The following is a 229628-nucleotide window of genomic DNA, read 5'->3' on the forward strand; positions in this document are numbered from 1 at the left end:
TCCCGGGCCGTCAGCTTGCCCTTGGCCCGCTGCGCCTCGGTCGCCTTCTCGCTGGGCCCCGCCACCGCCGCCGCACGGATCTCGTGCAGCTCGGCCACGCGGCCGTGCACGTCGGCGGGCTCGACCGCGGTCAGGGGCCGGTCGTCCACTGTGGTCATGGGAGTTCCTCCTCACGTGCGCCACGCGCATCGAACACAAGGACCGGTTCAGGGCCGGGAGGGACCGGCTGCGACCGCCGTCGGCCCGTGCCGGGGACGCGGCCGCCGTCGAGCACCGCCTCGGGCGGGAGCCGGTGCACCGCGGTCCGGGGAGCCGGTCCCCTGACGGCCGCGGCCGCCGCGTGACCGGGACCGCACGGCACGTCGAGGACGCTCCAGCCGTCCGGCCGGGCCGGGGCGTCCGGTCCTCCCTCGCCGAGGTACACCTCGGACGTCCAGCCGCCCACTCCGACGCCCATCCCCTTCAGACAGGCCTCCTTGCGGGCCCAGAGCCGGGCGAAGAAGGCCGGGCGGTCCGGCGCCCGGAGGCCCGCCAGCTCCTGCTGCTCGTACGGGTGCAGAGCCGGGCGGCAGATGTCGACCCGCTCCGGGCTCGGCATCCTCTCGACATCGACACCCACCGGTGTGCGGGCCACACCGACGAGCACCGCGCCCCGGCTGTGCGACAGCGAGAAGTGCGGGGCGCCGGGCCCGGCGCCGGCCAGCACCGGGCGGCCGTGCGGACCGCCGCACCGGGGGCAGTCCGCACGGGCGAACGCCAGCTCCTTCGACGGCGTCCGCAGGTACCCGCCCAGCAGCCGGCGCAGTGCGACGTGCGCGGCCACGTACAGCGCGCGGTCGCCGCGCCGCCGGAAGGTGTTCGCGCGGCGCCGCTCGGTCTCGTCGAGTTCGTCGAACGCGAGCGGCCCCTGCTCCGGCGGCGTCAGCAGCCACAGCGCCAGGTCCCCTTCATCCACATGGAGTTCACTCCGGAGCGGGGCGGCCGTCATGCGGAGCGGCGGCGCACGTCGTCCAGCAGGACGGCCTGCCGCAGGGTGTCCGCGCGCGGCGCGGACCCGGCGTGGACGGCGGTGACGAACGCGGCGACCGTGGCCGCGACCTGGTCGGCCGGCTCCAGCCGGATCTCCTCGCTCTCGCTGCCCCGGTGCACTCCGATCACCGGCACGAAGTCCGCCGGCGGGGTGAAGGCCCGGTCCACGCTGATCCGGCCCTGGCTGCCCCACAGTTCGTACCGGGAGGCATAGGCGTGCTCCATGCCGAACGTGAGGTGGGCGGTGACCCCGCCGGGAGTGGCCAGCAGCGCGGCACCCGAGGTCTCGACCTCCCGCCCGGCGCCCCGGGTGAGACGGGCGCCGACCACGTCGAGCCCGTGCCCCAGGAAGTGCAGGGCGGCCCGCAGCGGGTAGAGGCCGACGTCCGCCAGCGCGCCGCCGCCGAGCTCGGCGGAGTACCGGATGTCGTCGCCGGAGAGCGGGGGGATGGCGAACTCCGCGCGCAGCACGCGGAGTTCGCCGATCCGCCCGTCGGCAACCAGGCGCCGCACCGCCTCGTGCCGGGGATGATGGACGAACATGACGTTCTCCATCAGCGCCACACCCCGCTTCGCGGCGAGGTCCAGGAGCCGCTCGGTGCTCTCCGGGTCCATGGTCAGGGGCTTCTCGGCCAGGACGTGCTTGCCCGCGTTCAGCGCCGACTCCACCCACGGGGCGTGCAGCGCGGCCGGCAGCGGCACGTACACGGCCTGGATGTCGTCGGCGTCGAGCAGTTCGTCGTAGCCCTGGACGGGGCGGCAGCCGAAGCGGCGGCCGACCTGCTCGGCCCTGGCCAGGTCGCGGCTGGCGACCGCGGCGAGCTCCAGACCGGGGGAGGCGGCGAACGCGGGCAGCATCCGCCGCACCGCGATGTCCGCGCAGCCGAGCACCCCGATCCGCACCGGCCCGCTCATCGGGGGTTTGCCGTGGTGGCGTTGAGGCAGGCCAGGAGGGTGCGGGCCTGGACATTGAGGTAGTGGCCGTGGCGCACCAGCCAGGTGAGCTGGTCCGGTGTGACCCAGGCGTAGCCGGCCGGCGGGTCGAGCGGGACGTCGTGGTCGCCGGCGTCGACGATCAGATACCGGCTCTCGGCGTTGAGGAACCGGCCGCCCTCCTCCGAGTGCACGGCCTCGTACCGGATGCGGGCGGCCGGCGCCGCGAGCACGGTGTCGAGGAACGACGGGCGTTCCGTAGTGGGCAGATGGGCGTAGTTCCCGGGCGTGTACTGGACCGTGGGGCCCAGTTCGACGGTGTCCAGGAAACCGCCCTCGACCCGGGCGTGCACCAGGACATGGGGGACGTCGTCGAACGTGCGGGTGAGGAACGCGGTGACGCCCAGGCCCACCGGCTCGAACAACGGCTGGGTCCAGCCGGTGACTTCGCGGTTGCCGGCCTGCACGGCGACCGCCACCACCTTGAAGTAGCGGCCCTCCTCGTGCTCGACGGTCATCTCGTCGCGCCGCCAGCCGGGCAGCCCGGCCAGCGGTACGCGCTCGGCGTGCACGTCGTGCCGGGAGCGCTCGGTGGTGATCCAGGACAGCAGCTGGGCGTCGGACAGCAGGGCACCGGCCGCCGTCTCCGGGACGGGCAGGCAGGACAGGACCGTACGCGAGTCCATGTTGACGACATTGTCCCGGTGCAGGAGTTCCGCTATCTGCCCGAGGGTGAGCCAGCAGAAGTCGTCGAGGAGCGGCACGTCGTCGTCCGTCAGCACGATCATGTTGCGGTTGGACTTGTGGAAGAACCACGAGCCGTGCTCGGACTGCAGGACGTCCGCGACGACCCGGCCGCGGCCCGGGCCGACGAAGTGCTCCAGGTACTTCACGTCCGCGCCCTTGTGGGCCTTGGTGTAGTTGCTGCGGGTGGCCTGCACGGTCGGGGACAGCTGGAGCAGGTTCGGGTTGCCGGGCTCCATCTTCGCCTGCATCAGGAAGTGCAGGACGCCGTCGAACTCCTTGCCGAGGATGCCCAGGATGCCGACTTCGGGCTGCTTGATGATGGGCTGGTGCCATTCGGCGTGCGGGCCGTCGCCGAACGGCGCGCCCCGCTCGGTGACATGCAGGCCCTCGACCGTGAAGAAGCGGCCGCTGCGGTGCTCAAGGTTGCCGGTGGCGTCCTGGAACGACCAGCCGTCCAGGCGGGCGAAGGGGATCCGGTCCACGCGGAAGGCGTTGGCGCGGCCCCGCTCGGCGAGCCAGTCGGCGAAGCCGTCGGTCGTCAGGTGTACGCCCCGGGTGGTGGCGGCCGACAGCGCGAGCCGGTCCGCCAGCAGCTTCACGTCTTCGCGCGGCTGAAGGGTGAGTGGCGGCATCAGAGAACTCCCTGTGTTCGATGTGTTGATGGATGAGACATGTCTGATGTCGTGACCTGCGGCTCATCAGATGTCGGCCGGGCCGGCGCGGCGATTCCCCTGTCAGACGTGCACGTCAGACGTACACGTCAGACGTACACGGACGCCGTGAAGTCGCCGAGGATCCGCCGGTAGTAGTCGGGTCCGAAGCCCATCTCCGCGACCTGCGGAACCAGGGCGCGCAGCTTCTCGGTGGAGATGACGTGCTGGCGCACGCCCGTGTCGTGGTACTCCCTGCGCGCCCGGAGTCCGAGGGCCTTCGCGAGATGGTCGACGATGTCCTCCACCGGCACCGCGAAGCCCGATGCCACGTTGACCGTCTCGGCCCGCAGCTCCGTGGCGAGCAGGCGGTCGACGACGGTGATGACGTCGCCGACGTCGATCAGGTCGCGGGCCGCGCCCCGGTGCACGCGGACCACGCCCTCGCGCAACTGCCGCACCAGCGTGGGCAGCAGCTGGTGCTCGGGCTGGTCGGGGCCGACCAGGTGCCCCAGCCGGAGGATGACATGGTCGGCCCCGGTGCCGCGCAGCAGTTCCTCCAGGGCGAGTTTGTGCGCGCCGTAGGGGGTGCAGGGCGTCACCGGGACGTCCTCCCTGCCGGGCCCCTCGGCGAGCCCGTACATCCCGGTCGCCGCGGTGGAGAAGAACAGCAGCCGCCGCCCCTCGTCCGCACACCGCTTCGCGACCTCGTCCACCAGTGCGGCCTCACGGGCGAAATCCGCGTCCGAGGTGCCGCTCGCCCAGGACACCCCCGCCGCCAGGGCCACGGTGTCCGGATGCCGGCCGGCCAGCGGACGCAGGTTCCGCGCCAGGAAACCGGTTCCCACAATGTCCATACGTCGTCGTCCCGATCTCTGGGGAGTAGGAGGGCCGTTCAGCTCAGCCGCGCGCGGCCACGAACTCCTTGATCGAGGCGGTGACGTAGTCCAGCATCTCGTCGGTGAGCGCCGGGTAGACCCCGATCCAGAAGGTGTGCTCGGTGATGAGGTCGCTGTTGGTCAGCTCGCCCACGATCCGGTGCGGCTGGTCGATGTAGGCCGGGTGGCGGGTCAGGTTGCCCGCGAACAGCCGGCGGGTGCCGATCTTGCGCTCCTCCAGGAAGTCCACCAGTTCGGCGCGGCGGAACGGCGCCTCCGGGTCCACGGTGATCACGAAGCCGAACCAGCTCGGCTCGGAGCGCGGGGTGGGCTCGGGCAGCAGCAGCCCCGGAACCCCGTCCAGGCCCTCCCGCAGCCGCCGCCAGTTGCGCTGCCGCGCCTCGATGAAGGAGTCGAGCTTGGCCAGCTGGGTCAGACCGAGGGCGGCCTGGATGTCGGTGGCCTTCAGGTTGTAACCGACGTGCGAGAAGATGTACTTGTGGTCGTAGCCGGCCGGCAGCGTGCCCATCTGGTACTTGAACCGCTTCAGGCACCGGTCGTTCTCGCCCGGCTCGCACCAGCAGTCCCGGCCCCAGTCCCGCAGCGACTCCACGATCCGGGCCAGGGCGAGGTTGGACGTCAGGACGCAGCCGCCCTCGCCCATGGTGAGGTGGTGGGCCGGATAGAAGCTGACGGTCGTCATGTCGCCGAAGGTGCCGGTGAGCTTTCCGTCGTACAGCGAGCCGACCGCGTCGCAGTTGTCCTCGATGAGGAACAGGTCGTGCTCCTCGGCGAGCTGGGCGATCTCGGTGACCTCGAAGGGGTTGCCGAGCGCGTGGGCGATGATGATGGCCCGCGTCTTCGGGCCGATCGCCGCCGCCACCCGGTCGGCGGTCGCGTTGTAGGTGGTGAGGTCCACGTCCACGAACACCGGGACCAGGCCGTTCTGCAGGATCGGGTTGACCGTGGTCGGGAAGCCCGCCGCGACGGTGATGATCTCGTCGCCCGGCTTCAGCCGCCGGTCCTCCAGGGTGTGCGAGGTGAGGGCCGACACGGCCAGCAGGTTGGCCGACGAACCGGAGTTCGTGAGGTGGGCCTTGCGGCGCTTGAGGCGCCGGGCGAATCCCGACTCGAACTTGCGCGAGCTGGTCCCGGCGGCGATGCGCATCTCCAGCGCCGCCTCCACCAGCGCCGCCCGGTCGTTCTCGTCCAGGACGGCGCCGGACGGCCAGATCTCGGTCGTACCGGGGACGAACTCCCGGGCGGGGGAGACCTCCCGGTGGTACTCGCGGACGCCGTCGAGGACCAGGTCCTTGCGGTCGCTCATGATCGTTTCCCTTCTTCGGCCGGTGCGTCGGCCGTGATCCCGAGTGGTGTGCCGGGTAGGGGGTGTTCCGGCGGCAGTACGGAGGCGAGCAGCTCGCGCAGGGAGTCGTCGAGGCTGCGGAGCGGGCGCCAGCCGAGCAGGCGCCGCGCGCGGGAGACGTCCAGGCACTGCCACGCGACGTCGGTGCGCGAGCCCGGTCCCTCGGCGGCCTCGACCACCGGGAGTTCGAGTCCGCTGAGTGCGATCATCCGGTGGATCAGCTCGCGCATCGGTACCGCCGTGCCACGGCCGACGTTGATCACCTGACCGGCCACGTCCGCCGCCGGCGCGGTGATCGCGGCCAGCACCGCCGCGGTGGCGTCGCGGGCGTCGACCAGGTCGCGGGCCGCGCGCAGTGCCGGAAGGTGCAGTTCGGCGGCCTTCTCGCCGCGCGCGTCGGCACGGGCGGCCGCACCGAGGTGGGCCGCGACCCGGCCGAAGAGACTGCCCTCGGGAACCCCGGCGCCGATCACGTTGGCGAGCCGCAGCACCACGCCGTCCACCCCCTGCTCCCGGGCGCGCAGCACGGCCCGGGTGCCCTGGAGCTTGGTACGGCCGTACGGGGTGACCGGCGCGGGCTCGTGCTCCTCGCCGGTGGCGGCGTCCGGGGCACCCGCGCCGTACTCGTGGACGGTGCCGAGCTGGACCAGCCGTACCGGAGGACCGGGCAGCGCCGCGAGCGCCGCGAGGACCCGCTCGACCAGTTCCGCGTTGCCCGCGGCCATCTGCGCCTCGTCGGCCTGCCAGGCCCGGCCGGCCGCGTTGACCACGACGTCGGCGCCGGCCGCCGCGAGGACCGCGGCGATCTCCCGCGGCGACGCCGTCACCAGGTCCAGGCCGACGGCCGACACGCCGGGCCCGACGGCCGGCGCGGGGACCGCGGGGGCGCTGCGGGAGACCAGGTGCATCCGGGCGCCGTCCGCGGCGCACGCCGCGCTGATGCGGCGGCCCAGGAAGCCGGTGCCGCCGAGGACCACGACCGAGAGCCCGGCCACCGGCCGGTGCTCAGAGCGCACGGCTCGTTCCGTGCTTGACGGCCTTCCACCAGTCGGGGTTGTCCCGGTACCAGGCGACCGTGTCGGCCAGGCCCGTCTCGAAGCCCGTCTGCGGCGCGTAGCCGAGCTCCTCGCGGATCTTCGACTCGTCGATCGAGTAGCGCAGGTCGTGTGCCTTGCGGTCCGCGACGCGGCGGATCATCTCCTCGCCCGCGCCGGTCAGCTCCAGCAGCCGCTCGGTCAGGGCCAGGTTGCTGTACTCGTTGCCGCCGCCGATGTTGTAGATCTCGCCCGCGCGCCCCCCGTTGAGCACCAGGTGGATGCCACGGCAGTGGTCGTCGACGTGCAGCCACTCGCGGACGTTGCGGCCGTCGCCGTACAGCGGGACCTGGCGGCCCTCCAGGAGGTTGGTGACGAACAGCGGGATGACCTTCTCGGGGTGCTGGTAGGGCCCGTAGTTGTTGGAGCAGCGGGTGATCGAGAGGTCCACGCCATGGGTGCGCCAGTAGGCCCGCGCGACCAGGTCCGAGCTGGCCTTCGAGGCGGCGTACGGGGAGTTGGGCAGCAGCGGCCACTCCTCCGTCCAGGAGCCCTTCTCGATCGAGCCGTACACCTCGTCCGTCGAGACGTGCACGACCCGCTCGATGCCGCTCTCCAGCACGGCGTCGAGCAGTGTCTGGGTGCCCAGCACGTTCGTACGGAAGAACTCGCCGGCGCCCTCCAGGGAGCGGTCGACGTGCGACTCGGCCGCGAAGTGGACCACGGCGTCGTGGCCGGGCACCAGTTCGCGCAGCAGGTCGCGGTCGCACACGTCGCCGCGGACGAACACCAGCCGCTCGTGCGAGGCGGGCAGGTTCTCCCGGTTCCCCGCGTAGGTCAGCTTGTCCAGGGCGGTGACCTGGGCGCCCTCCCAGCCGGTGTACTTGTCGGCCAGCAGGCTGCGCACGAAGTGCGAGCCGATGAAGCCGGCCGCTCCGGTGACCAGGATCCTCATGCCGCGACCTCCACTCGGGTGTGATCTCCGACGACCAGGCAGTGATGGCCCGTGCCCGGGCCGGTGGTGCCGACGGACGCGGCGCGCCCGATCAGCGAGTTGCGCAGGCCGCGCACGCCGGTGACCGACGCCTCGTCCAGGGCGATGGAGCCCTCCAGCCGGCTGTCCGTCACCGTGCAGTCCCGCCCGATGGAGGTGTGCGGGCCCACCTGGCTGTCCTGCAGGACCGTGCCCGCGCCGATGATCGCCGGCCCCTCGACCCGCGACCGCACGATGCGCGCCCCCGCCTCGACCACGACCCGGCCGACGAGCACGCTGTCGGCGTCGACCTGTCCGTCGACGCGCGGGGTCAGGCCGTCCAGGAGGTGGCTGTTGCACTCCAGGACGTCCTCGACCCTCCCGGTGTCCTTCCAGTAGCCGTCGTAGAGGCTGGCGCGCACGTCCGCGCCGGAGGTCACCAGCCACTGGACGGCGTCGGTGATCTCCAGTTCGCCGCGGCTGCTGGGCGAGATGGCCGCCACCGCCTCGTGGATGGCGGCGGTGAAGAAGTAGACCCCGATCAGGGCCATGTCGCTGCGGGGCTGCCGCGGCTTCTCCACCAGGCGCAGCACCTCCCCGTCGGGGCCGAGTTCGGCGACGCCGAAGGAGCGCGGGTCGGGGACCTTGTGCACGACCACCTGGGCGGCCGGGCGCTGCCGGGTGAACTCCTCGGCGATCTCGGTGACCCCGTCGGGCAGCATGTTGTCGCCGAGGTACATCACGAAGTCGTCGTCGCCGAGGAAGCCGCGGGCGATGGACACGGTGTGGGCCAGTCCGCGCGGCGCGTCCTGGGGGATGTAGGTGATGCGCACGCCGAACCGGGCACCGTCGCCGAGCACGGCCTCGATCTCGGGGCCGCGGTTGCCGACGATGACGCCGACCTCGGTCACCCCCAGCTCCCGGACCGCGTTCAGCACGTGCACCAGCACGGGCGTGTTGGCGATGGGGATCAGTTGTTTGGGCATCGAATAACTGAAAGGCCGCAGGCGGGTACCAGATCCGCCGGCGAGCACCAGAGCCTTCATCGAGAGGTCCTCTCGGTTTCGTGTATTCATGCCGGTTCGAGCGCGTCGACCACGCTCGCGGGCGAGGGCATGGCGGCGATCTCCCGGGAGAGTCCGCGGGCCCGCTCGCCGTAGGTGTCCTTGGACAGCAGTTCCTGACAGGAGTCCGCGATCGCGTCGGCCGAGTCCTCGCCGGGCAGCAGCGTGATCGCGGCCCCGTGATCGGCGACGCGCAGGGCCGGCTTCTCCAGCACGGCGCCCCGCGGGATGAGCAGTTGGGGCACACCGGCGTTCAGCCCGGTCAGGGTGGAGACGCCGCCCCCGTGGTGCACGAGCACGTCGCAGGTGGGCGCCACCACGTCGAGCGGTACCCAGCCGGCCCGGATGCCCGGCAGTTCGTCGTGCAGGGCGTCGGCGACCGCATCCGGCGCGGCGACGATCAGCTCGACGTCCCAGGCGGCGACGTCCTTGGCGAGGCCGCGCAGGAATTCGAAGTTCTTGTCGTAGCTCTCCTTGGCGACCCGGCTCCCGGACGTCACCAGGATGCGGCGGCGCTCGCCCCGGTTGTACATCCAGGGTTCCAGCCGCCGCTGGGCGTTGGCCGGGACGTACCGCATCGGCCGGGCCGGGGCGGCGTCGGCCGGCCGCAGGCTCGGCGGGCAGATGTCCACGAACACATCCGGGAAGGGCAGCCGGTCAAGGCCGAACTCCGCGAGTTCCGGCCGGAGTTCGGTGTCCGCGCCGGGATGGATGCCGTCGGCCTCGATGGCGTCCCAGGTCTGGCGCACATGCGGCACGCCGAGGTGCAGGGCGAGCAGCGGGGCGACGTAGCTCATCGTGCCGCCGACGATCAGCTCGGGCCGCCAGGCGCGGCAGAACTCCAGCATCCGCGGCAGGCTGGAGGCGGCCATGCGCGCGAACCAGCGCCCGGTGAAGAGCGCCTGCTCGACCGGATCGGAGGGGATCTCCTCGGGGTTGCCGGCCCGGTCCGTGGTGATGAAGTGCCGGATCGGCAGATCGGTGGTCGCGATGCCCGGCAGACCCGAGGCGGTGATGACCGGAACCATGTCGTCGTTCGCGGCCATGACGACCTGGTGGCCCGCGTTGCGGGCGGCGGTGGCCAGCGGGGCCAGGGCGAAGACCGTCGCCGGGCTGCCCGCCGCCACGAAGAGCATTCTCACGCTGTTCCCGCCTTGCTGAATCGGGGCAGGAGGTCTGCCCGTACGGCCTCGGCCACGGTCGGCGCCTTCGCGTCCTTGTCCGAGATGAGGGGCGTCTCCGGGCAGTTCCAGGGCAGCGCGAGATCCGGATCGAGCGGGTTGATGTCGATCTGGGTGCCCGGCACGTACGCGGTGGAGACGACGTAGCAGATGCAGGCGTCGTCGGTGAGCGCGAGGAATCCGTGGCCCACGCCCTCGGGGACGTAGACGGACCTGCCGGAGTCCGCGTCCAGTTCGCTGACCTGGTGCTCGCCGAAGGTCGGGGAGCCGATCCGCAGGTCCACCACGATGTCGCGCAGCGCACCGCGGACGCAGGTGACGTACTTGGCCTGCCCGGGCGGTATGCGCACACTGTGGATCCCGCGCAGGGTGTGCCGTCTCGACACGGAGTAGTTGATCTGCTGGGGCCGGAAGGCGACGCCGGTCACGCTCTCCAGCACGTCGCTGCGGAAGGCCTCGTAGAACGCCCCGCGCTCGTCCGGAATCTGGTCGGGCGTGATCAGGTAGGTCCCGGGCAGGGTCATTTCCTCGATGTGCACTACACGCTCGCCTCTCTCGGTTCGGTGGCTGCTCGCGCCCGTCGCTCCAGGTCGGCGGCCACGTCGGCGGGGGACGGCATCACGGCCATCTCCGCGCCCAGCCGGCGGGCCGACCCGGCGTAGCGCGGGTCGGACAGCAGATCGTCCAGGGCCTGGCCGACGACCCGCGGGTCGTCCTGCTGCGCCGGGGTCTCGAAGGACAGTCCGGCACCGGTCGCGGTGAGCCGGTCGGCCAGCGGGAAGTGGTCCGCCAGCTGCGGCAGCACCAGCTGCGGGAGTCCGAACGCGGTGGCGGTCATCGCCGTGCCGGCACCGCCGTGGTGGACCATCGCGTCGCAGGTCCCGAGGAACAGGTGCAGGGGCAGCGGGTCGACGACCGTCACGTTCCCCGGCAGCGGCCCGACCCCCGCGCGGTACGGCCGCGGCAGCGTGACCAGGATCTCGGTGTCACGGCAGGCGGCCAGGCCGTGCAGCAGGCCGCGGATGAAGGGCTCGCCGTGCAGGGCCGGCGTGTTGCCGAGCGAGACGGCGACCCGTCGCCGCCCGGCTCCCGGGCCGGGGTCCGCCCGCACCCAGGCCGGTGTCTCGGCGCCCCCGCTGTAGGGCACGTACCTGATCGGCACGCCCGCCTCGGCGTCCGGCATCCGCAGGCCCGGCGGGCACGGGTCGAGCAGCACGGTCGGGTTCGGCAGCGCGGCCGGGTCCGGCGGCCCGGCCGGTCCGGGGCGCCCCGCCGGTTCCGGGGCGTCGGCGCGCACGAAGCGCCGGGCGGGGCCGGAGATCGCGTCCACCGTCCACCGGTGGTGCACCACCGGCACACCCAGCCGGGCGCCGATGATCAGGGAGCAGTACTCCAGCGGGTCGGCCACGATCAGGTCGGGGCCGTACTCGTCGGCAAGAGCGGTGTAGTGGCCGAGGTGCGCGGTGGCATGGGCCCACCACAGCCTGCCGTAGCCGCCGAGCAGTTCGGGGGCGGGGCGGGGCCGGGCCTGCAGGGGCCGCTGCTCCGCGGGCAGGTTCCTCAGCAGCATGGCGTCGACGTCGAACGACTTGCCCACCTCGACGGCGGTGAGCCCGGAGGCCCGGACCGCGCCCAGCACATCGGGCTGGCACAGCACCGTCACCTCGTGGCCGGCCGACCGCAGCGCCCACAGCAGGGGCACCAGGGGCAGGTAATGGGACGGTACAGGGGTGGTGATCACCAGTACGCGCATCTGACGGACAGTCCTTTCCGGCCTGTACGGGCGCGTTCAGCGGCGCTCGGCGGTCAGGCGCTCCAGCAGGGGCACGATGTCCTTCGGCGCGGGCGCGGCGAGCATCTCGTCGTACAGACGGCGGGCGCCGAGGGAGAACGAGGGGTCCTGCAGGAGCCGCACGAGCTGCTTGTGCAGTCCCGCGACGTCCAGGGACTCGGGATCGGCGACCAGACCCGCGCCCATCTCCTCGACGTACCGGGCGGTGACCATCTCGTCCCACATCGGCAGCGGCACCACGAGCTGGGGCACCTGGAAGTTGACGGCGGCGGAGAACGTCCCGCCCCCGCCGTGGTGGATGACCGCCGAACTGGTCGGCAGGACCTGGTTGAGCGGCACGTACTCGACCGTGCGGACGTTGTCGGGCACGGTGCCGACCGCGGCGAGCTGCTCGCTGTTGAGGGTGGCGACGACCTCGATGTCCAGGGCGGACACCGACTCGAAGAACTCGCGCATCGGGAAGCCGCTGTACTTGCCGAAGAGCTTGCGGCGGCTCACCCCCAGGGTGAGCACCACGCGCGGACGTTCCGGCTGGTGGTGCAGCCAGGCCGGGAGGGCGGCCGCGCCGGTGTAGGGGACCCGCCGCACCGGGACGTGCGTGAGGTCGAGCGGCAGCCGCATCCTGGACTGGGTCAGGTCCAGGGTCCACTGGCCGAGCAGCATCTCGTCGGTGAACTCCAGCCCGTACTGCTCCAGTATCGGGCCGTACCAGCTCACCCACGGGTGCTCGGTCAACTCCGCGTCCGGGCGGGCCAGTTCCCGCTTCGTCCGCTCGTGGATCAGGGCGATGTTGTCCGTGCCCCAGACCAGGCGGGCGTGCGCGGCGCCGCAGACCCGCGCGGCGACGGGCGCGGGGAACATCAGCGGGTCCCACAGCACCAGATCGGGCTGCCAGGCGCGGGCGAAGTCGACCAGGTTGTCCAGCACGGGCCTGCGGCCGCCCGGCTCCGCGGGCTCGGGGTAGTGCATCCGGAACATTCCGGTGAGGATCGCGCGCGCCGTGCGCCAGCCCTCCGACTCCTCCGGTTCGAACGCGTCGAAAGCGAGCGAGGGGCGGTTCGGCTTGCTGTCCCCCGTGTTCTTGCTCAGGGCTTCCGGCAGCTCCTCCGGCGAACCGAGCGGTACGGCCGTGAGCCCGGCCGCGCCTATGTTCGCGATCACCCCCGGGTCCACGACGCCCGCATGGCTCGCCACGACGACCTCGTGCCCGGCGCTCTGCAGCGCCCAGGCCAGCGGCACGACGGGATACAGGTGTGCCGTCGCCGGAAAGATGGTGAACAGGACACGCATCGTTGAAACTCCGTTCGGGTTCGGGTGCACGGGGGTGTGCCGGTGGGGGATGGGCCCAGGGTGCGTACGGACCCGCGCCGTCAGGGCGCGGCGTCGCCCCCGCGGGTGCGGGCCGTGCAGGCGACGAGCGCGCCCGTCGCCGACACCGCGGTGAGGAACGCCAGCGCGCCCCGGTAACCGCCGCCGGAGGATGCGGCCGCGGCCGCGGCCGGCAGTGCGAGCACCGCCCCGAGCTGTACGGCCGTCTGGTAGACCGGCACCGCGGCGGCCCGGTGCTCGGCCGCGATCCCGGCCGTGGCCTGGAGGTTGAGGGCCGCGAAGGACAGCACGAAGCCGGCCTCCACCAGCAGCAGTGCGGGCAGCACTCCGGTGGCGTACGCCGCGGGCGCCCCGGTGAGCAGGGCGGTCACGCAGCCCAGCGCCGCGGCGCAGCTGCCGGCCCTGATCAGCCGTTCGGTGCCGAAGCGCGCCACCATCCGGCCGGCGAAGGGCAGCGCGAGCGCCAGGGGCAGACAGGCCGGCAGGAACGCGAGCGCCGTGCGCCAGGAGCTCCACCCCCACTGGTCGTGCAGCCGGTGGGCGAGCAGCATCAGCAGGCCCAGGTAGGTGCCGTTGAGCGTGGCCGCACACACCGCCGAGCGCCGGAACGGACCGTCGCGCAGCAGCCGTGCCAGGGTCGCCCCGAGCGGCGCGGCGGGCGCCGGCGCCGTGTCGCGGGGGATGAGCCGGGCCCCGGCCGCCAGCAGCAGCAGGGCGACCGGGGCGGGGAACACCGGGTTCCAGCGCCAGCTCAGTTCGGTGAGCGCCCCCGAGCACAGCAGTCCCGCGGTGAACCCGGCCGCCCCGAAGAGCGAGTAGACCGACACCGCCCGGCGCTGCTCGGCTCCGGGCCGGAACGTGGTGCTGATGATCGCGAGCCCGGTGGGCGCGGTCAGCGCGGCGCACATGCCCTTCACCACCCTGGTGGCGACCAGCACGGCGCCCTGGTGGGCGAGACCGCCGGCCACCGAGGCGGCGATGAACACCGGCAGCGCGGCCAGGTAGACGCGCCGCCGGCCCCACCGGGCCACGAGACGCGGACCGAGCAGCAGCAGCGCCGCGAAGCCGGCGGCGAAGCCGCTCATCACCCACTGGCTGCCGAGCATCGAGAGCCCGAGGTCCCGCCCCAGCGCCGGCAGGGCGACCAGCATGACGGAGACCTCGAGGGCGTCGATGAGCATGTTGCCGGCGAGCACGAAGAGCAGGGCCCGCCGTCCGACGCCGATGCGGGGGGAGGGGTGCGAGGAGAGCGTCGTCATCGGCTCGGCCGTCCGCCCGCTCAGCCGAGCAGCGTGCCGCCGCTGGCGTCCAGGTAGGAGCCGGTGACCCAGCGGGAGTCGTCGCTCGCGAGGAAGGCCACCACGTCGGCGACGTCCCGTGTCTCGCCGACCCGTCCGAAGACCGAGTAGTTGGCCATGGCCGCCACCGCCTCCGGGTCGTCGAAGACCGGACTGCCGTTGTCGGTGATGCCCGGACCCACGCTGTTCACAGTGATGCCGCGGGGCCCGAGGTGCTTGGCGAAGTGCAGGGTGAGCTGGTCGATGGCGCCCTTGGTCATCGCGTACGCCACCTCCTGCGGGTTGGCGACCCTGGTCAGCCCGGAGGAGATGTTGATGATCCGGCCGCCGTCGGGGAGGTTGTCCAGCGCGCGCTGCACGAGGAAGTACGGCGCCTTGGCGTTGACGGCGAAGAGCCGGTCGAACGCCTCGGACGTGAGGTTCTCGGGGGCCACGCCGCCCATGACGCCCGCGTTGTTCACCAGGATGTCGAGGGTGACGGCGCCGGTGCGCTCCTTCAGCTCCCGCTCCAGGGCCAGGAAGAGCTCGTGGACGTCGCCGGGCACCCCGAGCTCGGCCAGCACCGAGAAGCCCCGGCCGCCCTCCTTCTCGATGGCGGCGACGGTGTCGTCGGCGGCCTCCCGGTTGCTGGAGCAGTGCACCGCGACGAGTGCCCCCTCGCGGGCCAGCCGGATCGCCGTGGCCCGGCCGATGCCGCGGCTGGAACCGGTGACGAGCGCGGTCTTTCCGGTCAGTTTGCCCATGGTGGTCCTCCTGTGCGTCGTGTGCTGACGATTCGGTCCGTGAGCGCCGTGAGCGCCGTGCACGGCTGGGCCGCCGGGCTCCGTCACGGCCGGGCCGCCGCCGTCGAGCCCGCTGATCATCGCGGCGAGGTGGCGGCGGGCCGACGGGATCCCGAGCAGTTCCCGGAACACCGTCCGCACACCGTCCAGTTCGGGCCCGCCGAACAGCAGCTGGGCCTGGGCCTCGATGTTGCCGAGCACGCGTGCGCCCACCGGGTGGCGGACGGCGTGGTAGGTGTCGAGCAGTTCCTCGCCGGCCCGGCCGGCGAGATGTGCGGCGAGTTTTCCGCCGAGGTCCGCCGCGTCCTGCAGGCCGAGGTTGAGGGCCTGCCCGCCCACCGGCAGCTGGACATGGGCGGCGTCCCCGGCGAGGAACACCCGGCCCATGCGGTAACGGGCGGCCTGCCGCCGGGCGTTGTGGAACGCGTTGAGCCAGACCGGCTCGGCGCCGCTGACGTCCTCGCCGGTGACGTGGGCCCACACCGCGCAGACCTCCTCGAAGGAGGGGGTCTTCGACGCGCCGGGTACCCGGTCGAACGCGTGCACCATGATGCGGGTGACGCCGTCCGGTCCGCGGCGGGCATTGGCCACCCCGCCCGCGTGCCGTTCGAAGCGCCGCTCCCGCAGGTCGATGCCGGCCAGGTCCGCGCGCAGCAGCTCCTTGGTGGGAGCGGCCCCGGGGAACGCGAAGCCGGCCAGCCGCCGTACCGCGCTCTCCTCGCCGTCGCAGCCCACGACGTACGCGGCGCTCAGCCGCAGCCGCTCACCCGCCGGCGTGGTCGCGACGACGTGCACCTGGCCGGGCGCCTCGGTCAGGCCGGTCACCGTGTGTCCGCGTCGCACCTGGGCGCCGAGCCCGGTCGCCCAGTCCGCGAGAACGGCCTCGACGCGGGTCTGCGGCGCCTTCCACTGACCGGCGTACGGGCTGTCGCCGGCCTCGGCCAGGTCGAGGGGGATGCCGCCGAAGTGGCCGGGCCCGGCATCCGGCGGCGGCCCGAACCGTTCGACCAGGCCCCGCTCGTGCAGCAGTTCCATGGTGCGGGCGTGCAGGATCGACGCCCGCGACTCGGCGGTGGGCTCGGTCAGCCGCTCCAGCACGGTCACCCGCGCCCCGCCGGTGCGCAGCTCCCCGGCGAGCAGCAGGCCGACCGGTCCGGCGCCGACGACGAGCACATCGGTGTCCAGCGCGGCCATGGTCAGCGCTTGTTCTCGGCGTAGTCCTTGGCGTGGCCCAGAGTGGCGCGGCTGTTGGTGCTCAGCGCGCCGCGGACGTACTCCCGGGCGTCGGCGACGGTCGCGTCCGGGCCCAGGATCGCGGCGATGTTCGCCGTGTTGAGGACCACCGTGTGCTGCGAGGTCGCGGCGACGCCGCCGGCGTTCTCCGTGAACGTCCAGTAACCGGTGTGCAGGGTCATCAGCGCGGGCAGGGTGACCTGCTTGTACGCGATCCGGTGGTGCGGGAAGACCACCCGGTACGACTTGGTGGTGTGGGTCGAGCCGTCCTTGGCGCGGGTGTCCATCTCCAGGGTCTGCAGCCCCGGGGTGTCCTCCGAGAAGCGGACGGAGGCCACGTGCGGCAGCCGCTCCACCCACAGCCCGGCCTCGTTGACGAAGTCGTAGGCGTCCTTGGCCGCGCCGGCGATCTGCACGGTGTCCTCGAAGGAGAACGTGATCTCCTCGGAGGCGTGGGCCAGTTCGACGTTGGTCTTCAGCGCGGCCAGCTCCGAGCGGGAGTTGCGGTCGACGGCCTCGTCGATCCACTTCAGGCCCTCCGGGTCGTCGTCGACGGCCCGGTAGTCGTGCAGCAGCCGCACCCGCGACGACGTCTCGGACAGCGGCTCGATGATCCAGGTGCCGCCCATGGCGGCGACCGGCGGGGTGGAGACCTCCTGGCGGAACGTGATCCGCAGGTTCTCGGGGTCCAGGGTGCGGCGCGAGGTCCAGTTCTTCGCCTCGCCGTTGGCGGTGGCCCAGATCCGGATGCGCTCCTCGCCCGCGCCGCGCTCGACGTGGTCGACGTAGATGGTGGGCGGGAAGATCCGCGGCCAGTTCTCCACCTCGGCGATCAACCGGTAGACGGCGGCGGCCGGGGCCTCGACGGTGATGGTGTGCTCGACCTGACGGGTCGTCATGATGTGCTCTCCTCCGTGGCTCAGAAGTTGCCCAGGCCGCCGCAGACGTTCAGTGCCTGGGAGGTGATGGAGGCGGCGGTGTCGGACGCCAGGTAGCCGACCAGGCCCGCGACCTCCTCCGGCGTCGAGTAGCGGCCGAGCGGGATCTTCGCCTGGAACTTCTGGAGAATGGCGTCCTCGCTGGTGTCGTACGCGGCCGCGTAGCCCTGGCGCACGCGCTGCGCCATCGGTGTCTCGACGTAGCCGGGGCAGACCGCGTTGACGGTGATGCCGGTGGGCGCCAGCTCGTTGCCGAGCGCCTTGGTGAAGCCGACGACACCGTGCTTGGAGGCCGAGTAGGGGGCGCCCAGCACCACGCCCTGCTTGCCCGCGGTGGAGGCGATGTTGATGATGCGGCCGCGGTCCTTGTCGCGCATGCCGCCCGTGGTGAGCACCTCGCGCGTCATCAGGAAGACGCTGTTGAGGTTGGTGGCGATGACGTCGTGCCAGAGTTCGTCGGCGATGTCGGCGGTGACCCCGCCGCCGGACCGGCCCGCGTTGTTGACGAGTACGTCGACCGGGCCGAAGCGCTCGACCGCCTGCCGCACGAACCGTCCTATGTCGTCGGCGGAGCGGACGTCGCAGGGCGCGCCGTCCACCTCCAGCCCCTCGTCGAGGAGTTCCTTGACCGTGCGGGTCACGCTGTCCTCGGTGCGGGCGCACAGGAACACCCGGTGGCCCTGCTCGGCCAGCAGCCTGGTCACCGCGAGGCCGATACCGCTGGTCGCCCCGGTGACGAGGGCGACCTTCGGATTCTGCTGCTTCATGTCTGTCTCCTGCAGAAGGGTGGAGGCGCAAGGCGCGAGAGGGAGGCGCGAGGAGGAGAAAACGCGCCGCCGGTTCCCGTCGGAGGCATCGACGGGAACCGGCGGGAACCGGCGGCGCGGTCCGGGGCCGGGCTCAGCCGATCTCGGCGGGCACCAGCAGGGCGTTCACGGACTCGATCAGCGCGCGCGGGGTCTTGGCGTCGGTCAGCGTGTCGTCGTCGAGGGTGACGCCGAACTCGCGCTCGATCCGGCCGCCGGTCTCCAGCATCGCCAGGGACTCGTAGCCCAGCGACTCGAAGTCGGTGTCGATGATGTCCCCGTCGAGGTCGACGCCTTCGTCCGCGCCGGCCCCCTCGCGCAGGATGCGCTTGAGGTCGTCGATGGTGAACTCGTGGGAAGCCATGGGGGAGTGTCCTTTCGTTGCTGCGGTGGGGAGTCGGTCAGCCGGTCCTCCGCGCGCCGGCTGACCGTCGCCGCTCGTCGGCGGGCCGGGCCCTATGCGGCGGAGCGGACCACGATCGCGGAGTTGAAACCGCCGTGGCCGCGGGCGATCACCAGGGCGGAGCGCACCGTGGCGGTCCGCTCCTGGTCGACGACCAGGTCGAGGCCGTGCTCGGGGGCGGGCGTGACGCCGACGGACGGCGGGATCACCCCGTCCCGCATGGCGAGGAACGCGGCGGCCAGATCCAGCGGAGCCGCTCCCGAGTAGAGCCGCCCGGTCATCGTCTTGGGTGCCGTCACCGGCACCGCCCCGGCCCCGAACACCTCGGTGATCGCCTCGGCCTCGATCCGGTCCAGCTCGGGGACGGCGGCCGCGTCGGCGAACACCACGTCGATCTCGCCCGGCGTGGCCCCGGCATCGGCCAGCGCCAGTTCGATCGCCTTGCGCAGACCCGGGGGACGCTCGCTGCCCGGCCGGGGGTCGAGCGTGGAGCCGTACCCGGCGATCTCGCCGTAGATCTGCCTGGCGCCCCGGGCCCGGGCCTGCTCCAGTTCCTCCAGGACGAGCAGGGCGCCGCCCTCGCCGGCCACGTGGCCGCTGGCCGCGGCGTCGAAGGGCAGGTAGGCCCGCTCCGGGTCGGTGCTGGTGCTCAGCCGGTTGCTCGCCATCTGGGCGACCCAGCCCCAGGGGCAGATCGAGGCGTCCACGGCCCCCGACATCACCAGCCGGGTGCCCTTGCGGATCTGGCGCCGCGCCTGGGCGACCGCGTCGAGCCCGCCGGCCTGGTCGCTGACGACCACGCCGCTCGGGCCCCGCATGCCGTTGCGGATGGAGATCTGGCCGCTGTTGACGGCGTAGAACCAGGCGAACGACTGGTACGCGCTGACGTACCGGCTCCCCTGACTCCACAGGGCCTGCAACTCCCGCTGGCCGAACTCGAAGCCGCCCGAGGAGCTGGCCGTGATCACGCCCATCTCGAACTCGGGCAGCTCCCCGGGACGCACCGCGGCGTCCTCGAACGCCCAGTCCGCGGCCACCAGGGCGAGCTGGGTCATCCGGTCGGTCTGCGGCAGCAGCCGGCCCGGCAGGTGCTCCTCGGCGGCAAACCCCTCGATCTCCCCGGCCAGTTGGGCCGGATAGCGGTCGGGGGCGAACCGCGAGATGCGGCCGATGCCGCTGGTTCCCTTGCGGGTCGCCGTCCAGTAGGCCTCCACGCCCAGGCCGTTGGGGGCGACCACGCCCAGCCCGGTGACGGCGACCCGGACGCCGGACCCGTTCATGCTGCCCTCCGATCGGGACGGGCGAGCACCATGGCGCTCTGGAAACCGCCGAACCCGCTGCCCACGGAGAGCACGGCGTCGGTCCTCCAGTCCCGCGCGGTGAGCGGCACGTAGTCGAGATCGCACTCGGGGTCGGGCGTGTGCAGGTTGGCGGTGGGCGGCACGACGTTGTTCTCCATCGCCAGCACGCTCGCCGCGATCTCGATCGAGCCGATGGCGCCCAGGGAGTGCCCGACCATCGACTTGATCGAGCTGACCGGCACGGCGTACGCGTGCTCGCCGAGGCTGCGCTTGAAGGCGGCGGTCTCGTGCCGGTCGTTCTGCTTGGTGCCCGAACCGTGCGCGTTGACGTAGTCGACGGCTTCCGGAGCGAGCCGGGCCTCGTCCAGGGCGACCCGGATCGCCTCGGCCATCTCGCGTCCGTCGGGGCGCAGCCCCGTCATGTGGAAGGCGTTGCTGCGCGTGGCGTACCCGGCTATCTCCGCGTACACATGGGCGCCGCGCCGCCGTGCGCTGTCCAGTTCCTCCAGGACGAAAACCGCCGAACCCTCGCCGAGCACGAACCCGTTGCGCGTCCCGTCGAACGGGCGGGAGGCGTGCTCCGGGTCGTCGTTGCGCGAGGTGGTGGCCTTGATCGCGTCGAAGCAGGCCACGGTGATGGGCGAGATCGGGGCGTCCGCCGCGCCGGCCACCATGACGTCGGCCGATCCCTCGCGGATCAGCTCGGCGGCGTAGCCCACGGCGTCCAGGCCCGAGGTGCAGCCGGTGGAGACCACCGTGGTCGGACCCTCCGCGCCCACCGCCCAGGCCACCTCCGCGGCGAACGAACTGGGCACCATGTAGTTGTAGAGGTGCGGTACCGCGTACTCGTGGTCGACCAGTTCGAGCCGCCCGCTGTCGCTGACGGTCCGGTACTCCTCGTCGAGCCCCATCGTCGCGCCGACCGCGCTGCCGATGGTCACGCCGGTCCGGTGCGGGGCCAGGGCGTCGAACTCCAGCCCGCTGTCCGCCACCGCTTCCCGCGCGGTGACCACGGCGAACTGCGCGGCCCGGTCCATCCGCCGGATCTCCTGGGCGCCCAGGCCCAGCAGTTCGGGGTCGAAGTCGACCTCGGCGGCGACCTGCGAGCGGAACGGGGAGGGGTCGAAGAAACTGATGCGCCGGGTCGCGGTACGCCCGTCGGCCAGCAGGCTCCAGAAGCTCTTGGCGCCCACGCCGCCCGGCGCGGTGACGCCGATGCCGGTGATCACGACCCGCCTGCCGTCCGGGCCGCTCACAGCGCGGTCCAGTGGTAGAAGCGCTGCGCCATGGCATCGGCGGGGGAGCGCCAGGTGGCGGGGTCGTAGGCGGTGATGAACGGCTTGAGGTCCTCGCTGATGCCGACGAACCGCGGGTCCGTCTTGGCCGCCTCGATCCGCTCGCCGCCGTCCTCGGAGTCGAAGTCCTGGAGGTGGAAGTAGAGGCCCCGGTAGGCGAAGAGCTGCCGGCGCCGGGTGCCCATCAGGTGCGGCATGTCCGTGCCGTCGAACTCGCCGAAGAGGCGGGCGACGTCGGCGGCCGAATGAGGTTCCATCCGGGCCACGATCAATGTGCTGTGCATGCGTCTCTCCTTGTCAAGCCTGCTGGATCCGGGACGGACCGAACCAGCGCTCCAGTGCCATGGGCAGATCGTGGTGGCTGCCCGGCGCGGCCCAGGCCACGTGCCCGTCCGGACGGACCAGCACCGCCGACGTGCCCGAGAGCGGACCGCCGGCCAGGACGCCGTGGGGCTCCGCGGTCACGATGTCCACCCGGTCCGACCACCCGGCCGCACGGTCGCGGAGGACAGCGTTGTCCTCCAGGTCGAGCAGCACGCCCCGCCCCGCGCGCAGCAGTTCGGTGCTGCTGGTCTTGCGCCGGTCACCGACCAGCTCCAGGTGCGGCATCCGCAGACCCAGCAGCGGGTGGCGGCCCGGGCCGACGTCGTAGCGGATCTCCAGACCGCTCACCATGCCGGCGAGGTGGCGGCTGACCTCCTCGTACCGGATCAGCTCCGCCAGCACGTCGCGCAGCGGCTGGACCTCGTCGCCGCTGAGGAAGAGCAGGCCCTGCGCCCTGGTGTTCATCATCAGCCGCTCGCCCACCGCGTGCCGTTCGCCGTGGTAGGTGTCCAGCAGCTCCTCGGGCGCGGTGCCGCGGACCACGGCGGCCAGCTTCCAGCCGAGGTTCAGGGCGTCCTGGATGCCGGTGTTCATGCCCTGGCCGCCGGCCGGCAGATGGATGTGCGCGGCGTCCCCGGCCAGCAGCACCCGGCCCCGCCGGTACTCGGTGGCGAGCCGTGTCGCGTCGCCGAACGCGCTGACCCACTCGTGCTCGGCGTGCGAGATGTCGATGCCGGTGATCCGCTGCCAGGCCGCGGCCACCTCCGCGTACGAGGGCGGCTCGGTGCGCCGGCGCGGCGGCGTGCCGCGTTCGCAGACGATGATGCGGGTGACGCCGCGGTCGCCGAGCGGGCCGCACATGACCATGCCGCCGCTGTACGTCTCGCCGATCAGCCGCGGTTTCAGGTCGACGCCCTTGATGTCCGCCAGGTACATCTCCATGGTCGCCGCGGTGCCCGGGAAGTCGAAGCCGGAGGCCTTGCGTACGGTGCTGCGGCCGCCGTCGCAGCCCACGAGGTAGGAGGCCGTCAGCCGGCTCTCCTCGCCCTCGGGGCCGCGCACCTCGGCCTCGACGTGGTCGCCGTGGTCGCGCAGGGTGATCAGGTCGTGGCCGCGTCGGATGTCGACGCCCAGCTCGCGCACCCAGCCTTCGAGCATCGTCTCGGTGTCCGACTGCGGCACGGTCTTGGCCGCCTGGTGGATGCTGTCGAGGATGCCGAAGTCCACCGGCAGCCCGCCGAAGTGGCCGGCGTTGCTGGTGCCCATGTCGCCGAAGCGGTGGAGCAGCCCGCGCTGGTCGAAGACCTCCATCGTCCGCGTGGTGAAGCCCAGCCCGCGGGACTCGCCGGTGCGCTCGCGGAGCCGGTCCAGCACGATGACGTCGACTCCCGCAAGCCGTAGCTCCCCGGCGAGCATGAGTCCGGTGGGACCTGCGCCGGCGACGATGACGGAAGCGTCCATGGATGTGTCCTCCGGGGCGTCGGAATGGTCGGTACGACGAAGCGGCGCACCGGAATGGGACATCGGTGCGCCGCTTGATGCTTTTCTGCAGTGACGTTCGTGCCGGATGAATCGACACAGTGCTGCGGAAGCTAATGAAGAGCTTCTTCGGAATCCCGGCGGATGTCAATACCCATATTCCAGTTCAACGACATGCTTGAGTCAGAGCTTTGTTAAATCGAATTCCCGGGGGGCAACGAAAAAAGGCTCCACCAGGGGCGGTTCGCCCTGGTGGAGCCGTTGATCGCGGAGGCCGTCGCCGGCGTCTGTCAGGCGCGGGCGCCGAACGACGTGTGGACGTCTTGCTCGTGGTAGAAGGTGCGGCCGTTGACGGCGCGGCGGCGCCACTGGTGCTCGCTGGCCCGGCGGTAGACGCTGCCCGGTGCGACGCCCCACAGCGCGGCGATGTCCCGGGCGGTCATCCAGCGCACCGCGGGCTCCGTGCGCTCCGCGCCGAGCCCGCCGCCCCGCCGCATCCACTCCTGCCCGGACCAGTGGTGCGCGGGCTCCGTGTCGCAGCCGACCTCGACCGCGGCGGCGGCGCCGCCCGGCCGGACCTCCGCGGTGAGCGTGCCCCCGCAGTCCGGCACCACGCAGTCGCCGACCGGGACCCGGCGCCGCGGCGCCGGGTCGATGACCTGACGGGCCCGGCGTACACACCGTGCCACCTCGTCGGACAGCTCACCGGCGGCCCGGTGCGCGTGCAGCCATGCGGAGTGCCGCAGCAGGAAGTCGGCGATCTGGGCCGGGGTGTCCTGCGGGGCGCCGACGCCCCGCTCCTCGACCACCAGCGCAGCCCAGGACCGCAGGATCCCGGTGATCCCCGAACGGGCCTCGGCGGCCGCCGTGTTGAACGGCAGTCCGGGCACGGAGCCGCCGCCGGACGTGCGGTCGCGCGGCCGGTCGACGCCGGTGAGCAGCTGTCCGCACTCGTCGTGCAGGCGCGGCAGCCGCCGCAGGTCGTGGGTGAGCCGGAGCCGGCAGTTCGGGCAGAGCCGGCTGCCGGCGACGGCCAGCTCCGGGGCGCGGCCGGCGGCGACGCTGCGCAGGCACGCGGCGCCCTCGCACTCCGTCGGTTCCGTGGTCGTCGTGCGGACGGTATCTGTAGTGTCCTTGAATCCGTGAGTCATTTCCCCCACCGCTTCGAAGTGCGGCGAATCTATTTCTCGGATTCACGGACCGGCAAGCGAAGACCCGCTACATGTATTTTCTCTGTAGCGGGCCTTCGGTTTTTCGAACCGACCTGTCCTGGCGATGTCCTCAGATCGAGAGGCGCGCCGCGATGCCGTCGAGGACGGAGTCCAGACCGGACTCGAACTGCCACTGCTGGTCGTCCTTGCGCCGGGCCTCGGTGATGTAGCGCGCGTACATCGGGAACCGGCCGGTGGTCATGAGCCAGGCCATCTGCGAGGCCAGTCCGGCGCGGGCCTCCTTGCGGGTGGACCAGCCGCGGACGCGCAGCATCTGCGTCAGCCCGATCTCCGAGTCCACCGCGCCGTGCACGTAGGAGGTGAGGGTGTTGTAGACCGCCATCGCGTTGTCCGCGTCGAGCCCGAGGCCGTCGAGCGCGGCCAGCACGGCCTCGGTCACGGCCAGCTGGTTCGGGGTCGGCGCGCACCACGTCGCCCGCGTCACCCACGAGTGCCGCAGCAGGACCTCCCTTATCCGCAGGGCGACGGACCGCAGGGTCGTGCGCCAGCCCTCCTTGCCGTCGGGCAGCTCCAGCTCCGCGTACACGAAGTCGACCATCAGCTCCAGGAGCTCGTCCTTGCCGGTGACGTAGCGGTACGCGGCCATGGGGGCGACGCCGAGTTCGGTGGCCAGGCGGCGCATGGTGACCGCGTCGAGCCCCTCCGCGTCGGCGATGCCGACGGCGGTCCTGGCGATCCGCAGGGGGGTCAGGGTGGTGCGAGGGACGGGCGCCGGCCGTTCGAGGCGCTCCCACACGGAGACGTGGTCCTTGTCCTCGCTCGCTGCTTGTCTCTCCCGGGCGGTCATCGCTTCGGTTCCTTCCGACGAACAGTGCTGTGTACACCGTATCAGGAGTGGACAACGTACACACGGGTGTGTACGTTGTACGAGAAAGATACGGCGTACACACCACCGAGGAGCACTCCATGGCCGACGTGACTGACGACACTATCCGCACCGCGGTGATCATCGGCAGCACCCGGGATGGACGGTTCGGTCCGGTCGTCGCGGACTGGATCGCCGGACACATCGCCCAGCGCGAGGACATGGAGGCCGACCTGATCGACCTCGTGGAGACGCCTCTGCCCACCGTCTTCCCGGCGTTCGGGCAGACCCCCGCCGACGAGGTCGTGGCCCAGCTCGGCGCGGTGACGCCGCGGCTGGCCGACGCCGACGCCTTCGTGATCGTCACGCCCGAGTACAACCACAGCTTCCCCGCACCGCTGAAGAACGCCATCGACTGGCACAACGAGCAGTGGCACGCCAAGCCGGTCGGCTTCGTCTCCTACGGCGGACTCGCCGGCGGCCTGCGCGCCGTCGAACAGCTCCGTGTCGTGCTCGCGGAGCTGCACGCGGTCACGATCCGCAACACCGTCAGCTTCCACAACTACGGCGAGGTCTTCGGCGCCGACGGCAGGCCGACCGACCCCGGGTGCGACGTCGCGGCCAAGGCCATGCTCGACCAGCTCACCTGGTGGGGACAGGCCCTGCGCGAGGCCAGGCGCGCGCGCCCGTATGCCGTCTGACATCCCTCCACTCGTGCCCTGGGGGCTGCGATGAACGACCCCGCAACCGACACTCCCGCGCCCGACCGGCCCGGCCTGCCCCGGCTGGGTGTCTTCGGACTGATGCTCAGCATCTTCCTGGCGACGCTGGACGGACAGCTCGTCAGCACGGCGCTCCCCACCATCGTGGGCGACCTCGGCGGCCTCGACCACTTCTCGTGGGCGGTGACGGCGTACCTGCTCACCATGGCCGCGTCCACTCCCGTCTGGGGCAAACTCGGGGACCTGTACGGCCGCAAGGGCGCCTGCCTGAGTTCCGTGACGCTCTTCCTGGTCGGGACGGTGCTCTGCGGCCTGGCGCAGAGCATGGGGCAGCTCATCGCCTTCCGCGGCCTCCAGGGCCTCGGTGCGGGCGGCCTGATGGTCGGCGCGCTCTCGGTCATCGGGGTGGTGGTGCCCGCGCAGGACCGCGGCCGCATCCAGTCGATGGTGGGCGTCATGATGCCGGTCGCCTTCGTCGGCGGCCCCCTGCTCGGCGGGTTCATCACCGACTACATGAGCTGGCGCTGGGCCTTCTACGTCAACGTGCCCATCGGCCTGGTCGCGCTGCTGGCGATCACCAAGGGCGTACGGCTGCCCGCCGGCCGCGTCACGGGGCGGATCGACTGGCTCGGCACGGCCCTGCTCACCACCGGCATCCTCGCCCTCACCCTGCTGGCCGGCTGGGCCGGCACCACCTACGCCTGGACGTCCTGGCAGATCGCCGGACTCGCCGTGCTCGTCGTCCTCGCCCTGGCCTGGTTCGTACGCGTCGAACTGCGCGCCGCCGAACCGATCACACCGCCCCGGCTCTTCGCCCGCCGGGACTTCACCCTCGCCCAGATCCTCAGCTTCCTGGTCGGCGCCGTACTCTTCTCCGTCGTCAACTACCTCCCGCAGTACATGCAGTTCGTCCAGGGGGCGTCGTCCACGGCCAGCGGCCTGCTCATCCTGCCGCTGATGCTCGGCATGCTGACGGCCCAGCTGGCCACCGGGCGGCTGATGGACCGCGGCGGTCTCGACCGCGTCGTGGCGCTCACCGGCGGCGCCGTCGCCCTCGCCGGGTCGCTGCTGCTCCTGCTGCTCGGCACGGACACCCCGCTCGCCGCGGCCTCCGCGTTCACCCTGGTGGTCGGGGTGGGAATCGGCGCCCTGATCCAGAGCACCATGGTGGCCACCATGAACAACGCGGACCCGCGGGACATGGGCGCGGCCACGGGCACGGTCACCCTGGTGCGCACCATCGGCGGCTCCCTCGGGGTCGCCCTGCTGGGCGCCCTGCAGAGCAGCCGCATGACCGAGGTGCTGACCGAACGGCTGGGCTCCGCCGCGCAGCAGCGGCTCACCGCGGGCGGCGCACTGACCCCGGCCCAGCTGAAGGACATGTCGACCGCCATGCGCGACGCGGTCCGGGAAGCCGTCAGCAGCGGTCTGCACGGCGTCCTGCTGGGCGCGGCCGTCCTGTCCGCGACCGCGTTCGGCACGGCGTGGTTCGTCCGCGCCGCGCCGCCCCTGGTCCCGGCTGCCGCGGGGCCGCCGGCCGCCGGGGCCGGAGCCGGAGCCGGGAAGGACCCCGCCCGCACCCCCTCGGGGGACTGAGCGCGGCCCCGCGCCGCCACCCGTCCCCGTACCCACCCAAAAGCAGCCGGCCGCACGGACGAATCCCCCGTCGCCGCGCGGCCGGCCCCTATCGAAGGCGAACACCGATGCCCAAGTACTCCGTCGAACGTGCCCGGGACGTCCTGGACCGTCCGTTCTCCCTGGGAGGCCTCACCCTGCCCAACCGCGTCGTGATGGCCCCGATGACGCGCGAGTTCTCCCCCGGCGGAGTGCCGGGCGACGACGTGGCGCAGTACTACGCCCGGCGGGCGGCCGCCGGGGTCGGTCTGATCATCACCGAGGGCACCTACGTCGGCCACGACTCGGCGGGCAGCAGCGCCCGCGTCCCCCACTTCTACGGCGACGAGGCGCTCGCCGGCTGGGCGGCCGTGGCCGAGGCCGTCCACCAGGCGGGCGGCCGGATCATGCCGCAGCTGTGGCACGTCGGCATGGACCGCGCGGCGGGCGCTCCGCCGGTCCCCGACGCCCCGCGGATCGGCCCCTCGGGCATCGCCCTGGACGGCACGAAGTCGGGCAAGGAGATGACCCAGGCGGACATCGACAACGTGGTCGCCGCCTACGCCACGTCCGCGGCGTCCGCCGAGTCGCTGGGCTTCGACGGCATCGAGATCCACGGTGGCCACGGCTATCTCGTCGACCAGTTCCTGTGGGCGTTCACCAACCGGCGCACCGACGCCTACGGCGGTGACATCGTCGGCCGCACCCGTTTCGCCGCCCAGATCGTGGCCGCCTGCCGGGAGAGCGTCTCCGACGACTTCCCGATCTCCTTCCGGTTCTCCCAGTGGAAGATGAACCACTACCAGGCGCGGGTCGCCGAGACGCCGCAGGAACTGCAGACCATGCTCGGTCTCCTGGCCGACGCGGGCGCCGACGCCTTCCACTGCTCCACCCGGCGGTTCCACCTCCCCGAGTTCGAGGGGTCCGACCTCAACCTCGCGGGCTGGGCCAAGAAGCTCTCCGGCAAACCCGCCATCAGCGTCGGCTCGGTCGGCCTCAGCAACGAGTTCCTCGAGGTGTTCCAGGGCGCCCAGGCCACGGTCACGGACATCGGCGAGCTGCTCGACCGCATGGAGCGCGAGGAGTTCGACCTCGTGGCGGTCGGCCGGGCCCTGCTCGGGGACCCCGAATGGCTGCGGAAGGTCCTCGCCGGACGCGTCGACGAACTCACCCCCTTCCACCGGGGCCTGGTCGGCAGCCTCCACTGAGCCGTACGGCCACCTGCCCGACCGCAGGCCGATGATCCCGTCGCTCCGGAGCGCGCCTCCGGAGCGACGGCCGTGCGGGCGGCGCGGGCGTGAACGCGCGTCCGGTACCGCCGCGGCCGTCCGCCCGCTTGCCCGTCCGCAGAATCGGAGGATCCAGGTTGAACCCACGCTTGCTCGTTCTGACGTCCGCGACGTTCGCCGTCGGCACAGACGGTTTCCTCATCGCGGGGATCCTGCCCGACATCGCCCACTCCCTCGACGTCTCGGTCTCCGTCGCCGGGCAGTTGGTGACCTTCTTCGCGCTCGCCTACGCGCTGTTCTCGCCCGTGCTGGCCGCGGCCACGGCCTCCTGGCCGCGACGCCGGCTGCTGGTGACGGCGCTGCTGGTCTTCACCGTGGGCAACGTGATCGTCGCCGTCTCTCCCGACTACGGCGTCGCCATGGCCGGCCGGCTGGTGGCCGCCGCCGGGGCCGCCGTGGTGACGCCGGCCGCCACTGTCGTGGCGACCGGCCTCGTCCCGCCGGAACAGCGCGGCAGGGCGCTGGCCCTGGTCGTGGCCGGGCTGAGCGCGGCGACCGCGCTCGGCGCTCCGCTGGGCACCGCGCTCGGCGGCGCGGGCCACTGGCGGCTCTCCCTCTGGGGAGTGGCGGCCCTGGGCGTCGTCGCCGCCCTCGGTGTCGCGACCCTGCTCCCGGAGACGCCCCGGCCGCCGGCCGTCGGCCTGCGCCAACGGCTCGCGCCCCTGCGTGACATCCGGATCGCCACGGTGCTGTCGACGACCCTGCTCACCCTGACCGGCCTGTACACCGTCTACACGTACATCAGCCTCTCCTTCGACCGGGCGACGGACGGCAGCGGCAACCGCCTCGCCCTCCTGCTCTTCGTCTTCGGCCTCGCGGCCACGGCCGGCAACCTGACCGCCGGCAGCCTGACCGACCGGTTCGGCACCCGCCGGGTGCTCACCGTCGCCCTGCTGGCCTGCGTCGTCGACTTCGCGCTGATGCCCTGGAGCGGGTCCGCCCTGCCGAGTGCGCTGCTCGCCGTCGTGGTGTGGGGCGTGTGCGGCTTCGGAGTGCTCGTCCCGCAACAGCACCGGCTGATCTCCGTGTCCGGCCCGGGAGCTCCGCTGTCGGTCGCGCTCAACGCGACCGCGACCTACCTCGGGGTCGGCCTGTCCGGCGTCATCGGCGCGGCGGGTCTCCACCTCGTGGGCGCCCATCGGCTCGGTCTGATCAGCGTGGTGTTCCTCGCCCTGGGGCTGTGCAGCGCCGAGCTGGCGCACCGGGTCATCCGGCACCGGGAGGAGTCCGCGACGGCCCCGGCCGACGGTGCCGTGCGTCTTCCCGACTCCCCGAGCGGGACGGCCCGTTGACCGCTGCCACATGCCACAGCAATTTCTCCATGCTCCCATAGAAAATCGTGCCCAGGTCTTGCTACGGTGGTGGGAAGCTCCGGTTACGGGACCGGTTTGAATCTCCCTGCTCCTGCGAGAGTTCTCCGGTCGAGCGGCCACCGGGTCAATGAGGCCCGGTCAACCGACCCGCCCCGGACGGAGCCGTTCTCCGGTGTTGTCCGGCGATCGCCATCCCATCCTGATTCGGTGGTCTGCCATACACGCCGTACAAGGCTGCACGGTTTCTGGGGCGTCGTCTGATCGGGCGCCCCGCTGGTCAGCAAAGGGGGAATGTTGATCGCCCTGCTCTCTGAAACCTGGCATGAACTGACCGACGACAGGGGGGAGTCCGGACAGGAGTGGAGACGCATCAGCTCACTCATCGGTGAAAGTGGCGCCAATTGGGTCGAAGACCCCGTGCGCCACATCGAGGAACTCACCGACCGGGAATTCGACGTGTTCATCCTCCTGGGCCGGGGCCTGTCCAACCACGGGATATCGGCGGCCCTCCACGTCACCGAGCGCACGGTGAAGTCGCACGTCACGCACATCCTGGCCAAGCTGCAACTGGACTCGCGGCTGCAGGCCGGCCTGGTGGCCCAGGCCTACACGCACCTGGTCGCGCTCAGCTCCCAATAGTGCATCTGTCAACTGTACTTTCGTCCGGTGCGCTGCCCGCCGGTCCGATGGTTGACTCCTGCTCCATATACACGCTCCTCAAGTCTCGTATCTCGCAACAGCATTTACGGTTCAAGCCAGTGGAGTGAAAACGGGGATGACGGCAGAGGAATCGGCAGTTCTCTTTCCAGGACAGGGCGGATTCAGCGGCGCGGCGCTCAGTGCCGCCAGGATGAAGTATCAGCAAGTCGACGAGACTTTCAAGGCCGTTGACGCGGTGGCGGAGGAAATATTCGGGAGTGCGGTTTCCGCCGTACTGTTCGACGGCCCTCCGCTCACCGTGGACGACCTGCTCCAGCAAGCCGGCTGGGTGTCGCAACTCGCCATTTACGGCAGCGATGTGGCTGCCTGGCGCATTCTGCAGGAAAATGGCCTGCGACCGCGGCTCTTCGTGGGCCACAGCATGGGCGAAATACCGGCGCTCGTCGCCGGCGGGGCGCTCTCCGTGGAGGACGGCGCGCGTGTCGTCGCCGAGCGGCTGCGCGTCCTGGAGGAGGCGGACCTGCCGGCGGGCCGGATGGCGGCACTCACGCTGGACCGGCAGCGGACCCGGCGGCTGCTCGACCTCCTCGACGACCCGGCCCTGGTGGTGGCCGCCGAGAACCACGACCGGCAGACGGTCATCAGCGGACCCGAGCCCTCCGTGCGCGCCGCGCTGCGGGTGGCCCGCGAACTGCATGCCGGGGGCCTCCTGCTGGCCTCGCCGTTCGCGTTCCACAACCCCGCGCTGCAGCCGGTGCGGGCGCCGTTCGCCGCCCGGATCGGCGGCCTGCTCCGGCAGGCTCCGCGCACGGCCGTGTACTCGCCGATCCTGCGCCGGACCTACCGGGCGGACGACGACCTGCCGGCACTGCTCGCCGAACACCTGGTCCGGCCGGTCGACTTCCGCGGGACGGTGCGCGCTCTCTACGACGGCGGCGTCACCACGTTCGTCGAGGCGGGCGGGCTCGGCTCCCTCGGCCGGTGCGTCGAGCGGGTCCTGGCCGGCGCCGGCGACCTCACGGTCCGGTCGACCTTCACGCTGGAGGCGGACGGACGACTCGGCGTGGAGCAGGCCGTGACCGGCCTCTCCGGTGCCGCACCGGAACCCTTCGAGCAGTTCTGGGCCGCCTTCGGCACGCGGCTCGTCGCACGCGTCCGGACCGAGCTGGCTGGCGCCACCGCCGCACCCGCGGGCCCGGCGGAGCCGGCGACGGCCGCGGCTCCGGCTCCGGCTCCGGTTCCCGCGTCCGCGACGCCGTCGGCGCCCGCCGCGCCCGCCCCCGTCGGGGCGCCCGACCGGGAGGAGCTCTTCGCCGAACTCCGTTCGCTGTACGCGGAGGCGCTGGAGTACCCCGAGGAGGTCTTCACCGAAGAGGTCCTGCTGGAGGCCGAACTCGGCATCGACTCCGTCAAGCAGGTGGAGCTGCTGACCCGGGTGACCGGCCGCTACGGCCTGCCGCCCAGCGACATCCGCATCTCCGACCACGACACCGTCGGCAAGGTGGTCGACCTGCTGCACGCCCACCTGGTGAGCCGCGACGTGTCCGTCGCCGCCGCCTGAGCGGCACACCCCGACCGGAGCAGCGGCGACCCGCCCGCTCCGGTCCCGGACCGCGCGACAAGGAGCAATCTCGCGATGCAGCAGCAGCTCAGCGGCAGGCTCGCCCTGGTCACCGGGGGAGCCAGGAACATCGGCCGGAGCGTGGCCAGGGCGCTTGCCGAGCGTGGCGCCCACGTCCTGGTGAACTACTTCCACTCGCACGAGGAGGCCCTGCGCACCCGCGCGGAGCTGACGGCGCTCGGCGCCCGGGTCGACCTGATCAGGGCCTCCGTGGCCCGGCAGGACCAGGTCGACCGGATGTTCTCCGAGATCGGGGAACGCTTCGGCCATCTCGACATCCTGGTGAACAGCGCCGCGAACGGCGCGCTGCTCCCGCTCGACCGGATCACCGAGGCCGACCTCGACAAGGCCCTCGACACCAACTACAAGGGCAGCCTGCGCTGCGCCCGGGCCGCGGCCCCGCTGATGGCACGCCGGGGCGGCGGCTCGATCGTCCAGATGTCGGCCCTCGGCAGCTCCCAGATGGTGATGGCGAACTATCTGGCCTGTGCGCCGGCCAAGGCCGCCGTCGAGACCCTCACCCGCTATCTGGCCGTGGAGTTCGCCCCGCTCGGCATCAGGGTGAACACCGCGTCCGCGGCCATGCTGGTCAGCGAGGTCGCGGACGCGTTCCCGGACGCCGAGGCCATGCAGGAGGTCATCCGGGACGCCACCCCGCTCGGCCGGCTCGGCACGCCGGAGGAGTTCGCCGCCCTCGTGGCCTTCCTGGCCTCCGACGACTCCCGCTGGATCACCGGCCAGACGATCCTGGCGGACGGCGGCCTGTCCCTGGGGGCGGCACTGCTGTCGCCGCCACGCGCGGACCGGGGCGCTCCCGCCGCCGGGGAACACACCCCGGACGACGGCGCCCCGGACGAGGCCGCCGCGGCGGAACCCGCACTGAACGGCGGCACCGTTTCCGGCGAGGGCGCGGCCGACGGCAGCGCTGTGGCCGACGGCAGCGCTGTGGCCGAGGGCAGCACTGTGGCCGAGGGCAGCGCCGTGGCCGAGGGCAGTGCCGCAGACGACGACAGCGCCGTGGCCGACGGCAGTGCCGCGGACGACGACAGCGCCGTGGCCGACGGCAGTGCCGCGGACGACGACAACGCCGCTGCCGACGACACTGCCGCGGCCGACGACACTGCCGTCGACGGCATCGCCATCGTCGGCATGGGGCTGGCCGTCGCCGGCGCCAACAGCCCGGAGGAGTTCTGGGAGCTGCGCACCACCGGGGCCGAACTGTTCGTCCCCGTTCCCGAGGACCGCTGGCAGCGCTCGACCTTCCACTCGGCCGACCTCTCGGCGCCCGACAAGTCGTACCAGGACACCTGTGTCTTCATCACCGACTTCCACCCGGTCGCCGCGGCGGCCGGGACGATGGACGAGGCCGACGGCACGGACCACGAACTGACGACCACCTGGCTGCGCCACAGCCTGGTGCAGGCGCTGGAGGGGGTACGGCGCGCCCCGTCCGCCCGCCATTCCTTCCTGGTGGGCTACACCCCCGACGGCAGCCAGCACCTGGAGGAGGCCGGCGTCCTCGCGGGCATGGACGCACGGGCCCGGCGGACGGCCGGCTCGCTCGACCTCACCGCACCCCAGCGCGACCGTCTCCTCGACGCGGTCCAGGACGCCCTGACCCGGCGGTACCGGCGCGGCGCACGGGCGCCGGAGCGGTTCCTCCCGCACCGGGTGGGACAGCTCGCGATGGCGGGGGTCCTGCCGGCCGACACCGAAGTGCAGATGATCGACACCGCCTGCTCGTCGTCGCTCTACGCCATCGACATCGGCGCCAAGGGCCTGCTGAGCGGCAAACACGACATCGCCGTGTGCGGCGGCGCGTTCGCCCTGGCCCCGCGCGGCACCGTGCTGTTCTCCAAACTGCAGGGCCTGTCCCGGCGCGGCGCGGTCCACTCGCTCGACGCGGACGCGGACGGCGTGATCTTCGCCGACGGCGCGGGCGTCGTCGTCATGAAGCGGCTCAGCGACGCACGGCGCGACGGGGACCGGATCCTCGGTGTGCTCACGTCCGTCGGAGCCTCCTCCGACGGCCGGGGCAAGGCGGTCTACGCACCGAACTCGGCCGGTCAGGACCTGGCGGTCCGCGCCGCCTTCACCGACGGCGCCTCGCCCGACGACGTCGACTGGATCATCGCCCACGCCACGGGCACCCCGGCCGGAGACCTCGCCGAGTTCACCACACTCCGTGCGCACTTCGGCCGGACGAAACCGGCGTACGTCACGTCCAACAAGTCGCTCATCGGGCACACCGGATGGGCGGCGGGCGTCGTGTCGGTCATCGAGGCGCTGCTGGCCATGGAGCACGGGACCATCCCGAAGCAGTTCCGGTTCAACCGCGCTCCCGAGTCGTTCGGCCTGGACGACAGCCTGCTGGAGATCCCGACCGAGAACGTCCCCTGGACCGCGTCGGCGGGCGGGCCCCGCACCGTCGCGGTGTCCGGCTTCGGCTTCGGCGGCACGAACGCGCACGTGCTCCTGCGCGAACACCGCGCGGATGAGCCCCCTGCACCGGAACGCCGGCCGCGCGCCGGCCGCCCCGCCCCACCCGGCGCCGCCGCTGCCGCCGGTGCCGCCGGTGGCGAGGAGCGGGTGGTGGTCGTCGGATGGTCCGCGCATGTCCCGGGTCTCGACCGCGAGGGCGTCGTGGAGTGGATCGGCGGACGCGGCGCCGGTCCGGCCGACAGTTTCGGCTCCTCGTACCCTGCGCCGCCGCTGCACAGGGTCCGGCTGCCCCCGGCGACGGTGCGCACCATCGACCGCAGCCAGTTGATGATCCTGGAGTGCGCCCACGACCTGCGCGGCAGGCTCACCGGGTTCTGGGACGCCACCACGGGGTCGACCGGCGTGTTCGTGGGCAACATGGGCCCCACCAGGGCGGCCATGCTGTTCGCCAACCGCTGCTTCCTCGACGACGTCGGGGCGGCGCTCACCGAGGACCCGGCCACGGCGTCCCTGCCCGGACTGGCCGAACTGCTGAGCGGGCTGCGCGCGCTGGTGCGGGAGGAGATCCCGGCGTCCAACGAGGACTCGTTCCCCGGCATGATGCCCAACGTCATCTCCGCCCGGGTCGCCAACCACTTCGACCTCAAGGGCCCCAACATCACCCTCGACTCCGGGTACGCCTCAAGCCTGACCGCCATCGAGACGGCCGCGCGCTATCTGCGGGCCGGACAGCTGGACTTCGCCCTCGCGGGCGGCATCAACGGCAACAGCCTGCCGGAGTACGCGACGCTGCTGGCCGGGCTTCCGGAGGGCGTCGCGGACGGGCGACTCGCCGAGGGCGCCTTCATGTTCGCCCTCACCACCGAGGCCACAGCCGTCGCCGCGGGGCTGCCGGTCCTCGGCCACGTGGCGGATCTGACGGTCGGCGGCACCCCGTCCGGCGGTCGCCGCATCGACCTCCTGCCGGCGCGGCCGGACGAGGTCTCCACCGCCCCCTACCTCGGCGCCGCCGGCGCCCTGGCCGTCCTGCGGGGACTGCTCGGCCCGTCCGGCTCGGTGGACGTCACCTGCCCGGGCCGGACCGAGCAGAGCACCGTCCGTCTCACCCTCGGCATCCCCGGCGCCGCGGCCGAGGCGCCGCCGGACCGGCTCCACCCGGCGACCACCGGCCCCCGGCACCCCGCACTACCGCCCGCCGCCGGTCCGCGACCGGCCCCGCGCCGCCCGCGGGCCCCGCTGCTCCCGCTGCCCGCCCGGTTCGCCGGCGCCGACCGGCTGGCCACGGGCGAGAGCCTGATGACCGCGCGTCATGTGTCGGTGCTCGCCGAACTCGCGGCCGGACCCGAGCCGCACGAGCGGGTCGCGTTCCTGCCGCCCGGCGTCGTGGTGCTCACCGACATGCCCGACCTGTGGGCCTCCCTGCGCCATCTGCCGGCCGACGCGACCGTGCTGTGCACGGCGCCGGTCAGCGTGACCCGGCCCGGCTGGCGCCATCTGCCCGAGGCCACCCCGGAGGCGGTCCGCGCGGCCCTGGCCGACCACGGTCCCGTGCGGCATCTGCGGGTCGTCGCCGACCTCACCCGCTCGGCGCCGCTGCCCGACGGCCCCCAGGCCGGCCCGCCCGCCTCCCGCGACGGCCTGGCCCCCTCCCTGACCGCCCTGCACGACGCGACGTTCCTCGTGCTGCAGACCGCCCACGCGGACCTGGCCGCCGAAGGTTCGTCGTTCCTGACCCTGCTCCTGGGGGCCGTCACGGAGCGGATCCCGCACCCCTGCACCGGCCTGTTCTCCGGGCTGGTCAAGTGCGCGGCCCTGGAACTGCCCGACACCCTCACGTTCCTCCTGGCCACCGATGTACGGGAACCGCGCAAGGGAGCCCTGCTCGCGGAGCGGGAGACCCGGGCCGTACGCCCCTTCCCGGTGGTCTTCCACGAGGACGGCCGGCGCCACGCCCCCGTGCTCACGGCGGAGCACGCCCTCTCCGGCGCCGGAGAGGGAAGCGCCGCGGGCCGCCTCGGCCCCGACTCCGTGGTGGTCGCGGTCGGCGGCGCCCGGGGCATCACCGCGGAGGCCGTCACGGCCCTGGCCGAGCACTTCCGCCCGCGGATCTACCTGCTGGGGAGCAACCCCCTGGACGGGTATCCCGAGGCTGTCTTCGAGGGGGACGACGAGACCTTCGCCGCCACCCGGCGGTCCTACCTCCGCGAGAACCTGGCGGGAGGCGGCCGGACGGTCGCGGACGTCAACCGCGCCTTCGACCGGTTGCTGGACGCCCGCGCGGCCCGCCGCACCATCCGGCGCATGGAGGAGTTCTGCGGGGCCGGCCGGGTGACCTATCTGACGTGCGACGTCCGGGACGGGACGGCGGTCGCCCGGGCCGTCGACCGGATCCTGGCGGAGCAGCCGGCGGTGGACCTGCTCGTCAACGCCGCCGGACGCAACAAATCCGCCCTGATCAAGGACAAGGAGTTCGCCGAGTTCAGGGCCATCCGCGACCTGAAGGCCCTCGCCTACCGCAACCTCAAGCGCGCGTTCGCCGGCCGGCCCCCGGCGACATGGTGCAACTTCGGTTCCCTGCTCGGCCACTTCGGCCAGCTCGGCGAGCCCGACTACGCCTCGGGCAACGACTACCTGGCCGCGGCCGCGGTCGACGCCGCCGCGCACGGGGCCGACGAGTTCACCGTCGGCTGGACGCTCTGGGACGGCGTGGGCATGGGAGCCGACGAACTGACCAAGGCCTACTTCAAGCGCGCCGGCTCCTACAGCCACATGCCGGTGCGCGAAGGCGTGCACCACTTCCTCCAGGAACTCCACGCCGGACGCCGTACGGCGTCGGTGGTGCACATCGGGGCGGCGGAACGGGAGACGATCGAGGGTTTCTACCCCGGGTATCTGGACCGCCGGGGGTTCGGTGCGACTCCGTCCGGTGCGACTGCGTCCGCCGCGACCGTGCCGAAGGGGCCCGTGCCGAAGGGGCCCGTGCCGAAGGGGCCCGTGCCGGAAAGGCCCGTGCCGGAGGGCGTCGGCAAGGGCACGTTCTACCTGCGCGAGACGCTGTCCTCGGACGCCGACTCGGCGGTCTTCGCCTGTGCCTTCGACCTGCGCACCGACGGCTACCTCGCGCACCACACCGTCCGCGGCGTGCCGACCCTGCCGGGCACGTTCGTCGTGGAGATCGCCGTGGAGGCGGCGTGCCACCTGGTGCCCGGCCGGAGGGCCGTCGCCCTGGAGGACCTCCGGTTCGAACACTTCCTGCGCGTCCACGACGCCGTCCGGTCCACCCCCGAACCCAGGAAGATCACCGCCCGGGTGCTGGAACGCGGCGACGAAGTCACCGTGGTCGAGGTGTCCGTGACCGGCGACGTACGGGCGCCCGGCGGCGTCCTGCTGGTGAAGGACAGGGTGCACTTCACCGCGCGGGTGCTGCTGCGCGGCGAACTGCCCGAGGCCCCGGGCTGGCAGCACTGGGACGACGGCGACGACGTCCCGGTCCCCGACCCCTACCATGCCCCGGCGTCGCCGGTGTCCCTGACGGGCCCCTTCGCTTCCACCACGCGGACCCGGCTGCACCGCCTGGGCAAACACTCCCTCTACCGGGCCGACGTAGCCGCCGGCGATCCCGCCTTCTCCCGGTTCGCCACCCCCGCGATCCTGCTCGACGGTCTGGCCCGCACCGGTGTCCTGCACCTGGAGGACGGCCGGCTCGTGCCGGTCGCCGCACCCCTGTCCATCCGCCGGGTGGATCTGTACGAGGAAGCCAACGACATCGAACTGACCAGGCGGTACGGCCGGCTCCACCTCTACGCCACGCCCACCGGCTTCGACATGACCGGACACGCACCCGACAACCGGTTCCTCGCCGTCACCCCCGGGGGCCGGGTCGTCGCCCAGATGAAGGACGTCTCCGCCACCGTCGTCGGCTACCTGGACGCGGTCTCCGGGCGCCTGTACTCCCCGGACAGGCAACCGCTGCCCGGCCCTGTCGACACCGAGACCCCGAGGAAGGCCGGATGATGGAGCAGCGGACGACGACCGAGGAAGCGGTCGGGGAGCAGCGGCACGTGCGGGCGGAGCAGGCCCCCGGGCCGGTCGGCAGTGTGCTGTTCGGCGCGCTCAGCAGCTTCAAGAAGGACACCCTCCGTCTGCTGACGGAGCTTCAGCGCCAGTACGGCGGCGTGGCCCGGATGAAGATGGGCCCCTACCTCGTCCATCAGGTGACCGACCCCGAGGCCGTCAAGCAGGTCCTCCAGGACAACGCGCGCAACTACGTGCGCGGCAGGTTCTACCGGGGCTTCAACCTGTTCTTCGGCCGCGGGATGCTCACCACGGACGGCGCGGAGTGGCGGACCCGTCGTGCGGTCAGCCGGCCCTTCTTCCACCGGGCAGGGCTGCGCGCGCGGTCCGGCACCGTCACCGACACGGTGGAGGAGTTGCTGGCGCGCTGGGAGCCCAGCGCCCGCTCGGGCGACCCGGTCGACATCACCGACGACATGATGTGGCTGGCGATGGGTGTGCTGGGCCGCATGCTGTTCGGCGTGGACCTGCGCCGGTACGCCGACCGGTTGCTGCCCGCGGTCCGCTTCTCGCTGAAGGCCATGATCCTCACCGGCGAGGTCAAGCAGATGCTGCCCCGCTGGGTGCCCACCGCCTACCAGCGCCGCCTCAAAGGGCACCAGCAGGTCCTCAACGACGTCATGGACGAGATCATCGACCTGCACCGGCGCGGCGAGGGCAGCCCCGACAGCGTGGTCTCCGCGCTCCTGAAGGCGACGCACGAGGTCACCGGCGAACCGTTCAGCCGGCGGCAGATACGGGCCGAGCTCAAGACGCTGTTCCTCGCCGGCCACGAGACCACCGGCTGCGCCCTCACCTGGACGCTGTACGCGGTCGCCCAGCACGAGGACGTGCGGCGCAGGCTCGACGCCGAGCTGACCGAGGTGCTCGGCGGCCGGGTGCCCACCGCCGAGGACCTGGACGACCTGCCGTACCTGCGGGCGGTCGTCGACGAGTCGCTGCGCCTGTACCCGCCCATCTGGCTGTTTCCGCGGGACGCGGTCGCCGACGACCGGCTCGGCGGTTACCGCATCCCGGCCGGCAGCACGGTGATCGTCCCGGTGTACGCGGCCCACCACAACCCGGCCGTGTGGGACAACCCCGAGGCGTTCGACCCGGCACGATTCTGCCCTGCCCACGCCGCCCGCCCCGCGGACGGCGGACACGGGCGGAGCCCGGACGGAGGTACGTCCAGGCAGCGTGACCGCTACGACTACTTCCCCTTCGGCGGCGGCGCCCGCAAGTGCATCGGAATGGACCTGGCCCTGCTGGAACTGCGCCTCGCCGTCGCCATGGTGGTGCAGCGCTACCGGCTCCAGCTGGTCGCGGGCCGCCCGGTCAGCCCCGCGGCGCTGGTCTCGCTCCGGCCGCAGCCCGGTGTCCTCATGCACATCAGGCCGGCCGAGCCGAAGGATCCCGCGGCATGAGCACCGCCTCCCGGCCGGTCTCCGCGCCGCCCGGCCTCCCGGTGCCGGCCGTGGTCCCGGCGCCGGCCGTGGCCCCGGTGGCGGACGTGGCCCCGGTGACGACAGTGGCCCCGGTGACGGCAGTGGCCCCGGTGGCGGCCGTGGCTCCGGTGCGCCGCGTCCGGTGGCGGACCGTCACCGCGCCCGGTCCGCCGCCCTGTCCGGCGCCGGCCCTGCGCGGGGCCAAGGTGCTCGTCTTCGGCGGCACGCCCCGGCTGGCCCGCGCCGTCCGCGACGCCCTCAGGGCCGCGGGCGCCGAGGCCCACGCCGACGACTCGGGGCGGTGGCCGGTACCCGGCGAGGCGCCCGACGGGCTGGTGGACCTGGGGCACGCCGACCCCTTCGTACCGGGGGAGCACCACGGCTACCGCCGGTCGCTGCTGCGCTCGGTGACCGCGCTGCGGGCCTGCTACCCGCACTGGCGGCGAGAACCGGACGCGCACCGGCTCTTCTACGTCGCCGTCACCTACCTCGGCGGTGCCATGGGATACGACGCTCCCGGCGACGCCGGAACGGCCGGGCAGCCGCTCGGCGGCATCTGGGCCGGCCTGGCCAAGACCGTGCACCGGGAGATCGCCAACTGCAACACCCGGGTCGTCGACACCGACCCCGCCGACCTGGCGGAGCTGCCGCGCCGGATCACCCATGAGCTGTACCGCTGGGGCCTGTTCGAGGTCGGCTACCGTGCGGGGCGCCGCCGCACCCTGGAGGCGGCCCCGGAGGACGCCGGCCCGCCGGGACCGCCGCTGGACACCGGGGACCTGGTACTGCTCTCGGGCGGCGGACGCGGCATCGGCTGGCGGCTCGCCCGGACGCTCGCGGCCCGCCACGGCTGCCGGGTGGTCGTCACCGGGCGCAGCCCGCTGCCCGGCCCGGACGACCCGTGCCGAGTGCTCGACGACGAGCAGTTCAAGGCCTACGAGCAGAGCCTGTGGGCACAGCGGCGGCAGGGCCGCGGGCTGGCCGCCGTCCGCGCCGCCGTCGACTCCGCCCGGCGCGACCGGGAACTGGTCCGGCATCTGGACCAGGCCCGGCGGGCCGGCCTGCGCATCTCCTACACGGTGTGCGACGTCACGGACCGCGACCAGACCGCGGCCCTGGTCGCCCGGTACGGGCAGGCGATCACCGCCGTGGTGCACAACGCGGGCGTCGACACGCCCGCGCGGCTGCCCAAGAAGTCGGACGACGAGTTCCTGAGCACGGTCGCGACCAAGGTGGACGGATTCGTCAACCTCTTCTGCGCGGTCCGCGAACTGCCCCTCAAGTTCTTCTGCAACGTCGGCTCCCTCACCGGACGGCTCGGCGGCATGGTCGGCCAGCTCGACTACGCCGCCGCGAACGACGGACTGGCCCGCCTCGGCCTCTGGGCCCAGGCGCGGGTCGCGTTCCCCGTCATGACACTGTGCTGGCCCACCTGGGACCGGCTCGGCATGGTCGCCAACTTCGAGGCCACCCTGCGCTACATGGCCGCGCTCGACGTGGCAGAGGGGCTCGACCTGTGGACGCGGGAACTGACGGCCGCCTCGCGCGGCGAGATCACCTACATCGGCCCGCTGGGCCGCGCGCTCGGGCCGCTCCAGAGCCGCGGATACCGGGTGAGCGCGGCCCTGCCGGGCCACCGGGACCTGCTGTCGGCCGTGTTCCACCTGGGCGACCTGCGTACCCACCTGCCGCATACGGCACAGGAAGCCCTGTTCGCCCTGGACAGCGCGCACGCCCCCGTCCTGAACGACGTGCTGGTCGGCGGGGAGCCCTCGCTGCCGGTGTCCCTGCTGCTGGAGAACGCGGTACGAGGCGCCGCCTGGGTGCAGCCGGAGGACTACACCCCGCTGGCCCTGCAGAGCCTGCGGGACGTGTACGTCGCCCTCCCGGAACTGCGCCTGAGGCACGGCCGCATCGCCCTTCGACGGTCGGTCACCGCGGGCTACGCCGACGGCCGCTGGACCGCCCACGTCCGCTTTCACCACGCCGACACCGGCCACGAGGCCGCCCGGCTGTGCCTGGTCTACCGGCGCGCGGATGCTCCGGGCGAGCCGCACGCCGACGACACCGACAACACCGCCGCCGAAGCCGCCACTGCCGAAGCCACCGAAGCCGCCACCGCCGAAGCCACCGAGGCCGGCACCGACGCCGCCCGCCGCCCCCCGCACCCCGGCACGGCCGGGCTTCCCCTGCGCTGGTCGGGTCTGGTCCTGCGGGGCGCCCGCTGGCGCGCCGGGCCGGGGGACACGTACACGGCCGAGGTCCGCGAGACGCCGGCCGCCGATCTGTGGGTGCTGCCCAGCTGGCCGGTCAGCACGTTCCCGCTGACCGCCCTGGAGAACGTCTTCCGCCGCACCGCGGAGCACGCCCCGGGCGCCGCGCTCACGGTCCGGCACGTCGAAGTCCGGGGCGGGATCCCCGCACCGGCGGCCCCGGGCGCCGCGCTCCTCGTCCGGGGAAGCCCGGGCGCCGGGCGCTGGACGGTGTCCGCGGCCGACGGCGACAACCGCGCACTCCGTCTTTCCGGCGTCACCTACCGAGGAGATCAGCGATGACGCAGCCACAGCCGACCGCCCCCGAGGTGTCGCTGTCAGGTGTGTACCTGCCCGAGTTCATCGACGACCCGTATCCGCTCTACCGGCGGGCCCGGGAGACCGCCCCCGTGCTCTGGGACCCGCAGATGGGCGACGCCGGGGCCTGGATGGTGACCGGCTACGAGACGGCTCTCACCGCGCTGCGCGACCCGCGGTTCTCCGCCCGCCGCCCCCAGTGGGACCCGGCGACCGCCCCCGAGCGCACCGCGTCGCCCCTGCGTGCCCTGCACACCCAGGTGTTCGTCAGCGACGCGCCGGACCACCAGCGCATCCGCAAGGCGATGTCCCAGCCGTTCCTGCCGCGGGCCGTGGACGCGATGCGCGGGGACATCGAGCGGGCCGCGCACCGGCTGCTGGACGCCGTACTGCCGTGCGGGGAGATGGACTTCATGGCGGACTACGCCATGGCACTGCCGTCCGAGACGGTCTGCCAGGTCCTCGGCGTCCCCCGGGAGGACCGGGGCACGGTCTGGAAGTTCATCCTCAGCTGGGGACTGCTCGTGGACGAGGGGCCGCTCAGCAAGGAGCACCCGGAGTACCACCTGGCCGGGATCGGGAAGTACATGGACTACTTCCGCGGGCAGTTGGCCCTGCGCCGCACCCGGCGCACCGACGACCTGATGCAGACCGTGGCCGACGCCTGGGACGACGGCGGGTTCAGCAGCGAGGAGGAGCTGCTGGGCAACCTGATCTTCCTGCTGACGGCCGGCCAGACGACGACCGCCCACCAGATCGGGAACACCGTGCTGGCCCTGCTGGCCCAGCCGGAGGTGTACGGCAGGGTCGCCGCCGAACCGTCCCTCGTGCCCGAGGCCACGCCCGAGTTCATGCGGTACGACAGCTCGGTGCAGCTGACCAGACGACGCGCGACCGAGCCGGTGGAACTCGGCGGCCGGTTCATCGAGGCGGGCGAGGAGGTGTTCGTCTGGATCGGCGCCGCCCACCGCGACCCGGCGGTCTTCCCCGACCCCGACCGGATCGACCTGGACCGTCCGCGCACCCCGAACCTCGCGCTCGGCCACGGGGCCCACTACTGCCTGGGCGGCCGGCTCGGGCAGCTCGTCAACGAGATCGCCGTACGGACCTTCGTGGAGCGGGTGACCGGACCGGGCGTCGACCTCTCCGGTGTCCACCGGACCGTCACCCCCACCTTCCGCGGTCCCCACGTGATGCCGATGACCTTCGACGCCAAGGAGACACGATGACCACCGCCAGGCCGCCGCTGCCGGATTTCGCCGGCTTCACCACCCTCGACCGGGAGGTGTCGCTGGACCGGCTGCCGGTCACCGGGGCCCTCCCCGACTGGCTGACCGGAACCCTGCTGCGCAACGGGCCGGCCAAGTTCGAGGTCGGCGACTACCGGCTCACGCACTGGTTCAACGGCCTGGCGATGCTGCACGCGTTCTCCTTCGCCGACGGCCGGGTGAAGTACGCCAACAAGTTCCTGCGCACAACCGCGTACGACCTGGCCACCACCAAGGACCAGCTCTACGGAAAGCAGTTCGGCCACGACCCCTGCGAGCGGCTCTTCGGACGGCACTTCGCGGCCTACTCACCGAACGTCACGGACAACACCAATGTCAACGTGGCCCGGATGGCCGGGCGTTACTTCGCCTTCGCGGAACAGCCCCTGGCCAACGAGTTCGACCCGCAGACGCTGGACACCCTGGGCGAGGTGCCGTTCGAGGGCCAGCTCCAGGGCGAGACGTCCACGCCGCACCCGCACTACGACTTCGGCCGCCGGGCGCTGATCAACTACACCACGTCGATGGCGGACCGAGCGGCGTACCAGCTCTTCTACGTCCCGGACGGCGAACTGGTGCAGCGGCCGCTCGCCACCGTCGAGGTCGACGAACCGTGCTACATGCACAGCTTCGCCGCGACCGAGAACCACGTCGTCCTCGTGGAGTTCCCGGTCGTCATCGACGCCGAGCGTTTCCGGCAGGCGCGGAACCCGTTCCTGGCCACCTTCGAGTGGCAGCCCGAGCGGCCGGCCCGCTTCCTCGTGGTGGACAAGCGCGAGGGCCGGCTGGTCGCCACCTTCGAGAGCGAGGCGTTCTTCGCCTTCCATCACGTCAACGCCGTGGAGACGGGCGGGGATCTCCTGGTCGACATCGCGGCCACGCACCATCCCTACGAGACCGTGCTCGGCCTCGCACCGACGGAGGACCAGCTCGACCTCCAGGCGTACGGGTACCAACTGCGGCGCTACACACTGCCGTTGGCGCGCTCCGGCGGTTCGGTCGGGTGGGAGCCGCTCGCCGACGCCGGCGTGGAGATGCCGCGCATCAACTACCGGCAGCACAACGGCAGGGCGTACCGCTACGCCTACGGCCTCGGGCACTCCCCGCGCAGCCTGCGCGCGATGAACAGGCTGCTGAAGGTCGACGTGGTGGCGGGCACCCACCGGGCCTGGTACGAGAAGGGCTGCTTCCCGGGCGAGGGCGTCTTCGTGCCGCGCCCGGGGGCCACGCGGGAGGACGACGGCGTGGTGCTGTCGGGCGTGCTGGACGCCCGGAGCGGGCGGTCGTTCCTGTTGGTCCTCGACGGGCCGACGTTCGAGGAGCTGGCCCGGGCCGAGGTGCCGCACCACATTCCGAACGACTTCCACGGACAGTTCTTCCCGGACCTGCACCGCTGATCCGGGCCGGCCAGGACGGCCGGGCAGGAGCGCTCCTGCCCGGCCGTCCTGACCGGGGTCACGGCGTCCAGGCCTGGTGGAGGAACCGCATGGTGCCGACGCCGATGCCGCCGTCCGCGTACAGCGTCTGCCCGGTGATGTAACGGGCCTCGGCGGATCCCAGGAAGGCGATCACACCGGCGATGTCGTCGGCCTCGCCGAGCCGGCCGAGCGGGAGGTACGCACCGCGCCGGGCGTGCTCGGCCGGGTCCGGGCCGAAGAGGTTGGCGGCCCCCTCGGTGCGGATGAGGCCGGGGCCGACCGCGTTGACGCGAATTCCGGCGTCGGCGTACTCGGCGGCCGCCTGTTTGGTGAGGGCGATGACGGCAGCCTTTGCCGCGGGATATACACCGGAATTGGCGCGGGCGGTCTCGGCGAGGAAGGAGGTGACGTTCACAATGGCCCCGCCGCCGCTGCGTGCGATGAGCGGAGCGAAAATCTGGGTGCAGAGCAGATTGCCGAGGACATTGACATCGAGAACGCGGCGGAAATGCTCGACGTCGATTTCCTCCAGCGAGCTGAAGGTCCATACGCCGGCGTTGTTGACCAACAGGTCGAGCCGGTCGAGACCCGCCGCCAGGGACCGGAGCCCCGCGGCGTCGCGCACGTCGCAGCGGACGCCGGTCCCGCCGACCGAACGAGCCGTGGTCTCCGCGGACTCGTCCTGGTCCACGGCGACCACGAAGTAGCCGCGCTCGGCGAGCAGTGCCGCGGTCGCCCGGCCTATTCCCCGGCCGGCTCCGGTGACCAGGGCCACGGGTTTTTCGGATGCGTCGCTCATCGGATCTCCTCGCGTCCAGGGAGCCGGGAATGCGGTTGCATTGCAGGCAGAGTTATGGAATAGCCCGGCGGTAGTTGCTGTCAAGTAATCAAGCCGGTCGCAGTATGACGATTTTCTAGGTGTCCGAGAATGGAGTGTGAGAATGTCAGTGACGACGGAACGACTCGCGTCCGGAATTTCCACGACGCCGCGGAAGATGCTCGTCGGCGGCGTCTGGGCGGACGCCCTCGACGGTGCCGTCCTGGAGACCCTGGACCCCGCGACGGAGGAGGTGCTGACCACGGTGCCGCTGGGCGGAACCGCGGACGTGGACCGTGCCGTCCGCGCCGCCCGCGCGGCCTTCGAACCGGGCTCGCCGTGGCGCCGGCTGTCCCCGTCGCAGCGGGGCCGGCTCATCCACCGGCTCGGCGACCTCGTCCTGGAGCACGCCGAGGAACTCGCCCTGACCGAGTCCCGGGACAACGGGAAACCGGTGGCCTACGCGGCGCTGGCGGACATCCCGATGGCCGCCGACCTGTTCCACTACATGTCCGGCTGGACCACCAAGATCGAGGGCAACACGATCCCGTTCTCCGCCGCGCCGCCCGGCAGCTTCCTCTCCTACACCACGCGGGAGCCCATCGGCGTGGTCGGCCAGATCATCCCCTGGAACTTCCCCCTGATGATGGCCGCCTGGAAACTGGCCCCGGCCCTGGCGGCCGGCTGCACCGTCGTGCTCAAGCCCGCCGAGCAGACACCGCTGAGCGCGCTGCGGCTCGGCGAGCTGATCCAGGAGGCCGGGTTCCCGGACGGCGTCGTGAACATCGTGACCGGCGACGGCGCGACGGGCGCGGCCCTGGTGGCCCACCCGGACGTCGACAAGGTCGCCTTCACCGGTTCCACCGAGGTCGGCAAGGAGATCGTCCGGGCCTCGGCGGGCAACCTCAAGAAACTCACCCTGGAACTGGGCGGCAAGTCCCCGAACATCGTCTACGCCGACGCCGACCTGCCACGCGCGGTGGCCGCCTCGGCCGGCGCCATCTTCTTCAACCAGGGCGAGTCCTGCATGGCGGGCTCCCGTCTGTACGTGCAACGACCGGTCCTGGACCAGGTGGTGGAAGGCCTGGTCGCCGAGATGAACCGGCTCGTCGTCGGCGTGGGCGCCGACCCCGCGACCCAGCTCGGCCCGCTCGTGTCCCGGGAGCAGCTCGACCGGGTCCGGGGCTACCTGACGTCCGGTGTGCGCGACGGGGCCGTCCCGCACACCGGAGGCCAGAGTCTGCCGGCGACGGGGTACTTCGCGCCGCCCACGATCTTCACCGGGGCCGAACCCGGCATGAGGATCGTCGACGAGGAGATCTTCGGCCCGGTGCTGGTGGTCCTGCCCTTCGACGGGCTGGAGGACGTCGTGGCCGTCGAGCGCGCCAACCCCTACGGCCTGGCCGCCGGGGTCTTCACCCGCGACGTCGGCAAGGCCTTCCGGACGGCTGACGCCATGCGCGCGGGCACCGTGTTCGTCAACACCTGGAACGCCCTGGACGCGGCCCTGCCCTTCGGCGGCTACAAGCAGTCCGGATGGGGCCGGGAGATGGGACACGCGGTGCTGGAGAACTACCTGGAGACCAAGACGGTCATCGCCGACCTGTCCTGACCCGGACGGCAGCACCTGACCGCCGCCGGCGCGGGCTCGCCCCGACCCCGTGCCGGCGGGCCGGGCTCCGGTGACCACCGGCCGCCCCGGGACGCGGGCCCCGCTACTCCCTGAGGGCCACGGTCTTCGCGGGTACCGCACCGCCGCCCGGCACACCCATCCCGTGCGCCGGACCGGAACAGCCCTGCGCCAGCGCGATCCCCAGCGTCACCAGCAGGGTGACCACGACGAACACGAACAGCCGCTGGCGCAGCAGCCGCGGATTGGCCGGCCGCCGGCCGGTACCCGTCGGACGCGGCCCCGGACGCCCGCTGCCGCCGCGCGACGCGGGCCGGGCGCCGCTGCCGCGCGGGGCGGGCGTGGGCCGCGCGCCGTTCGGCCGGGACGGCACACCGCCGGTCGGGCGCGGACCGCTGCCGCCGCGCGAGGGTGCGTTGCCCCGCACCGGCGCGCCCGTGGCCCCCGACGAGGACTGCGGCCTGCGCTGGGTGCGCTGCTGCTCCGGGTAGGTCGGATACGACGGGTAGGTCTCGGTGAGCCGCCCGGTGGGCCGGTCCGCCTCCGCGGCACGCGGCGCGGGCGGCCGTACGTCGCCCAGCCCCTGTGCCTCACGCGCGGCGATCTCCTTCAGCCGGAGCGACAGCTGGAGCGTGCTCGGCCGTTCCTCCGGGTCCTTGGCCAGGCAGGCCCGCACCAGCGGGGCCAGCGCGTCCGGCACCCCGTGCAGCTGCGGCTCCTCGTGCACGACCCGGTAGAGCATCACCTCGGAACTGCCGTGCCCGAAGGGCGAGTCGCCGGTCGAGGCGTAGGCGAGGGTCGCGCCGAGCGAGAAGACGTCCGTGGCCGGGGTGACGGCCGCACCACGCACCTGCTCCGGCGCGAGGAACCCGGGGGAGCCCACCGCCGTGCCGACGTGGGTGAGGGTGGAGGCCCCGGTGGCCCAGGCGATGCCGAAGTCGATGATCCGCGGCCCCTTCGGGGACAGCAGGATGTTGGACGGCTTGAGGTCCCGGTGCACGACCCCGGCCTCGTGCACGGCGACCAGACCCTCGGAGAGCGCCGCGCCGACCGCCGCCGCGTCCGCCGCCCCGAGCGGGCCGTCGTCGGCGACCTTGTCGTGCAGCGAGGGCCCGGGCACGTACTGGGTGGCGAACCACGGCCGCTCGGCGTCCAGATCCGCCGCGACCAGCCGTGCCGTGCAGCCGCCCCTGATCCGCCGGGCCGCCGAGACCTCACGCGCGAAGCGGGACCGGAACTCCTGGTCCTCCGCCAGATCGGGCCTGATCACCTTCAGCGCGACCCGCTGGCCCTTCTTGTCGGAGCCGAGGTAGACCACGCCCATACCGCCGGCGCCGAGCCTTCTGTGAAGCCTGAACGAGCCGACGACGCGCGGGTCCTCGCGCCTCAGGCGCATCATCGCCATGTTCATCCCCGCTGCCCGGTCCGTATGACGTGGCACAGCTTACGTTTACCGGGCCGCCCGTGCGCAGAGGCCGCGCCCTCTCGGCCCGATGGATTGTCAGTGCCGGGTGGGAGACTTGAGGAGTGGTCAGGAAGGCGCCGTTATCGGCGCCTTTGACCACCCGTGCGCTCCAACAGGCCGTCACAGAAGGGGGATTGATGCTGTGAAGGGTGACCGCGTGGAGATAGTCGTGGACGCCGGCGACACGACCCGTACGTACGAGGTGGTGGCGAGCAGGGCGGGCCGCCGGGTGGAGACAGCGGTACGACGAGGGGTGGTGGAAGTGAGCGAAGTCACGCGAAACGGCTCTGTGGTGCGTACCGCCCGCTTCATGGCGACCCGGGTCCTGGCCCTCGTCGAGCAGCCGGTGCCCCGCGAGGACAGCTCGGAAAAACCGGGAAGGACCGGGCACCCCCTCCGGGAAGACCCCGAGGGGTAGGACGAGACGTAGGACCCGTCTCCACCCAGGGGAGTAGACCGCAGGTCACGGCTCATCCTCTCGGAGGCCCGCGATTCGGTACGAGGGCATGACGTCCGCGAGGTGGCACGCGCCTAGATTTGAGGTCAAGCGGCGGGTGCAGCACTCGTCCCCCGAGGTCAGACACCCGCCGCTGCCAACGACAACTGAGCACGGTCAGGAGAGGGACCATGGCCCTTACGGCACAGCGGACACACACCACCCGCCCCCGCCGGCAGGGCCGCCGCCACCCACTGGTGGCGACGCTGATGGCCCTTCCCCTGGCGGTCCTGCTCCTCGTCGTCTTCGACGGCTGGGAGACAGTGGCCACACAGGCGTCGTCCGTGGGAGTGATGCTGGGGCGCTGAGCGGCGACCCCAGGCCCGGAAGAGCGGTCCGGGCGGGGACATCAACCCATGAAACCCCGTGGGGACGGGGGTGCGGCGGACGGCAAAATGCCGGCGCAGCTGGGGAGCTGCGCCGGCATTGCTTTTTCCCGGGACGGCGGTCGTGTTTCGTCTGCGGGCCGGTGGGGGCTGGTCGCGCAGTTCCCCGCGCCCCTAAAAGTCATAGCCGCGGGCAGTCGTGCCTCCCCCAGTGCCTTAAGGGCCTGGGAGGTGCCCCCAGGGCGGCACGGGTGGGCGCGGCGGCACCCCGCAAGCGCGGGTGAGCGAAACCCCGGTACCCCAGCCCCCACCCCGGCCGGCTGGGAACCCCGGCCCACCACCCCCACGTACCCTCACCGCAGCACAGCCGCACAGCCGCACCACCTCCCGGGGGACCCATGACCGCAGACGTACTGCCCCAGCTGACCGCCAAGGTCAGAGCCGCCGCCCACCCCGGCCCGGCAACCCCCTGCGCCTGCGGCACCACCACTCTCGCCCACCGCCCCGACACCACGGTCCTCCGCCACGCGGACACCGTCGTCAAGGCTCACGCCCCCGCCACCGACCCCACCGCCCTCACCCTCCGCCTGGCCACCGCGACCCGCCTCCCCGACGTCTTCCTCGCGCCCCTCGCCCCGGCCCCCGCCGCCTTCGTCGACGACCGCCCCGTCACCCTCTGGCCGTACGGCGCCCCCGTGGACCCCGACGCTCCGGAGTCCGCCCCCTGGGAAGCCGCCGCCACCCTCCTCGCCCTGCTCCACCGCACCCCGCCCACCTCCACCACACCCCCGATGCGCGGCCCCGCCAAGGCGGCCCACGCGATGGCCCGGCTCAGGGCGGCCCTGGCCCGCGCGGACGCCCACCCCGCCGCGCCGCCCGTTCTCCGCGCCTGGTCCGCGCTGCCGCCGTGGGCCCGCGGCGAGGCCCCGATGCCCGGCCCCCGCACCCTCTGCCACGGCGACCTGCACCTCGGCCAGCTGGTCCGGCACCCGGCGCCGGACGGTCCGTGGCGGCTGATCGACGTGGACGACCTCGGCGTCGGCGTCCCCGCCTGGGACCTCGCCCGCCCCGCGTCCTGGTACGCCTGCGGTCTCCTCCCGCCCGACGAGTGGACCCGTTTCCTCACCGCCTACCGCGCGGCGGGCGGTCCGGCCGTACCGGAGGACGGCGACCCCTGGTCGGCGCTGGACGTCCCGGCCCGTGCTCTCACCGTCCAGACGGGCGCGCGCTACCTCGCCAAGGCCGTCGCGGCGGACCGCCCCCTGGACGAGGTCGAGCAGTCCCTGATCGACGCGTGTGCCCGGATGGCTCCGCAATGATCCCGGAATGACTCCGTACAGCTCCCGAACGACCCCGGTCCCCGGGCGGTTGGCCCGCGATTTCCCGAAGTAGGGTGCAACCGACCGGGAACGGACGGAGTCTGTCCTGGGGGAAACGCGAAGCAGTTTTTACCGGCGAGGAGTTGAGCCGACCATGCAGTGTCCGAAGTGTCATGCGCCGATGCACACCTACAACCGCAACGGCGTCCAGATCGAGCAGTGCAGCGGCTGCCGGGGCATCTTCCTCGACTACGGCGAGCTGGAGGCGCTGACCCAGCTGGAGGCGCAGTGGTCCAAGCCGGTGCCGCCGCCGGCTCCGCAGGCGTACCCGGCCCCGCCCGCGCCGGCCTGGGGCGCCCCGCACGGTGGCGGCTACCACGGCGGCGGTCACGGCGGGCACTACGGCGGCCACGGTCACCAGGGCCACAAGAGCTGGGCGCACATGCTGTTCTCCAGCTGAGCGCACGAAGAAGCCCCGGCCGTACGGGACGGCCGGGGCTCTTTGCTGTGTGGACGATACTGGGATTGAACCAGTGACCTCTTCCGTGTCAGGGAAGCGCTCTCCCGCTGAGCTAATCGTCCTCGGGGCCGTGATCCGGGGATCACGGGCACTGCGTGCGCGATACTGGGATTGAACCAGTGACCTCTTCCGTGTCAGGGAAGCGCTCTCCCGCTGAGCTAATCGCGCGGGACGGATCCAAGGCCTTCCGACCAAGATCCAGTGGACGATACTGGGATTGAACCAGTGACCTCTTCCGTGTCAGGGAAGCGCTCTCCCGCTGAGCTAATCGTCCTTGGAGGTGGAGACGGGATTTGAACCCGTGTAGACGGCTTTGCAGGCCGTTGCCTCGCCTCTCGGCCACTCCACCAGGAGTGTAGGGGATCGGGAAGACCCCTTGTTCCTTCGAGCGGACGACGAGGCTCGAACTCGCGACCTCAACCTTGGCAAGGTTGCGCTCTACCAACTGAGCTACGTCCGCCTGTCGTTTCGGTCCGCTCTCGCGTCCCGGCGACGTGTTGAACTCTAGCGGATTCCCGGGCCAGCACAAAAACGCGTTTGCGCAGCGTGCTGCGCCGGTCCCGGCGGATGTCGTGGTCAGGGGCCTCTTGACGACATGCCCGGGCCACCCCCAGGACACCCGCCATAGACTCGACGGCGTGTCCCGTCGTCCTTCTCATCACCCCCCTCTCGCCCGGTTCGGCGGCCGCGTCGCCACCGGACTCCTCGATGTGACCAGCGATCCCGCGGCCCTCGACTCCTCCGGTTTCTGGGCCGTCTGCGCGGACTTCGAGGGCCGGCTGACCTGCGCCCGGTTCGGCGAGGTACGCGAGGAGCCGGTGCCCGCGCCGGTGCCGGGAGGGTGGTGGGGCCCGGCGGCCGGCGACTGGGCGTCGTCGCTCGACCACGCCGCGTACACGGCGGCGGTGCGCCGGATCCGTGAGCACATCGCGGCCGGCGAGGTGTACCAGGCCAACCTCTGCCGCGTGCTGTCCGCGCCGGTCGCCCCGGACGCCGACGTGGACGCCCTGACCGCGCTGCTGGCCCGCGGCAACCCGGCCCCGTATGCCGGAACGATTCGCCTGCCGGCGCACGGGGTGGAGATAGCCACCGCCTCGCCCGAGCTGTTCCTGCGCCGGACGGGGCGGACCGTCGAGAGCGGCCCCATCAAGGGGACCGGCCGTACCGAGGCGGACCTCCTGGAGAAGGACTACGCCGAAAACGTGATGATCGTGGACCTGGTCCGCAACGACATCGGGCGGGTCTGCGCCACCGGCACCGTGACCGTCCCCGACCTGTGCGTCGTGGAGAAGCACCCGGGGCTGGTCCATCTCGTCTCCACGGTCCGGGGCGAGCTGCGCGCCGACGCCGGCTGGCCCGAACTGCTCGCCGCGGCCTTCCCGCCCGGCTCGGTCACCGGCGCGCCGAAGTCGAGCGCCCTGCGGATCATCGAGGCCCTGGAGACCGCGCCGCGCGGCCCCTACTGCGGCGGTATCGGCTGGGTGGACGCGGACCGGGGCACCGGCGAGCTGGCCGTGGGAATCCGTACCTTCTGGATCGACCGGTCCGGCGACGGGGACGGGGACGCGCTGCGGTTCGGCACCGGTGCCGGGATCACCTGGGGTTCCGACCCGGAGGGTGAATGGCGGGAGACCGAGCTGAAGGCCGCCCGGCTGCTCGCGGTAGCGTCGGGTACGTACGACCTGAACGAGGGGGGTCCCGGGCGCTGAGCCGGCCCGGGGACACACCCCCGTACCCCCGGCCGGTCCGGCGCAGCCGACGCATCCGGCGCTGACTTGTGAGGTAGAGAGCAGTGAAGATCTGGTTGGACGGCGGGTTGCAGGACGTCGAGTCCGCGCGTGTCTCCGTCTTCGACCACGGGCTGACCGTGGGGGACGGCATCTTCGAGACCGTGAAGGCGACCGGGGGCCGGCCCTTCGCCCTCACCCGCCACCTCGACCGGCTGACCCGCTCGGCGCGCGGCCTCGGCCTGCCCGACCCCGATCACGACGAGGTCCGCCGGGCCTGCGAGGCGGTCCTCGCGGCCAACCCGATGCCGCTGGGCCGGCTGCGCATCACCTACACCGGCGGCCACGGCCCCCTCGGCTCCGACCGCGGCGACCGCGGCCCCACCCTGGTGGTCGCCCTCGGCGAGACCGGCCGCCGCGCCGACTCCACCGCCGTCATCACGGTCCCCTGGACCCGCAACGAACGTGGAGCGCTCACCGGCCTGAAGACCACCTCGTACGCCGAGAACGTCGTCGCCCTGGCCCGCGCCCACCAACACGGCGCCTCCGAGGCCCTGTTCGCCAACACGGTCGGGCAGCTCTGCGAGGGCACCGGCTCCAACGTCTTCGTCGTCCTCGACGGCGAGCTCCACACCCCGCCGGTCGCCTCCGGCTGCCTGGCCGGCATCACCCGCGCCCTGGCCGTCGAGTGGACCGGTGCCCGGGAGACCGACCTGCCCCTGGACGTCCTGGAGCGGGCGGACGAGATCTTCCTCACCTCCACCCTGCGCGACGTCCAGGCCGTGCACCGCGTCGACGACCGCGAACTCCCCGGCGCCCCCGGCCCGGTGACCGCCAAGGCCATGCGCGTCTTCGACGAGCGCTCGGGCGACGACCTGGATCCCTGAGATCCCGGGGGGCTTTTCCGGACCGGGCCCTGCCGGGCTGACGACGGCTCCCGGGCGGGTAGAACACCCCTGATGACCACGACCCTGCGGCCGACCGAGCCGCTCCAGCACGACGCCGACGGGGCGCCCTCCCGCCACTTCCGGGTGTGCGTGAACAGCAGGCCCGTCGGCACCCTCCACCTCGGCACCTCGCCGAATCTCGGCGCCCGCGTGGCCCGGATCGTCGACCTGCGTATCGAGGAGCCCGACCGCCGCCGAGGCCGGGGTACCGTGGCCGCGCTCGCCGCGGAGGAGGTGGCGCGCGGGTGGGGCTGCCGGCAGATCGAGGTGCAGGTGCCCGCCGCCGCGGAGCCCGCCCTGCGCCTCGTGCGGGCGCTCGGATACGTCCTGCGCAACCGCGGCATGGAGAAGCGGCTCGGAGACACCCCGCCCGGGCTGCCGTCGGGCAGCCGGGTCCGGGACCTGACCGAAGCCGAGTACGAAGGCTGGCTCGCAGACGTCTCCGAGAAGTACGCGCGCGTGTGGAACGAGCGGGGCGTGCCCGAGGCCCAGGCGTGGGAAGGGTCACGGCGCGACCACGCGCGGCTGCTGCCACGGGGCCTCGCCACGGAGGGCCTGCGGCTCAGCGTCCTCGAAGACGAGGGGACGCGCGTGGGCGTTCTCTGGCTGGCCCTCCGCGCGGACGACGCCTGGGTGTACAGAGTCGAGACCGACTCCGCCCACCGCGGCCAGGGGCACGGCCGCACCCTCATGCTGCTGGCGGAGGCACAGACGATCGCCGCCGGAAAGCACGTCCTGGCTCTCAACGTGTTCGCCGGCAACACCCCGGCCGAGCGGCTCTACGAGTCGCTGGGGTACGTCGTGCGCTCGTACTCCTTCTACAAGGACCTGATCTGAGGACCTGATCTGAGGGCCGGGGTCGGGGTCGGGGTCGGGACCGGGATCTGGACCCGGACCCGGATACGGACCCGGATACGGACCGGGGCGGTCACCCCTGTGCGGTCAGCAGCTGGTCCGCGATCTGCTCCACGCGCTCCCGCAGGCCCTCCTGGCTCTTGCCGCCGTCGAGGCGCTCGCCGCCGATGACGTACGTCGGGGTGCCGGTCACGCCGATGGCCTTGCCCTCGGCCTGGTCGGCGTCCACGATCAGGATGTGCCGTCCGTCGACCAGCGCGGTGTCGAACTCCTCGGCGTCCAGACCCAGTTCGCCGGCCACCTCGACCAGGAACGGCTCGCCCCTGCGGTCCAGCTCCTCGACACGGCCGAGGACCGCCTCGACGTACTCCCAGCCCTTGCCCTGCTCCAGGGCCTCCTCGGCGGCCTGCGCGGCGGCGAAGGCGTGCTTGTGCTTCTCCAGCGGGAAGTGCCGCAGCCGCAGCTCCAGCCGGTCACCGTACCGGGCACGCAGGGCGCGGAGGTCGTCCAGGGCGCTGCGGCAGTCGGAACACTGGAGTTCACACCAGATGTCGAGGACCGGGACGTCGGTGGGCGCGGGGGAGTCGTTCATGCCGACCAGTCTTCCAGGCCGCGCTCCGTCCACCGAATCGGGACAGTGAGGCCGGGGGCCGGGAGAAGGTGGGGCCGTGGCTCGTCCCTGGGGTGGAGGCGCCCCGGAGAGGACCCCGAGATGCCCCTGATTGTCGGGCCTGGGCATGGATCGCACGGGCCGGGCGGTGCACGATGGAAGGGGCGACACAGCGCACGCACTCCGCCCGCCGCCCCGCCCGACCCAGCCCGCAGGAGGACCGGATGATCGCCGAGACAGTCTGTTCCGCCGTGTCCGCGGCAGGCCTGGGCATCGCCGTGGTCACCGCCTATCGCAAGCGGTTCCTGGCAGCGGCCCGCATCGCCGCCTACTCCCTCGTCCCCGTCGGCCTGGTGATGACCGGCGTGGTCGGCTGGCTCGCCGACACCGCCTTCAGCCCCACCGCCTGGGCGGGCTTCGGTGTGCTCGGCGCGGCCTGGGCCCTGTTCGCCACCACCCGCGCCGTGGAGCGCCGGCGCGGCGGCACCCGTGGCACCCGTGCCGAGCGCAAGGCCGCCTCCCGGGGCGCTCGGCGCGACGCCGTCGCCCCTGCCGCCTCGGCACCGTCCCTGAGTCCGGCCACCCGCCAGGCGGCCGGGCCCGCGACGGCGCCCCGCAGCACCGGCTCGGGTGACGACTTCAGCGACATCGAGGCCATCCTCAAGAAGCACGGAATATGACACGCCGCGGCGGCGGACGGGGCGCGCGGACCGCGCCCGGCAGTACCGCCGGCGCGGCGCTGTTCAGCCGGGTTGTGGGCGCATGCATATGACAGTCACATGAGGCATTGAAACGACACAGTGCGTCTGCGGTGCGTGCGGAAGTGTTCACGGGACGGGCGGAAGCGAAACGGACATCACGGAATTCGGCGAACTCCCGCCCATTCCGGGCGTGTTGATCGCGCGGCGGGTGCCCGCTGGGACATCATCGCCGCGAGATGCTGGACACGAAACAGAGCGAGGCCGCGCCGCCGAAGGACGAGCCCCGCGGGTGCCTCTTCGCCCTTTCCCAGCCACCGCTGATGATCTTCCTAGCGGTGATCGGGTGTCTGCTCCTCATGGCTGCGCTGCACGACCTGCTGTGGCTGTGAGCCGTACCCGCCCGTCCCGGCGCCACCCGCCGGGACCGGCGTCGGCATCCCTACCGTCGGTGATCCATCCGCACCCTCGGTGATACCGCCGTGGCACCCCGTCCCCGGCGTCTCTCCGGTCAGCCCGCCGCCTCCTTGCGGCGTGCCCGGTACGCGGCGACATGCAGGCGGTTTCCGCAGGTCCGGCTGTCACAGTAACGACGCGAACGGTTGCGCGAGAGGTCGACGAAGGCGCGCCGGCAGTCCGGGGCCTCGCAGCGCCGCAGCCGCTCCTGCTCCCCGGCGACGACGAAGAACGCGAGGGCCATCCCGCAGTCGGCGGCGAGATGGTCGGCCACCGAGGCGCCGGGCGCGAAGTAGTGCACATGCCAGTCGTAGCCGTCGTGGTCCGTGAGCCGGGGCGTGGTGCCGGCGGCCGCGACCAGCTCGTTGATCATCCCGGCGGCGGTCCGGGCGTCCGGGGCGGCGAAGATGCCCGCGAACCGTCCGCGGATCTTGCGCACTGCCGACAGGTCGAACTCCGACAGCATGCCCACATCGCTGATGTCGTGGTTTCGTACGAAATCCTGGAGGGCAGCGACATCGGGCAGTCCGTCCACCGCCGCGTCGTCCTCCGGCACGGTGTTCACCAGATCCACCACGGCGTCGAGAGAACACCGGGTGTCGTGGGTGATCAGCACGTTTCGCTCCCTGGCCTGAGGGTCGGGCGGGCGCCCGCCGATGGTGGCCGATGGTAGCGACATACGGCGGCCCCGCACCGGGCCCTGTCCCACTCGTGACTGTCCGGTACAACGCGTACCGCCCGCCGGCGGTTCCACGGCGCGCGGACACACCGGCGCCGCCCCGTGACCGAACACGGTGGCGGCGACGGTGCTGCCGTATGCGGTTGTCTAGGCCCGAGCCGTCTCCCCGAGTGGACGGCGCCGGGCGGCTTGCAGGGGGCGTCCCCTCAGCTCTCCGCCAGGATGTGCGAGAGCTCCTGATCGAGATCGAAGTGGCGGTGTTCCGTGCCGGGCGGCACGGCGGCGTCCGTTCGCTTCAGGAAGGACTCCAGAGCCCGCGCCGGGGCTTCCAGCAGGGCCTCCCCTTCCGGAGAGCTCAGGGCAATGCACACGACGCCCTGACCGTGACTGCGGGACGGCCAGACGCGGACGTCGCCGGTGCCGGTGGGGCGGTGTAGCCCCTCGGCGAGGAGGTCGCGGGCGAACACCCACTCGACGGTCTCCTCGGCTCCGGTGTGGAAGGTGGCGTGCACGGCGTAGGGGTCGGCCGTGTCGTACCGCAGGCCTGCGGGGACAGGCAGGGATGACTCGCTCGACACAACGAGGCGCAGGTGCAGCTCGCAGCTGACCGTGGTGTTCATAAGCGCCAGGGCCTTTCGCTCAGTGTGCGCTCGGGGATTCGCACGTCGGCGAAATCGACATGCCACCTACGGTGCCGTTGTAAACCCCTCTGAGTGTTTTGCGTGTGTTTACGTAACTCTTCCGGCCGAGAACCCGGACGCGATCTACGACCATTCCGGTGACCGGAATCGCTCAGGTAGGGTTTGGTCGTATGAATACGGGGAGTAACGAACCGGGCGAGGCCGCCGTGGCCTCGGACGGGAGCCAGGTGGACGGGTCGACGACGGACCGGGCGCGTGACGAGCGGGGGCTCGGATCGCGGGCGCCCGGGTTCGTCAAGGCGCGCCGGGCACTGCACCTGAGCTGGCAGGTCGGCGTTTTCGCGGTCGGCCTGGCGGTGGTGGCCGTGGGCATCGTCCTGCTGCCGTTGCCGGGGCCGGGCTGGGTGATCATCTTCGGTGGCATGGCGATCTGGGCGACCGAGTTCGTCTGGGCCCAGCTGGTGCTGCGCTGGACGAAGCGCAAGGTCACGGAGGCGGCCCAGAAGGCCCTCGACCCCAAGGTGCGCCGCCGCAACATCACGCTCACGACGATCGGCCTGGTGGTCGTCGCCGTCATGGCCGGGATCTACCTGTCCCGGTTCGGGATAGTGATGCCCTGGAAGATCGAGGAGTGATCCGGCCGCCGGCCGCGGGCCCCCGGCGACTGGTCGGGGGCACCCCCTGACATGGGGTAATGTTCTTCCTGCGCCCGGGCGATTAGCTCAGTGGGAGAGCGCTTCGTTCACACCGAAGAGGTCACTGGTTCGAACCCAGTATCGCCCACCCGGAACCTCGGCCCACCTGCGAGAGAGCAGGTGGGCCGAGGTCGTTTCCGGGGCCCGGCGGGGCCCGCGGCCGTTGTCGCCCGGATGCGGTGGCGGCGCCGGCCATGGTCACGGTCAGTACGTGGCCTGCCTCGGGTCGGTGCCCGGGGCGGCACGGAGCGCGCGGGTCCTCATACCTCCGACCTCTGCCTGCCTCGCCCACCCGCACCCGCAGCCGGAGCTGCATCCGAACCCGCACTCGCATCGGGACCTGGACCCGCATCCGGACCCGCATCCGGACCCGCACCCGCATCCGCATCCGGACCCGGACCCGGACCCTCCCTCCCCTTCCTCCGGCCTTCTCTCTCCCCCCCGCGATCGCCCGTCCCGCCTCCCCGTCGCCCCGCCACCCCGCTCGCCGAGGCCAACCCGTAACCCGCGCCTCCCGCGGGCCACTTCGCGTTCGGCCCCCCGACCGCACGCCCCTCACCTGTGATGTCACCCGCCGCGCACCGCTCGCGGTCCCGCCGCCCCGTCCCGTCCCTCCGGCCCCGCCCACAAGAAATTCCTGTCCGAATCATTGACGCCTCACCGGCCCCTCCGTAACTTGTGCCAGCAAGCGCTTACTTGAAACGATTCATGCAGGCGTCGGCGACGCTGCGGGGAGGGGCCCGACTGTGGGAACCAGCAGGAATGTGGAGAGGCGGACCATCCTGAAGGCGGCCGGGGCCTCGGCGGCCGCGCTCGGGCTCGCCGCGACGGCCGGGTGCGGAGGCGGCAGCGGCTCCGGGGACGGAACGGTGACGATCCGTTACTCGTGGTGGGGCGCCGAGGAGCGCGCACAGAAGATCAACAAGACCATCGCGCTCTTCGAGAAGAAGTACCCGAAGATCAAGGTCAAGACCGACTTTCAGACGTATGCGTCGTTCTGGGAGAAGTTCCAGACCCAGGCCGCCGGCGGAAATCCCCCGGACGTTTTCCAAAATGCCGTCACCTTTCTCCGGAAGTACGACAAGCGAGGAATTCTCCTCGACCTCAAGTCACAGGTTCAGGCAGGAAATCTGAGCCTGGATCACTTCCGGGCCGGGGTCACCAAGGTCGGCGAGGTCGACGGAAAGCAGCTCGGCGTCCCCGTCGGCTCCAACACCATGGCGCTGGTCATCGACAAGAAGGTCTTCGAGAAGGCCCGCGTCGAGCCGCAACCGGGCTGGACCTGGGACGACTACTTCAAGGCCCTGAAGACCATCCACGACAGGACCAAGGTCGCGGGGGACACCGGCTACTTCACGATCATGTACCTGTACGACCTCTACCTCCGCCAGAACGGCAAGGCCTTCTACACCGACGACGGACTCGGTTTCGACAAGGCCGACCTGACGGAGTGGTGGACCGACGGCTACAACCGTGTCAAGGCCGGCATCGTCACCGACCCGAAGACCGTGGCCCAGGACTTCCCCAAGTCCTCCCTCTCCGCCGGCCACGGCGCCTCCGAGTTCACCTGGGACAACTTCACCGTCCGCTACTCGGCGGAGGGCAGCAGCACCTACGGCCTCGCCCCGATCCCGACCATGGACGGCAAGCACACCGGGCAGTACCTCGCCTCGCTGATGCTGAGCGCCTCCGCCCGTACCGCGCATCCGAAGGAGGTCGCGCAGTTCATCGACTTCATGGTCCACGACCCCGAGGTCGGCACGATCATGGGCTACGACCGGGGCATCCTCGCGAGCACCCAGCAGTACGCGGCGTTCAAGCCCACGGACCCGGTGAACAAGGAGATCGCGCAGTACGAGGACGACACCGCCAAGGCCGGTGTCCTCGGCACCATCACCCCGCACCCCTCCGGTGCCGACACCATCGAGGCCGCCTTCCTGCGCATCGGCGGCGACCTCGGCCAGGGCAAGACCAAGGTCTCCGACGCGGTGAAGCAGTTCTTCACCGAGTCCGAGGCCGCCTTCCAGGCGTGACGGGGCCTGCCGTGACGCTCGTCAAGGACTCCCTGCCCGCCGCGCGCGGGACGCGTTCGGCCGCCACCGCCGCCACGGGGCGGCGGCCGGGCCGCCGGCGCGAGAACCTCGCCGGCTACCTCTTCATGTCCCCGTGGATCGCGGGCTTCCTGCTGCTGACCGCGGGCCCGATGGTCGCCTCGCTCTACTTCGCGTTCACCGACTACAACCTCTTCAACACCCCGAAGTGGGTCGGGTTCGACAACTTCACCAAGATGTTCGACGACCCCCGCTGGCAGAAGTCGGTGGAGGTGACCGCGAAGTACGTGGTCATCGGCACCCCGCTCAAGCTGCTCCTCGCCCTCGGGGTCGCGATGCTCCTCGCCCAGAGCCGACGCGGCCAGGCCTTCTACCGGGCCGCCTTCTACGCCCCCTCGCTCATCGGCGCGAGCGTCTCGGTCGGCTTCGTCTGGCGGTCGCTCTTCTCCGACGGCGCGATCGTGGACCGTACCCAGTCCTTCTTCGGCTGGCACGTCGGCGGCTGGGTCGGCAACGCGGACTGGGTGCTGTACTGCCTGGTCGCACTGACCGTGTGGCAGTTCGGCGCGCCCATGGTCATCTTCCTGGCAGGCCTGAAGCAGGTGCCCAGGGAACTGTACGAGGCGGCCGAGATGGACGGCGCCGGACCGCTGCGCAGGTTCTGGAGCATCACCCTGCCGATGATCTCCCCGGTGCTGTTCTTCAACGTGCTCCTGGAGACCATCCACTCCTTCCAGATCTTCGGCTCGGCGTACGTCGTCTCCAACGGCAGCTGCGGACCGGCCGACGCCACGCTCGTCTACACCTGCTACCTCTACGAGCAGGGCTTCAGGAACGCCCAGATGGGCTTCGCCGCCGCGATGGCCTGGATGCTGCTGCTGGCCGTGGCCCTGGTGACGGCCGTCCTCTTCTGGTCCCAGAAGAAGTGGGTGCACTACGAGGAGGACGCCCGATGACCGCGACCGCCACCAAGCCGTCCCTGCTGGACCGCTCCCCGCTGAACCGCCGCCGGACCGGGTCCCTCGGCTGGCACCTGGGCGCCCTGCTGATCCTCGCCGTCATCCTCTACCCGGTGGTCTGGGTGATCGGCGCGTCGTTCAAGCCCAGCAAGGACATCATCAACAGCCTCCAGCTGTTCCCGGCCCACCCGATCCTCTCCAACTTCAAGGGCCTCGCCGACGGCATAGCGGACATCAGCATCTGGACGTTCTTCCAGAACTCCCTCTTCTACGCCGTCGGCGCCGTCGTCGGCGTGCTGGTCTCCTGCTCCCTCACCGCCTACGCCTTCGCCCGCATCCGCTTCGCCGGCCGCAACCTGCTCTTCTCCCTGATGATCGGCACCCTGCTCCTGCCGTACCACGTCCTGCTGATCCCGCAGTACGTGATGTTCCAGAAGCTGGGCTGGATCAACACCTACGTCCCGCTGCTGATCGGGAAGTACCTCGCCACCGAGGCGTTCTTCGTCTTCCTGATGGTGCAGTTCATGCGGAACCTGCCCAGGGAACTCGACGAGGCGGCCCGGCTCGACGGCTGCGGGCACTTCCGCATCTACTGGTCGATCGTGCTGCCGCTGTGCCGGCCCGCCCTCATCACCAGCGCGATCTTCACCTTCATCAACGCCTGGAACGACTTCATGGGACCGCTGATCTATCTCAACGAGCCCGGGAAGTACACGGTCTCGCTGGGCCTGATGATGTTCCGCGACTCGGACGGCGTGGCCGCCAACTACGGCGGGATGATCGCCATGTCCCTGGTCGCGCTGCTGCCCGTGCTGCTGTTCTTCCTCGCCTTCCAGCGCTATCTGATCGACGGAATGGCGACCTCCGGACTGAAGGGCTGATGACGTCGTGGCCGACGTGCGCGCAAGGCCGTCCGTCTTCGCGGAGCGGTTCGGCGTCTTCGCCGAGTGCCTGCTCACCGGGGTCTGGATCGCCGTCGCCTCCCTGGGGATCGTCACCTACCCGGCCGCCTTCGCCGCCGGCGCCCGGCACCTGCGCCGCCGCACCGGTCAGGTGCGGGGCGGATGGCGGGAGTTCGTCGCGGACTTCCGGGCCGCCGTCCGCCGGGGCTGGCTCGTCGGACTCGCCGGCTGGGGTGCGGTCGCCGCCGCCTGGGTGGACGTCCGGGCCGTGCGGGCGGGGCTGCCGGGCGGGCCGCTCGTCGGGGCCGTGGGGCTGTTCGCGGTGATCGGCCTCGTGGTCGCGGGGCTGCGTGCGGCGGCCGTCTGGGCGCCCGGCGACCGCTGGCGCGCCCTGCTCGCGGCGGCCGGCCGCCGTACCGTCCTCGACCCCGGCGGCACCTTCCTGCTCGTCGGGGGAGCGGTCCTGGTGGTCTGTTCCGCCCTGCTCATCGCGCCGCTGGCGGTGCCCGTCCTCGGAGCCGTGGCGGCGGCGGCCGTGGCGGTGGAGGAGCGGTACCGCCGCCGCTGAGCCGCGGTGCCCCGAACCCGGGGCGGCGCTCCGGCGCCGCCCCTCCATCTGTCATGCCCCTGACCAGAAACCCGCATGGAAAGGAACGGTCATGTCTCCCATTCCCCGCAGGTCCCTCCTCAAGGCGGCCGCTGTGGCCGGCGCCGCCGCCCAGTTCAGCTGGGCGCTGGGGGCGAAGGCCGCGCAGGCCGCGCCCGGCGCCGAGGCCGCCGACGCGGACCCGGTGACCCTGGACTGGCTGGAGGACGGCGGCCTCGGCGCCGCGCCGGGCTCGACCGTGGGCGTGCCCTGGCCGATGGGGGCCTTCCAGGAGGACCAGGCCTTCACGCTGACGGACGAGGACGGCAAGGACGTGCCCGTCCAGTCCTGGCCGCTCGCCCACTGGCCGGACGGCTCCCTCAAGTGGACCGCCCACGCGGTGAGTTCGGGCAACGGCAGACTCACCCTCGCGGCAGGCGAGCCGGCCGCCCCCGACGGGAAGGTCACCGTCGACAGGAGCGGCGGCACGATCGACGTCTCGACCGGCGTGATCTCCGTCAGGATCGGCAAGAACGGCTCGACGATCGTCAAGTCCGTCACCCGGGGTTCGACGGAGATCGCCAGGAACGGACGGCTGGTCCTCATCCGCCAGCCCGAGATCGAGGACGAGGACCAGGGCCAGGTCAGAACCGAGCGCTTCGACGGCGCGATCGACTCCGTCACCGTCGAACAGGACGGCCCGGTCCGGGCCGTCGTCCGCGTCGACGGCAAGCACCGCAAGGGAAGCCGCAGCTGGCTGCCGTTCTCCATCCGGCTCTACTTCTACGCGGGCGCCGACTCGTTCCGGATGGTCCACACGATCACCTACGACGGCACCCAGGAGCCGGGCAAGGCGAGCGGCGACTTCATCCGCGGCCTCGGCGTCCGCTTCAGCGTGCCGATGCGCGACGAGGCGTACGACCGGCACGTGCGGATCGGCGGCGAGGGCACCGGCCTGCTGCGGGAGGCCGTCCAGGGCATCACCGGCCTGCGCCGCGACCCGGGCGCGGCCGTCCAGGCGGCCCAGTACGCCGGGCAGAAGCTGCCCGACCCCGCCACCTGGGACCAGCGGGTGACGACCCGGCTGCAGTACATCCCGCACTGGGGCGACTACACCCTCGCCCAGCTCTCCGCTGACGGCTTCACCCTGCGCAAGCGGACGAAGAAGGGGTACGGCTGGATCGCGGCCGGCGGCGGCAGGCGGGCCTCCGGGTTCGGCTACGTCGGCGGGGCGAGCGGCGGACTCTCCTTCGGCCTGCGGGACTTCTGGGAGAAGTTCCCGGCCCAGCTCGACATCCGGGACGCCCACACCGACGCGGCCGAGGTCACCCTCTGGCTCTGGTCGCCCGAGGCCCAGCCGATGGACCTGCGCTTCTACCACGACGGCATGGGCCAGGACACGTACGCCGAACAGCTCGAAGGCCTCAACATCACCTACGAGGACTACGAACCGGAGTTCGGCACCCCGTACGGCATCGCCCGCACCTCGGAGCTGTTGTTCTGGGCCAACGAGACGACACCGACACCGGAGGCGCTGGCCGGCCAGGCCGAGGCGGTCCGGGTGCTCCCGCAACTCACCGCCCCGCCCAAGCAGTTGATCAAGGCCAAGGTCTTCGGCCCCGGCCTCTACTCCGAGCCCGACCGCTCCACCGCCGCCAAGGCGAGGATCGAGGACCACCTCGACTTCCTCTTCACCTACTACAAGGACCAGGTGGAGCAGCGCCGTTGGTACGGCTTCTGGGACTACGGCGACTTCATGCACACCTACGACACCGTGCGCCACCAGTGGCGGTACGACGTCGGCGGCTACGCCTGGGACAACTCCGAGCTCTCGCCCGACCTGTGGCTCTGGTACGCGTACCTCAGGAGCGGCCGCGCGGACATCTTCCGGTTCGCCGAGGCACTCACCCGGCACACCGGCGAGGTCGACGTCTACCACATCGGCCAGTGGGCGGGCCTCGGCACCCGGCACGGCATCCAGCACTACGCCGACAGCGCCAAGCAGCAGCGCATCTCCAACACCACCTACCGGCGCTTCTACTACTTCCTCACCGCCGACGAACGCGTCGGCGACCTGATGGCCGCCAACGTCGACTCCGACGAGACCTTCCTCGTCCTCGACCCGCAGCGCAAGGTCCGCACCGACCCCTACACCCCCGACCGGCACGCCCTCTCCATCGGCTTCGGCACCGACTGGAGCGGCCTGGTCTCGGCCTGGCTGACCGAGTGGGAACGCAAGGGCCCCAAGTGGGAGAAGGCAAAGGCCCGCGTCCTGTCGACCATGGCGGGCATCGCCGCCCAGCCCAACGGCTTCGTCCAGGGCAGCGGCCTGTACGACCTGGACACCGGCGAGTTCGCCACGGCGACTGCTCCGGTCGTCTCGGTCTCGCACCTCTCGGCCGTCTTCGGCCTCAACGAACTCTGCGCCGAACTCATCTACCTGACCGACATGCCGGAGTTCGACCGGGTGTACTTCGACTACTGCCGCTACTTCAACGCCACCAAGGCGGAACAGGCGGCACGCTACGGCGCCAACTTCGGCACCCTGCTGCTCTTCCAGGGCCACTCGCGCCTCGACGCGTACGCCGCCGTACAGACCGGTGACGCGACGCTCGCCCAGCGCGCGTGGACGAAGTTCTACAGCTCGGACGGCTACACCGAGTCCTCGCCGTGGAAGACGGAGCCGCTCTCCGGCCCGGTCACGCTCGTCGCGGGCAGCGAGGCGAGCTGGGTGTCCTCCAACGACACCGCGCTGTACGGACTCGCCGCCATCGAGAACCTGGCCCTGCTCGGCGACAAGATGCCCTCGTAAGGGGGTGGGGGAGCGCCGTCGCACGGGCGGCGGCGCTCGTACCGCCGAGTGTGGTCCAGGTCACTTCGTGCGGGCATGAGTACGCGTACTCAGATCGGCGGTCTGCGACAGACTGCGGCCATGGACTGGAACCACTACCGTTTCCGCAGCCTGTGGCCCCTCCCGGTGCCGCTCACCACCGTGTACGAGGCGCTGCGGAAGGTGGAGGAGTACCCGCACTGGTGGCCCCAGGTGCGCTCGGTGGACCGGCTGGACGACACCGTCGCCGTCCTCACCGTCCGGTCGTTCCTCCCGTACGACCTCACGTTCACCGCACGGGAGGCGCGGCGCGACCCCGAGGCCGGCGTGCTGGAGATCTCGATGACCGGCGACATCGAGGGCTGGGCCCGCTGGACGGTCACCGCCGACGGCACCGGCACCCTCGCCCGCTACGACCAGGTCGTCGACGTCCGCAAGCCGCTGCTGCGGCGACTCGCCCCGCTGGGACGGCCGTTCTTCCGGCTCAACCACCGGCTGATGATGAGCTCCGGGCGGCGCGGACTGCTCGGCCACCTCCAAGCGGTTTGAACGAGACCCGCCGGTACCTGTATCGTTCTCTCCGTTCCCGGGCGATTAGCTCAGTGGGAGAGCGCTTCGTTCACACCGAAGAGGTCACTGGTTCGAACCCAGTATCGCCCACCACCGGGACAGGCCGGTCCGCAGCAGCGGACCGGCCTTTCTGTCGTTCCGTGACCGGGCCGAACGGTGGACCCGGCGGCGCGCGCCCGTCGGCCTCCCGGCCGGCCGCGTCGCGGATGCCTAGGCTGGCACCGCCACGGAAGGACGGTGCCATGGATGCTGATTCCCGGATCAGGGCCGCGATCGAGGAACACTGGCGGGCATCGGAACGCGGGGACGTCGAAGCCGAGCACGCCGTCTACGCCGTGGACGCGATCCTGGACTACCCGCAGTCGGGCGAGCGCTTCCGGGGGCGCGAGACCATCGCTGCGCAACGCGGCGGGCACCCGGCCGACCGCCACTTCGCTCTCCAGCGGATCACCGGCAGCGCGAACGTATGGGTGAGCGAGTGCGTCATCACCTACGACGGCCTGCCCTCGTACTCGGTGAGCATCATGGAGTTCGCCGACCTGCACGTCGTGCACGAGACCCAGTACTTCGCCGACCCCTTCGGTGCTCCGGCCGGGCGGCTCGCGCTCGCGGAGCCGATGCCGGGACGGACCATCACGCGAGCCTGACCGGGCGGGGCGCCGGCAGCGGCGCCCCGCCCGTCACGCCGCCGTCGGCAGTTCCGGCCGCAGCGGCCAGTCCTGGTTCACCGTCTCCGGTGTGCCGCTGCGGGTGAACCACGCCTGCAGGCCACGGGCCTGCGCCGCGTGCCAGGTCGTCTGCAACGTGTGCAGCTCGGCCGGGGTCAGGCGCTCCAGGCGGGCCGCGAAACGGCGGCCCAGCGCCCGTACGAGCTCCAGGGACGCGAGCGCGTCCGCGCCCGCGTCGTGCGCGCCCTCCAGGGTGACCTCGTAGTGCGCGCACAGGTCGGTCAGGGTCCGGCGGCCCTTGCGGTAGCGGTCCAGATGCTTGTCCAGGACCCGGGGGTCGAGGACGAGCAGGGGGCTCGCCTCGAACCAGCGGTCCAGTGCGGACGCCCGGTGCCGGCGCAACTCCCGGTCCAGAAGCGTCAGATCGAACGGCGCGTTCATCACCACCAGCGGGCGGTGCATCGCCGCGTGCTCGGCCAGTTCCTCGGCTATCTCATGCATCACCGGCGCCGGCCAACGGCCGTTGCGCTGCAGGTGTTCCTCCGTCAGCCCGTGCACCGCCGTCGCCGCTTCTGGCACCGGCACACCCGGGTTGACCAGCCAGCGGGTCACCCGGGGGCGGGTGCCCGGGGCGTCCTGGACGACGACCGCGGCGGACACGATGCGGTCGGTCTCCACGTCCACGCCCGTGGTCTCCGTGTCGAAGGCCGCCAGGGGCCCCTCGTACCAGCACGTCATGCCAATACAACTCCTCGTTCACCCACGGCAGGTGACGTTCCGTCTTCTGCCCGTTTGGTGATACCCGGGCCGTTTGCGACGTACGCCGGAAGGACACAACAGGAGTGCGGGTCTTTGCAGTTCAGCGGCCCGCCACGGGGAAACTCTTTGGCTGGGAAGGCTGTTGGTCATGGCGATAGCGCAGCCCGAACGGGGCGGGCTGCTGCCCGAACGTACGGGCCCCCATCGCGGCACACTCGCGACCACCGCCTGCATGGAGACACTGCAGGTGGGCTATCTGCATGCCGTCGCGGCGGCGGCCGGCTGCTCGCTCTCGCAGCCGTTCCCCGACAACGGCATCGACTGGCACGTCAGCCACGGCTCGCCCGGTCACACCGTCGACGACGAGGTGACGATAAAGGTGCAGCTCAAGTGCACCTACCAGATCGCGCCCAACCCGCCGGGACGTTTCTTCTCCTTCACGCTGGACAACGACCACCTGCGCAAGCTCGCCCGCACACCGGTGTCGGTGCACAAGATCCTGGTGGTGATGCTGGTACCGCGCTCCCAGGACGACTGGCTGCGCGCCAGCCACGACCGGCTCGATCTGCGCCACTGCTGCTACTGGGTCAACCTGGCAGGGCACCAGATCACCGGCCGGCACCGGACCACCGTGCGGGTTCCGACCTCGCGCATCTTCGACGACCGGGCGCTCTGCGAGATCATGACGCGGGTCGGGACGGGAGGCAGACCATGAGGCACCGTCCGTACGAGGAGCAGCTGCGGGAGGTCCGGCCGCATCCCGACGATCTCCACGGGCCCCACTGGAACCATCCCCCCGAGCCCGCCGAGGTCGACCCCGCCGTGCTCGGCGCCCTGCTGCGCCGGCACGGCTGGCAGCGGCGCGGCGGCGCCCCGGGGCGCTACGGCCGCTGGACCCCACCCGGGCCGGGCAACACCGGCACCAGCCTGCTGGTACCCGAGAGCCGCGCCTTCCCGGACAGTGACGACCTGCTCGGGGAGGCGCTCACGGCTCTGGTGCGCAGCGGTACGCCCGCCGCGCGCGAGGTGCTGGTGGGACTCGCCGTGCCCAGCGACGAGATCCGCTGGTGGCGGGATGTGCCGAGCGGACCGGCGGACGCCGCGTCCTGGACCGTCGAGGAGCAGCTGCGCACCGCCGCCCGGCAGACCCTGCTGGCCGGCGCGCTCGCCACCCGCGCGCGTGCCGGTTACTACGGCGCCCGGCACAAGCGGGCGGCCGCCGCGATGCTGGAGTCCGTCCTGGTCGGCTCGGCGGACGGCGGGCGCGGCCTGGCCGCCTTCGTGCCCGTCGGCACCGGCCGGCCGCTCGCCGTACGCCTGCACCAGGCCCTGTACGCCGTCCGCGAGGCCATCGACTACCAACGGGCCACCGGCGGCATGGACGCCTTCGACGGAGCCGTCGAGGCGGGCGTGAGCCGGGAGCTGACCGACGCGCTCGTCACGCTCGTGCGCGGCACGGAAGGCGCCCGCGTCTCCGTCGAGTGGGCGCCTGGCGCCGGGGTCCCCGACGACTGCGCGGCCACCACCGAGCCCATCGAGTTCTCACCCGGCGACCTGCCCGTCCTGCGCGAGGCCGGCGCCCGCTACCTGCGCGACGAACCCTCGGTCGCGGTCCGGGTCACCGGCACCGTCGTCCGGATGCGCCGCTCCGAGCCGCGCGGCGAGGGGGCGGTACGGCTGCGGGTGATCGCCGGGGCCGAGGTGCCCTACGTCCGAGTCACCCTTGACGAGGAGGACTACCGGATCGCCGGGCAGGCGCATCTGGTGGGCCTGCCGGTGCGCGTGCACGGGCGGCTGGAGAGCCGGGGCGGCTTCCGGCGGCTGTCCGGCGCCTTCGGGGTCGCACCGGTCCAGGTGGACGAGGCCGAACGGGACCACCTGATGAAGTCGCTCCAGGAGAACCTCGACTTCTTCGAGGAGGCGTGCAGCGGCGACGACTGCGACTGACCGGGGACGGCGGGTAACCGTTTAGCGATCGACGGTGCCGGGTCGGTACGATCCGGTATTGCGCGCGCTCCTGGTACGGCGCCCGCATTCGTCTTCAGTCAGGAGAGACCGGTGTCAGACGTCCGTGTGATCATCCAACGCGATTCCGAGCGGGACGAGCGCGTGGTGACGACGGGCACTACGGCCGCCGAGCTCTTCGCCGGCGAGCGCTCGATCATCGCCGCCCGGGTGGCCGGTGAGCTCAAGGACCTCGCGTACGAGGTGCGGGACGGCGAGACCGTCGAGGGTGTCGAGATCTCCTCCGAGGACGGTCTCAACATCCTGCGCCACTCCACCGCGCACGTCATGGCCCAGGCCGTCCAGGAGCTCTTCCCCGAGGCCAAGCTGGGCATCGGCCCGCCGGTCAAGGACGGCTTCTACTACGACTTCGACGTCGAGAAGCCCTTCCACCCCGATGACCTCAAGGCCATCGAGAAGAAGATGCAGGAGATCCAGAAGCGCGGGCAGAAGTTCGCGCGCCGGGTCGTCACGGACGAGGAGGCCCGCGCCGAGCTGGCCGACGAGCCGTACAAGCTGGAGCTGATCGGCCTCAAGGGCTCCGCGTCCTCGGACGACGGCGCGGACGTCGAGGTCGGCGCCGGTGAGCTGACGATCTACGACAACCTGGACGCCAAGACCGGCGAGCTGTGCTGGAAGGACCTCTGCCGCGGTCCCCACCTGCCCTCCACCCGCCTGATCCCGGCGTTCAAGCTGATGCGCAACGCGGCCGCCTACTGGCGCGGCAGCGAGAAGAACCCGATGCTCCAGCGCATCTACGGCACCGCCTGGCCGTCCAAGGACGAGCTGAAGGAGTACCTGGACTTCCTCGTCGAGGCCGAGAAGCGCGACCACCGCAAGCTGGGCAGCGAGCTGGACCTGTTCTCCATCCCGGAGCAGATCGGCTCCGGCCTCGCCGTCTTCCACCCCAAGGGCGGCGTCGTCCGCCGCGTGATGGAGGACTACTCGCGCCGCCGGCACGAGGAGGAGGGCTACGAGTTCGTCTACACCCCGCACGCCACCAAGGGGAAGCTCTTCGAGACGTCCGGGCACCTGGACTGGTACGCCGACGGCATGTACCCGCCCATGCAGCTCGACGAGGGCGTGGACTACTACCTCAAGCCCATGAACTGCCCGATGCACAACCTGATCTTCGACGCGCGCGGCCGTTCCTACCGTGAACTGCCCCTGCGCCTCTTCGAGTTCGGGACCGTGTACCGGTACGAGAAGTCGGGCGTCGTGCACGGCCTGACCCGGGCCCGCGGCTTCACCCAGGACGACGCGCACATCTACTGCACCAAGGAGCAGATGGCGGAGGAGCTCGACAAGACGCTCACCTTCGTCCTGAACCTGCTGCGCGACTACGGCCTCACCGACTTCTACCTGGAGCTCTCCACCAAGGACCCGGAGAAGTTCGTCGGCTCCGACGAGGTCTGGGAGGAGGCGACCGAAACGCTCCGCGCGGTCGCCGAGAAGCAGGGCCTGCCGCTGGTCCCCGACCCGGGCGGCGCCGCCTTCTACGGCCCGAAGATCTCCGTGCAGACCAAGGACGCCATCGGCCGTACCTGGCAGATGTCGACCGTCCAGCTCGACTTCAACCTGCCCGAGCGCTTCGACCTGGAGTACACCTCCGCCGACGGCTCCAAGCAGCGCCCGGTGATGATCCACCGCGCCCTGTTCGGCTCCATCGAGCGGTTCTTCGCGGTGCTCCTGGAGCACTACGCGGGCGCCTTCCCGGCGTGGCTGGCGCCGGTCCAGGCGGTCGGCATCCCGATCGGCGACGGGCACGTCGAGTACCTGCAGAAGTTCGCCGCCGAGGCGAAGAAGAAGGGTCTGCGGGTCGAGGTGGACGCGTCCTCCGACCGCATGCAGAAGAAGATCCGCAACGCCCAGAAGCAGAAGGTGCCCTTCATGGTCATCGCGGGCGACGAGGACATGGCGGCCGGCTCGGTCTCCTTCCGCTACCGCGACGGCTCGCAGGAGAACGGCATCCCGTTCGACGAGGCCATCGCCAAGATCGTGAAGGTGGTCGAGGAGCGGACCCAGGTCTGATCCGCCTCCGTCAGGGGCCCTCGGAGATCAGTTCTCCGGGGGCCTTCTCTCGTCCTCGTTCAGCGCGAACCGCTGCAGCATCCAGGACGAGAACGACCCCGTGACCGTGCCCAGCAGTGCCAGACCGCAGGCCATCAGCCCCGCGGCGATGAACCGCCCCAGGGTGGTCACCGGGACGTAGTCGCCGTAACCGACCGTGGAGAGGGTCGAGCACGTCCACCACAGGGAGTCGCCGAAGGTCCGGATCGTCGCGTTCGGGGCCGAGCGCTCGACCTGGTAGACGGCGAGTGCGCCCGAGAACCCCAGCAGCGCGATCGACAGCGCCGAGTAGGCCGCCACGCGCGCGTGCAGCGGGAGCCGGGGTTCCCCGTGCCGGCGCTGGATCGACTCGTACGTCCGCACGACCCGCACCGGCCGCAGCAGGGGCAGCACCAGGACGACCGTGTCCAGCCAGTGCCGCCGTACGAACCGCGGTCCCTCGCCGCTGAGCCGCCAGCGCACCGCGTAGTCGACGGCGAACATCGCCCAGGCCGTGTACATCAGCGACAGGAAGAAGTCGTGCGCGGCGTCCGGCAGCCGGGGCTCCAGTACGTGCACCGCGTACGAGCCGAGGAAGACCAGCGACGCGATGCCGAGCACCAGGTCGGTCCTCCGGTCCCAGCGGTTCAGCCGGCTGTCGTCGTCCATCCGCCCAGCTTCGCCGCCGGGCCGTTTCCGCGGGCCCCGGCGACACGCCGCGAACGGGCGAAGCCATATGCTGCCTAGCATGACGAGTGAGCCGGAGCAGCAGATCGGAGTGGGGACGCAGGACGCGTTCCAGCGCCTGTGGACGCCCCACCGGATGGCCTACATCCAGGGTGAGAACAAGCCGACCGGTCCGGGGGCCGACGACGGCTGTCCCTTCTGCTCGATCCCGGCCAAGTCCGACGAGGACGGGCTGATCGTCCGGCGCGGCGAGCACGTCTACGCGGTGCTCAACCTCTACCCGTACAACGGCGGCCACCTGATGACGGTCCCGTACCGGCACGTCGCCGACTACACGGACCTGACCGGCCCGGAGACGGTCGAGCTGGCCGAGCTGACCAAGCAGGCGATGACCGCGCTGCGCACGGCGTCCGGCGCCCACGGCTTCAACATCGGCATGAACCAGGGCACGGTGGCGGGCGCCGGCATCGCGGCCCACCTGCACCAGCACATCGTCCCCCGCTGGGGCGGCGACACGAACTTCATGCCCGTGGTGGGCCACACCCGGGTGCTGCCGCAGCTGCTGGCGGACACCCGCAAGATGCTGGCCGAGGCCTGGCCGACGTCACACTGAGCGTCAGCGCCCCCGAAGGGGCGCTGGGGGTCCCCCCGGCCGAAGGCTGGGGGAGGAACTGCGCGACAAGCCATCGCGGCGCCGCGGACGAACGACGGCGCATCGACGCCCAGGCCCTGCGGGCCCTTCCCCACGGCACGGGAAGGGACAGCCCACCCTCACGCGTCGTAGGTGTCCGCCTTCTTCGGCGAGGCCTCCTGGACCGACCCGCTCAGCGCTCCCGCCCGCGCGTTGAACTTGTCCATGTTGACGTCGTGCTCCTTGAGCACGGTGAACGCGGCCCGGTGCACCGCCCGGAGCACCGGTGTCGCCGCGCGCAGCGCGTCGTCGGCCATGAAGCGGTGCTTCCACGGCTGGTCGGCCCACGCGTGCCGCAGGCCGAACGGCTCGGGCAGGCCTATGGAACCGCCGAGCCACTTCAGCAGCGGCGGATACCAGCTGATCAGCGCCCGCGCGGACAGCCGGACCACCTCGTCCGGGGTGACCAGGGGCAGCTTGATGGTCCGGGTCTCCCAGAACCGGACGGTCTTGGCGACCGTCTTGGTGGGCGCCTCGGGCTTGCCGCTGAAGAAGCCGTTGACCGGGCCGAGGGCGTGTCCGGTGACCTCGATCCGCAGGGTCTCCTTGAGCACGGTCACGGTGGTCATCATCGTGATGATCAGGCCGCCGTCCCACAGGTACGGCCACTGGACGCCCAGGTAGTGCCGTTCGCCCTTGTCGAAGTGGTTGCTGTTGCAGATCCGCTCGACGTCGGCGGGCCCCACCTTGTAGTCGGTCCCCTCGGGCCTGGACACCGCCTTGGCGCCCTCTCCGACATGGGTGACGATCCAGTGCTTGACCTGCGGTTCCGGGAAGCCGCCGGTCTTCAGGTGCTGCCGGTGCAGCACGCTCAGCTCCTTCTCGATCTCCCGGACCACCGTCCAGGCGCGGAACTCGTGGATGCCCTTGACCGGATCGAGCGGGACCAGCTCCTCCGCGAGGTGCCAGGAGCCCCAGCGGGTGCCCATGCCGAGTATGCCCTTGGGGCCCGCGTAGAAGACCGAGTTGGACTGCTGTTCGGCACTGAGCCGGGCCAGGGACTGGCGCAGCTGCTCGGCCGCGGCCTGGTCCGGGCTGGTCGGCACCGCCTCGGGGACCTTCGCGCCGACGCTGCCGCCGGACAGCAGGCCGTCCCAGGCCTCGCGCAGGTCCCGCGCGGTGCGCTCGCAGAGCCGCTTGGCCAGGTACCAGCCGACGACCGGGAGCACGATGCAGCCGCGCGCGTACCAGCCCCAGAAGCCGGTGAGGGGCATCCGGATCAGGAAGACGACCGCGAGGACGCCGACGGCGGCCAGCAGGGCGCTGCCGAGCCCGGAGACCCGCTTGTTGTCCGCCTTGAGCATGGTGGCCCGGAGCTGGAAGACGCCCAGCCAGACGAGCAGGCCGGGCAGGAAGAGCACGCCGCACAGGAACATGACCGCGCCGAGCCGGTTGTCGCGCTCCCGGCGGATGCGGTTGGCCGCGAGGCAGTGCTCGACGACCACCTGGGGTTCGCTGCCGAAGGACTGGATGAGGGGTTTGCGGCCGACGCCCAGCATGCGGTCGATGACCGCCTGGGAGTACGCCTCACCGAAGTTGGGCCGGAATATCTTCGCCCACTTGCGGCCCTCTTTGACCTCGGACTGGTGCCACTCGTTGTCGGCCTTCTTGATCTCCTCCATCGGCGTGTCCCGGTAGGCCGCCGAGGCCAGGGCGTAGGTCGGTGCCTGCGCCTCGCCGCCCGGCCTGGGCACCTGTGGCCCGAAGAAGTCCTCGAAGCTCATTCCCGCCCCCACTTGCCGCCGTCCCGCTTCTGCGGCCTTCCCGACTTCCGTACTCCGCACACCTGTTGATCAAGTACTCAGAGTATCCCCAGCCACCGACAGCCGTCGGCGGACGGCCGAAGCCGCCCGCCGAACACTCCCTGTGCCACCGATTACGAGGCCTGTCCGGCCTGTTCGCGAATCCTTTCGGCGATCTGCGGCGGCATCGGTTCGTGCCGGGCGTAGGAGCGGCTGAAACGCGCCGTGCCGTGCGACAGGGAGCGCAGGTCCACCGCGTACCGGCCGATCTCGAACTCCGGTACCTCGGCCTTGATCAGGGTGCGTCCGCCGCTGGTCTGCTCGGTGCCGAGCACCCGGCCGCGCCGCCCGGACAGGTCGCTCATCACCGCGCCCACGTAGTCGTCGCCGACCAGCACGGAGACCTCGGCCACCGGTTCGAGGAGATGGATCTTCGCGTCCGCGGCGGCCTCCCGCAGGGCCAGTGCGCCCGCCGTCTGGAAGGCGGCGTCGGAGGAGTCCACCGAGTGCGCCTTGCCGTCGAGCAGGGTGACCCGCACGTCGACCAGCTGGTAGCCGGCGGCGACCCCCTTCACGGCCTGGGCCCTGATGCCCTTCTCGACCGACGGGATGAACTGCCGGGGCACCGCGCCGCCGACCACCTTGTCCACGAACTCGATGCCGGAGCCGCCCGGCAGCGGCTCCACCTCGATCTCGCAGATCGCGAACTGCCCGTGCCCGCCGGACTGCTTGACGTGCCGGCCGCGCCCGGCGGACCGGCCGGCGAACGTCTCCCGGAGGGACACCTTGTGCGGTACGACGTCGACCTGGACGCCGTAGCGGCTGCGCAGCCGCTCCAGGGCGACGTCCGCGTGCGCCTCGCCGAGGCACCACAGCACCACCTGGTGGGTGTCCTGGTTCTGTTCGAGGCGCATGGTCGGGTCCTCGGCGACCAGGCGGGACAGGCCCTGCGAGAGCTTGTCCTCGTCCGCCTTGCTGTGCGCCTCGATGGCCAGCGGCAGCAGCGGGTCGGGCATCTCCCACGGCTCCATGAGCAGCGGGTCGTCCCTGCCGGAGAGGGTGTCCCCGGTCTCCGCGCGGCCGAGCTTCGCCACGCACGCGAGGTCACCGGCGATGACGTGCGTGACCGGCCGCTGCTGTTTGCCGAACGGCGTGGACAGGGCGCCGATCTTCTCGTCGACGTCGTGGTCCTCGTGGCCGCGGTCGGCGAGACCGTGCCCGGAGACGTGGACCGTCTCGTCGGGGCGCAGGGTGCCGGAGAAGACCCGGACCAGCGAGACCCGGCCGACGTAGGGGTCGGAGGCGGTCTTCACGACCTCCGCGACCAGCGGACCGCCGGTGTCGCACGCCTTGATCTCGCGCGGCTCGCCGTCGATGGTGGTGACGCCCGGCGTCGGATGCTCGAACGGCGTCGGGAAGCCGCCGGTGACCAGCTCCAGCAGCTCGACCGTGCCGAGGCCCTGGCGGGCGCCGTCGGCGGCCGGGGCGGCGGCCAGGACGGGGAAGAAGGCCCCGCGTGCCACGGCCCGCTCCAGGTCCTCGATCAGCGTCTTGAGGTCGATCTGCTCGCCGCCCAGGTAGCGGTCCATGAGGGTCTCGTCCTCGCTCTCCGCGATGATCCCCTCGATGAGCCGGTTGCGGGCGTCCTCGATGTCCGGCAGCTGGTCGGGGCCCGGCTCGGACTCCTTGCGCTCCCCGGTGGAGTAGTCGAACAGCTTCTGCGTGAGCAGCCCGACCAGACCGGTCACGGGCGCGTGCCCGTCCGGGCCCTGCGGCCCGTACAGCGGCGTGTAGAGCGGGAGCACGGCGTCGGGGTCGTCGGCGCCGAACGCCTCGGCGCACACCCGGGTCATCTCCTGGAAGTCCGCGCGGGCGGCCTCCAGGTGCGTGACGACGATCGCCCGCGGCATCCCGACGGCCGCGCACTCCTCCCACACCATCCGGGTCGAGCCGTCCACCCCGTCCGAGGCCGAGACCACGAAAAGGGCCGCGTCCGCCGCGCGCAGACCGGCCCTCAGCTCACCGACGAAGTCGGCGTATCCCGGGGTGTCCAGGATATTGATCTTGAATCCGTTCCATTCGACCGGTACCAGCGACAGCTGTACGGAGCGCTGCTGCCGGTGCTCGATGTCGTCGTAGTCCGAGACGGTTCCGCCGTCCTCCACCCGGCCCGCCCGGTTCACCGCTCCCGCGGTCAGCGCGAGCGCCTCCACCAACGTGGTCTTGCCCGAACCGGAGTGGCCGACCAGCACCACATTCCGTACAGACGCGGGGTGGTCGGCCGCCATTGCCCTGCCGGCGGCTCCGGGGTGTTCCTTGACCTTGTCGCCCATGGTTTTGCCTCCCGTGCACGGTGAGGTCTCTGTGGGCGCGGGCGAGCATGGCGGGCCGCGTGCGGTGGCGGCTCCGATGACGCCCGCGGTTATTCGAGCTTTCCACTCCCGTCACGGTGCGTCCATACGAAGGACGTGATCGCGCCCGCGGGACCCGTCGGGACCGGCCGCCGGACCCGACAGAGAGTGCCCATCCGTCGCACACACGCGCGCGTGGCTACGATGGGCCAGCCGGGGTGGCCAGCAGGGGCCGCACGGCGCAACGACCGTCGGGAAGGCCATGCTGAACAAGTACGCGCGTGCATTCTTCACGCGTGTCCTCACACCGTTCGCCGCGTTTCTCATCCGCCGGGGCGTGAGCCCGGACACGGTCACGCTCCTCGGCACGGCCGGAGTGGTCGCGGGCGCGCTGGTCTTCTTCCCCCGGGGCGAGTTCTTCTGGGGCACGATCGTGATCACGCTGTTCGTGTTCTCGGACCTGGTGGACGGCAACATGGCCCGCCAGCTGGGCCGCACCAGCCGCTGGGGTGCCTTCCTGGACTCCACCCTGGACCGGGTCGCCGACGGCGCCATCTTCGGCGGCTTCGCCCTCTGGTACGCGGGCAACGGGAACAACGACGTCCTGTGCGCGGTCTCCATCTTCTGCCTGGCCAGCGGCCAGGTGGTGTCCTACACCAAGGCGCGCGGCGAGTCGATCGGACTGCCGGTCGCCGTCAACGGTCTCGTGGAGCGCGCCGAGCGCCTGGTGATCTCGCTGGTGGCGGCCGGTCTGGCCGGCTTCCACAAGTTCGGTGTCCCGGGCATCCAGATCCTGCTCCCGATCGCCCTGTGGATCGTGGCCGTGGGCAGCCTGGTCACCCTGGTCCAGCGGGTCGTCACGGTCCGCCGGGAGTCCGCCGAGGCGGAGGCCGCGGCCGAGCGCGAGAAGGCCTCGCACGGGAGCGAGGCCTCCCAGTGACCGCCGTCGACCGGGTCACCGACGCTCTCTACGGACTCGGCTGGAGCACCGTCAAGAAGCTCCCCGAACCGGTCGCCGTGCGCCTCGGCAACTCCATCGCGGACCTCGCCTGGAAGCAGCGCGGCAAGGGCGTCCAGCGGCTTGAGTCGAACTACGCGCGCGTGCGGCCCGACGCGAGCCCGGAGCGGCTGCGCGAGCTCTCGCGCGCGGGGATGCGGTCGTACCTGCGCTACTGGATGGAGTCCTTCCGGCTGCCGTCCTGGAGCGAGGAGCGGGTCCGCACCGGATTCCTCCCCAAGGACGTGCACCACCTGACCGAGGGCCTCGCCTCCGGCCGCGGTGTGATCCTCGCGCTGCCGCACCTGGCCAACTGGGACCTGGCCGGTGCCTGGGTCACCACCGAGCTGGAGACCCCGTTCACCACGGTCGCCGAGCGGCTCAAGCCCGAGACGCTCTACGACCGCTTCGTCGCCTACCGCGAGGGCCTCGGCATGGAGGTCCTGCCGCACAGCGGCGGCTCCGCCTTCGGCACCCTGGCCCGCAGGCTGCGCGACGGCGGCCTGGTCTGCCTGGTCGCCGACCGCGACCTGTCCGCCTCCGGCATCGAGGTCGGCTTCTTCGGCGACACCGCCCGGATGCCCGCCGGACCCGCCCTGCTGGCCCAGCAGACCGGCGCGATCCTGCTGCCCGTGACGCTCTGGTACGACGACACCCCCGTCATGCAGGGCCGCGTCCACGCCCCGATCGAGGTACCCGAGTCAGGTGACAAGGCCGCGAAGACGTCTGTCATGACACAGGCGCTGGCCGACGCCTTCGCCACCGGGATCGCCGACCATCCGGAGGACTGGCACATGCTCCAGCGCTTGTGGCTCGCCGACCTCGACCCCGCGAAGGGACCGTCGTGAGGATCGGCATCGTCTGCCCCTACTCCTGGGACGTCCCGGGTGGCGTCCAGTTCCACATCCGCGACCTCGCCGAGTACTTCATCCGCCTCGGCCACGACGTCTCCGTCCTCGCCCCCGCCGACGACGACACCCCGCTGCCGCCCTACGTCGTCTCGGCCGGCCGCGCCGTCCCGGTGCGCTACAACGGCTCGGTGGCCCGCCTCAACTTCGGCTTCCTGTCCGCCGCGCGGGTGCGCCGCTGGCTGCACGACGGCGCGTTCGACGTGGTCCACATCCACGAGCCGACCTCCCCGTCCCTCGGCCTGCTGACCTGCTGGGCGGCGCAGGGCCCGATAGTGGCCACCTTCCACACCTCCAACCCGCGCTCCCGCGCGATGATCGCCGCGTACTCGATCCTGCAGGCCGCCCTGGAGAAGATCAGCGCCCGGATCGCGGTGAGCGAGTACGCCCGCCGCACCCTGGTCGAGCACCTCGGCGGGGACGCCGTCGTGATCCCCAACGGCGTCGACGTCGACTTCTTCGCCAAGGCCGAGCCGCGCCCCGAGTGGCAGGGCGACACCATCGGCTTCATCGGCCGCATCGACGAGCCCCGCAAGGGCCTCCCGGTCCTGATGAGGGCACTCCCCAAGATCCTCGCGGCCCGCCCGCAGACCCGGCTCCTGGTGGCCGGCCGGGGCGACGAGGAGGCCGCGGTCGAGTCCCTCCCCGCCGAGCTGCGCTCCCGCGTCGAGTTCCTCGGCATGGTCAGCGACGAGGACAAGGCCCGCTTCCTGCGCAGCCTCGACCTGTACATCGCGCCCAACACGGGCGGCGAGAGCTTCGGGATAATCCTGGTCGAGGCCCTGTCCGCCGGTGCCCCCGTCCTCGCCTCCGACCTCGACGCCTTCGCCCAGGTCCTGGACCAGGGGGCGGCCGGCGAGCTCTTCGCCAACGAGGACGCGGGCGCGCTGGCGGAGGCGGCGGTACGGCTCCTGGAGGACCCGGAACGCCGGGCCGGGCTGCGCGAGCGCGGCAGCGTGCACGTGCGGCGCTTCGACTGGTCCACGGTGGGCGCCGACATCCTGTCCGTCTACGAGACGGTGACGGCGGGCGCGGCGGCGGTGGCGGCGGACGAGCGGTCGGGGCTGCGGGCGCGGTTCGGGCTGGCGCGGGACTAGACGCTCCGCTGGGAGGGCCGCGACATCTGAGGTGCCGGGACAGGTCGTCTGTAGGCTGCGGCGCCGTCGTGGCCGGTCGCGCAGTTCCCCGGGCCCCTGACGGGGCGCTGTGGCGGGCGCTTCCTATAGCGTTCCGCCCGTGACTGCAACGCTCGTCTGGACGCTCTGGATCCTGGCCGCCCTCGTGGTGGTCGGCCTGTACCTCAGCTGGACCGCAGGCCGTCTCGACCGGCTGCACTCGCGGATCGACGCCGCGCGGGCCGCTCTCGACGCCCAGTTGCTGCGGCGGGCCTCGGTGGCCCAGGAGCTGGCGACCTCGGGGGTGCTGGATCCCGCCTCCTCGATCGTGCTGTACGAGGCCGCGCACGCCGCCCGGCAGGCCGAGGAGGAGCAGCGGGAGGTCGCCGAGAGCGAGCTGAGCCAGGCCCTGCGGGCGGTGTTCGAGGACCCGCAGCAGGTCGAGGAGGTGCGGGAGGCCCCCGGCGGGGAGGCCGCCGCGGGCGAGCTGGCCGAGGCCGTACGCCGGGTTCCGATGGCCCGCCGCTTCCACAACGACGCCGTCGGCGCGGCCCGCCGGCTGCGCGAACACCGCAAGGTCCGCTGGTTCCGGCTGGCCGGTCACGCCGCCTTCCCACTGGCCTTCGAGATGGACGACGAACCGCCCGCGGCGCTGGTCGAGCGCACGGCCTGACCGGAAAACGATCCACCGCCTTCCCATTGGCCCTTGCTGTGGCCTGGTCCACTCGCGTTTCCTCGGTGTTTGCAGAAACCCTCTTTCAGCGAGTGAGGTCACCCGTGTCCACCAGTGAGAACCAGACCCCCGAGACCGGCACCGCCCGTGTGAAGCGCGGCATGGCCGAGCAGCTCAAGGGCGGCGTGATCATGGACGTCGTCACGCCGGAGCAGGCGAAGATCGCCGAGGACGCGGGCGCCGTCGCCGTCATGGCCCTGGAGCGGGTCCCGGCCGACATCCGCAAGGACGGCGGGGTGGCCCGGATGTCCGACCCGGACATGATCGAGGGCATCATCGAGGCCGTGTCGATCCCGGTCATGGCCAAGTCCCGGATCGGCCACTTCGTCGAGGCCCAGGTCCTCCAGTCGCTCGGCGTCGACTACATCGACGAGTCCGAGGTCCTCACCCCGGCCGACGAGGTCAACCACTCCGACAAGTGGGCCTTCACCACCCCCTTCGTCTGCGGCGCCACCAACCTCGGCGAGGCCCTGCGCCGGATCGCCGAGGGCGTGGCCATGATCCGCTCCAAGGGCGAGGCCGGCACCGGCAACGTCGTCGAGGCCGTCCGCCACCTGCGCCAGATCAAGAACGAGATCGCGCGGCTGCGCGGCTACGACAACAACGAGCTGTACGCCGCCGCCAAGGAGCTGCGCGCCCCCTACGAACTGGTCAAGGAGGTCGCCGAGCTCGGCAAGCTGCCGGTCGTGCTGTTCTCCGCCGGCGGTGTCGCCACCCCGGCCGACGCGGCCCTGATGCGCCAGCTCGGCGCCGAGGGCGTCTTCGTCGGCTCCGGCATCTTCAAGTCCGGCGACCCGGCCAAGCGTGCCGCCGCCATCGTCAAGGCGACCACCTTCTACGACGACCCGAAGATCATCGCGGACGCGTCCCGCAACCTCGGCGAGGCCATGGTCGGCATCAACTGCGACACCCTCCCCGAGACCGAGCGCTACGCCAACCGCGGCTGGTAAGGCCAGAGGTTCCGCGCACATGACCGACGCACCTGTCATAGGCGTCCTGGCTCTCCAGGGCGACGTACGGGAGCACCTCATCGCCCTGGCCGCGGCGGACGCCGTGGCCAGGCCGGTCAGGCGCCCCGAGGAACTCGCCGAGGTGGACGGCCTCGTCATCCCCGGCGGCGAGTCCACCACCATCTCCAAGCTGGCCGTCCTGTTCGGCGTGATGGAGCCGCTCCGCGCGCGCGTGCGGGCCGGAATGCCCGTCTACGGCACCTGCGCGGGCATGATCATGCTCGCCGACAAGATCCTCGACCCGCGCTCGGGCCAGGAGACGATCGGCGGCATCGACATGATCGTGCGCCGCAACGCCTTCGGGCGGCAGAACGAGTCGTTCGAGGCGGCGGTCGACGTCCGCGGGATCGCGGGCGATCCTGTAGAGGGCGTGTTCATCCGCGCCCCCTGGGTCGAGTCGGTCGGTGCGGAGACCGAGGTGCTCGCCGAGCACGAGGGCCACATCGTCGCGGTCCGCCAGGGCAACGCGCTCGCCACGTCGTTCCACCCGGAACTGACCGGCGACCACCGCGTGCACTCCCTGTTCGTCGACATGGTGCACGCGTACCGGGCGACGGAGTCCTAGTAGGATCTCTGGCGTTCGTTGTTTGGATGGGTTACGCGAAGGAGACAGGCAGATGTCCGGCCACTCTAAATGGGCTACGACGAAGCACAAGAAGGCCGTGATCGATGCCAAGCGCGGCAAGCTCTTCGCGAAGCTGATCAAGAACATCGAGGTCGCGGCCCGCATGGGCGGCGTGGACATCGAGGGCAACCCGACTCTCTACGACGCCATCCAGAAGGCGAAGAAGCAGTCGGTCCCGAACAAGAACATCGACTCCGCGGTCAAGCGCGGCGGCGGTCTCGAGGCCGGCGGCGCCGACTACGAGACGATCATGTACGAGGGCTACGGCCCGAACGGCGTCGCCGTGCTCATCGAGTGCCTCACCGACAACCGCAACCGTGCCGCCTCCGACGTCCGCGTCGCCATGACCCGCAACGGCGGCAACATGGCCGACCCGGGCTCGGTGTCGTACCTCTTCAACCGCAAGGGCGTCGTCATCGTCCCCAAGGGCGAGCTGACCGAGGACGACGTCCTGGGTGCCGTTCTGGACGCGGGCGCCGAGGAAGTCAACGACCTGGGCGAGTCCTTCGAGGTGCTCAGCGAGGCCACCGACATGGTCGCCGTCCGCACCGCCCTCCAGGACGCCGGGATCGACTACGACTCCGCCGAGGCCAACTTCGTCCCGACCATGCAGGTCGAGCTGGACGAGGACGGCGCCAAGAAGATCTTCAAGCTGATCGACGCCCTGGAGGACAGCGACGACGTGCAGAACGTCTTCGCCAACTTCGACGTCAGCGACGAGGTCATGGAGAAGGTCGACGCGTAGCGCTGCCGCGGGCTGAGCAGAGTCGGCGGGCCGGAGGGACACGTCCCACCGGCCCGCCGCTGTTGTCGGTGGCAGCGGCTAGCCTGGCGCCATCCGCAGATCACCGTCCACGGACCGCAACCATCAGTTGAGGAACCACGACGGTGCTCGGCCAGGTCCGCGAGAGCGGTGGCGGTCTAGCCGCAAAGAGGGGAGGGGGCGCGGTGCGTGTTCTGGGGGTGGACCCCGGGCTGACCCGGTGTGGTGTCGGGGTCGTCGAGGGCGTCGCCGGGCGGCCGCTCACCATGGTCGGCGTGGGCGTCGTACGGACGCCGGCGGACGCCGAGCTGGGCCATCGCCTCGTCGCCATCGAGCAGGGCATCGAGCAGTGGCTGGACGAGCACCGGCCCGAATTCGTCGCCGTGGAGCGGGTGTTCAGCCAGCACAACGTACGGACCGTGATGGGCACCGCCCAGGCCAGCGCCGTCGCCATGCTGTGCGCCGCGCGCCGCGGCATCCCTGTCGCCCTGCACACCCCCAGCGAGGTCAAGGCGGCCGTCACCGGCTCCGGACGTGCCGACAAGGCCCAGGTCGGCGCCATGGTCACCCGGCTGCTCCGGCTCAGCGCCCCGCCCAAGCCCGCCGACGCCGCCGACGCCCTCGCGCTCGCCATCTGCCACATCTGGCGCGCCCCCGCGCAGAACCGACTCCAGCAGGCCGTGGCCCTGCACGCAGCCAACGCAACGAAAGGCCGTACGGCATGATCGCCTTCGTCAGCGGCCCGGTCGCCGCCCTCGCCCCGGACTCCGCGGTCGTCGAGGTGGGCGGGATCGGCATCGCCGTCCAGTGCACCCCCAACACCCTGTCCGGGCTGCGCATGGGCCAGCAGACCAAACTCGCCACGTCGCTGGTCGTCCGCGAGGACTCGCTCACGCTCTACGGCTTCGTGGACGACGACGAGCGCCAGGTCTTCGAGCTGCTGCAGACGGCGAGCGGCGTCGGCCCGCGGCTCGCGCAGGCGATGCTCGCCGTGCACAACCCCGACGCGCTGCGCCGCGCGGTCGCCACGGGTGACGAGAAGGCGCTCATCGCGGTGCCGGGCATCGGCAAGAAGGGTGCGCAGAAGCTGCTGCTGGAGCTGAAGGACCGCCTCGGTGCCCCCGTCGGCGCCCCCGCGATCGGCGCTCCGGTCTCCCAGGGCTGGCGCGACCAGCTGCACGCCGCCCTGATCGGCCTGGGCTACGCGACCCGGGAGGCCGAGGAGGCCGTCACCGCCGTCGCCCCGCAGGCCGAGGCCGCCGGGGGCCCGCCCCAGGTCGGCCAGCTGCTCAAGGCGGCCTTGCAGACCCTCAACCGCGCCCGCTGACCCCACCACCGCTGAGGCACATCACTTATGAACTGGGACGACCCGACCGACACCGGCGCCGACGCGGAGCGGCTGGTGGGCGCCGTCGCCGACCGTGAGGACCAGGCCGTCGAGGCCGCCCTGCGCCCCAAGGACCTCGGCGAGTTCATCGGCCAGGAGAAGGTCCGCGAGCAGCTCGACCTGGTGCTGCGCGCCGCACGCGCGCGTGGCGCGACCGCCGACCACGTGCTGCTCTCCGGCGCTCCCGGCCTGGGCAAGACCACCCTCTCCATGATCATCGCGGCCGAGATGGGTGCCCCGATCCGCATCACCTCGGGCCCCGCCATCCAGCACGCCGGCGACCTGGCCGCGATCCTCTCCTCCCTCCAGGAGGGCGAGGTCCTCTTCCTCGACGAGATCCACCGCATGTCGCGGCCCGCCGAGGAGATGCTGTACATGGCGATGGAGGACTTCCGCGTCGACGTGATCGTCGGCAAGGGGCCGGGTGCCACCGCCATCCCCCTGGAGCTGCCCCCGTTCACGCTGGTCGGCGCCACCACGCGCGCGGGCCTGCTGCCGCCCCCGCTGCGCGACCGCTTCGGCTTCACCGCGCACATGGAGTTCTACGAGCCGCGCGAGCTGGAGCGGGTCGTGCACCGTTCGGCCAACCTGCTGGACGTCGAGATCGAGCCGGCCGGCGCCGCCGAGATCGCCGGCCGCTCGCGCGGCACGCCCCGCATCGCCAACCGGCTGCTGCGCCGGGTCCGGGACTACGCGCAGGTCAAGGCCGACGGACTGATCACGCCTGAGATCGCGCACGCGGCGCTCGCCGTCTACGAGGTGGACGAGCGCGGCCTGGACCGGCTGGACCGCGCGGTCCTGGAGGCCCTGCTCAAGCTGTTCGGCGGCGGCCCGGTCGGTCTGTCGACCCTGGCGGTGGCGGTGGGGGAGGAGCGCGAGACGGTCGAGGAGGTCGCCGAGCCCTTCCTGGTCCGCGAGGGCCTGCTGGCCCGCACCCCGCGCGGCCGTGTCGCCACCCCGGCGGCCTGGGCGCACCTGGGCCTGACCGCCCCGCGCGGCGCGGCGGGCGGAACCGGCCAGCAGGACCTGTTCGGCACCTGACACCGGCGCGGGGAGGGGCCGACCGGACCGCGGACCCTTTTCGCGCCCGATGTCCGACACCTCACACATCCGGCTCCCGAACCGTTGCCGATGAGAACGCGCCGAGCCCGCCGCATCCCGGGACCGGCCCCGGACTCGCGCCCTTCGCCGCCCCGGCGGACCGCCGCCCGCCGACCAGGCCCCGGCCGCAGACGTGATCTCTTCGTGACGGCGGGGCATTGGCGGGCCCAGGAACCCAGGTGCCATGCTGAGCGTTGTTCCATGCGCGCGGACTCGCTTAGACTCCGCCGATGCCGCCTTTGCGGGCGGCGCCGACCACACCCCCATCATCCAGGCCGCTCACCGCCGCGGCTGCGCGAAGGAAATTCCGTCCCGTGAATAGCTTGCCTCTTCTCGTGTTCATCGTCCTCATCGCGGCCATGTTCCTGATGACGCGTTCCACCCGGAAGCGCCAGCAGCAGGCCACCCAGATGCGGAACGAGATCCAGCCCGGCAACGGGGTCCGCACCATCGGGGGCATGTACGCGACGGTCAAGGAAGTGAACGAGGACACGGTCCTCCTCGACGCCGGTCCGGGCGTCGACCTCCTCTTCGCGAAGAACGCGATCGGCGCCATCCTCACGGACGACGAGTACAACCGCATCGTGCACGGCGTCGAGCACGACCTGAAGTCCGACGCCGACGTCGTCCCGGACGACGCCTCCTCCCTCACCGAGACCGACGACGAGCCTGCCGAAGCTGCCGCCGCCTCCGACGACAAGGCCGTCGACCTCGGGAAGAAGGACGCCGCCGGGGCCGAGGACGAGGAGGGCACGACCGACGGGCCGGCCGAGTCCGCGACCGCCGAGGCGAAGGCTGACGAAGAGCCGAAGAAGACCGACGGCGACTCCGACGCGAAGTAGCCGTGTCCCGGGGAGCGGTGCGCACATCCCACGCGCACCCCGCACCCCGGGTGCGTCTGTTTCCCGCACGGGATCCCGACACCATGTCATGGCCGACCGCACCGACCAGGCGCGCGGCGGCCCGAGAGGGAGTACGAGAAGGTGGCAGCACCTAAGAGGGGCCGGAGCGCGAGCGCCCAGAGCAAGCCAGGGCGCTCGCTGGCCCTCATCCTGATCGCCATCGTGGCGCTCACCGGCGGAATGTTCGCCTCCGGAAACACCACTCCGCGTCTCGGTATCGACCTGGCCGGTGGTACGAGCATCACGCTGCAGGCGAGGAACGAGCCGGGCCAGCCCAACGCGATCAACAAGACCAACATGAACACCGCGGTCGAGATCATGAACCGCCGTGTCAACGGTCTGGGCGTGTCCGAGGCAGAGGTCCAGACCCAGGGCACCAGCAACATCATCGTCAACATCCCCAAGGGCACGAACTCCGCAGAGGCCCGCCAGCAGGTCGGCACCACCGCGAAGCTGTACTTCCGCCCGGTCCTGGCCCAGGAGGCCAGCGGCGCCGCGGCGTCGAGCGCCTCCCCGAGCGCGTCCGCCAGCGGCAGCTCCAGCGCCTCCCCGAGCTCCTCCCCGTCGAGCAGCGCGTCCGGGTCCCAGACGGCGACCGGGTCGTCCGCCTCGCCGTCGTCCTCGCCGTCGTCCTCGGCCACCTCGCAGGGCCGCGCGGTCACCGACGCCCTGAAGGCCGGCTCCACGGCGTCGTCCTCGGCGTCCGCCTCCTCGTCGGCGAGCCCCTCCGCCACCTCCTCGGCCGACGCGAGCGCCTCTGCCAGCGCCTCCGCCGCGGCCTCGAAGCTGGAGGCCGAGTACACCGCGCTGGACTGCACCAAGGCCGCGCAGCGCGCCACCGCCGGCAAGAGCGCCAAGCCGACCGACACCACCGTGGCCTGCGGCCAGATCGGCGGCGCCTGGTACAAGTACGTGCTCGGCCCGGCGCGCGTGGACGGCACCGATGTCAAGAAGGCCCAGGCCGTCTTCGACACGCAGGGCGCCTCCGGCTGGCAGGTCCAGATGTCCTTCACCTCCGGTGGAGCCAAGAAGTTCGCGGACGTCACCGCCGAGCTCGCCAAGAACGCCTCCCAGCCGACGAACGAGTTCGGCATCGTCCTCGACGGCGAGGTCGTCTCCAGCCCGACCGTGAGCCAGTCGATCACCGGCGGCCAGGCGGAGATCTCCGGCAGCTTCACCCAGGAAGAGGCCCAGAGCCTCTCCAACATGCTGTCCTACGGCGCGCTCCCGCTCTCCTTCAGGACCGAGAGCGTCACCACCGTGACCGCCGCCCTCGGCGGCCAGCAGCTGCACGCCGGCCTGATCGCGGGCGCCATCGGCCTCGCGCTGGTCATCATCTACCTGCTGGCCTTCTACCGCGGCCTGTCGCTGATCGCGATCCCCTCGCTGCTGGTCTCCGCGGCCCTCACCTACACGATCATGTCGCTGCTCGGCCCCACGATCCACTTCGCGCTGAACCTGCCCGCCGTCTGCGGTGCGATCGTCGCGATCGGCATCACGGCGGACTCGTTCATCGTGTTCTTCGAACGCATCCGGGACGAGATCCGCGAGGGCCGCACGCTGCGCCCCGCCGTCGAGCGGGCCTGGCCGCGCGCCCGGCGCACCATCCTGGTCTCCGACTTCGTGTCGTTCCTGGCCGCCGCCGTGCTGTTCATCGTGACCGTCGGCAAGGTCCAGGGCTTCGCGTTCACCCTCGGTCTGACCACCGTGCTCGACGTGGTCGTCGTCTTCTTCTTCACCAAGCCGCTGATGACGATCCTCGCCCGGCGTAAGTTCTTCGCGAGCGGCCACAAGTGGTCGGGCCTCGACCCGAAGGGCCTGGGCGCCAAGGCCCCGCTGCGCCGCACCCGCCGTCCCGCCGGCCCCACCGCCGGTCCTGTCGACCCGAAGGAAGCGTGAGCGATGTCGAAACTCGGCAACCTCGGCGCCCGACTGCACCGCGGCGAGATCAGCTACGACTTCGTCGGCAAGCGCAAGATCTGGTACGGCATCTCCATCCTGATCACCATCACGGCCATCGTCGGCCTGGCGGTGCGCGGCCTGAACATGGGCATCGACTTCCAGGGCGGCGCCGTCTTCACCACCTCGAAGACCAGCGTCTCGGTGTCCCAGGCGGAGACCTTCGCGAAGGAGGCCTCCGGCCACGACGCGGTCGTGCAGAAGCTCGGCACGGGCGGCCTGCGCATCCAGATCGCCGGCATGGACACCGAGAAGTCGGACGCGACCAAGGCCAAGCTGGCCAAGGACATGAACGTGGACCCCGAGTCCATCAACTCCGACCTGGTCGGCCCCAGCTGGGGTGACGAGATCGCCAACAAGGCCTGGGAAGGCCTCGGCATCTTCATGGTCCTCGTGGTGATCTACCTGGCGATCGCCTTCGAGTGGCGGATGGCGCTCGCGGCCCTGGTCGCGCTGATCCACGACATCACCATCACGACCGGTATCTACGCCCTGGTCGGCTTCGAGGTCACGCCCGGCACGGTCATCGGCCTGCTCACGATCCTCGGTTACTCGCTCTACGACACGGTCGTCGTCTTCGACAGCCTCAAGGAGCAGACCAAGGACATCACCAAGCAGACCCGCTTCACCTACAGCGACATCGCCAACCACTCGATCAACGGCACCCTGGTCCGTTCGATCAACACCACGGTGGTCGCGCTGCTGCCGGTCGCGGGCCTGCTGTTCATCGGCGGCGGCTTCCTCGGCGCGGGCACGCTCAACGACATCTCGCTGTCGCTGTTCGTCGGTCTCGCCGCCGGTGCCTACTCGTCGATCTTCATCGCCACGCCGCTGGTCGCCGACCTCAAGGAGGCCGAGCCGCAGATGAAGGCCCTGAAGAAGCGCGTCCTCGCCAAGCGTGCCCAGGCCGCGGCCGAGGACGAGATGGCCGAGGCCCGCGTGGGCGGCTCCGACGAGGGATCCGACGACGCCGCTCCGGCCGTCGTAGGCCCGCGCAACCAGCCCGCGTCCCGCAACCGCGGCGGCCGCGGCCGCCCGTCGGGGAAGCGCCGGTGACCGACATCGAGGAACTGCTGCTCAGCCGTATCCGGGACGTCGAGGACTACCCGGAGCAGGGCGTGATGTTCAAGGACATCACCCCGCTCCTGGCGGACCCGGCCGCGTTCACCGCGCTCACCGACGCCCTCGCGGAGATCGCCGAGCGCACCGGCGCCACCAAGATCGTCGGCCTGGAGGCCCGCGGCTTCATCCTGGGCGCCCCGGTCGCCGTCCGCGCCGGCCTCGGCTTCATCCCGGTCCGCAAGGCGGGCAAGCTCCCCGGAGCCACCCTCCGCCAGGCCTACGAGCTGGAGTACGGCTCTGCCGAGATCGAGGTGCACGCCGAGGACCTCGGCACGGACGACCGGATCCTGATCGTCGACGACGTGCTCGCCACCGGCGGCACCGCGGAGGCCGCGGTCGAGCTGATCCACCGCGCCGGCGCCGGGGTAGCGGGCGTCGCGGTCCTGATGGAGCTGGGCTTCCTGGGCGGCCGCGGCCGCCTGGAGCCGGCCCTGCGGGGAGCGCCGCTGGAGGCCCTCCTCCAGGTCTGAGCGTCGTACGACCGACCAAGCGGCCGCCCTCTCGGGGGCGGCCGTTTCGCGTTCCGCGCGGCCCCGGACAACCCGCACGCCACCCCTGTGGAATCCCACGGCAGCCTCCAGTGTTTCTCCCGTATACGGTCCTCCGTCCGGCCTGCAGGCGATGACATGGCCCAGGATCGCTACCATGGGCACTCCGGAGCCTGACCGGGGGACCCGGATCGCGCACGAGGAGCCCTCTTGCCAGACGAGGCCCAGCCACTGACAGCCGCCAAGCCCGAGCCTGCCTCGGCGCCCGCGGCCAAGCCCGCGCCGAACGTGTCGCAGACGAAGAACGACACCCGTGGGCCGGTCGAGCACGCACAGTCCGCGCCGGTCGAGAAGTCGGCCGAGACCTCGCGCCCCAAGCCGGCCCCGCCCGAGCGCCCCGCGACCCGCCCCAACAGCGGCCAGCCCGCACGCTCCGGTTCCTCCAACCGCGTCCGCGCCCGCCTGGCCCGCCTCGGCGTGCAGCGCGCGAACCCCTACAACCCGGTCCTGGAGCCGCTGCTGCGCATAGTCCGCAGCAACGACCCCAAGATCGAGAACGCCACGCTCCGCCAGATCGAGCGCGCCTACCAGGTCGCCGAGCGCTGGCACCGCGGCCAGAAGCGCAAGAGCGGCGACCCGTACATCACGCACCCGCTCGCGGTGACCACCATCCTCGCCGAGCTGGGCATGGACCCGGCGACCCTGATGGCGGGCCTGCTGCACGACACCGTCGAGGACACCGAGTACGGCCTGGAGGACCTGCGCCGCGACTTCGGCGACGTCGTCGCGCTGCTCGTCGACGGCGTCACCAAGCTGGACAAGGTCAAGTTCGGCGAGGCCGCGCAGGCCGAGACCGTGCGCAAGATGGTCGTCGCCATGGCCAAGGACCCGCGCGTCCTGGTCATCAAGCTCGCCGACCGCCTGCACAACATGCGCACCATGCGCTACCTCAAGCGCGAGAAGCAGGAGAAGAAGGCGCGCGAGACCCTGGAGATCTACGCGCCGCTCGCCCACCGGCTGGGCATGAACACCATCAAGTGGGAGCTGGAGGACCTCGCGTTCGCGATCCTCTACCCCAAGATGTACGACGAAATCGTCCGCCTGGTCGCCGAGCGCGCCCCCAAGCGCGACGAGTACCTCGCGATAGTGACCGACGAGGTCCAGGCCGACCTGCGCGCCGCCCGCATCAAGGCGACCGTCACCGGCCGCCCGAAGCACTACTACAGCGTCTACCAGAAGATGATCGTCCGCGGCCGGGACTTCGCGGAGATCTACGACCTGGTGGGCATCCGCGTCCTGGTGGACACCGTCCGCGACTGCTACGCGGCCCTGGGCACCGTCCACGCGCGCTGGAACCCGGTTCCGGGGCGCTTCAAGGACTACATCGCGATGCCCAAGTTCAACATGTACCAGTCGCTGCACACGACGGTCATCGGCCCCAACGGCAAGCCCGTCGAACTCCAGATCCGCACGTTCGACATGCACCGCCGCGCCGAGTACGGCATCGCCGCGCACTGGAAGTACAAGCAGGAGGCCGTCGCCGGCGCCTCCAAGGTCCGTACCGACGTGCCGAAGTCGTCCGGCAAGGGCAAGGACGACCACCTCAACGACATGGCCTGGCTGCGGCAGTTGCTGGACTGGCAGAAGGAGACCGAGGACCCCAGCGAGTTCCTGGAGTCCCTGCGCTTCGACCTGTCCCGCAACGAGGTCTTCGTCTTCACGCCCAAGGGCGACGTCATAGCGCTCCCGGCCGGGGCCACCCCGGTCGACTTCGCGTACGCGGTCCACACCGAGGTCGGCCACCGCACGATAGGCGCGCGCGTCAACGGCCGTCTCGTCCCGCTCGAATCGACGCTGGACAACGGCGACCTGGTCGAGGTCTTCACCTCCAAGGCGGCCGGCGCGGGACCGTCCCGCGACTGGCTCGGCTTCGTCAAGTCCCCGCGCGCCCGCAACAAGATCCGCGGCTGGTTCTCCAAGGAGCGCCGGGACGAGGCGATCGAGCAGGGCAAGGACGCCATCGTCCGCGCCATGCGCAAGCAGAACCTGCCGATCCAGCGCATCCTCACCGGCGACTCGCTGGTCACGCTGGCGCACGAGATGCGCTACCCGGACATCTCCTCGCTGTACGCGGCGATCGGCGAGGGCCATGTGGCCGCGCAGAACGTCGTGCAGAAGCTGGTGTCCGCGCTCGGCGGCGAGGAGGCGGCCACCGAGGAGATCGACGAGGCGGTCCCGCCGACCCGCGGCCGCCGCAGCAAGCGGCGCAGCAGCCAGGACCCCGGTGTGGTCGTGAAGGGCGTCGACGACGTCTGGGTCAAGCTGGCCCGCTGCTGCACCCCCGTGCCCGGCGACCCGATCATCGGCTTCGTCACGCGCGGCAGCGGGGTGTCGGTGCACCGCAGCGACTGCGTCAACGTCGAGTCGCTGTCCCGCGAGCCCGAGCGCATCCTCGACGTCGAGTGGGCGCCCACCCAGTCCTCGGTCTTCCTGGTCGCCATCCAGGTCGAGGCCCTGGACCGGTCCCGGCTCCTGTCGGACGTCACCCGCGTCCTGTCCGACCAGCACGTCAACATCCTCTCCGCGGCCGTCCAGACCTCCCGCGACCGGGTGGCCACCTCCCGCTTCACCTTCGAGATGGGCGACCCCAAGCACCTGGGCCACGTCCTGAAGGCCGTACGGGGCGTGGAGGGCGTGTACGACGTCTACCGGGTCACGTCGGCGCGCAACCGGTCGTAGCGGCGGACCGGCATACGACGAGAGGGGCCCCGTACGCCGTGTACGGGGCCCCTCTCGGTGTCGACGGGAAACTAGCCGCCGAACTCCTGGAGACCCTTCAGAGCCTGGTCCAGGAGCGCCTGGCGGCCCTCCAGCTCGCGCTCCAGCTTCTCCGCCTTCGACGAGTTGCCCTGGGCGCGGGCCTGCTCGATCTGCGTCCTCAGCTTGTCCACGGCGGCCTGCAGCTGGCCGGTCAGACCCGCGGCACGCGCGCGTGCCTCCGGGTTGGTCCGGCGCCACTCGGCCTCCTCGGCCTCCTGGATGGCCCGGTCGACCGTGTGCATCCGGCCCTCGACCTTCGGACGCGCGTCGCGCGGCACGTGGCCGATGGCCTCCCACCGCTCGTTGATCGAACGGAAGGCGGACCGCGCGGACTTCAAGTCGCCGATCGGCAGGAGCTTCTCGGCCTCGGCGGCCAGCTCCTCCTTCAGCTTCAGGTTCTCCGTCTGCTCCGCGTCCCGCTCCGCGAAGGCGGACCCGCGCGCCGCGAAGAACACGTCCTGGGCACCGCGGAAGCGGTTCCACAGGTCGTCCTCGTGCTCGCGCTGCGCACGGCCGGCGGCCTTCCACTCGGCCATCAGCTCGCGGTAGCGCGCGGCCGTGGGACCCCAGTCCGTCGAGTCGGACAGCGACTCCGCCTCGGCGACCAGCTTCTCCTTGGCCTTGCGGGCGTCCTCACGCTGCGCGTCGAGCTGCGCGAAGTGCGCCTTGCGGCGCTTGGAGAACGCCGACCGGGCGTGCGAGAAGCGGTGCCACAGCTCGTCGTCCGACTTGCGGTCCAGACGCGGCAGGCCCTTCCAGGTGTCCACCAGGGACCGCAGCCGCTCACCGGCCGCCCGCCACTGGTCGGACTGCGCCAGCTGCTCCGCCTCGACGACCAGGTCCTCCTTGGCCTGACGGGCCTCGTCGGACTGCTTGGCACGCTGCGCCCGGCGCTCCTCGCGGCGCGAGTCCACGGTCTTCACCAGCTCGCCCAGCCGGGTCCGCAACGACTCCAGGTCACCGACCGCGTGGTGCGCCTCCACCTGCTCGCGCAGGTGGTCGATGGCGACCTGGGCGTCCTTCGCGGACAGGTCGGTGGTCTGGACTCGCTTTTCGAGGAGGCCGATCTCGACAACCAGGCCCTCGTACTTGCGCTCGAAGTAGGCCAACGCCTCCTCGGGGGAGCCGGCCTGCCAGGACCCGACGACCTGCTCGCCGTCGGCCGTACGCACGTACACGGTCCCCGTCTCGTCGACGCGGCCCCACGGGTCGCTGCTCACAGCGCCTCCTCCACATGATGCCCGCGAGGGGCCTCAGCGCCCCCGGGCATCGTCCACAGTTTCGTCACGGCCAACATAGGCGACCGGCGGGTTGCCTGTCCGCATCCCGCGCGACCGAAATTTCGCAGTTCGTGGTCAGGATTTCGCGACTGTGACCTTGTTGATCACGACCGTCGCGTTCGGGGCTCCGTCACCCTGTCCGGTGTTCTCGCCCGCGGCGGCGATTTTCTTCAGGATCTTCATTCCGGCCGCGTCCACGGTGCCGAACGGGGTGTAGCTGGCCGGCAACTGGCTGTCCTGGTAGACCAGGAAGAACTGGCTGCCACCGGTGTGCTTCTGGCCCGTGTTGGCCATCGCGACCGTACCCGCCGGGTAGACGCCGCCCGTCAGGCTTTTGTCCTTCAGGTTCTCGTCGGGGATCGTGTAGCCCGGACCACCGCTTCCGGTCCCCGTCGGGTCGCCGCACTGCAGCACGTAGATGCCGTTGGTGGTGAGGCGGTGGCACTTGCTGTGGTCGAAGTAGCCCTTCGACGCGAGGAAGTCGAACGAGTTCACCGTGTGCGGGGCCGCCGACGTCTTCAGCGCGATGCCGATGTCGCCGCAGGTCGTCGACAGCGTCATCGTGTACTTCGCCGACGTGTCGATCGTCATCGCCGGCTCCTTCTTCCAGCTCATCTTCTTCACCGAGCCGGCCGCGGCCTTCTCGCACGGGTCCGGAGCCTTGCTGGGCGAGGCGGAGGCGCTGGGCGTCGTCTCCGAGCTGGCGTTCGCCTTGCCGTCGTTCTTCAGCGCCCCGGTCATGTACAGCGTGACGCTGCCGATCACGATCACGCCGAGCACCGACGCGATCACGGAGTTGCGCATGCGTGTCTTGCGCCGTGCGCTGGTACGCCGCTGCTGCTGCCGCAAGAACTTCTCCCGGGCGAGCTGACGCCGCCGCTGCTCCTGGCTGACCACCGGGTTCTCTCCTCATGCGTGTCGTGTGTCGACCGGTACGCGTGCGTCCTGTGCGCTGTGTGAGCCGACTGCTGCGTGTAGCCCCGTACCGTATATGGGTTCGCTGAGGAAACGGCAGCGCCGGTAGGCTCTGGACCACAGCTTGTAGCCACCCGAACCGACACAACGAAGGACGATCGTGCTCATTGCCGGGTTCCCCGCCGGGGCCTGGGGGACGAACTGTTATCTCGTCGCCCCCGCCGCCGGCGCGGAGTGCGTGATCATCGACCCCGGCCACCAGGCCGCCGAAGGCGTCGAGGAAGCACTGCGGAAGCATCGGCTCAAGCCCGTCGCCGTCGTCCTCACCCACGGCCACATCGACCACGTCGCCTCGGTCGTCCCCGTCTGCGGGGCGCACGACGTACCGGCCTGGATCCACCCCGAGGACCGGTACATGCTGAGCGACCCCGAGAAGGCGCTCGGCCGGTCCATCGGCATGCCGCTGATGGGCGAGCTGACCGTGGGGGAGCCGGACGACGTCCTCGAACTGACCGACGGCGCGCGGCTGGAGCTGGCCGGACTGGAGTTCTCCGTCGCGCACGCGCCGGGCCATACCAGGGGGTCGGTGACCTTTCGGATGCCCGAGACGGCCGACATCCCCTCGGTCTTCTTCTCGGGCGATCTGCTCTTCGCCGGCTCCATCGGACGCACGGACCTGCCGGGCGGCTCCATGGACGACATGCTGGCCTCGCTGGCCCGGGTGTGCCTGCCGCTCGACGACTCCACCGTGGTGCTGTCCGGCCACGGCCCCCAGACGACCATCGGCCAGGAGCGCGCCACCAACGCCCATCTGCGGCAAGCGGCCGCAGGCCGCCAAGGTCACAGTGCGCAAGCCGACGCTCCCCGACGAGGAATGTGACGAGAACTTCCGTGAGCACCTTTCAGGCCCCCAAGGGCACGTACGACCTGATCCCCCCGGAGAGCGCCAAGTACCTGGCCGTCCGCGAGGCGATCGCCGCGCCGCTGCGCAACTCCGGCTACGGCTACATCGAGACCCCGGGCTTCGAGAACGTCGAGCTCTTCGCGCGCGGTGTCGGCGAGTCCACCGACATCGTCACCAAGGAGATGTACGCGTTCGAGACGAAGGGCGGCGACAAGCTGGCCCTGCGCCCCGAGGGCACGGCCTCCGTGCTGCGCGCCGCCCTGGAGGCCAACCTCCACAAGACCGGCAACCTCCCCGTCAAGCTCTGGTACTCCGGCTCGTACTACCGCTACGAGCGCCCGCAGAAGGGCCGTTACCGCCACTTCTCGCAGGTCGGTGCCGAGGCGATCGGTGCCGAGGACCCGGCGCTGGACGCCGAGCTGATCATCCTGGCCGACCAGGCGTACCGCTCGCTGGGGCTGCGCGACTTCCGCATCCTGCTGAACAGCCTGGGCGACAGGGAGTGCCGCCCGGTGTACCGCGCGGCGCTGCAGGACTTCCTGCGCGGCCTCGACCTGGACGAGGACACGCTCCGCCGGGCGGAGATCAACCCGCTGCGCGTCCTGGACGACAAGCGGGAGTCGGTCCAGAAGCAGCTCGGCGACGCCCCCCTCCTGCGCGACTACCTCTGCGACGCCTGCAAGGGGTACCACGAGGAGGTCCGCGAGCTGATCACGGCGGCCGGCGTCGCCTTCGAGGACGACCCGAAGCTGGTCCGCGGCCTGGACTACTACACGCGCACGACCTTCGAGTTCGTCCACGACGGCCTGGGCTCCCAGTCCGCGGTGGGCGGCGGCGGCCGCTACGACGGCCTCTCCGAGATGATCGGCGGCCCCGCGCTGCCGTCCGTCGGCTGGGCCCTCGGCGTCGACCGCACGGTGCTCGCGCTGGAGGCCGAGGGCGTCGAGCTCGACATCCCGTCCGCCACCAGCGTCTTCGCGGTCCCGCTCGGCGAGGAGGCGCGCCGCGTGCTCTTCGCGAAGGTCACGGAGCTGCGCCGGGTGGGCATCGCGGCGGACTTCTCCTACGGCGCCAAGGGCCTCAAGGGCGCCATGAAGAACGCCAACCGCAGCGGCGCCCGCTACACGATCGTCGCCGGCGAGCGGGACCTCGCCGAGGGCGTCGTCCAGCTGAAGGACATGGAGTCCGGCGAGCAGTCGGCGGTGGGCGTCGACGAGATCGTGGCGGAGCTGGAGTCGAAGCTCGGCTAGCAGGACAGGTTGACCGGCGACGATGCCACCGGCCGGTCGACTCGCCGAGAAATCGGCGCAGTTGGCCGGCTCGGTAAACGCTTGGCGATGTCTCCGAACGGGTGTGCGCGGCATTCCTACGCTGCGGGCATGAAAATCTTCCGGTCGCGCAACCGCGTGGACACACCGCCCCCGGTGGGTGCTCCCCTGCATCTGGCGAACACCCTCTTCCGCGAAGGGCAGTACGCGGCGGCGGAGACCGAGGCGCGGGCGGTGGCCGCGCGCCATGCCGGCCACGCCAAGTCGGCACGGAGTTTCGTCGCGGCGGCGCTGGGCGCCCAGGGCCGTCACGGCGAGGCCCTCGCCGAGTACGACGCGCTGCTGCCGGTCTTCGGCAGGGAGTACGGTGCCGAACACCCGCTGACGCTGCAACTGCGTGCCAACCGCGCCCAGACGCTGATCACGCTCGGCCGGCACGCCGAGTGCGAGGTGGAGTGCGCCGCCGTCGCGCGGGCCGCGAGCCGCGACACCGGAGCGGCGATGCAGATCCTGGTGGGCGTCGCCCGCAACGGACAGATCTACGCCGTCAACGCGCAGGGGCGCCACGAGGAGGCCGAGGCGCTCGCCCGCGACGCCCTGGCCGCCCGTGACTCGCCCGACCGGCTCACCCTGGCCCTGCGGCTCGGGCTGGCACGCAGCCTCAACGGCCAGGAGCGCCACGACGAGGCCCTCACGGAGGCGCGGCAAGCCGAGGAACTGTACCGGAGCCTCTCCGAGGACCATCGCCGCACCGAGACCGGTGCCGTCGAACTGGCCATGGCGACCGCCCTCGTGGGGCTGGGCCGCGGCGCCGAGGCCCGCCCGCCGGCCGCGGCCGCCCACGACGCCTGCGCGACCGCCTTCGGACCGGGCCACTACCGCGTCGCCGAGGCCCGGGCCCTCCTCGACCGCATCGACGGCGCCTGACCGGACGCGCGCCTGCCCGGCGCCGGGTCCGCGCCCAGGACCGACACCTCGAATCCGTGTGCTGTCATGGCCCCGAGCATCGGCCGGAACCGAACTCCCCGGGCCGGCCGTGCGTCCTTCCTTATCTCCACCGAACGGTGGACGGGGCGCCTCGTGCGGCACAATGGCCCCTGCCCGAAGAAGTTCCAACTCTCAAACAGACGGAATCGGCGTGATGAGCAAGACGACAGTCAAGGACGTCTCCACCGAGCCCGAGCCCGAGCACGCCTCCGCGGCACCGCGCACCGAGGGCGGCAGCCGCGCCTTCGGGCTGCTGCTGATCATCACCGGCGCCGCCGGACTGCTGGCCGCCTGGGTCATCACGATCGACAAGTTCAAGCTGCTGGAAGCCAAGGTCGCGGGCAAGACGTTCACCCCCGGGTGCAGCCTCAACCCGGTGGTCTCCTGCGGCAGCGTCATGGAGTCCAAGCAGGCCGCCGCCTTCGGCTTCCCGAACCCGATGCTCGGCCTGGTCTGCTACGGCATCGTCATCTGCGTCGGCATGAGCCTGCTGGCCCGCGCCCGCTTCCCGCGCTGGTACTGGCTGACCTTCAACTTCGGCACCCTCTTCGGCGTGGGCTTCTGCACCTGGCTGCAGTTCCAGTCCCTGTACCGGATCAACGCGCTCTGCCTGTGGTGCTCGCTGGCCTGGGTCGCCACGATCACCATGTTCTGGTACGTGACCTCCTTCAACATCCGCAAGAGCTTCCTGCCCGCCCCGAACTGGCTGAAGTCCTTCTTCGGCGAGTTCACCTGGGTGCTGCCGGTCCTGCACATCGGCATCATCGGCATGCTGATCCTGACCCGCTGGTGGGACTTCTGGACCAGCTGACCACCGGGGCCGCCGACGGCCCGGGCCGGATTGTCAGTGCCGTGACTTAGGGTTTCAGCGTGGAACCCGACCTGTTCACCGCCGCCGCAGAAGAACGCCAGGAGAAGGACCCGACCGGGAGCCCCCTGGCGGTGCGGATGCGCCCGCGCACCCTCGACGAGGTGGTGGGCCAGCAGCACCTGCTGAAGCCGGGGTCCCCGCTGCGCAGACTGGTCGGCGCGGGTTCCGGCGGCCCGGCCGGGCCGCCGTCCGTGATCCTCTGGGGGCCGCCCGGCACCGGCAAGACGACCCTCGCGTACGTCGTCTCCAAGGCGACCGACAAGCGGTTCGTGGAGCTCTCCGCGATCACCGCCGGCGTCAAGGAGGTCCGTGCGGTCATCGACGGAGCCCGCCGCGCCACCGGGGGCTACGGCAAGGAGACCGTCCTCTTCCTCGACGAGATCCACCGCTTCAGCAAGGCCCAGCAGGACTCCCTGCTCCCGGCCGTCGAGAACCGCTGGGTCACCCTGATCGCCGCGACCACCGAGAACCCGTACTTCTCGGTGATCTCGCCGCTCCTGTCCCGCTCCCTGCTCCTCACCCTCGAACCGCTCACCGACGACGACGTCCGCGGCCTGCTGCGCCGGGCCCTCGCCGACGAGCGGGGCCTCAAGGAGGCCGTCACCCTCCCCGAGGACACCGAGGAGCACCTGCTGCGCATCGCCGGCGGCGACGCCCGCCGCGCCCTGACCGCCCTGGAGGCCGCCGCCGGGGCCGCCCTCGACAAGGGCGAGGCGGAGATCGGCCTGGGGACCCTGGAGGAGGTCGTCGACCGGGCCGCGGTGAAGTACGACCGCGACGGCGACCAGCACTACGACGTCGCCAGCGCCCTCATCAAGTCCATCAGGGGGTCGGACGTCGACGCGGCCCTGCACTACCTGGCCCGCATGATCGAGGCCGGCGAGGACCCCCGCTTCATCGCCCGCCGCCTGATGATCTCGGCGAGCGAGGACATCGGCCTCGCCGACCCCAACGCGCTGCCCATAGCCGTGGCCGCCGCCCAGGCCGTCGCCATGATCGGCTTCCCCGAGGCCGCCCTCACCCTCAGCCACGCCACCATCGCCCTCGCCCTGGCCCCGAAGTCCAACTCCGCGACCACCGCGATCGGCGCGGCCATGGAGGACGTCCGCAAGGGACTGGCCGGCCAGGTGCCCCCGCACCTGCGCGACGGGCACTACAAGGGCGCCGCCAAGCTCGGGCACGCGCAGGGCTACGTCTACCCGCACGACCTGCCCGAGGGCATCGCCGAGCAGCAGTACGCCCCGGACACCGTCCGGGACCGCGAGTACTACACCCCGACCCGGCACGGCTCCGAGGCGCGGTACGCCGACGCCGTCGAGTGGACCAGGAAGCACCTCGGTCGCAGGCGGTCCTGAGCAGCCTGTAGACTTCGCCGGAGCGCCGAGTCCCGCGCAGTCAGAGCGGGACAACCGGCCGGAACCCCCGTCAGGGGGATCCAGGAGCGTCGCGCACCGTCGATCGGTGTCGCGGGCAGCCCACCACCATCCGTCGGGTCACAGACGACGGGACCGGTCGGTGGGCCACTCGCGTGCTGCACGTATGTGCCCAGACCAGGGGAGCGGCTGCCCACCAGACCCGGCAACGGGTTCCGGAGGGTTTCCCCGGCTGCGGATTGCGACCTCCCTCAACGCTGACAAGCCGAATATCAGAAGGAAGAAAGAGACAGTGGCGAACCAGTCCCGCCCCAAGGTCAAGAAGTCGCGTGCCCTCGGCATCGCGCTGACCCCGAAGGCCGTCAAGTACTTCGAGGCCCGCCCCTACCCGCCGGGTGAGCACGGCCGCGGCCGCAAGCAGAACTCGGACTACAAGGTCCGTCTGCTGGAGAAGCAGCGTCTGCGCGCGCAGTACGACATCTCCGAGCGTCAGCTGGTCCGCGCCTACGAGCGTGCCTCCAAGGTGCAGGGCAAGACCGGTGAGGCCCTCATCGTCGAGCTGGAGCGCCGCCTCGACGCGCTGGTCCTGCGTTCGGGCATCGCCCGCACGATCTACCAGGCCCGCCAGATGGTCGTCCACGGCCACATCCAGGTCAACGGCCAGAAGACCGACAAGCCGTCCTTCCGGGTCCGCCCGGACGACGTCGTGCAGGTCCGCGACCGTTCCAAGGACAAGACGCTCTTCCAGATCGCCCGCGAGGGCGGCTTCGCCCCCGACGGCGAGACCCCCCGCTACCTGCAGGTGAACCTCAAGGCCCTGGCGTTCCGCCTGGACCGCGAGCCGAACCGCAAGGAAGTTCCGGTCATCTGCGACGAGCAGCTCGTCGTCGAGTACTACGCCCGCTGATCACCGGCCGGGTGTAGCACCTCAGCGTCAGCCCGCCGTCTCCCCGCCCTTCCGGGTGGGCGAGGCGGCGGGCTTCCGCATGTCACCACCCTCCCGCCGCTGCCGTACCGGCCCGCGCGGCGCGGGCAGCGCTTCCAGCGGCCGCACCCCGAAGTACTCCAGCGCCCGGGCCACCGCCGCCTCCCGGTCCAGCCGGGCCCCCTGCCGCACGCACTCCGCGTACCGCTCGTCGCCCAGCGCCCGCCGCGCCGTGGCCTCGCACAGCTCGTGCGGGGCGTTGTAGTTCGCCGAGCCGAACAGCGGCAGTCCCACCGAGGGCCACATCCGCCCGGCCGCGCCCTGCAGCACCGCCGCCTCCGCCGGGTCGCCCTGCGCCACGGTCACCAGGGCGAGCAACTCGATGGACAGCACCGAGCCCAGCAGGTCCCGGAAACCGTGGGCATGGCCCAGGCAGTCGGTCAGCAGCTCCCGGGCCGCCGCGTGCTCGCCGTCCCGCCAGGCCGCGTACGCCAGCACGTACAGCGCGTACGAGCGGGCCCAGCGCTCGCCGTGGTCCTCGCACACCCGGCGCACGTCCTCGCACAGCCGCACCGCGTCCGCCAGATCACCGCGGAACGCCCTGGTCATCGCCAGCTCCACCTGCGCCATCAGGACGTTGCTGTTGAGCTCGCCGATCTCCTGGTAACGGGCGAGGGCCGAGCACAGCAGCGTCTCCGCGCGCGTCATGTCGTCCGTGACCAGCGCCAGACAGCCGGTCCGGTGTTCCGCGTACGCCACCGCCGTCGGGTCGGCGGCCAGCTCGGCCGCCTCACGGCACTCCTGGAGCGCGGCCAGCGCGGGCACCGCGTCGCCCTGGAGGATCGCCACGTAGCCGAGCACCCACAGCGCCTTCAGCCGGGACTGCGGATACTCCGAGTCCAGCTCCAGGCTCCGCTCCAGCCAGCGCCGCCCCTCGGAGAGCCGTCCGCAGCCCGCCCAGTGGAACCACAGCGAGCCGGCCAGGTACTGGCCCAGATGCGCCTCGTCCGGCTCGGTCAGGCAGTGGTCCAGCGCCGCCCGCAGATTCGGCAGCTCGGCCTCGACCCGCGCGGCCACCTCGCCCTGCCGCGGCGAGAACCACTCCAGCTCGCACCAGGTCGCCAGCCCCATGAACCAGTCCCGGTGCCGGCGCCGCAGCCGCCCCGCGTCCCCCGCCGCCACCAGCCAGTCCGCGCCGTACGCCCGCACGGTGTCGAGCATCCGGTAGCGCACGCCCGACCCCGCCTCCTCCCGGGACACCACCGACTGGGCGAGCAGCTCCGCCAGCACGTCCAGGACCTCCTCGGCCGCCAGCCCGTCCCCGCTGCACACGTACTCGGCGGCCTCCAGGTCGAAGGCCCCCGCGAACACCGAAAGGCGGGCCCACAGCAACCGCTCCGCCGGCGTGCACAGTTCGTGGCTCCAGCCGATCGCGGTGCGCAGGGTCCGGTGGCGGGGGAGGGCGTCCTGACCGCCGCCGGTCAGCAGCCGGAACCGGTCGCCGAGCCGCTCCAGCAGCTGCCCCGGCGACAGGGCCCGCAGCCGCCCCGCCGCCAGCTCGACCGCCAGCGGGATCCCGTCCAGGCGCCGGCACACCTCCCGCACCTCCGCGCAGTCCCGCACCTCCAGCCCCTGCCGCCCGGCGCGCTCGGCGAACAGCTCCACCGCCTCGTCCTCGCAGAGCGGCCCCAGCGGGAACAGCCGCTCGCCGGCCACCCCGAGCGGCCGCCGGCCCACCGCCAGCACGGCCAGGTCCGGCAGTTGCCCCAGCAGCCCGGCCACCAGCTCCGCGCACGCGTCGACCAGGTGCTCGAACCCGTCGAGGACCAGCAGGATCCGGCGGCCGGCCAGCTGCCCGAGGAGCGTCTCGCGCGGCAGCCGGGTGGTGTGGTCGGTCAGCCCGAGCGCCTCCACGACCGCGTAGTCCACGAACTCCGGATCGCGCACCGGCGCCAGCTCCACCCGCCACACCCCGTCCCGGGGCACCGCACCGGCCGCAGCCCGGGCCGCGAGCCGGGACTTGCCCACCCCGCCGGCTCCGGTCACCGTCACCAGCCGGCCGGACTCCAGCGCCCGTGACAGCTCGCCGAGTTCGGCCGACCGGCCCACGAAGGCGGTCAGTTCCAGGGGCAGGTTGCCGTCCGCCGAAGAGCCGGAGCGCTGAGGACCTCGCATGGGACACGGAGCGTACTTAACCGTGTTCAGTCAGTACAATCGCTTCCCGTAACTCCGCCGCTCGCGCGCGGTAATCCGGTACGGAGCCCTGCGTCCCGCGCGATAGGCTCAGTGCTCAATTGATTTCGCGGAAGAGCGGGAAGCGGGTGCACGCGGTGTCCGGTGGAGAGGTGGCCGGGATCCTGGTGGCCGTCTTCTGGGCGATCCTGGTCTCCTTCCTCGCGGTGGCTCTCGTGAGGCTGGCCCAGACGCTCAGGGCGACCACCAAGCTGGTGGCGGACGTGACCGACCAGGCCGTCCCGCTGCTCGCCGACGCCTCCGCGGCCGTACGCTCCGCGCAGACCCAGATCGACCGGGTCGACGCGATCGCCTCCGACGTCCAGGAGGTCACCTCCAACGCCTCCGCGCTGTCCACCACGGTCGCCTCCACCTTCGGCGGCCCGCTGGTCAAGGTCGCGGCCTTCGGCTACGGCGTGCGCCGGGCGCTGGCCGGCCGCAAGGCGGACGTGCCCGTGAAGGAGCCCGGGCGTACGGTGATCGTGGGCCGGACCGTCCCCGCCGCCCGGCGGAAGAACCGGGGAAAGTAGGAGCCAGGCCATATGTTCCGCCGTACGTTCTGGTTCACCACCGGTGTCGCCGCCGGAGTGTGGGCCACCACCAAGGTCAACCGCAAGCTGAAGCAGCTGACCCCGGAGAGCCTCGCCGCCACCGCCGCGAACAAGGCCCTGGAGACCGGCCACCGGATCAAGGACCGGGCGATCGGGTTCGCGCTCGACGTCCGCGACAACATGGCCCAGCGGGAGGAAGAGCTGGGCGACGCGCTCGGTATCGGCGCGGACCCCGAACTCCCCGCGCCCCGGCGGTTCGCCGCCATCGAGAACCGCAGCAACCCGAAGTACGCCGATGACAGGACGACGTACTCGTACAACCGGAATGAGGACCACTGATGGAGTCGGCCGAGATTCGCCGCCGCTGGCTGAGCTTCTACGAGGAGCGCGGTCACACCGTCGTCCCTTCGGCGTCGCTCATCGCGGACGACCCGACTCTGCTCCTCGTCCCGGCCGGCATGGTGCCCTTCAAGCCCTACTTCCTCGGTGAGGTCAAGCCGCCGTGGGCGCGCGCCACCAGCGTGCAGAAGTGCGTGCGCACCCCCGACATCGAAGAGGTCGGCAAGACCACCCGGCACGGCACCTTCTTCCAGATGTGCGGCAACTTCTCCTTCGGCGACTACTTCAAGGAAGGCGCCATCAAGTACGCCTGGGAGCTGCTCACCACGCCCCAGGACAAGGGTGGTTACGGCCTGGAGCCGGAGAAGCTCTGGATCACCGTCTACAAGGACGACGACGAGGCCGAGCGCATCTGGCACGACGTCATCGGCGTGCCGAAGGAGCGCATCCAGCGCCTCGGCATGAAGGACAACTACTGGTCCATGGGCGTCCCCGGCCCGTGCGGCCCGTGTTCCGAGATCAACTACGACCGCGGCCCCGAGTTCGGCGTCGAGGGCGGCCCCGCCGTCAACGACGAGCGGTACGTGGAGATCTGGAACCTGGTCTTCATGCAGTACGAGCGCGGCGAGGGCATCGGCAAGGACAACTTCGAGATCCTCGGCGAACTGCCCAGCAAGAACATCGACACGGGCCTCGGCCTGGAGCGCCTCGCCATGATTCTGCAGGGCGTGCAGAACATGTACGAGATCGACACCTCCATGGCCGTGATCAAGAAGGCCACCGAGCTGACCGGTGTCCACTACGGCGAGTCCCACGCCTCGGACGTCTCGCTGCGGGTCGTCACCGACCACATGCGTACGTCGGTCATGCTCATCGGCGACGGCGTCACCCCCGGCAACGAGGGCCGCGGCTACGTCCTGCGCCGCATCATGCGCCGTGCCATCCGCAACATGCGGCTGCTCGGTGCCACCGGCCCGGTCGTCCTGGACCTGATCGACACCGTGATCGCGATGATGGGCCAGCAGTACCCGGAGCTGGTCACCGACCGCGAGCGCATCGAGAAGGTCGCCGTCGCCGAGGAGAACGCCTTCCTCAAGACGCTGAAGGCCGGCACCAACATCCTCGACACCGCCGTCACCGAGACCAAGGAGTCCGGCGGCTCGGTCCTCGCCGGCGACAAGGCGTTCCTGCTCCACGACACCTGGGGCTTCCCGATCGACCTCACCCTCGAAATGGCCGCCGAGCAGGGCCTCTCGGTGGACGAGGACGGCTTCCGCCGCCTGATGAAGGAGCAGCGGGACCGCGCCAAGGCCGACGCCCAGGCCAAGAAGACCGGCCACGCCGGTGCCGGTGCCTACCGGGAGATCGCCGACAAGACCGGCGAGACCGACTTCATCGGCTACTCCGACACCGAGGGCGAGACCACGATCGTCGGCATCCTCGTCGACGGCGTCTCCTCCCCGGCCGCCTCCGAGGGCGACGAGGTCGAGATCGTCCTGGACCGCACCCCCTTCTACGCCGAGGGCGGCGGCCAGATCGGCGACACCGGCCGGATCAAGGTCGACACCGGTGCCGTGATCGAGATCCGCGACACCCAGAAGCCGGTCCCGGGCGTCTACGTCCACAAGGGCGTCGTCCAGGTCGGCGAGGTGACGGTGGGCGCCAAGGCCCACGCCTCGATCGACTCGCGCCGCCGGACCGCCATCGCCCGCGCCCACTCGGCCACCCACCTCACCCACCAGGCCCTGCGCGACGCCCTCGGCCCGACGGCCGCCCAGGCCGGTTCCGAGAACCAGCCCGGCCGCTTCCGCTTCGACTTCGGCTCGCCGTCCGCCGTCCCGACGGCCGTGATGACCGACGTCGAGCAGAAGATCAACGAGGTGCTCGCCCGCGACCTCGACGTGCGCGCCGACATCATGGGCATCGACGAGGCCAAGAAGCAGGGCGCCATCGCCGAGTTCGGCGAGAAGTACGGCGAGCGGGTCCGCGTGGTGACCATCGGCGACTTCTCCAAGGAGCTGTGCGGCGGCACCCACGTCCACAACACCTCCCAGCTCGGCCTGGTCAAGCTGCTCGGCGAGTCCTCGATCGGCTCGGGCGTGCGCCGTATCGAGGCCCTCGTCGGTGTCGACGCCTACAACTTCCTGGCCCGTGAGCACACGGTCGTCGCCCAGCTCCAGGAGCTGATCAAGGGCCGTCCGGAGGAGCTCCCGGAGAAGGTCTCCGCCATGCTCGGCAAGCTGAAGGACGCCGAGAAGGAGATCGAGAAGTTCCGCGCGGAGAAGGTGCTGCAGGCCGCCGGAGGTCTCGTCGAGTCCGCCAAGGACGTCCGCGGGATCGCCGTCGTCACCGGCCAGGTCCCGGACGGCACGACCCCGGACGACCTGCGCAAGCTGGTCCTGGACGTGCGCGGCCGCATCCAGGGCGGACGCGCCGCGGTCGTGGCCCTGTTCACGGTCAACAACGGCAAGCCGCTCACGGTCATCGCCACCAACGACGCCGCCCGCGACCGCGGTCTCAAGGCCGGTGACCTGGTCCGCACCGCCGCCAAGACGCTCGGCGGCGGCGGTGGCGGCAAGCCGGACGTCGCCCAGGGCGGCGGCCAGAACCCGGCCGCGGTCGGCGAGGCCATCGACGCTGTCGAACGCCTCGTGACCGAGACCGCCAAGTAAGGAAACGGTCGGAAATGCGCAGAGGACGTCGACTCGCGATCGACGTCGGGGACGCCCGGATCGGGGTCGCCTCGTGCGACCCCGACGGGATTCTCGCCACCCCGGTCGAGACGGTCCCCGGCCGGGACATCCCGGCGGCCCACCGCAGGCTGCGGCAACTGGTCGAGGAGTACGAACCGGTCGAGGTCGTCGTCGGACTCCCGCGCTCCCTCAAGGGGGGCGAGGGCCCGGCCGCGGTCAAGGTCCGGGCCTTCGCCCAGGAGCTGGCCAAGGGCATCGGGCCGGTGCCGGTCCGGCTGGTCGACGAGCGGATGACGACCGTGACGGCCAGTCAGGGGCTACGGGCCTCGGGGGTGAAGTCGAAGAAGGGGCGCTCGGTCATCGACCAGGCTGCCGCTGTGATCATCCTCCAGCAGGCGCTGGAATCCGAACGGGTGTCAGGTAAACCACCCGGCGAGGGCGTCGAAGTAGTCATCTGATCGCGATACGGTAACGTTCCGCGCGATGCGATGGTTTTCGAACAGCCACCGCACAGCAAGAGGCGGAACGGTCAGTCGGCCCACCAGCCGCGTGACGCGCCGCCTCGCGGCTCTAGGGGATCGATGACTGAGTATGGCCGGGGCCCAGGCTCCGAACCGTGGCATCCGGAGGACCCGTTGTACGGGGACGACGGATGGGGCGGACAGCAGCCCCACGTGGGCCAGCAGTCCCCCTACGGCGGTCAGCCGCAGCACTACCCGCAGGAGCCGCAGCAGCAGTACGGCGACTGGAGCCAGCATCAGCAGGGCGGGTACGACCAGCAGCAGTACCCGTACTACGACGAACAGGGCCAGCTCCAGTACACCGACGGACACGGCCAGCACATCCACGGGCACGGCCAGCCGCAGTACGACCAGCAGTACGTGGGCCATGCCCCGCAGCAGTACCACCAGGGCACCTGGGACGCGACCGGTACCCACGGCCACGTCCCCTACGCGGCCGACCCGGGCGACCCCTACGGCCAGCAGCCCGTGGCCTACGGCACGGAGCAGCCGGACTTCTACGGCACCGAGGACGCCTACCCGCCCCCGGAGCCGCCCGGCCGCCGGCGCCCCGAGCCGGAACCGCAGCCCGAGCCCGCCGTCGAGGAGGAAGAGGAGCAGCACCCCTTCTTCACCGGCGCCGACGACGATGACGAGGACGGGGACGACGACCCGAAAGGACGTCGCGGTGGTGGCCGCGGCAAGGACGCCAAAGGCGGCAAGGGCGCCAAGAAGCGCCGCAGCGGCTGCGCCTGCCTGGTGGTCTGCCTGGTCTTCGGCGGCGGTGCGGCCACCGTCGCCTACTACGGCTGGCACTTCTACCAAAATCGTTTCGGCGCGGCCCCGGACTACGCGGGCAGCGGCTCCGGCGAGACCGTGACCGTCCAGATCCCCAAGGGCGCGGGCGGGTACGAGATCGGCCGCCGGCTGAAGGAAGCCGGTGTGGTCAAGAGCGTCGACGCGTTCGTCCACGCGCAGACGCAGAACCCGAAGGGCGACACGATCCAGGCGGGCGCCTACACCCTCAAGAAGGAGATGTCCGCCGCCAGCTGCGTGCTGCTGATGCTCGACCCGAAGAGCCAGGCCAATGTGGTGGTCACCCCGGGCGAGCGCGCGGCGGCCGTCTACGTGTCCCTGGACAAGAAACTCGGCCTTTCCGCCGGCACCTCGAAAAAGGTTGCCAAGGCCGAATACAAGAACCTCGGTCTGCCGAGCTACGCGAACACCAACAGCAAGATCATGGACCCGCTGGAAGGATTCCTCTACCCGGGTACCTATCCCGCGGCCAAGGGCATGAAGCCCGACGCGATCCTGAAACAGATGGTCGCCGCGGCCAAGGAGGAGTACGCCACCTACGACCTGGCGGCGGAGGCCAAGAAGTACGACCTCGACAGCCCGCTGCAGGTCATCACGGTCGCGAGCCTCGTCCAGGCCGAAGGAAAGACGCATGACGACTTCCGCAAGATGGCGGAGGTGGTCTACAACCGTCTCAAGTCCACGAACACCGAGACGAACCAGTTGCTGCAATTCGACTCGACCTTCAACTACCTGAAGGGCACCAGCAACATCCACATCAGCGAGTCGGAGATCAACAGCAACAGGGACCCCTACAACACGTACACCCAGAAGGGCCTTCCGCCCGGTCCGATCGGCAACCCCGGCGAGGACGCACTGAAGGCGGCGCTGAATCCGACCGACGACGGCTGGATGTACTTCGTGGCGACCGACGGCGTGAACAACACCGAATTCGCCAAGACCAACGCCGAATTCGAGAAGCTCAAGGAAAAGTTCAATGCCAACTCGGGCAACTGATGCCCGCCGGGCCGCCGTGCTCGGTAAGCCCATCGCCCACTCCCTCTCCCCGGTGCTGCACCGGGCCGCGTACGACGAACTCGGGCTCACCGACTGGTCGTACGAGCGCTTCGAGGTCGACGAGGCCGCACTGCCCGGCTTCCTCGGGACGCTGGGGCCGGAGTGGGCCGGGCTGTCGCTGACCATGCCGCTGAAGCGGGCGGTCATCCCGCTGGTCGACGAGATCAGCGAGACGGCCGCCTCGGTCGACGCGGTCAACACGGTCGTGTTCACGGAGGACGGCCGACGCATCGGGGACAACACCGACATCCCGGGCATGGTCGCCGCGCTCCGCGAGCACGGCATCGAACAGGTCGACTCCGCCGCGATCCTCGGTGCCGGCGCCACCGCCTCCTCCGCGCTGGCCGCGCTGGCCCGGATCTGCACCGGCGAGGTCGTCGCCTACGTCCGCAGCGAGGAACGCGCCGCCGAGATGCGGCACTGGGGCGAGCGCCTCGACGTCGAGGTCCGCACCGCCGACTGGGCCGACGCCGAGCAGGCCCTGCACGCCCCCCTGGTGATCGCCACCACCCCGGCCGGGACCACCGACGCCCTCGCCGCCGCCGTACCCGAGCGCCCCACCACCCTCTTCGACGTCCTCTACCACCCCTGGCCCACCGCCCTGGCGGCCCGCTGGTCCATGTTCGGAGGCGCCGTCGTCAGCGGCCTCGACCTCCTGGTGCACCAGGCCGTCCTCCAGGTCGAACAGATGACCGGCCGTACGCCGGCCCCGCTGGACGAGATGCGCAGGGCCGGGGAGAAGGCGCTCGCCGAGCGCTGACCTGACGGATCCGCGTCCGTCTGCTGGACCGGGCGCCGGGTCCAGGGCCCGGACGTGGGAGGATCGGACATGACGGACCGGGGCCCGCGCACCCGGTCGGCCGTCGCCGTACGCGAGGACGCGCGTACGCAGGGCAGTACCAGGGCGCGAGCACTGAGGAGCATCGTTGAGCAGGCTGCGTTGGCTGACCGCGGGTGAGTCCCACGGTCCCGCACTTGTCGCGACGCTGGAGGGCCTTCCCGCCGGCGTGCCGATCACGACCGAGATGGTCGCGGACCACCTGGCGCGGCGGCGGCTCGGCTATGGCCGCGGTGCGCGCATGAAGTTCGAGCGCGACGAGGTCACCTTCCTCGGTGGTGTCCGGCACGGCCTGACCCTCGGTTCCCCGGTCGCGATCATGGTGGGCAACTCCGAGTGGCCCAAGTGGGAACAGGTCATGGCGGCCGACCCGGTCGACCCGGAGGTCCTGGCCGGACTGGCCCGCAACGCCCCGCTGACCCGGCCCCGTCCGGGCCACGCCGACCTGGCCGGCATGCAGAAGTACGGCTTCGACGAGGCGCGGCCGGTCCTGGAGCGGGCCTCGGCGCGGGAGACCGCGGCCCGGGTGGCGCTGGGCGCGGTGGCCCGGTCGTACCTGAAGGAGACGGCCGGGATCGAGATCGTCTCGCATGTCGTCGAGCTGTGCTCGGTGAAGGCTCCGCAGGGTGTGTACCCGACCCCGGCGGACGTCGCGAGGCTGGACGCCGACCCGCTGCGCTGCCTGGACGCGGACGCGTCGAAGGCGATGGTCGCGGAGGTCGACCAGGCGCACAAGGACGGCGACACCCTCGGCGGTGTGGTGGAGGTGCTGGCGTACGGCGTCCCGGTCGGCCTGGGCTCGCACGTGCACTGGGACCGGAAGCTGGACGCCCGGCTGGCCGGCGCCCTGATGGGCATCCAGGCGATCAAGGGCGTCGAGATCGGCGACGGCTTCGAGCTGGCCCGGGTGCCGGGTTCGAAGGCGCACGACGAGATCGTGGGCACGCCCGAGGGCATCCGGCGCGTCTCCGGCCGGGCCGGCGGCACCGAGGGCGGCCTCTCCACCGGTGAACTGCTCCGCGTCCGGGCCGCGATGAAGCCGATCGCGACCGTCCCGCGGGCCCTGCAGACCGTGGACGTGGCGACCGGCGAGGCCACCCAGGCCCATCACCAGCGCTCGGACGTGTCGGCCGTTCCGGCGGCCGGGATCGTGGCGGAGGCGATGGTCGCGCTGGTCCTGGCGGACGCGGTCGCGGAGAAGTTCGGCGGCGATTCGGTCCCCGAGACCCGGCGGAACGTCCGGTCCTACCTCGAGAACCTGGCGATCCGGTGACCGGCGCACCGAGGGTGGTGCTGGTAGGGCCGATGGGCGTGGGCAAGTCCACGGTCGGGCAGCTGCTGGCCGAGCGGCTCGGGGTCGGCTACCGGGACACCGACGAGGACATCGTCGCCGCCGAGGGCCGCACCGTCGCCGACATCTTCGTGGCCGAGGGCGAGCCGGTCTTCCGGGCGATCGAGAAGCGGGCGGTGCGGGTGGCGCTGGCCGAGCACGAGGGAGTCCTCGCGCTCGGCGGCGGCGCGATCCTCGACGAGGAGACCCGGGGTCTGCTCGCCGGCCGCACGGTGGTCTACCTCTCGATGGACGTCGAGGAAGCCGTCAAGCGCACCGGTCTGAACGCGGCCCGGCCACTGCTCGCCGTCAACCCGCGCAAGCAGTGGCGCGAGCTGATGGAGGCGCGGCGGCACCTGTACGAGGGGGTCGCCACGGCCGTCGTACCGACCGACGGCCGTACGCCCGAAGAGGTCACCCAAGCAGCCCTGGACGCACTGGAGTTGAAGGAAGCATGAGCGAGGCAGTCACCCGGATCCAGGTCGGCGGCACGGCGGGCACCGAGCCGTACGAGGTTCTGGTGGGCCGTCAGCTCCTCGGCGAGCTGGGCGGGCTGATCGGGGACAGGGCGAAGCGGGTGGCCGTGATCCACCCCGAGGCGCTCGCCGAGACCGGCGACGCGCTCCGCGCCGACCTGGCCGGGCAGGGCTACGAGGCCGTTGCCATCCAGGTGCCGAACGCCGAGGAGGCCAAGACCGCCGAGGTCGCCGCCTACTGCTGGAAGGCGCTCGGGCAGTCCGGCTTCACCCGCACCGACGTCGTCGTCGGCGTGGGCGGCGGTTCGACCACGGACCTCGCGGGTTTCGTGGCCGCCACCTGGCTGCGGGGCGTCCGCTGGATCGCCGTCCCCACCACCGTCCTCGCGATGGTGGACGCGGCGGTCGGCGGCAAGACCGGCATCAACACCGCCGAGGGCAAGAACCTGGTCGGCGCCTTCCACCCCCCGGCGGGCGTCCTCTGCGACCTGGCCGCTCTCGACTCGCTCCCGGTCAACGACTACGTCTCCGGACTCGCCGAGATCATCAAGGCCGGCTTCATCGCCGACCCGGCGATCCTGGAGCTCATCGAGTCCGACCCCGAGGCCGCGCGCACCCCGGCCGGCCCGCACACGGCCGAGCTGATCGAGCGCTCCATCCGGGTGAAGGCCGAGGTCGTCTCCTCCGACCTCAAGGAATCGGGTCTGCGCGAGATCCTCAACTACGGCCACACGCTCGGCCACGCCATCGAGAAGAACGAGCGCTACAAGTGGCGGCACGGCGCCGCGGTCGCCGTCGGCATGCACTTCGCCGCCGAGCTGGGACGGCTGGCCGGCCGTCTGGACGACGCGACGGCCGACCGCCACCGCACGGTCCTGGAGTCCGTCGGCCTCCCGCTGCACTACCGCTACGACCAGTGGCCCAAGCTGGTCGAGACGATGAAGGTCGACAAGAAGTCCCGCGGCGACCTGCTCCGTTTCATCGTCCTGGACGGCCTCGCCAAGCCGACCGTCCTGGAGGGCCCGGACCCGGCCGTGCTGCTCGCCGCCTACGGCGAGGTCGGGCAGTAGGTCCGCCGCTGTTCCTTCCGCCCGATTCGCCACGTGGCACGGGCACTTCGGACCGCCCCCGGCCGTTTCACCAAACGACCACCGGGGGCGGTACCGTTCGGTAACGAGCGCAGCCGAACATGACGAGACGGAGTGGCACCGGATGCAGCACGCAGTGGGATCTCCGCTGCCGCCGCCCCACCAGCCGGGGCAGGGACCGACCGGCTGGCAGCCGGCCGCACAGCACCCGGGAGCACCTCAGGGCGCCGCGCCCGTGCCACCGCCTCCGCCGGCGCCCCCGCAGCCGCCGCTCCCGCCGCTTCCCTCGGCCCCGCCGCCGCCCGACACCACGGGCCACGTCCCGCTGCCGCCGGGCGCCCCGGTGGGCATGCCGGCCCCGCCCCCCGCCGCGGTCCCCGACCCGACGACCACCACCCTGGCGGTCCTCCTGATCGGTCCGGCCGGCGCGGGCAAGACCAGCGTGGCGAAGTTCTGGGCCGACCACCGGCGGGTCCCCACCGCCCACATCAGCCTCGACGACGTCCGCGAATGGGTCCGCTCCGGCTTCGCCGACCCCCAGTCCGGGTGGAACGACCACTCCGAGGCTCAGTACCGCCTCGCCCGTCGCACCTGCGGCTTCGCCGCGCGCAACTTCCTCGCCAACGGCATCTCGTGCATCCTCGACGACGCGGTCTTCCCGGACCGCCCGGTCGTCGGCCTCGGCGGCTGGAAGCGCCACGTCGGCCCCGGCCTCCTCCCGGTCGTCCTCCTCCCGGGCCTCGACATCGTCCTGGAACGCAACGCACAACGCACGGGCAACCGCCGCCTCACCGACGAGGAGGTGGCCCGCATCCACGGCCGCATGGCGGGCTGGTACGGCTCGGGCCTCCCGATCATCGACAACTCCCAACTGGACGTCCCGGGCACGGCGAGGGTCCTAGACGAGGTCCTGGCCCGCGCGATAGCCAGCCCCCCAACCTGGTAACGACCGGGACCGCACCCACCTTCTTGTCTTTCTTGTCTTTGCTCTTGCTCTTGTTCTTGTTCTTGGGGGCGCGGGGAACTGCGCAAAAAACCCACGGACCCGCACCCGGCAACGGCGCCCAGCCACCCCACTCGGCCCCTCCCAACCGGCACAAAACGCCCACCCCTCCTACGCTCGACTCATGTCAGACGTGTACGCGGCCCGCCGAACCAGGCTGAGGGAACGCTGCCACGCGGCCGGCAGCCAGTCCGCCGTCATCTCGCACCCGGCCAACGTGAGATACCTCGCCGGCGCCGCACCCACCGGCTCCGTCCTGCTCCTCGGCAGACGCGAGGACCTCCTCGTCTGCCCCGGCCCGCTGGACGACCGCCCCGGCGAGGCCCGCCCCGACGAGGCCCTGCGGCCGCACCTGCTGGCAGGACCCGGCGGCGACCCCGCCGTGGCCGCCGCCGACCTCGCCGCCGCCCAGGACGCCGACGTCCTCGCCGTCGAGGAGCACCACCTCACCGTGGCCCGGCACCGCGCCCTCGCCTCCGTCGCCCCCCACCTCCGCCTGACCGACCTCGGCAGCGCCGTCGAGCAGCTCAGGGTCGTCAAGGACGAGGAGGAGATCTCCTGCCTCCGCATCGGCGCCGAGATCGCCGACCAGGCCCTGGGCGAGCTGCTGGAGTCGATCCTCGTCGGCCGCACCGAACGGCACCTCGCCCTGGAGCTGGAGCGCCGCCTGGTCGACCACGGCGCCGACGGTCCGGCCTTCCCCACCTCCGTGGCGACCGGCCCGAACTCCGGCCGCCGTGGCCACCGCCCCACCGACCGGCGGGTCGAGGAGGGCGACTTCCTCTCCGTCTGCCTCGGCGCCGCCTACCGCGGCTACCGGTGCGAGATCGGCCGTACCTTCGTCATCGGCACCTCGCCCGCCGACTGGCAGATCGAGCTCTACGACCTGGTCTTCGCCGCCCAGCGGGCCGGCCGGGAGAGCCTCGTGCCCGGCGCCGCCTACCGCGACGTCGACCGCGCCGCCCGGCAGGTACTGGACTCCGCGGGCTACGCGGAAGGCCTCCAGCCCCTCACCGGACACGGCGTCGGACTCGAAATCGACGAGGACCCGCAGCTCGCCCCTTCAGCCATGGGTAAACTGGACGCTTGCGTGCCGGTCACCGTCGAACCGGGGGTCCACCTCCCGGGCCGGGGCGGCGTCCGGATCGATGACACGCTCGTCGTACGCCCCGAGGCGGACGGCGGACCCGAGCTACTCACCATCACGACCAAGGAGCTGCTCGCACTCTAGCCAAGGTGCGTGCCCCGGGGTCGTCCACGTCAGTCCAGGAGATTCCGCAACCGTGGCTTCCACGAACGACCTCAAGAACGGCCTGGTGCTCAAGCTCGAAGGCGGCCAGCTGTGGTCCGTCGTCGAGTTCCAGCACGTCAAGCCCGGCAAGGGCCCCGCTTTCGTGCGCACCAAGCTCAAGAACGTGCTGTCCGGCAAGGTGGTCGACAAGACCTTCAACGCCGGCGTCAAGGTCGAGACGGCCACTGTCGACAAGCGCGACATGCAGTTCTCGTACATGGACGGCGACTACTTCGTCTTCATGGACATGGACACGTACGACCAGCTGCACATCGACCGGAAGACCGTCGGCGACGCCGCGAACTTCCTGATCGAGGGCTTCACGGCCGTCGTCGCCCAGCACGAGGGCGAGGTGCTCTTCGTCGAGCTCCCGGCCGCCGTCGAGCTGACCATCCAGGAGACCGAGCCGGGCGTCCAGGGCGACCGGTCCACCGGTGGCACCAAGCCCGCCACCCTGGAGACCGGCCACCAGATCCAGGTCCCGCTCTTCATCACCACCGGTGAGAAGATCAAGGTCGACACCCGCACGAGCGACTACCTCGGCCGGGTGAACAGCTAACCGTGGCTGCCCGCAACACGGCCCGCAAGCGCGCCTTCCAGATCCTCTTCGAGGGCGACCAGCGCGGGGCCGACGTCCTGACCGTGCTCGCGGACTGGATCCGGCTGTCCCGGGACGACACCCGGCAGCCGCCGGTGAGCGAGTACACGATGCAGCTGGTCGAGGGCTACGCCGTGCACGCGAAGCGGATCGACGAGCTGATCGCCCAGTACGCGGTGGGCTGGACGCTGGACCGGATGCCGGTCGTCGACCGCAACATCCTGCGCCTGGGCGCGTACGAGCTGATCTGGGTCGACGAGACGCCGGACGCCGTCGTCCTCGACGAGATGGTGCAGCTCGCGAAGGAGTTCTCCACGGACGAGTCGCCCTCGTTCGTGAACGGGCTCCTGGGGCGTCTGAAGGAGCTGAAGCCGTCCCTTCGCCGGGAGGCGTGAGCCGACGAACGCCGGAGGGCTTGCAGCGCTCGCTGCAAGCCCTCCGGCGTTTCATGCGCCCAATGGTCGGATGGTGCGGTGACGGGGCGGCTGACGGCCGTGTGTGGCTTATCGCGCAGTTCCTCCCCCAGCCTTCGGCCGGGGGTACCCCCAGCGCCCCTGGGGGGCGTCGTCGTTGCCCTGCGCCGAGAGCTCGCGCCTCTGATCCCAAAAAGAACCGCCGGGCCGACCGGAGCTCAATCGAGTTCCAGCCACCCCGGCGGCACGTTTCTGCTCAGTCTTTGTGCGGGTCAGGCCTCTTCGTGGGTGGCCACCGCGCGGCGGGCGTCCGCGTCCAGGACGCCCCAGCTGATCAGCTGCTCGGTGAGCACCGAGGGGGACTGGTCGTAGATGACGGCCAGTGTGCGCAGGTCGTCCTGGCGGATCGACAGCACCTTGCCGTTGTAGTCACCGCGCTGGGACTGGATGGTCGCCGCATAGCGCTGGAGCGGTCCCGCCTTCTCGGCCGGCACGTTGGCCAGCCGCTCCAGGTCGAGGACCAGCTTCGGCGGGGGCTCGGCGGCTCCGCCGGGGGTCGTGCCGGGCAGCAGCTCCTGCACGGGGACCCCGTAGAAATCCGCCAACTCTGCAAGGCGCTGTACGGTCACGGCACGGTCGCCGCGCTCGTACGAACCGACCACCACGGCCTTCCAGCGACCCTGGGACTTCTCCTCGACACCGTGGAGGGAAAGGCCCTGCTGGGTGCGGATGGCCCGGAGCTTGGCCCCGAGCTGTTTGGCGTATTCGCTGGACATATAGCTCCCCGGACACTGTGTCGACGCGGCCGGCCTTGGTTCCCGCCGCGCGGCTGGTAACTCACTGTGAGGTTACGCAGCGTTACTCTGCTGCGTCAAGCCGAATGGTCCGCACCGACTCTTCCGTGGTAGCGATGTCCGGTTACGCCAGGGGGGTGATCAGGGCCCTCTCCGCCACCTGCTACCGTTGATGGCGCAAATCCGACGTCCTTTAAAGTCCGTCCCGTGAGGCGGAGAAGGGGGTCCGTTTCGTATGGACAAGCAGGAAAAGCTCGACAAGCAGGAAAAGCCTGTCGCCGTGGCGCAGGCCTCCGATGCGCGGCCCGTTCTCGAGGGCCCCGACATCGCGCGGGTGCTGACCCGCATCGCCCACGAGATCGTCGAGCGCGCCAAGGGCGCCGACGACGTGGTGCTCCTCGGCATCCCGACCCGCGGCGTCTTCCTCGCCCAGCGGCTCGCCGCCAAGCTGGAGCAGATCACCGACCGCAAGATGCCCGTCGGATCGCTCGACATCACCATGTACCGCGACGACCTGCGCATGCACCCGCCGCGTGCGCTGGCCCGCACCGAGATCCCCGGTGACGGCATCGACGGCAGACTCGTGATCCTCGTCGACGACGTGCTCTTCTCCGGCCGCACCATCCGCGCCGCCCTCGACGCCCTGAACGACATCGGGCGCCCCCGCGCGGTCCAGCTGGCGGTCCTCGTCGACCGCGGCCACCGCGAACTGCCCATCCGCGCCGACTACGTCGGCAAGAACCTCCCCACGTCGCTGCGGGAGACGGTCAAGGTCCTGCTCGCCGAGGAGGACGGTCGCGACACCGTGCTGCTCGGCGCGAAGCCGACCCCGTAGCAGGCCGAGGGGCCCGCACCACCCCGGTGCGCCCACGCCTGCCCGCAATCTCCCGAAATGTGAACTTCCTTACGGAGCCTGACAGATGCAGCGTCATCTCATCTCGGCCGCCGACCTCACCCGCGACGACGCCGTCCTGATCCTCGACACCGCCGAGGAGATGGCCCGGGTCGCCGACCGGCCGATCAAGAAGCTGCCGACCCTGCGCGGCCGCACCGTCGTCAACCTCTTCTTCGAGGACTCGACCCGGACCCGGATCTCCTTCGAGGCCGCCGAGAAGCGCCTCTCCGCCGACGTCATCAACTTCACCGCCAAGGGGTCCAGCGTCTCCAAGGGCGAGTCCCTGAAGGACACCGCCCAGACCCTGGAGGCGATGGGCGTCGACGCCGTCGTCATCCGGCACGGCGCCTCCGGAGCGCCCTACCGGCTCGCCAACTCCGGCTGGATCGACGCGGCGGTCATCAACGCGGGCGACGGCACCCACCAGCACCCCACCCAGGCCCTCCTGGACGCCTTCACCATGCGCCGCCGCCTGGTCGGCCGGGACGCCGGGATAGGGCAGGACCTGGCCGGCAAGCGCATCACGCTCGTCGGCGACGTCCTGCACAGCCGGGTCGCCCGCTCCAACGTCGACCTGCTGCACACCCTCGGCGCCGAGGTCACCCTGGTCGCCCCGCCCACCCTGGTGCCGGTCGGGGTCGAGCGCTGGCCCTGCGAGGTGTCGTACGACCTCGACGCCGTCCTCCCCAAGTCCGACGCGGTGATGATGCTGCGCGTCCAGCGCGAGCGCATGAACGCGGCGTTCTTCCCGACCGAGCGCGAGTACTCGCGGCGCTACGGCCTCGACGGCGAGCGCATGGCGAAGATGCCCGAGCACGCCATCGTGATGCACCCCGGCCCGATGGTCCGCGGCATGGAGATCACCGCCGAGGTCGCCGACTCCGAGCGCTGCACCGTCGTCGAGCAGGTCGCAAACGGAGTCTCCATCCGGATGGCGGTTCTGTACCTCCTGCTCGGCGGCAACGAACCCGCCGTCAGCCACGCCCGCACCACCGAGGAGAAGTAAGACCCATGAGCAAGATCCTGATCCGTGGTGCGAAGGTGCTCGGCGGTGAGCCGCAGGACGTCCTGATCGACGGTCCGGTCATCGAGGCGGTCGGTTCCGGGCTGTCCGCCGAGGGCGCCGAGGTCGTCGAGGCGGCCGGCAAGGTGCTGCTGCCGGGCCTCGTCGACCTCCACACCCACCTGCGCGAACCGGGACGCGAGGACTCCGAGACCGTCCTCACCGGCACCCGCGCGGCGGCGAGCGGCGGCTACACGGCCGTGTTCGCCATGGCCAACACCTTCCCGGTCGCCGACACCGCCGGCGTCGTCGAGCAGGTCTACCGGCTCGGCCAGGAGCACGGCTACTGCGACGTGCAGCCGATCGGCGCGGTCACCGTCGGCCTGGAGGGCAGGAAGCTCGCCGAACTGGGCGCCATGCACGAGTCGGCCGCCGGGGTCACCGTCTTCTCCGACGACGGCAAGTGCGTCGACGACGCCGTGATCATGCGCCGCGCCCTGGAGTACGTGAAGGCCTTCGGCGGGGTCGTCGCCCAGCACGCCCAGGAGCCGCGGCTCACCGAGGGCGCCCAGATGAACGAGGGCGTCGTCTCGGCCGAGCTGGGGCTCGGGGGCTGGCCCGCGGTCGCCGAGGAGTCGATCATCGCGCGGGACGTGCTCCTCGCCGAGCACGTCGGGTCGCGGGTGCACATCTGCCACCTGTCGACCGCCGGGTCCGTGGAGATCGTGCGCTGGGCGAAGTCGCGCGGCATCGACGTCACCGCCGAGGTCACCCCGCACCACCTGCTCCTCACCGACGAGCTGGTGCGGTCGTACAACCCGGTCTACAAGGTCAACCCGCCGCTGCGCACCGAGCGGGACGTGCTCGCGCTGCGCGAGGCCCTGGCCGACGGCACGATCGACATCGTCGCCACCGACCACGCCCCGCACCCGCACGAGGACAAGGACTGCGAGTGGGCCGCGGCCGCCATGGGGATGGTCGGCCTGGAGACCGCGTTGTCGGTGGTCCAGGAGACCATGGTGGACACGGGCCTGCTGACCTGGGCCGGCGTCGCCGACCGGATGTCCTTCAAGCCCGCCCGGATCGGACGGGCCGCCGGTCACGGCCGTCCCGTCTCGGCAGGTGAGCCCGCCAACCTCGCCCTCGTCGACACGGAATACCGTGGCCTGGTGGACCCCGCGGGCTTCGCCTCGCGCAGCCGCAACACCCCGTACGAGGGACGCGAGCTGCCGGGCCGTGTCACCCACACGTGGCTGCGGGGCAAGGCGACGCTCGTGGACGGGAAGCTGACGTGACACCTCTGATCCTGCTGGCCGACGAGAAGAAGTCGGCCGCGGTCACCGACTGGTCCGCCCGCATCGGCTGGCTGGTCGGCCTCGCCCTGTTCGTCGCGCTCGTCTACTGGCTGATGCGCGAGGGCTGGAAGTGGCGCGGCACCCTCCAGGGCGACCTCCCGGAGCTGCCCACCGCGCCGGACGACCCCGGCGAGGCCAGACTGACGATGAGCGGCCGCTACCACGGCTCCACCACCGCCGGGCAGTGGCTGGACCGCATCGTGGCCCGCGGCCTCGGCTCCCGCAGCCGGGTCGAGCTCACCCTGACCGACGCGGGCCTGGACGTCGTACGCCCCGGCGCGACCGACTTCTTCATCCCCGCCGACGCGCTCCGCGAGGCCCTGCTCGGCAAGGGCATCGCGGGCAAGGTCCTCACCGAGGGCGGACTCCTCGTGGTGACCTGGGCGCACGGCGACAAGCTGATCGACTCCGGTTTCCGCTCCGACCACGCGGCCGAGCACACCGAGTGGGTCGACGCCGTCAACTCCATGATCAAGACACCCAGCACGGAAGGCGCCGAACGATGACGACCTCCACAAGGGGAGCCAGCAAGGTTCCCGCCGTACTCGTCCTGGAGGACGGCCGGATCTTCCGCGGCCGCGCCTACGGGGCCGTGGGGGAGACCTTCGGCGAGGCCGTGTTCTCCACCGGCATGACCGGCTACCAGGAGACCCTCACCGACCCCTCGTACGACCGCCAGATCGTGGTCGCCACCGCCCCGCAGATCGGCAACACGGGGTGGAACGACGAGGACGACGAGTCCAGCCGCATCTGGGTCTCCGGCTACGTCGTGCGCGACCCCGCGCGCGTGCCCTCCAACTGGCGCGCCAAGCGTTCGCTCGACGCTGAACTGGTCGCGCAGGGCGTGGTCGGCATCTCCGGGATCGACACCCGAGCCCTCACCCGCCACCTGCGCGAGCGCGGCTCGATGCGCGCCGGCGTCTTCTCCGGCGAGGCCATCACCACCGACGCCGAGCTCCTCGCGCGCGTGCAGGCCCAGCCGCACATGAAGGGCGCGAGCCTGTACGAGGAGGTCGCGACCAAGGAGGCGTACGTCGTCCCCGCGGTCGGCGAGAAGCGGTTCACCGTCGCCGCGATCGACCTCGGCATCAAGGGCATGACCCCGCAGCGCATGGCCGAGCGCGGCATCGAGGTGCACGTGCTGCCCGCCACCGCCACCGAGGACGACATCTACGCGGTCTCCCCGGACGGCGTGTTCTTCTCCAACGGCCCCGGCGACCCCGCCACGGCCGACGGCCCGGTGGCCCTGATGACCGCCGTCCTGGCCCGGAAGACCCCGCTCTTCGGCATCTGCTTCGGCAACCAGATCCTCGGCCGCGCGCTCGGTTTCGGCACCTACAAGCTGAAGTACGGCCACCGGGGCATCAACCAGCCGGTCCAGGACCGTACGACCGGCAAGGTCGAGGTCACCGCCCACAACCACGGCTTCGCCGTCGACGCGCCGCTCGACCAGGTCAGCGACACGAAGTTCGGCCGCGCCGAGGTCTCGCACGTCTGCCTGAACGACGACGTCGTGGAGGGGCTGCAGCTGCTCGACCAGCCGGCCTTCTCCGTCCAGTACCACCCCGAAGCGGCAGCAGGCCCGCACGACGCCGCCTACCTGTTCGACCGCTTCGTTTCCCTGATGGAGGGCCAGCGTGCCTAAGCGCACCGATATCCAGTCCGTCCTGGTCATCGGCTCCGGCCCGATCGTCATCGGCCAGGCCGCCGAGTTCGACTACTCCGGCACCCAGGCCTGCCGCGTGCTGCGCGCCGAGGGCCTCCGCGTCATCCTCGTCAACTCCAACCCGGCGACGATCATGACCGACCCGGAGATCGCCGACGCGACCTACGTCGAGCCGATCACGCCCGAGTTCGTCGAGAAGATCATCGCCAAGGAGCGCCCGGACGCGCTCCTGCCGACCCTGGGTGGTCAGACGGCCCTCAACACGGCCATCTCGCTGGACGAGAACGGTGTCCTCGCCAAGTACGGCGTCGAGCTGATCGGCGCCAACGTCGAGGCCATCAACAAGGGCGAGGACCGCGACCTCTTCAAGGAGGTCGTGGAGGAGGTCCGCCGCAAGATCGGGCACGGTGAGTCGGCCCGCTCCGTCATCTGCCACACCATGGACGAGGTCATCGCGGGCGTCGAGGAGCTCGGCGGCGGCTACCCGGTCGTCGTGCGCCCCTCCTTCACCATGGGCGGTGCCGGCTCCGGCTTCGCCCACGACGAGGAGGAGCTGCGCCGGATCGCCGGCCAGGGCCTCACGCTCTCCCCGACCACCGAGGTGCTCCTGGAGGAGTCCATCCTCGGCTGGAAGGAGTACGAGCTGGAGCTGATGCGCGACAAGCACGACAACGTCGTGGTCGTCTGCTCCATCGAGAACTTCGACCCCATGGGCGTGCACACCGGCGACTCGATCACCGTCGCGCCGGCGATGACGCTGACCGACCGTGAGTACCAGATCCTCCGCGACATCGGCATCGCCGTCATCCGCGAGGTCGGCGTCGACACGGGCGGCTGCAACATCCAGTTCGCGGTCAACCCCGAGGACGGCCGGGTCATCGTCATCGAGATGAACCCGCGCGTGTCGCGGTCCTCGGCGCTCGCCTCCAAGGCCACCGGCTTCCCGATCGCGAAGATCGCGGCGAAGCTGGCCGTCGGCTACACCCTCGATGAAATCCCCAACGACATCACGCAGGAGACCCCGGCCTCCTTCGAGCCCACGCTCGACTACGTGGTCGTCAAGGCCCCGCGCTTCGCGTTCGAGAAGTTCCCGTCCGCCGACTCCACGCTGACCACCACCATGAAGTCGGTCGGCGAGGCGATGGCCATCGGCCGCAACTTCCCCGAGGCCTTCCAGAAGGCGCTGCGCTCGCTGGAGAAGAAGGGCAGCCAGTTCACCTTCGTCGGCGACCCCGGCGACAAGGAAGCGCTGCTGCACGAGGCGGTACGGCCCACCGACGGCCGGATCAACACCGTCATGCAGGCCATCCGCGCGGGCGCCACGCCCGAGGAGGTCTTCGAGTTCACGAAGATCGACCCGTGGTTCGTGGACCAGCTCTTCCTCATCAAGGAGATCGCGGACGAGCTGGCCGAGGCCGCCGAGCTGACCCCCGAGCTGCTCGCCGAGGCCAAGCGGCACGGCTTCTCCGACCAGCAGATCGCCGAGATCCGCGGGCTGCGCGAGGACGTCGTCCGCGAGGTCCGGCACGCGCTGGGGGTGCGCCCGATCTACAAGACGGTCGACACCTGCGCCGCCGAGTTCGCCGCCAAGACGCCGTACTTCTACTCCTCCTACGACGAGGAGACGGAGGTGGCGACCCGCGAGAAGCCGGCCGTCATCATCCTGGGCTCCGGCCCCAACCGCATCGGCCAGGGCATCGAGTTCGACTACTCGTGCGTGCACGCGTCCTTCGCGCTGAGCGACGCCGGCTACGAGACCGTCATGGTCAACTGCAACCCGGAGACCGTCTCCACCGACTACGACACCTCCGACCGGCTGTACTTCGAGCCGCTGACGCTGGAGGACGTGCTGGAGATCGTGCACGCCGAGCAGCAGGCCGGACCGGTCGCCGGTGTGGTCGTGCAGCTGGGCGGCCAGACCCCGCTGGGCCTGTCGCAGGCGCTCAAGGACAACGGGGTGCCGATCGTCGGCACTTCCCCGGAGGCCATCCACGCGGCCGAGGACCGGGGCGCCTTCGGGCGGGTGCTCGCCGAGGCCGGCCTGCCGGCCCCCAAGCACGGCACCGCCACCACCTTCGCCGAGGCCAAGGCCATCGCCGACGAGATCGGCTACCCCGTCCTCGTCCGGCCGTCGTACGTCCTCGGCGGCCGTGGCATGGAGATCGTCTACGACGAGACCCGCCTCGCCTCCTACATCGCCGAGTCGACCGAGATCAGCCCCACCCGGCCGGTGCTCGTCGACCGGTTCCTGGACGACGCGATCGAGATCGACGTCGACGCGCTCTACGACGGCGAGGAGCTCTACCTCGGCGGCGTCATGGAGCACATCGAGGAGGCCGGCATCCACTCCGGCGACTCGGCGTGCGCCCTGCCGCCGATCACCCTGGGCGGCTTCGACATCAAGCGGCTGCGGGCCTCGACCGAGGCCATCGCGCGCGGGGTCGGCGTACGCGGTCTGATCAACATCCAGTTCGCGATGGCCGGGGACATCCTCTACGTCCTCGAAGCCAACCCGCGTGCCTCCCGTACCGTGCCCTTCACCTCGAAGGCGACCGCGGTGCCGCTGGCGAAGGCCGCCGCCCGGATCTCGCTGGGCGCGACCGTCGCCGAGCTGCGCGCCGAGGGGCTGCTGCCGGCCCGCGGCGACGGCGGCGAGCTGCCGTTCGACGCGCCGATCTCCGTCAAGGAGGCGGTCATGCCGTGGTCGCGGTTCCGCGACATCCACGGCCGGGGCGTCGACACGGTCCTCGGCCCCGAGATGCGCTCCACGGGCGAGGTCATGGGCATCGACTCCGTCTTCGGCACGGCGTACGCCAAGTCGCAGGCCGGGGCGTACGGGCCGCTGCCCACCAAGGGCCGTGCGTTCATCTCCGTCGCCAACCGCGACAAGCGGTCGATGATCTTCCCGGCACGCGAGCTGGTCGCCCACGGCTTCGAACTGCTCGCCACCTCCGGCACCGCCGAGGTGCTCAAGCGCAACGGCATCAACGCGACGATCGTGCGCAAGCAGTCGGAGGGCGTCGGTCCGCAGGGCGAGAAGACGATCGTCCAGCTCATCCACGACGGCGAGGTGGACCTCATCGTCAACACGCCGTACGGCACCGGGGGTCGCCTGGACGGGTACGAGATCCGGACGGCCGCGGTGGCCCGGTCGGTGCCGTGTCTGACGACCGTGCAGGCGCTGGCGGCGGCCGTGCAGGGTATTGACGCGCTCAACCATGGGGATGTGGGCGTGCGGTCGCTTCAGGAGCATGCGGAGAGGCTGACGGCCGCGAGGGACTGATAGGCCGTGGTTCGGCTGCGGGCCGGTTTGTGGCTGGTCGCGCCCACGCGGCGGAGCCGCATATTGAGCACTGCCCCGCGCCCTTGAAGGGGCGCTTGCCCAGCTGTCTGTGAGGGGGGCACCGGTGTCGGTGTCCCCCTTGGCATGAGGACGTCATGTACAAGATCTTCTTCCAGCTCGTCTTCCGGCGGATGGACCCCGAAGCCGCCCACCACCTCGCCTTCCGGTGGATCCGGCTCGCCGTCCGGATCCCCGTGCTGCGCACGTTCGTCGCTGCAGCCCTGGCACCCCGCTACAAGGAACTGCGCACCGAGGCCTTCGGGCTGCGGATGCACGGGCCGTTCGGGCTGGCCGCGGGGTTCGACAAGAACGCCGTCGCGATCGACGGGATGTCGATGCTCGGGTTCGACCACGTCGAGATCGGGACCGTGACCGGCGAGGCGCAGCCGGGTAATCCGAAGAAGCGGCTGTTCCGGCTCGTCGCGGACCGGGCGCTCATCAACCGCATGGGCTTCAACAACGACGGCTCGCTGACCGTCGCCGCGCGGCTGGCGACCCGTGAGGCCGTCTTCAGGACCGTCGTCGGCGTCAACATCGGCAAGACCAAGGCCGTACCGGAGGCCGAGGCCGTCGGCGACTACGTGAAGTCGGCCGAGCGGCTCGCGCCGTACGCGGACTACCTGGTCGTGAACGTGTCGTCGCCGAACACGCCGGGCCTGCGCAACCTCCAGGCCGTCGAGCACCTCCGTCCGCTGCTCACGGCCGTGCGCGAGGCCGCCGACCGCGTGGCGGCGAACCGCCGGGTGCCGCTGCTGGTGAAGATCGCGCCGGACCTCGCCGACGAGGACGTCGACGCCGTCGCCGACCTGGCCGTGGAGCTGGGACTCGACGGGATCATCGCCACCAACACGACGATCGCTCGCGAAGGGCTCGGGCTGCGGTCGGATCCCGCCCTGGTGAAGGAGACCGGGGGACTCTCCGGGGCACCGCTCAAGGCACGCTCCCTGGAGGTGTTGCGGCGCCTGTACGCGCGCGTGGGCGACCGGATCACCCTCGTCGGCGTCGGCGGCATCGAGAACGCCGAGGACGCCTGGCAGCGGATCCTGGCCGGTGCCACGCTGGTCCAGGGCTACAGCGCCTTCATCTACGAGGGGCCCTTCTGGGGTAGAGCCGTCCACAAGGGCCTCGCGGCACGCCTGCGCACCAGCCCGTACGCCACCCTCGCCGACGCGGTCGGCGCCGACGTGAGGAAGACCGTATGAGCCCGCTGGAGCCCTTCGGCGCGCGGCTGCGCCGCGTCATGGACGAGCGCGGTCCGCTGTGCGTCGGCATCGACCCGCACGCCTCGCTGCTCACCGAGTGGGGTCTCAACGACGACGTGACGGGCCTGGAGCGGTTCAGCCGCACCGTCGTCGAGGCGGTGGCCGACCGGGTCGCCGTGATGAAGCCGCAGAGCGCGTTCTTCGAGCGGTTCGGCTCGCGCGGGATCGCCGTGCTGGAGCGGGTGGTGCAAGAGGCGCGGGCGGCCGGGACGCTGGTCGTGATGGACGCCAAGCGCGGCGACATCGGCTCGACCATGGCCGGGTACGCGGAGGCCTATCTGCACAAGGACGCCCCGCTGTTCTCGGACGCCCTGACCGTCTCCCCGTACCTCGGCTACGGCTCGCTCAGCCCGGCCGTCGCGCTGGCCCGGGAGACCGGGGCCGGCCTGTTCGTGCTGGCGCTCACCTCCAACCCGGAGGGTCCCGAGGTGCAGCACGCGGTGCGCGCCGACGGGCGCACGGTCGGCGCGACCGTGCTGGCCCATCTCGCCGCCGAGAACGCGGGGGAGGAGCCGCTGGGTTCCTTCGGGGCCGTCGTCGGCGCCACGGTCGGCGACCTGTCGTCGTACGACCTCGACATCAACGGTCCGCTCCTCGCGCCGGGCGTCGGCGCGCAGGGGGCGACGGCCGCCGATCTTCCCGCGGTCTTCGGAGCTGCCGTGCGCAACGTGGTTCCAAACGTGAGCCGAGGTGTTTTGCGTCACGGTCCCGATGTGGGGGCCCTGCGGGTGGCCGCGGACCGGTTCGCGGGCGAGATCCGGGATGTCGTCGCAGGTCGGTGAGGGCTCCGACGGGACTCCGACGACTGCTCCGGCGAGCGCTTCGGTGACGGCGAGAGTGTGAATACATCCTCAAATCCGGGGCAGTATGTCTGAAATGTCTGGCCTCACGGAGGCTGACCAGGACTTTTCCGCTGTTCTCGCTGACTCCGGCGGACTTGCCCGCTAGTCTCCGAGCAGAGTCAACGGGCAAGCGTGTTGCTCGTAGCTCCCCAGGTGTGGGGCGACTAGGTTCCTCACCGGTCCGTATCCGACAGTTCGACATCCGAGGTGACGTAGGCGTGGCTCTTCCGCCCCTTACCCCTGAACAGCGCGCAGCCGCGCTCGAAAAGGCCGCCGCGGCTCGCCGGGAGCGGGCCGAGGTCAAGAATCGACTCAAGCACTCCGGCGCCTCTCTTCACGAGGTCATCAAGCAGGGTCAGGAAAACGACGTCATCGGCAAGATGAAGGTCTCCGCCCTGCTTGAGTCCCTGCCGGGCGTGGGCAAGGTCCGCGCCAAGCAGATCATGGAGCGACTCGGGATCTCCGAGAGCCGCCGCGTGCGTGGCCTCGGTTCCAACCAGATCGCCTCCCTGGAGCGCGAGTTCGGCAGCACCGGCTCCTGATCACAGGGCCGTCCGGGAGGGCCGTCCCGGACGGCCTGCGATTGCTGGAATAATCGCTGCATGGCTGCAACATTCCGGGGGACGACCCCCGAGCCCCCGGACGTACGTCCGCGGCTGACCGTGCTCTCCGGCCCCTCCGGGGTCGGCAAGAGCACGGTCGTCGCTCATATGCGCAAGGAACACCCCGAGGTCTGGCTCTCGGTGTCGGCGACCACGCGCAAGCCCCGCCCCGGCGAGAAGCACGGCGTCCACTACTTCTTCGTCTCCGACGAGGAGATGGACAAACTGATCGCCAACGGCGAACTCCTGGAGTGGGCCGAATTCGCCGGCAACCGCTACGGCACCCCGCGCACCGCGGTCCTTGAGCACCTGGAGTCCGGCGTGCCGGTCCTTCTGGAGATCGACCTCCAGGGCGCCCGGCAGGTCCGCGAGACCATGCCGGAGGGCCGGCTGGTGTTCCTGGCCCCTCCTTCCTGGGAGGAACTGGTGCGCAGGCTCACCGGACGCGGCACCGAGGCGCCCGAGGTGATCGAGCGGCGCCTGGACGCGGCCAAGGTCGAGCTCGCGGCCGAGCCGGAGTTCGACGAAACCCTGGTCAACACCTCTGTCAAGGACGTGGCGCGCGAGCTGCTAGCCTTGATGGACGTTGTGTGATCGTTGCTGATCATTCAGACTGAATCTTTCCCATCCATCGGAAGGCAGAGCGTGTCCTCTTCCATCACCGCGCCCGAGGGCATCATCAACCCTCCGATCGACGAGCTTCTTGAGGCCACCGACTCGAAGTACAGCCTCGTGATCTACGCGGCCAAGCGTGCCCGTCAGATCAACGCGTACTACTCGCAGCTCGGCGAGGGCCTCCTTGAGTACGTCGGTCCGCTCGTCGACACCCACGTCCACGAGAAGCCGCTCTCCATCGCCCTGCGCGAGATCAACGCGGGTCTGCTGACGTCCGAGGCCATCGAGGGCCCGGCGCAGTAGTACTTTCGTATTGCGGTTGACTTATCCACAGGCCCGGCAGCCGACTGCCGGGCCTGTGGTGTGTGATGGCGTCATGGAATCGACGAGTGGAGGCCCGGTGGGCAAGCCGAAGGTCGTGCTGGGGGTCAGTGGCGGCATCGCCGCGTACAAGGCCTGTGAGCTGCTGAGGAGGTTCACGGAGTCGGGCCACGACGTCCGGGTGGTGCCCACCGCCTCCGCGCTGCACTTCGTCGGCGCCGCGACCTGGTCCGCCCTCTCCGGCAACCCGGTCTCCACCGAGGTCTGGGACCACGTCGAAGAGGTCCCGCACGTCCGCATCGGCCAGCACGCCGATCTGGTCGTCGTCGCCCCCGCCACCGCCGACATGCTCGCCAAGGCGGCCCACGGCCTCGCCGACGACCTGCTCACCAACACCCTCCTCACCGCCCGCTGCCCGGTCGTCTTCGCCCCGGCGATGCACACGGAGATGTGGGAGCACCCGGCCACCCAGGAGAACGTGGCCACGCTGCGGCGCCGCGGCGCCCTCGTGATCGAACCGGCGGTCGGCCGCCTCACCGGCGTCGACACCGGCAAGGGCCGCTTCCCCGACCCGGCGGAGATCTTCGAGGCCTGCCGCCGCGTCCTCGCGAGAGGGGTGACGGAGCCCGACCTGGCCGGCCGCCACGTCGTCGTCTCCGCCGGCGGCACCCGGGAGCCCCTCGACCCCGTCCGCTTCCTCGGCAACCGCTCCTCCGGCAAGCAGGGCTACGCCCTCGCCCGCACGGCCGCCGCGCGCGGCGCCCGGGTGACGCTGGTCGCCGCGAACACCGCAGGACTGCCCGATCCGGCCGGCGTGGACGTCGTCCCGGTCGGTACGGCCGTCCAGCTGCGGGAGGCGGTGCTGAAGGCGGCCGCCGACGCCGACGCCGTGGTGATGGCCGCCGCCGTCGCCGACTTCCGCCCCGCGGTCTACGCGGCCGGGAAGATCAAGAAGAAGGACGGCCAGGATCCCGAGCCGGTCGTCCTGGTGCGGAATCCGGACATCCTCGCGGAGATCTCGGCCGACCGGGCGCGGTCCGGACAGGTGATCGTCGGCTTCGCCGCGGAGACCGACGACGTCCTCGCCAACGGGCGGACCAAGCTGGCGCGCAAGGGCTGCGACCTGCTCGTGGTGAACGAGGTGGGGGAGCGGAAGACCTTCGGCTCCGAGGAGAACGAGGCCGTGGTGCTCGGCGCCGACGGCAGCGAGACGCCCGTGCCGCACGGGCCGAAGGAGGCTCTCGCCGACACCGTGTGGGACCTGGTGGCGGCCCGTTTGGGTTAACTTATTTCAGCCATATGTCAACTTTCCCGGACGCGACATAGCGGTGCGGGGGCTCTGGTCAAGGCCGCCGACCATTGGGCAGAATGCCCGTGCCGCAGGTCACAGCACTTCCGAGTGTCGAGACAGATGGGCCGGCGGCCGAGTGCGACCGATAAACTGTTCTCGGACGACGCCCGGGTGCAGCCCCCGTGTCGTCCGCCAATGATCAGACAGCAGCCGCTGCAACCCCAGGGAGCGTTGTGTCCCGTCGCCTGTTCACCTCGGAGTCCGTGACCGAGGGTCACCCCGACAAGATCGCTGACCAGATCAGCGACACCATTCTCGACGCGCTGCTGCGCGAGGACCCGACCTCCCGGGTCGCCGTCGAGACGCTGATCACCACCGGCCTGGTGCACGTGGCCGGCGAGGTCACGACCAAGACGTACGCGGACATCGCGACGCTGGTCCGCAACAAGATCCTGGAGATCGGCTACGACTCCTCGAAGAAGGGCTTCGACGGCGCCTCCTGCGGCGTCTCGGTCTCGATCGGCGCGCAGTCCCCGGACATCGCCCAGGGCGTGGACACGGCGTACGAGAACCGCGTCGAGGGCGACGAGGACGAGCTCGACAAGCAGGGCGCCGGCGACCAGGGCCTGATGTTCGGCTACGCGACGGACGAGACGCCGACGCTGATGCCGCTCCCGATCTTCCTGGCGCACCGCCTCTCCAAGCGCCTCTCCGAGGTCCGCAAGAACGGCACCATCCCCTACCTGCGCCCCGACGGCAAGACGCAGGTCACCATCGAGTACGACGGCGACAAGGCCGTCCGCCTCGACACGGTCGTGGTCTCCAGCCAGCACGCCTCCGACATCGACCTGGAGTCGCTGCTCGCCCCCGACATCCGCGAGTTCGTCGTGGAGCCGGAGCTGAAGGCGCTGCTGGACGACGGCATCAAGCTCGACACCGAGAACTACCGTCTGCTGGTCAACCCGACCGGCCGTTTCGAGATCGGCGGCCCGATGGGCGACGCCGGCCTGACCGGCCGCAAGATCATCATCGACACCTACGGCGGCATGGCCCGCCACGGTGGCGGCGCCTTCTCCGGCAAGGACCCGTCCAAGGTCGACCGCTCGGCCGCCTACGCCATGCGCTGGGTCGCCAAGAACGTCGTCGCCGCCGGCCTGGCCGCCCGCTGCGAGGTCCAGGTCGCCTACGCGATCGGCAAGGCCGAGCCCGTCGGTCTCTTCGTCGAGACCTTCGGCACGGCCAAGGTCGACCACGAGAAGATCGAGAAGGCCATCGACGAGGTCTTCGACCTGCGTCCGGCCGCGATCATCCGTGACCTCGACCTGCTCCGCCCGATCTACGCGCAGACCGCCGCGTACGGCCACTTCGGCCGCGAGCTCCCCGACTTCACCTGGGAGCGCACGGACCGCGTCGACGCCCTGCGCGCGGCCGTCGGCCTGTAACCCCCTGAGATCCGCTGCCCAGGCCCGGTTTCCCCGCAGGGGAGCCGGGCCTCGGCACGTCCGGGGAGACCGGGGAACCCGTCGCGTCCCGCCTGTCGCGTCCCGGGGTCCCGGAATTCGGCCGGTCGCCGCGGCTGGTCGCCGCGACCCGGTGATCGGTACGCCGAGACCCTCCCGGTGCGACGGCCGCGGTTCCCTCCGGGGAGTGTGCCCATGGCGCGGGATGAAGCCGGTGTGCCTCGACCGTCGCCGGACTGACCTCGGCCGACCTGTACCGTCAGGCCGGGTCACGGCCCAGGGCGGCAGAACGCCGTACGGCGCCCCACGGCCGGAGTGCACTCGGGCGGCGCCGGTTGTCAGTGGCGTTTGGTAAGAATGCAAGGGTGAGCAGCGAGAACGTGCAGGGGGACGGAGGCGCCGGAGGGGCGCCGCCGGAGCAGCTCGCGCTCATCCGGGAGAGCGTGCGGGGGGCCAAGGCGCCGCGGGCCAAACCGCGGACCTGGCGGGGAGCCGAGCTGGCGGAGCGGTTGCCGGTCGCACGCGTGCTCGTGGACAAGGGCGTGCTCCACCTCGACCGCTACTTCGACTACGCCGTCCCCGCCGAACTCGACGCCGAGGCGCAGCCGGGGGTCCGGGTCCGGGTCCGGTTCGGGGCCGGGCGGCACCGGGTGCGGGACGGGCGCCGCGAGGGCGGCGGACTCATCGACGGGTTCCTGGTCGAGCGGCTCCCCGAGTCCGACTACTCGGGGCCGCTGGCCGCGCTGGCCCAGGTGGTGTCGCCGGAGCCGGTGCTGGGCGAGGAACTGCTGCGGCTCGCACGGGCGGTCGCCGACCGGTACGCGGGCAGCCTCGCGGACGTGCTGCAGCTGGCCGTGCCACCGCGCAGCGCACGGGCCGAGAAGCGGCCGTCCCCCGAGCCGCTGCCGCCCCCACCGGTGCCGGGCGCCGGATCCTGGACACGGTACGAGCACGGGTCCGCCTTCATCGAGTCGCTGGCCTCGGGCGGCGTGCCGCGCGCGGTGTGGAACGCCCTGCCGGGGCCCGGGTGGAGCGAGGAGATCGCCCGGGCCGTCGCCGCCACGCTCGCCTCGGGACGCGGCGCGCTCGTCGTCGTACCGGACGGCCGGGCCGCCGCGCGGGTCGACGCCGCGCTGACCGGTGTGCTGGGCGAGGGGCGGCATGCGCTGCTCACGGCCGACGCCGGGCCCGAGAAGCGGTACGCGCAGTGGCTCGCCGTCAGCCGCGGGTCGGTGCGGGCCGTCGTGGGGACACGGGCGGCCATGTTCGCGCCCGTGCGGGATCTCGGGCTCGTGGCGATCTGGGACGACGGGGACGACAGCCACAGCGAGCAGCACGCGCCGCAGCCGCATGCGCGGGATGTGCTGCTCCTCCGGGCGGCGCTGGACAAGTGCGGGTTTCTGCTCGGGAGTTGGAGCTGCACGGTGGAGGCCGCGCAGCTCGTGGAGAACGGCTGGGCGCGGCCCCTGGTGGCGGGGAGGGAACAGGTGCGGGGGGCCGCACCGCTGGTGCGGACCGTCGGGGACGGGGACCTGGCCCGGGACGAGGCCGCACGGGCCGCGCGGCTGCCGACGCTCGCCTGGCAGGCCGTCCGGGACGGGCTGCGGCACGGGCCGGTGCTGGTGCAGGTGCCCCGGCGGGGGTATGTGCCGCGGATGGCCTGTGCCCAGTGCCGGGCGCCGGCGCGCTGCCGGCACTGCGCCGGTCCGTTGGAGGCGCGGGCCGCCGGGGCGCTGGGGTGCGGGTGGTGCGGGCGCGCGGAGAGCGACTGGCACTGCCCCGAGTGCGGCGGCTTCCGGCTGCGTGCCCAGGTGGTCGGGGCGCGGCGGACCGCCGAGGAGCTGGGGCGGGCCTTTCCCGCCGTACCCGTGAGGACGTCGGGGCGCGAGCAGGTGCTGGACACCGTGCCGGGGACGCCCGCCCTGGTCGTGAGCACCCCGGGTGCGGAGCCGGTCGCCGAGGGCGGCTACGCGGCGGCCCTGCTGCTGGACGGCTGGGCGATGCTCGGGCGGCCCGACCTGCGGGCCGGTGAGGACGCGCTGCGCCGGTGGATCGCGGCCGGGGCGCTGGTGCGGCCGCAGGCGGACGGGGGGACCGTGGTCGTCGTCGCGGAGCCGACGCTGCGGCCCGTGCAGGCGCTGGTGCGGTGGGATCCCGTCGGGCACGCGGTACGGGAGCTGGCCGAGCGGGCGGAGCTGGGGTTTCCGCCGGTGTCGCGGATGGCGGCGGTGTCGGGGACGGCGGAGGCGGTCGCCGAGTTCCTCGGTACGGCCGAACTGCCGCCGGATGCCGAGGTGCTGGGGCCGGTACCGGTGCCCGTGGCGCGGGCCGGGGCGCCTCGGCGGGCGGGTGCGCCGCCGCCGGGGGAGCACTGGGAGCGGGCGCTGGTACGGGTGCCGCCGGGGAGCGGGGCGGTGCTTGCCGCCGCGCTGAAGTCGGCTCAGGCGGCGCGGATGGCGCGGGGGAGCGGGAGCGGTGCCGGGAGCGGGGAGGCGGTTCGGGTGCGGATCGATCCGCCGGACATCGGGTGAGCCGACAGACGGCTGCCCTCCCGGATGCTTGCCGGGAGGGCGGGAGCGGGCGGGTCGGCCCTGAGGCCAGCCGTGGTGTCGGTCGGCCGCTGCGTGCGTGGGGCGCAGCGTGCGTCAGCCGTTGCGCGGGCCGGGGAAGGCTGTCGGCCTGACCTCGTCGCGGAGGGTGGGGCTGCCCGCGGTCGGCTGGGTCGGCATGGAGCGGGCGGCCGGGACCGTGGGAACGGTGGGCAGGCCGCCGCCCACGTTGATCGTGCGGGTGCCCGACGCTTCCGTGGACCGGTCGGGATCGGCCGTGGCCCCTGTCTGGGCCGCGGCGCGGCGGGCGCCGTAACGGCGGTGCACCGCCTGCTTGGTGACTCCGAGCGCGGAGCCCACCGCGTCCCACGAGAAGCCGAGTGAGCGGTCGAAGTCCACGGCGGCCGTGACCAGGGTCTCGACACTGTCCCGGAGTTCCTGGGCGAGGCGGACCGTCGGGGCGGGGGCACGTCCGTAGACGACGAAGCCCGTGGACGGGCCGGAGCGGCGCGGGCGGTAGACGTTGCCCAACTGGGCGGTGAGCGTGCGTAGTGCGTCCACCTGGCGGCGGACCCGCTCGATGTCCCGCACCAACAAGTGCAGGCTGGCCCGGGCCTGGGCGTCGTGGGTTGCGTGGTCGGCCATGAACAAGCCTCTCGAACCGGCGTTGAAAGGAATGGGCCGCGTATGCGGCCCGTTGTGGTCAACTCTCTCTTGACCAACGCGTGGGCGCTCCGCTGGTCACGGTGTGGGGGCGTATGGGCATATGCGTACGCCGTGCGGCGGGGATGCACGACCGGGGGAGTTCTCCCACCCGCGCACCACCCGTCCCAGTCGGCAGAGAGGTTGAGCGACCTGCGGGGGTACTCACCGTCGGCGGCGCACCGTCAGGGGCTCACGGTTCGCGGTTCTCGGTTTGTGATGTGCGGCGCACGGCTTGCGGCTTCGTCCGGTGGTTGTTCCTCGCCTGTCGCCTGTCAGTCGTGGCCCATGGCCCGTCGGCCCACGGCTGTTGGTCTTGGCCTGTTGCCCGTCGCCCATCGCCGGTCGGTCGTTCGTGGTTCGCCGTTGGGGGGGGCGGGGCTTGTGGTGCGTGGTTGGTGGGGTTCGGGGTCGTGGGCTGTGGGCGGTGGGTGATCGGTGCGGCATAGACTTGTTTGTTGCCCGTGTTGATGCCGTTCGAGAGGGTCTCAGTCGCCCATGAAGCTTGTCTTCGCCGGTACCCCCGAAGTCGCCGTTCCCGCTCTGGACGCTCTGATCTCGTCCGGACGGCACGAGGTGGCCGCCGTGGTCACGCGGCCCGATGCGCCGGCCGGGCGGGGCCGCAGGCTGGTCGCTTCGCCTGTGGCCGAGCGGGCGATGGAGGCCGGGATCGAGGTGCTGAGGCCGCTCAAGCCGCGTGAGCCGGAGTTCCTGGAGCGGCTGAGGGAGATCGAGCCGGACTGCTGTCCGGTGGTCGCGTACGGCGCGCTGCTGCCGCGGGTCGCGCTGGACGTGCCGCTCCACGGGTGGGTCAACCTGCACTTCTCGCTGCTTCCCGCCTGGCGCGGTGCGGCTCCCGTGCAGCACTCCATCATGGCGGGCGACGAGATCACGGGCGCCTCCACCTTCCTCATCGAGGAGGGGCTCGATTCCGGGCCCGTCTACGGGACCGTGACCGAGGAGATCCGGCCCACCGACACCAGCGGCGACCTCCTGACCCGGCTCGCCTTCGCCGGCGCCGGGCTGCTCGCCGCGACCATGGACGGTATCGAGGACGGCACGCTCAAGGCCGTACCGCAGCCGGCGGACGGCATCACCCTCGCGCCGAAGATCACCGTCGAGGACGCGAAGGTGGAGTGGTCGACGCCGGCGCTGAGGGTCGACCGGGTGGTGCGGGGGTGCACTCCGGCCCCCGGTGCCTGGACCACGTTCCGCGGCGAGCGGCTCAAGCTCATCCAGGTCACGCCGGTTCCCGAGCGGACCGACCTCGCCCCCGCCGAGATCGCCGTGGGCAAGAACAGCGTGCACGTCGGGACGGGGTCGTACGCCGTGGAACTGCTCTGGGTACAGGCCCAGGGCAAGAAGCCGATGCGGGCCGCCGACTGGGCGCGTGGCGTGCGCATCGGCGCCGGGGAGACCCTCGGCGCCTGAGCCGCCTTCCCCACCAGCGGCTTTCCGGCGTACGCGGCGTACGCTGGGAGTCGCCTCATTCCCATACCCGGAGCACCTTTTTCGTGAGCGAGCAGTCCCGGCGGCCGCGCAGGCCCGCCAAGCCCTACCGCCGTCCCCAGCGGGACCCCGTCCGCATCCTCGCCTTCGAGGCGCTGCGCGCCGTGGACGAGCGGGACGCGTACGCCAACCTCGTGCTGCCGCCGCTGCTGCGCAAGGCCCGGGAGAAAGGCGACTTCGACGGGCGGGACGCCGCGCTCGCGACCGAGCTGGTCTACGGGACGCTGCGCCGGCAGGGGACGTACGACGCGATCATCGCCGAGTGCGTCGACCGGCCGTTGCGCGAGGTGGACCCGCCGGTGCTGGACGTGCTCAGTCTGGGCGTCCATCAGCTGCTCGGGACACGGATTCCCAGCCACGCCGCCGTCTCCGCCTCCGTCGAGCTGGCCCGGGTGGTGCTGGGCGACGGGCGGGCCAAGTTCGTCAACGCCGTGCTCCGCAAGGTCGCGCAGGACGATCTCGACGGCTGGATCGCGCGGGTCGCGCCGTCCTACGACGAGGACCCCGAGGACCATCTGGCCGTGGTGCACTCGCATCCGCGGTGGGTCGTCTCCGCGCTCTGGGATTCGCTGGGGGGCGGACGCGCGGGGATCGAGGAGCTGCTGGCCGCCGACAACGAGCGGCCCGAGGTGACGCTGGTCGCCCGGCCCGGACGGGCCACCACCGAGGAACTCCTCGGGGAGGAGGCCGCCGAACAGGGGCGCTGGTCGCCGTACGCCGTGCGGCTCACCGAGGGCGGGGAGCCCGGCGCCATCACGGCCGTACAGGAGGGCCGGGCCGGTGTGCAGGACGAGGGCAGCCAGCTGGTCGCCCTCGCGCTCGCCAACGCGCCGGTCGAGGGGCCGGACGCGAAGTGGCTCGACGGCTGTGCCGGACCCGGCGGCAAGGCCGCGCTGCTCGCCGCGCTCGCCGCCGAGCGGGGGGCCGTGCTGCTCGCCTCCGAGAAGCAGCCGCACCGGGCCGGGCTGGTGGAGAAGGCCCTGCACGGCAACCCCGGGCCGTACCAGGTCATCGCGGCGGACGGGACCCGGCCGCCGTGGCGCGCCGGCACCTTCGACCGGGTGCTGATGGACGTCCCCTGCACGGGCCTGGGCGCGCTGCGCCGGCGCCCGGAGGCACGGTGGCGGCGCCGCCCCGAGGACCTCGACAACTTCGGTCCGCTGCAGCGTGCGCTGCTGCGTACCGCGATCGACTCGGTGCGGGTGGGCGGGGTGGTCGGGTACGCCACGTGCTCGCCGCATCTGGCGGAGACCCGGGCGGTGGTCCAGGACGTGCTCAAGCAGCGCCCGGACACCGAGCTGCTGGACGCGCGCCCGCTGCTGCCAGGGGTGCCGGAGCTGGGGGAGGGGCCGGATGTGCAGCTGTGGCCGCATGTGCACGGCACGGACGCGATGTATCTGGCGTTGATCCGGCGGACCGGCTGAGATGCTTCGGCCGGGGGGACCCTCAGCGCCCCGTAAGGGGCGCGGGGAACTGCGCGAGCAACCCCCACCCACCCGCACCGCACCCACAAGCCGACCCACCCCCGAACCCCATTCGGCCCACCCCGTCAGGGCATGGCACGCTTGGGGCATGGCCGTGCAGATCAACCCCAGCATCCTGTCCGCCGACTTCGCCCGCCTCGCGGACGAGGCGAAGGCGGTCGAAGGCGCCGACTGGCTCCACGTCGACGTCATGGACAACCACTTCGTCCCGAACCTCACGCTCGGTGTGCCGGTCGTAGAGTCCCTGGCCCGTGCTACGGACACCCCGCTGGACTGCCACCTGATGATCGAGGCCCCTGATCGGTGGGCGCCGCAGTACGTCGAAGCGGGTGCTTCCTCCGTCACCTTCCACGTGGAGGCGGCCGCCGCGCCCGTGCGGCTCGCGCGGGAGATCCGGGCGAAGGGCGCGCGTGCCTCCATGGCGCTCAAGCCCGCCACGCCCGTCGAGCCCTACGAGGACCTGCTTCCCGAGCTGGACATGCTGCTGATCATGACGGTGGAGCCGGGTTTCGGCGGCCAGTCGTTCCTCGACATCATGCTGCCGAAGATCCGCCGCACCCGGGAGTTGATCAGCAAGCACGGACTGGAGCTGTGGCTCCAGGTCGACGGTGGAGTTTCCGCGTCGACGATCGAGCGGTGCGCGGATGCCGGAGCCGACGTTTTTGTGGCAGGTTCGGCGGTGTACGGGGCAAACGACCCGGCAGCGGCGGTACGTGCACTACGCACCCAGGCGGAGACGGCGACGGCCGCCGCGTCCTGGGCGTGCGACCACTGAGGTACGGGAACGTGAACGGCTCCGATCAGGGCTGATCAACTGCGCCGGATCTGCAAGGATGAACGGCGTATCCAGAGTGTGAACAGCAGTGAGGAGATGGCCGTGTCGGGTATGTCGGCGGGCCGGTCAGCCATGCGGATGGGACCCGCAGAGCTGGTGCAGGCGGCGGCCATGGCCCGCCGCTTCTATCTCGAAGGCAAGTCCAAGATCCAGATCGCTGAGGAGTTCGGCGTCAGCCGCTTCAAAGTGGCCCGGGTACTGGAGACTGCCCTCGAAAGGGATCTCGTACGCATCGAGATCCGCGTACCGGCCGAACTGGACGCCGAGCGCTCGGACGCGCTCCGTGCCCGGTACGGTCTGCGGCATGCCGTCGTGGTCGAGTCCCCGGCCGAGGCGGAGGAGACCCCCGACCCCGAGAACCTCGGCGAGGTGGCCGCGGACCTGCTCGGCGAGCTCGTCAATGAGGGGGATGTGCTCGGCCTCGCCTGGGGCCGGTCCACCATCCACATGGCGGCGGCGCTCGACCGGCTGCCGCCGTGCACGGTGGTGCAGCTGACCGGGGTGTACGACGCCGGGACCTCCGAGCGCGGCTCGGTCGAGGCCGTCCGGCGCGCCGCGCAGGTGTCGGGCGGCGACGCGCACCCCATCTACGCGCCGATGCTGCTGCCGGACGCGGCCACCGCGGCTGCGCTGCGCAACCAGACCGGGATCGCCCGGGCCTTCGAGTACTTCGACAAGGTCACGGTCGCCTGCGTCTCGATCGGCTCCTGGGAGCCCGGCATCTCCACGGTGCACGACATGCTCAGCGACGAGGAACGCGCGCACTACGCCACGCTGGGCGTCGCCGCCGAGATGGCCGCGCACCTCTTCGACGCCGAGGGCCGCCGGGTCGGACGCGACCTGGGGGAGCGCTGCATCACGGTCAAGGCCGACCAGTTGCGCCGTATCCCGGAGGTCGTCGCGATCGCGGGCGGACAGCGCAAGGCGGCCGCGATCGACGCGGTGCTGCGGTCGGGGCTGGTCACCAGTCTCGTCACCGACACCTCGGCCGCCGACTACCTGATGACGGCGGGCAGCACTCCCAAGCCCGCGCTGAACCGCGCGGACCCGGACGGTCCCTGACCGGGACCATGGCAGCGCCGCGGCAGCCGGAGTGACAACGCTGCCGCGGCGGACGAGCGGCCCCCGCAGCGGGGGCTTTCGGGCCGGCGGGGGCTTTCAGGCCCCGGTCGGCAGTGCCGCGTCGATCACGATGGTCGCTGTCTCCCGGGCGACGGCACCCACCGACGGGTCGCGGTCCATCCGCGCGGACGCCACGGCCCCGTCGTAGAGCAGGTGCAGGCGGCGGCCGAGCGCCTCGGGATCCGGGGCGCCGGCGTCCCGGGCGAGGTCGGTGAACAGGGCCCGGATCCAGGCGCGGGAGATGTCGGAGGCCTCCTCGATGGTGCTGCCGTGCTTGGCCTCCGCGCTGGCCGCCATGAACGCGCACCCGTGGTAGTCCTGCTCGGCGAAGAGTTCGGTCTGCGCGTCGAAGACGGCCAGCAGCCGGTCCCGCGGGCTGCCGGCGGCGTCGACGGCGCGCCGCAACCGCTCGGTCAGCCTGGTGTGCCGGGAGTCGAGGTAGGCGCGGATGAGCTGTTCCTTGCCGCCGAAGGTGTTGTACAGCGAGGCCTTGGCGACCCCGGCGCGCTCGATGATCCGGTCGATCCCGACCGTCTGCACGCCCTCCGCGTAGAACAGTTCGTTCGCCGCCGAGAGCAGACGCTCCCTGGCGGTGGGGGCCTTGGCAGCGGGCAACGTCTTCGTCATGCCACTCACCTTCCCGACGCTTCCGGATTTCGAGTCTATTGCTGACCAGACCGGTCTACCCATGGTGGATCGGACCGGTCCGGTCGGTCATCGTGCCTGCGTGACGCCCTCGGGCTGCTCGGCCCGGACCGGTACCGGCTGCGGGCCGCCGGACGCCACCTTCACTCCCGGCGCGATCTGCGCCTTGCCGCGCAGCAGCAGGGCGGCCAGGGCCAGCAGCGCCAGGGCGATGACCACCGCGCCGTACTCCTCGGAGGTCGGCACCAGCCCGCCCCCGTGCACGACCAGCGCGCCGGCGGCGACCGAGGGGACGCCCATGCCGAGGTAGGAGACCACGAACAGCAGGGACAGCACGCCCGAGCTCTCGTGGGGCTTGGCGAGCGGCAGCACGGTGCGGATGCCGCCCTGGAAACCGCTGCCGAAACCGAGGCCGGCGACGGCCGTGCCGGCGAAGAACAGCGCCGGGGCGCTCAGGTCCACGGCGACCAGGGTCAGGGCGACCCCGGCGACGAGCGCGCCGATGCCGGTGTACATCACGGTCGTGGACTGCGCCTTGCGCAGCGCGAGGACCGAGGCGGCCGCGACGAACGCGAGGACGAAGAGGCCGAGGCCGCCCCAGACGGCGGAGGTGGAGCCGACCAGGGTGCGGACCAGGGCGGGGCCGAGGGAGCCGTAGAACCCGGCGAGGGCCCACACGGCGAAGATGACGGGTGCCGCGGCGAGGACCGCGCCCCGGACCGTGCGCGGCAGCTTGATCTCGGGCACCAGGCTGGCCAGCGCGCCCGGCACCCTGGTCACGGTCTCGTCGATCAGGGCGATGGCGACGGCCTGGGCGGCGAACACGACCAGCAGGCCGAGGTAGATGGCGTGGGTGGGGGCGGGCAGGTACTGCACGACGAAACCGCTGGCCAGCGAGCCCGTGGCGGTGCCGAGGCCGGGGGCGAAGGCGTTCGCCATGGTGCCGCGGGAACGGTTGATGTCCATCATCGCGGCCCCGACCGCGCCGAGCGCGGCGCCGGTGGACAGGCCCTGCACCACGCGGGCGGCGAGCAGTTCGCCGACGCCCCCGGCGGAGGAGAAGAGCAGCATCGCGGCGGCCTGTGCGGCGATCGCGGTGATCAGCACCGGGCGGCGGCCGACGTGGTCGGACAGCTTGCCGAGGACCAGCAGGCCGGAGAGGACCGCGATCGCGTAGACGCCGAAGACGATCGTCGTGGTGATCGGGGTGAATCCCCATTCGGCCTGGTAGGTCGCGTAGAGCGGGGTGGGTGCGCTGGAGGCGGCCAGGAAGGAGACGACGACGGAGGCGAGCACGTAGAACGCCGCGCGCGGCGGGATCGGCCTGCGCGCTGCCGTCGCGCGCCGGGTGCGCTCGGTTGGCTCGGTTCGCTCGTGCTGTGCGAGGTGGTTCATCGGAGATCCTTCGCGGGGACGGGGGCCGAAGAGCGCCGGTTCGGAGAGTGCATTGAGTAGACCAGTCTGTCTATCTGGCCTGATCAACCTCTTAGACAGGTCTGTCTATTCCGTCCTGCGAAGGTTTCTCGGAAATTTTTGCGGAGCCGCTGTCCTCACCCGTTCATGTGATGCCGTGACGGCCGGCCCCCGTGCTGTGATCCGATCATCTCAACGCGGTTGCATGGAGCGTCTTCACCGAGTGGGCGCCGTCAACCCCGAGTATGTGTACGACAGGCCGTGTGCCGATCGCATCGGGAGGACGCGTTGACCACTGAACCCCAGTCCGTGCCGGGAGCCGAACCACAGCCGGTGCTCGGGCCGTTGACCACCGCCGCGATCTTCCTGGTGCTCACCGTCCGCCCAGGCGGCGAGGAGGCGGCACGGGAGGTGCTGGGCGATGTCCGCGCGCTGCAGCGAAGCTTCGGGTTCGGGTCGCCGGACGGCGCGCTGAGCTGTGTGGCGGGGGTCGGCTCCGCCGCCTGGGACCGCCTGTTCGACCACGCCCGCCCCGCGGACCTGCATCCCTTCCGGCCGCTGGAAGGACCCCGGCACACCGCGGTCGCCACCCCCGGCGACCTGCTCTTCCACATCAGGGCCACCCGGTTCGACCTGTGCTTCGGGCTCGCCGCCGAGATCATGCACCGGCTGCGCGACGCGGTGACCGTCGAGGACGAGGTACCGGGCTTCAAGTACCTCGACGCCCGCGACCTGCTGGGCTTCGTCGACGGCACCGAGAACCCGGTCGGCGCCGCCGCCCGCAGGGCCGTCCTGATCGGCGCCGAGGACCCCGGCCACGCCGGCGGCAGCTACGTGGTCGTACAGAAGTACCTGCACGACCTCGACGCGTGGAACGCGCTGCCCGTCGAGACGCAGGAGCGGATCATCGGCCGTACCAAGGCCACCAACCTCGAACTGGAGGAGCCGGCCTCCCACGTGGACCTGAACACGATCACCGGACCGGACGGCGCGGAACGGCAGATCCTGCGGGACAACATGCCCTTCGGCAGCCCCGGCGGGGGCGAGTTCGGCACCTACTTCATCGGCTACGCCCGGACGCCGGACGTCATCGAGCAGATGCTGGGCAACATGTTCCTCGGCACCGAGGACGCCACCCACGACCGGATCCTCGACTTCTCCACCGCGGTCACCGGCACGCTCTTCTTCGTGCCGTCCGACGACTTCCTGGACGACCTGCCCGCGCTCCCCGGAGCCGGCGAGAAAGGACGGTGAGGCCGATGTCCGCGCATGTGATCGTGCTGCCGGGCGGCGGCTACGTGCAGTACGCCGAGCACGAGGCCGAGCCGGTGGCCGAGTGGCTCACCGGGCTGGGGCTGGGCATCGAGGCGAGTGTCTTCCGGTACCCCCTCGGGGTCCGGCATCCGGCGCCCCTCGAAGCGCTGCGCGCCGAGATCCGGCGCCTGCGTGCCGCGGGGGCCGACCGGATCGGGCTCGTGGGGTTCTCGGCGGGCGGGCACCTCGCGGGGCTGGCCGCCCTGGCGGCGGACGGCGACGTGCGGTCCGCGGTGCAGTTCGCCGTGCTCGGCTACGCGATCACCTCGATGGAGACCGAGACCTACCGGCCGTCCCGGATCGTCCTGCTGGGCGAGGACGCCTCGCCGGAGCTGCGCCGGGCCACCTCGCTCGACGCACTGGTGACCCCGTCGGCGCCCCCGTTCTTCCTCTGGCACACGGCCGAGGACCCGTACGTGTGGCCCGAGCACACCTACCGCCTGGCGACGGCCCTGGCCGCCCACGACGTGCCCCACACGGTGCACGTCTACCCGCACGGCCCGCACAGCCTGGGCCTCGCCCACGGCGCGGGAGAGGCCTCGGCCTGGACCCGCTCGGCGGCGTCCTGGCTCGCCGAGCAGACCGCCCCCGCCACCTCGCCGGGACGCCGCTGAGATGACGACGAGCCCGTATCCGGTCGTGCTCGACCTCGCCGGCGTCACCGACAAGGCCGCACTCATGGACCGGACCGCCTCCGCCCTGGACCTGCCCGACTGGTTCGGGCGCAACTGGGACGCGCTCACCGACAGCCTCCGCGACCCCTCGGTGTGGCCGCCGGAGGCCGTCGACCGCGGACTCCTGATCGTCGTCACCGGCTGGCAGGGGTACGCGCGGAGCAGACCGGACGAGTGGGAGACCGCCCGGCAGGCGTTCGCCGACGCGTCCGCCGACGAACCCGCGCTGACCGTCGCCCTCGCCCTTCGGTGAACCCGGCCCTCGCCCCTGTAGGTTCGTCCAAACAGGCTCTGACCTGCCTGGACGTTCGTCCCGGGCATGGCGCGCCGGTCGGCATGGGAGAATGAAGTACGTGCTTTTCCCTCTGGCCGGCCGGTCCGGGGGTCACCTCTGATCGACCGGGATGTGCGGCACGTGCGATTCCTCAATGACATCCAGCCCGCGTACGACCTGACGTACGACGACGTCTTCATGGTGCCGAGCCGATCCGCGGTCGGCTCGCGTCAGGGCGTGGACCTCGGCTCGCCGGACGGCACGGGCACCACCATCCCGCTGGTCGTCGCCAACATGACCGCGATCGCGGGCCGGCGGATGGCCGAGACGGTGGCCCGCCGGGGCGGACTCGTCGTGATCCCGCAGGACATCCCGATCGACGTGGTCACCGACGTCATCACCTGGGTCAAGAGCCGCCACCTGGTCCTCGACACCCCGATCGTGCTGGCCCCGCACCAGACCGTCGCCGACGCGCTGGCCCTGCTGCCGAAGCGGGCGCACAACGCGGGTGTCGTAGTCGACGAGGACGGCCGCCCCGTCGGCGTCGTCACCGACCGGGACCTCACCGGCGTCGACCGCTTCACCCAGCTCGCCGAGGTCATGTCCCGCGACCTGCTGCTGCTCGACGCGGACATCGACCCCCGCGAGGCCTTCAACAAGCTGGACGGCGCCAACCGCCGCTACGCCCCGGCGGTCGACCGGGACGGCAAGCTCGCCGGCATCCTCACCCGCAAGGGAGCCCTGCGCGCCACCCTGTACACCCCGGCGACCGACGCGCACGGCCGGCTGCGCATCGCCGCCGCCGTAGGCATCAACGGGGACTTCGCGGACAAGGCCAAGCAGCTGCTCGACGCGGGTGTGGACACGCTCGTCATCGACACCGCGCACGGCCACCAAGAGTCGATGATCAACGCGATCAGGCTGGTCCGCGGCCTCGACCCGCAGGTCCCGATCGCGGCCGGCAACATCGTCTCCGCGGAAGGGGTCAAGGACCTCGTCGACGCGGGCGCGGACATCATCAAGGTCGGCGTGGGCCCCGGCGCCATGTGCACCACCCGCATGATGACCGGCGTCGGCCGCCCGCAGTTCTCCGCGGTCCTGGAGTGCGCCGCCGAGGCGCGCACGTACGGCAAGCACGTCTGGGCTGACGGCGGTGTCCGGCACCCCCGCGACGTCGCCATGGCGCTGGCCGCCGGTGCGTCCAACGTGATGGTCGGCTCCTGGTTCGCGGGCACCTACGAGTCGCCGGGCGACCTGCAGCAGGACGCCGACGGGCGGCTGTACAAGGAGTCCTTCGGCATGGCCTCCGCGCGGGCGGTGCGCAACCGCACGTCGGACGAGTCGGCCTACGACCGGGCCCGCAAGGCGCTCTTCGAGGAGGGCATCTCCACGTCCCGGATGTTCCTGGACCCGGCCCGGCCGGGCGTGGAGGACCTGATCGACTCGATCATCGCGGGCGTGCGGTCGTCGTGCACCTATGCCGGTGCCGGCTCGCTGGAGGAGTTCGCGGAGAAGGCCATCGTCGGGATCCAGAGTGCGGCGGGGTACGCGGAGGGGAAGCCGCTGCACGCCAGTTGGAGCTAGGCGCTGCGCCGGGGGTGTCCCCGGCGCCCCTGACGGGCTCGCAGGCCGTGCTGTCCGGATGACCGTCGGGCTCGTGTTCTACTTCGTATACGGCTACTGCCGGTCCCGCCCTGCACCATCTGAGAGCTGAACGACCCCTTGCTGAACGATCTCGACGAACGCATCGTGCACGCCCTCGCCGAGGACGCCCGCCGCTCCTACGCGGACATCGGGCAACTGGTCGGCCTGTCGGCGCCCGCCGTCAAACGGCGCGTGGACCGGCTGCGCGCCACCGGGGCGATCACCGGATTCACCGTACGGGTCGACCCGGCGGCCCTCGGCTGGGAGACCGAGGGGTTCGTCGAGATCTACTGCCGCCGCAACACGTCCCCGGAGACCATCCAGCGGGGCCTGGAGCGGTACCAGGAGGTGGTGGCCGCGTCGACGGTCACCGGCGAGGCCGACGCGGTCGTGCAGGTCTTCGCCTCCGACATGCGGCACTTCGAGAGGGTGCTGGAGCGGATCGCGGGGGAGCCGTTCGTGGAGCGGACCAAGTCGGTGCTGGTGCTGTCCCCGCTGCTGCGGCGCTTCTCGTCGGGCGCGCCGGGCTGAGCCGGACGCCCCGCTGCGGTGTCTGCGGTGTCTCCGGCGGGGCTGCCGGGGCGTTCGCCGGCCGCGGCGCTCGCCGACGGCTCCCTGCGCGAGGTCGAGGTCGCCTGGTCCGACCCCTACGGCCGGGGGCAGGGCAGGCGGATACCCGCGGCCCGCTACCCCGAGGCCGCCGCCGGCCGCGGCTACCCGGACGCCTGCGCCGTACCGGACCCGGCCCCCCACCGGCCGCTGCCCTGGCGGCCGGGGCGGGGCAGGTGCTGTCCGACGTGCACGGCCGCGACGGCGCGCTCTCGGCCACCTCGCCCCGTGCGGTACTGCGCCGGGTCCTGGACCACCTGGCCGGGCTCGGGTACGACGTCCGGGCCGCCCTGGAGCTGGAGTTCTGCCTGCTGTGTCCGGACGGCAGCCCGCTGCCGCAGGGCCTGCACGCCTACTCGCCGGAGCCGGCGAACGGACTCGACCTGCTGCTGGACGCCGCGGTCGAGGAGGTGCTGCGCTGGACCACCCCGCTGCACCACTTCCGCCGTACCGCGAGCCGGGACACCGAGCTGCGCGGCTGCCGGATCCGGGCGGGGGGAGAAGGCCGTGGTCTGCTACACCTCGGCCGACCGGGACGAGGAGGTCTTCGCCGACCTCCACCGCTTCGACGTCAGCCGTGACCCCGACCCGCACATCGCCTTCGGCCGCGGCGGCCCGCACCGCTGCCCGGGCGAGCGCCTGGCCCGGGTGGAGATCCGGGTGGTGTTCGAGGAACTCCTGGCGCACGGGGTGACCCTGCACGCCGACGGGCCCGTCCGCCGGGTGCGCTCCAGCTTCACCAACGGCCTCAAGTCCCTTCCGGTGCAGGTGCGGCGGCACGCGTGAGCCGGGTCCCCCGTGCTCCGCGGTCCCGGGCCGCCCCTACTCCGCGGTCTTCCTGGCCAGGGCGTTGTTGCCGATGGAGTTGTGCACGCTGAAGCTCACCGCGTCCGAGCGGTAGCGGTCGTCCGACCACTCCACCGGCCGGCCCTCCCGCGTCGTCGTCACGCGCCGCACCCGCAGCAGCGGGCTCGTGCGGCGGATGCCGAGCAGCTCCGCGTCCTGCGCCCCGGCCGCCACCGCGTCGATCACGTGCTCGCCGTACGCGAAGACCAACCCGGTCTCCTCGTACAGCCGTTGGGTGACGGACGGGCACTCGGGCTCTATCGCCTCGACCGCCGGGGAGATCCAGTCCGCGTACACCGTCCGCTCCAGCAACACCGGCTCGCCGTCCAGGCCGCGCACCCGGAGCACGTGCAACACCGGTGTCCCCGCGGGGAGTTGCAGGCGGACGGCGTCCTCCTGCGCGGCGGGGCGGTACTCCTGGGAGACCACGTGGCCGGTCGCCTCGCGGCCCATCGCCTTCGCCCACTGCGCGAAGCTGCGCAGCTCCGCGAAGCTCTGGCTGCGGCGGCTGGCCAGGACCACCCGGCGGGCGCCCTGGCGGGAGCCGATCAGTCCCTCGGAGGTGAGCGCGGCGACCGCCTGGCGGACCGTGCCGCGGGAGACGCCGTACTCGGCGGCGAGTTCGGTCTCCGAGGGCAGCCGGCTGCCGACGGTGTACTCCTCGCGGTCGATGGCGCGCCGCAGCTCGTCGGCGATCTCCTCGTGTCGCGCCGTCATGCTTCCCCTCTGAGTAGGCGGCTGTGCACAGCGTGACCAGGGTAATCGACGCTCCTGGGTGATTCGTGTCAGCCCCGAACCGGCCAGGACTGTGCAGGGAATTGGGGTCCATGGTTTATGCGGTGTTCACATTCCCGACACCCGCGCCGGGCGTACTGGGGCCAACTTGTTCAGACAAGTTCGTCCGGCGCCGGCCACAGCGCCACCCACCCTCGTGTGTACTCCTGGAGAGACCGTGACCGTGTCCCTGCCGAGAACCGCCCTCCTCGGCGGCTCCCTCGCCGCCGTAGCCGCGCTTGCCCTCAGCGCCTGCGGCGCCGCCCCCGACAACACGTCGTCCACCACCTCCGACGGCAAGAACGCCGCCACCGCCACCTCCGCCGCCGACTTCGGCGGCATGGACAAGCTGGTCGCCGCCGCCAAGAAGGAGGGCACGCTGCACATCATCGCGGTGCCCCGCGACTGGGCGAACTACGGCGCCATCATCGACGGCTTCAAGAAGAAGTACGGCATCAAGATCGAGGACGAGAGCCCCGACGGCTCCAGCCAGGACGAGATCACCGCGGTGACCTCGCGCAAGGGCCAGGACCGCGCGCCGGACGTGCTCGACCTCGGCTCCTCCTTCGCGCTCAGCGCCGCCCAGCAGGGGCTGCTCGCGCCGTACAAGGTGACCTCGTACTCCGACATCCCCACGGGCCAGGCGGACCCGCAGGCCCGCTGGTACAACGACTACGGCGGCTACATCTCCATCGGCTGCGACGCGAAGCGGGTCAAGACCTGCCCGACCACCTTCGCCGACCTGCTCAAGCCGGAGTACAAGGGCCAGGTCGCCCTCAACGGCAACCCGACCAAGTCCGGTTCGGCGTTCGGCGGCGTCTACGCGGCCGCGCTCGCCAACAAGGGCTCCTTCGACGACATCCAGCCCGGCCTCGACTTCTTCGCCAAGCTGAAGAAGAACGGCAACTACACGCCCGTCGAGTCCACCCCGGCCACCGTCGAGAAGGGCGAGACGCCCATCTCCATCGACTGGGACTACCTGAACGCCGGTTACGCCGACGAGTTCAAGTCCAAGGGCGTCGACTGGAAGGTCACCATCCCGAGCGACGGGCAGTACGCCCAGTACTACTCGCAGGCCATCAACAAGGACGCCCCGCACCCGGCGGCCGCCCGCCTGTGGCAGGAGTACCTGTACAGCACCGAGGGCCAGAACCTGTGGCTCAAGGGCTACGCCCGCCCGGTCCTGATGACCTCCATGGACAAGGCCGGCACGCTGGACAAGACCGCCGCCGCCAAGCTCCCCGCGGTCACCGGCACGCCGGCCTTCCCGACCGAGGCCCAGCAGGACAAGGCCAAGACGGTCCTCGCGACGGGCTGGTCGAAGGCCGTCTCCGGATGACGGCCACGCTCACGCGGGCCGACGTGGCGTCCGCCGCTTCCCAGAAGCGGCGGCGCCGCGCCCCCGGCTGGCTCGCCGTCGTCCCGCTCCTCGTCTTCACCGCCGTCGCCTTCGGGCTGCCGGCCATCGCCATGCTGAACGGCGCCTTCACCGTCAAGGACCCGACGAGCGGGGTGTCCTCGTACACCGGGCGGAACCTCACGGACTCCCTCCAGGGGCCCTACCTCACCGCCCTCGTCGGCAGCGTCAAGCTGTCCGCGCTCTCCGCCCTCATCGCCGCCGTCCTCGGCCTGCCGCTCGCGCAGGCCGTCGTCAGCTCGCGCTCCCGGGCGCTGCGCGAGGCCGTGCTCACGGCCTCCGGGGTGCTCGCCAACTTCGGCGGTGTGCCGCTGGCGTTCGCGTTCGTCGCGACCCTCGGCAACGCCGGTGTGCTGACCACACACCTGCACCTCACGGACCACGGCTGGAACCTCTACAGCTTCTGGGGCCTGGTCCTCGTCTACCTGTACTTCCTGATCCCGCTGATGGTCCTCACCATCACCCCGGCCCTGGACGGGCTGCGGACGCAGTGGCGGGAGGCGGCCCGCAACAACGGCGCCACCGGCGTGCAGTACTGGCGGTTCGTGGCCCTGCCGGTCCTCGCGCCCTCGCTGCTCGGCGGACTCGTGCTGCTCTTCGGCAGCGCCTTCGCCGCCTACGCCACCGCCGCCGCGATGGTCGGCAGCGCGGTCCCGCTGGTCACCCTCCAGATCGCCGACGCCATCTCCGGCAACGTCCTGGTCGGCCAGGAGAACGTGGCCCTCGCCCTGAGCCTGGACATGGTGCTGGTGGCCGGCGTGGTCATGGCCCTGTACCTGCCCCTGCAACGACGGAGCGCCCGATGGCTCGACGCCTGACCCCCTGGCGCTGGGCCGTCCTAGGCCTTGCCGCCCTCTACTTCCTGGTCCCGCTGGGCGCCTCCGTCGTCTTCACGGTCGACGTGCCCGGCCAGGGCGTCACCTTCGACGCCTACTCCCAGATCCTGTCCGCCGACGGCTTCCTCTCCAGCCTGGTGCTCTCGCTGGAACTGGCCGTCGCCACCATCGCCGTCGTGCTGCTGCTGATGGTGCCCGCCATGGTCGCCCTGCGGCTGAGCGCGCCCAGGCTGCGCCCGGTCGTCGAGATCCTCTGCTCGCTGCCGCTGGTGGTGCCGCCGATCGCGTTCGTCGCCGGCATCGCGACCGTGCTCAAGTGGGGCCCGGACTACCTCTCCAGGACCCCGCTGTTCGAGACCTTCGTCGCCATCCAGAACCCGACCTTCCCGGTCGTCCTGGTCCTCGCGTACGTCGTGATGGCGCTGCCCTTCGTCTACCGGGCGCTGGACGCCGGGCTGCGCGCGATCGACGTGCGCACCCTCGTCGAGGCCGCCCGCAGCTGCGGCGCCAACTGGCCGCAGGCCCTTGTCCGGGCCGTGCTGCCGAACCTCCGCGGGGCGCTGCTCAACGCGGCCTTCCTCACCCTGGCCCTGGTGCTGGGCGAGTTCACGGTCGCCTCGCTGCTGGGCTACCAGCCCTTCGCCGTGTGGATCTACAACGTCGGCGGCTCACAGGCCCAGATGTCCGTCGCCGTCTCCGTGCTCAGTCTCCTGGTGACCTGGGCCCTGCTCCTCGCGCTCGCCGGTGCCGGCGGCCGTGACCGAACCGCTTCCTCCCGGGGATGACACACCATGACCACCGCCACCCTTGAGAAGGCCGCGACCGTCGAGTTCCGGTCGCTGCGGCGCGAGTTCGGCGCCACCGTCGCCCTCGACGGACTCGACCTGACCGTGCAGCCGGGCGAGTTCCTGGCGCTGCTCGGCCCGTCCGGCTGCGGCAAGACCACCGCGCTGCGCATGCTCGCCGGCTTCGAACACCCCGACTCCGGCGCCGTCCTGGTGGACGGCGAGGACGTCACCCACGTCCCGGCGCACCGCCGTGACGCCGGGATGGTCTTCCAGTCGTACAGCCTCTTCCCGCATCTCAACGCCGTCGACAACGTGGCCTTCGGGCTGCGCATGCGCAAGGTGCGCACGTCCGAACGGCGTGCTCGCGCCGCCGAGTTGCTGGAGCTCGTCGGGCTCGGCGACAAGGGGGAGCGGTTCCCGCACCAGCTCTCCGGCGGCCAGCAGCAGCGCATCGCGCTCGCCCGCGCGCTCGCCCTGCGTCCCCGCGTGCTCCTCCTCGACGAGCCGCTGTCGGCCCTCGACGCCAAGGTCCGGCTGTCGCTCCGTGAGGAGATCCGCCGGCTCCAGCAGGAACTCGGCATCACCACCCTGTTCGTGACGCACGACCAGGAGGAGGCGCTGTCCATCGCCGACCGGGTCGCCGTGATGCGCGCCGGGCGGCTCGAACAGTGCGCCGAGCCCGCCGAGCTGTACGGCCGTCCGGCCACCGCCTTCGTCGCCGAGTTCGTCGGCACGATGAGCCGGATCCCGGGGACGGTCAAGGACGGCACGGTCGAGGTGCTCGGGCAGCGGCTGCCGGCCGACGGGCAGGCACCGGGCGCGGGCGAGGTCGACGTGCTCGTGCGTCCCGAGGCGGTCCAGGTGCGCGCGGACGGCGCCGGTACGGCCACCGTCGTCGCCACCGCCTTCCTGGGCGCGGTCGTCCGGGTCACCGTACGGCTCGCCGACGGCACCGAGGCCAAGGCCGACCTGCCCGCACACGACGCCGCCGAACTGGGTGCCGGATCCGCGGTGACCGTGTCCCTGCCCGAGCGGCCGGTGCTCGTGGCGCCACGCGTCCAGAAGTAACCCTTCCCGAAGTCCCGCCCCCCCCACGTGAGGAATGACTACAACGTGACCCCCCACCCACGACTCCCGCTCCAGGCCGTCCTGTTCGACATGGACGGAACGCTCGTCGACACCGAGCGACTGTGGTGGGAGGCGGTGGAACAGGTCGCCGGGCGGCCGCTCACCGAGGCCGACGAACCCGAGGTGCTCGGCCGGCCGGTGGAGCACACCGCCGGCTGGCTCGCCACGGCCACCGGCCGCCCGGCCGGGGTTCTGGCGGCCGGGCTGCACCGGGAGTTCGCGGACCGCGTCCGCACCGGCATCGTGCCCCGCCCCGGCGCCCTCGACCTGCTGGACGCGCTGGCCGCGGCCGGCGTTCCCACCGCCCTGGTCACCGCGTCCCCACGCGCGGTCGCCGACCTCGTCCTCGACGCCCTCGGCGCCGGCCGGTTCGCCGCCTCCGTCACCGCCGACGACACCGGCCGCACCAAGCCGGCCCCCGACCCGTACCTGGCCGCCTGCCGCGCCCTCGGCGTCGACCCGGCCGCCTGCGTCGCGGTCGAGGACACCGAGACCGGGGTCGCCTCCGCCGAGGCCGCCGGATGCGCCGTCCTGGCCGTGCCCTCGCTCGCCCCGATCGGCGGCGCGCCCGGCCGGACCGTCCGTGACACGCTGGTCGGGGTCACCCCGAAGGAGCTGAGCGAGATGGCCGCACCGGAACTCCGGGTGATGTCCTGGAACCTGTGGCTCGGCGGCGGCCGGATCGACGACCACCGCGCCAAGCAGGTCAAGGCGGTCATGGACGCGGGCGCGGACGTCGTCGGCCTCCAGGAGACCGCCGGGACCAGCGCGCGGGAACTCGCCGAGGCCCTCGGCTGGCACCACCACACGGCGGGCGAGAACCTCGGGATCATCAGCCGGTACCCGATCACCGTCCGCCTCGGCGACCCGGACGTCGGCTTCTACGGCGCCGCCGGGGTGCGGATCGCCGTCCGCCCCGGCCGCGAGGTGGAGATCTGGACCGCGCACCTGCACTACACGCCGTACGGGCCCTACGAGTTCCACTTCGACGGGCTCGGCGCCGACGAGCTGATCGCCCACGAGGAGGTGCGTCTCGGGCAGATGGAGGAGGCCCTGCGCCGGATCGGGGACGGAGGCGTGCCCGTGGTGCTGGTCGGGGACTTCAACTGCCCGTCCCACCTGGACTGGGCCGAGGTCGGCTGGCCGGTGACCAAGGCCGCCGAGGACGCCGGGTTCCGCGACTCCTACCGCGAGGCGCACCCCGACCCGGCCGCCGCGCCCGGCCACACCTGGTCGCCGATCCACCCCGTCCACGAGGACGGCAGCGGGCGGCCCGAACCGCAGGACCGGATCGACTACGTGCTGCACAGGGGGCTGCGCGTACTCGACTCCCGGACCTGGGTCACCGGCACCCCGGCGCCCTGGCCCGAAGTCGCGGGCAACGACTGGCCGTCCGACCACGCGGCCGTCGTCACCACGTTCGCCGTCGAGCCGTAACCAGGGGTTACCCGGGGCAACCATTGCGGTCGGGGTGACGATCCCGTAAGTTGTGCGGGCCTCCCCCCTTACTGACTGGTAACACCGGTAGGTAACCCATGCGCTGGCCCGGCCGTCCCACCACCGTCCGTGCGCGGATCGTGGCGCTCGCGCTCGCCCCGGCCGTCGCACTGACGGCCCTGTGGAGCTTCGCCATGGTGTCCGTCACCGCCGAGCTACGCGCGCTGATCCGGCTCCAGGGGGTGTACGACGACTTCGGCACCCCCGTCGACACCGCCGTCGGGCAGATCCAGATCGAACGGCGGCTGTCGGCGGCCTACCTGGGCGCCCGCCCGGACCCGGCGGCCGCCGCCGGCCTGCTCGCCCAGCAACGGCACACCGACCGGGCGGTGGACGCCATGCGGGAGGCGGTCCGGGACGGCGACCGCGGGCGCCTCAGCGACCGGCAGCGCGAGGCGCTCGACGCGATGGTCACCGCCACCGGCGGGCTGGAGAAGCTGCGCGGGCAGGTGCTGTCCCGGAAGATCACCTGGGACGGTGCCGTCGCCGGCTACAGCGCCCTGGTGGAGCCGGGCTTCGACGTCGAGTCCACCCTCACCGCGCTCCAGGCCGGACAGCTGGCCCGGGAGTCCCAGGTCGTCGTCGAGCTGGTGCGGGTCAGGGAGTTCGTCTCGCGCGAGGACGCCCTGGTCGCCGGGGCACGGGCGGCCGGCCGGCTCACCGACGCGCAGTACGGCACCCTCACCGCGACCATCGAGGACCGGCGGGTCTTCCAGCGGACCTACGTCCCCGACCTGCCGTCGGACTCCCGGGAACTGTTCGAGACGTTCCAGCGCGGCGCGCTGTACGGCTCGCTGACGCGCGGCGAGGACGCGCTGCTGCGGGCGGGCGCGGACCGGGCCGGTGCGGCCGTCGCCGCGGGCACCTGGCGGTCGACCACCGACCGGGCCGTCAGGCAGTACATGCTGCTGTGCACGCACTCCGCCGAGAACTCCGCCGCCCGTGGCCGGGCCTTCGCCTACCGGGAGCTGGCCAAGGCGGCCGTCGTCGGCGCGGTCGGGCTCGCGGCGGTGGGCCTGTCGCTGTGGTTCGCGGTCCGCGGGGCGCGCCGCATCTCGCGCCGCCTGGAGAACCTGCGGGACGCGGCCGACCTGCTGACCGCACGCCAGCTGCCCGCCCTGATGGAGCGGTTGAGCGCCGGTGAGGACGTGGACGCGGTCACCGAGGCGCCGCCGCTGGCCGCCGGGGAGGCCGGGAACGACGAGATCGGCGACGTCGGACGGTCGTTCAACCGGGCGCGGCTGGCCGCCGTCGAGGCCGCGGTCCGGCAGGCCACGCTGCGGCGGGGCCTGTTCGCGGTCCTCCTCAACATCGCCCGCCGCAACCAGGCGCTCGTCCACCGCCAGCTGAAACTCGTCGACACCCTGGAACGGCGCACCGACGACCCCGCCGTCCTCGGCGAACTGTTCCGCATCGACCACCTCACCACCCGGATGCGCCGGCACGCGGAGAGCCTGATCATCCTCTCCGGCGCGACCCCCGGACGGCGCTGGCGGCGGCCCGTGCCGATCGCCGACGTGGTGTCCTCGGCGGTCGGCGAGATCGAGGACTACCCGCGGGTCGTGGTGCCGCCGATGCCCGAGGTGGGCGTGGCGGCGGACGCGGTCGCCGATGTCGTGCACCTGCTCGCCGAGCTGCTGGAGAACGCCACGGTGTTCTCGCCGCCGCACACCCAGGTGACCCTGCGCAGCGGCCGGGTCGGCCACGGCTTCACCCTGGAGATCGACGACCGGGGCCTCGGCCTCGACGCGGACCAGCTCTCCGGGGCCCGCCGCACCCTCACCGACCCCGACGCCTTCGACCCGACCCGCCACGACCGCCTCGGCCTCTACGTCGTGGGCCGCCTGGCCGCCCGGCACGGCATCGAGGTGACCCTGCGGGGGTCGCCGTACGGGGGGACGACGGCGGTGGTGCTGCTGCCGGGCGCGGTGCTGGCCGAGGTGGAGCCGGAGGGCGCCCGGCGGGACGGCGAACGCGGCGGACGGCCGTCGTCCGCGGCGGACGGAGGGCGATCGCCGTCGGCGGCGGAGCCGGCGCGAACGTCGTCCGCGGAGGAACGCGGAGGCAGGCCCGCGTCGGCGGTCGGTGTGCTCTCGCCGTCCGGGCCGGGCCGGTCCCGGACCTCCGCCCCCGGCACGGAACCTCCGCCCCCGGCCCTGCCCACCCGTACCCGCCAGGCCTCCCTCGCCCCCGGACTGCGCACCGAGCAGGCCCCCGGCGAGGCACGTGACCTGGACGCCGACGAGATGCGGGCGGTCTTCGGAGCCTTCCAGCGCGGCCTGGACCGAGGACGCCGAGGACTGCCGACCGGCCCCGAGGAGCCGAACCACACCGAGAAAGGGACCCGTGCCGACGATGACCAGTGACGACCAGCAGCCCCAGCCGCCCGGCACCACGGCCGCCCCCGGCTCCGGCACCACGGCCGCCCCCGGCTCCGGCACCACGGCCGCCCCCGGCTCCGAGCCCGGCGCCCGGCCCGGCAGCGACCTCGGCTGGCTGCTCGACGATCTCGTCGCCCGGACCGACCACGTCCGGCAGGCCGTGCTGCTCACCGCGGACGGGCTGCCGCTCAGCCACTCCGACGGGATGCGGCGGCGCGACATCGAGCACCTCGCGGCCGTCTGCTCCGGCTTCCACAGCCTGGCCCGCTCGGCGGGCGACCGGTTCGGCGCAGGCGAGGTGCGGCAGACCATGGTGATGCTCGACGAGGCCTACCTCTTCGTCACCCCGGCCGGGCACGGCAGCCGGCTCGCCGTCCTCAGCGACGTCCGCACCGACGTCGGCCAGCTCGCCCACGAGATGGCCCTGCTCGTCCGCCGCCTCGGCCGGCACCTCGACGCCGCCGCCCGCTCGACCCCCTGACCCTGCGGTGAGCGACGAGCACTGGTACGAGGACGAGACCGGCTCCCTGGTCCGCCCCTACACCGTGACCCGGGGCCGTACCGAGCCCGCCGGCAAGCACACCATCGACCTGATGTCCCAGGTCACAGCCGTGGACATGGGGGCGGACGCGGGCCGGCCGGCGGTCGACCATGCCCGCGCCGCGCTGCTCGCCCTGGTGCGCCGCGGGGCCCGCCCCGTCGTCGAGCTCGCCGCGGACGCCGACCTGCCGCTCACGGTCGTACGGGTGCTGCTCGCCGATCTCGCCGAGGACGGACTGGTCGCCATCGAGGAGCCGCGCCGCCTGGCACCGGCCGGGTCCGCCGCCGACCCCGAGCTGCTGAAGGTGATCGTGGAGCGGCTGCGCGAGCTGTGACCCCGCGCAACGAATCGCCACCGGACCCCCGTCTCACGCAACGAACCGCGCGGCCACGCGCAACGGCTCCTCCTTGTCCGGTCCGGCCCGCCGACCGTACGGTCTAACTGACCCCAGACCTCCTTCCGTACCCGGTGAGGACCCGCATGCGCACCGCCCTGCTCCAGAGCTCCGGCCGACCCGGCTCCACCGTCGAGAACCTCAAGGTGCTCGACGAGGCCGCCGGCCGGGCCGCCGCCGCGGGCGCCGCGCTGCTCGTCGCCCCCGAGATGTTCCTCAGCGGCTACGCGATCGGCGACGACATCGCCCGCCTCGCCGAGCCCGCCGACGGCGACAGCGCGGACGCCGTCGCCGAGCTGGCCCACCGGCACGGCCTGGCGATCACCTACGGCTACCCGGAGCGCGACGGCGACCGGGTCCACAACTCCGCCCAGCTGATCTCCGCGGACGGCACCCGGCTCGCGAACTACCGCAAGTCCCACCTCTTCGGCGGCTTCGAGCGGGACCACTTCACCCCGGGCGACCAGCCCGTCGTCCAGGCGGAGCTGAACGGCCTCACCGTCGGCATCATGATCTGCTACGACGTGGAGTTCCCCGAGCTGGTCCGCGCCCACGCCCTGGCCGGCACCGACCTGCTGCTCGTCCCGACGGCGAACATGCACCCGTTCGAGATCGTCGCCGAGTCCCTGGTCCCGGTGCGGGCCTGGGAGAACCAGATGTACGTCGCCTACGCCAACCGCGTGGGCCCGGAAGGCGAGTTCGAGTTCTTCGGGCTCTCCGCGCTGGCCGGACCCGACGGGGTCGCCCGCGCCCGGGCCGGCCGCGGCGAGGAGCTGGTCCTCGCCGACGTCGACCCGGCCCTCCTCGCCGCCTCCCGGGAGGCGAACCCATACCTGAAGGACCGCCGCCCCGGCCTCTACGGGTCCCTGGCCTGACCTCCCCCGCTCCTCCTCACCCCCTTTCGCTTTTCGCAAGGAGTCCGTACCCCATGACGTCCACGGTGCCCAACGCCGTCGAGCACGCCGACGAGCAGCAGCCGCCGATCACCATGTTCGGCCCGGACTTCCCCTACGCCTACGACGACTTCCTCGCCCACCCGGCGGGCCTCGGCCAGATCCCGGCGACCGGGCACGGCACCGAGGTCGCCGTCATCGGCGGCGGGCTGTCCGGCATCGTGGCCGCGTACGAGCTGATGAAGATGGGCCTGAAGCCGGTCGTCTACGAGGCCGACGAGATCGGCGGCCGGCTGCGGACCGTGGGCTTCGAGGGCTGCGACCCCTCGCTGACCGCCGAGATGGGCGCGATGCGCTTCCCGCCCTCCTCCACCGCCCTCCAGCACTACATCGACCTGGTGGACCTGGAGACCCGGCCCTTCCCCAACCCCCTCGCGGAGGCGACCCCCTCGACCGTCGTCGACCTCAAGGGCGAGTCGCACTACGCCGAGACGGCCGACGACCTCCCGCAGGTCTACCGGGACGTCGCCGCCGCCTGGAACAAGTGCCTGGACGAGGGCGCCGACTTCTCCGACATGAACCGCGCGATGCGGGAGCGGGACGTGCCGCGCATCCGCGAGATCTGGGCGAAGCTGGTCGAGAAGCTCGACAACCAGACCTTCTACGGCTTCCTCTGCGACTCCGAGGCCTTCAGGTCCTTCCGGCACCGCGAGATCTTCGGCCAGGTCGGCTTCGGCACCGGCGGCTGGGACACCGACTTCCCCAACTCCATCCTGGAGATCCTGCGGGTCGTCTACACCGAGGCCGACGACCACCACCGCGGCATCGTCGGCGGCTCCCAGCAGCTGCCGCTGCGGCTCTGGGAGCGCGAGCCGGAGAAGATCGTGCACTGGGCGTACGGGACGTCGCTCGCGAAGCTGCACGAGAACGGCGAGCCCCGCCCCGCCGTGACCCGGCTGCACCGCACCACCGGCAACCGGATCACGGTCACGGACGCCGACGGCGACATCCGCACCTACCAGGCGGCGATCTTCACCGCCCAGTCCTGGATGCTGCTCTCCAAGATCGCCTGCGACGACTCGCTCTTCCCGATCGACCACTGGACCGCGATCGAGCGCACCCACTACATGGAGTCCTCGAAGCTGTTCGTGCCCGTCGACCGGCCCTTCTGGCTGGACAAGGCCGTCGACGACAGGGGAAATCCGACCGGCCGGGACGTCATGTCGATGACGCTCACCGACCGGATGACCCGCGGCACCTACCTTCTCGACGACGGCCCGGACAAGCCCGCCGTCATCTGCCTCTCCTACACCTGGTGCGACGACAGCCTGAAGTGGCTGCCGCTGTCCGCGCACGAGCGGATGGAGGTCATGCTGAAGTCGCTCGGCGAGATCTATCCCAACGTCGACATCCGCAAGCACATCATCGGCAACCCGGTGACCGTCTCCTGGGAGAACGAGCCCTACTTCATGGGCGCGTTCAAGGCCAACCTGCCCGGCCACTACCGCTACCAGCGGCGCCTGTTCACCCACTTCATGCAGGACCGGCTCCCCGCCGACAAGCGGGGCATCTTCCTCGCCGGCGACGACATCTCCTGGACGGCCGGCTGGGCCGAGGGCGCCGTCCAGACCGCGCTGAACGCGGTCTGGGGCGTCATGCACCACTTCGGCGGAGCCACCGACGCGGCCAACCCGGGCCCTGGCGACGTCTACGACGAGATCGCGCCGGTGGAGCTCCCCGAGGACTGAGCGCTAGCGCCCGGTAAGGGGCGCTGGGCGTGCCCCCGGCCGAAGGCTGGGGGAGGAACTGCGCGACCAGCCACGACGGCGCCGCAGACGGGCGACTGCAGGACGGGCCGCTCAGACCCCGGCCGCCCGAGCCTTCTCGTACACCTCGGCGCCGACGTCCTTGAGCTCCTGGGCGTCCCGCGGGGTGGACTCAAGGTCGACCAGGATCTCCTCCAGGCCGACCGCCGCGTGCGCCACGAGGTCCTCGACGATCTGGTCGACGCTGCCCTGGAAGGGGCGGCGGTCGGAGCCGTCGTACGCCTTCGGCGTGTACGTGGCGTTGACCCGCAGCACCGTCTGGAGCGGTTCCGTCCGCCCGCGTTCGGCGGCCAGGTCCTGCACCCCCTGCCACTGCGCCGCGAGCTGCTCGGCGCCCATGCCCACCGGCAGCCAGCCGTCGGCGCGGTCGACCAGCCGGGTCAGGGCCTTCTTGTTGGACGCCGCCAGCAGGATCGGGATCGGCCGGGCGGGCTTGGGACCGACCACGGCCGAGGCGATCTTCGTGAGCTCCCCGTCGTGGCGCACCGGGTCCGGGCCCCACACCGCCCGGCACACGTCGATGAGCTCGTCGAGCACCTTGCCGCGCTCCTCGAACGGCCGGATTCCGGCGGCCGCGTACTCGTCGAGGGACCAGCCCGTGCCGAAGCCCGCCAGCACCCGGCCGCCGCTCGCCGCGTCCAGCGTGCCCAGGGACCTGGCCAGTTGGAAGGGGTTGTGCAGCGGCGCCACCAGGACACTGCTGCCCAGCCGCACCCGCTCGGTGGCCGCGGCGGCCAGGGTCAGCGTGACCAGCGGTTCGGCAACACCGCGGTACTCGTCGGGCCAGGGGAGGCCCGGGACGTTGTAAAGGCCCTGGGTGGCGGGCTCCGGGAACAGGGCCCGCTCGAAGACCCACAGGCTGTCGTAGCCGATCTGCTCGGCGGCCCGCGCCACGTCGGGGACGTCGGTGCCGAGGGAGTACTGCCGCATCTGGGGAAGGCCGAAACCGAGCCGGGTGGTCATGCCGGTGCTCCTTTGCAGTCGGGTGCAAGCCGTCAACGTAAGGCGGAGGTCCGGGGATTCCGGCGGAGGCTCGCGGCCGATCGGAACCGGCCACTCAGTCGCGCAGCGGCGTGAGCAGCATCCGGCCGGCCAGGCCCACGGCCGCGTCCAGCCGTTCGGTGAACTCCTCGGCCACGTCCTCGAACCCGCGCAGCGCCCACAGTGCCCGGGCCGCCGCCCAGGTCGCGTCCCGGGCCCGCTCCAGGCTCCAGGAACCGAGCAGATGGGTCAGCGGGTCGGCGATCTGGAGCAGGTCGGGACCCGGCATCAGGTCCTCGCGGATGCGTTCCTCCAGCGAGACGAGCAGGTCGCCGACGCGGTCGAACTCGTCCTCCAGGTCGGCCGGTTCGCAGCGGAGCGTGTGGCAGGCGTCGACCACGGCCAGCGCCAGGTCGTGTCCGATGTGGGCGTTGATGCCGGCCAGCGCGAACTGCAGTGGCCGCACCCCGGGATGGCGGCGGAACTGGAACAACGGCCGCCAGCAGGCCGGGGGTCGGCGGCCCGCCGCCTCCGTGTCCACGGCGGCCAGGTAGCGCTCGGCGAACCGCACGTCGAGGGTGGCCGCGGCCCCGGGGTCCGTGAACCGGCCCGCGTCCAGGCGCCGTTCGACCTCCTCCGTGACGGCGAGGTACACACGGTTGAAGACGGCGATCCCGTCCCGCTCCGGCAGGTCCGCGTCCAGGGCGCGCATCCGGGTGACGACGGTGCCGACCGGAGCGGTGCGGTGGTGCGCGGGGTGGTGTGCGGGGTGGAGCGTGCGGTGGTGCGTGGGGTGGTGCAACTGCGCCATGGGGGAAGGGTCCCAGCTCCGGCCCGGCGCGCGTGCCGACGGGCCCGGCGCTTCCCCGGAACGGGGGAACGGGCCCGCCGTGCGGGAAGGGGAGCGCGCCGTGCGGGAGGCGGGACCGCGTGGCTACGGCCGGGTGTCGTCGTAGGAACTGGTGCCCTCGTCGAGGAGCGGTTCCTGGCCCTTGAGGTGGGCCGGGGCCATGGCGCGCAGGGTGTGGTAGCCGACGATGACGACCAGGGTGCCGAGGGCGATGCCGCTGAGCGAGAAGGTGTCGGTGAACTTCATGCTGACGTTGCCGACACCGATGATGATGCCGGCCGCGGCCGGGACCAGGTTCAGCGGATTGCGCAGGTCGACCTCGGCGTGCAGCCAGATCTGGGCGCCGAGCAGGCCGATCATGCCGTAGAGGATGACCGTGATGCCGCCGAGGACCCCGCCCGGGATCGCGGCCACGATCGCGCCGAACTTGGGGCAGACGCCGAAGAGCAGCGCGAAGCCGGCGGCGGCCCAGTAGGCGGCGGTGGAGTAGACGCGGGTCGCGGCCATCACGCCGATGTTCTCGGAGTAGGTGGTGTTGGGCGGGCCGCCCACGGCGGTGGAGAGCATCGAGGCGACGCCGTCGGCCGAGATCGCCGTGCCCAGTCTGTCGTCGAGCGGGTCGCCGGTCATCTCGCCGACGGCCTTGATGTGCCCGGTGTTCTCGGCCACCAGGGCGATGACGACGGGCAGGGCGACGAGGATCGCGGACCACTGGAAGGACGGGCCGTGGAAGGACGGCAGCCCGATCCAGTCGGCCTTGCCCACTCCGGACAGGTCCAGGCGCCAGTGGTCGGTGACCTTGCCGCTCGGGCTCATGGAGTGGATCCGGCCGAAGATCCGGTCGAGGGCCCAGGAGAGGGCGTACCCGAAGAGCAGGCCCAGGAAGATCGCGATGCGTGACCAGAAACCACGCAGACAGACGACGGCCAGACCGGTGAACGCCATCACCAGCAGGGCCGTCCACTGGTCCTGCGGCCAGTAGGTGGAGGCGGTGACCGGCGCGAGGTTGAACCCGATCAGCATCACGACCGCGCCGGTGACGATCGGCGGCATCGCGGCGTGGATGATCCGCGCCCCGAAGCGCTGCACGGCCAGCCCGATCAGGAAGAGCACGGCGCCGACGACGAAGACCGCGCCGGTCACGGTGGCGCTGGTGCCGCCCTGGGCGCGGATGACGGCGGCCACCCCGACGAAGGACAGCGAACAGCCCAGGTAGCTGGGCACCCGGCCGCGCGTCGCCAGCAGGAAGAGCACGGTCGCGACGCCGGACATCATGATCGCGAGGTTGGGGTTCAGGCCCATCAGGACGGGCGCCACGAAGGAGGCGCCGAACATGGCCACCACGTGCTGGGCGCCGAGCCCGACCGTCCGCGGCCAGGAGAGCCGTTCGTCGGGGCGTACCACCGCTCCGGGCGCGGGCGTGCGCCCGTCGCCGTGCAGTTTCCAGCGCACGCCGAGATCCATGGTGGGCTTCGCTTTCCTTGTACGTGAATACGGTCCGAACCATTGTCACGGCTACCTGGCGGTCCTACGCTCGCACGGTCCTACTCATGAACTGAGTTCATATATCTGATTTCAGGTTGATCGGAGTACTCGATGAGTGGAAGATCCCGCGCGGCCGTTCTGCTGACGGCCCTGGTGGCGTTCGGGGCGGTCCTCGTCCCCTCCGCCCACGCCGCGGCCAAGGCCCCGGACACCGCCGTCCTCGACGGCGCCCGGCTCCAGCACACCAGGGCCGAACTGCGCGACGGCGACCCGCAGTTGCGGCGCGCGCTGCGCGACCTGACCACCCGCGCCGACGCCTGGCTGGACCAGGGCCCCTGGACCGTCGTCGACAAGCCCAAGCCCGCCCCGGGCGGCGACGTCCACGACTACCTCAGCCAGGCCCCCTACTGGTGGCCCACCACCACGCCCACCGCCGACAACCCCTGGGGCTGCCCCTACGTCCAGCGCGACGGCCAGCGCAATCCCGAGGTCGACAGCGGCACCGACCGCCAGGACGTCGAGAAGGTCTTCGACTCGACGTACGACCTCTCCCTGGCCTGGTACTACACCGGCAAGCGGGAGTACGCCGAGAAGGCAGGGCAGGTCCTGCGCACCTGGTTCCTCGACCCGGCGACCCGGATGAACCCGAACCTGAACCACGCCCAGTTCATCCCGTGCAAGTACGACGGCCGGTCCATCGGGATCATCGACTTCTCCCAGTCGTACACGAGCGTGGTCGACGCCCTGGCGATCCTCGGCACCGGGGCCCCCGGCTGGAGCGCCGGCGACCGGGCGGGAATGCGGAGCTGGAACACCGACTTCCTCGGCTGGCTGAAGAACAGCGCCTTCGGCAAGGAGGAGGGGGCCGCCGCCAACAACCACGGCACGTTCTACGACATGCAGCTCGCCGCCCTCGCCTACGCGACCGGCGACAAGGCGCTGGCCAGGCAGACCGTGCTGGACGCGCGGGCGAAGCGGATAGACCCGCAGGTCGCCGGGGACGGCAGCCAGCCGCAGGAACTGGCCCGCACCAGGAGCTGGCACTACTCGACCTTCGACCTGGTCGCCTACACCCGGCTCGCGGCCATCGGACGGCACGTCGGCGTGAACCTCTGGAGCTACCGGGGGCCGGACGGGCAGAGCCTGTTCAAGGCCGTGGACTACCTGCTGCCGGCCGCGACCGGGGCGGCCGCCTGGCCGTACCCGGAGCTGGAGTTCCACCGCTACGCGGCGAGCGACGTCGTCCACGCGGCGGCCGACGCCGGCGACAAGGCGGCCCAGCAGGCGGTACGGCGGCTGGAGACACCGCCCGGCGGCGACCTCTGGGCGCTGCGGCCGGCCGCCGAGCAGCTGGACTCGATCGCGGGCTGACCGGCGCCTCCCAGACCGGGGCTCCTGAGCGTCCGCTTAGGATGGAGTGTCCCCACCGCTTCGTCCAGTGCTCAGGAGCCCCACCCGTGACCGCCGAAGCCCTGTCCGCCCCCGCCCTCTCCCACGGCCGGCTGCTGCCGGTCAGCGTCCACTTCGACGACCTCGACGCGCTCGGGATGCTGCACAACGCCCGCTACCCGCTGCTGGTCGAGCGCGCCTGGACCGAGCTGTGGCAGGAGCACGGCATCCGCTTCGACGGCGACTGGGCCGCCGCCGGGGACGCCTGCAACGTGGTCAAGGAGCTGCTGATCAGCTACGAGGCGCCGGTCACCAGGTCGGGCACCTACGCCGTCCACCTCTGGCTGGAGCGGCTCGGCAGCACCGGACTGACCTACGGCTTCCGCTTCTGCTCGCCGGACGGCGCGACCACCTACGCGCGGGGCACCCGGGTGCTCGTCCGGCTGGACGCGGCCACCCTGCGCCCCGCGCCGTGGAGCGAGGCGTTCAGGGCCGTGGGCCGGGAACTGCTGCGGTCTCGGGGCTGACCTCCGACCGACCGCCCCGCGTCCCGGCGCGCAGCACGCCGGCGAACGCCACCAGGCCCAGCGCCAGGACCGTGACCACGCAGAACGAGACCACCAGACTGGTCGCCTGGGCGATTCCGCCGATCAGGCTGGGCGCGATCAGGCCCGAGGTGTAGGTGATCGTCGCCACGCCCGCGATCGCCTGACTCGGGTTCGGCCCGGCGTGCCCGGCCGCCGCGAAGCACAGCGGTACGACGACCGCGATGCCGAGGCCCATCAGCGCGAACCCGGTCATCGCCACCGCCGGCTGCCCGGCGAGGACCACCAGGAGCCCGCCGCACGCGGCCAGCACGCCCCCGGCGCGCACGGTGCGGACCGCGCCGAAGCGGTTCACCACCGCGTCCCCGCTGATCCGGGCCACCGCCATGGCCAGCATGAACCCGGTGGTGGTGGCCGCCGCGAGCCCGGCCGAACCGTCCATCCGGTCCCGCAGGAACACCGCCGACCAGTCCAGGCTCGCCCCCTCCGCGAACACCGCGCAGAAGCCCACCGTGCCGATGAGCAGCGCCGACCGGGGCGGCAGCGTGAACCGCGGCGGCGGCTCCTCGTCCGCGCCGGGCCTGACGTCCAGGACGAAGCCGGCCGCCAGCACGCCGAGCACGGTGAGAACGGCCGAGGCCAGGGCGAAGTGCACGCGCGCGTCCGTGCCCAGATGTGCGGCGAGGGTGCCCGCGGCCGAGCCGATCAGGGTGCCCGCGCTCCACATGCCGTGCAGCCCGGACATGATCGACCTGTCGAGCACCCGCTCGATCTCCACGCCGAGCGCGTTCATCACCACGTCCGCCATGCCGGCGCTCGCGCCGTACACGAACATCGCCAGACACAGCAGGTACAGGTTGGTGGCGAGCGACGGCAGGATCAGCGACAGCGTCCACATCGCGATCAGTCCGCGCAGCGCCGTGCGGCTGCCGAAGCGGTGGCTGATCCGGCCGGCCAGCGGCATCGAACAGGAGGCGCCGAACGCCGTGAACGCGAGCGCGAAGCCCAACTGCCCGGCGCTCAGCGAGGCATGGTCCTGGACCCAGGGCACCCGGGTCGCGAACGAGCCGGTGACGGCACCGTGCACGGTGAACACGGCCGCGACGGCGTACCGCGCGCGCTTCACCCCGTGCTGCCCGTGAGCCATGTCTTTCATGGTCCTGCCCCTCCCCGGTGGGTGCCGCCCCGCTGTCCGCCGTAAACTATCAGGGACCCTGCCTGATAGATAGAGAGTCATGTGGCCGTCCTGGGCCATACGGATCTGGGAGGATGCCCGCCATGCCCGCATCACCGAGCACCGCCCGGGCCATCAACGACCGGCTCGCGCTGAGCCTGCTCCAGCAGGAAGGCCCGCTGACGGCAGGGCAGTTGAAGCAGCTGACCGGACTGTCCCGGCCGACCGTCGCCGACCTCGTCGAACGGCTCACCGCGTCCGGCCTGATCGCGGTGGTCGGCGAGTCGGGCGAGCAGCGCCGGGGGCCGAACGCCCGGCTGTACGGCATCGTCGCCGACCGGGCGTACCTGGCCGCCCTCGACGTGCGCACCGAGAGCGTCTCGGTGCTGGTCTCCGACCTGGTGGGGCGGGTGCTGGCGGAAGGGTCGGTACCGGTCGCCCCGGAGGAGGGGGAGGCGGCGGCCGTCGAGCAGGCGGTGGAGCTGGTGGAGCGCGCGGCCAAGGAGGCGGGGGCGTCCGGGGACGGGGGGCAACTGCACACCGTGGGCATCGGGGCGCCCGGGCTCGTCGATCCGGCCACCGGCGAGCTACGCGACTCGGCCGGCCTGCCCGCCTGGCACCGCCGACTGGTCGCCGCCCTCCAGGAGCGGTTCCCGCAGGCCCGGGTCGGCGTCGAGAACGAGACCAACCTGGCCGCCCTCGCCGAACAGCGGGAGGGCGCCGCCAGGGACCGCGACACCTTCGTCCTGCTCTGGCTGGGCGACGGCTGCGGCGCCGCCGTCGTCCTGGACGGCACCCTGCGCCGGGGCGCCTCCGGCGGCACCGGCGAGATCGGCTTCCTGCCGGTGCCCGGCACGACGGGACTGCCGACGGCGACGGACTGCTCCGGGGGCTACCACTCACTGGTGGGGGCCGCGGCGATCGTGGAACTGGCGCGGGAGTGCGGGACGGTGCCGGTCGGTTCGACCGCCGCGAGCCTGGTGGCCGAGGCCGCGCTCGACCCCCGGCCGAACCCGGCACCCCCCGCGGAGCGCGCCGCCCGTTTCCTCGACGCCCTCGCCGACCGCATCGCCATCGGCGTCGCCGCCGTCGTCGCCGTCCTGGACCCCGGCTGCGTGGTGCTCGGCGGCGAGATCGGCCCCGCCGGCGGCGCCGCGCTCGCCACGCGCGTCGAGGCGCGGCTCCGCCGCATGTCCCCACTGGCCACCGAGGTGCGCGCCGGCACCCTGGGCGGCGCGGCCGTCCTGCGCGGAGCGCTGCTCACCGCCCGCGAGCGCGCCCAGGACGAACTCTTCGCGGCGCCGGACCGCTGACGCCCGTGCTGGACGGGCCCGGCGACGGGCAAGGGCCGTCGTCACCGCCACCGGGTCCGTCCGAACCCTAAAAGGACTAGACCAGTGGGGTCAATAGGCGTGAATCAGAGTTAAGAGTCCTGGTCCGGGCGCCAGTTGGGCACACAACGGTCCGTCCGGGAAGTCCAGCGGCACGACCTGTGAGGCACCCCACACGGCTGCCCTGCATGGACCGCGATCGGGCGTGGCACACTGGCCGTGTACCAGAAGCAGCGCACTCCGGGGTCGGTGAAAGTCCGAACCGGCGGTTACAGTCCGCGACCCGTCCGCTTCCAGCGGCCGGTTGACCAGGTGAAATTCCTGGACCGACGGTTAAAGTCCGGATGGGAGGCAGTGCGCGGCGGGCGAGCATGTACGTGTGCGCGCCGCCGTATCTGGTCTCGTCCGTGACGGACGGGGCCTTTTCGGCGTCGCCCTCGGTGTGATCGTCCGTTCATTCTGTCGTCCGTCGACAGGCCCCGGAGTCCGTGCCCCGTTGAGGCAGGAGGACCCGGGAAGTGTTCACCGGAATCGTCGAAGAGCTGGGTGAGGTCACCGCCGTCGAGAATCTCGGCGACGCGTCCCGTTTCCGGCTCCGTGGCCCCGTAGTGACCGAGGGCGCACAGCACGGCGACTCCATCGCCGTGAACGGCGTCTGTCTGACCGTCGTGGAGCACGAGGGCGACGAGTTCACCGCCGACGTCATGGCGGAGACCCTCAAGCGTTCCTCCCTCGGCGCCCTGGACGTCGGCTCCCGCGTCAACCTCGAACGCCCCACCGCGGTCGGCTCCCGCCTCGGCGGCCACATCGTGCAGGGCCATGTCGACGGCACCGGCCAGGTTTTGGCCCGCACGCCCTCCGAGCACTGGGAGATCGTCAAGGTCTCCCTCCCGGCCGACCTCGCCCGCTACGTCGTCGAGAAGGGCTCGATCACGGTCGACGGCATCAGCCTCACCGTCGTCGAGGCCGGCTCCGACTACTTCACGGTCAGCCTGATCCCCACCACCCTCGACCTCACCACCCTCGGCCACAAGCAGCCCGGCGACCCGGTCAACCTGGAGGTCGACGTCGTCGCCAAGTACGTGGAGCGCCTGCTCGCGAACACGCAGCCTGCGAACACGCCGGGAGCGGACCGGTGAACTGGCTGAACTCCGAGGCCTTCACCCTCCTCGGCCAGCACATCATCTGGTCCGACATGGTCGGCAACATCCTCGGCCTGATCACCCTCGCCCTCGGCTGGCGCCGCTCGCTGCTCACCTGGCCGGTGCAGTTCCTCTCCGGCCTGGTCCTGTTCACCGCCTTCTACGGCCACCTCGCCGGCAGCGCCGGCAAGCAGGTCGTCGTCATGACGGTGGCCCTGTACGGCTGGTGGCAGTGGAACCGCGACAAGGGCCGGACCGAGGACGGCGGTGACGGCCACATCGTCCCGCGCTTCGCCACCTGGCGGGAGCGCGGCGCGATGGTCGCCGCCGCGGCCGTCGGCACGGTCGCCGTCGCCCTGCTCTTCAAGGCCTACCCGTCCCTGTCCTGGGACCCCTGGCCGGACGCGTACATCTTCGTCGGCACCGTCGTCGCCATGTACGCCCAGGCGCGCGGCATGGTCGAGTTCTGGATCGCCTGGCTCCTGGTCGACGCGGTCGGCGTCCCCCTCAACTTCACCAACGGCTACGCCTTCTCCGGCTTCGTCTACGTCATCTACGGCGCGCTCGTCCTGTGGGGCCTGCGCGACTGGTGGCTGCGCTCCCGCCAGGGCACGCGGCCCGCTCTGGAAGGAGCACCCGCATGACCGCGGCACCGATCCTGTACAGCACCGAAGGCGTCGAGGACCTCGCGCTCGACCGGGTCGAGCAGGCCATCGCCGACATCGCGGCCGGCCGCCCGATCGTGGTCGTCGACGACGAGGACCGCGAGAACGAGGGCGACCTCGTCATCGCCGCCGAGAAGATCACCCCCGAGATCGTCGCCTTCATGATGAGCGAGTGCCGTGGCCTGATCTGCGTCCCCATGGAGGGCGAGGAACTGGACCGGCTCGACCTGCCGCAGATGGTCGGCGACAACACCGAGTCGATGAAGACCGCGTTCACCGTCTCCGTGGACGCCTCCGCCGCGCACGGCGTCACCACCGGCATCTCGGCCGCCGACCGCGCCACCACGCTCCGGCTGCTGGCGAGCGGCGAGGCCGAGCCGACGGACTTCGTCCGCCCCGGCCACGTCTTCCCGCTGCGCGCCCGCCCCGGCGGCGTCCTGGTCCGCAACGGCCACACCGAGGCCGCCGTCGACCTCGCCCGCCTCGCGGGCCTGCGCCCGGCCGGCGCCATCGTGGAGATCGCCGGCGAGGACGGCCGGATGCTCCGCCTCCCGGAGCTGATCCCGTTCGCCCGCAAGCACGGCCTGACCATCATCTCCATCGCGGACCTGGTCGCCCACCGCCGGGCCGCCGAACCCACCGTGCGCCGCGAGGCCGAGGTCAACCTGCCCACCGAGCACGGCACGTTCACCGCCTACGGCTACCGCTCCACCACGGACGGCGTCGAGCACGTCGCCCTCGTCCACGGCGAGATCGGCGACGGCGAGGACGTCCTGGTCCGCGTCCACTCCGAGTGCCTCACCGGGGACGTCTTCGGCTCCGCCCGCTGCGACTGCGGCCCGCAGCTCGACGCCGCCCTGGACCGCATCCAGGACGAGGGCCGGGGCATCGTGGTCTACCTGCGCGGTCACGAGGGGCGCGGCATCGGCCTGCTCTCCAAGCTGCGCGCGTACGAACTCCAGGAGCGCGGCCGCGACACCCTCGACGCCAACCTCGAACTCGGCCTGCCCGCCGACGCCCGCGACTACGGCGCCGGCGCCGAGATCCTGGCCGACCTCGGCGTGCACAGCGTCCGCCTGATGACCAACAACCCCGACAAGAGCGACGCGCTGCTGAACCACGGGCTCAAGATCAGCGGCCGCGAGCCGATGCCCGTACAGGCGGGCGAGCACAACCTCCGGTACCTGCGCACCAAGCGGGACCGGATGGGCCACGACCTGCCCTGGCTGGACACGCCTCCCGCGATGTCCACCTGCGCCAACCAGTAGACCGTGGCCGGTTCCGGCCACCATCACAGAAACAGCACTGAGGAGAGACGTGAGCGGCAAGGGTGCACCTGAACTGTCCGTACGCAATGTCAGCGACCTGCGGGTCGCGGTCATCGCGTCCCAGTGGCACGAGAAGGTGATGGACGGACTGGTGGACGGCGCCCTGCGCGCCCTGCGCGACCTGGGGATCGACGAGCCGACCCTGCTCCGGGTCCCCGGCAGCTGGGAGCTCCCGGTCACCGCCAAGGTCCTCGCCGGGCGCGGCTACGACGCGATCGTCGCCCTCGGCGTCGTCATCCGCGGCGGCACCCCGCACTTCGAGTACGTGTGCCAGGGCGTCACCCAGGGCCTCACCCAGGTCTCCGTCGAGACCGGCGTCCCGGTCGGCTTCGGCGTGCTCACCTGCGACGACGAGGAGTCGGCCCTGGACCGGGCGGGCCTTGAGGGCTCCAACGAGGACAAGGGCCACGAGGCGGTGACGGCGGCGGTCGCCACGGCGGCCACCCTCCGCTCAGTATCTGAACCCTGGCACTGAGCGACGCGGCAATTGGCGTAGTCTGGCGCTCACCATGTCCAACAAGACTTTCGAGGAGCTCTTCACCGAGCTCCAGCACAAGGCCGCCCACGGCGACCCCGCCACCTCCCGCACCGCCGAGCTGGTCGGCAAGGGCGTCCATGCCATCGGCAAGAAGGTCGTCGAGGAGGCCGCCGAGGTCTGGATGGCCGCCGAGTACGAGGGCAAGGAAGCGGCCGCCGAGGAGATCTCGCAGCTGCTCTACCACGTCCAGGTGATGATGGTCGCCCGCGGCATCTCGCTGGACGACGTCTACGCCCACCTGTAAGTCACCCGCCGCACAACCTCACCAGAGCAAAGGAAGCCGACCTCATGCTGCGCATCGCCGTCCCCAACAAGGGTTCCCTGTCAGGACCTGCGGCGGACATGCTGCATGAGGCCGGCTACCGGCAGCGCCGGGAGTCCAAGGAACTCCGCATCGTCGACCCGGTCAACGACGTCGAGTTCTTCTACCTCCGGCCCCGCGACATCGCGATCTACGTCTCCTCCGGCCGCCTCGACATCGGCATCACCGGGCGTGACCTGCTCGTCGACTCCGGCGCCAACGCCGAGGAGATCCTGCCGCTCGGCTTCGCCCGCTCCACCTTCCGCTTCGCCTCCAAGCCCGGCGAGGCGACCGGCCTGGCGGACCTGAAGGGCAAGACGGTCGCCACCTCCTACGAGGGCATCGTGGCCAAGCACCTCGCCGACAACGGCGTCGACGCCTCCGTCGTCCACCTGGACGGCGCCGTCGAGACCGCCATCGAGCTGGGCGTCGCCGAGGTCATCGCCGACGTCGTCGAGACCGGCACCAGCCTGCGCAACGCCGGCCTGGAGGTCTTCGGCGAGCCGATCATGAAGTCCGAGGCGATCGTGGTCCGGCGCACCGGCGCCGACGCCGAGGACGCTGCCGAGACGAAGGTCCAGCAGTTCCTGCGCCGCCTCCAGGGCGTCCTGGTCGCCCGGACCTACGTGATGATGGACTACGACTGCCGCGTCGAGCAGCTGGAGAAGGCCGTCGCCCTCACCCCCGGCCTGGAGTCGCCGACCGTCTCCCCGCTGCACAACGAGGGCTGGGTCGCCGTCCGCGCCATGGTCCCCACCAAGGACGCCCAGCGGATCATGGACGACCTGTACGACATCGGCGCCCGCGCCATCCTGACCACGGCCATCCACGCCTGCCGCCTCTGAGGCCCCGCGCGAGATGTCCGAGCTTCCTTCGCTGCCCGTCACCTTCCGGCCGGGCCTCACCCGCGTGATCCTGCTCACCGCCGGTGTCGCGATCTTCGCCACCATCTCCGGGGTCGCACTGCTCCTGGAGCAGCTCGGCCCGGGGGAGAAGCTCAGCTTCGTCCTCACCGGCGCGCTGGTCTTCTGGGTGCTGGCCCAGCTGGCCCGGGTGAAGGTGGTCGCCGACGAGTCCGGGGTCACCGTCGTCAACATCGCCGGCAAACGGCACCTGGAGTGGGCGGAGATCGTCCAGGTGAACCTCCGCCCGGGTGACCCGTGGGTGTTCCTCAACCTCAGCGACGGCACCAGCCTGCCCGCGCTCGGCATCCAGCCGGGCATCGCCAAGCAGCGCGCCATCGCCGACGCCACGGCCCTGCGGGCCCTCGTCGAGGCCCGCGCGGTCCGCGACCCCGAGCAGCATCAGGGCTGAAATCACGCAACTTCGGGGACCTCTCCGGGCCGTCGCCCCTGCCGCACCGGCCCATGTCTTGATTAATCTGTTGGCGGAGGCTTTTCACGTCCTGCCTCCGCCCCTGTCGCGCGCCCCGCGCACAGGGGTTCCTGCTACCCGAGGAGTGACCCTCTCCGGCGATGGACGGATCGTCCTGTAGTACCTGCGCCGCCCCCTCCCGACATACCGTGGACCGCCTTCCCGCAGTCCGCGAGGCTTCGGAGGCGGCGGCATCATGACCACCCCCCTGCTGCTCCTGGCAGCCGCGTTCCTGCTCATCCTCGCCAACGGTTTCTTCGTGGCCGCCGAGTTCGGCCTGGTCACCGTGGAGCGGCCGGAGGCCGAGAAGGCCGCCGCCGACGGCGACAAACGCGCCCGTACGGTCGTCGAGTCGCTGAAGGAGCTCTCCTTCCAGCTCTCCGGCACCCAGCTCGGTATCACCATCACCTCCCTGGTCGTCGGCATGCTCGCCGAACCGGCGCTGGCCGCGCTGCTGCGCGGGCCGCTCGCCGCGATCGGTCTGCCCGACGGCGCGGTCTCCGGCATCGCCGTCGTGGTGGGCATGCTGCTCGCCTCGGCGATCCAGATGGTGATCGGCGAACTCGTACCCAAGAACTGGGCGGTCTCCAAGCCCCTCCAGGTCGCGCGAGTCGTGGCCGGCCCGCAGGCCCGCTTCTCCCGCCTGTTCCGGCCGGTCATCGCCGCGCTGAACACGGTCGCCAACCGGCTGGTCCGCGCCCTCGGCGTCGAACCCGCCGAGGAACTGGCCTCCGCCCGCACCCCCGGCGAGCTGGTCTCGCTGGCCCGGCACTCCGCCCAGGCCGGCGCCCTGGAGCAGGACACGGCCGACCTGTTCGTCCGCACCCTGTCGCTGGGCGAGCTGACCGCCCAGCACGTCATGACCCCCCGGGTGAAGGTCAGCGCCCTCCAGGACACGGCGACCGCCGAGGACGTCGTCAACCTCACCCGGGCCACCGGACTGTCCCGCTTCCCCGTCTACCGGGAGAAGATCGACGAGATCGTCGGCATGGCCCACCTCAAGGACGCGCTGGCCGTCTCGGTCCACGACCGGCTGCGCACCCCGGTCGGCCGCATCGCCCGCAAGGCCCTGCTGGTCCCCGAGACCCTCCCGGTCCAGCCCCTCCTCGCCCGGCTGCGCTCCGAGCAGCCCATCGCGGTCGTCGTCGACGAGTACGGCGGCACGGCGGGCGTGGTCACCCTGGAGGACATCGTCGAGGAACTCGTCGGCGAGGTCCGCGACGAGCACGACAGCCCGGACGCACCGGAACTCGCCGCCGCCCCGGCCCAGGACGGCAAGCCCGCCTGGGACGTCGACGGCAGTGTCCGCGTCGACATCCTCCAGCGGATAGGCCTCGACGTGCCCGAGGGCCCCTACGAGACGGTCGCGGGACTGGTCGCCGACCTGCTCGGCCGGATCCCGGCGCCCGGCGACCGCGCCGAGCTGCCCGGCTGGCGGCTGTCCGTCCGCCGGGTCGGCCACTACCGGGCGGAACGGGTCCGCCTGGTCCGCACCGCCCCCGCCGTCGCGGAGGCCGCCCGATGAGCGTCCTCCAACTGGTCTTCGCCGCGCTGCTGGTCCTGGCCAACGGCTTCTTCGTGGGCGCCGAGTTCGCCCTCGTCTCCGTCCGCCGCAGCCAGATCGAACCCCTGGGCACCGCCCGGGCCCGCCAGGTCCTCTACGGCCTGGAGCGCCTCCCGCAGATGATGGCCGCCGCCCAGTTCGGCATCACCGTCTGCTCGCTGACGCTGGGCGCGGTGGCCGAACCGACGGTGGCCCACCTGCTGGAACCGCTGTTCGAGGCGGTGCATCTGCCCGACGGCGTGATCCACCCCCTCGGCTACGTGATCGCGCTGGCCGGAGTGGTCTTCTTCCACCTGGTCATCGGCGAGATGGTGCCGAAGAATCTCGCGATGGCGGCGCCGGAGAAGGCCGCGCTGTGGCTGAGCCCCGGCCTGGTCGCCTTCGCCCGGGTGTGCCGGCCGATCACCGTCGCCCTCGGCGCCTGCGCCCAGGGCATCCTCAAGCTGTTCCGGGTCGAACCGAAGGACGAGGTCGAGGCCGTCGTCACCAGCGAGCAGCTCAACCGGCTCCTGGAGGACTCCGGCCAGGCGGGCCTCCTCGACCCCGAGGAGCAGGAGCGGCTGGAGGACGCGCTGGAACTGGGCTCCCGCCCGGTGACGGACGTGCTCCTGCGCCGTGAGTCCCTGATCACGGTCCCGCCGTCGGTCACCCCGGGCCAGATCGTCGAGCTCACCGCCCGCACCGGCTACTCCCGCTTCCCGGTCGCGGCCGAGTCCGGCGCCTTCATGGGCTACGTGCACGTGAAGGACGTCCTCGACCTGGAGGACTCCGACCGTGCGGTGCCGCAGCAGATATGGCGCCCGATGACGACACTGCGGGCCGAGCTGCCCCTCGACGACGCGCTGACCGTGATGCGCCGGGCGGCGACCCACCTCGCCCAGGTGGCCGACGCGAACGGCCGGGTTCTCGGCCTGGCGGCCCTGGAAGACGTCCTTGAGCTACTGGTCGGCGAGGTGACGGACCCGGCGCACCGGGAACAGCCGGCACCGCCGAGGACGCCGGAGCCTCGTTCCAGCGGCGAGCCGGAGGAGATCATGGCGGGCTGAGGTGGTGGGGGAGCTGCGGGCCGGTGGGGGCTGGCCGCGCAGTTCCCCGCGCCCCTAAAAGCCAAAGACATAGCTGCGGGCAGGCGTGCCGCAGGGCGGCACGGGTGGGCGCTGGGGGTCCCCCCGGCCGAAGGCTGGGGGAGACACCCTGCCAGCGCCGGTAAGCGACACCCCCCGCCCCCGCCCCACCTGCACCTACATCCCGGCCGCCGGATCCTGCGGCCCCCGTCCCGACAGCACCTCCCCGTACGCCTGCATCAGGTCCGGCAACCGCAGCGTCGCCAGGTCGTCCCGCGACAGCACCCCCGGATACGCCGACAACCGCAGATCCCGGTACGCACAGCTCTTCTCGTACAGCGTCCGCAGGAACCGCCCGTTGCCCAGCTCGTCGATCCACCCCTGGTCGACCACGTGCCCGGCGATCGACCGCAGCTCCTCCAGCGCCTCCTCGTCCCACGCGTCCCCGTTCTCGGCGGCCAGCACCTCGCCGATGGAGGTCAGTTCCAGGGGGCGGTAGGAGGGAAAGTCCACGCGCGTCGTGAAGCGGGAGGACAGCCCGGGGTTCACGGCCAGCAGGCGGTCCATGCCCTCGGGGTAGCCGGCGAGGATCACCACGAGGTGGTCGCGGTTGTCCTCGGCCCGCTTCAGCAGCACCTGCAGCGCCTCGTCGCCGTACGCGTCCCCCTTGCCGTAACCGGAGTTGGAGAGGGAGTAGGCCTCGTCGACGAAGAGCACGCCGCCGATCGCGGAGTCGATCAGTTCGTTCGCCTTCACGGCGGTCTGGCCGAGGTACTCGCCGACCAGGTCGGCCCGCTGCGCCTCGACGAGGTGGTCGCCGCCGAGCAGGCCCAGCGCGTAGAAGACCCGGCCGAGGATGCGGGCGACGGTGGTCTTCCCGGTGCCGGACGGTCCGGAGAAGACGAAGTGGCGTTTCGGCGGCTGCACCGGCAGCCCCTGCCCGGCCCGCAACCGGGCCATGTTCAACTGCGCGGACAGCGCCTTGACCTGCCGTTTCACGGGTTCGAGCCCGACCATGCGCTCCAGTTCGGCGAGCGCCTCCTCAAGTAACGCGGGGTCGGTCGGCCCGGCCGGCAGCGGAGGCGAGGGCACGGCCTTCTCGCGCACCGCCGGGTCGATCACCGACGGCATCGCCCCGGCCGGCGGCTCCGGGTCGCCGAGCCGCAGGTCGCGGCCCTCGGTGCCGAAGAGCGGGTCGAGCATGTCCGGCCCGTCCACGACGTCCTGCCCGGCGCCGGTGAGGGTGATCGACGCGAAGTCGGCCGTGTCCTCGTACCCGTCGCCCTCGGCTATCGCGGCCAGCCGTGCGGAGGTGTCCATGAAGGCGGGGTCGACGCGGTGCACGGCCCGGTAGAGGGGGAGCGCTGCGGCGCTGCGGCCGGTGCCCTCGTGCGCCCGGGCCAGCCAGTAGCGCAGCTCCTTGCGCTGCGGCTGCTCGCTGCGGCAGCGCATCAGCGCGGCGGAGAGCAGCGGTTCGGCCTGGCCGTACATTTCGAGGCGGACCCGGGCCATGCCGCCGAACAGGCCCGCCTCGATGCCGAGCATGGGGTCGTCGAGGAGCGGGTCGGTGTGCCGTACCAGTTGCTCCCAGTCCTTGACCAGGTAGGCACGGCAGGCGTGCAGGAAGCGGACCTGGGGGTCGGCGTCCACCGGCGGCAGTCCGGCGAGGGCCCGGTCGAGTTCCGGGACGTGCCGGCCGTCCAGCCAGTGCGAGGCGTGGGCGAGCAGGAGGTCGCGCGGGCTCTCCAGGACCGGCTGCACCCACCAGCCCAGCCAGTACCAGGAGTTCAGGGTGCGGCGATGTCGGCCGCGCTGTTCGCCGAAGCGGTCCCGGTGCCGGAACATCCGCAGCAGCGCGGTCGTCGTGTCGACGCGCAGCGCGTGCAGTCCGAGCCAGCCGTCGGCCATCCCGGGATCCATCCGCACCGCGGTGCGGAACTCCTCCTCCGCCTGCGGATAGGCGCCCATCGTGTAGGCGTCCACGCCTCGCAGCCAGGCGAGGTCGGCCGGGGCCTCGGGGCCCTGCGTGCCGAAATCCATCACGTCCCCCACAAACCGTGCCCCCGTGGTTGGCCCCCGGGCTCCCCCCGATGGCCGCCGTTGGTCGAACCGCTGTGCCGCGGACCGGAGTTGCAGGTGCGCGAAGCAGCCGTTCGAAGGTCGCACCGAGGGCATCGTACCTGCGGTTCCACCGCCTGCCGAAGGGTGCCGCACAGGCCGTTTGGCGAGGTGGGGGCAGACGGGGCGCACACGGATCGGTGACCGAGGGTGAGCGCGGGGACGCACGCCGCGCACACAAAAGGGGTAAAGGGCAGAACGAAGCCCCCGATCACGGGGGAACAACCGGGGGCTTCGCGTCTGCAGGGCGGCTTCGAGTGGCCGCTCATTCAGAACGTAAGTCCTGTACGACCCCCGGGTCAAGCCGAGTTGAGGTACTCGGGCAACTTCCTGGAGGTGGGTCTTCACAAGTTCAGCACACAGCCGACGGTCCGTCACGGTGGGTGATGGACTGGTCCGGTCCAAGTGTCCTCGCGGGCCCCGGCAGCACCTCATATCCCTTTTGTGACTGCGTCACCAGCAGGTCGGCGTAAGGCCTTGAGGGGTCTTCGCTGAAGTGTTCGCATTCCGCCCTGACCCACTCGGCCCAGAAATCCCGTTGCTCCGCGCCGTCCCGGGCCCTGCCCCGGGTCCAGGCCTCCTCGTGCGGCAGCTCCATCCACAGCAGCCGCGCCAGGAAGGGGCGCAGCGCCCGGCGGCCGGCCCCGACGCCCTCGACGAGGACCACCGGGGCGGGTGGCAGCGGGCGGGGCGGGCCGAAGCGGCGGGCGTGCCAGTCGTAGGGGGAGTAGTGGGCCGGCTCGCCGTGGCCGAGTGGCCCGATCACCTCGGCCAGCAGCCGGCCGGTCCAGGCGAACAGCTCCTCGTGGCTGGCGATGTCGTCGAGGTGCAGTACCGGCGCACCGCCGAGGGCGGCGGCCAGCCGGCCGGTGAACGTGGTCTTCCCGGACCCGGCGTGCCCGTCGACGCCGACGAGGCGGACCGGGCCGCAGGAGGGCGGCAGGGCCCGGAGTGCGGAGGTGAGCTGGTGAATGGCCGTTCCCGAGGTGTGCTGCGGTGTGGGGGTGTTTTCCGGAAACATTCTAGTAGTGCGGCGCATAGCGGGCGTTCACGGCTCCGGAGAAGTATCGGCTTGAACTAATTTCGAGCCGTTCTTCACCGCGCCCATTAATATTTCCGACCCGCTGACCGATATGTCGATCTCGCACGTTTCCGGCCCGCCCGGCCCTGAGTAGGGTGCCTTCAGTGTGCACGCGTCGAACGGGGACGGACAGGGAAGATGGCCGCGGAGTTATTCGAGGGGCACTATGTATGGCATCCGGCGGCCGACGACCGCCTGCTCGCGAGCGTATGCGTGGACGTGCGCGCCGGCAGATATCTGACCGCCCGTGAGGCGCTGGCCGAGACGCGTGCCGACTTCGCCCTGCGCGCCCACCGCTCCCTGGTCCTCGCCTCCGAGGCGGCCGGCACCGACCTGGTGGAGCGCTGGCTGGCCGAGGAGCCGGGCCCCGAGTCCGCGCTGATGTGGGCCCGGGTGGCCGTACAGCGGGCGATCCGGGCGGCCGACGCCCGTGACGAGCGGGCCGAGGCGCTGGAGCGGATCGCCCTCGCCGCCTGCGACCGGGCCGGTGCCATGAACCCCGCCGACCCCACGCCCCGGGCCGCCAAGCTGGCCATGGCCCGGCTGCACCGCCCGCACGACCCCGCCCCCGGCGGCCTGCTGACCTCCCCGTCCGGCCCCTGGCGGCTGTTCGCGGACACCCTCGCCCTCGACCCCTGGCACCGCGAGGCCCACCACCGCTTCCTGTCGTTCTTCTTCACCCGGTACGGCGGCTCGGTCAACGCGGCCTGGGACGTCGCCGCCTTCCTCGCCCAGCGGGCGCCCGCCGACTCCGCACTGCGACTGCTGCCGCTGGTCGCGCTGGTGGAGAGCCACAACCCCACCCAGCTGCTCGCCGAGCGGGTCTGGGAACAGCCCCAGTGGCGCAGCACCGCGTTGTCGGTCTACCAGCACTGGCTGCCCACGGTCGCCGGATACCGCTTCACCCCGGTGCTCGACCTGGCCTACCTCGCGCACGCGCTGGTCATGGCCCAGTGCCAGTTCGAGGCCCGGGCGGTCCTCACGGTCATGGGGCCGTACGCCTCACGCATGCCCTGGAGCGTCTTCGGCGAACCGGCCGACCAGCTCTCCCGGGCCCGCCGCGCCTGCGGCCTGCCCATCCCCTCCTAGAGTCCCAGAGAAAGGCCGGCACGTGTCAGAACGCACAGCGGACCCCGTCACGCTCGACGACGACGCGACCCTGCACGCGATGGGTTATCCGCGGAAACTCACCCGCCGATTCCAGGCCTTCGACAATTTCGCCATCTCCTTCACCATCATCAATATTCTCTCCGGGATTTTCTCGTCCTTCGGATTCGGTATGAACGCGGGCGGCCCCCGCATTCTCGTGTTCGGGTGGATCGGCGTCTGCGTCATGGTGCTCTGCATCGGCGCCGCCATGGCGGAAGTCGCCTCCGCGTATCCGACGAGCGGCGCCCTGTATTTCTCCGCCGGCAAACTCGCCAAACGGCACAAGGGCGCCTGGTCCTGGTACACGGGCTGGCTGAACTTCGTGGGCCAGATCGGCGGCACCGCGGCCACCGGCTACGCGGCCGCCACCTTCATCCAGGCCTTCGTCGCCCTGCAGTGGCCCTCGTACACGCCGACCGCCCACCAGACGGTCCTGATCACGGCCCTCGTCATCGTGGTGCAGGGGCTCGCCAACACGTACACCGTCCAGCTGGTCGCCGTACTGAACCGGATTTCCGTCTGGTGGCTGCTGATCGGACTCGTGGTGATCGTGAGCACACTGATCGTGATGCCGGACCACCACCAGTCGGCGTCCTTCGTGACGCATTTCGTGAACAACACCGGCTTCACCAACGGCCTTTACGGCGGCCTGCTCGGGCTGCTGGTCACCAGCTGGACCTTCACCGGCTTCGACGGCAGCTTCCACATGTCCGAGGAAACCGTCCGGGCGACCGTCAACGCCCCCAGAGGGATCATCCGTTCCATCGGCTATTCGGCGATCACCGGCCTCGTCCTGATGCTCGCGCTGGTGTACAGCATCGGCGACTACGCCAAGGTGGCGAGCTCCTCCGCGCCGCCCGTCCAGATCCTCATCGACGGCCTCGGCATGGGCTGGGCCAAGGCGATGCTGCTCGTCGTCATCGGCGCCATGCTCTTCTGCGGCCTCGCCAACCTCACCAGCAACACCCGGCAGATCTTCGCCTTCTCCCGGGACGGCGCGATGCCCGGCTCCCGCCTGTGGCACTCGGTCTCGCCCCGGACCCGGACCCCCGTCAAGGCCGTCTGGCTGGCGGTGGCCTGCTCGCTCGCCCTGGTGGTGCCGGGCTGGTGGTCGCACACGGCGTTCACCGCGATCGTCAGCGTCAACGTCGTCGGCCTGTTCCTCGCCTACGCCGTGCCCGTGTTCCTGCGTCTGCGGCTGGGCGACGACTTCCGGCCGGGGCCGTGGAACCTGGGCCGCTGGAGCAGGCCGGTCGGCTGGCTGGCGGTGGTCTGGACCCTGCTCAGCAGCGTCCTGTTCATGCTGCCGCAGGCCTCGCCGATCACCGTCGACTCCTTCAACTACGCGCCGATCGCGCTGGCCGCCGTCCTGGTCGTGGCCACGGTCTGGTGGTTCGCCACCGCCCGCCGCCGCTTCCAGGGCCCGGTCAGCTACGGCCGCCCCGACGAGGTCGCCGCGATGGACCTCATCTGACCGGACCCGGACCCGTATGAGGGAGCCCCGGCGACGGTGCCGGGGCCCTTTCAGCGGACGAGACCAATATTGGTTGGCGTGGCATGGGCGGAAGTGCTGGCAGGGGCATGGCGCCTGCTCCATAGTTGGCGCACAGCCCTTGCTCCGGATCAGCCGTGACGCGCACACCTGGGGGTCCTCCACCCATGAGCAGAGCCGAACAGCCGTCCCGCAGAACCGTTCTGGCAGCCGCCGCGTCCGTCGCGGCGGCGACCGTGGTCCAGGGCGTGGTCCCCGCGGTGCCGGCGGCCGCCGCGCCGCAGGCCGACGCCGACGAGACCGCCCGGACCGAGACCCGCCGGGCCGGGAACGGCCGCCCGGGCCGCGGCCGGGACGGGACCCGTCCGATCGACTACCGCTCCTGGACGACCTACACCGACTGGAAGACCGGCACCGCCAAGGGCGCCGGCGCCGTCGCGGGCACCCGGCCCGGTCTGGTGATCGGCACCCCGGCCGGCACCACCTCCTACACCGACCCCCACACCGGTACCACCGCCACCTGGGAGTACGCCACCTGGACCGGCCCGGTGCACCAGCTCGCCGTCCCCGCGACCGAGACCATCGCCTCCTGGAACGCGGACACCCCGGCCGGCACCTGGATCCAGGTCGAACTGCACGGCACCTACTCCGACGGCACCGCCACCCCCTGGTACGTCATGGGCCGCTGGGCGGCCGGCGACCAGGACATCAAGCGGACCTCGGTGGACGGCCAGACCGACGGCAGGAGCACCGTCTGGACCGACACCTTCGCCGTCGACGACGCCACCACCGGCCTGCGCCTCACCTCGTACCAGCTGCGCCTGACCCTCTACCGCAAGCCGGGCTCCAGGCTCACCCCGACCGTCTGGCGGCTGGGCGCCATGGGCTCCGACATCCCGGACCGCTTCACCGTCCCGGCCTCCACCCCGGGTCTGGCCCAGGAACTCAAGGTCCCGCGCTACTCCCAGGAGATCCACAAGGGCCAGTACCCCGAGTACGACAACGGCGGCGAGGCCTGGTGCAGCCCCACCTCCTCGCAGATGATCGTCGAGTACTGGGGCGGGCGGCCCACCGCGGCGCAGCTGGCCTGGGTCGACCCGTCCTACGCCGATCCGCAGGTCTGCTACGCGGCCCGCTACACCTACGACTACCAGTACGGGGGCTGCGGCAACTGGCCGTTCAACGCCGCCTACGCGTCGACGTACCAGGACCTCCAGGGCGTGATAACGCGACTGGCCTCGCTCACCGACCTGGAGACCCTGATCGCGGCCGGCATCCCGGCCATAACGTCGCAGTCGTTCCTCGCGTCGGAGCTGACGGGCGCCGGCTACGGCACCTCCGGGCACCTGATGACCGTGATCGGCTTCACCGCGGACGGCGACGTGATCGCCAACGACCCGTGCTCGGCCGACGACGACGCGGTCCGGCGGGTCTACCTGCGGCGGGAGTTCGAGAACATCTGGTTGCGGACCAAGCGGTACAACGCCACCGGGAAGGTCGTCTCCGGTACCGGGGGCGTCTGCTACCTGTACTTCCCGGCCTGTCCGACCGCGGCCCAGCTCAAGGCGCTCGCGGCGGTCGGCGTGCGCTGACCGGGCACGACGGCGGCCCCCCGGAGACTTCCGGGGGGCCGCTGCGCTGTGACCAAGCTCTCCGCCGCAAAAGCCGCAATCGGTGGCATGGTGGACGGCATGACCACACACTCCGCCACCGCCGCCCGCGCCCGTACCGGCGGCCCCAAGGACGACGGCCCGAAGGTTCTGGAACATGTCATGGGGTGGACTCTTGTCGTGGTCATCGCCATGTTGGTAACTCAACTCGGTCTGCTGTGACGTGAACTGACATACTGCGGATGTCCCGCAGCCCGTTGAGACCAGGGTCGAAATTGAATATCAGTCAACAACGTGCCGCCGCCCGTCCCCGGGCGCGCGGCACCGAGCGTTCCGTGGCTCGTCGTGCCGAACTCATCGCCATCGGGCGGAAGTTGTTCGCCGACACCTCGTACGACGCGCTCTCCATGGACGACATCGCCAAGCAGGCGCATGTCGCCAAAGGGCTGATCTACTACTACTTCCAGTCAAAGCGCGGCTACTACCTGGCGATCATCCAGGACTCCGTCGCCGACCTGGTCACCTATGCCGCGAGCGGCCTGGAGCTGCCCCAGGCGGACCGCGTCCACCGGACCATCGACAGCTACCTGCGCTACGCCGAGCACCACCAGGCCGCGTACCGCACCATCGTCAGCGGCGGTGTCGGCTTCGACACCGAGGTGCACGCCATCCGGGACGGGGTGCGCGAGGCGATCGTCGCGACCATCGCCGAGGGCGCCTACGGCCGCACCGACATCGCCCCGCTCGCCAGGGTCGGCCTGCTCGCCTGGCTGTGCAGCGTGGAGGGCGCCACCCTCGACTGGATCGACCGGCCCGAACTCTCCCGCGAGACCATGTGCGAGCTGCTGGTCAAGACGCTCGGCGGCACCCTGCGCGCCATCGAGGAACTGGACCCGTCCTACCGCGCCCCGACCCCGGCCCGCCGGGACACCTGACGCACCGGGGCCGGTGCGCGCGGTGTCCCGCCGGGCAGACCGCCGGGGCGGAGGGCTCGTGGTCCCCCCGCCCCGGGCCCCCGTGACCGGGGTCAGTTGATGGCCTTGATCAGCTCACCGTTGGTGGTGTCGCCGCTCAGCTCCCAGAAGAAGGTGCCGCCGAGGCCCTGCTGGTTCTTGTACGTCATCTTGGTCGCGATGGTCGCCGGGGTGTCGTAGCTCCACCAGTCGCTGCCGCACTTGGCGTACGCCGTGCCGCCCACCGTGCCGGTCGCCGGGCACTTGGTCTTGAGCACCTTGTAGTCGTCGATGCCCGCCTCGTACGTGCCCGCCGCCGGTCCGGTCGCCGAGCCGCCGGGCGCCGCCTGGGTGACGCCGGTCCAGCCGCGGCCGTAGAAGCCGATGCCGAGCAGCAGCTTGGCCGCCGGGATGCCGAGGCCCCTGAGCTTGGCGATGGTCGCCGAGGTGTAGAAGTTCGCCGTCGGGATGCCCGAGTAGGAGTTCAGCGGCGAGTGCGGGGCCGTGGGGCCGGTCGAGGCCCAGGCGCCGAAGTAGTCGTACGTCATCGGGTTGTACCAGTCGACGTACTGCGCCGCGCCCGCGTAGTCGGCCGCGTCGATCTTGCCGCCGCTGGTGGCGTCGGCGGTGATCGCGGCCGTGACCAGCGAGCTGCTCCCGAACTTCGAGCGCAGGGCCGCCATCACGTTCTTGAACGCGGCCCGGCCGCTGGTGTCGCAGGTGTTGCCGCAGGCGTTCGGGTACTCCCAGTCGATGTCGATGCCGTCGAAGACCCCGGCCCACTTGGAGTTCTTCACCAGGTCGTAGCAGGACTGGGCGAAGGCGGTGGGGTTCCTGGCGGCCTCGCCGAAGCCGCTCGACCAGGTCCAGCCGCCGAAGGACCAGAGGATCTTGAGGTTCGGGTGCTTCTTCTTCAGCTTCAGCAGCTGGTTGAAGTTGCCGCGCAGCGGCTGGTCCCAGGTGTCCGCGACGCCGTCCACGGACTCGGCTGCGGTGTAGGTCCGGTCGGTCGCCGCGTACGAGTCGCCCATCGCGCACTTGCCGCCGGTGACGTTGCCGAAGGCGTAGTTGATGTGGGTGAGCTTCGCGGCCGAGCCGGAGGTCTCGACGTTCTTGACCAGGTACTTGCGGTCGTAGGTACCCCATTCCGTGAAGTAGCCGACGACCTTGGAGCCGGCCTGGACCTGGGGGGCGGACGGGGCGGACGGGGCCGCCGCGGACGCCGTGCCCGCGCCGGCCAGCAGCCCGGCGCCGAGGACGGCGCAACAGGCCGCGGAGAGCAGCGCCCGGAACCGGGAGCGGTGGGTGATGTGCATCGGGTGTCTCCTCCTGGGGGAGAGGGGAACGCGCGCCGATTGGCATGAACGCGGTAAAGCGTTGGTCATGAACCCTAGGAGGACTAGACCAGTCGGGTCAATGGTTCGGACCAATTTCGCGGGATGTGAATGTTGGCCTGGATTTCCTGAAGTAAGCGGTCGTTAACTGGTGACGGGAGGTCCCTGATCGGGCATACTCACTGCGCAGCCGCAGGTCAGCAGCTTCCGAGACCCGGAACGCCGACCTCGGCCGCACCCGAAAGACAGGCGGAGCCGCCCCTATCCCGCGGGCCGTGACCGCTGCTGCCCGACAGGGAGGAGACCGACGCCATGTCCGACCGCGACCCGCAGCCGGTGGAGCGTCAACTGCCCACGGACGAGGCGAGGGACCTGCTCGCGCTGGTCCGGGAGATCGCCCGGCGTGAGATCGCACCGAGGGCGGCCGAGGAGGAGGACGCCGGGCGCTTCCCGCGCGAGGTCTTCTCCCTGCTCTCCGAATCAGGCCTGCTCGGCCTGCCGTACGACTCCGAGTACGGCGGCGGTGACCAGCCCTACGAGGTCTACCTCCAGGTCCTGGAGGAACTGGCCGCGGCCCGTCTCACCGTCGGCCTGGGCGTCAGCGTGCACACCCTCGCGAGCTACGCGCTCGCCGCCTACGGCACCAAGCAGCAGCAGGTCGAGCACCTGCCCGCGATGCTCGGCGGCGGCCTGCTCGGCGCCTACTGCCTCTCCGAGCCGGCCTCCGGCTCGGACGCCGCCTCCCTGCGCACCAGGGCGGTCCGGGACGGCGACGCCTGGGTGCTCAACGGCACCAAGGCCTGGATCACGCACGGCGGCATCGCCGACTTCTACACGGTCATGGCCCGCACCGGCGCCGAGGGCTCGCACGGGATCAGCGCCTTCCTGGTCCCCGGCGACGCCGAGGGCCTCAGCGGCGCGGTGCCCGAGAAGAAGATGGGCATGAAGGGCTCACCGACCGCCCAGGTCCACTTCGACGACGTCCGGGTCGCCGACGACCGCCGCCTCGGCGAGGAGGGCCAGGGCTTCGCGATCGCCCTCTCCGCGCTGGACTCCGGGCGGCTCGGTATCGCCGCCTGCGCGATCGGCCTGGCCCAGGCGGCGCTGGACGAGGCGGTCGGCTACGCCACCGGGCGCCGGCAGTTCGGCCACCCCATCGCCGACTTCCAGGGCCTGCGCTTCATGATCGCCGACATGGCCACCCAGATCGAGGCCGGCCGGGCCCTCTACCTCGCGGCGGCCCGGCTGCGCGACGCGGGCCGGCCGTTCGCCAAGCAGGCCGCCATGGCCAAGCTGCACTGCACCGACACCGCGATGAAGGTCACCACCGACGCCGTCCAGATACTCGGCGGCTACGGCTACACCGCGGACTTCCCGGTCGAGCGCTACATGCGCGAGGCCAAGGTCCTGCAGATCGTCGAGGGCACCAACCAGATCCAGCGGATGGTCATCGCCCGTCACGTGGCGGGCCCGGAAAGTCGCTGAACTCGCTGAACTGCCCGCGTACCACCGTCGGCGCCGCCAGCCTGGCCCACTCCGGGTCGTGGCGGCCCGGCAGGGCGCGGCCCCGGTCGGCCCAGGTCCGCATCAGATCGCGGTAGATGGGCGGATCCTGCGGTGCGGGCGGTGGCAGCGATGCCGCGGGCGGGGGCACGAAGATCCGGCGCTGACGGCCGAGAGCGGTGTAGGTGGTCGTCATGCCCGGCCAACGCGGGGGCGGCCGCCCTGGTCACCGATCCCCCGAATCGTGCGTGAGTTCGTGGACGTCCCCTCCCGGATCTGGTCTCCGTCCATTTTCTGACGTACCGTCAGCCGGACCGTCTCCAGCCTCCGGGGAGGCCTGCCATGGCCGACGACCGTCCCGTACCGCTCGACGAGTACCCCGTGCACCAGGTCCCGCTCTCCATGAAGCACGTCGCCACCGGGGACCGGAACGCCTACGACCGCTGCATCTTCCACGTCCTCGACCACGACGGCCGCGCCCTGCTCATCCTCGGCCTCGGCGTCTACCCGAACGTCGGGGTGATCGACGCCTACGCCACCCTGCGCACCGGGGACACCCTGCACGCGGTCCGCGCCTCGGACGCCCTCGGCGACGACCGGACACGGCTCGCGGTCGGCCCGCTGCGCATCGAGGTCGAGGAGCCGCTCCGGCGCTTCCGGCTGACCTGCGACGACTCGGTCGACGGCGGCTCCCTCTCCTACGACCTCACCTGGACCGCCGGCTTCCCGGCCCTGTGGGAGCCGCACCACCTGCAACGCCGGGGCGACCGGCTGACGCTGGAGGGCCGCAGGTTCGTGCAGGCCGGGGGAGTGTCCGGGGTGATACGGGCCGCCGGCGAGGAGTTCCGCGTCGACCCGGCAGGCTGGACCGGCACCCGGGACCGCAGCTGGGGCGTCCGCCCGATCCCGGGGGAGGAGGCAGGGCGGCTCGCCGAGGAGAACCCGACCGAGGGCTTCCACTGGATCTGGTGCCCGGTCCGCTTCGAGGACCGCTTCCTGATGGTCATCACCCAGGAGGACGCCGACGGCCACCGCACCCTGAACGAGGCCACCCTGGTCCGCCCCGGCGAGCGCGACCGCCAACTCGGCTGGCCGCACACCGAGATCGCCTACCGCTCCGGCACCCGCCACCCCGAGCGTGCCGTCGTCCACCTCGGCGACCCCCGCAAACCCCGGGAACTGGAGGTGGAGATCCTCACCTCCTCGCCGCTCGCGGTCGGCGCCGGCTACCCGCCCGCGGACGACTGGCAGCACGGCACCTGGCAGGGCCGGGGCTGGGTGGACCGCCGCACCTACGACCTGACCGCGCCGCACCCCCGCGCGGCCTACGGCGTCACCGACCACTCCGCCCGCTTCCGCCTGGACGGGCGGACCGGCCACGGCATCTTCGAGCACGGCTCGTTCGGCAGACACGATCCGAGCGGCTTCACCGGCTTCGACTCGGTGGCGCCCTGAAGGAGGAGGCCGGGATGACGACGAAACCGCGCCCGCGCACCACCACCCGCGACCCGGAGGACCTCGCCCGCCGGCTGACCGCCTGGCTGGACGCCCGGCTCCCCGGCGCCAAGGCCGTCGGCGTCACGGTCCCCGCCTCCAACGGCATGTCCAGCGAGACCCTGCTCTTCGAGATCGAGCACCCCGAACCCCCCTTGCGGGCCTGCGCGTTGCGGCTCGCGGCGGATCCGTCGGCGTACACGGTCTTCCCGTCGTACGACCTCACCCGCCAGTACCGCACCATGCGACTGGTCGCCGAGCGCACGGACCTGCCCGTGCCCCGCGTCCTGTGGCTGGAGGAGGATCCCGGACCGCTCGGCGCGCCCTTCTTCGTGATGGAGTGCGTCGAGGGGCGCGTCCCGCCCGACGTCATGCCCTACACGTACGAGGGGAACTGGCTGCACGCGGCGAGCGACGCCGAACGCGCGCACCTGGAAGCCGCCTCCGTCGCCCTGTTGGCCCGGCTGCACGACCAAGTCCCCTCGGCAGCACTGGAGTTCCTCGCCCTGCCCGGGGACGGCGACGCCCTGCACCGGCATGTCGAGTCCCAACGGCGCTACTACGACTGGGTGGTGGCCGGACTCGCCCGCTCACCCCTGATCGAGGCCGCCTTCGACCGGCTCGCGGACCTGTGGCCGCACGAGCCGGGCACGCCGGTGCTCAACTGGGGGGACGCCCGCATCGGGAACGTCGTCTACGACGGGTTCGACCCCGTCGCCGTCCTGGACTGGGAGATGGCGGCACCGGCCCCGCGCGAGGTGGACCTCGGCTGGACCGTCTACCTGCACCGCTTCTTCCAGGACCTCACGGCCGCCTCCGGACAGCGCGGCCTGCCCGCGTTCCTGCGCCGCGACCGCGTCGAGGCCCGCTACGCCCGGCTGACCGGCCACACGCCGCGGGACATGGACTTCTACACCCTGTACGCGGCCCTGCGGCACGCCATCGTCATGCTGCGCATCGCCTACCGGCAGGTGTATTTCGGCGAGGCCGCCGTCCCCGCGGATCCGGACACACTGATCCTGCACCACGGCAGTCTGCGCGCCATGGTGCAGGGCAGCTACTGGGACGCGGTGCGGTGACTCAGGCAGCCTGACGGTCGACGGCGTAGCCGCCGGGGCGCAGTGCCGCTACCTGCATCGGGCGCGAGCCCGGGCCGCCGACGTGCGAGAAGGGCTGCGTCCGCCAGTTCAGACCCTGCGGGAGGGTGAGCAGGAGGGCGGTGTCCTGCTCCTGCGGCTCGGCCGACTCGTCCGCGGACGGGGCGTCGTCCGCCGCGCGGCCCGTGCCGGCACAGACGGTGAGGCCGAACGGGTTCCACGGCGAGGCGCACAGCGCGTGCTCCGGCAGGAACTCCTCGTCCGCCAGCAGCGCGATCGACTGCGCGCAGTCCGGGCAGATCACCCGGAACATCTCGAAGGTGTCGTAGGCGTCCAGCTCCTCGGCCTCGTAGAGGTCGGGTTCGACGCCCTCCGGCTCGGGCTCGACCACCAACTGCGGGCGCTTGGACACGGAACGACCAGGGCGCTTAAGACTCTGCATGGGTAACTCCCCCTCGGGCTGGGCCGTTACGGCGCTGCGGCCTCGACCACAGCAAGCACTTCCCGTCCGGTCTCGGCGGTAATCACGAGAGCATCACGGAGCCCGTTCGAGGGCTGTGGCGTTCGTCACATGCCGCACGCAGGTGCCCGCTGCGGTGGATTTGTCCGCCGGACGGCCCGCCATCAGTGTTCCGTGACATCACGAACCGGCCATGACCTGGACCGCTGAGCTATCCGTGGAGATCAGGTGCACTGTAGTTTTTCCGCCATGGAGGAGCTGGACCGTCAAATCGTGCAGCTGCTCGTCAAGGACGGGCGGATGAGCTACACGGACCTGGGCAAGGCCACGGGTCTGTCCACGTCGGCCGTGCACCAGCGGGTGCGCCGGCTGGAACAGCGCGGCGTCATCCGCGGCTACGCCGCGGTCGTCGACCCGGAGGCCGTCGGGCTGCCCATGACGGCGTTCATCTCGGTGAAACCGTTCGACCCCAGCGCCCCCGACGACATCGCGGACCGCCTGGCCGGCGTCCCCGAGATCGAGGCGTGCCACAGCGTGGCGGGCGACGAGAACTACATCCTCAAGGTGCGGGTGGCGACCCCGCACGAACTGGAGGAGCTGCTGGCCAGGCTGCGCAGCCTGGCGGGGGTGTCGACCCGGACGACGGTGGTGCTGTCGACACCGTACGAGGCCCGGCCACCGAAGATCTGAGCGGGCCGAGCCCGCGCCGCCGGCCCCTGCCGTCGCTCCCGCTCCCGCCGCCCCGCCACGACCGCCGTGGGCAGGCGTTCCGCAGGGCGGAACGGGTGGGCACGGCCGACCGTTCCGGGTGCCTTGGAACGTGGTCCGAGTGCGACTGCGTGTCGCGGCTGGTCGCGCGGGGGCGCGTTTCCGGGACCCCTGTCCGGAGGCGCCGGTGGCAGGGGCGAAACTGTTCCCCATGAGTGAGCGCAGCCCCGAGCCCCAGACCGTTCTTCTCCGTCGTGGAGAGGTACACAGCCCCGCCGATCCGTTCGCGACCGCGATGGTCGTGGAGCGCGGGCAGGTCGCCTGGGTCGGTTCCGAGGGGGCCGCCGACGCCTTCGCGGACGGGGTCGACGAGGTGGTCGACCTCGACGGGGCCCTGGTCACGCCCGCCTTCACGGACGCCCACGTCCACACCACCTCCACGGGCCTCGCCCTGACCGGCCTCGACCTGTCCGGGGCGCCCTCGGTGGCCGCGGCCCTGGCGCTGGTGCAGGAGTTCGCCGCCGCCCGCCCGGACGACCGGGTCCTGCTCGGGCACGGCTGGGACGCCTCCCGCTGGGCCGGCGGCCGCCCGCCGACCCGCGCCGAACTGGACGCGGCCACCGGCGGCCGCCCGCTCTATCTCTCCCGCATCGACGTCCACTCGGCGGTCGTCACCACGGCCCTGCTGGACCTGGTCCCGGGCGCGGCCCCGCGTCAGGACGCGCCGCTCACCGGTGACGCGCACCACGCCGTCCGCGCCGCCGCGTTCGCGGCCGTGACGCCCGCACAGCGTGCCGAGGCCCAGCGCACCGCCCTCGCCCATGCGGCCTCCCTCGGCATCGGCACCGTGCACGAGTGCGGCGGGCCGAAGATCTCCTCCGAGGACGACTTCACCGGGCTGCTGCGGCTCGCCGCCGAACTGCCCGGACCGCGCGTCGTCGGCTACTGGGCCGAGGAGGACGTGGCGAAGGCCCGCCGGCTGGGCGCGCTCGGTGCCGCCGGCGACCTGTTCGTCGACGGCGCCCTCGGCTCCCACACCGCCTGCCTGCACGAGCCGTACGCCGACGCGGGCCACACCGGCGCCGCCTACCTGGACGCGGAAGCCGTCGCCGCCCATGTCGTCGCCTGCACCGAGGCCGGTCTGCAGGCCGGCTTCCACGCCATCGGCGACGCCGCCGTGACCGCCGTCGTGGCGGGCGTGCGCGCCGCCGCGGGGAAGGTCGGCCTGGACCGGGTCCGGGCCGCCCGGCACCGCGTCGAGCACGCCGAGATGCTCACGCCCGAGCACATCGCCGGCTTCGCCGAACTCGGTCTGATCGCCTCTGTGCAGCCCGCCTTCGACGCGCTGTGGGGCGGCGCGGACGGCATGTACGCCCAGCGGCTCGGCGCCGAGCGGGCCCGCACCCTGAACCCGTTCGCCGCCCTCCTGAAGGCCGGGGTCCCGCTCGCCTTCGGCTCCGACAGTCCGGTCACCCCGCTCGACCCCTGGGGGACCGTCCGGGCCGCCGCCTTCCACCACACGCCCGGGCACCGGGTCTCCGTGCGCGCCGCGTTCACCGCGCACACCCGCGGCGGCTGGCGCGCGATCGGCCGGGACGACGCGGGCGTCCTGGTGCCGGGGGCGCCCGCCGACTACGCGGTCTGGCGCACCGACGAACTGGTGGTGCAGGCGCCGGACGACCGGGTCGCCCGCTGGTCGACCGACCCGCGCTCCGGCACCCCCGGCCTGCCCGACCTCACCCCCGGCCGCGAGCTGCCGGTCTGTCTGCGCACCGTGGTGGGCGGCCGGACCGTGTTCGTACGACCGGGCGAGTGACCCCCCGCATTCGTACGGCCGGGCGAGTGATCTCCCGGGGTGGCGCGGTCGTGATCGACGGCCGCCGTCCCGTCGCGCGACCTGCGCATCCTCTGCGCTGACCAGGGGTTTGACTGCGTTTCCGCAGGTCAAACGGCTGTTGACAGCCAACGGCAGCGGGCCGGTAGGTTCGGCGGAGTCCACCACCGGACGCCCGACCATGGAGCAGTTCGCGCACTCGTCGCAGCGCCGCTGGGTCAGGGACGGTGTGCCGCACCGGGGCACCGCCACTGGGAGCCAGGCTCAGCGCCCGCGCCGACGAGGGAACGTTCCGGCCGGTCGGGAGGTGTGACCCGGGTGGGGCCCGGACGCTCAGTAGACAACGGCTTTCGGTCGACCCGCAGCCAGCGGGTCCCAGGTCGGCCCGAAGGGCGCCGGGCCCCCATCCGTAGGGGAACAGAGTGGCGAAAACGCGTATGACCGCCACCCGAAACGGGCATCCTTACCCCGTTCTTGCGGAATCGACACCACCATACGAATGAGCTGTCACGTCAGTGCAGGCTGCGGCCACTATGGTGGTCCCCTGCGTACGACATGAAGGGGCAGCAGTGAACGACGGCGACGGGACCCTCGCGGCCAAGGCCCAGGGGCGGCGGTTCGGCCCGCTCGGCACGGCCTTGGTGATCATTCCCACGTACAACGAGGCGGAGAACATCAAGTCCATCGTCGGCCGGGTGCGTCAGGCCGTCCCCGAGGCGCACGTGCTGGTGGCGGACGACAACAGCCCCGACGGCACGGGCAAGCTCGCCGACGAACTGGCCGCCGAGGACGACCACGTCCAGGTGCTGCACCGCAAGGGCAAGGAAGGCCTCGGCGCCGCCTACCTCGCGGGCTTCCACTGGGGCATGGACAACGGCTACGGCGTGCTCGTCGAGATGGACGCGGACGGCTCCCACCAGCCGGAGGAGCTGCCCCGGCTGCTGACCGCGCTGAAGGGTGCCGACCTGGTGCTCGGCTCCCGGTGGGTGCCCGGCGGCCGGGTGGTCAACTGGCCGAAGTCCCGTGAGTTCATCTCCCGGGGCGGATCCCTGTACTCCCGGCTCGCCCTCGACCTGCCCCTGCGGGACATCACCGGCGGGTACCGCGCCTTCCGCCGCGAGACCCTGGAGGGCCTGGGCCTCGACGAGGTCGCCTCGCAGGGCTACTGCTTCCAGGTCGACCTGGCCCGCCGGGCGATCAAGGCCGGCTACCAGGTCGTCGAGGTGCCCATCACCTTCGTCGAGCGGGAGTTCGGCGACTCCAAGATGAGCCGCGACATCCTGGTCGAGGCGCTGTGGCGGGTCACCTCGTGGGGCGTCACCGACCGCGTCGGCAGGATCACCGGCAAGGGCAAGCGGTCCTAGCGAACGCCCGGGAACCTCACAGTTCCGGTTGATCATCCCCTTATGCCGCACTGAGCCGGGCCCAGGCACACTGGGAGCATGACGACTGGCGCGCAGACCCCTCCGTACACCACCCGGCCCCGGCGCTCCCGGCTCGGCAGATACCTGCCGCTGGGTCTCGCGGTGTGGCTGGTGCTGGAGATCTGGCTGCTGACGGTGGTCGCGGGCGCGGCGGGCGGGTTGACGGTGTTCCTGCTCCTGGTGGCGGGTTTCGTGGCCGGCTCCGTGGTCATCAAGCGCGCCGGCCGGCGCGCCTTCCGGAGCCTGAACGAGGCGATCCAGCGCGGCGGCTCCCCGGAGCGCGGCGGTGGCAACGGCCTGATGATGCTGGGCGGCCTGCTCCTCATCATCCCGGGCCTGGTCTCCGATGCCCTCGGCCTGCTGCTTCTGCTGCCCCCGGTCCAGAAGGCGGTCTCGCGCATCGCCGAGCGCACCCTCGACCGCAAGCTCCGCGCCGCCGCCCCCGGCACCCTGGGCAACGCCTTCCAGCAGGCCCGCATGCACCGCCCGGACGGAAAGGTCGTCCAGGGCGAGGTGATCCGGGACGACGGCCCCCGTCCGGGTGACGAGCCGACGGGGGAGCGGCCGCCGCTGACCCGATGAGTGCCTGCGCCGGTCGCCCCGGCGCAGCCGCACCCACGACAACCGAGGGCGCCGTACGTTCACAGAACGTACGGCGCCCTCGGTTGTTGTGTCGGTTTCCGTCAGACGGAACTACACGGGACTATGCGGACTTGCGGCTGTCCCTGGGATGAATCGCGATGTTCATCGCCCCGGACCGCAGAACCGCCAGACGCTCCTCGAGGACCTCTTCGAGTTCCTCGCGGGTACGCCGCTCCATCAGCATGTCCCAGTGGGTACGCGCGGGCTTGGCCTTCTTCTCTTCAGGGCCGTCGCCGTCCACGAGGAGTGCCTGGGCCCCGCAGACCTTGCACTCCCACTCCGGCGGGATCTCCGCCTCGACCGAGAAGGGCATCTCGAAGCGGTGCCCCTTCTCGCATGCGTACTCCACGGCCTGGCGCGGGGCCAGGTCGATACCGCGGTCCGTCTCGTAGCTGGTCACCACGAGGCGCGTACCGCGAAGAGCTCGCTCACTCATGAATCGTGCCTCCCGGGCTTGTCGCCCACAGGACAGGTGTCGCTGTCGTCGTCATCCGGTCAACGTCCGGTCGGCGGTAAAGATTCCCGTTCCGGGTCATGCGTCGCCGTCGTAGCCGCCCCTTGTTGTACCCACCGGCGCCCGGTTTGTCACATCTGCTAGCAGATGTCACCCACCGTTTCGGCATCTTTGACGCGCAGTAACGGTACGCCTGGCAGGCCAAACGCGTACACTACCGCCCTTCCGCGTTGAACGCTAAATCTTCTGTGGAACCGGGTTGCCGGCCTCCCTGATCGCCTGTCGCACCGGCACCCGCGCGAGCAGCGCGAACCCGATGACGAAGAAGGCCACCAGCGAGATGATCGCCGACCGGTAGCTCCCGGTCAGCTGGTAGGTGATCCCGAACAACAGCGGTCCCAGCCAGCTCATCCCCCGATCGCTCATCTCGTACGCCGCGAAGTACTCGGCTTCTTTTCCGGGCGGCACCAGATGGGAGAACAGGGAGCGGGACAGGGCCTGGCTGCCGCCGAGGACGAGACCGATACCGGCCGCCAGGGCGAAGAACCACACGGGTGCCCCGGCCGGCAGGAAGTACCCGGCCGCCAGCGTCACCGTCCACGCCACCAGCGACCCCAGGATCGTGCGTTTCGCCCCGTACGTCCTGGCCAGCCGCCCCATCGTCAGCGCGCCCGCCACGGCCAGCACCTGCACCATCAGGACGGCGCCGATGAGCGTCGACTGGCCGAGGCCGAGCTCCTCGGAGCCGTAGACGGACGCCTGGGAGATCACGGTCTGGATGCCGTCGTTGTAGATGAGGTAGGCCAGCAGGAAGGAGAGTGTCAGCGGATGCCGGCGCATGTCACGGGCGGTCGCCACGAGTTGACGCAGCCCCGGCGCCGTCGCCTCGGCCGCCCGGCCGCCCCGGTCGCGCAGCCGCCGCAGCGGTACGAGGGTGAACGCGCCCCACCACAGGCCCGCCCCGGCCAGGCAGATGCGGACCGCCTCCGTCTCGGAGAGGCCGAAGGAGCCGTGCGCCGAGTAGAGGACCAGGTTGACGACCAGCACCAGCGAGCCGGAGGCGTAGCCGAAGGCCCAGCCCCGGGAGGAGATGGTGTCGCGTTCCTCGGGAGGGGCGATCTGGGGGAGGTAGGAGTTGTAGAGCATCAGGGCGACCGACTGGGCGGCGTTCGCGACGATCAGCAGCAGCCCGCCGAGCAGATAGCGGTCGCCGTCCAGGAAGAACATGCCCGTCGTCGCCGCGGCCCCGGTGTACGCGGCCGCGCCGAGCAGCTGCTTCTTGCGGCCGGTACGGTCGGCCGCGCTGCCCACCAGGGGCATCAGCACGACGGCGAGGATCACCGACAGGGAGACCGAATAGGCGAAGAAGGAGCCCGCCCGGACCGGGATGCCGAGCGGGTGCACATAGCCGCCGGCGTCCGCCGCGTGGTCGGCGACCGACGTGAGGTACGGCCCGAGGAACACGGTGAGGACGCTCGTCGAGTAGACCGAGCACGCCCAGTCGTAGAAATACCAGCCGCGCTGTTCGCGCCGTAGCTCGGCGGTCTCGTCGAAGACCCCCGTCCGCACGGTTTCGGTGCCCACCCGCGCCCTTGCCTCTCCCGCAGCAGTACCGCCCGCGCGCCTCAGAACCAGACGCCGCGCTTCTGCATGACCTCACGCAACGTGTCGATGTGATCGGTCATGATGCCATCGACTCCCAGGTCCAGGAGCCGGTGCATCCGCTCGGCCTCGTTGATGGTCCACACGTGGACGTGCAGCCCGCGCGCGTGGGCGGCGCGCACGAAGCGCCGGTCGACCACCGGGACCCCCGACTGGGACTCGGGCACCTGGGCGGCCACCGCCGACCGGCGCACCGAGGCGGGCAGACCCCAGGAGCGCAGCCGCAGCCCGACCACGCCACGGGTGCCGAACGAGGTGGCGAGGCGCGGCCCGGCCAGCCGCTGCGCCCGCAGCACCCGTGCCTCCGAGAACGACCCCACGCAGACCCGGTCGTAGGCGTCCGTCTTCTCGATCAGGTCGAGGAGCGGCCGCAGGGCCGGCTCCGCCTTGGCGTCCACGTTCCAGCGGACGTCCGGGAATTCTTCGAGCAGCTCCTCGAAGAGGGGGAGCGGCTCGCGGCCCGCCACGCGTGCGTGCCGTACGTCCTCCCACGGCAGGTCGGCGATCCGGCCGGCCCCGTCGGTGACCCGGTCCAGGGTGTCGTCGTGGAAGGCGACGAGCCTGCCGTCCGCCGTGGCGTGCACATCGGTCTCGATGTACCGGTAGCCGAGTTCGACCGCGCGCCGGAACTGCGCCACGGTGTTCTCCAGGCCGTCCGCGGCCCCGCCCCGATGGGCGAAGGCGATGGGGCCGGGGTGGTCCAGGTACGGGTGGCGTGTCAGCGTGCTCACGGACGCAGTATGGCGCGCTCGGGTGACCCCGTGGCAACGACCGTGCTGCGCCCGGATGCCGCCGGGACGGCGAACACCTTCAGGAACAGCTGTGCGAGCGGACCGATGGACACGGCGTAGAGCAGGGTGCCCGCGCCGACCGTCCCGCCGAGCGCGAACCCGGTGACGACCACCGCGACCTCGATCGCCGTACGGATGAGCCGGATCGAACGGCCGGTACGCCGGTGCAGCCCCGTCATCAGACCGTCCCGGGGGCCGGCCCCGAAGCTCGCCGCGATGTACAGGCCGGTCGCCGCTCCGTTGAGCACGATGCCCGCCGCCATCAGCGGGATCCGCACGGCGAACGCGTGCACGTCGGGGAGGACGGCGAGCGCGGCGTTCATGGCGAGGCCGATGACGAAGACGTTGGAGACCGTGCCGAGGCCCGGGCGCTGGCGCAGCGGGATCCACAGGAGCAGCACGGCCGCTCCCACGACGATCGACACCGTGCCGATGCTCAGCCCGGTGTGCCCGGCGAGCCCCTGGTGCAGCACGCCCCAGGGTTCGAGGCCGAGGCCCGCCTCGACAAGGAGCGCGGAGCTCACGCCGTACAGCGTGAGGCCCGCGTAGAGCTGGACCAACCGTCGCCCGAGACGGCCTTGCGTGGACAAGGGATACCCCCCTGGTGGTCATGGTGGACTGGCTCATGTCACTCTGTGGCTTGGAAAGGAAAGCCATCCATGGCCAATTCGGGGAAGGTGGACTGATTCGCATGGCGCAGTGGACCTCGGCGGTAGGGCCCGCACAGCTCGCCCGGCTGCTCAACTCGCAGCAGGACCGCCCGGCGGGCCCGGGCACCCGGCGTCCGCCGGCCTACCGCGCGCTCGCCGACGGCATCCGGCTGCTGGTCCTGGAGGGCCGGGTCCCGGTCGCCGCCCGGCTGCCCGCCGAACGCGAACTGGCCCTCGCCCTGTCCGTCAGCCGTACGACGGTGGCGGCGGCGTACGAGGCGCTGCGCGCGGAGGGCTTCCTGGAGTCCCGCCGGGGCGCGGGCAGCTGGACGGCGGTCCCGGCGGGCAACCCGCTCCCGGCCCGCGGCCTGGAACCCCTGCCCCCCGAGGCGCTCGGCTCGGTGATCGACCTGGGCTGCGCCGCGCTGCCGGCCCCCGAGCCGTGGCTGACCCGCGCGGTCCAGGGCGCCCTGGAGGAACTCCCGCCGTACGCCCACACCCACGGCGACTATCCGGCGGGCCTGCCCGTCCTCCGCTCGATGATCGCCGAGCGCTACACGGCGCGCGGGATCCCCACCATGCCCGAGCAGATCATGGTCACCACCGGCGCGATGGGCGCGATCGACGCGATCTGCCATCTCTTCGGCGGCCGCGGCGAGCGCATCGCCGTCGAGTCGCCGTCGTACGCCAACATCCTCCAGCTGATGCGGGAGGCGGGCGCCCGGCTGGTGCCGGTGGCGATGGCCGAGGGGCTGGGCGGCTGGGACCTGGACCGCTGGCGCCAGGTCCTGCGGGAGGCGGCGCCCCGGATCGCGTATGTGGTCGCCGACTTCCACAACCCCACCGGGGCGCTCGCCGACGACGACCAGCGGCGCCGCCTCGTGGACGCGGCCCGCTCGGCGGGCACGGTGCTGGTCGCCGACGAGACGATGAGCGAGCTGTGGCTGGACGACGACGTGGAGATGCCCCGCCCGGTGTGCGGCTTCGACCCGGCGGGCTCCACCGTCGTCACGGTCGGCTCCGCCAGCAAGGCGTTCTGGGCGGGCATGCGCATCGGCTGGGTCCGGGCGGCTCCCGACGTGATCCGCAGCCTGGTCGCCGCGCGGGCCTACGCGGACCTGGGCACGCCGGTGCTGGAGCAGCTCGCGGTGAACTGGTTGTTCAGCACGGGGGGCTGGGCCCAGGCCGTCGACCTGCGCCGGGCCCAGGCCCGGGAGAACCGGGAGGCGCTGGTGACGGCGGTACGGCGGGAGCTGCCGACCTGGGAGTTCGAGGTGCCGAAGGGCGGTCTGACGCTCTGGGTCCGGGCGGGGGGTCTGTCCGGCTCCCGGCTCGCGGAGGCGGGGGAGCGGGTGGGGGTACGCGTCCCGTCCGGTCCGCGGTTCGGGGTCGACGGGGCCTTCGAGGGCTATGTACGCCTTCCGTTCACCGTGGGGGGCGCGGTGGCGGACGAGGCGGCGACGCGGCTGGCTGCGGCGGCGCGGTTGGTGGAGGCCGGGGTGAGCGGGGGCGGCACGGAGGCGCCGCGGTCGTTTGTGGCGTAGCGGCGTAGTGGCGTAGCGGCGGGGCGGTGCTTCGGCTGCGGGCCGGTGGGGGCCGGCCGCGCAGTTCCCCGCGCCCCTTACGGGGCGCTTCGCAGCTACTCACCCCGCAAGCGCGGGCGAGCGACACCCACCCCCGTCTCAGCCCTCGGCGACCGCAGCCTCCAAAGGCACCGCCTGCTCCACCCCCTCGCTCCTCGGCGGCAACAAGGCCAGCACCGCCTCCCGGTCCACCTCGCTCGTCGCGTCGTCGTACGGATCCGGAGTCGCCGGCACCTGGAGCCGCAGCACCGGCCCGTGCCCCAGCCGCGCATACCCCCGCCCGGGCGGCACCTGGGCCAACGGCGTCGTGTGCGGCGGGGCACCCAGCGCCGCCGCCAGCTCGTCCGGCAGCGCCGGTCCCAGCACGACACGCGCGCGTGCGTGCTGCCGTACCGCCTCGCTCAGCGCGTCCGCGCTGTCGAGCTGTTCGGCGACCACCACGGTGACGTTGGCCGCGCGGCCGTGCCGGAGGGGGGTCTGGAGGAGGGCCTGCGGGTCCTTGTGGCCGTCCGCCGAGGCCAGGTGGACGAAGGCGCTCGGGCGGTCGAGGAGGATCCACAGGGGCCGCCGGCAGTCGTCCGGCGGCGGGTGGCCCGCCTGGCGCGCGCGGCTGAGGGCGATGAGCCGCCGCTCCGTCTCGTTCGCGGCCCACTCCAGGCTGGCCAGTGCCCCGGCGAGCCCGCACTCGACGGCGAGGACCCCGTCCCGGCCGGCCAGGCACATGTACTCGCCGGTGCCGCCGCCCTCGACGACGAGGACGTCGCCGTACTGGAGGGCCTGCAGCGCGATGGAGCGCAGCAGGGTCGAGGTGCCGCTGCCGGGGCGGCCCATGACCAGCAGGTGCGGCTCGGTGGAGCGGGCGCCGGTGCGCCAGACGACCGGCGGCACGTCACGCTGCTCCTCGCCGTACGCGAGCGGGAGCGTGCGCTGGACCTCGCTGGGGTCGGTGAACCCGAGGACCGTCTCGCCCGGCGCGGTGACGAAGCGCTGGGCGGAGATGTCGGTGGGCAGCGGGGCGAGGACGGTCACCGTGAGCCGGTTGCCCTCCTCGTCCCACGCGAAGTGGTACTCGCGGCCCCGTCCGGACTTCGCGGTGAGCAGGTTCTCGATCCGTGCGCGGGCCCCCGGCTCGCCGTCCGGGAAGTACGCGGGGTAGCGCAGCAGGAGCTGGCCGAGGCGGCCCGCGTCGTCGAACTCGTGGGCGAGGAAGGCCTTCTCCCACTCCCCGCCGTGTGCGTACAGCGGCGCCGGGTCCTCGGCGGCCGAGAAGTACGGCACCAGGGCCTCGTACAGGGACTGGAGCCGCTGGGTCTGCGACTCGTCGGGGCCCTCCGGCGGGGACGGGGCGCGGTCGCGGCCCTGCCAGGCGCTCGCCGCCATCAGGGTGATGACGGCGAGCAGCGGCCCGTACGGCACCAGCGCCACGACCAGGACGACCGAGGCCACCAGGAACAGCAGCGGCCCTCGCTTGTCCTTGGGCGTCTCCGTCCATCTGTGCCGCCCGGCCGAGGCCAGCCGGCTCAGCCCGCGGGTCACGGTGATGAGCGGGTGGAGGACGTCGGTGGCGTTGTCGGCGGCCGTCCGGGCCAGCTCCCGGCTCCGGGCGAGCTGCGCGCCGCCGTTGCTCAGAATGCGGGGGAGAGGGCGCCGGGCCACTGCTGTCTCCTCACGGTGCGTACGGACGGGTGGGGCATCAGAACTTGATGCCGCCGAGCAGGCTCGCCAGGCTCTCGCCGCCGGCCTTGATGCTCGGCGCGATGGCCGTGCTGGCGAGATAGAAGCCGAAGAGTGCCGAGACCGTGGCGTGCGACGGCTTCAGTCCGTCCTTGCGGAAGAAGAGGAAGACGACGATGCCGAGCACGATGACGCCTGAGATGGAGAGGATCATTTGAGATCTCCTGGTGTCGAAGGGGGACAGTCACCATGAGTTCTTCCAGGATCACAGCAGGTATCCATACGATTAAAGGTGTAAATGGGTGAATCTCGCCTGTTTTCACCCGATCGGTGGATCATTCCTGCCCCGAGTTGGCCGGGTTGACCGTCCTCCGGTGCGGGAATGTGATCGTTCGGCGGGGTTGCGGTGATCTTTACCTCGGGCAGATCCGCTCATGTGCACCCTGAGCCAGTACGCTGGCGATTCACTCGTACGGCCCCGCGGTCCGCCCGTTGCCGTACGCTCCCCCCGTCCGCGGTAGTCCCCGCAGCGCACAGGAGAGGCGGTCCGGCCGATGAGCGAAGCCCCCGACCCCGAGGTCGTGGAGCTGGCGACCAAGATCTTCGATCTGGCCCGGCAGGGGCGGACCGAGGAGCTCGTGGCGTACCTCGACGCGGGAGTTCCGGCCAACCTCACCAACGACCGCGGCGACTCCCTCGTGATGCTCGCCGCCTACCACGGCCACGCGGCGGCGGTGCGTGAGCTGCTCGCCCGTGGCGCCGAGGCCGACCGGGTCAACGACCGTGGTCAGACGCCACTCGCCGGAGCGGTCTTCAAGGGCGAGACGGACGTGGTCAAGGTGCTGGTGGACGCCGGCGCGGACCCGGCGGCGGGCACTCCGTCGGCCGTCGACACCGCACGGATGTTCGGCAAGGCGGAGGTTCTGGAACTGTTCGGTACCTCCTGACCCATCTGTTCTGACCAGCTAAAACACACAAAACGGGGGAGGCGGTACAGGGCCGCCGAAATTTCGGTCGCGGCAGGTCGAAGTGCCGAGTCATCATGACGTCGTGATTCACGGACGCGATGGCTGGGCAGGTGTTGCCGCACCGCGCGGGCCGTGATGCGGCCCGCATGGGCCACTGACGAGAGGCAGAGAGAAATGGTCTACAGCAAGCAAGAGACGGCGGGCGCTCCGACGTTGTGTCACGCGGCCAGGTAGTGCGTGTTCTCCGGTTGCGTCGACGCTTGATGTGAGGCTGTTTCCCATGTTCGATCCGGTCATAGCGCCCAGCGGTACGCTGCTCGGCCTGCTTCAGCGGGGCCGTGGCGACGGCACGCTGCACGCGCTCACCGCCCCGCGCGCCGAAGCGCTCGCGGCGCTGAACCACTGTGTGCTCCACGACCCCCGCCACGACTGGCAGGTGGAGAACCGCTCCCTGTACTTCGCCCGGCTCTACCTCGACCTGCGCGGCGAGCTGGACGCCATCGAGGCACACCTCTTCGACCCCGAGGACGTCCTCGACACCGAGGAGTCCCGCACCGGCCTCGCGCTGGCCGTGCTCGGGCACCTCGCCTCCTACGGCAGGCTGGACGCGCTCGAACTGCTGCGCAGGTACGCGGCGACCGGCTCCAACTGGGCCTGGGCCCTGGACGAGCTGGCGCTGCGCGACGACGACGCGGGCCTGCGCGCCCTCGCCGCCCCGGTGCTGGCGCGTTTCACCACGGACGCCGAGGGCGAGGCCGAGCTGGCCGCCGCCGTACGGGACGCGTTCGAGCCACGGCCCTGGCGGCTGTGGGCCGAGGATCCTCGCGAATCGATCGCCACGCGCGTGCGTGCCGCCCAGGAGACCGGCTGCTTCGACCGCTGGCAGCGCCAGCTGCGACCTACCGGGCCCCGTCCGGGGTGGAGCGTGCGTGCCGTCTTCGAGTGGGCCCAGCAGGGCGTCGAGCGGGGCGCGGCCCTCCATGTGCCGGCCGCCCGCTGCCTGGTCGCCGTCGCCGGACCCGAGGACCGGCCGGAGATCCTCCAGGCCGCCAAGGACGGCACCGACGGAGCCCGCTGCACCGCGCTGCGCTACCTCGCCGACAGCAACGACCCCGACGCGCTCCACCTGATCGAGGCCGCGGTCGTCGACGGCACGGCCACCGTGGTGGAGGCCGCCGTCGACGCCTTCGAACGCATGCGCAGTATCGCCGCCGTCGACCGTGCGCGCGGCTGGGCCCGCAGGCCCGACGCCCTCGGCGCCGCCGCCGGCCGGATGCTGGCCTGCCGGGGCGGGACCAAGGACAGCGAACTGGTCCTCGCCGCGCTGCGGGAGGCCGTACGCGGCGAAGGCCCCGACGCGCCGACGCTGTGGACCCTGGTCGACGGCACCGGACGCCTCGGCATCGTCTGTGCCGCGCCCGTCCTGCGCCACATCTACCGCGAGACCGCCTCGTCCCACCTCCGCGGCCGCGCCGCCCGCGCCCTGGCCGCCACCGATCCCTCCTTCGCCACCGGCTTCGCCGTCGAATGCCTGTGGGACTGCGAGGAGACCACCCGCGAACTCGCCGCCCGGCACGCCGAGACCGGTGACGCCCGGGTCGTCGAACAGCTCCGCCGGCTCGCCGCCGATCCCGCCGAGGAGGCGGAGGTACAGACGGCCGTACGCAGCCGTATCGGACCGGACACGTCTGCCATGTGACATATCACTGCACCGGACAACTGCCTCACCACGCACACCACGGGAACCACGGGGGATCCCGCACACGTTCCATACGCGGACGACTGCCCGTCAGGTGAACAACCGGTGACCGCCGGGGCAGCCGGGCATGGACGTCGGCTGGCCCGCTCGGGTGTGCAGGCCAACGCTCATGGGACGTTTAACAATCGGAAAGATCCACTTTGACGCGGCCACGTCCGGCGCGGCGACAACACCGGTATGCGTGTCGTCATCGTGACCGAATCCTTTCCCCCCGATGTGAACGGCGTGGCCCACTGCGCGCTCCAGACCGCCCGACACCTCGTCGATCGCGGTCACGCTCCCCTCGTCGTCGCACCGGCCCCCGCCCCCGGAAACAGGCTCGCCGCGGCCGCCGCGCCCTGCCCTGTCGTCCACGTCCCCTCCCTCCCGCTCCCGGGCTATCCCCAGGTCCGCGTGGCTCTCCCCAGCCGCAAGCTCGCCGCCGCGCTGATCGACCACCGTCCCGACGTGGTGCACCTGGCCAGCCCCTTCATCCTCGGCGTCCGCGGCATGGCCGCCGCCGCCCGGCTCGGCATCCCGGCCGTCGCCGTCTACCAGACCGACCTGGCCGGATACGCCCGCACCTACGTGGGCGCCGGCGAGGCCGCCGCCTGGCGGCGGATCCGGTCCGTGCACGGCGCCGCCGACCGCACCCTGGCCCCGTCCACCGCCTCGATCGCCGACCTGGAGGCGCACGGGGTCCCGCGGATCCAGCTGTGGCAGCGCGGCGTGGACACCGTCCGCTTCCGTCCCGAGTTCCGCGACGAGGCGCTGCGCCGCGAGATCGCCCCGAACGGCGAGGTCATCGTCGGCTACGTCGGCCGCCTCGCCCCCGAGAAGCAGGTCGAACTCCTCTCCGGGGTCTGCGGCCTTGAGGGCGTGAAGGTCGTGATCGTGGGCGACGGGCCCGCCCAGGCCCATCTCACCGAAGCGCTGCCGGGCGCGGTCTTCCTCGGCCGCCGCACCGGTGACGACCTCGCCCGGATCTTCGCCTCGTTCGACGTCTTCGCGCACACCGGCCCCTTCGAGACGTTCTGCCAGACCGTCCAGGAGGCCATGGCCAGCGGCGTCCCGGTCGTCGCGCCCGCCGTCGGCGGCCCGATCGACCTGGTCGACCACGGCCGCACCGGGTTCCTGGTCCCGCCGCGCGACGCCGGTGCCGTACGGGAGGCCGTGGCCTCCCTCGTCGCCGACGCCGGGATGCGGGCCGCGTTCGGCCACGCCGCTCGGGCCACGGTCGAGGGCCGCACCTGGGCCGCGGTCGGCGACCAGCTGATCGGCCACTACGAGGACGTGCTCGCCGCGCGCCGGCCGGTGGTGGCGGCATGAGCGGCACCTCGCTGGGGCCCCTGCGCATCGTCCGGCTGGCCAACTTCGTCGCCCCCGCCTCGGGCGGGCTGCGCACCGCCCTGCGCGAGCTCGGCAAGGGCTTCGTGGCGGCCGGGCACGAATCGGTCCTGATCGTGCCCGGTGAGCGCTACTCGGACCGGTACGAGGAGCAGGGCCGGGTCATCACGCTGCCCGGCCCGCTGCTGCCCGGCACCGGCGGCTACCGCGTCCTGGTCGACAAGAAGCGGGTGCAGAGCCTCCTGGAGCACCTCGCCCCGGACCGCCTGGAGGTCTCCGACCGCACCACCCTGCGCTGGACCGGCCGCTGGGCCCGGCGCGCCCGGATCCCCGCCGTGATGGTCTCCCACGAGACCGCCGACGGTGTCCTGCGCACCTGGGGCATGTCCGAGAACATGTCCCGGCGCACCGCCGACGCGCTCAACATCCGTACGGCGCACACGTACGCGCGCGTGGTGTGCACCACCGAGTTCGCCGAGCGCGAGTTCATCCGCATCGGCGCGCGCAACGTCGTACGCGCCCCCCTGGGCGTCGACCTGATAGGCCGCCACCCCTCGCTGCGCGACCTCGACCTGCGGGCCCGGTACGCGCGCGAGGACGAGGCACTGCTCGTCATGTGCTCGCGGCTGTCCGTGGAGAAGCGGCCCGGCACCGCCATCGACGCCGTGGAGGCGCTGGTACGGCGCGGCCGCCGGGTGATCCTGGTGGTGGCCGGAGACGGGCCGCTGCGGGAGCGTCTGGAGCAGCGGGTGCGGGAGCGCAGGCTGCCGGTGACCTTCCTGGGCCATGTCTCCGACCGGGACAGCCTGGGCGTGCTGCAGGCGTCCGCCGACGTCGCCCTGGCGCCGGGACCCGCGGAGACGTTCGGACTGGCCGCCCTGGAGGCCATGGCCTGCGGGACGCCCGTGGTCGCGAGCGCCTCCTCGGCGCTGCCCGAGGTGATCGGAGCCGCCGGGGCCACCGCGGCGGACCGCGGCGAGGCGTTCGCCGACGCCGTGGAGATGCTCCTGGAGCGGCCCTGCGACGAGCGCCGGGAAACGGCACGCGCGCGTGCGGAGTGCTTCGGCTGGGGAACGGCCGTGGAGGCGTTCCTCGCCGCGCACGACGCGCCGGTGCTGTGCCGTCGTGACGAGGGCCGTGACGAGAGCGGAGCGACGGCACCGGTCCGTCGTGTCGTGCCGGAGGGCGTGGCATGAGAGCGGTTCGTTTCGTGGCGCTCGGGGACTCGCTGACCGAGGGCGTGGGCGACCCCGCCGGCGACGGGTGGCGCGGCTGGGCCGCCCTGCTGGCCGGCGGACTCGCCGCGAAGGAGGTGGAGTTCACCAACCTCGCGGTCAGCGGGGCGCAGACCCGGGACGTGCTGGAACGCCAGACCCCGGCCGCGCTGGAACTGCGTCCCGACGTCGTCGCCGTCGTCATAGGCGTCAACGACACCCTGCGCTGCACGTTCGACATCCATGCGGTGGCCGAACGGCTCGACGAGGTCTACGCGGCCCTGACCGCGCAGGGCGCGACCCTGCTCACGGCCTGCCTGCCCGACCCCGGTGCGATGTGGGGACTCCCGGGCGCCCTGGCCCGCCCGCTGGCCCGCCGGGGGCGTGCGGTCAACGCGGTGGTGCACGCCCTGTCCGAGCGGTACGGGGCCGTCCACCTGCACGCGTCGGAGGGCGCCTGGCTCACCGACCGCGACATGTGGAGCGCGGACCGGCTGCACCCGTGCGAGCGCGGGCACCGGCAGCTCGCGGTCCGCTTCCACGCCCTGCTCGCCCCGCTGGGCATGGCGACGGGGACGGCGCCGTCCCCCGAGCCGGAGTTCCCGCCGCCGACGAAGAAGGCGAGTCTCTTCTGGCTGGCCACGGCCGGCACCGCCTGGGTGATCAGGCGCTGCCGCGACCTGCTGCCCCAGCTGCTCCGGCTGGCCGTCGACGAGATGCGGCACCGCCGCAGGGGCACCAGCGCCCGCCTGGACCTGAGCGCGTCCGCCGCGGTCTCCGCCGCGCTGGCCGCCCTCCAGCCGCCGGAGCGGCCCGCGGACGCCGCGTGACGAGGCCGTTGCCCTGTTCCAGCCACGTCTTACGGCGGTTCGGCGACGGCGTACCACGGTTCGGTGGCGGTGTACGCCGGTTGCGCGGCGGTGCACGCCGGTTCAGCGGCGGCGTACGGCCGTGAAGCGGACCGGGATGCCCGGGACCGCCTGGGCCGCCGCCGCGAGGTCGGCGGCGCGGACCACCGCGATCACCGGATAGCCGCCGGTGGTCGGATGGTCGGCCAGGAACACCACCGGACGGCCGTCCGGCGGCACCTGCACGGCGCCGAGAACCATGCCCTCGCTGGGGAGTTCACCGGTACGGGCCCGCTCCAGGGCGGGCCCTTCCGTGCGCAGCCCGATGCGGTTGCTCGCCGACGACACGCGGTACGCGCGCGAGGTGAACGCCCGGACGGCCTCCGGTGTGAACCAGCCGGCCCGCGGGCCGAGCGTCACCCGCAGCACGAGTTCCGCCGGCGGGGACGGCTGCGGTACGACGTCCACGCGCGCGTGCGGTCCCGGGGGCGGGCCCAGCGGCAGCACCGTGCCGTCCGCCAGCGGAGCGGGACCGAGCCCGGAGAGCAGGTCCGTCGCCCGGCTGCCCAGCACCGGTTCCACGGCGATCCCACCGGAGACGGCCACGTAGCTCCGTACGCCGGAGCGGGCCGTGCCCACTTCCAGCAGTTCCCCGGCCGGAACCACGACCGGCGCGCCCCAGGCCGCCGGACGCCCGCCCACCGTGACGGGGCACGGCGCGCCGCCGACCGCCACCACGACCGTCGAACGCGGCCGCACGGCACATCCGTTGAGCGTCGTCTCCAGAACGGCCGCGTCCGGTGCGTTCCCGGCCAGCCGGTTGACGAGTGCCGCGGCGGGTGCGTCCAGCGCCCCGGAGCGGGGCACCCCCAGATGCGCGTACCCGGGCCGCCCCCGGTCCTGCACCGTGGTCAGCGCACCGGCCCGTACGACGACGAGCGCGCGGTCGGTCATGCGTCCCCCACGGGCACGAACCGTACCCGCGTGCCCGGCGCCAGCAGTGCGGCCGGCACGCGCGTGTGGTCCCACAGCACCGCCTCCGTCGTCCCGATCAGCTGCCAGCCGCCCGGCGAAGAACGCGGGTAGACGCCCGTGTACGGCCCGGCCAGCGCCACCGCGCCCGCGGGCACTGCGGTGCGCGGGGTGGCCCGGCGCGGTACGTCGTAGCGGTCCGGCAGCCCGGTGAGGTAGCCGAAGCCGGGCGCGAAGCCGCAGAAGGCGACCGTGAACTCGGTCTCCGCGTGGATGCGGGCCACTTCCCGCACGGGCACCCGCCAGTGGGCGGCGACCTCGGCGAGATCCGGTCCGTCGTAGCGCACGGGCAGCTCGACCGCCGCACGCGTGCGTGGGGGAGCGGGCGGGACCACGGCGGCGGCGAGTTCGGCGGCCCGGCGGGCCGGGTCGTCGAGGCCGTCGAGCAGGACCGTGCGGGCGGCCGGCACGATCTCGCGGACCGTCAGCGAGCCCTCCGCGCGGCGGCGCAGCAACTCGGCGTGCAGGGCCTGGGCCTGCGCGCCGGAGCCGACCTCGACGAGCAGGGCGTCGTCGCCGACCGGGTGGACCGTCAGGGGCGTGGCAGGCTGCGGGCTCAGACCCGTGTCCGTGTCCGTGCCCGTACTTGTGCCCGGGCCCGGGCCTGGGCCCGTGCCCGGGGTTGTGCTCGTGCTCATGCGAAGGCCGCCACGGTCACGCCGGCTGCCGCGAGCCGCGCACGCACCCTGTGCGCCAGCTCCACGGCGCCCGGGGTGTCGCCGTGCAGGCAGAGCGAGCGGGCGCGCACGGCGATGCGCGTACCGGAGTGCGAGGTGACCGCGCCGGAGCGCGCCAGTTCCACCGAGCGCTCCACCACCGCCTCCGGGTCGCTCACCACCGCACCCTCCTGCCCGCGCGGGACGAGCGTTCCTTCGTCGGTGTACGCGCGGTCCGCGAACGCCTCCGTGACCGTCGGCAGCCCCGCCTTCCCCGCCAGCGCGAGCAGCCGGGAGCCGGGCAGCCCCAGCACGGGCAGCGAGGCGTCAGCGAGGAGCACGCCGTCGACCACCGCGGCGGCCTGCTCCTCGTCGTGTACGACCCGGTTGTAGAGCGCGCCGTGCGGCTTCACGTACGCTACCCGCGCGCCGGCTGCACGGGCGAAGACCTCAAGGGCGCCGATCTGGTAGGCCACCTCGGCGGCCAGTTCGGCGGGCGGCACGTCCATCGCGCGCCGCCCGAACCCCGCCAGGTCCCGGTAGGACACCTGGGCGCCGATCGCCACCCCGCGCCCGGCCGCCAGTTCGCACACCCGCCGCATGGTGACCGCGTCCCCCGCGTGGAAGCCGCAGGCCACATTGGCGCTGGTCACGACGGACAGCAGCTGCTCGTCGTCGGTGAGCCGCCAGCGGCCGAAGCCCTCGCCGAGGTCGGCGTTCAGGTCGATCGAGGTCATGGATGCGCTGTCTCTCCTGTCAGGCCACGCGGTACTGCTCGTCGCGGGCGTCGCTGATGAACATCTGGCCCGGCGCGTGCGTGATGGCGAACGGCGGCCGGGAGGCCACCACCGCCGCCTGGGGGGTCACCCCGCACGCCCAGAACACCGGGATGTCGTCGGGTTCGGCGGCCACCGGGTCGCCGAAGTCGGGCCGGCCGAGATCGGCGATGCCGAGTGCGGAGGGATCGCCGCAGTGTACGGGGCCGCCGTGCACCGCCGGGAGCAGACTGCTCTCCCGGATCGCGGCCGACAGGTGCTCCGGCGGCACCGGGCGCATGGACACCACCATCGGCCCGCGCAGCCGTCCCGCCGGACGGCACGGCCGGCTGGTCACGTACATGGGCACGTTCCGGCCCTGTTCGACATGGCGTATCGGCACCCCGGCCCCGGCCAGCGCCCACTCGAACGTGAAGCTGCACCCGAGCAGGAACGACACCAGGTCGTCGCGCCAGTACGCGCGTACGTCCGTCGGCTCGTCCACCAGCTCCCCGTCCCGCCACACCCGGTAGCGCGGCAGGTCGGTGCGCAGGTCCGCGCCCTCCGCCAGCTCGGTGCCGGTCGCACCGGCGTCGGTGACGTCGAGCACCGGACAGGGCTTCGGGTTGCGCTGGCAGAACAGCAGCATGTCGTACGCCCAGTCGGCGGGCACCGAGATCAGGTTGGCCTGGGTGTGACCGGCCGCGACCCCGGCCGTGGGGCCCGTGAGGCCGTCCCGGAAACGGGCCCGGGCGCTTCTCGGGCTCCACGCGTGCGCGTGCTCGTCGACGAGGGCGACGGGACGGTCCGCCGCGGCCAGGGTGAGGACGTGCTCTTCCACACGGTTCACGACAGTTCCTTCCCGCGCGTCTCCGGCAGTCCGAACAGGGCCAGGGCCGCGAGCGCGTAACCGGCCGCGCCGAAGACCAGCGCGCCGCCCACGCCCCAGCTGTCGGCCAGGAAGCCCACCAGGGTCGGGAAGACCGCGCCCACCGCGCGGCCCGCGTTGTACGTGAAGCCCTGCCCGGTGCCGCGCACCGCGGTCGGGTACAGCTCGCTCAGGTAGGAACCGAAGCCGCTGAAGATCGCCGACATGCAGAAGCCGAGCGGGAAACCGAGCACCAGGAGCAGCGTGTTGGCACCGCCCGGGATGTTCGAGTACGCCAGCACGCAGGCCGCCGACAGCACCGCGAAGAGCCAGATGTTGCGGCGCCGGCCCAGCCGGTCGGTGAGGTAGCCGCCGGTGAGGTAGCCGAGGAAGGCTCCCGAGATCAGGAACGTCAGGTAGCCGCCGGTGCCGACGACCGACAGACCGCGCTCGGTCTTGAGGTACGTCGGGACCCAGGTCGCCAGCGTGTAGTAGCCGCCCTGGACGCCCGTGGAGAGCAGGCCCGCGAAGACCGTGGTGCGCAGCAGACCGGGCGCGTCGGCCGTGCCCGGCCGGAAGATCGCGGCGAACGAGCCGCGCCGCGGGCTCTGTTCGCGCACCGCGACCGCCTGCGGGGCGTCGTGCACCCGGCGCCGCACCCACACCACCAGGAGCGCGGGCAGCGCGCCGGTCCAGAACATCACCCGCCAGGCCAGGTCGTCGCCGACGAACGAGAAGACCAGCGTGTACACGATCGCGGCGAGGGCCCAGCCGACCGCCCAGGAACTCTGGATCGCGCCCAGGGTGCGGCCGCGGTGCCGGGCGCTCGCGTACTCGGCGACCAGGATCGCGCCGACCGCCCACTCGCCGCCGAAGCCGAGGCCCTGCAGGGCGCGGAACACCAGCAGCGTCTCGTAGTTGGGGGCGAAGCCGCAGGCCACCGTGAAGACCGCGTAGGTGACCACCGTGATCATCAGCGCACGGACCCGGCCGACCCGGTCCGCGAACACGCCCGCCGCGGCGCCGCCCACCGCGGAGACCACCAGGGTGACGGTGGTGAACAGGCCGGTCTGGCCGCTGTCCAGACCGAAGTACGCCGCGAGCGCGACCATGCTCAGCGGCAGGGTGAAGTAGTCGTACGAATCAAGGGCATATCCGCCGAAAGCACCGGCGAACGCACGCCGGCCACGCGGACCCAGGGCGCGCAGCCAGCCGAACGCGCCGTCCTCGGCGGTGCGTTCACCCCTGCCCGGGTGCGCGTCGGAGGACAGGGCCTGCGGTGGAGGAGTCGTGCTCATGGGCACCTCGCAGAAGAGGGACGGAGGGTGCGGGACTGAGCAGTGCGGGGCCGTGCCGAGCGTCTTGCGGAGGGTCTTGCCGAGGGCCGTGCAAGGCGAGCGTGATGAGCACCGTAGAGGATCGTTCAACGATCCTTCAATACCCACGTTGTTTCGTTCCTGTGTCTGCGGTTGAATTCCGGGCATGGCAGAGCAGCTGACGGGACTGGCCGACGACCGCGCCCTCCTCGGGCGGACGAGCACCGCCGAACGGGTCTCCGACATCCTCAGGAGCCGCATCGCGGACGGCTACTTCCCGCCAGGCACCCGCCTGTCCGAGGACGGCATCGGCGGCGCGCTCGGTGTCTCCCGCAACACCCTGCGCGAAGCGTTCCGGCTGCTCACCCACGAGCGCCTGCTCGTCCACGAACTCAACCGGGGCGTCTTCGTCCGGGTCCTGACCATCGAGGACGTCGAGGACATCTACCGCACCCGGGCCCTCGTCGAGTGCGCCGTCGTACGTGGCCTCGGCGAGCCCCCGTACGCCCTGGAGGGCCTGGCGGCGGCGGTCGCCGAGGGGCAGCAGGCGGCCTCCGCGGATGACTGGAAAGCAGTGGGTACGGCCAATATCCACTTCCACCGGGAACTCGTCGCCCTGGCCGGCAGCGAGCGCACCGACGAACTGATGCGCAGCGTCTTCGCGGAACTCCGCCTCGCCTTCCACGTGGTCGACGACCCGCACGCCCTGCACGAGCCGTACCTGGCCCGCAACCGCGAGATCCTGGAGTCGCTCCAGGGCGGTGACCGGCGCGGAGCGGAGCGCCTGCTTGAGACCTACCTCACGGACTCCTTGGAACGGGTGGTGGAGGTCTACCGCCGGCGGGTGGACAGCGCCCCGTAACGGGCGCGGGGAACTGCGCGATCAACCCCCACCGGCCCGCACCCAGACAACCGTCCTGCAGTACCCGGCCCCACCGGCGGAGCCACCCGCGTCGTTTGGGCCGATGTCAGACCCAGGACCTAGTCTGTGCACCGTGACTTCGCCTGCATCGACGGACAGCGTGCCGCCCCAGCTCAGTGCGGGGCCGCGCCCCGCACCGGGCCCGGCCGCCGACGAGGGGCTGGCGCGGCGGCTGCGCGCGCTCGCCTGCACGGCGCCGCTGCACGACCTCGACGCGCGCAAGGCGAACCTGGCCGGCGAGTACTCGGTGTACGGCATGGCCGAGGTGGCCCTCTCCGCCATCGACCTGGTCACGCTGAACATGGACTTCGACACCGGCGCCGACCACGAGCAGATCGTCGCCCGGCTGATCCCGCGCATCTCCGCGCAGACCCCGCACCGCCCGGTCGCCGAGCACGAACGCGTGGCCCGCTGGGTCCTGGAGAACCTGATCAACGTCGGCAGCGTCGACCGCGGCTTCCGCGCGGTGTACGGCACCTTCGCCCCGGACGGGTCGTACGTGCGCCGGGACTACGACTTCAAGCTCATCGAGGAGGTGCCCGGCCCCGGCGGCACGGTGTACCTCCGTACCACCGACGAGGCGGTCAACGTCCTCGTCGGCGCCCTCGACACGGACGTCACCAGCGCCCAGATCGCCGCCGAGGTCAAGCTCGAAGTGCTGATCAACCGGGGCCGGCTCGCCGACGCCCAGCTCGCCGCGGAGCAGGCCCGCTACCGGACCGTCCAGTACTCGGAGAGCCTGCGCCGTGCCCTGGAGGCCACCCGGCGCAACGTCCGCGCGGTGGACTGGCTCAACACCGTCCCCGACATGATCGCCGAGGCCCTGGACCACGTCGCCGACCGGTACCGGCACGAGAACGCGATCCTCACCAACATCCGCAAGGCCCGCGACGAGACCGAGGAGCCCGAGAACAAGCGGCGCGCCGCCGAACTCGTCGACATCGTCAAGGACTGCATCCGGCGGCACACCCAGTTGCAGTCGCGACTGCTGGAGGCGGGTCCGCTGTTCCGCGCGGAGCAGGACCGGCAGGCGTTCGCGACGCCCATGACGACGTCGGGGACGGACCTGTACGGGCACCTCCTCGCGCCGCTGCTGCCGTTGCCGCTGGAGCAGGCGAGCCGGGTCACGGGGGCGTTCTTCGCGCGCGGGACCGGGCTGCGGACGCCGGTGTCGGTACGGGTCGGTGACCTCGTCGACATACTGCTGACGCCACCGGTGGAGCGGGAGCACCTGGGCGCGGAGATGCCGGAGCCGGACCTCATCGCCACGCCGGACGACAGCCGGTTCAGCGAGGAGCAGCTGGCCGACGCCATGCGGTTGCTGGATCTGCCGGCCGACGCGCCGCGCCGGCTGTCGGGGCTGCTGGCGGAGGCGCGGCGGGTGGGCGGCGAGGACCTCGCGTATCTCGTCGCGTTGCTGGCGGTGCACGCCGCCAGTCCTGCCGTGGGCACGGCCTATCGGCAGGGCGAGGAGAAGCTGCTGTTCGCGGTGGACGACGGTACGCAGCTGGACGACCCCGGTTTCGGCGGTGCCGATCTGATCGTGGGCACCGCGCTGCTGGATGCGGTGGGGATGGCTGCGGATCGGACCGAGGCCGCGTGATGTCGTACGCCGGGTGCAGGTCTCTGGGGCTGGTCGCGCAGTTCCTCCCCCAGCCTTCGGCCGGGGGTACCCCCGGCGCGCCTGAAGGGGCGCACCGGTGCGCCCCTGTTTTCAAGATCAAGGAGTTGTCGTAGTGAGCGAGTACGTCGAGGCCGAGGCGTCTGCCGGGACGGCTCACGCTGCCGTCACGCCCGCCGACGCCGCCGACGCGGCTCGGCTCGTCGCCTTCGGGCTGCAGCCCAAGTTGCAGCCCGCGCGTGATCAGGAGTACACGGAGCTGCTGCGGCGGTACCGGGAGGACCCTCCGTTCGCGCGGCTCGCCGATGCCGTGGCGGCCGGGCTGGGGCTCGTGGTCCTTGAGGTGTCCCCCCGCGCGGGGATGGCGGTGGCCGCGGCCGAGGACTCGGTGTTCGCCGTTCGCATGGGCGACTACGCTCGTCGCACGTCCGCGGACGGCAGCGACCGGTTCCTGCACGGGCTCGCCCACCTCGCCGTCGCCGCGCTGGCGTTCCCGCGCCCCGAGGACCTGGCCGACGACGGCTACATCGGGCGGATCACGGTCAACGGCGTCGACGCCTTCGTCCGGCAGGCCTGCCGGAGGCTGGAGGAGCGGGCCGAGGAGGCGGGGGAGAACACCGACCCGGCCACCGACGCGCCCGGCCTGGAGGCCGCCTGGCGGATCTGGGCGAGACGCAGCGCGACCGGGGCCACCAAGGACGCCCGCCGGCTGGCCGGTTCCACCACCGGCATCATCGGCAAGGCGGTCGTCTTCCTCACCGACTCGGGGTTCCTCCAGCGCACCGGTGACGACCAGGGCGGCACCTACCGCACGACGGCCCGCTACCAGCTCCAGGTGCGGGACATGGCCGGCAGCGCCGCCATGGCCGAACTGCTGGAGCTCGGCGTCGTCCCGGTCACGGACGGCACGGCCAGTCTGATGCCCGCCGACGACACCGAGGACCTGGACCTGGTCGCCGACGCCGGACTGCCGTTCCACTCCTGAGCCTTTCCTGAGCCCTTCCTGAGCCGTCACCACCCTCTTCCCACGTCTTACGAGAGTCCGCCATGTACGAGCTGTCCCGGGTCCGCCTCTACTCCATCGGGCCGGCCGGTGCGCGCTACGCCGACACCGTGCTGGACCTGCGGGGCGTCGGCGAGCCCGTGCCCGACCCCGCGCCGACCCAGGCGGAGTTCTTCGAGGAGGAGCCGGTCGGCCCGCCGCGCCGGCCCGCGCCCGCCGGGGTGCTCTTCCTGGAGAACGGCGGCGGCAAGTCGGTGCTGCTCAAGCTGATCTTCTCGGTGATGCTGCCGGGGCACCGGAACACCCTCGGCGGGGCGAGCTCGGGCGTGCTGCGCAAGTTCCTGCTCGCCGACGACTGCGGGCACGTCGCCCTGGAGTGGCAGCACACGCTCACCGGCGAGTGCGTGGTCGTCGGCAAGGTGAGCGAGTGGCGGGGACGCCAGGTCTCCAACGACCCGCGGAAGTTCGCCGAGGCCTGGTACTCGTTCCGGCCGGGCCCCGGGCTCTCCCTGGACAGTCTGCCGGTCGCCGAGTCCACCGCCGTACGGCAGCCCGTGGAGGGCGCCTCCGGCGCGCAGGGCCGGCGGCGCACCATGAAGGGCTTCCGGGACGCCATCACCGAGGCGGGCAAGTTCTATCCGCATCTGGAGGTGCACTGGGAGGAGATCCACGACCGGTGGATCGAGCACCTCGGCGAACTCGGCCTGGACCCGGAGCTCTTCCGCTACCAGCGGGAGATGAACGCCGACGAGGGCGAGGCCGCCGGCCTCTTCGCGGTCAAGAAGGACTCCGACTTCACCGACCTGCTGCTGCGGGCCGTCACCGACACCCGGGACACCGACGGGCTCGCCGACCTGGTCGGCGGCTTCGGCAACAAGCTGGGCCGGCGTGCCGAGCTGATCGCCGAACGTGACTTCACCGCCGGGTCGGTGGACCTGCTCGGACGGATCGTGGAGGCGGCGGAGGGACGGTCACGCGCGCGAGACATCCACGCGGGCGCCGAGCGCCGCACACGCACGCTGGCGCGCCGGTTGTCCGCGCGGGGCGTGCAGGAGAGGGTGCGCGCCGCCGACCTCGCCCAGCGGGTCACGGCCGCCGCCTACGCCGTCACGCACTCCGAGGGCGCCCGCGAGCGCAGCGCGCTGATCGCCGCCGAACTCGCCTACCGGCACGCCTCCCTGGCACTGGCCGTCGGCGAGAAGTCCGCCGCCGCGCAGAAGCGCGAGCTGGCCGACGCGCGCACCCTGCACTCGGCCTGGCAGGCCGCCGAGGCCGTGCTGCGCCACCGTGCCGCCGCCGACCGCGTCGCGCGCGTGGCCGCCGCCATCCAGGAGGCCGAGCGGGACGCGGCGCCCGCCCTCGCCGCCCGAGCCAAGGCCGCCGTCGCACTCGTCCGGGCCCTGCACGGGGCCGCCGGGAGCGCGGAGACCCTCGCCAACGAGGAGGAGGAGCGGTCCGCCGCACTCCAGGAGGTCAGCGACTCCGCCTACCGGGACTCGACCTCGGCCGCCACCGAGGCACAGCGCGCCCGCAGCGAGGCCGGGCACCTCCGGCAGCGGCTCGGCGAGGTCGAGCAGGAGACCGCCGAGGCGGTGCGCGCGGGCTGGCTCGACGACAGCGCCCCGGACGCCGACCCGGCCCGGGCCGCTCTCGCGGCGAGCGACGCCGAGAAGACGGCCGTGGCCGCCTGGGACACCGCCCGCGAGGCCTCCCACCGAGCGGGCGAGCACGCGCGCGAGGCGGCCTCCGCCGAGTCCCGCGCCGAACTCACCGCCGCCCGTGCGGCGGACGCGGCGACGGCGGCCGGGCGGACGTACGACGCCGAGAAGCGGCTGGCCGAGAGCCTGGCGGCGGAGGAGCGGCTCGGCGAACTGCTGGGCCTCACCGGCTCGCGCGGCGCCATTCCGCGGCCCCGCCACGAGGGCGGCGACGACGCCCTCACGACCCTCGTGCCCGAGGAACTCGACCGGTTCGCCGACGAGTTGCGGGAACTCCTCGACGACGCCGTCGGGTCCGCCGAGCGGCAGCTGTTCGAGCTGCGGACCGCCGCCGCCGACGACTCCCGCATCCTCGGCGCGCTCGGCGACGGCGGACTGCTGCCGCCGGGCCCCGATGTGCTGGCCACCGTCGAGTTCCTCGGCGAGCACGGCATCCCGGCCCTGCCCGGCTGGCGCTACCTCGCCCAGGCCGTCGACCCCGCCGACCACGCGCGCGTGCTGGCCGCCCGCCCCGAACTCGTCGACGGCGTCGTCATCACCGACCCCGACACGCACGCCCGCGCCCGCGAGGCGCTCAGCGAGGCGGCCCTGCTGCCCCGCTCCGCCGTAGCCGTCGGCACTGCCGCCGCCCTGCTCGCGCCCGTCCCGGCCGCCGACGCCACCCCGGGCGACGTGTTCCTCGTACCGCCGAACCCGGCCATGCACGACGAGCACGCCGCCGACGAGGAGCGGCAGGCGCTGCGCGCGCGGGCCACGGAGCGGGACGAGGAGATCCGCACCCTCGCCGCCCGGCTCGGCAAGGACCGCGAGCTGGCCGCACGGCTGGCCTCCTGGCGCACCGGCTGCCCGGCCGGGCGGCTCGTGGAGCTGGCGCAGGAGGCCCGGGACGCCCGGGTGTTCGCGGAGGAGTCCGAGGCCGAGCTGGCCGAGGCGCGGACCGTGCGCGCGGAGGCCGAGGAGGCCGCCGCCGAGGCCGCGCAGGTGCGCGACGAACGGCAGGAGGCCGCCCAGCGCGCCCGGCGTGCGGCCGACGCCCTCGCCGGCCTCGCGTTCCGGCTGCGCGAGCGGGCCGGGTGGCAGGTCAGGCTCCGCGAACTCGCCGACGAGGCCATCGAATCGGAGGCCCGCGCGCAGTCCTGCCTGGAGCGGGCCCGCGTCGCAGACGAGGACCGGCGGGCTACCCAGCGCGCCGCCGACGACGCCCGTCGCACCGCCCGTGCGCTGCGCGCCGAGCGCTCCGAGATCGCCGGCGCCCCCGACGACATGCCCGAGACCGATGAGGACGCTCCCGGGTCCTCGTCCCCGCTGCCCGCTCTGCGCGAGGCCTACCGGGCCGCCTCACAGGTGTACGAGAAGGTCGGCGTCGGCGCCGACCTGCGCGCCGAGCAGGCCCGTGCGGAGAGCGACGAGAGCGCCGCACTCGCGGAACTGGAGCGGCTGAGCAACAAGGTCCGCACCCGCGCGGAGCAGCTGCTCCAGGCGCCCGACGGCGCCGACGGGCCCTCCCGGCAGGCCGCCGCCGCCCGCGCGGAGGAACTGGTCCAGCTCCTGGAGACCCGCATGTCCACCGCGAGCGAGCAGCTCGGGCGGCTCCGCGGCGAGGCCGAGCGGCACGCCCCCGAGGACGGCGAGGCGCACACCGAACTCCCCGAGGAGCTCCAGCCGCGCGACGCCGAGCACGCACAGGCACTGCTGCGCACGGCGACGGCCGAACTGGCCGCCCGCACCGAGGCGCTGGCCCAGGCCCGCGATGCGCACGCCGTCCTGCTGGACACGCACCGCGCGGCCGAGGACGCGGCGGGCGGCTTCGAGGAGATCGCCGCCATGCTCCGTGACCTGCTGCGCGAGCACACCGCCGACGAGGAGCAGGAGGAGACCGAGCCGTACCCCGGCAGCCTGGAGGAAGCCCGGCAGTCCGCCGCCGAGGCCCGCAGGTCGCTGCGCGGCTGCGCGGGTGACCTGTCCGCCGCCGAGTCCGCCGTCCGCGAGGCGAGCGACGTGCTCGTACGGCACGCCAACGCCACCCGGTACGAGGCGGTGCGGACCCCCGCGCGCCAGCAGATCCGGGAACTGCCCGCCTCGGCCCTGCCCGAGCACGCCCAGAAGTGGGCGGACGCCTTCGCCCCGCGGCTGCGGGTGCTGACCGACGAACTGGCCCAGCTGGAGCGGAACCGGGACTCGATCGTGGACCGGCTGCGGGGGCTCGTCGAGTCCGCGCTGGCGACCCTGCGCTCCGCCCAGCGGCTCTCCCGGCTGCCCGAGGGGCTCGGCGAGTGGTCCGGACAGGAATTCCTCCGCATCCGCTTCGAGGAGCCCGACCAGGCCACGCTCACCGAGCGGCTCGGCGAGGTCGTCGACGAGGCGACCCGGGCCGCCGTGAAGAAGAACTCCGATCTGCGGCGGGACGGAATGTCCCTGCTGCTGCGGGGAGTCGCCGCCGCCCTGCAACCGAAGGGCATCGCCGTCGAGATCCTCAAGCCGGACGCGGTACTGCGCGCCGAGCGGGTGCCGGTGGGGCAGATGGGGGACGTGTTCTCCGGCGGGCAGCTGCTGACCGCGGCGATCGCCCTGTACTGCACGATGGCCGCCCTGCGGTCCAACGACCGGGGCCGGGACAAGCACCGGCACGCGGGAACGCTCTTCCTCGACAACCCCATCGGGCGCGCCAACGCGACCTACCTGCTGGAACTCCAGCGGGCCGTGTCGGACGCGCTGGGCGTGCAACTGCTGTACACGACCGGGCTGTTCGACACGACCGCACTGGCCGAGTTCCCGCTGGTCATCCGGTTGCGCAACGACGCGGACCTGCGCGCCGGACTCAAGTACATCAGCGTGGAGGAGCACCTCCGGCCCGGGCTGCCGCAGCAGCCGCAGGCGGGAGAGGCCGTGCACAGCGAGATCACCGCCACGCGGATGTTCAAGAAGCCGTCAGCCTGACGGGCCGTCCTGGACTGTCCCGGACAGTCCAGGACGGTCGCTGGACGGCACCGGACACCGGACACGGCGGCCTCAGGAGTGTGTCAGGGGTGCGTCAGCTGCCCGGCCTGGCCGCCCCGCCGCCGTATCCGCTCCTGTTCGCGCTCGGCGGCCCGCTCCTGCCGCCGCGCCGCGCGCCGCTCGCGGCGGAGCGTGCGGGCCGTGCTGCTCGGTTCCGAGAGCACGCCGTAGCGCTGGTTCCACACCTGACGGGTCACCAGGACGTCGACCGCGCTCCAGGTGGCCACCACCGTGCTCGCGACGCTGCTGATCACCATCGGGAACGCCAGCCAGGACTCCGCCATCGTGCACAGGAACGCCACCATGGCCAGGATCAGCGTGACCGCGATGATGATCACCGCTCGCACCGCCGCCGTCCGCACCGGATCGGGCATCCGGTAGCGCTTGGCTGGCTCCTCGACCCACAACGTCCGGTACTGCGCCTGCTGTTGCCGCACCGTCGAGTGCGTCGCCGCGCCGTCCTCGGGCGCAGCGCGCCGCTCAGCTGTCCCCATCAACGTGTCACTCCCCACCGCCGGCAAACCCTCGCACCGGTGTCCGACGACCCCGGCTCCCCAGTGGCTGCCCGGCTTGCGCTGTTTTACGCCGCCCGGATCCGAGATGCGGCTCCTGTGACCGAATCCGCACTCATCACCCCTCTACAAGGACGAACGAACTCGCCCGATGATTCCCGACCAGGGAAAAATTCCGGCCAACTGATCCTTCGTGCCGTTCCCGCCCCACTCGCGTGAAGTCGACGCGATCGCGGTGGCAATCTCCCGCAATGCCCGGACGACTCGTCCTGTCTGCCCGTCATGTCCGGCTATCGGGGCGGAAGTTCACCGTCCGGACAGTTCTTCGAGTTATCCCTGTGACGGTAGTAGGCTCGCGCCGTTTGTTGACGCACATGTGTACCCCCGGCCTGCGGGGGTCGAGCTGGGGGAGGCCATGCGCTTTCGCGGGAAGTCGATCCGCCGGAAGATCGTGGCGCTGCTTCTCGTGCCGCTGGTGTCCCTGACGGCCGTATGGGGCTTCGCGGCCGTGCTGACGGGACGCGTGGTCACCCACATCTTCCAGGTGTCCTCGATCGTCGAGGACATCGGCTACCCCACCGAGGACGCGGTCCGCGCTCTCCAGCAGGAACGCCGGCAGACCCTCGTCTACCTCGCCGACCCGCGCGCGTCCGACGCGCTCACCGCCCTGAACCGCACGCGCTCCGCCACCGACGCGACCGTGGCCAAGCTCCGCGGGAACGCCGGGGAACAGCACGTGCGCGACGGCCTGGACGCCGGCGACAGCGAACACCTCACCGCCGAACTCGACGGCCTCGACGGCATCGACCCGCTGCGCCGCAGCGTCGAGCAGGGCACGGTGGACCGTGCCCAGGCCTTCGCTCTCTACAACGCCGTCGTCGACCCCTGCTACACGCTGCTCGGCTCCCTCGACGGGACCGACGACGTCGGGATCGACAAGGAGGCCCGCGCCCTCGTCAACATCACCCGCGCCCGGGAACTCGTCTCCCGCGAGGACGCCCTGCTCGGCTCCGCTCTGGTGGTCGGGAAGGTCTCCCGCGAGGAGACCCGCGAGATCTCCGACCTCATAGCTCAGCGCACCCTCCTCTACGACATCAGCCTCCCGCTGGTGCCGGCCGGCGAGCGCGACCGCTTCGACCGCTTCTGGAAGAGCGCCACCACCGCCCCGCTGCTGGCCGCCGAGAGGTCCGTCGTCGCCGCCGGATCCGGCATGCCGAACGACGTCGACGCGAGGAGCTGGGACACCACCGCGGGCAATGTCCTCGACGAACTGCGCACCCTCGACGACCAGGTCGGCGACCGCTTCGAGGACCGCATCCGGCCCGTCGCCGTCAGCGAGTTCGTCCAGGCCGCCGTCGTCGGCGTCCTCGGCCTGGCCGCCGTGCTGTTCTCGCTGGTCATGTCGGTCCGGGTCGGCCGCAGCCTCATCCGCGACCTGCGGCTGCTGCGCCAGGAGGCGCACGACGCGTCCGGGGTCCGGCTGCCGAGCGTGATGCGCCGGCTGTCCGCGGGCGAAGAGGTCGACGTGGAGACCGAGGTCCCGCGCCTGGAGTACGACAGGAACGAGATCGGCGAGGTCGGCCAGGCCCTCAACACCCTGCAGCGCGCCGCCGTGGAGGCCGCCGTCAAGCAGGCCGAGCTGCGCGCCGGCGTCTCCGAGGTCTTCGTCAACCTCGCCCGCCGCAGCCAGGTCCTGCTGCACAAGCAGCTCACGCTCCTCGACACCATGGAACGCAGGACCGAGGACACCGACGAACTCGCCGACCTCTTCCGCCTCGACCACCTCACCACCCGTATGCGCCGGCACGCCGAGGGCCTGGTCATCCTCTCCGGCGCCGCGCCCTCGCGGCAGTGGCGCCGGCCCGTCCAGCTGATGGACGTGGTGCGCGCCGCCGTGGCCGAGGTCGAGGACTACGAGCGCATCGAGGTCCGCCGGCTGCCCCGGGTCGCCGTCACCGGCCCCGCCGTCGCCGACCTCACCCACCTCGTGGCCGAACTCCTGGAGAACGCCACGGTGTTCTCGCCACCGCACACCGCCGTGCAGGTCCTCGGCGAACGCGTCGCCAACGGCTTCACGCTGGAGATCCACGACCGCGGTCTCGGCATGGCGGCCGAGGCACTCCTGGACGCCAACCTGCGGCTCGCCGAGACACCCGAGTTCGAGCTCTCCGACACCGACCGGCTCGGGCTGTTCGTGGTCAGTCGCCTCGCCCAGCGCCAGAACGTCCGCGTCTCGCTCCAGCCGTCCCCCTACGGCGGCACCACCGCCGTCGTCTTCATCCCCGACGTACTGCTGACCGACGATGTCCCCGACACCAACGGCGTCGGCTTCCGCCTCGACCGCAGCCGGCCGGCCGGGGAGGCAGAACCCGAGAAGAGCCGGGCCACCTCCCTGGCCCAGGTGCCGGGACAGCGCGCCGGACTGCCGGCGGCCCTGCTGGACGGCCCGGTCGAGCTGGAGGCACCCGTCGACCTGGACGCGCTGGACGACTTCCCGGGCGCCCTCAGCGACGACGACAGCGAGCGCGGCGGCCTGTTCCGCCCACGCCGCTCCGTGGCCCCCGCCGACGACGACCCCACGCCCGCCGTGACCGAACTCCCGCACCCGGACCGGGAGACCGCCGACCGCTTCGGCGACGGGCACCCCGGCGGCCCCGCGGCACTGCCGGTACGACGCACGCCCAAGCTGGTCAGCTCGCACGGCAAGCCGGTCACCGAGCAGCGCTCCCGCCGCGCCGACCAGGACGAGCGGCCCCCGGCGGACCAGGGCCGCCCCGAACCCGGCGGACTCGCCCCGCTGCCCTCCCGCCGCCGCACCGACCCGTCCCCGCCGCGCGCCCTCGGCTCGGCCGACCGCGTCGAGGAACGCACGGCACCCCAGGCCGGCGGCCCGGGCGCCCCCTCCGGGCCCCCCGCCCTGCCCCGGCGAACCCGCCGCGCCGCGACCGCCGGCAGCGGCACCCACGACTCCGTCCCGCCCACCGGCAGCACACCTCCGGAGGCCGAGTCCGGCACCCGGCCGCTGCCCAGGCGGGTACGGCAGGCCAACCTGGCCCCACAGCTGCGACAGGAACCCGCATCATCCACCGCCCGCGATCCGGAACCCGTCGAGCGCGACGCCGACGAGGTCCGCAGCCGCATGGGCTCGCTCCAGCGCGGCTGGCAGCGCGGCCGTGCCGAGAACGCCGAGGGCGACGGCTCCTGGAACAGCACAGCACAAGGAACGACTAAGGGGGACGGTCGATGACCGATCCGAAGGCGACCGGCCACACGGCGACGAACAAGGGCGAGCTCAACTGGCTGCTGGACGACCTCGTGGACCGGGTCGCCAGCATCCGCAAGGCCGTCGTGCTCTCCGGCGACGGCCTGCCCACCGGCGTCTCCAAGGACCTCACCAGAGAGGACGGCGAGCACCTGGCCGCCGTGGCCTCCGGCTTCCACAGCCTCGCCAAGGGCGTGGGCCGGCACTTCGAGGCGGGCAGCGTCCGGCAGACCGTCGTCGAGCTCGACGACGCCTTCCTTTTCGTCACGGCCGCCGGCGACGGCAGCTGCCTCGCGGTCCTCTCCGACGCCGACTCCGACGTCGGCCAGGTCGCCTACGAGATGACGCTCCTGGTCAAGAGGGTCGGCGTACATCTGGGGTCCGCTCCGCGCACCGATCTGTCCTCGGGCGGGTAGTGGGATGACATGAGCGGAGACGGTCAGGGAAGAAGTCACTGGTTCGACGACGAGGCCGGACCGGTCGTCCGTCCGTACGCCATGACACGGGGCCGCACCACCAGTACGGCCCAGCACCGGCTCGATCTGATCGCGGTGGTCGTCACGGAGCCGCACGTGGACGACCCGGACGACGACCGGACGCTGTCCCCGGAGCACGTGGACATCGTCGAGCTCTGCCGCGGCGCCCCGCAGTCGGTCGCCGAACTGGCTTCGGAGCTCGACCTCCCGGTCGGAGTGGTGCGGGTCCTCATCGGCGACCTCGTCGACGGGGAACTCGTCCATGTCAACCGGCCGGTACCCCCGGCGGAGCTGGTGGACGAGAGTATTCTGCGCGACGTGATCAACGGCCTCCGGGCGCTGTGACCGGCGCGGAAGCGGAGTAGTGACGTGACAGGCTGGCAGTTCTGGGTCGACCGTGGCGGTACGTTCACCGACGTCGTCGCACGGTGCCCGGACGGCCGGCTGCTCACCCGCAAACTGCTCTCCGACAACCCCGCACGGTACGCCGACGCGGCAGTGGCCGCCGTGAGCGAACTCCTCGAAGGATCCGGTGACATCGGCGCCCGCGTCGACACCGTCCGTATGGGCACCACGGTCGCCACCAACGCCCTTCTCGAACGCAAGGGCGAGCGCACCCTCCTCGTCATCACCCGCGGTTTCCGCGACGCCCTGCGCATCGCCTACCAGAACCGCCCCCGCATCTTCGCCCGCCGCATCGACCTGCCCGAGCTGCTGTACGAACGGGTCGTCGAGGCCGACGAGCGCGTCACCGCGGACGGCACCGTGCTGCGCGCACCCGACCTGGACGCGCTGGCGGGCCCGCTCCGGGAGGCGTACGACGACGGGATCCGCGCCGTCGCCGTCGTCTGCATGCACAGCCACCTGTACCCCGCTCACGAGCAGGCGATCGGTGAGCTGGCCGCCTCGACCGGCTTCCCGCAGATCTCGCTGTCCAGCGAGGTCAGCCCGCTGATGAAGCTGGTGCCGCGCGGCGACACCGCCGTCGTCGACGCCTACCTGTCGCCCGTGCTCCGCCGCTACGTGCGCCGGGTCGCCGACGAACTCGAAGGCGTGCGGCTGATGTTCATGCAGTCCAACGGCGGGCTCGCCGAGGCCGGGCAGTTCCGCGGCAAGGACGCCGTGCTCTCCGGACCCGCCGGCGGGATCGTCGGCATGGCCCGGATGTCGCAGCTGGCCGGCTTCGACCGGGTCATCGGCTTCGACATGGGCGGCACCTCCACCGACGTCTCCCACTTCGCGGGCGGATACGAACGGGTCTTCACCACGCAGATCGCGGGCGTCCGGCTGCGCGCCCCCATGCTGGACATCCACACCGTCGCCGCGGGCGGCGGCTCGGTGCTGCACTTCGACGGCTCCCGCTACCGCGTCGGCCCGGACTCGGCCGGCGCCGACCCCGGCCCGGCCTGCTACCGGGGCGGCGGCCCGCTCACCGTCACCGACGCCAACGTCATGCTCGGCCGGATCCAGCCGGCCCACTTCCCCCACGTGTTCGGGCCGGGCGGGGACCAGCCGCTGGACGCCGGCCTGGTCCGGGACCGCTTCACCGCTCTCGCCCGGGAGATCCGCGGACGTACCGGCGACGACCGCACCCCCGAGCAGGTCGCCGAGGGCTACCTGAGCATCGCCGTGGCCAACATCGCCAACGCCGTGAAGCGGATCTCCGTCCAGCAGGGCCACGACGTCACCCGCTACGCCCTCACCACCTTCGGCGGGGCCGGCGGGCAGCACGCGTGCATGGTCGCCGACTCGCTCGGCATCCGCACCGTCCTGGTGCCGCCCGTGGCGGGGGTCCTGTCCGCGCTCGGCATCGGGCTCGCCGACACCACCGCCATGCGCGAACAGTCCGTCGAGGCCCCGCTGGAGCCCGCCGCCATGCCCGGCGTCCGCAAGACCGCCGACGACCTGGAGGCCGCGGCCCGCGCCGAACTCCTCGCCGAGGACGTCCCGGAGGACCGCGTCGAAGTCACCCGCCGCGCCCAGCTCCGCTACGACGGCACCGACACCACCCTGACCGTCGAACTCACCGACCCCGACGCGATGAAACACGCCTTCGAAGAACGTCATCGCGCCACGTACTCCTTCACGCTCGACCGTCCGGTCGTCGTCGAATCCCTCTCCGTGGAAGCCACCGGCATCACCCAACCCCCCGATCTCTCCGCCCTCGCCCCTTACGAGGGCACTCCCGCCGCCCCGGAGACCGTCCGCCTCCACACCGGCGGCGCCTGGCGCGTCGTACCCCTCCACCGCCGCGAGGACCTGCCCCCGGGCGAGACCGTCACCGGCCCGGCGGTCATCACCGAAGCAGGCGCCACGACCGTCGTCGACGACGGCTGGCGGGCCGCGGCGACCGACGACGGGCATCTGGTCATGGAACGCGCGACGGTCACGCAGAGTTCCGATCTCGACACGAAAGCCGACCCGGTTCTGCTGGAGGTCTTCAACAACCTCTTCATGTCGATCGCCGAACAGATGGGCGCCCGCCTGGAGTCGACGGCCCAGTCCGTCAACATCAAGGAGCGTCTGGACTTCTCCTGCGCCCTGTTCGACCCGGACGGGAACCTGGTGGCCAACGCCCCGCACATCCCCGTCCACCTGGGCTCCATGGGCACCAGCGTCAAAGAGGTCATCCGCCGCCGCGGCACCTCGATGCGCCCCGGCGACACCTACGCCGTCAACGACCCGTACCACGGCGGCACCCACCTGCCCGACGTCACGGTCATCACGCCGGTCTTCGACACCGACCGCGCGGCGGACACGGACGGTGACCCCGGCCGGACCCCGGAGATCCTCTTCTACGTCGCCTCCCGCGGCCATCACGCCGAGATCGGCGGCATCGCGCCGGGTTCGATGCCGGCGAACAGCCGCACCATCGACGAGGAGGGCGTCCTCTTCGACAACTGGCTGCTCGCCGAGGACGGCCGGTTCAGGGAGACCGAGACGCACCGGCTGCTGGCCGAGGCCCGCTACCCCTCCCGCAACATCCCCACCAACCTCGCCGACCTGCGCGCCCAGATCGCCGCCAACCGCAAGGGCGTCGACGAAGTCGGCAGGATGATCGAGGAGTTCGGTCTCGACGTCGTCCAGGCCTACATGCGCCACGTCCAGGACAACGCCGAGGAAGCGGTCCGCCGGGTGATCGACGCCCTCGACGACGGCGCGTACGCCTACGAGACCGACTCCGGCGCGGTCATCCGGGTACGCGTGCGCGTGGACCGCGCCAACCGGCGCGCGACCGTCGACTTCAGCGGTACCTCCGCCCAGCTCGCCACCAACTTCAACGCCCCGTTCGCCGTCGTCAACGCGGCCGTGCTGTACGTCTTCCGCACCCTCGTCGCCGGCGACATCCCCCTCAACGACGGCTGCCTGCGCCCGCTCGACATCGTTGTGCCGCCGGGTTCGATGCTCGCCCCCGAGCCGCCGGCCGCCGTCGTCGCGGGCAACGTCGAGACCTCCCAGGCCATCACCGGCGCCCTCTACGCGGCGCTCGGCGTCCAGGCCGAGGGCTCCGGGACCATGAACAACGTCACCTTCGGCAACGAACGCCACCAGTACTACGAGACGGTCGCCTCCGGTTCCGGAGCCGGTGACGGCTTCCACGGCGCGAGCGTCGTACAGACCCACATGACCAACTCCCGGCTCACCGACCCGGAAGTCCTGGAATGGCGGCTGCCCGTCCGCCTCGACGAG

200 protein-coding genes, 7 tRNA genes, 2 pseudogenes and 1 riboswitch (1 of these 210 running past the window's edge) are annotated in these 229628 nt (G+C 71.9%); of the genes and pseudogenes, 142 read left to right on the top strand and 67 right to left on the bottom strand.

Annotated elements, in window-relative coordinates:
* Positions 1–154 precede the first annotated feature (154 nt).
* The 23 genes from ACFZB3_RS40705 to ACFZB3_RS40815 all read right to left on the bottom strand — a co-directional run bounded on the left by ACFZB3_RS40705 (position 155) and on the right by ACFZB3_RS40815 (position 24854).
* Positions 155–955, bottom strand: coding sequence for a 4'-phosphopantetheinyl transferase superfamily protein (locus tag ACFZB3_RS40705; protein WP_391386203.1), 801 nt, complete (start codon positions 953–955; stop codon positions 155–157).
* 29 nt (positions 956–984) lie between these two features.
* Positions 985–1944 (bottom strand): Gfo/Idh/MocA family oxidoreductase, encoded by a 960-nt coding sequence (locus ACFZB3_RS40710; protein WP_391386206.1) that lies wholly within the window; start codon positions 1942–1944, stop codon positions 985–987.
* Complete coding sequence (locus ACFZB3_RS40715; protein ID WP_391386209.1) at positions 1941–3341, bottom strand: NDP-hexose 2,3-dehydratase family protein; 1401 nt, start codon at positions 3339–3341, stop codon at positions 1941–1943. Before ACFZB3_RS40715 ends, ACFZB3_RS40710 begins: the two co-directional genes overlap by 4 nt.
* 128 nt (positions 3342–3469) lie before the next feature.
* Positions 3470–4216, bottom strand: a complete 747-nt coding sequence (locus tag ACFZB3_RS40720; RefSeq protein ID WP_391386212.1) for an NAD-dependent epimerase/dehydratase family protein — start codon at positions 4214–4216, stop codon at positions 3470–3472.
* A 43-nt stretch (positions 4217–4259) separates the two neighbouring features.
* Positions 4260–5564 (bottom strand): lipopolysaccharide biosynthesis protein RfbH, encoded by a 1305-nt coding sequence (gene rfbH / locus ACFZB3_RS40725; protein WP_391386215.1) that lies wholly within the window; start codon positions 5562–5564, stop codon positions 4260–4262.
* Positions 5561–6619 (bottom strand): NAD-dependent epimerase/dehydratase family protein, encoded by a 1059-nt coding sequence (locus ACFZB3_RS40730; protein WP_391386218.1) that lies wholly within the window; start codon positions 6617–6619, stop codon positions 5561–5563. The genes rfbH and ACFZB3_RS40730 overlap by 4 nt, the downstream gene beginning before the upstream one ends.
* On the bottom strand, positions 6609–7592 hold the full coding sequence (gene rfbB / locus ACFZB3_RS40735) for a dTDP-glucose 4,6-dehydratase (protein WP_391386220.1): 984 nt from the start codon (positions 7590–7592) through the stop codon (positions 6609–6611). Before rfbB ends, ACFZB3_RS40730 begins: the two co-directional genes overlap by 11 nt.
* Complete coding sequence (locus tag ACFZB3_RS40740; protein WP_391386223.1) at positions 7589–8656, bottom strand: glucose-1-phosphate thymidylyltransferase; 1068 nt, start codon at positions 8654–8656, stop codon at positions 7589–7591. The genes rfbB and ACFZB3_RS40740 overlap by 4 nt, the downstream gene beginning before the upstream one ends.
* Positions 8657–8682: 26 nt before the next feature.
* The gene (locus ACFZB3_RS40745) at positions 8683–9810 is read right to left on the bottom strand and encodes a nucleotide disphospho-sugar-binding domain-containing protein (RefSeq protein ID WP_391386725.1); all 1128 of its coding nucleotides are present in this window, start codon (positions 9808–9810) and stop codon (positions 8683–8685) included.
* Between the two features lie 2 nt (positions 9811–9812).
* Positions 9813–10394, bottom strand: coding sequence for a dTDP-4-dehydrorhamnose 3,5-epimerase family protein (locus tag ACFZB3_RS40750; RefSeq protein ID WP_391386226.1), 582 nt, complete (start codon positions 10392–10394; stop codon positions 9813–9815).
* A complete protein-coding gene (locus ACFZB3_RS40755) occupies positions 10394–11608 on the bottom strand; it encodes a nucleotide disphospho-sugar-binding domain-containing protein (RefSeq protein ID WP_391386229.1) in 1215 nt (404 codons plus the stop codon). The genes ACFZB3_RS40750 and ACFZB3_RS40755 overlap by 1 nt, the downstream gene beginning before the upstream one ends.
* Positions 11609–11644: 36 nt before the next feature.
* Complete coding sequence (locus ACFZB3_RS40760; protein WP_391386232.1) at positions 11645–12937, bottom strand: activator-dependent family glycosyltransferase; 1293 nt, start codon at positions 12935–12937, stop codon at positions 11645–11647.
* Positions 12938–13017: 80 nt separating this feature from the next.
* Complete coding sequence (locus ACFZB3_RS40765) at positions 13018–14235, bottom strand: MFS transporter (protein WP_391386235.1); 1218 nt, start codon at positions 14233–14235, stop codon at positions 13018–13020.
* Positions 14236–14255: 20 nt separating this feature from the next.
* Positions 14256–16250, bottom strand: coding sequence for an SDR family oxidoreductase (locus ACFZB3_RS40770; RefSeq protein WP_391386238.1), 1995 nt, complete (start codon positions 16248–16250; stop codon positions 14256–14258).
* A gap of 2 nt (positions 16251–16252) precedes the next feature.
* The gene (locus ACFZB3_RS40775; RefSeq protein WP_391386240.1) at positions 16253–17188 is read right to left on the bottom strand and encodes an SRPBCC family protein; all 936 of its coding nucleotides are present in this window, start codon (positions 17186–17188) and stop codon (positions 16253–16255) included.
* Positions 17189–17208: 20 nt separating this feature from the next.
* Positions 17209–17994, bottom strand: a complete 786-nt coding sequence (fabG, locus tag ACFZB3_RS40780; RefSeq protein WP_391386243.1) for a 3-oxoacyl-ACP reductase FabG — start codon at positions 17992–17994, stop codon at positions 17209–17211.
* Positions 17995–18127: 133 nt separating this feature from the next.
* Positions 18128–18397, bottom strand: a complete 270-nt coding sequence (locus tag ACFZB3_RS40785; protein ID WP_351713448.1) for an acyl carrier protein — start codon at positions 18395–18397, stop codon at positions 18128–18130.
* A 92-nt stretch (positions 18398–18489) separates the two neighbouring features.
* On the bottom strand, positions 18490–19716 hold the full coding sequence (locus ACFZB3_RS40790) for a beta-ketoacyl synthase N-terminal-like domain-containing protein (RefSeq protein WP_391386247.1): 1227 nt from the start codon (positions 19714–19716) through the stop codon (positions 18490–18492).
* On the bottom strand, positions 19713–20993 hold the full coding sequence (locus tag ACFZB3_RS40795; protein WP_391386250.1) for a beta-ketoacyl-ACP synthase II: 1281 nt from the start codon (positions 20991–20993) through the stop codon (positions 19713–19715). Before ACFZB3_RS40795 ends, ACFZB3_RS40790 begins: the two co-directional genes overlap by 4 nt.
* Positions 20990–21316, bottom strand: a complete 327-nt coding sequence (locus ACFZB3_RS40800; protein WP_391386253.1) for a TcmI family type II polyketide cyclase — start codon at positions 21314–21316, stop codon at positions 20990–20992. Before ACFZB3_RS40800 ends, ACFZB3_RS40795 begins: the two co-directional genes overlap by 4 nt.
* 13 nt (positions 21317–21329) lie before the next feature.
* Positions 21330–22817: an FAD-dependent monooxygenase gene (locus ACFZB3_RS40805; protein WP_391386256.1), complete on the bottom strand. Its 1488-nt coding sequence runs from the start codon at positions 22815–22817 to the stop codon at positions 21330–21332.
* 308 nt (positions 22818–23125) lie between these two features.
* Complete coding sequence (locus ACFZB3_RS40810) at positions 23126–23986, bottom strand: hypothetical protein (protein ID WP_391386259.1); 861 nt, start codon at positions 23984–23986, stop codon at positions 23126–23128.
* Positions 23987–24116: 130 nt separating this feature from the next.
* Positions 24117–24854 (bottom strand): TetR/AcrR family transcriptional regulator C-terminal domain-containing protein, encoded by a 738-nt coding sequence (locus ACFZB3_RS40815; RefSeq protein ID WP_391386262.1) that lies wholly within the window; start codon positions 24852–24854, stop codon positions 24117–24119.
* Between the two features lie 119 nt (positions 24855–24973).
* On the opposite strand from ACFZB3_RS40815, the gene ACFZB3_RS40820 reads away from it, so the two are divergent.
* The 11 genes from ACFZB3_RS40820 to ACFZB3_RS40870 all read left to right on the top strand — a co-directional run bounded on the left by ACFZB3_RS40820 (position 24974) and on the right by ACFZB3_RS40870 (position 45269).
* Positions 24974–25573 carry an NAD(P)H-dependent oxidoreductase gene (locus tag ACFZB3_RS40820; RefSeq protein ID WP_391386265.1) on the top strand — a complete coding sequence of 200 codons (600 nt, stop codon included), beginning with the start codon at positions 24974–24976 and terminating at the stop codon, positions 25571–25573.
* A 30-nt stretch (positions 25574–25603) separates the two neighbouring features.
* Entirely contained in the window at positions 25604–27190 is a 1587-nt protein-coding gene (locus ACFZB3_RS40825) for a DHA2 family efflux MFS transporter permease subunit (RefSeq protein WP_391386268.1), read from the top strand.
* 107 nt (positions 27191–27297) lie between these two features.
* Positions 27298–28416, top strand: coding sequence for an NADH:flavin oxidoreductase (locus tag ACFZB3_RS40830; protein ID WP_391386270.1), 1119 nt, complete (start codon positions 27298–27300; stop codon positions 28414–28416).
* A gap of 170 nt (positions 28417–28586) precedes the next feature.
* A complete protein-coding gene (locus ACFZB3_RS40835) occupies positions 28587–29789 on the top strand; it encodes an MFS transporter (protein ID WP_391386273.1) in 1203 nt (400 codons plus the stop codon).
* 438 nt (positions 29790–30227) lie between these two features.
* On the top strand, positions 30228–30449 hold the full coding sequence (locus ACFZB3_RS40840; protein ID WP_391386276.1) for a LuxR C-terminal-related transcriptional regulator: 222 nt from the start codon (positions 30228–30230) through the stop codon (positions 30447–30449).
* Positions 30450–30585: 136 nt separating this feature from the next.
* Positions 30586–32031 (top strand): acyltransferase domain-containing protein, encoded by a 1446-nt coding sequence (locus tag ACFZB3_RS40845; RefSeq protein WP_391386279.1) that lies wholly within the window; start codon positions 30586–30588, stop codon positions 32029–32031.
* A 75-nt stretch (positions 32032–32106) separates the two neighbouring features.
* A complete protein-coding gene (locus ACFZB3_RS40850; protein ID WP_391386282.1) occupies positions 32107–38547 on the top strand; it encodes an SDR family oxidoreductase in 6441 nt (2146 codons plus the stop codon).
* On the top strand, positions 38544–40013 hold the full coding sequence (locus ACFZB3_RS40855; RefSeq protein WP_391386285.1) for a cytochrome P450: 1470 nt from the start codon (positions 38544–38546) through the stop codon (positions 40011–40013). Before ACFZB3_RS40850 ends, ACFZB3_RS40855 begins: the two co-directional genes overlap by 4 nt.
* Entirely contained in the window at positions 40010–42589 is a 2580-nt protein-coding gene (locus ACFZB3_RS40860) for an SDR family NAD(P)-dependent oxidoreductase (protein ID WP_391386288.1), read from the top strand. The genes ACFZB3_RS40855 and ACFZB3_RS40860 overlap by 4 nt, the downstream gene beginning before the upstream one ends.
* The gene (locus ACFZB3_RS40865) at positions 42586–43833 is read left to right on the top strand and encodes a cytochrome P450 (protein ID WP_391386290.1); all 1248 of its coding nucleotides are present in this window, start codon (positions 42586–42588) and stop codon (positions 43831–43833) included. Before ACFZB3_RS40860 ends, ACFZB3_RS40865 begins: the two co-directional genes overlap by 4 nt.
* Entirely contained in the window at positions 43830–45269 is a 1440-nt protein-coding gene (locus ACFZB3_RS40870; RefSeq protein ID WP_391386292.1) for a carotenoid oxygenase family protein, read from the top strand. Before ACFZB3_RS40865 ends, ACFZB3_RS40870 begins: the two co-directional genes overlap by 4 nt.
* Before the next feature lie 58 nt (positions 45270–45327).
* Here ACFZB3_RS40870 and ACFZB3_RS40875 read toward each other — a convergent pair whose 3' ends face one another.
* Complete coding sequence (locus ACFZB3_RS40875) at positions 45328–46089, bottom strand: SDR family oxidoreductase (protein WP_391386295.1); 762 nt, start codon at positions 46087–46089, stop codon at positions 45328–45330.
* 142 nt (positions 46090–46231) lie between these two features.
* On the opposite strand from ACFZB3_RS40875, the gene ACFZB3_RS40880 reads away from it, so the two are divergent.
* Positions 46232–47719 (top strand): aldehyde dehydrogenase family protein, encoded by a 1488-nt coding sequence (locus tag ACFZB3_RS40880; protein ID WP_391386298.1) that lies wholly within the window; start codon positions 46232–46234, stop codon positions 47717–47719.
* A gap of 103 nt (positions 47720–47822) precedes the next feature.
* On the opposite strand, the gene ACFZB3_RS40885 is transcribed toward ACFZB3_RS40880, so the two are convergent.
* A complete protein-coding gene (locus ACFZB3_RS40885; protein WP_391386302.1) occupies positions 47823–49148 on the bottom strand; it encodes a protein kinase in 1326 nt (441 codons plus the stop codon).
* Between the two features lie 196 nt (positions 49149–49344).
* On the opposite strand from ACFZB3_RS40885, the gene ACFZB3_RS40890 reads away from it, so the two are divergent.
* From ACFZB3_RS40890 to ACFZB3_RS40905, 4 genes are all read left to right on the top strand, one after another.
* Positions 49345–49620, top strand: a complete 276-nt coding sequence (locus tag ACFZB3_RS40890) for a hypothetical protein (protein WP_189264682.1) — start codon at positions 49345–49347, stop codon at positions 49618–49620.
* 209 nt (positions 49621–49829) lie between these two features.
* A complete protein-coding gene (locus ACFZB3_RS40895) occupies positions 49830–50006 on the top strand; it encodes a hypothetical protein (protein ID WP_123978469.1) in 177 nt (58 codons plus the stop codon).
* 416 nt (positions 50007–50422) lie between these two features.
* Positions 50423–51343: a phosphotransferase gene (locus ACFZB3_RS40900; protein ID WP_391386306.1), complete on the top strand. Its 921-nt coding sequence runs from the start codon at positions 50423–50425 to the stop codon at positions 51341–51343.
* Positions 51344–51497: 154 nt separating this feature from the next.
* Positions 51498–51803 (top strand): zf-TFIIB domain-containing protein, encoded by a 306-nt coding sequence (locus tag ACFZB3_RS40905; RefSeq protein WP_391386309.1) that lies wholly within the window; start codon positions 51498–51500, stop codon positions 51801–51803.
* 50 nt (positions 51804–51853) lie between these two features.
* Here ACFZB3_RS40905 and ACFZB3_RS40910 read toward each other — a convergent pair.
* The 5 genes from ACFZB3_RS40910 to ACFZB3_RS40930 form a co-directional block, all read right to left on the bottom strand.
* A tRNA-Val gene (locus ACFZB3_RS40910) sits at positions 51854–51925 on the bottom strand.
* 34 nt (positions 51926–51959) lie between these two features.
* Positions 51960–52031: transfer RNA gene (locus tag ACFZB3_RS40915), tRNA-Val, on the bottom strand.
* Positions 52032–52065: 34 nt separating this feature from the next.
* A tRNA-Val gene (locus ACFZB3_RS40920) sits at positions 52066–52137 on the bottom strand.
* 1 nt (position 52138) lies between these two features.
* Positions 52139–52212: transfer RNA gene (locus ACFZB3_RS40925), tRNA-Cys, on the bottom strand.
* 38 nt (positions 52213–52250) lie between these two features.
* Positions 52251–52323, bottom strand: a tRNA-Gly gene (locus tag ACFZB3_RS40930).
* 178 nt (positions 52324–52501) lie between these two features.
* On the opposite strand from ACFZB3_RS40930, the gene ACFZB3_RS40935 reads away from it, so the two are divergent.
* The 3 genes from ACFZB3_RS40935 (at position 52502) to ACFZB3_RS40945 (ending at position 55374) form a co-directional block, all read left to right on the top strand.
* Entirely contained in the window at positions 52502–53572 is a 1071-nt protein-coding gene (locus tag ACFZB3_RS40935) for a chorismate-binding protein (RefSeq protein WP_391386312.1), read from the top strand.
* 83 nt (positions 53573–53655) lie between these two features.
* Positions 53656–54477 carry an aminotransferase class IV gene (locus tag ACFZB3_RS40940; protein ID WP_391386315.1) on the top strand — a complete coding sequence of 274 codons (822 nt, stop codon included), beginning with the start codon at positions 53656–53658 and terminating at the stop codon, positions 54475–54477.
* A 72-nt stretch (positions 54478–54549) separates the two neighbouring features.
* Positions 54550–55374, top strand: coding sequence for a GNAT family N-acetyltransferase (locus ACFZB3_RS40945; RefSeq protein WP_391386318.1), 825 nt, complete (start codon positions 54550–54552; stop codon positions 55372–55374).
* 91 nt (positions 55375–55465) lie between these two features.
* Here the strand turns inward: ACFZB3_RS40945 and ACFZB3_RS40950 are convergent, their stop codons facing one another.
* Positions 55466–55984, bottom strand: coding sequence for a DsbA family protein (locus ACFZB3_RS40950; RefSeq protein ID WP_391386321.1), 519 nt, complete (start codon positions 55982–55984; stop codon positions 55466–55468).
* A gap of 242 nt (positions 55985–56226) precedes the next feature.
* Here ACFZB3_RS40950 and ACFZB3_RS40955 point away from each other — a divergent pair, with 242 nt between their 5' ends.
* Together ACFZB3_RS40955 and ACFZB3_RS40960 are read left to right on the top strand one after the other, a co-directional pair.
* Positions 56227–56682, top strand: a complete 456-nt coding sequence (locus ACFZB3_RS40955) for a hypothetical protein (RefSeq protein WP_391386324.1) — start codon at positions 56227–56229, stop codon at positions 56680–56682.
* A 257-nt stretch (positions 56683–56939) separates the two neighbouring features.
* Entirely contained in the window at positions 56940–57092 is a 153-nt protein-coding gene (locus ACFZB3_RS40960; protein WP_167450005.1) for a hypothetical protein, read from the top strand.
* A 119-nt stretch (positions 57093–57211) separates the two neighbouring features.
* On the opposite strand, the gene ACFZB3_RS40965 is transcribed toward ACFZB3_RS40960, so the two are convergent.
* Together ACFZB3_RS40965 and ACFZB3_RS40970 are read right to left on the bottom strand one after the other, a co-directional pair.
* The gene (locus tag ACFZB3_RS40965) at positions 57212–57772 is read right to left on the bottom strand and encodes a CGNR zinc finger domain-containing protein (RefSeq protein WP_391386327.1); all 561 of its coding nucleotides are present in this window, start codon (positions 57770–57772) and stop codon (positions 57212–57214) included.
* A gap of 269 nt (positions 57773–58041) precedes the next feature.
* Positions 58042–58455, bottom strand: coding sequence for an SsgA family sporulation/cell division regulator (locus ACFZB3_RS40970; RefSeq protein WP_004002642.1), 414 nt, complete (start codon positions 58453–58455; stop codon positions 58042–58044).
* Positions 58456–58646: 191 nt separating this feature from the next.
* On the opposite strand from ACFZB3_RS40970, the gene ACFZB3_RS40975 reads away from it, so the two are divergent.
* The 10 genes from ACFZB3_RS40975 (at position 58647) to ACFZB3_RS41020 (ending at position 67716) form a co-directional block, all read left to right on the top strand.
* On the top strand, positions 58647–59111 hold the full coding sequence (locus tag ACFZB3_RS40975) for a TIGR02611 family protein (protein ID WP_391386330.1): 465 nt from the start codon (positions 58647–58649) through the stop codon (positions 59109–59111).
* Positions 59112–59187: 76 nt separating this feature from the next.
* Positions 59188–59259 (top strand) — tRNA-Val (locus ACFZB3_RS40980).
* 658 nt (positions 59260–59917) lie between these two features.
* On the top strand, positions 59918–61204 hold the full coding sequence (locus ACFZB3_RS40985) for an extracellular solute-binding protein (protein WP_391386333.1): 1287 nt from the start codon (positions 59918–59920) through the stop codon (positions 61202–61204).
* Positions 61205–61215: 11 nt separating this feature from the next.
* Positions 61216–62178 (top strand): ABC transporter permease subunit, encoded by a 963-nt coding sequence (locus ACFZB3_RS40990; RefSeq protein ID WP_391386336.1) that lies wholly within the window; start codon positions 61216–61218, stop codon positions 62176–62178.
* Positions 62175–63062, top strand: a complete 888-nt coding sequence (locus ACFZB3_RS40995; RefSeq protein WP_391386341.1) for an ABC transporter permease subunit — start codon at positions 62175–62177, stop codon at positions 63060–63062. The genes ACFZB3_RS40990 and ACFZB3_RS40995 overlap by 4 nt, the downstream gene beginning before the upstream one ends.
* 16 nt (positions 63063–63078) lie before the next feature.
* Complete coding sequence (locus tag ACFZB3_RS41000; protein WP_391386728.1) at positions 63079–63651, top strand: hypothetical protein; 573 nt, start codon at positions 63079–63081, stop codon at positions 63649–63651.
* Positions 63652–63742: 91 nt separating this feature from the next.
* Positions 63743–66481: a Tat pathway signal sequence domain protein gene (locus ACFZB3_RS41005; protein WP_391386344.1), complete on the top strand. Its 2739-nt coding sequence runs from the start codon at positions 63743–63745 to the stop codon at positions 66479–66481.
* A gap of 120 nt (positions 66482–66601) precedes the next feature.
* A complete protein-coding gene (locus tag ACFZB3_RS41010; RefSeq protein ID WP_391386731.1) occupies positions 66602–67048 on the top strand; it encodes an SRPBCC family protein in 447 nt (148 codons plus the stop codon).
* Positions 67049–67087: 39 nt separating this feature from the next.
* A tRNA-Val gene (locus tag ACFZB3_RS41015) sits at positions 67088–67162 on the top strand.
* A 149-nt stretch (positions 67163–67311) separates the two neighbouring features.
* Positions 67312–67716: a nuclear transport factor 2 family protein gene (locus ACFZB3_RS41020; RefSeq protein ID WP_391386347.1), complete on the top strand. Its 405-nt coding sequence runs from the start codon at positions 67312–67314 to the stop codon at positions 67714–67716.
* Positions 67717–67749: 33 nt separating this feature from the next.
* Here ACFZB3_RS41020 and ACFZB3_RS41025 read toward each other — a convergent pair whose 3' ends face one another.
* Positions 67750–68475, bottom strand: coding sequence for an exonuclease domain-containing protein (locus ACFZB3_RS41025; RefSeq protein WP_391386349.1), 726 nt, complete (start codon positions 68473–68475; stop codon positions 67750–67752).
* A 169-nt stretch (positions 68476–68644) separates the two neighbouring features.
* Here ACFZB3_RS41025 and ACFZB3_RS41030 point away from each other — a divergent pair, with 169 nt between their 5' ends.
* The 3 genes from ACFZB3_RS41030 (at position 68645) to thrS (ending at position 72531) form a co-directional block, all read left to right on the top strand.
* Complete coding sequence (locus ACFZB3_RS41030; RefSeq protein WP_362584655.1) at positions 68645–69211, top strand: DUF4365 domain-containing protein; 567 nt, start codon at positions 68645–68647, stop codon at positions 69209–69211.
* Entirely contained in the window at positions 69208–70443 is a 1236-nt protein-coding gene (locus ACFZB3_RS41035) for a hypothetical protein (RefSeq protein ID WP_391386352.1), read from the top strand. The genes ACFZB3_RS41030 and ACFZB3_RS41035 overlap by 4 nt, the downstream gene beginning before the upstream one ends.
* Before the next feature lie 111 nt (positions 70444–70554).
* The gene (gene thrS / locus ACFZB3_RS41040; protein WP_391386354.1) at positions 70555–72531 is read left to right on the top strand and encodes a threonine--tRNA ligase; all 1977 of its coding nucleotides are present in this window, start codon (positions 70555–70557) and stop codon (positions 72529–72531) included.
* Positions 72532–72558: 27 nt separating this feature from the next.
* Here the strand turns inward: thrS and ACFZB3_RS41045 are convergent, their stop codons facing one another.
* Positions 72559–73218 carry an ion channel gene (locus tag ACFZB3_RS41045; RefSeq protein ID WP_391386356.1) on the bottom strand — a complete coding sequence of 220 codons (660 nt, stop codon included), beginning with the start codon at positions 73216–73218 and terminating at the stop codon, positions 72559–72561.
* 67 nt (positions 73219–73285) lie between these two features.
* On the opposite strand from ACFZB3_RS41045, the gene ACFZB3_RS41050 reads away from it, so the two are divergent.
* Complete coding sequence (locus tag ACFZB3_RS41050) at positions 73286–73849, top strand: HIT domain-containing protein (protein WP_351960534.1); 564 nt, start codon at positions 73286–73288, stop codon at positions 73847–73849.
* A 158-nt stretch (positions 73850–74007) separates the two neighbouring features.
* On the opposite strand, the gene ACFZB3_RS41055 is transcribed toward ACFZB3_RS41050, so the two are convergent.
* Positions 74008–75651: a hypothetical protein gene (locus ACFZB3_RS41055; RefSeq protein WP_391386359.1), complete on the bottom strand. Its 1644-nt coding sequence runs from the start codon at positions 75649–75651 to the stop codon at positions 74008–74010.
* A 152-nt stretch (positions 75652–75803) separates the two neighbouring features.
* Positions 75804–78002, bottom strand: coding sequence for an elongation factor G-like protein EF-G2 (locus ACFZB3_RS41060; RefSeq protein ID WP_391386361.1), 2199 nt, complete (start codon positions 78000–78002; stop codon positions 75804–75806).
* 222 nt (positions 78003–78224) lie between these two features.
* Between ACFZB3_RS41060 and pgsA the strand changes: the two are divergent.
* The 15 genes and pseudogenes from pgsA to ACFZB3_RS41135 all read left to right on the top strand — a co-directional run bounded on the left by pgsA (position 78225) and on the right by ACFZB3_RS41135 (position 93869).
* Positions 78225–78960 (top strand): annotated as a pseudogene (pgsA, locus tag ACFZB3_RS41065) (phosphatidylinositol phosphate synthase).
* Complete coding sequence (locus ACFZB3_RS41070) at positions 78957–79865, top strand: phosphatidylinositol mannoside acyltransferase (protein WP_391386364.1); 909 nt, start codon at positions 78957–78959, stop codon at positions 79863–79865. The pseudogene pgsA and the gene ACFZB3_RS41070 overlap by 4 nt, the downstream one beginning before the upstream one ends.
* Complete coding sequence (locus ACFZB3_RS41075) at positions 79862–81022, top strand: glycosyltransferase (protein WP_391386367.1); 1161 nt, start codon at positions 79862–79864, stop codon at positions 81020–81022. The genes ACFZB3_RS41070 and ACFZB3_RS41075 overlap by 4 nt, the downstream gene beginning before the upstream one ends.
* 139 nt (positions 81023–81161) lie before the next feature.
* Positions 81162–81713 carry a hypothetical protein gene (locus ACFZB3_RS41080; RefSeq protein ID WP_391386370.1) on the top strand — a complete coding sequence of 184 codons (552 nt, stop codon included), beginning with the start codon at positions 81162–81164 and terminating at the stop codon, positions 81711–81713.
* Positions 81714–81817: 104 nt separating this feature from the next.
* Positions 81818–82723: a pyridoxal 5'-phosphate synthase lyase subunit PdxS gene (gene pdxS / locus ACFZB3_RS41085; protein WP_391386372.1), complete on the top strand. Its 906-nt coding sequence runs from the start codon at positions 81818–81820 to the stop codon at positions 82721–82723.
* 19 nt (positions 82724–82742) lie between these two features.
* Positions 82743–83348: a pyridoxal 5'-phosphate synthase glutaminase subunit PdxT gene (pdxT, locus tag ACFZB3_RS41090; RefSeq protein ID WP_391386375.1), complete on the top strand. Its 606-nt coding sequence runs from the start codon at positions 82743–82745 to the stop codon at positions 83346–83348.
* 52 nt (positions 83349–83400) lie between these two features.
* Complete coding sequence (locus ACFZB3_RS41095; protein WP_189264651.1) at positions 83401–84153, top strand: YebC/PmpR family DNA-binding transcriptional regulator; 753 nt, start codon at positions 83401–83403, stop codon at positions 84151–84153.
* A gap of 203 nt (positions 84154–84356) precedes the next feature.
* Entirely contained in the window at positions 84357–84896 is a 540-nt protein-coding gene (gene ruvC, locus ACFZB3_RS41100) for a crossover junction endodeoxyribonuclease RuvC (RefSeq protein ID WP_089103224.1), read from the top strand.
* Complete coding sequence (gene ruvA, locus ACFZB3_RS41105) at positions 84893–85498, top strand: Holliday junction branch migration protein RuvA (protein ID WP_391386379.1); 606 nt, start codon at positions 84893–84895, stop codon at positions 85496–85498. The genes ruvC and ruvA overlap by 4 nt, the downstream gene beginning before the upstream one ends.
* 27 nt (positions 85499–85525) lie before the next feature.
* Positions 85526–86599, top strand: a complete 1074-nt coding sequence (ruvB, locus tag ACFZB3_RS41110) for a Holliday junction branch migration DNA helicase RuvB (protein ID WP_351704447.1) — start codon at positions 85526–85528, stop codon at positions 86597–86599.
* Positions 86600–86973: 374 nt separating this feature from the next.
* Positions 86974–87501 (top strand): preprotein translocase subunit YajC, encoded by a 528-nt coding sequence (gene yajC, locus ACFZB3_RS41115; RefSeq protein ID WP_391386382.1) that lies wholly within the window; start codon positions 86974–86976, stop codon positions 87499–87501.
* 141 nt (positions 87502–87642) lie between these two features.
* A complete protein-coding gene (gene secD, locus ACFZB3_RS41120; RefSeq protein ID WP_391386384.1) occupies positions 87643–89460 on the top strand; it encodes a protein translocase subunit SecD in 1818 nt (605 codons plus the stop codon).
* Between the two features lie 3 nt (positions 89461–89463).
* Positions 89464–90576, top strand: coding sequence for a protein translocase subunit SecF (gene secF / locus ACFZB3_RS41125; protein ID WP_391386387.1), 1113 nt, complete (start codon positions 89464–89466; stop codon positions 90574–90576).
* Positions 90573–91112 carry an adenine phosphoribosyltransferase gene (locus ACFZB3_RS41130; RefSeq protein WP_391386390.1) on the top strand — a complete coding sequence of 180 codons (540 nt, stop codon included), beginning with the start codon at positions 90573–90575 and terminating at the stop codon, positions 91110–91112. Before secF ends, ACFZB3_RS41130 begins: the two co-directional genes overlap by 4 nt.
* Positions 91113–91340: 228 nt before the next feature.
* The gene (locus ACFZB3_RS41135) at positions 91341–93869 is read left to right on the top strand and encodes a RelA/SpoT family protein (protein WP_391386392.1); all 2529 of its coding nucleotides are present in this window, start codon (positions 91341–91343) and stop codon (positions 93867–93869) included.
* Positions 93870–93940: 71 nt separating this feature from the next.
* Here the strand turns inward: ACFZB3_RS41135 and ACFZB3_RS41140 are convergent, their stop codons facing one another.
* Together ACFZB3_RS41140 and ACFZB3_RS41145 are read right to left on the bottom strand one after the other, a co-directional pair.
* The gene (locus tag ACFZB3_RS41140) at positions 93941–95170 is read right to left on the bottom strand and encodes a DUF349 domain-containing protein (RefSeq protein ID WP_391386393.1); all 1230 of its coding nucleotides are present in this window, start codon (positions 95168–95170) and stop codon (positions 93941–93943) included.
* A 135-nt stretch (positions 95171–95305) separates the two neighbouring features.
* Complete coding sequence (locus ACFZB3_RS41145) at positions 95306–96127, bottom strand: peptidylprolyl isomerase (protein WP_391386396.1); 822 nt, start codon at positions 96125–96127, stop codon at positions 95306–95308.
* A gap of 178 nt (positions 96128–96305) precedes the next feature.
* Here ACFZB3_RS41145 and ACFZB3_RS41150 point away from each other — a divergent pair, with 178 nt between their 5' ends.
* The 6 genes from ACFZB3_RS41150 to rpsD all read left to right on the top strand — a co-directional run bounded on the left by ACFZB3_RS41150 (position 96306) and on the right by rpsD (position 102455).
* Positions 96306–97025 (top strand): MBL fold metallo-hydrolase, encoded by a 720-nt coding sequence (locus tag ACFZB3_RS41150; RefSeq protein WP_391386399.1) that lies wholly within the window; start codon positions 96306–96308, stop codon positions 97023–97025.
* A gap of 11 nt (positions 97026–97036) precedes the next feature.
* On the top strand, positions 97037–98299 hold the full coding sequence (gene hisS, locus ACFZB3_RS41155; protein ID WP_391386402.1) for a histidine--tRNA ligase: 1263 nt from the start codon (positions 97037–97039) through the stop codon (positions 98297–98299).
* A 129-nt stretch (positions 98300–98428) separates the two neighbouring features.
* Positions 98429–99244 carry a tetratricopeptide repeat protein gene (locus ACFZB3_RS41160; RefSeq protein ID WP_391386405.1) on the top strand — a complete coding sequence of 272 codons (816 nt, stop codon included), beginning with the start codon at positions 98429–98431 and terminating at the stop codon, positions 99242–99244.
* A 214-nt stretch (positions 99245–99458) separates the two neighbouring features.
* Positions 99459–100115 (top strand): vitamin K epoxide reductase family protein, encoded by a 657-nt coding sequence (locus ACFZB3_RS41165; protein ID WP_391386407.1) that lies wholly within the window; start codon positions 99459–99461, stop codon positions 100113–100115.
* A gap of 59 nt (positions 100116–100174) precedes the next feature.
* A complete protein-coding gene (locus ACFZB3_RS41170; protein ID WP_391386410.1) occupies positions 100175–101530 on the top strand; it encodes an AAA family ATPase in 1356 nt (451 codons plus the stop codon).
* A 310-nt stretch (positions 101531–101840) separates the two neighbouring features.
* Entirely contained in the window at positions 101841–102455 is a 615-nt protein-coding gene (rpsD, locus tag ACFZB3_RS41175) for a 30S ribosomal protein S4 (RefSeq protein ID WP_093505354.1), read from the top strand.
* Positions 102456–102482: 27 nt separating this feature from the next.
* On the opposite strand, the gene ACFZB3_RS41180 is transcribed toward rpsD, so the two are convergent.
* A complete protein-coding gene (locus ACFZB3_RS41180; RefSeq protein ID WP_391386413.1) occupies positions 102483–104648 on the bottom strand; it encodes an ATP-binding protein in 2166 nt (721 codons plus the stop codon).
* 146 nt (positions 104649–104794) lie between these two features.
* Here ACFZB3_RS41180 and ACFZB3_RS41185 point away from each other — a divergent pair, with 146 nt between their 5' ends.
* The 13 genes from ACFZB3_RS41185 (at position 104795) to nusB (ending at position 117679) form a co-directional block, all read left to right on the top strand.
* Positions 104795–105235, top strand: coding sequence for a DUF948 domain-containing protein (locus ACFZB3_RS41185; protein WP_391386734.1), 441 nt, complete (start codon positions 104795–104797; stop codon positions 105233–105235).
* 12 nt (positions 105236–105247) lie between these two features.
* Positions 105248–105595 (top strand): hypothetical protein, encoded by a 348-nt coding sequence (locus ACFZB3_RS41190; RefSeq protein WP_391386415.1) that lies wholly within the window; start codon positions 105248–105250, stop codon positions 105593–105595.
* Positions 105595–108267: an alanine--tRNA ligase gene (gene alaS, locus ACFZB3_RS41195; protein WP_391386418.1), complete on the top strand. Its 2673-nt coding sequence runs from the start codon at positions 105595–105597 to the stop codon at positions 108265–108267. The genes ACFZB3_RS41190 and alaS overlap by 1 nt, the downstream gene beginning before the upstream one ends.
* Before the next feature lie 14 nt (positions 108268–108281).
* Positions 108282–108746: a Holliday junction resolvase RuvX gene (gene ruvX / locus ACFZB3_RS41200; protein ID WP_361291074.1), complete on the top strand. Its 465-nt coding sequence runs from the start codon at positions 108282–108284 to the stop codon at positions 108744–108746.
* Positions 108747–108869: 123 nt separating this feature from the next.
* Complete coding sequence (mltG, locus tag ACFZB3_RS41205) at positions 108870–110600, top strand: endolytic transglycosylase MltG (protein ID WP_391386421.1); 1731 nt, start codon at positions 108870–108872, stop codon at positions 110598–110600.
* Positions 110581–111420 (top strand): shikimate dehydrogenase, encoded by an 840-nt coding sequence (locus ACFZB3_RS41210; protein ID WP_391386424.1) that lies wholly within the window; start codon positions 110581–110583, stop codon positions 111418–111420. The genes mltG and ACFZB3_RS41210 overlap by 20 nt, the downstream gene beginning before the upstream one ends.
* Before the next feature lie 166 nt (positions 111421–111586).
* Positions 111587–112771: a chorismate synthase gene (aroC, locus tag ACFZB3_RS41215; protein WP_391386427.1), complete on the top strand. Its 1185-nt coding sequence runs from the start codon at positions 111587–111589 to the stop codon at positions 112769–112771.
* A gap of 32 nt (positions 112772–112803) precedes the next feature.
* A complete protein-coding gene (locus tag ACFZB3_RS41220; RefSeq protein ID WP_391386735.1) occupies positions 112804–113286 on the top strand; it encodes a shikimate kinase in 483 nt (160 codons plus the stop codon).
* Positions 113283–114374: a 3-dehydroquinate synthase gene (gene aroB, locus ACFZB3_RS41225; protein ID WP_391386430.1), complete on the top strand. Its 1092-nt coding sequence runs from the start codon at positions 113283–113285 to the stop codon at positions 114372–114374. The genes ACFZB3_RS41220 and aroB overlap by 4 nt, the downstream gene beginning before the upstream one ends.
* A 142-nt stretch (positions 114375–114516) precedes the next feature.
* Positions 114517–115338, top strand: coding sequence for a Pro-rich N-terminal domain-containing protein (locus ACFZB3_RS41230; RefSeq protein WP_391386433.1), 822 nt, complete (start codon positions 114517–114519; stop codon positions 115336–115338).
* A 181-nt stretch (positions 115339–115519) separates the two neighbouring features.
* Positions 115520–116626: a M24 family metallopeptidase gene (locus tag ACFZB3_RS41235; RefSeq protein ID WP_391386435.1), complete on the top strand. Its 1107-nt coding sequence runs from the start codon at positions 115520–115522 to the stop codon at positions 116624–116626.
* A gap of 52 nt (positions 116627–116678) precedes the next feature.
* A complete protein-coding gene (efp, locus tag ACFZB3_RS41240; RefSeq protein ID WP_181803274.1) occupies positions 116679–117245 on the top strand; it encodes an elongation factor P in 567 nt (188 codons plus the stop codon).
* A gap of 2 nt (positions 117246–117247) precedes the next feature.
* On the top strand, positions 117248–117679 hold the full coding sequence (gene nusB / locus ACFZB3_RS41245; protein WP_189264621.1) for a transcription antitermination factor NusB: 432 nt from the start codon (positions 117248–117250) through the stop codon (positions 117677–117679).
* Between the two features lie 290 nt (positions 117680–117969).
* Here nusB and bldD read toward each other — a convergent pair whose 3' ends face one another.
* The gene (gene bldD, locus ACFZB3_RS41250; RefSeq protein ID WP_293993121.1) at positions 117970–118473 is read right to left on the bottom strand and encodes a transcriptional regulator BldD; all 504 of its coding nucleotides are present in this window, start codon (positions 118471–118473) and stop codon (positions 117970–117972) included.
* A 253-nt stretch (positions 118474–118726) separates the two neighbouring features.
* On the opposite strand from bldD, the gene pyrR reads away from it, so the two are divergent.
* The 14 genes from pyrR (at position 118727) to ACFZB3_RS41320 (ending at position 135677) form a co-directional block, all read left to right on the top strand.
* Entirely contained in the window at positions 118727–119326 is a 600-nt protein-coding gene (gene pyrR / locus ACFZB3_RS41255; protein WP_391386439.1) for a bifunctional pyr operon transcriptional regulator/uracil phosphoribosyltransferase PyrR, read from the top strand.
* 85 nt (positions 119327–119411) lie between these two features.
* Positions 119412–120392: an aspartate carbamoyltransferase catalytic subunit gene (locus ACFZB3_RS41260; protein WP_046726572.1), complete on the top strand. Its 981-nt coding sequence runs from the start codon at positions 119412–119414 to the stop codon at positions 120390–120392.
* A gap of 5 nt (positions 120393–120397) precedes the next feature.
* Positions 120398–121684, top strand: coding sequence for a dihydroorotase (locus ACFZB3_RS41265; protein WP_391386442.1), 1287 nt, complete (start codon positions 120398–120400; stop codon positions 121682–121684).
* Complete coding sequence (locus ACFZB3_RS41270) at positions 121681–122250, top strand: hypothetical protein (protein ID WP_391386445.1); 570 nt, start codon at positions 121681–121683, stop codon at positions 122248–122250. Before ACFZB3_RS41265 ends, ACFZB3_RS41270 begins: the two co-directional genes overlap by 4 nt.
* Positions 122247–123389 carry a glutamine-hydrolyzing carbamoyl-phosphate synthase small subunit gene (gene carA / locus ACFZB3_RS41275; protein ID WP_391386448.1) on the top strand — a complete coding sequence of 381 codons (1143 nt, stop codon included), beginning with the start codon at positions 122247–122249 and terminating at the stop codon, positions 123387–123389. Before ACFZB3_RS41270 ends, carA begins: the two co-directional genes overlap by 4 nt.
* Positions 123382–126693 carry a carbamoyl-phosphate synthase large subunit gene (gene carB, locus ACFZB3_RS41280; protein ID WP_391386453.1) on the top strand — a complete coding sequence of 1104 codons (3312 nt, stop codon included), beginning with the start codon at positions 123382–123384 and terminating at the stop codon, positions 126691–126693. Before carA ends, carB begins: the two co-directional genes overlap by 8 nt.
* A gap of 155 nt (positions 126694–126848) precedes the next feature.
* Positions 126849–127955, top strand: a complete 1107-nt coding sequence (locus ACFZB3_RS41285) for a quinone-dependent dihydroorotate dehydrogenase (protein ID WP_391386459.1) — start codon at positions 126849–126851, stop codon at positions 127953–127955.
* Positions 127952–128797, top strand: coding sequence for an orotidine-5'-phosphate decarboxylase (gene pyrF, locus ACFZB3_RS41290; protein WP_391386462.1), 846 nt, complete (start codon positions 127952–127954; stop codon positions 128795–128797). The genes ACFZB3_RS41285 and pyrF overlap by 4 nt, the downstream gene beginning before the upstream one ends.
* Before the next feature lie 278 nt (positions 128798–129075).
* Positions 129076–129399, top strand: a complete 324-nt coding sequence (locus ACFZB3_RS41295; RefSeq protein WP_003977346.1) for an integration host factor — start codon at positions 129076–129078, stop codon at positions 129397–129399.
* 60 nt (positions 129400–129459) lie between these two features.
* Positions 129460–130053 (top strand): guanylate kinase, encoded by a 594-nt coding sequence (gmk, locus tag ACFZB3_RS41300; protein WP_391386467.1) that lies wholly within the window; start codon positions 129460–129462, stop codon positions 130051–130053.
* A gap of 51 nt (positions 130054–130104) precedes the next feature.
* Positions 130105–130377, top strand: coding sequence for a DNA-directed RNA polymerase subunit omega (gene rpoZ, locus ACFZB3_RS41305; RefSeq protein ID WP_005319902.1), 273 nt, complete (start codon positions 130105–130107; stop codon positions 130375–130377).
* A 73-nt stretch (positions 130378–130450) separates the two neighbouring features.
* Positions 130451–131680, top strand: a complete 1230-nt coding sequence (gene coaBC, locus ACFZB3_RS41310) for a bifunctional phosphopantothenoylcysteine decarboxylase/phosphopantothenate--cysteine ligase CoaBC (RefSeq protein ID WP_391386471.1) — start codon at positions 130451–130453, stop codon at positions 131678–131680.
* 239 nt (positions 131681–131919) lie between these two features.
* Complete coding sequence (metK, locus tag ACFZB3_RS41315) at positions 131920–133128, top strand: methionine adenosyltransferase (RefSeq protein WP_391386474.1); 1209 nt, start codon at positions 131920–131922, stop codon at positions 133126–133128.
* Positions 133129–133511: 383 nt separating this feature from the next.
* Positions 133512–135677 carry a primosomal protein N' gene (locus ACFZB3_RS41320; protein WP_391386477.1) on the top strand — a complete coding sequence of 722 codons (2166 nt, stop codon included), beginning with the start codon at positions 133512–133514 and terminating at the stop codon, positions 135675–135677.
* Between the two features lie 114 nt (positions 135678–135791).
* On the opposite strand, the gene ACFZB3_RS41325 is transcribed toward ACFZB3_RS41320, so the two are convergent.
* The gene (locus ACFZB3_RS41325; protein ID WP_391386480.1) at positions 135792–136340 is read right to left on the bottom strand and encodes a hypothetical protein; all 549 of its coding nucleotides are present in this window, start codon (positions 136338–136340) and stop codon (positions 135792–135794) included.
* Between the two features lie 555 nt (positions 136341–136895).
* Between ACFZB3_RS41325 and fmt the strand changes: the two genes are divergently transcribed.
* The 4 genes from fmt (at position 136896) to ACFZB3_RS41345 (ending at position 141287) form a co-directional block, all read left to right on the top strand.
* Positions 136896–137828 (top strand): methionyl-tRNA formyltransferase, encoded by a 933-nt coding sequence (fmt, locus tag ACFZB3_RS41330; protein WP_391386483.1) that lies wholly within the window; start codon positions 136896–136898, stop codon positions 137826–137828.
* Between the two features lie 83 nt (positions 137829–137911).
* Entirely contained in the window at positions 137912–139330 is a 1419-nt protein-coding gene (locus tag ACFZB3_RS41335; protein WP_391386486.1) for a transcription antitermination factor NusB, read from the top strand.
* 148 nt (positions 139331–139478) lie between these two features.
* The gene (rpe, locus tag ACFZB3_RS41340; RefSeq protein WP_391386489.1) at positions 139479–140165 is read left to right on the top strand and encodes a ribulose-phosphate 3-epimerase; all 687 of its coding nucleotides are present in this window, start codon (positions 139479–139481) and stop codon (positions 140163–140165) included.
* A 78-nt stretch (positions 140166–140243) separates the two neighbouring features.
* The gene (locus ACFZB3_RS41345) at positions 140244–141287 is read left to right on the top strand and encodes a sugar-binding domain-containing protein (RefSeq protein WP_391386492.1); all 1044 of its coding nucleotides are present in this window, start codon (positions 140244–140246) and stop codon (positions 141285–141287) included.
* Positions 141288–141383: 96 nt separating this feature from the next.
* On the opposite strand, the gene ACFZB3_RS41350 is transcribed toward ACFZB3_RS41345, so the two are convergent.
* Together ACFZB3_RS41350 and ACFZB3_RS41355 are read right to left on the bottom strand one after the other, a co-directional pair.
* On the bottom strand, positions 141384–141974 hold the full coding sequence (locus tag ACFZB3_RS41350) for a TetR family transcriptional regulator (protein ID WP_391386494.1): 591 nt from the start codon (positions 141972–141974) through the stop codon (positions 141384–141386).
* Between the two features lie 87 nt (positions 141975–142061).
* Positions 142062–143387 (bottom strand): MFS transporter, encoded by a 1326-nt coding sequence (locus tag ACFZB3_RS41355; protein WP_391386497.1) that lies wholly within the window; start codon positions 143385–143387, stop codon positions 142062–142064.
* A gap of 306 nt (positions 143388–143693) precedes the next feature.
* Between ACFZB3_RS41355 and ACFZB3_RS41360 the strand changes: the two genes are divergently transcribed.
* The 7 genes from ACFZB3_RS41360 (at position 143694) to ACFZB3_RS41390 (ending at position 148706) form a co-directional block, all read left to right on the top strand.
* Positions 143694–144659: a Dyp-type peroxidase gene (locus tag ACFZB3_RS41360; RefSeq protein ID WP_391386500.1), complete on the top strand. Its 966-nt coding sequence runs from the start codon at positions 143694–143696 to the stop codon at positions 144657–144659.
* A 5-nt stretch (positions 144660–144664) separates the two neighbouring features.
* Complete coding sequence (locus ACFZB3_RS41365; protein ID WP_391386503.1) at positions 144665–145333, top strand: prolyl oligopeptidase family serine peptidase; 669 nt, start codon at positions 144665–144667, stop codon at positions 145331–145333.
* A gap of 1 nt (position 145334) precedes the next feature.
* On the top strand, positions 145335–145646 hold the full coding sequence (locus ACFZB3_RS41370) for a barstar family protein (protein WP_391386507.1): 312 nt from the start codon (positions 145335–145337) through the stop codon (positions 145644–145646).
* Positions 145647–145808: 162 nt separating this feature from the next.
* Entirely contained in the window at positions 145809–147251 is a 1443-nt protein-coding gene (locus ACFZB3_RS41375; protein ID WP_391386510.1) for a GuaB1 family IMP dehydrogenase-related protein, read from the top strand.
* 138 nt (positions 147252–147389) lie between these two features.
* The gene (locus ACFZB3_RS41380) at positions 147390–147842 is read left to right on the top strand and encodes an Lrp/AsnC family transcriptional regulator (RefSeq protein WP_046726552.1); all 453 of its coding nucleotides are present in this window, start codon (positions 147390–147392) and stop codon (positions 147840–147842) included.
* A gap of 254 nt (positions 147843–148096) precedes the next feature.
* Positions 148097–148501, top strand: a complete 405-nt coding sequence (locus tag ACFZB3_RS41385; RefSeq protein ID WP_391386513.1) for a hypothetical protein — start codon at positions 148097–148099, stop codon at positions 148499–148501.
* Positions 148428–148706, top strand: a complete 279-nt coding sequence (locus ACFZB3_RS41390; RefSeq protein WP_391386516.1) for a cytochrome P450 — start codon at positions 148428–148430, stop codon at positions 148704–148706. Before ACFZB3_RS41385 ends, ACFZB3_RS41390 begins: the two co-directional genes overlap by 74 nt.
* A 36-nt stretch (positions 148707–148742) precedes the next feature.
* Here ACFZB3_RS41390 and ACFZB3_RS41395 read toward each other — a convergent pair whose 3' ends face one another.
* Complete coding sequence (locus tag ACFZB3_RS41395; RefSeq protein ID WP_391386519.1) at positions 148743–149483, bottom strand: UTRA domain-containing protein; 741 nt, start codon at positions 149481–149483, stop codon at positions 148743–148745.
* Between the two features lie 235 nt (positions 149484–149718).
* Here ACFZB3_RS41395 and ACFZB3_RS41400 point away from each other — a divergent pair, with 235 nt between their 5' ends.
* The 10 genes from ACFZB3_RS41400 (at position 149719) to ACFZB3_RS41445 (ending at position 161163) form a co-directional block, all read left to right on the top strand.
* The gene (locus tag ACFZB3_RS41400; RefSeq protein ID WP_391386523.1) at positions 149719–150879 is read left to right on the top strand and encodes an extracellular solute-binding protein; all 1161 of its coding nucleotides are present in this window, start codon (positions 149719–149721) and stop codon (positions 150877–150879) included.
* Complete coding sequence (locus tag ACFZB3_RS41405; RefSeq protein ID WP_391386525.1) at positions 150876–151775, top strand: ABC transporter permease subunit; 900 nt, start codon at positions 150876–150878, stop codon at positions 151773–151775. The genes ACFZB3_RS41400 and ACFZB3_RS41405 overlap by 4 nt, the downstream gene beginning before the upstream one ends.
* Positions 151760–152578, top strand: coding sequence for an ABC transporter permease subunit (locus tag ACFZB3_RS41410; protein WP_391386529.1), 819 nt, complete (start codon positions 151760–151762; stop codon positions 152576–152578). The genes ACFZB3_RS41405 and ACFZB3_RS41410 overlap by 16 nt, the downstream gene beginning before the upstream one ends.
* Positions 152579–152584: 6 nt before the next feature.
* On the top strand, positions 152585–153649 hold the full coding sequence (locus ACFZB3_RS41415) for an ATP-binding cassette domain-containing protein (protein ID WP_391386533.1): 1065 nt from the start codon (positions 152585–152587) through the stop codon (positions 153647–153649).
* Positions 153650–153694: 45 nt separating this feature from the next.
* Entirely contained in the window at positions 153695–155146 is a 1452-nt protein-coding gene (locus ACFZB3_RS41420; RefSeq protein WP_391386536.1) for an HAD-IA family hydrolase, read from the top strand.
* 98 nt (positions 155147–155244) lie between these two features.
* Positions 155245–157572: a nitrate- and nitrite sensing domain-containing protein gene (locus ACFZB3_RS41425; protein ID WP_391386539.1), complete on the top strand. Its 2328-nt coding sequence runs from the start codon at positions 155245–155247 to the stop codon at positions 157570–157572.
* Complete coding sequence (locus ACFZB3_RS41430; protein ID WP_391386542.1) at positions 157562–158068, top strand: roadblock/LC7 domain-containing protein; 507 nt, start codon at positions 157562–157564, stop codon at positions 158066–158068. Before ACFZB3_RS41425 ends, ACFZB3_RS41430 begins: the two co-directional genes overlap by 11 nt.
* Positions 158069–158075: 7 nt before the next feature.
* Positions 158076–158462: a DUF742 domain-containing protein gene (locus ACFZB3_RS41435; RefSeq protein WP_391386546.1), complete on the top strand. Its 387-nt coding sequence runs from the start codon at positions 158076–158078 to the stop codon at positions 158460–158462.
* Between the two features lie 146 nt (positions 158463–158608).
* Positions 158609–159397 carry a nitrilase-related carbon-nitrogen hydrolase gene (locus ACFZB3_RS41440; protein ID WP_391386549.1) on the top strand — a complete coding sequence of 263 codons (789 nt, stop codon included), beginning with the start codon at positions 158609–158611 and terminating at the stop codon, positions 159395–159397.
* Positions 159398–159450: 53 nt separating this feature from the next.
* A complete protein-coding gene (locus ACFZB3_RS41445) occupies positions 159451–161163 on the top strand; it encodes an FAD-dependent oxidoreductase (RefSeq protein ID WP_391386551.1) in 1713 nt (570 codons plus the stop codon).
* A gap of 111 nt (positions 161164–161274) precedes the next feature.
* Here the strand turns inward: ACFZB3_RS41445 and ACFZB3_RS41450 are convergent, their stop codons facing one another.
* The 3 genes from ACFZB3_RS41450 to ACFZB3_RS41460 form a co-directional block, all read right to left on the bottom strand.
* Positions 161275–162204, bottom strand: coding sequence for a TIGR03619 family F420-dependent LLM class oxidoreductase (locus ACFZB3_RS41450; protein WP_391386554.1), 930 nt, complete (start codon positions 162202–162204; stop codon positions 161275–161277).
* Between the two features lie 94 nt (positions 162205–162298).
* A complete protein-coding gene (locus ACFZB3_RS41455; RefSeq protein ID WP_391386557.1) occupies positions 162299–163033 on the bottom strand; it encodes a DUF5995 family protein in 735 nt (244 codons plus the stop codon).
* Positions 163034–163156: 123 nt separating this feature from the next.
* A complete protein-coding gene (locus tag ACFZB3_RS41460) occupies positions 163157–164536 on the bottom strand; it encodes a solute carrier family 23 protein (RefSeq protein WP_391386560.1) in 1380 nt (459 codons plus the stop codon).
* A 132-nt stretch (positions 164537–164668) separates the two neighbouring features.
* Between ACFZB3_RS41460 and ACFZB3_RS41465 the strand changes: the two genes are divergently transcribed.
* Both ACFZB3_RS41465 and ACFZB3_RS41470 read left to right on the top strand, forming a co-directional pair.
* A complete protein-coding gene (locus tag ACFZB3_RS41465; protein ID WP_391386563.1) occupies positions 164669–165928 on the top strand; it encodes an alginate lyase family protein in 1260 nt (419 codons plus the stop codon).
* Between the two features lie 86 nt (positions 165929–166014).
* On the top strand, positions 166015–166473 hold the full coding sequence (locus tag ACFZB3_RS41470) for a thioesterase family protein (protein ID WP_391386566.1): 459 nt from the start codon (positions 166015–166017) through the stop codon (positions 166471–166473).
* On the opposite strand, the gene ACFZB3_RS41475 is transcribed toward ACFZB3_RS41470, so the two are convergent.
* The gene (locus ACFZB3_RS41475; protein WP_391386569.1) at positions 166433–167638 is read right to left on the bottom strand and encodes an MFS transporter; all 1206 of its coding nucleotides are present in this window, start codon (positions 167636–167638) and stop codon (positions 166433–166435) included. The two genes, ACFZB3_RS41470 and ACFZB3_RS41475, sit on opposite strands and share 41 nt — an antisense overlap.
* Positions 167639–167769: 131 nt before the next feature.
* Here ACFZB3_RS41475 and ACFZB3_RS41480 point away from each other — a divergent pair, with 131 nt between their 5' ends.
* From ACFZB3_RS41480 to ACFZB3_RS41525, 10 genes are all read left to right on the top strand, one after another.
* A complete protein-coding gene (locus ACFZB3_RS41480) occupies positions 167770–168978 on the top strand; it encodes an ROK family protein (protein ID WP_391386572.1) in 1209 nt (402 codons plus the stop codon).
* A 249-nt stretch (positions 168979–169227) separates the two neighbouring features.
* Positions 169228–169358, top strand: a riboswitch (FMN riboswitch).
* A 156-nt stretch (positions 169359–169514) separates the two neighbouring features.
* Positions 169515–170135 carry a riboflavin synthase gene (locus ACFZB3_RS41485; protein WP_391386575.1) on the top strand — a complete coding sequence of 207 codons (621 nt, stop codon included), beginning with the start codon at positions 169515–169517 and terminating at the stop codon, positions 170133–170135.
* Positions 170132–170782 (top strand): nicotinamide riboside transporter PnuC, encoded by a 651-nt coding sequence (pnuC, locus tag ACFZB3_RS41490; protein ID WP_391386578.1) that lies wholly within the window; start codon positions 170132–170134, stop codon positions 170780–170782. The genes ACFZB3_RS41485 and pnuC overlap by 4 nt, the downstream gene beginning before the upstream one ends.
* Entirely contained in the window at positions 170779–172071 is a 1293-nt protein-coding gene (locus tag ACFZB3_RS41495; RefSeq protein ID WP_391386580.1) for a bifunctional 3,4-dihydroxy-2-butanone-4-phosphate synthase/GTP cyclohydrolase II, read from the top strand. The genes pnuC and ACFZB3_RS41495 overlap by 4 nt, the downstream gene beginning before the upstream one ends.
* Before the next feature lie 49 nt (positions 172072–172120).
* Positions 172121–172606, top strand: a complete 486-nt coding sequence (ribH, locus tag ACFZB3_RS41500) for a 6,7-dimethyl-8-ribityllumazine synthase (RefSeq protein WP_391386583.1) — start codon at positions 172121–172123, stop codon at positions 172604–172606.
* 34 nt (positions 172607–172640) lie between these two features.
* Positions 172641–172913, top strand: a complete 273-nt coding sequence (locus tag ACFZB3_RS41505; protein WP_030946750.1) for a phosphoribosyl-ATP diphosphatase — start codon at positions 172641–172643, stop codon at positions 172911–172913.
* A 44-nt stretch (positions 172914–172957) separates the two neighbouring features.
* On the top strand, positions 172958–173815 hold the full coding sequence (gene hisG / locus ACFZB3_RS41510; RefSeq protein WP_391386585.1) for an ATP phosphoribosyltransferase: 858 nt from the start codon (positions 172958–172960) through the stop codon (positions 173813–173815).
* A gap of 13 nt (positions 173816–173828) precedes the next feature.
* Entirely contained in the window at positions 173829–174284 is a 456-nt protein-coding gene (locus ACFZB3_RS41515) for a PH domain-containing protein (RefSeq protein WP_391386587.1), read from the top strand.
* Positions 174285–174540: 256 nt separating this feature from the next.
* Positions 174541–175869: a CNNM domain-containing protein gene (locus ACFZB3_RS41520; protein ID WP_391386590.1), complete on the top strand. Its 1329-nt coding sequence runs from the start codon at positions 174541–174543 to the stop codon at positions 175867–175869.
* The gene (locus ACFZB3_RS41525; RefSeq protein ID WP_391386593.1) at positions 175866–176954 is read left to right on the top strand and encodes a CNNM domain-containing protein; all 1089 of its coding nucleotides are present in this window, start codon (positions 175866–175868) and stop codon (positions 176952–176954) included. Before ACFZB3_RS41520 ends, ACFZB3_RS41525 begins: the two co-directional genes overlap by 4 nt.
* 195 nt (positions 176955–177149) lie before the next feature.
* On the opposite strand, the gene ACFZB3_RS41530 is transcribed toward ACFZB3_RS41525, so the two are convergent.
* Both ACFZB3_RS41530 and ACFZB3_RS41535 read right to left on the bottom strand, forming a co-directional pair.
* A complete protein-coding gene (locus tag ACFZB3_RS41530) occupies positions 177150–179012 on the bottom strand; it encodes an AAA family ATPase (RefSeq protein ID WP_391386596.1) in 1863 nt (620 codons plus the stop codon).
* Between the two features lie 430 nt (positions 179013–179442).
* Positions 179443–180111 carry a uridine kinase gene (locus ACFZB3_RS41535; protein WP_391386599.1) on the bottom strand — a complete coding sequence of 223 codons (669 nt, stop codon included), beginning with the start codon at positions 180109–180111 and terminating at the stop codon, positions 179443–179445.
* Between the two features lie 198 nt (positions 180112–180309).
* Here ACFZB3_RS41535 and ACFZB3_RS41540 point away from each other — a divergent pair, with 198 nt between their 5' ends.
* The 5 genes from ACFZB3_RS41540 to ACFZB3_RS41560 all read left to right on the top strand — a co-directional run bounded on the left by ACFZB3_RS41540 (position 180310) and on the right by ACFZB3_RS41560 (position 185357).
* Positions 180310–181260 carry a hypothetical protein gene (locus ACFZB3_RS41540; RefSeq protein ID WP_391386603.1) on the top strand — a complete coding sequence of 317 codons (951 nt, stop codon included), beginning with the start codon at positions 180310–180312 and terminating at the stop codon, positions 181258–181260.
* 79 nt (positions 181261–181339) lie between these two features.
* Positions 181340–182794 (top strand): amino acid permease, encoded by a 1455-nt coding sequence (locus tag ACFZB3_RS41545; protein WP_391386738.1) that lies wholly within the window; start codon positions 181340–181342, stop codon positions 182792–182794.
* 185 nt (positions 182795–182979) lie between these two features.
* The gene (locus ACFZB3_RS41550) at positions 182980–184404 is read left to right on the top strand and encodes a C39 family peptidase (protein WP_391386605.1); all 1425 of its coding nucleotides are present in this window, start codon (positions 182980–182982) and stop codon (positions 184402–184404) included.
* Positions 184405–184452: 48 nt separating this feature from the next.
* Entirely contained in the window at positions 184453–184644 is a 192-nt protein-coding gene (locus ACFZB3_RS41555) for an SCO1431 family membrane protein (protein WP_391386607.1), read from the top strand.
* Between the two features lie 53 nt (positions 184645–184697).
* The gene (locus ACFZB3_RS41560; RefSeq protein WP_391386610.1) at positions 184698–185357 is read left to right on the top strand and encodes a TetR family transcriptional regulator; all 660 of its coding nucleotides are present in this window, start codon (positions 184698–184700) and stop codon (positions 185355–185357) included.
* Between the two features lie 92 nt (positions 185358–185449).
* Here the strand turns inward: ACFZB3_RS41560 and ACFZB3_RS41565 are convergent, their stop codons facing one another.
* Entirely contained in the window at positions 185450–186691 is a 1242-nt protein-coding gene (locus ACFZB3_RS41565) for a glycosyl hydrolase family 18 protein (RefSeq protein WP_391386611.1), read from the bottom strand.
* Positions 186692–187021: 330 nt separating this feature from the next.
* On the opposite strand from ACFZB3_RS41565, the gene ACFZB3_RS41570 reads away from it, so the two are divergent.
* Positions 187022–188194 (top strand): acyl-CoA dehydrogenase family protein, encoded by a 1173-nt coding sequence (locus ACFZB3_RS41570; protein ID WP_391386614.1) that lies wholly within the window; start codon positions 187022–187024, stop codon positions 188192–188194.
* On the opposite strand, the gene ACFZB3_RS41575 is transcribed toward ACFZB3_RS41570, so the two are convergent.
* Entirely contained in the window at positions 188157–188408 is a 252-nt protein-coding gene (locus ACFZB3_RS41575) for a hypothetical protein (protein WP_391386617.1), read from the bottom strand. The two genes, ACFZB3_RS41570 and ACFZB3_RS41575, sit on opposite strands and share 38 nt — an antisense overlap.
* A gap of 146 nt (positions 188409–188554) precedes the next feature.
* Here ACFZB3_RS41575 and ACFZB3_RS41580 point away from each other — a divergent pair, with 146 nt between their 5' ends.
* Positions 188555–189667 carry a hypothetical protein gene (locus ACFZB3_RS41580; RefSeq protein WP_391386620.1) on the top strand — a complete coding sequence of 371 codons (1113 nt, stop codon included), beginning with the start codon at positions 188555–188557 and terminating at the stop codon, positions 189665–189667.
* A gap of 14 nt (positions 189668–189681) precedes the next feature.
* The gene (locus tag ACFZB3_RS41585; protein ID WP_391386623.1) at positions 189682–190785 is read left to right on the top strand and encodes a phosphotransferase; all 1104 of its coding nucleotides are present in this window, start codon (positions 189682–189684) and stop codon (positions 190783–190785) included.
* Between the two features lies 1 nt (position 190786).
* On the opposite strand, the gene ACFZB3_RS41590 is transcribed toward ACFZB3_RS41585, so the two are convergent.
* Entirely contained in the window at positions 190787–191245 is a 459-nt protein-coding gene (locus ACFZB3_RS41590) for a hypothetical protein (protein WP_391386626.1), read from the bottom strand.
* A 267-nt stretch (positions 191246–191512) separates the two neighbouring features.
* Here ACFZB3_RS41590 and ACFZB3_RS41595 point away from each other — a divergent pair, with 267 nt between their 5' ends.
* The 4 genes from ACFZB3_RS41595 to fxsA all read left to right on the top strand — a co-directional run bounded on the left by ACFZB3_RS41595 (position 191513) and on the right by fxsA (position 195811).
* Positions 191513–191953 (top strand): Lrp/AsnC family transcriptional regulator, encoded by a 441-nt coding sequence (locus ACFZB3_RS41595; RefSeq protein WP_066997022.1) that lies wholly within the window; start codon positions 191513–191515, stop codon positions 191951–191953.
* Between the two features lie 229 nt (positions 191954–192182).
* Entirely contained in the window at positions 192183–193787 is a 1605-nt protein-coding gene (locus ACFZB3_RS41600) for an amidohydrolase family protein (protein WP_391386629.1), read from the top strand.
* 587 nt (positions 193788–194374) lie between these two features.
* Complete coding sequence (locus tag ACFZB3_RS41605; protein WP_391386632.1) at positions 194375–195169, top strand: glycosyltransferase; 795 nt, start codon at positions 194375–194377, stop codon at positions 195167–195169.
* A gap of 78 nt (positions 195170–195247) precedes the next feature.
* Entirely contained in the window at positions 195248–195811 is a 564-nt protein-coding gene (fxsA, locus tag ACFZB3_RS41610; protein WP_391386634.1) for an FxsA family membrane protein, read from the top strand.
* A 121-nt stretch (positions 195812–195932) separates the two neighbouring features.
* Here the strand turns inward: fxsA and ACFZB3_RS41615 are convergent, their stop codons facing one another.
* The 4 genes from ACFZB3_RS41615 to ACFZB3_RS41630 form a co-directional block, all read right to left on the bottom strand.
* Positions 195933–196307, bottom strand: coding sequence for an RNA polymerase-binding protein RbpA (locus ACFZB3_RS41615; protein WP_010046329.1), 375 nt, complete (start codon positions 196305–196307; stop codon positions 195933–195935).
* Positions 196308–196562: 255 nt separating this feature from the next.
* A complete protein-coding gene (locus tag ACFZB3_RS41620) occupies positions 196563–197909 on the bottom strand; it encodes an MFS transporter (protein WP_391386636.1) in 1347 nt (448 codons plus the stop codon).
* Between the two features lie 41 nt (positions 197910–197950).
* On the bottom strand, positions 197951–198718 hold the full coding sequence (locus ACFZB3_RS41625; protein WP_391386637.1) for a glycerophosphodiester phosphodiesterase family protein: 768 nt from the start codon (positions 198716–198718) through the stop codon (positions 197951–197953).
* A complete protein-coding gene (locus ACFZB3_RS41630) occupies positions 198715–199368 on the bottom strand; it encodes a YitT family protein (protein ID WP_391386640.1) in 654 nt (217 codons plus the stop codon). The genes ACFZB3_RS41625 and ACFZB3_RS41630 overlap by 4 nt, the downstream gene beginning before the upstream one ends.
* 101 nt (positions 199369–199469) lie before the next feature.
* Here ACFZB3_RS41630 and ACFZB3_RS41635 point away from each other — a divergent pair, with 101 nt between their 5' ends.
* Positions 199470–200972 (top strand): aminotransferase class I/II-fold pyridoxal phosphate-dependent enzyme, encoded by a 1503-nt coding sequence (locus tag ACFZB3_RS41635; RefSeq protein WP_391386643.1) that lies wholly within the window; start codon positions 199470–199472, stop codon positions 200970–200972.
* A gap of 138 nt (positions 200973–201110) precedes the next feature.
* On the opposite strand, the gene ACFZB3_RS41640 is transcribed toward ACFZB3_RS41635, so the two are convergent.
* On the bottom strand, positions 201111–202667 hold the full coding sequence (locus tag ACFZB3_RS41640; RefSeq protein ID WP_391386646.1) for a hypothetical protein: 1557 nt from the start codon (positions 202665–202667) through the stop codon (positions 201111–201113).
* Between the two features lie 37 nt (positions 202668–202704).
* A complete protein-coding gene (locus tag ACFZB3_RS41645) occupies positions 202705–202899 on the bottom strand; it encodes a hypothetical protein (RefSeq protein ID WP_189268091.1) in 195 nt (64 codons plus the stop codon).
* Between the two features lie 340 nt (positions 202900–203239).
* Here ACFZB3_RS41645 and ACFZB3_RS41650 point away from each other — a divergent pair, with 340 nt between their 5' ends.
* Both ACFZB3_RS41650 and ACFZB3_RS41655 read left to right on the top strand, forming a co-directional pair.
* Positions 203240–203632, top strand: coding sequence for an ankyrin repeat domain-containing protein (locus ACFZB3_RS41650; RefSeq protein WP_391386650.1), 393 nt, complete (start codon positions 203240–203242; stop codon positions 203630–203632).
* Positions 203633–203933: 301 nt separating this feature from the next.
* Positions 203934–205352 (top strand): HEAT repeat domain-containing protein, encoded by a 1419-nt coding sequence (locus ACFZB3_RS41655; protein WP_391386653.1) that lies wholly within the window; start codon positions 203934–203936, stop codon positions 205350–205352.
* Between the two features lie 90 nt (positions 205353–205442).
* Here ACFZB3_RS41655 and ACFZB3_RS41660 read toward each other — a convergent pair whose 3' ends face one another.
* Positions 205443–205688 carry a hypothetical protein gene (locus tag ACFZB3_RS41660; protein ID WP_391386747.1) on the bottom strand — a complete coding sequence of 82 codons (246 nt, stop codon included), beginning with the start codon at positions 205686–205688 and terminating at the stop codon, positions 205443–205445.
* On the opposite strand from ACFZB3_RS41660, the gene ACFZB3_RS41665 reads away from it, so the two are divergent.
* Genes ACFZB3_RS41665 through ACFZB3_RS41675 form a run of 3 tightly spaced genes read left to right on the top strand, consistent with a single transcriptional unit; the run spans position 205590 to position 208782 of the window.
* Complete coding sequence (locus tag ACFZB3_RS41665) at positions 205590–206720, top strand: glycosyltransferase (protein ID WP_391386656.1); 1131 nt, start codon at positions 205590–205592, stop codon at positions 206718–206720. The genes ACFZB3_RS41660 and ACFZB3_RS41665 overlap by 99 nt on opposite strands.
* The gene (locus ACFZB3_RS41670) at positions 206717–207934 is read left to right on the top strand and encodes a glycosyltransferase (RefSeq protein WP_391386659.1); all 1218 of its coding nucleotides are present in this window, start codon (positions 206717–206719) and stop codon (positions 207932–207934) included. Before ACFZB3_RS41665 ends, ACFZB3_RS41670 begins: the two co-directional genes overlap by 4 nt.
* Positions 207931–208782 (top strand): GDSL-type esterase/lipase family protein, encoded by an 852-nt coding sequence (locus tag ACFZB3_RS41675; protein WP_391386662.1) that lies wholly within the window; start codon positions 207931–207933, stop codon positions 208780–208782. The genes ACFZB3_RS41670 and ACFZB3_RS41675 overlap by 4 nt, the downstream gene beginning before the upstream one ends.
* Positions 208783–208884: 102 nt before the next feature.
* On the opposite strand, the gene ACFZB3_RS41680 is transcribed toward ACFZB3_RS41675, so the two are convergent.
* From ACFZB3_RS41680 to ACFZB3_RS41700, 5 genes are all read right to left on the bottom strand, one after another.
* On the bottom strand, positions 208885–209754 hold the full coding sequence (locus ACFZB3_RS41680) for a 5-oxoprolinase/urea amidolyase family protein (protein ID WP_391386664.1): 870 nt from the start codon (positions 209752–209754) through the stop codon (positions 208885–208887).
* Positions 209751–210368 carry a carboxyltransferase domain-containing protein gene (locus ACFZB3_RS41685; RefSeq protein WP_391386741.1) on the bottom strand — a complete coding sequence of 206 codons (618 nt, stop codon included), beginning with the start codon at positions 210366–210368 and terminating at the stop codon, positions 209751–209753. The genes ACFZB3_RS41680 and ACFZB3_RS41685 overlap by 4 nt, the downstream gene beginning before the upstream one ends.
* Positions 210369–210466: 98 nt before the next feature.
* The gene (locus tag ACFZB3_RS41690) at positions 210467–211225 is read right to left on the bottom strand and encodes a 5-oxoprolinase subunit PxpA (protein ID WP_391386666.1); all 759 of its coding nucleotides are present in this window, start codon (positions 211223–211225) and stop codon (positions 210467–210469) included.
* A 19-nt stretch (positions 211226–211244) separates the two neighbouring features.
* Positions 211245–212084, bottom strand: coding sequence for a putative hydro-lyase (locus ACFZB3_RS41695; RefSeq protein ID WP_391386744.1), 840 nt, complete (start codon positions 212082–212084; stop codon positions 211245–211247).
* 5 nt (positions 212085–212089) lie between these two features.
* Entirely contained in the window at positions 212090–213409 is a 1320-nt protein-coding gene (locus ACFZB3_RS41700) for an MFS transporter (RefSeq protein ID WP_391386669.1), read from the bottom strand.
* A gap of 184 nt (positions 213410–213593) precedes the next feature.
* Between ACFZB3_RS41700 and ACFZB3_RS41705 the strand changes: the two genes are divergently transcribed.
* From ACFZB3_RS41705 to ACFZB3_RS41720, 4 genes are all read left to right on the top strand, one after another.
* Positions 213594–214289: an FCD domain-containing protein gene (locus tag ACFZB3_RS41705; RefSeq protein WP_391386672.1), complete on the top strand. Its 696-nt coding sequence runs from the start codon at positions 213594–213596 to the stop codon at positions 214287–214289.
* Between the two features lie 133 nt (positions 214290–214422).
* Entirely contained in the window at positions 214423–215952 is a 1530-nt protein-coding gene (locus tag ACFZB3_RS41710; RefSeq protein WP_391386675.1) for a hypothetical protein, read from the top strand.
* A gap of 133 nt (positions 215953–216085) precedes the next feature.
* Positions 216086–216955: a hypothetical protein gene (locus ACFZB3_RS41715; protein ID WP_391386677.1), complete on the top strand. Its 870-nt coding sequence runs from the start codon at positions 216086–216088 to the stop codon at positions 216953–216955.
* A 62-nt stretch (positions 216956–217017) separates the two neighbouring features.
* A complete protein-coding gene (locus ACFZB3_RS41720; protein ID WP_391386679.1) occupies positions 217018–221628 on the top strand; it encodes a hypothetical protein in 4611 nt (1536 codons plus the stop codon).
* Between the two features lie 83 nt (positions 221629–221711).
* Here the strand turns inward: ACFZB3_RS41720 and ACFZB3_RS41725 are convergent, their stop codons facing one another.
* Positions 221712–222182: a hypothetical protein gene (locus ACFZB3_RS41725; RefSeq protein ID WP_391386681.1), complete on the bottom strand. Its 471-nt coding sequence runs from the start codon at positions 222180–222182 to the stop codon at positions 221712–221714.
* 433 nt (positions 222183–222615) lie between these two features.
* On the opposite strand from ACFZB3_RS41725, the gene ACFZB3_RS41730 reads away from it, so the two are divergent.
* The 4 genes and pseudogenes from ACFZB3_RS41730 to ACFZB3_RS41745 form a co-directional block, all read left to right on the top strand.
* Positions 222616–225447: a nitrate- and nitrite sensing domain-containing protein gene (locus ACFZB3_RS41730; RefSeq protein ID WP_391386683.1), complete on the top strand. Its 2832-nt coding sequence runs from the start codon at positions 222616–222618 to the stop codon at positions 225445–225447.
* Entirely contained in the window at positions 225444–225878 is a 435-nt protein-coding gene (locus tag ACFZB3_RS41735) for a roadblock/LC7 domain-containing protein (protein WP_391386686.1), read from the top strand. Before ACFZB3_RS41730 ends, ACFZB3_RS41735 begins: the two co-directional genes overlap by 4 nt.
* Positions 225879–225887: 9 nt before the next feature.
* Complete coding sequence (locus ACFZB3_RS41740) at positions 225888–226283, top strand: DUF742 domain-containing protein (RefSeq protein ID WP_391386688.1); 396 nt, start codon at positions 225888–225890, stop codon at positions 226281–226283.
* A 24-nt stretch (positions 226284–226307) separates the two neighbouring features.
* Positions 226308–229628 (top strand): annotated as a pseudogene (locus ACFZB3_RS41745) (hydantoinase B/oxoprolinase family protein) (it continues 382 nt past the right edge of the window).

Origin of the sequence: Streptomyces sp. NPDC008092 (assembly GCF_042957285.1) — a bacterium.
GTDB lineage: Bacteria > Actinomycetota > Actinomycetes > Streptomycetales > Streptomycetaceae > Streptomyces.

Bases quoted from the DNA above. Each gene is read 5' to 3' on its own strand.
- ACFZB3_RS41680 (WP_391386664.1), bottom strand. From the start codon at position 209,754: ATGACCGACCGCGCGCTCGTCGTCGTACGGGCCGGTGCGCTGACCACG.
- ACFZB3_RS41210 (WP_391386424.1), top strand. From the start codon at position 110,581: ATGCCAACTCGGGCAACTGATGCCCGCCGGGCCGCCGTGCTCGGTAAG.
- ACFZB3_RS41025 (WP_391386349.1), bottom strand. From the start codon at position 68,475: ATGACGTGCTGGTACGAGGGGCCCCTGGCGGCCTTCGACACGGAGACC.
- ACFZB3_RS40815 (WP_391386262.1), bottom strand. From the start codon at position 24,854: ATGACCGCCCGGGAGAGACAAGCAGCGAGCGAGGACAAGGACCACGTC.
- ACFZB3_RS41565 (WP_391386611.1), bottom strand. From the start codon at position 186,691: ATGCACATCACCCACCGCTCCCGGTTCCGGGCGCTGCTCTCCGCGGCC.
- ACFZB3_RS40960 (WP_167450005.1), top strand. From the start codon at position 56,940: ATGCTGGACACGAAACAGAGCGAGGCCGCGCCGCCGAAGGACGAGCCC.
- ACFZB3_RS41635 (WP_391386643.1), top strand. From the start codon at position 199,470: ATGGCGCAGTGGACCTCGGCGGTAGGGCCCGCACAGCTCGCCCGGCTG.
- ACFZB3_RS40880 (WP_391386298.1), top strand. From the start codon at position 46,232: ATGTCAGTGACGACGGAACGACTCGCGTCCGGAATTTCCACGACGCCG.
- fmt (WP_391386483.1), top strand. From the start codon at position 136,896: ATGAAGCTTGTCTTCGCCGGTACCCCCGAAGTCGCCGTTCCCGCTCTG.
- ACFZB3_RS40805 (WP_391386256.1), bottom strand. From the start codon at position 22,817: ATGGACGCTTCCGTCATCGTCGCCGGCGCAGGTCCCACCGGACTCATG.
- secF (WP_391386387.1), top strand. From the start codon at position 89,464: ATGTCGAAACTCGGCAACCTCGGCGCCCGACTGCACCGCGGCGAGATC.
- coaBC (WP_391386471.1), top strand. From the start codon at position 130,451: ATGGAATCGACGAGTGGAGGCCCGGTGGGCAAGCCGAAGGTCGTGCTG.
- ACFZB3_RS41450 (WP_391386554.1), bottom strand. From the start codon at position 162,204: ATGACCACCCGGCTCGGTTTCGGCCTTCCCCAGATGCGGCAGTACTCC.
- ACFZB3_RS41475 (WP_391386569.1), bottom strand. From the start codon at position 167,638: ATGGCTCACGGGCAGCACGGGGTGAAGCGCGCGCGGTACGCCGTCGCG.
- ACFZB3_RS41465 (WP_391386563.1), top strand. From the start codon at position 164,669: ATGAGTGGAAGATCCCGCGCGGCCGTTCTGCTGACGGCCCTGGTGGCG.
- ACFZB3_RS40955 (WP_391386324.1), top strand. From the start codon at position 56,227: ATGATCGCCGAGACAGTCTGTTCCGCCGTGTCCGCGGCAGGCCTGGGC.
- ACFZB3_RS41095 (WP_189264651.1), top strand. From the start codon at position 83,401: ATGTCCGGCCACTCTAAATGGGCTACGACGAAGCACAAGAAGGCCGTG.
- ACFZB3_RS41045 (WP_391386356.1), bottom strand. From the start codon at position 73,218: ATGGACGACGACAGCCGGCTGAACCGCTGGGACCGGAGGACCGACCTG.
- ACFZB3_RS40810 (WP_391386259.1), bottom strand. From the start codon at position 23,986: ATGACTCACGGATTCAAGGACACTACAGATACCGTCCGCACGACGACC.
- ACFZB3_RS41165 (WP_391386407.1), top strand. From the start codon at position 99,459: ATGAGCAAGACGACAGTCAAGGACGTCTCCACCGAGCCCGAGCCCGAG.
- ACFZB3_RS41010 (WP_391386731.1), top strand. From the start codon at position 66,602: ATGGACTGGAACCACTACCGTTTCCGCAGCCTGTGGCCCCTCCCGGTG.
- ACFZB3_RS41650 (WP_391386650.1), top strand. From the start codon at position 203,240: ATGAGCGAAGCCCCCGACCCCGAGGTCGTGGAGCTGGCGACCAAGATC.
- ACFZB3_RS41325 (WP_391386480.1), bottom strand. From the start codon at position 136,340: ATGGCCGACCACGCAACCCACGACGCCCAGGCCCGGGCCAGCCTGCAC.
- ACFZB3_RS40820 (WP_391386265.1), top strand. From the start codon at position 24,974: ATGGCCGACGTGACTGACGACACTATCCGCACCGCGGTGATCATCGGC.
- ACFZB3_RS41430 (WP_391386542.1), top strand. From the start codon at position 157,562: ATGACCAGTGACGACCAGCAGCCCCAGCCGCCCGGCACCACGGCCGCC.
- ACFZB3_RS40790 (WP_391386247.1), bottom strand. From the start codon at position 19,716: ATGAACGGGTCCGGCGTCCGGGTCGCCGTCACCGGGCTGGGCGTGGTC.
- rpe (WP_391386489.1), top strand. From the start codon at position 139,479: ATGGCCGTGCAGATCAACCCCAGCATCCTGTCCGCCGACTTCGCCCGC.
- ACFZB3_RS40905 (WP_391386309.1), top strand. From the start codon at position 51,498: ATGCAGTGTCCGAAGTGTCATGCGCCGATGCACACCTACAACCGCAAC.
- ruvB (WP_351704447.1), top strand. From the start codon at position 85,526: ATGAACTGGGACGACCCGACCGACACCGGCGCCGACGCGGAGCGGCTG.
- ACFZB3_RS40850 (WP_391386282.1), top strand. From the start codon at position 32,107: ATGCAGCAGCAGCTCAGCGGCAGGCTCGCCCTGGTCACCGGGGGAGCC.
- ACFZB3_RS41670 (WP_391386659.1), top strand. From the start codon at position 206,717: ATGAGCGGCACCTCGCTGGGGCCCCTGCGCATCGTCCGGCTGGCCAAC.
- ACFZB3_RS41020 (WP_391386347.1), top strand. From the start codon at position 67,312: ATGGATGCTGATTCCCGGATCAGGGCCGCGATCGAGGAACACTGGCGG.
- ACFZB3_RS41285 (WP_391386459.1), top strand. From the start codon at position 126,849: ATGTACAAGATCTTCTTCCAGCTCGTCTTCCGGCGGATGGACCCCGAA.
- ACFZB3_RS40895 (WP_123978469.1), top strand. From the start codon at position 49,830: ATGGCCCTTACGGCACAGCGGACACACACCACCCGCCCCCGCCGGCAG.
- ACFZB3_RS41410 (WP_391386529.1), top strand. From the start codon at position 151,760: ATGGCTCGACGCCTGACCCCCTGGCGCTGGGCCGTCCTAGGCCTTGCC.
- ACFZB3_RS41460 (WP_391386560.1), bottom strand. From the start codon at position 164,536: ATGGATCTCGGCGTGCGCTGGAAACTGCACGGCGACGGGCGCACGCCC.
- ACFZB3_RS41615 (WP_010046329.1), bottom strand. From the start codon at position 196,307: ATGAGTGAGCGAGCTCTTCGCGGTACGCGCCTCGTGGTGACCAGCTAC.
- ACFZB3_RS40875 (WP_391386295.1), bottom strand. From the start codon at position 46,089: ATGAGCGACGCATCCGAAAAACCCGTGGCCCTGGTCACCGGAGCCGGC.
- ACFZB3_RS41220 (WP_391386735.1), top strand. From the start codon at position 112,804: ATGGGCGTGGGCAAGTCCACGGTCGGGCAGCTGCTGGCCGAGCGGCTC.
- ruvX (WP_361291074.1), top strand. From the start codon at position 108,282: ATGCGCAGAGGACGTCGACTCGCGATCGACGTCGGGGACGCCCGGATC.
- ACFZB3_RS41355 (WP_391386497.1), bottom strand. From the start codon at position 143,387: ATGAACCACCTCGCACAGCACGAGCGAACCGAGCCAACCGAGCGCACC.
- ACFZB3_RS41700 (WP_391386669.1), bottom strand. From the start codon at position 213,409: ATGAGCACGACTCCTCCACCGCAGGCCCTGTCCTCCGACGCGCACCCG.
- ACFZB3_RS41190 (WP_391386415.1), top strand. From the start codon at position 105,248: ATGTTCCGCCGTACGTTCTGGTTCACCACCGGTGTCGCCGCCGGAGTG.
- ACFZB3_RS40740 (WP_391386223.1), bottom strand. From the start codon at position 8,656: ATGAAGGCTCTGGTGCTCGCCGGCGGATCTGGTACCCGCCTGCGGCCT.
- ACFZB3_RS41425 (WP_391386539.1), top strand. From the start codon at position 155,245: ATGCGCTGGCCCGGCCGTCCCACCACCGTCCGTGCGCGGATCGTGGCG.
- rfbH (WP_391386215.1), bottom strand. From the start codon at position 5,564: ATGAGCGACCGCAAGGACCTGGTCCTCGACGGCGTCCGCGAGTACCAC.
- fabG (WP_391386243.1), bottom strand. From the start codon at position 17,994: ATGAAGCAGCAGAATCCGAAGGTCGCCCTCGTCACCGGGGCGACCAGC.
- ACFZB3_RS41590 (WP_391386626.1), bottom strand. From the start codon at position 191,245: ATGCAGAGTCTTAAGCGCCCTGGTCGTTCCGTGTCCAAGCGCCCGCAG.
- ACFZB3_RS41690 (WP_391386666.1), bottom strand. From the start codon at position 211,225: ATGACCTCGATCGACCTGAACGCCGACCTCGGCGAGGGCTTCGGCCGC.
- fxsA (WP_391386634.1), top strand. From the start codon at position 195,248: ATGACGACTGGCGCGCAGACCCCTCCGTACACCACCCGGCCCCGGCGC.
- ruvA (WP_391386379.1), top strand. From the start codon at position 84,893: ATGATCGCCTTCGTCAGCGGCCCGGTCGCCGCCCTCGCCCCGGACTCC.
- pyrR (WP_391386439.1), top strand. From the start codon at position 118,727: ATGGACAAGCAGGAAAAGCTCGACAAGCAGGAAAAGCCTGTCGCCGTG.
- carA (WP_391386448.1), top strand. From the start codon at position 122,247: ATGACGACCTCCACAAGGGGAGCCAGCAAGGTTCCCGCCGTACTCGTC.
- ACFZB3_RS41405 (WP_391386525.1), top strand. From the start codon at position 150,876: ATGACGGCCACGCTCACGCGGGCCGACGTGGCGTCCGCCGCTTCCCAG.
- ACFZB3_RS40950 (WP_391386321.1), bottom strand. From the start codon at position 55,984: ATGAACGACTCCCCCGCGCCCACCGACGTCCCGGTCCTCGACATCTGG.
- ACFZB3_RS40855 (WP_391386285.1), top strand. From the start codon at position 38,544: ATGATGGAGCAGCGGACGACGACCGAGGAAGCGGTCGGGGAGCAGCGG.
- ACFZB3_RS41230 (WP_391386433.1), top strand. From the start codon at position 114,517: ATGCAGCACGCAGTGGGATCTCCGCTGCCGCCGCCCCACCAGCCGGGG.
- ACFZB3_RS41575 (WP_391386617.1), bottom strand. From the start codon at position 188,408: ATGACGACCACCTACACCGCTCTCGGCCGTCAGCGCCGGATCTTCGTG.
- ACFZB3_RS41395 (WP_391386519.1), bottom strand. From the start codon at position 149,483: ATGACGGCGCGACACGAGGAGATCGCCGACGAGCTGCGGCGCGCCATC.
- ACFZB3_RS41030 (WP_362584655.1), top strand. From the start codon at position 68,645: ATGGCGATAGCGCAGCCCGAACGGGGCGGGCTGCTGCCCGAACGTACG.
- ACFZB3_RS41675 (WP_391386662.1), top strand. From the start codon at position 207,931: ATGAGAGCGGTTCGTTTCGTGGCGCTCGGGGACTCGCTGACCGAGGGC.
- ACFZB3_RS40845 (WP_391386279.1), top strand. From the start codon at position 30,586: ATGACGGCAGAGGAATCGGCAGTTCTCTTTCCAGGACAGGGCGGATTC.
- ACFZB3_RS41260 (WP_046726572.1), top strand. From the start codon at position 119,412: ATGCAGCGTCATCTCATCTCGGCCGCCGACCTCACCCGCGACGACGCC.
- ACFZB3_RS40885 (WP_391386302.1), bottom strand. From the start codon at position 49,148: ATGAACATGGCGATGATGCGCCTGAGGCGCGAGGACCCGCGCGTCGTC.
- ACFZB3_RS41580 (WP_391386620.1), top strand. From the start codon at position 188,555: ATGGCCGACGACCGTCCCGTACCGCTCGACGAGTACCCCGTGCACCAG.
- ACFZB3_RS40785 (WP_351713448.1), bottom strand. From the start codon at position 18,397: ATGGCTTCCCACGAGTTCACCATCGACGACCTCAAGCGCATCCTGCGC.
- ACFZB3_RS41060 (WP_391386361.1), bottom strand. From the start codon at position 78,002: ATGGGCGACAAGGTCAAGGAACACCCCGGAGCCGCCGGCAGGGCAATG.
- ACFZB3_RS41540 (WP_391386603.1), top strand. From the start codon at position 180,310: ATGGCCGCGGAGTTATTCGAGGGGCACTATGTATGGCATCCGGCGGCC.
- ACFZB3_RS41035 (WP_391386352.1), top strand. From the start codon at position 69,208: ATGAGGCACCGTCCGTACGAGGAGCAGCTGCGGGAGGTCCGGCCGCAT.
- ACFZB3_RS40755 (WP_391386229.1), bottom strand. From the start codon at position 11,608: ATGCGCGTACTGGTGATCACCACCCCTGTACCGTCCCATTACCTGCCC.
- ACFZB3_RS41440 (WP_391386549.1), top strand. From the start codon at position 158,609: ATGCGCACCGCCCTGCTCCAGAGCTCCGGCCGACCCGGCTCCACCGTC.
- ACFZB3_RS41600 (WP_391386629.1), top strand. From the start codon at position 192,183: ATGAGTGAGCGCAGCCCCGAGCCCCAGACCGTTCTTCTCCGTCGTGGA.
- ACFZB3_RS40975 (WP_391386330.1), top strand. From the start codon at position 58,647: ATGAATACGGGGAGTAACGAACCGGGCGAGGCCGCCGTGGCCTCGGAC.
- rfbB (WP_391386220.1), bottom strand. From the start codon at position 7,592: ATGAGGATCCTGGTCACCGGAGCGGCCGGCTTCATCGGCTCGCACTTC.
- ACFZB3_RS40710 (WP_391386206.1), bottom strand. From the start codon at position 1,944: ATGAGCGGGCCGGTGCGGATCGGGGTGCTCGGCTGCGCGGACATCGCG.
- mltG (WP_391386421.1), top strand. From the start codon at position 108,870: ATGACTGAGTATGGCCGGGGCCCAGGCTCCGAACCGTGGCATCCGGAG.
- ACFZB3_RS41665 (WP_391386656.1), top strand. From the start codon at position 205,590: ATGCGTGTCGTCATCGTGACCGAATCCTTTCCCCCCGATGTGAACGGC.
- ACFZB3_RS40765 (WP_391386235.1), bottom strand. From the start codon at position 14,235: ATGACGACGCTCTCCTCGCACCCCTCCCCCCGCATCGGCGTCGGACGG.
- ACFZB3_RS41160 (WP_391386405.1), top strand. From the start codon at position 98,429: ATGAAAATCTTCCGGTCGCGCAACCGCGTGGACACACCGCCCCCGGTG.
- ACFZB3_RS41505 (WP_030946750.1), top strand. From the start codon at position 172,641: ATGTCCAACAAGACTTTCGAGGAGCTCTTCACCGAGCTCCAGCACAAG.
- ACFZB3_RS41480 (WP_391386572.1), top strand. From the start codon at position 167,770: ATGCCCGCATCACCGAGCACCGCCCGGGCCATCAACGACCGGCTCGCG.
- ACFZB3_RS41415 (WP_391386533.1), top strand. From the start codon at position 152,585: ATGACCACCGCCACCCTTGAGAAGGCCGCGACCGTCGAGTTCCGGTCG.
- ACFZB3_RS41180 (WP_391386413.1), bottom strand. From the start codon at position 104,648: ATGCGAGGTCCTCAGCGCTCCGGCTCTTCGGCGGACGGCAACCTGCCC.
- ACFZB3_RS40870 (WP_391386292.1), top strand. From the start codon at position 43,830: ATGACCACCGCCAGGCCGCCGCTGCCGGATTTCGCCGGCTTCACCACC.
- ACFZB3_RS41265 (WP_391386442.1), top strand. From the start codon at position 120,398: ATGAGCAAGATCCTGATCCGTGGTGCGAAGGTGCTCGGCGGTGAGCCG.
- ACFZB3_RS41655 (WP_391386653.1), top strand. From the start codon at position 203,934: ATGTTCGATCCGGTCATAGCGCCCAGCGGTACGCTGCTCGGCCTGCTT.
- ACFZB3_RS41705 (WP_391386672.1), top strand. From the start codon at position 213,594: ATGGCAGAGCAGCTGACGGGACTGGCCGACGACCGCGCCCTCCTCGGG.
- ACFZB3_RS40945 (WP_391386318.1), top strand. From the start codon at position 54,550: ATGACCACGACCCTGCGGCCGACCGAGCCGCTCCAGCACGACGCCGAC.
- pdxT (WP_391386375.1), top strand. From the start codon at position 82,743: ATGACCGACGCACCTGTCATAGGCGTCCTGGCTCTCCAGGGCGACGTA.
- ACFZB3_RS40830 (WP_391386270.1), top strand. From the start codon at position 27,298: ATGCCCAAGTACTCCGTCGAACGTGCCCGGGACGTCCTGGACCGTCCG.
- ACFZB3_RS40970 (WP_004002642.1), bottom strand. From the start codon at position 58,455: ATGAACACCACGGTCAGCTGCGAGCTGCACCTGCGCCTCGTTGTGTCG.
- ACFZB3_RS41455 (WP_391386557.1), bottom strand. From the start codon at position 163,033: ATGGCGCAGTTGCACCACCCCACGCACCACCGCACGCTCCACCCCGCA.
- ACFZB3_RS40775 (WP_391386240.1), bottom strand. From the start codon at position 17,188: ATGACGACCCGTCAGGTCGAGCACACCATCACCGTCGAGGCCCCGGCC.
- ACFZB3_RS40745 (WP_391386725.1), bottom strand. From the start codon at position 9,810: ATGCTCTTCGTGGCGGCGGGCAGCCCGGCGACGGTCTTCGCCCTGGCC.
- ACFZB3_RS41530 (WP_391386596.1), bottom strand. From the start codon at position 179,012: ATGGATTTCGGCACGCAGGGCCCCGAGGCCCCGGCCGACCTCGCCTGG.
- ACFZB3_RS40760 (WP_391386232.1), bottom strand. From the start codon at position 12,937: ATGCGTGTCCTGTTCACCATCTTTCCGGCGACGGCACACCTGTATCCC.
- alaS (WP_391386418.1), top strand. From the start codon at position 105,595: ATGGAGTCGGCCGAGATTCGCCGCCGCTGGCTGAGCTTCTACGAGGAG.
- ACFZB3_RS40995 (WP_391386341.1), top strand. From the start codon at position 62,175: ATGACCGCGACCGCCACCAAGCCGTCCCTGCTGGACCGCTCCCCGCTG.
- ACFZB3_RS40825 (WP_391386268.1), top strand. From the start codon at position 25,604: ATGAACGACCCCGCAACCGACACTCCCGCGCCCGACCGGCCCGGCCTG.
- hisG (WP_391386585.1), top strand. From the start codon at position 172,958: ATGCTGCGCATCGCCGTCCCCAACAAGGGTTCCCTGTCAGGACCTGCG.
- ACFZB3_RS40900 (WP_391386306.1), top strand. From the start codon at position 50,423: ATGACCGCAGACGTACTGCCCCAGCTGACCGCCAAGGTCAGAGCCGCC.
- ACFZB3_RS41350 (WP_391386494.1), bottom strand. From the start codon at position 141,974: ATGACGAAGACGTTGCCCGCTGCCAAGGCCCCCACCGCCAGGGAGCGT.
- ACFZB3_RS41585 (WP_391386623.1), top strand. From the start codon at position 189,682: ATGACGACGAAACCGCGCCCGCGCACCACCACCCGCGACCCGGAGGAC.
- pyrF (WP_391386462.1), top strand. From the start codon at position 127,952: ATGAGCCCGCTGGAGCCCTTCGGCGCGCGGCTGCGCCGCGTCATGGAC.
- ACFZB3_RS41545 (WP_391386738.1), top strand. From the start codon at position 181,340: ATGGGTTATCCGCGGAAACTCACCCGCCGATTCCAGGCCTTCGACAAT.
- ACFZB3_RS41645 (WP_189268091.1), bottom strand. From the start codon at position 202,899: ATGATCCTCTCCATCTCAGGCGTCATCGTGCTCGGCATCGTCGTCTTC.
- ACFZB3_RS41550 (WP_391386605.1), top strand. From the start codon at position 182,980: ATGAGCAGAGCCGAACAGCCGTCCCGCAGAACCGTTCTGGCAGCCGCC.
- ACFZB3_RS41595 (WP_066997022.1), top strand. From the start codon at position 191,513: ATGGAGGAGCTGGACCGTCAAATCGTGCAGCTGCTCGTCAAGGACGGG.
- ACFZB3_RS41570 (WP_391386614.1), top strand. From the start codon at position 187,022: ATGTCCGACCGCGACCCGCAGCCGGTGGAGCGTCAACTGCCCACGGAC.
- ACFZB3_RS41050 (WP_351960534.1), top strand. From the start codon at position 73,286: ATGCTGCCTAGCATGACGAGTGAGCCGGAGCAGCAGATCGGAGTGGGG.
- ACFZB3_RS41495 (WP_391386580.1), top strand. From the start codon at position 170,779: ATGACCGCGGCACCGATCCTGTACAGCACCGAAGGCGTCGAGGACCTC.
- ACFZB3_RS40715 (WP_391386209.1), bottom strand. From the start codon at position 3,341: ATGCCGCCACTCACCCTTCAGCCGCGCGAAGACGTGAAGCTGCTGGCG.
- aroB (WP_391386430.1), top strand. From the start codon at position 113,283: ATGAGCGAGGCAGTCACCCGGATCCAGGTCGGCGGCACGGCGGGCACC.
- ACFZB3_RS41515 (WP_391386587.1), top strand. From the start codon at position 173,829: ATGTCCGAGCTTCCTTCGCTGCCCGTCACCTTCCGGCCGGGCCTCACC.
- ACFZB3_RS41055 (WP_391386359.1), bottom strand. From the start codon at position 75,651: ATGAGCTTCGAGGACTTCTTCGGGCCACAGGTGCCCAGGCCGGGCGGC.
- ACFZB3_RS40770 (WP_391386238.1), bottom strand. From the start codon at position 16,250: ATGGCCGCGCTGGACACCGATGTGCTCGTCGTCGGCGCCGGACCGGTC.
- ACFZB3_RS41520 (WP_391386590.1), top strand. From the start codon at position 174,541: ATGACCACCCCCCTGCTGCTCCTGGCAGCCGCGTTCCTGCTCATCCTC.
- gmk (WP_391386467.1), top strand. From the start codon at position 129,460: ATGGCTGCAACATTCCGGGGGACGACCCCCGAGCCCCCGGACGTACGT.
- bldD (WP_293993121.1), bottom strand. From the start codon at position 118,473: ATGTCCAGCGAATACGCCAAACAGCTCGGGGCCAAGCTCCGGGCCATC.
- ACFZB3_RS41740 (WP_391386688.1), top strand. From the start codon at position 225,888: ATGAGCGGAGACGGTCAGGGAAGAAGTCACTGGTTCGACGACGAGGCC.
- ACFZB3_RS41445 (WP_391386551.1), top strand. From the start codon at position 159,451: ATGACGTCCACGGTGCCCAACGCCGTCGAGCACGCCGACGAGCAGCAG.
- ACFZB3_RS41735 (WP_391386686.1), top strand. From the start codon at position 225,444: ATGACCGATCCGAAGGCGACCGGCCACACGGCGACGAACAAGGGCGAG.
- ACFZB3_RS41730 (WP_391386683.1), top strand. From the start codon at position 222,616: ATGCGCTTTCGCGGGAAGTCGATCCGCCGGAAGATCGTGGCGCTGCTT.
- ACFZB3_RS41005 (WP_391386344.1), top strand. From the start codon at position 63,743: ATGTCTCCCATTCCCCGCAGGTCCCTCCTCAAGGCGGCCGCTGTGGCC.
- ACFZB3_RS41535 (WP_391386599.1), bottom strand. From the start codon at position 180,111: ATGTTTCCGGAAAACACCCCCACACCGCAGCACACCTCGGGAACGGCC.
- ACFZB3_RS41720 (WP_391386679.1), top strand. From the start codon at position 217,018: ATGTACGAGCTGTCCCGGGTCCGCCTCTACTCCATCGGGCCGGCCGGT.
- ACFZB3_RS41525 (WP_391386593.1), top strand. From the start codon at position 175,866: ATGAGCGTCCTCCAACTGGTCTTCGCCGCGCTGCTGGTCCTGGCCAAC.
- ACFZB3_RS41235 (WP_391386435.1), top strand. From the start codon at position 115,520: ATGTCAGACGTGTACGCGGCCCGCCGAACCAGGCTGAGGGAACGCTGC.
- ACFZB3_RS40860 (WP_391386288.1), top strand. From the start codon at position 40,010: ATGAGCACCGCCTCCCGGCCGGTCTCCGCGCCGCCCGGCCTCCCGGTG.
- ACFZB3_RS40720 (WP_391386212.1), bottom strand. From the start codon at position 4,216: ATGGACATTGTGGGAACCGGTTTCCTGGCGCGGAACCTGCGTCCGCTG.
- ACFZB3_RS40865 (WP_391386290.1), top strand. From the start codon at position 42,586: ATGACGCAGCCACAGCCGACCGCCCCCGAGGTGTCGCTGTCAGGTGTG.
- ACFZB3_RS41725 (WP_391386681.1), bottom strand. From the start codon at position 222,182: ATGGGGACAGCTGAGCGGCGCGCTGCGCCCGAGGACGGCGCGGCGACG.
- ACFZB3_RS41370 (WP_391386507.1), top strand. From the start codon at position 145,335: ATGACGACGAGCCCGTATCCGGTCGTGCTCGACCTCGCCGGCGTCACC.
- ACFZB3_RS41365 (WP_391386503.1), top strand. From the start codon at position 144,665: ATGTCCGCGCATGTGATCGTGCTGCCGGGCGGCGGCTACGTGCAGTAC.
- ACFZB3_RS40800 (WP_391386253.1), bottom strand. From the start codon at position 21,316: ATGCACAGCACATTGATCGTGGCCCGGATGGAACCTCATTCGGCCGCC.